This window comes from Streptomyces sp. NPDC029139 (assembly GCF_055564335.1).
This window is the reverse complement of the sequence record NZ_JBVHWN010000001.1, coordinates 344,039-568,102: the sequence shown is the minus strand read 5'-3', so window position 1 is coordinate 568,102 and position 224,064 is coordinate 344,039. Positions and strand designations below refer to the sequence as shown.

The following is a 224,064-nucleotide window of genomic DNA, read 5'->3' as shown; positions in this document are numbered from 1 at the left end:
TAGCCGATCCGGGTCACCGCGTCCGCCAGGTCGGCCGTGTTGGGCAGCGTGACGATCCGGAAGTGGTCCGGCTCGTGCCAGTTGAAGCCGGTGCCGTGCACCACCATGATCTTCTCGGCCCGGAGCAGGTCGAGGACCATCTGCCGGTCGTCCTTGATCTTGTAGACGTTCGGGTCGAGTCGCGGGAAGAGGTACAGGGCGCCCTTCGGCTTCACACAGGTCACCCCGGGGATCTGCGTGAGCAGCTCGTACGCCGTGTTCCGCTGCTCCAGGAGACGCCCGCCGGGCAGGACCAGGTCCTCGATCGACTGCCGGCCCTGCAGGGCGGCGGCCACCGCGTGCTGCGCGGGCATGTTGGCGCACAGCCGCATGTTGGCGAGGATCGTCAGCCCCTCGATGTAGGAGGTGGCGTGGGCCTTCGGGCCGCAGACCGCCAGCCAGCCCGAGCGGAAACCCGCCACCCGGTAGTTCTTGCTCATCCCGTTGAAGGTGAGGACGAGCAGGTCCGGGGCGATCGCGGCCGTGGGGGTGTGCGTGGCGCCGTCGTAGAGGATCTTGTCGTAGATCTCGTCGGAGCAGACGACCAGGTTGTGGCGGCGGGCGATCTCCGTGAGGGACCGGAGCATCTCGTCGTCGTAGACGGCGCCCGTCGGATTGTTCGGGTTGATGATCACGATCGCCTTGGTCCGATCGGTGATCTTCCGCTCGATGTCGGCGAGGTCCGGCATCCAGTCCGCCTGCTCGTCGCAGCGGTAGTGCACCGCCGTACCGCCCGCGAGGGAGACCGAGGCCGTCCACAGCGGATAGTCCGGGGCGGGCACGAGGACCTCGTCGCCGTCGTCGAGCAGCGCCTGCATCGACATCTGGATCAGCTCGGAGACGCCGTTGCCGAGGTAGATGTCCTCGACGGAGAGCGGAATGCCCCTGGTCTCGTAGTGGCTCATCACGGCGCGACGGGCGGAGAGCAGGCCCTTCGCGTCCCCGTACCCGTGGGCGTCGGCGAGGTTGCGCAGGACGTCCTCGAGGATCGCAGGGGGGCACTCGAAGCCGAAGGCGGCCGGGTTGCCGGTGTTGAGCTTGAGGATGCGATGACCCGCAGCTTCCAGCCGCATCGCCTCTTCGAGCACCGGGCCCCGGATTTCGTAACAGACGTTGGCGAGCTTCGTGGACTGGATCACCTGCATGTCGAGAGCTTACGGCGGGCAGGGGCGTGGCGCCTCGTGTTTTGGGACACGTCGGGCGGAACGGGGACGCTCGGGAAGCCCGGGCAGGCGTCCGGAATGTGACCCGGCTCGCTCCACGGGACCCGGCTGCCTAGAATGCGCCGCCATGAGCCAAAAGGACCACCGCGCCGCGGGCGCCCCGGCGCGGCGCGGCCGTCATGCGTCGGCGCGCCGGGGCCCGGGCACGCGCTGGGCGCTCGCCGGAGGCGGTGTCGTCGGGCTCGGCCTGCTGGCCGTGGTCGTCGCCGGAGCCTTCCGCACCGGGGAGACCGGCGGCCCCGGAGAAGACGGCGACCACCCGGGTCTGCCCGCACTCATCCAGGCCGATCCCCCGGCCGAGGGGGAGTCCGGCGACGGCGGGGAGGCCACCGGGGCGCCGAAGCCTGGCGCCTCGTCGGGCACCGCCGCGGCGTCCGCCGGGCCGGGTGCCGGGACGCCGTCCGGGTCCGCGACCGCCTCGCTCACGGCCGCGCCCACCGCCGGGGGCGACGGCGCGGACGACGGCTCGGGTGACGGGTCCGGCGGGGACTCCGCCGACGGCACCGGCCAGCAGCCGGGGAAGTCCGGATCGGCCCCGGGAGCCACGAAGCGCCCCAGGTAGGTTGGCACCTCATGTGGGTGTTGAGTGCCTCCGGATGCCGGTGGCTGGGTGCGACCGGGTCGCTCGCCGTCGCGGTGGGCGGGTACCTGGCCGGGACACTGCCGGTACGCGAGCCGTGGGGGCTGTGGGCGCCCCGGGGCCCGGCCCTGACCGTGGCCGGTGCCGTCCTCGCGTACCTGGGGCTGACCCTGCTCGTCGCGGCCTGGTGGCGGTACGGCGTGCTGCTGGTCCGGGGTGTGCGGGAGGCACGGGCCCGGGTGCCGGGCACCCTCGGGTGGTGGGCGGCGCCGCTGGTGCTCGCCCCGCCGCTGTACAGCGCCGACGTGTACAGCTACATCGCGCAGGGCGCGATGGTCCTCGAGGGGTACGACGTGTACGGGGCGGGGCCCTCGGTCCTCGGCCCCGGCGACCTCGGGGCGGACGCGGCGGCGAGCGTCGGTGGGCACTGGACCGACACCCCCGCTCCCTACGGGCCGGTCTTCCTCGTCCTCGCGCAGGGTGTGGTGGGACTGACCGGCGGGGCGATCGTGCCGGCCGTGATCGGGATGCGACTGATCGCTCTCGGCGCGCTCGCGCTGATCGTCTGGGCCGTACGGGGGCTGGCCGACCGCCGTGAGGGCGGCTCGGGGGACCCGAGCGGGGCGCTCTGGCTCGCCGCGCTCAACCCGCTGCTGCTCATCCATGTCGTCGGCGGGATGCACAACGACGGGCTCATGGCCGGGCTGATGCTCAGCGGCGTCCTGCTCGCGGTGCGCGGGCGATGGGTGACCGGCTGCGTGCTCGTCGGCCTCGCGATGATGGTCAAGTCGCCGGCGGCGGTGGCGCTGCTCTTCATCGGCGTGATGATCGCGCGGCGGGACGGTGGGGTACGGGGCGTGGTGAAGGGGCTCGTGCTGCCGGGGCTCGTCGCGGGCGCGGTCGCCGCGGGCGCGACGGTGGTGGCCGGGACCGGCTTCGGCTGGCTGCGGACGCAGAGCGTCGCCGGGACCATCCACACGGCGCTGTCGCTGACGAGCGACGTGGGGCTTGGTCTGGGGCTGCTGCTGGGCGACGGTCCCGAGCCGGTGAAGGGGGCCGTGCAGACGGTGGGGCTGGCCCTCGCCCTGGTGGTCATCGGGGTGCTCGCCCGGCGGGCGTGGAAGGGGCGGGTCGACCCGGTCCTGGCGCTCGGGCTCTCCCTGGTGGCGCTGGTCGCGCTGTCGCCGATGGTGCAGCCGTGGTACCTGCTGTGGGGCACGGTGGTGGTGGCCGCGGTGGGCTGGGACACGCGGGTGGGGCAGCTGCTGGCGGTGGTGTCGGCGGCGCTGGTGTACGAGACGGCGCCGTCGGGGCGCACGCCGTGGTACGGGTTCGTGGCGGCGGGCATCGTTCTGGCCCTGGGCCTGGTGTGGATGCGGCGGGACCGGTGGCCGACGGGGCTCCGACCGGGGCGGGAGCCCGTGGTGGACGGGCACAGGGGACGGACACGCGCGTAGGGCGGCGCCGTCCCGCGTGCCCGCCCGTCATGCCTCCAGGGGTGTGGCCCGAATGACTTACGGGAGGCGGCTCAGGGGCGCCTCGTGCGGCGGATCGACCTGCCCGCCAGGACGTCCGTCCGCTTGCCGTCCTCCACGACGAACCTGCCGTCGATCAGGACGTGCGGGATGCCCACCGGGAGCCGGCGCGGGGCGTCGTACGTCGAGCCCGCCGCGACCGTCGCCGGGTCGAAGAGGACCAGGTCGGCGCGGTAGCCCTCGCGGACCAGGCCCCGGTCCGGCAGACGGAGCCGGGCCGCCGGCCGGGACGTCAGATGGGCCACGCACTCCTCCAGGGAGAGGACGCCCAGCTCGCGCACGTACCGCCCGAGGTAGTGCGGAAAGGTGCCGTACGCCCGCGGGTGCGGTTTGACCCCCTGGAGGATGCCGTCCGAGCCGCCGGTGTGGACACGGTGGCGCATGATCGTCCGGACGTTCTCCTCGTGGCCGACGTGCTGCAGGATCGTCGACCCCAGCCGGTCGGCGATCAGCAGCCGGCGCGCCGCCGTCCAGCCGTCCGGGCGGCGGCCCACCCACTCCACGAGCCCGGGATCGCTCACCCCCGAGATCTCGATCGTGTCCCAGTCCACCGGTACGCCGTGGCAGCCGTCCGAGCCGATCTCCTCCAGGTGGTGGCGGATGCGTTCGGCCGTCTCGTCGTCCCGGAGGCGGGCCAGGGTCGCCTCCGGACCGCCTTCGCTCGCCCAGCTCGGCAGCACGGCCACCAGCGTCGTACAGCCGGGGGTGTACGGATAGGTGTCGAGGGAGATGTCGGAGCCCTGCTCCAGGGCCTCGTCGAGGAGGGCCAGGAGGTCGGGCGCCCTGCCCTTGTTCACGCCGAAGTTCATCGTGGCGTGCGCCAGGTGCAGCGCGCAGCCCGCGTCCCGGGTGAGGGCGACCATCTCCTCGTACGCCCGGAGCGCGCCGGCGCCGTACGAGCGGTGGTGCGGGCAGTAGTAGCCGCCGTACCGGGCCACCACCTCGCACAGGGCGGTGAGTTCGGAATCGGGCGCGTACATGCCCGGCGTGTACGTCAGCCCGGAGGACATGCCGACCGCGCCCTGCTCCAAGCCCTCGGCCACCAGCTGCCGCATCCGGTCCAGCTCGGCGTCCGTCGCCGGCCGGTCGTCCCAGCCGACCGCGTACATCCGGACCGTGCCCTGGGGGATCAGATACGCCGCGTTCACCGCGATTCCCCGGTCCAGGCGGTCCAGGTACTCGCCGACCGTGCGCCAGTCGAAGTCGATGTCGGAGCCGTCGCCGTTCCAGCCGGTGATCGCCCGGCGGACCTCCGCGAGCGTGCGGTCGTCGACCGGCGCGTACGACAGGCCGTCCTGGCCGAGGACCTCGAGGGTCACGCCCTGCGCGACCTTCGCGCTGTGGTCGGGGTCCCGGAGCAGCGCGAGGTCGCTGTGGGCGTGCATGTCGATGAAGCCGGGGGCCAGGGCGAGGCCCTCGGCGTCCAGGACGCGCCGGGCGGTGGGGCGCTGGCAGCCGGCCGCCGCCGCTTCCTTGACGATGGCGGCGATCCGGCCGCCGTCGAGGGCGACGTCGGCGCGGTAGGAGTCCCCTCCGGAGCCGTCGATGACGTCCACGTCGCGGATGACCAGGTCCATGGCGGGCTCCTAGAAGAAGGTGCGGATGTAGTCGACGACCGTGCCGTCCGCCTCGACCAGGGGAATCAGCTGCCACTTGTCGAAGGACGTGCAGGGGTGGGACAGGCCCATGCCGACCCAGTCGCCGACCTCCAGCCCGGCGTCCGGCTCCGTCCGCAGCCAGCCGTGCTGGTCGGACAGGCCGGTGACCGTGATGCCCTCGGCCGGGCGGACGGCGCCGGTGCGGGCGTCGCGGACCACCTGGGCCTTCGGGAGGTCGAGGTCGTACGCGGCATCGCGCTTGCCCGCGTTGGTGAAGGCCTGCTCGGGGGTGGGGCGGGAGACGACCTGCGCCCAGAGCCGGAAGGCGGGCTCGAGCACGCCCTCCTCGGGGACCCGGTTGAAGGGGGTGAGGCGCCGGTACTGGCCGTCGTCGTGCGAGACGTACGCGCCGGAGCGCAGCAGCTTCAGAACGGGGAGGGAGAGCGCGGGGATCTCGGCGAAGACGTCGGCGACCGCGTCGAACCAGGCGCTGCCGCCCGCGCTGACGACGATCTCCCCGATCCCGGGGGAGAAGCGGCCGGCCTTGTCGAAGTCCACGGCGAGGGCCGTGAGCCGGCGCAGCCAGGCGTGGACCCGCTCGGTGTCCGCCCGGGGGACCTCGCCCTCGTAGCCCGCCACGCCGACCAGGCGCAGGGTCGTGGTCGCCGCGACGGCGTCGGCGACGGCTGTGCAGTCGGCTTCCGTACGGGCTCCGGTACGGGCTCCCTCACCGGCGCCGAGCTCCACGACGACGTCCACGGCCCGGCGGGCGCCCGCCTCGGTGAGCGCGGCGTCCATCAGCTCGACCCCGCGCACGGAGTCGACGTAACAGACGAAGCGGAAGTCCGGGTCGGCGTCGAGCTCGGAGGCGAGCCAGCGCAGGGCGTACGTGTCGACGAGCTCGTTGGCGAGGAAGATCCGGGCGATGCCGTGGGCGCGGTAGACGCGGGCCTGGTGCGGGACGGCGGCGGTGATGCCCCACGCGCCGTGCTCCAGCTGACGGTCGAAGAGCTGCGGCGCCATGGAGGTCTTGCCGTGCGGGGCGAAGGCGAGGCCGTGGCGCTCGGCATAGCTCTCCAGGAGGCGCAGGTTGTGCTCGACGGACTCGGCGGACAGGGCGAGGACGGGGGTGGTGAAGCCGCCGGTGAACAGGTTCCGCCGCTGGGCCGCCAGCTCGCCGACGGTCAGGCCCTCGGCGTCCGGGGGCAGGGCCTTGAAGCGGTGGTCGACGCGCTCGGTGGCCGGATGAGGGGTGGGCCGTTCGGCGGGCATGGATCCTCCTCGTCGAGTCCGTTGCATATCCTGCAACGGTCATTGCGCATATCGCTTGGTGCTGTCTAACATCCGGGCCAACGCCGGGTCAATGGACCGGTGTGACCGAGACCGAGCCCCGACGCACGAGGAGCCCGCAGGTGACCGGAACCCCGCCCGTGGACGCGCCATCCGTGGACGTCGTCTGCCTCGGCGAGTCCATGGTCACCTTCCTGCCCACCCGGCCCGGCCGCCTCGCCGACGTCCCCTCCTTCACCCGTACCATCGGCGGCGCCGAGTCCAACGTGGCATGCGCACTGGCCGCGGCCGGGCACCGGGCGAAGTGGGTCAGCCGGGTCGGCCGCGACGGCTTCGGCGACCACCTGGTGGAGACGATCGCCGCGTACGGGGTCGACGTGTCGGCCGTCGGGCGGGATGCCGCGCGGCCGACCGGCGTCTACTTCCGCACCGCCACGGACCGGGCGACCGCGGCGCACGAGGTCGCCTACTACCGGACGGGCTCGGCGGCGTCGGCGATGTCGCCCGCGACCGTGCCGTACGCGTCGGTGGCCGACGGCCGCGTCCTGCACCTGTCCGGCATCACCGCCGCGCTCTCCCGGTCGTGCCTGGACCTGATGCGCGACCTCACCGCGCGCCGGGCGGGGCGCCCGCCGGTCTCCTTCGACGTGAACTTCCGCGCCGGGCTGTGGCGCGACGCTTCGGGACCCCGGGTGCTCCTGGAGCTCGCACAGGGCGCGGACCTGGTGTTCGTGGGGGAGGACGAGGCGGAGGAGGCGTGGGGGGTCGCGGGCCCCGAAGCGGTGCGCGGCGCCCTGCCGGAGCCCGAGGTACTGGTCGTGAAGCGGGGCGGCCGGGGCGCGGTGGTGTTCGAACGCCGCACAGGCGCTCCCCCCGACGAGGCCCGCCCCCGCCGAGGCGCGCCCGCCCCCGCCGCCGACGCCCCCACCCGCGCAGGCACTCCTCCCGACGACACCGTCACCTTCGCCGCCGCGCCCCGCGTCGACGTCGTCGCCCCCGTCGGGGCCGGGGACGCCTTCGCCGCCGGGTTCCTGTCCGGGACCCTCCGGGGCCTGCCCGTACGGGACCGCATCCGGCACGGGCACCTCATGGCCGCCGCCGCGCTCACCGTCCCCGACGACCTCGGCACACCGCCGTCCCCCGCACACGCCGACCGGCTCGTCGCCCTCGACGACGAGGGCTGGGGGAGACTGCACCTCGCCCCCGGCTGGACGCGGACCGGGGAGGACCAGGAGGTACGTACGCCATGAGTCAGACCGTCGACCGCGCGCTGAGCATCCTGCCGCTGCTCGCGCAGGGCCCCGCCGACCTCGGGCAGGTCGCCGACCGGCTCGGGGTGCACAAGTCCACCGCCCTGCGGCTGCTGCGTACCCTCCACGAGCACGGGCTCGTCTACCGCCAGCAGGACCAGCGCTACCGTCTCGGCGCCCGCCTCTTCGCCCTCGCCCAGGAAGCCGTCGAGAACCTCGACATCCGCGAGATCGCACACCCCCACCTCGCCGCGCTCAACGAGCAGATCGGGCACACCGTCCACCTCGCCGTGTACGAGGAGGGCGAAGTGCTCTACATCGACAAGGTCGAGAGCCGCTACCCGGTCCGGATGTACTCCCGTATCGGCAAGCCCGTCGCGATCACCGTCGCCGCCGTCGCCAAGCTGCTCCTCGCCGACCTCCCCGAACCCGAGCGGCGCGCCCTCGCCGCCAAGCTCGACTACCCCCCGTACACGTCCCGTTCGACCCCGAACGCCGCCGCCTTCCTCCAGGAGCTGGCGACCGTCCGCGAACAGGGCTGGGCCACCGACCTCGGTGGCCACGAGGAGTCCATCAACTGCGTCGGCGCGCCCGTCCGCGGCGCCGACGGCCGCGTCGTCGCCGCCATGTCGGTGTCGGCGCCCAATGTGGTCGTGACCGCCGAGGAACTCCTCGCCCTCCTCCCGCTGGTGCGCCGCACCGCCGACGCCATCAGCCGTGACTACTCAGGCAACACCGCTACGAAGGACCGGACATGACCGAGAAGACCGCGCTCGTCCCCGCCACCCACACCGCCCCGCCGGCCAAGTTCTCGCACGGCGTCAGGAAGGGCAACATCCTGCAGGTCGCCGGCCAGGTCGGCTTCCTGCCCGCCGTCGCCGGCCAGGCGCCGACCGTCGCCGGCCCGACGCTGCGCGAGCAGACCATCCAGACCTTCGCCAACGTCAAGGCGATCCTGGAGGAAGGCGGCGCGAGCTGGGACGACGTGATGATGATGCGCGTCTACCTCACCGACGTGGACCACTTCGCCGAGATGAACGAGATCTACAACGCGTACTTCGACGAGCAGGGCCTCAAGGCGCCAGCCGCGGCCCGTACGACGGTCTACGTCGGCCTCCCCCAGGGGCTCCTCATCGAGATCGACGCCCTCGCGGTCCTCGGCTGAGCCCGAGCCCTCTCGGCCGCACGTGAGCCTGAGCCGATTCCTCTGAAACCGCCGCTCCACGGCACGGCGTTCGTCCCCGGAACGCCGTGCCGCGCTCCCCCCTACCCAAAAACGAGGTACTCCCCATGCAGCCCCACACCGGTGGTCTCCTGCTCCTGATACCCGGCACCGCCGGTCTGCTGACCGTCGCGGCCCTCGGGATCGCCCTCCTCCTCGTCCTCATCATCAAGGTCCGGCTGCAGCCCTTCGTCGCCCTGCTCGCCGTATCGATCACCGTCGGCCTCGCCGCCGGGCTCTCCGTCACCGAGCTCTTCGGCACCGTCCAGAAGTCGGCCGCCACCTCCGTCATCGAGACCGGCATGGGCGGCATCCTCGGCCATGTCGCGATCATCATCGGCCTGGGCACCATGCTCGGCGCGATCCTCGAGGTCTCCGGCGGCGCCGAGGTGCTCAGCTCCCGCCTCCTCGGCCTCTTCGGAGAGAAGCGCGCCCCCCTCGCCATGGGCCTCACCGGGCTCATCTTCGGCATCCCGGTCTTCTTCGACGTCGGCATCTTCGTCCTCGCGCCGATCGTGTACGCGGCCGCCAAGCGGTCCGGCAGGTCGATCCTGCTGTACTGCATGCCGCTGCTCGCGGGCCTGTCCATGACCCACGCGTTCCTGCCACCGCACCCCGGGCCGGTCGCCGCCGCCGGGCTTCTGCACGTCTCGCTCGGCTGGGTCATCCTCATGGGCGTCGTCGTCGGCGTCCCCGCCGTCCTCGCCGCCTGGGCCTACGCGGCCTGGATCGGCAGGCGCGTCTTCGTCGCGGTCCCGCAGGACATGGTCGAGGCCGCCGAGGAGGCCAGGGCGAAGGTCGCCGCCGCGCGCAAGGACGGCGCCTCGGAGGCTCCCGTCTCCCTCGTCACGGTCCTGCTCATCATCGGCACCCCGCTGGTGCTCATCCTCGCGGCGACGTTCTCCTCCATCGCCCTGGACCCGTCCACCCTCCGCTCCGTGATCGAGTTCTTCGGCAACCCGTTCGTCGCGCTGACGATCGCGCTGGTCCTCGCGTACTACCTGCTGGGCATCCGGCGCGGCTGGTCGCGCACCTCCCTGGAGCAGGTGTCCACCTCCTCGCTGAAGCCGGTCGGCAACATCCTGCTCGTCGTCGGCGCCGGCGGTGTCTTCGGCGCCGTCCTCAAGGCCAGCGGCGTGGCCCAGGCGCTCTCCGACACGTTCAACGAGGTGGGGCTGCCGGTGATCGTGCTCGCCTACCTGATCTCGCTCGTCCTGCGGGTCGCGCAGGGTTCGGCGACCGTGGCCATCGTCACCACGGCGGGGATCGTCCTGCCGCTGGTCGAGGGCGGCGACCACTCACAGGCGTTCCTCGCCCTGGTCATCATGGCGATCTCGGCCGGCTCGATCTTCGCCTCGCACGTCAACGACGGTGGCTTCTGGATCGTGTCCAAGTACTTCGGCATCTCGGAGCGGGACACCCTGAAGTCCTGGACGGTCCTGGAATCGGTGCTGTCCCTGGCCGGCTTCGCGGTGGCGGCGGTGCTGAGCCTGGTGGTCTGAGGTCGGGCGCCCCTCTCGCCGATGTCTCCCTGGTGGGCCGGGGCGACATGGGCGAGAGGGGCGCCCCGGATCACCGGAGCGCCCCTCTCCCCTAGCAGGAGGCGCGGCCTTCAGGAGGCGCGGTCCTCAGGAGGTGCAGTACTGCGAGGCCTTGCCGATGGAGCGGTACATGCAGTCGGAGTTCTCCAGAAGCTGGAGCACCGCGTCCTTGTTGCGGCTCGTCTCGCGCTCGATCACCTCGTCGGGCGGGTAGAAGCCGCCGTTCCAGGACGAGGCCGGATACATCTCGAACGTGTATCCGAAGATCTTCTGCGAGCCCCAGAGGTAGTCGTCGATCGAGCCGTCCGTGACATAGAGGTCGCTGGACTGCTCGGGCGTGTACCCGTTGCTCGCCGCCATCTTCCTGCCGACGGCCGCGAACGCGTCCCGGTCGTCCTGGGTCATGCCCGGGGCGGTGTCGGCCGTCGTGTACCCGAAGGGCCACAGCACCAGTTCGCTGTACGTGTGGAAGTCGATGCCGGCCTTGATCTGCTGCTTGCCACCGACCACCCGGGAGCGGACGAAGTCGGCGACGACCTTGACCTCGGGGGCGGACTCGGGCGCCGTGCCCCGGTACGTCTCGGAGCTGAAGGAGCCGGAGGAACCGCCGCAGCAGCCCCACTTGAAGTTCCAGTTGCGGTTCATGTCCGTGCCGACGTAGCTGGAGCCGGCGTTGGGCTGCCGGTTCTTGCGCCAGCTGCGGTAGGAGCCGGTGGCGATGTCGTACTCGCCGCCGTCCGGGTTGAGGTCCGGCACGATCCAGATCTCGCGGCTGTTGACCACGTTCGTGATCCGGGAGTCCGTGCCGTAGCCCGCCCCCAGCTCGCGCAGCAGGTAGAGCGCCATCTCGACGGTCAGGTGCTCGCGGGCGTGCTGGTGGTGGGTGAAGAGGACCTCGGGCTCGGCCTCGTCGGTGCCCACATTGTCGCTGATCTTGATGGCGACGATGTCCCGGCCCTGGTAGGTCTTGCCGATGACCCGCTTGTTCATGATGCCCGGGTACTGCGTGAGGCGCTGGTTGATCTCCGCGTTCATCTCGGCGTAGTTGTGGTACTTCGAGTCGGCGGAGGGGAAGTCGAAGGGCTCGACGGCCCGGCCCGCGATCGACCGGTCGGGCGGGGCCGGCAGGGCCTCGGGGCGGTGGCCCAGTGCGCGGAGCTTGCGTAGCTGGGCGGAGTTGGCGCTGACGACGACGCTGTGGTCGTCGACCTCGTCGATCGAGACTCCGGTCGACGCGAGCGCGGTGCGCTCGGCGACGGTGGACGGGCCGTGGATCTCGTACTGACGGATGACTTCCTCGGTGGCGGCGGTCGGTTCCGCGTCGGCTCCGGCCTGGAACGCGCCTGCGGAGAGCGGCGCCGCGAGGGCGAGCGCCAGAAGGGCCGCGAGTGTGGCGGACCTTCTTCCGCGGGTTCGAAGTCGCATGCTGTCTCCTGGGTGGGGAGTGTGGGGGTGTGCGACAGGCTGTGCGGGTGTCCCGGCACATCGTGCGACCGTGACATGAACTGGTCAAGGTCGCGAACCGGTCAGGTACGGACTTCGGCCATGCCCTCTTGCGCTGCCGCGCCGCAGCCGCTTTGGTGACCGGGGCCACACAGCAGATCACATCGGACGGGTGAAAGGCGGTCGGACATGGCGGAGACAGCTCAGGAGGAGGGCACCGGCGGCTCCGACACCCGCCCGCGCAAGGCCACCTGGCGCGCCATCGGCCCCGGCATCGTGGTCGCCGCCACCGGCGTCGGCGCCGGGGACCTGGTCGCGACCCTGATCGCGGGCTCGAAGTTCGGCTACACCCTTCTGTGGGCCGCCGTCATCGGCTGCCTCGTCAAGATCTCCCTCGCCGAGGCCGCCGGCCGCTGGCATCTGGCCACCGGACGCACCCTCTTCGACGGCTGGCGCAGCCTCGGCGCGTGGACCACCGTCTACTTCGTCGGCTACGTCGTCGTCTGGGGCTTCGTCTACGGAGCGGCGGCGATGTCCTCCAGCGCCCTGCCGCTCAGCGCGCTCTTCCCCGGCGTCATGGACCTGAAGGTCTGGGCGGTGCTGTGCGGCCTGGTCGGGCTGGTCTTCGTCTGGTTCAACCGGTACGCGGTCTTCGAGAAGGTCATGACCGTGCTGGTCGGCGTGATGTTCGTGGTCACCGTCTACCTGGCCATCCGGGTCACCCCCCACCTCGGCGACGCCTTCGCCGGGCTGGCCCCCGTCCTCCCCGACGGCTCCCTCGTCTACACGCTGGGCCTGATCGGCGGTGTCGGCGGCACCATCACCCTGGCCGCGTACGGCTACTGGATCAACGCCAAGGGCTGGCGGGACGCCGGGTGGATGAAGGTGATGCGGCTCGACAACCGGGTCGCGTACGTCACCACCGGCATCTTCGTCGTCGCGATGCTCTTCGTCGGCGCCGAGCTGCTGCACTCCTCGGGCATCGCCCTCGCCAAGGGCGACAAGGGGCTGCTCGACCTGAGCGGGGTCCTGGCCGAGCGGTACGGGGACGCCACCGCCAAGCTCTTCCTGATCGGCTTCTTCGCCACCTCCTTCACCTCGCTGATCGGCGTGTGGCACGGCGTCAGCCTGATGTTCGCCGACTTCGTCACGCACTACCGGCCCTCCCTCGTGCCCGCCGGCACGGCCCGCGACAAGTCGCTGCCGTTCCGCGCGTACCTCCTCTGGCTGACCTTCCCGCCGATAGCCCTGCTCTTCCTGGACCAGCCGTTCGGCCTGGTCATCGTGTACGGCGTGATCGGGGCGTTCTTCATGCCGTTCCTGGCGCTGACGCTGATCCGGCTCCTCAACTCGACCCGTACCCCCGCCGAATGGCGCAACGGGCCGCTCAGCAACCTCATGCTGGGGGCGGCCGGGCTGCTCTTCGTCGTCCTGTGCGTCCAGCAGGTGCGCGAGCTGCCCTGGTAGGTGCGGCGGGCCGCACCGCTTCGGAGATACTGTCCCGCGTGGGGATGCTGATCGGCACGTACGAGATCGAACGCAAGCTCGGCGAAGGGGGCATGGGGACCGTCTGGCTGGCGCGCTCGCGCGGCGGTCGCGCGGTCGCCGTCAAGATCGCCCGGCCGGAGCTCGCCGCGGACCCGGGTTTCCGCGAGCGCTTCCGTGCCGAGATCGCCGCCGCCCGCAGGGTCGGCGGCTTCCACACGGCGCAGGTCGTCGACGCCGATCCCGACGCCGAGGCGCCCTGGCTCGCCACCGCCTACGTCCCCGGGCCCACACTCGCCGGACTCGTCACCGCCGAGGGCCCGATGGACGAGAGGCGGCTCCGGATGCTGGGCGCCGCGCTCGCCGAGGCCCTGGCGGCCATCCACGCCTGCGGGCTGGTCCACCGCGACCTCAAGCCCGGCAACATCGTCATGGCGCCCGACGGCCCCCGCGTCCTGGACTTCGGGATCGCCCGTGCCCTGGAGTCGACCCGGCTCACCGCCACCGGCGCGGCCTTCGGCACCCCCGGCTACCTCGCGCCCGAACAGGCCCTCGGCGAGGAGGTGACGGGCGCCGCCGACGTGTTCGCGCTCGGCGGGGTCCTCGTCGCGGCCGCCGGCGGACGGGCCTTCGGGGACGGAACGCCGATGGGCCTGATGTACCGCACGGTCCACGAGGCGCCGGACCTGGCCTCCGTACCGGAGGGCCTGCGCGGCATCGTGGGACGCTGCCTCGCCAAGAACCCGGCCGAGCGGCCCACACCGGAGGAGCTTCTCGACGCGCTGGCGGGAGGCGGGGACAGCGCGGTGGCGCCGGTGGTGCCGGTGCCGACCCTGGTGTCGGCCCCGGCCGTGGCTCCGACGCCGACCCCGATCCCGAATCCGACCCCCACTCCCACTCCCACCCCGACGCCGACCCCGACGCCGAATCCGCTTGCCGGGGCGGGGGCCGAGGGCACGGGCCGCGGGGCCCAGGACGCCGTGCCCCTCCCTGGGCACGCGGTGCCCCTACCGGTCCACGCCCGGCCCACTGTCGTCGTACCGCCGCCGCCCGCCGTGCCGCCCGGACCCGCGCCCGAGTTCCACGCCGCGGACAAGACCTCGGGGATCGTCGTCGACGCCGGCGGGATCGTCTTCATCGTCGGTGACGCCGAGGCCGATTTCACCTGGGCCGAGATCGCGTCCGTCGTGCACGGGCCGACCCGGGGCGGCCGCGGCATGGGCGTCACCCTCACCCTCCACGACGGCTCCGCCTACACCTGCGAGCTCGACGGCCGCCGCCCCGCCCGGGCCGAGGCGTGGGGGCGGGAGCTGGGCGTGGTCCTGCACCGGTACCGGCGCGGGTGAGAAAACGGCGCGGCGCCGCCGGGGGAGCGGCGGCGCGGCGCGTGTGCGGACCCGTCGTCACGGGAGGTTGTGCACGTGGGGGCCGACCGCGTTGGACCAGGCGTTGCCGGCCGTCGCGTCCCAGTTGGTCGACCAGGTCATGGCGCCGCGCAGGTTCGGCCAGGTCTGCGAGGGCTTGAAGGAGCCGCAGTTGGTGCCGCGGGTCAGGCAGTCCAGCGCGTTCCGCACGATCGACGGGTCGACGTAACCGCTGCCCGCGCCCCGGGTCGAGGCGGGCACGCCCAGGCCGACCTGGGAGGCATCGAGGCCGCCCTGGAGCTGGATGCAGGCGAGCGCGGTGAGGAAGTCCACCGAGCCCTGGCTGTACACCTTGCCGTCACAGCCGAGCATCGAGCCGCTGTTGTAGTACTGCATGTTGACCACCGTGAGGATGTCCTTCACGGCGAGCGCCGTCTTGAAGTACTCGGTCCCGGTGTTCTGCATGTCGATGGTCTGCGGGGCCATCGTCAGCACCATCGACGAGCCCGCCTTGGCGGAGAGCTGGCGCAGCGCCTTCGTCAGGTACGTCGAGTTGATGCCGTGCTCCAGGTCGATGTCGACCCCGTTGAAGCCGTACTCCTGCATCAGGGCGTACGCGCTGTTCGCGAAGGCGGTCGCGGAGGCGTCACTGTTGATCGTGACGTTCCCCTTCTCCCCGCCGACCGAGATGATCACCGACTTGCCGGCGGCCTTCTTGGCCGCGATGTCGGCCTTGAAGTCGGCGACCGAGGCGTAGCCCACGGCCGGGTCGAGGTTGAAGACGATCTGGCCCGGTGTGGCCGTGGAGTCGGCGAAGGAGACGGCGATGATGTCGTACTGCGCCTGGACGTCCCGGAGCTTCTGGACGGTCGCGCCGTTGTCGAAGTTCTGCCAGTAGCCGGTCAGCGCGTGCTTGGGGACGGCGGGCCCGGGCCCGGGGTTCGTCACCGTGCTCGTCCGCGCCGGGACGGCGGCCGACCTGGCCGACTCGCCCGCCGCGTTCGTCGCGGAGACCTGGAACTGGTACGTCGTCGCGGCGGCGAGGCCCGTGACGGTGGCCGAGGTGCCGGAGACGGTCTGCGCGAGGGCGCCGTCGCGGTACACCTTGTAGCCGGTGGCCCCGGAGACGGCGTTCCAGCTCAGGGCGACGGATGACGAGGTGACCGTGCCCGCGGCGAAGCCCGCCGGAGTGGCCGGGACGACCGGGTCGGGGTCGGTGCCGCCGCCCCCGTCGGGGCCGAAGACGGAGACGTCGTCGACGTGGTAGGCGGCCTGTCCGTACCAGCCGTGGGTGTAGACGGTCACCGAGGTGGTGTTGGCGCCGGTCGTGAAGGTGGTGGTGAGCTGCTTCCAGGAGGAGCTGTCGGGCGTCCAGGTGGAGACGTCCGTGGTCCCGGTGCCGCTCGCGCCCAGGTAGGCGTATCCGCCCCGCACCCAGGCGCTCAGCGTGTACGTCGCGTTGGGCCTGACCGTCACGACCTGGGTGCACTTGGCGTGGTCCTGGCCGGCGGGGGCCGCCCTGAGGGCGCCGGCTCCGGTCCGTACGGGCGAGGAGACCGCGGCGCCGCTGCCCGCGGAGCAGGTCCAGTTGGCGATCCCGGACTCGAAGCCCGCGTTCCTGGCCACGTTGACGTCCGCGGCCTGGGCGGTGCCGGCGCCGCCGACGAGGACGAGTCCGGAGCCGACGGCCAGCGCCAGGGCGCCGCCGATCCATCTGCGGGAGCGTGTGGTGGTGCGGTCCACTTGCTGCCTCCGGTGGGGGAGTTGGGGGTGTGGAGGGTACGGAACGGTGGCCACCGCTGAGGGAACAAGCTGGTCCAGACCAATCCGCTTGTCAAGACCTCTGGCGGGACGGGGCAGTTGGACCGTGGGCCCGGGGACCCACCCCCGGACCCACGGCAAGGCCCAGCGCAAGGGTCGCGCGGGCCCAGAAAACTCGTCGCGCTTGGCGGATTGTGTGTTCACCAGCCCGTAGGTCGTGGATAAGGTGCAGAAGCACCGCGCTGTGCAGTAACGCAGTGAACGCAGTGAGTCATGGGGACATGGGGACGGGGAGCCCGACGTGCCGACAGCGATCGCGGTCACCAGTGCCGACCTGGTGCTGCCACCGACCGACCAGCAGACGCCCACCGCCGCCGTCCTGCCCGCGCCCGGGACCCAGCCCCTCGCCTCCACGGTCGCCGACCTGCAGCTCCTCCTCGACCGGTACGGCCACGTCGTCGTGGTCTGCCCCACCTCCCTGCCGACCGCCACCGAACAGCGGTTGCACGCCGTCCGGTCCCTCCTGGAGAGCGACCGGATCGCTCTGGTCAAGACCGACCTGCCGCCGCTCGGCACCGCCGTGCTCGCCCGTCAGCTGCGCCAGCTGTCCGTCTGCGACTTCAGCCCCGGCGTCGTCGCCTCGGCCGCCCGGCTGCTCGCCCACTACATCTACGCAGGGGCCGTCCTCGGCTCCGTCGCCAGGCTCGACCGCGTACCGGTCAGCCTCAAGTCCCACCTCAAGGGCTGGATGCCGGGAGCGCAGTTCGCCGTGCTCGCCGGACCCGTCCCGCAGCTCGTCCGGATCACACCGGGCGCCGAGCCGCCCACCGGGCCCGGGTTCGCCACCCAGCTCCTCCTCGCCAGGGGGCAGCTGCAGACCGACTGGCCCACCGGCACCCTCGCCCCCCGATGGCAGGTCCAGGGCGTCCAGGAGGCCCCGCTGCCCGCCGACTCCCCGCGCTGGTGGGGCACGGGCCGGCTGGTCGAGTTCGCGGCCCACCTGCCCGACATCGCGGTCCTGCACCACCTGGTCTCCTCCGTACGGCGGGAGACCTGCCACTGGTGCCGGATGGAACTCATCGGCGACCGCTGCGGATTCTGCTCCGCCCCCCTGCCTTCCACCGCACCGCCCGCCACCGCGCGGTCCAGCGGCGCGCCGCCCACCGCACCGGCCGCCGCCCCGTCCGGACCCCGCGCATCCCGGACACCCCGGGCGCTCACCTCCCGCGCCCGCTGAACAACCGCCCCGCCGAACCACCGCCCCCCGCCCGCCGAGTCACACGGAACCGATCGAGGTCGTACGGCATGAACTCCCGCCAGCGCCGTGGCGTCATCCTGCTGCTGCTGTCCGTCCTGTGCGCCCTGGGCGCGTTCGCCGGAGTCCTGTCGGTGATCGGTGACGTCAACTCCAAGGTCGGGCCCGAGGTGAAGGCGTACCGCGTCAAGAGCAAGGTGGAGCCGTACGCCCCCCTGACCCGCGGGCAGTTCGAGGAGATCTCGATGCCCGAGCGATGGCTCTCGAAGAACGCCGTCACCGACCTCGCCCAGATCGAGGGCAAGATCGCCGTCACCACCCTCCAGGCCGGGTCCCTGCTGCAGACCGACATGATCGTCAAGCGTCCGGCGCTCCAGCCGGGCCAGCAGGAGATCGCCATCATGATCGACGCCGCCACCGGCGTCGCCGGCAAGATCACCGCCGGCGCCACGGTCAACATCTACGCCACCTTCGAGGGCGAGAAGGACGGGCAGCCGGCCCAGTCCAAGATGATCGTCAGCAACGCCCGGGTCCTGGACGTCGGCCGGCTCACCCCCATCCGCGACCAGGACGACCGCGGCGGCCGCGCCACCGACGCCGTCCCGATCAGCTTCGCGCTCTCCACGCTCGACACCCAGCGCGTCGCGTACGCCGAGTCCTTCGCCCAGCACGTACGCCTCGCCCTCGTCGCCCCCGGCGGCGAGCCCACCGTCGACCCGCGCGACCGCACCTACACGCTCGACAAGGACAAGTGAGACCCGGTATGACCACCAGGATCCTGCCGGCCGTCGCGGACCCCGACGCGGCCCGCGCCGTCACCACGCTGCTCAGCCAGCTCCCCGACGCCGAGCCCGCCGCCCCCGTCCCCGACTCCACCCACCTGGTCGACACCCTCGCCCGGCTGGCCGCCGTGTCCCTCGACGAGCTGCCCGAAGTCGTCCTCGTCCACGAGCGGATCGGCCCGGTCCCGGCCCTGGAGCTGGTCCGCGAGGTCGCGCTCCGCTTCCCCGCCGTCGGCGTCGTCCTCATCACCGCCGACGCGAGCCCCGTCCTCTTCTCGGCCGCCATGGACGCCGGCGCCCGCGGTCTGGTCACGCTGCCCCTCGGCTACGAGGAGCTGGCCAGCCGCGTCCAGGCCGCCGCCCAGTGGTCCGTCGGTGTCCGCCGCCACCTCGGCGGGGGCGCCGACGCCCTCGCCGGACCGGGCGGAACGGTCGTCACCGTCAGCGGCGCCAAAGGCGGTGTCGGAACCACCGTCACCGCCGTCCAGCTCGCCCTCGCCGCCCGGGCCTCGGGACGCACCGTCGCCCTCGTCGACATGGACCTCCAGGGCGGCGACATCGCCTCCTACCTCGACGTCCAATTCCGCCGCTCGGTCGCCGACCTCGCCGCCGTCGACGACATCTCGCCCCGCGTCCTCCAGGACGCCGTCTACACCCACGAGACCGGCATCGCCCTGCTCCTCGCCCCCGGCGAGGGCGAACGCGGCGAGGAGGTCGCCGACCGCTCCGCCCGCCAGATCGTCAGCGCGCTCCGCTCCCGCCACGACGTCGTGGTCATCGACTGCGGAACCCATCTCACCGGGGCGAGCGCCGTCGCCGTCGAGATGGCCGACACGGCGCTCCTGGTCACCACCCCCGACGTGGTCGCGGTACGGGCCGCGAAGCGCACCGTACGGATGTGGGACCGCCTCCAGATCCGCAAGGCGGAGGAGAGCACGGTACTGGTGAACCGGTACACGCGCTCCACCGAGATCCAGCCCGCCCTCATCCAGAAGATCACCGGGACACGGATGGCGGATGTCGTCGTCCCCGCCAACTTCAAGGAACTCCAAGGCGTCGTCGACGCCGGCCGGATGCACGAGCTCGACGCCCGCTCGACCGTGAAGCAGGCGCTGTGGTCGCTCGCCGGCGAACTGGGCCTGGTCCAGGCGCCGGACGGCGGCGCTCCGCGAGGAGGCGCCCCGCGCGGCCCGGGCAGGCAGCTCGCCCTCACCCGCGGTGACGACCGGGGATCGGTCGGCCTGCGACGCGGGAAGGGGCGCTGAACCATGCCGGCGTACCGGGACGACAAGGGGCAGGTGGCGATCGAGTTCCTCGGCATGGTGCCGCTCATCGTGCTGACCCTGGTGCTGCTGTGGCAGTGCGTCCTGGTCGGGTACACCTTCACGCTCGCGGGGAACGCGGCCGACGAGGCCGTGCGGGCCGGAGCGGTGGAGGGCGACTGCCACGCGGCGGGGACCCGACACCTGGAGGGGGCATGGGCGGCGGGCGCCTCCGTGACCTGTGCGCCGTCCGGGGAGATGGTGCGGGCGACGGTACGGCTCAAGGTGCCCGTGCTGTTCCCCGGGGCCATCAGCTTCCCCTTCACCGTGACCGGTGAGGCCGGAGCCGTACGAGAAGAGGGGACGCGGCCGTGAAGGCACGAGACCGGGGCCAGGTCGCCGTCGAGTACCTCGGGTTCCTGCCCGTGCTGCTGCTCGTCGCCCTGGCCGGCATCCAGCTCGGGATCGCCGCGTACGCCGCCCAGCAGGCGGGGACGGGGGCGCGCGCGGCCGCCCGGGCCGCCACGCACGACGAGACGACGCTCGACCCGGGAGCGGCGGGGCGGGCCGCGATGAGCGGCTGGATCGCCGAACGCTCCGGCGTCGACGTCGACGCCGGGGGCGACGAGGCCGTGGCGACCGTCACCGTACAGATCCCGTCCGTCGTCCCCTTCTGGGACTTCGGACAGGTGAGGAAGAGCGCCACCCTGCCCCTGTCCGAGGAGGACGCGTCATGAGTCTCGGGAAAGGCCGGGAGCCGGGCAGCAGCCAGGAGCCGCTGACGAGTCGGCCGGGGACGTGCCATGAGCCGGGGACGAGCCATCAGGCCGGAGGGCGAGTCGTGAGTGCGGAGGACGCGTCATGAGCCTGCGGGCCCGTATCAGCACCCCTGAGGAGAACGGCCCGGGAGGCCGCGAGGACGGCCACCTCGTGGCGTCCTTCCGCGCCAAGCTCCTGGAGGAGATCGACCTCACGGAGATGTCGGCCCTCGCCGCCGCCGAGCGGCGCGCCCGCCTCGAACGCGTCCTCGGGCACATCATCAGCCGCGAGGGCCCCGTCCTCTCCACCGTCGAACGCGCCCAGCTGATCCGTCGCGTCGTCGACGAGGCGCTCGGCCTCGGCGTCCTGGAACCCCTCCTCGAAGACGCCTCCATCACCGAGATCATGGTCAACGGCCCCGACCAGATCTTCATCGAACGGGCGGGCCGGGTCGAGCTGCTGCCGCTCCGCTTCGCCTCCCACGAACAGCTCATGCAAACCATCGAGCGGATCGTGTCCACCGTCAACCGGCGGGTGGACGAGTCGAACCCGATGGTCGACGCCCGCCTGCCGTCCGGCGAGCGCGTCAACGTGATCATCCCGCCGCTCTCGCTGACCGGGGCGACCCTGACGATCCGCCGCTTCCCCCGCGCGTACACCCTGCGGGAGATGATCGGCCTCGGCTCGCTCGACGAGCACATGCTGTTCCTCCTCGCCGGCCTCGTCCAGGCGAAGTTCAACGTGATCGTCTCCGGCGCCACCGGCACCGGGAAGACCACGCTCCTCAACGCGCTGTCCGGGCTGATCCCGGAGGGCGAGCGGGTCATCACCATCGAGGACTCGGCCGAACTCCAGCTCCAGCAGTCCCATGTCATCCGCCTGGAGAGCCGGCCCCCGAACATCGAGGGCCGCGGCCAGGTCACCATCCGCGACCTCGTCCGCAACTCCCTGCGCATGCGCCCCGACCGCATCATCGTCGGCGAGGTCCGCGGCGGCGAGACCCTCGACATGCTCCAGGCCATGTCCACCGGACACGACGGCTCGCTCGCCACCGTCCACGCCAACTCGGCAGAGGACGCGCTCACACGCCTGCAGACCCTGGCCTCCATGTCCGAGGTCAAGGTCCCCTTCGAGGCGCTCAGGGACCAGATCAACAGCGCCGTCGACGTCCTCGTCCAGCTGACCCGGCACGCCGACGGCACCCGCCGCATCACCGAGATCGCCATCCTGGCGTCGAACGGCCGCGAACGCTTCACCCTCGCCACCGTCTGCCGCTTCCGCGCCCAGCCGCTCGCGGCCGACGGACGGGTGTACGGCGTCTACGAGTATTACCCGCTGCCCCGACGGGTCGCCGACCGGCTGTACATGGCGGGCCAGCCGATCCCCCAGGCCTTCGGCGTCGCCACGACCGACGAGCAGCTCGCCGTCCGAGAAGCGAAGTAGGGGGACGACGTCCATGAACGACTTGACCTGGCTGGTGGTCGGCGTCGCGCTGCTCTGCTGCGTCCTCGGCGTGCTCGGCGTCCACACGTACGCGAGCGGGGCGGCCCAGCGCGCCGCCCTGGTCGCCCGGCTCACCCAGACCGGCGGACCGGAGGGGACGGGCCGCCGCAGGCGCCGCTTCCGGGGCATCGACCGGCGCGTCCGGCGCACCGCCTTCGGCCGCAAGCTGGAACTGCGGATCTCCGCCACCGGCCTCGACCTGACCCCCGGAGAGTTCGTCGTCGCCATGGCGGCCACCGTGGCCGCGCTCTGGGCCGTCGGGCAGGCCGCCCTGTCGCCGTTCTTCGGCCCGATCTGCGGCTTCCTCGGTGTGTGGGCCGCCCTGGGCTTCCTCAACTGGCAGCGGCAGAAGCGCATCGAGAGGTTCATCAACCAGCTTCCCGAGCTCTCCCGCATCCTCGCCAACGCCACCCAGGCCGGACTCGCGCTCCGGATGGCGCTCAGCATGGCCGCGGACGAGATGGAGGCACCGGCCGGCGACGAACTGGAGAAGGTCGCCCAGCAGCTCGCCGTCGGCACCTCCATCGACGACGCCCTCGGCGAACTCGCCGAACGTCTCCCCTCCCGCGAACTGGTCGTCCTCGTCACCACCCTCGTCCTCGCCAACAAGGCGGGCGGCACGGTCGTCAGCTCCCTGCGCAACCTCACGGAGACGCTGGAGGAGCGGAAGGAGACCCGCAGGGAGGTCCGCACACAGCTGTCGCAGGTCAGCATGACGGCGTACGCGGTCCCGGTCATCGGCATCGGCTCGCTGCTCCTGATCGACAACATGCAGCCCGGCGCCCTGGACCGGATGACCGGCTCGGGCCTCGGCCAGTTCGCCGTCGTCGCCGCGTTCGCGCTGTACGTGGTCGGCTTCACCGTCATCCGCCGCTTCTCGAAGATCGACGTCTGAGGGGCCGACATGGATCTTCTCCTCGCCTTGTGCGCCGGCCTCTCCGTCGCCGGAATGCTCTACGGCATCCGCCTCTACCGCGCCGACGCCAAACTCCCCGGCGACCTCCAGCTCGCCCTGGAGGTCGGCTCCACCCGCACCGGAGCCGTCGACTCCGTCGTGGACCGGCTCGGCATGCGCTACTCCGCCGCCGTTCTGCGCCTGATGGGACCCAAGCGGGTCAACGCCGTCCGGCGCCGGATCGACCTGGCGGGCAACCCCGGTGGCCTGACCATCGACCGGTACGGAGCCCGGCGCGCGGTCTACGGATTCCTCGGGGGCCTCGGCGGTCTCGTCATGCTCTCCAACGGCGATGTGGTCGTCGCGCTGTTGCTGTTCGCCTTCGGTGCCTTCTGGACCGAGGTCGGCATCTGGTCCGCGATCCGCATCCGCAAGGACCAGATCGAGCGGACCCTGCCGGACTTCCTCGACGTGCTGGCGGTGGTGGTGTCGGCCGGACTCGGCTTCCGGCAGGCGCTCGACCGGGTGGCCGACAAGTACGAGGGGCCCTGGTCCGACGAACTGCGGATCACCCTGCGCCAGATGGACATGGGGGTGAGCCGCCGGCAGGCGTTCGACGAACTGCGCCGGCGGAACGACAGCGAGCAGGTGGCCCAGTTCGTCACGGCGCTGCAGCAGGGCGAGGAGCTCGGCGCCCCGATCGTCGAGACGCTGATCCAGATCGCCAACGACATGCGGCGGACGGACGCCCAGAACGCCCGAAGGAAGGCGGCGAAGGCGGTCCCCAAGGCGACGATGGTGATCACGACGCTGATGGTCCCGGCGACGATGATCCTGCTGGGTGCGGGGCTGTTCCTGGGCACGGGGACGGACTTCGGCTCGATCACGGGGGAGTGATCCCCGTGCCCGTGCCGTCGTCGGTGTCCATCGAGGTGAACGCCCTGCAGGCGGTGTGCCGGCAGGTCTTCGGTTTCCGCCTCGCGATGATCGCCCTCGCGAGCCCGGCGGCCCTGCTCGGGGCGGCGGACGGCCTCGCGACCTGGCTCGTCGGCGCCGCCGTCCTCGTCACCTTCATGGGCTCGTACGTCATGTTCAGGGACTGGGAACGGTTCGGCCCGCTGCTGCTCCGCCACCCGGCGCTGCTCGCCGGTGACACTCTCTTCGGCTCGCTGCTCCTCGTCACGGCCGGCCCGCAGAGCACCCTCGGGTACGTCAGCGTCTGCACCCCCCTTCTCGCGGGCCTCGCCTACAGCTGGCGCGGCGCGGCGTTCTTCGCCTGCCTCCAGTCGCTGATCCTGCTGGCGATCTACACGGCGGGCATGGGCGAGGCGACGCTGCTCCCCGGCCTGTGCGTGATCACCGGCGCACTCGGGGTCACGCTTAGGAACCTGCTGCTCCGCTTCGGCGCGGCGACCCGGGCCCTCGCCACCGCCCAGGCGGTGGAGGAGGAACGGGCCCGTCTCGCCCGCGACATGCACGACTCGGTGGCGAAGACCCTGCACGGCCTGGCGCTGGCGGCGGACGCCCTGGCCGTGTCCCCGGACCCGCGCCGACAGGCGCGGGTGGTGGCGCGCTCGGCGCGGAGGGCGGCGGCGGAGTCACGCGAGCTGCTGGCGGACCTGCGGAGACAGACGTACGCCACGACCGAGGTCGACCTGGCCTCGGAACTGACGGACCGGGTACGCGACTTCTCCCGCCGCTCGGGCATCGAGGCCCGCTATCGCGGTGTCGGTCCCGGCTCCGTACCCCCGGTTCCGTACGCGGTGGCGCGGCAACTGCTGACGATCGCCTCGGAAGCCATGGAGAACGCGGGCCGGCACGCCCGGCCGACGCGTGTCGACGTCTCGGCCGGCGTCGTCGCGGGCCTGCTCCGCATCAGCGTGTACGACGACGGCCGCGGCCTGCCCCCGGACACGACGCTGGACGGCCTGCGCAGGACGGGCCATTTCGGCCTGGTCGGCATGGTGGAACGGGCGGCGGGGGTCGGAGCGCGGCTCCGGATCGGGCGGGGCGGGGCGGCGAAGGGCACGGAAGTCCGCCTGGAACTGCCGGTCGAGGGGGTGCGGCGATGACGGTCACGGTGGTCGTCGCGGACGACAACCCGGTGGTCCGGGCGGGCCTGCGGTCCCTGTTCGGCGGCACCGACACGGGCCTCCGGGTCGTCGCCGAGGCCCCTGACGGCCGCACGGCGGTGACCCTGACGGAACACCACCGCCCGGACGTGGTCCTGCTGGACGTCCGCATGCCGGTGGTCGACGGCCTGACGGCCCTGCCGCACCTGGTGCGCCTGGCTCCGGTGCTGATGCTGACGTACAGCGAGGAGAGTGAGACCGTCCGGGAGGCGCTGAGGCTGGGGGCGGGCGGATACCTGGTGCACGGCGAGTTCACGGCGGAGGAACTGCTGACGGCGGTCCACGACGTCGCCTCGGGCCGGGCCCGCTTCACACCGACGGCGGCGAACGCGGTGCTGGGGGTGGTGCGGGGTGCGACTGCACATGGTGGGGCGAGGCCAATCGTCTCGAGTTCAGCGAGATTTCGAGGAATGGCTTCGCAGGTGCAACCGGATGTGACACGGTTTGGACTGAGTGTGAGGGAGGGGGAGGTGATGGACTTGATCGCGTCGGGCCTGAGCAACCGACAGATCGCGGACGCCTGCTTCATCAGCGAGAAGACGGTCAAGAACCACATCAACCGCATCTTCGCGAAACTCCACAGCACAACACGCAGCGAGGCGATAGCGGTCTGGCTCGGCACGAGGACGACGACATGAAATGGGCCCGGGTTTGGGCCTACGGGCCCTTGGGTGAGGGTAAGGGGGAGGCGTACCGTGCGCGGGCCGAGAGCGGCATGGGCACGGGGACGCACGAATCCGGAGGGGACCACCATGGGCGACGTCATGCTGAGGGCCGTGACGAAGGCGAAGGTGCGCTTCGGCGGCTGGGTCCGGGGGAGGTCGGGGGACCGGGGGCAGACCGCGGTGGAGTACCTGGGGATCATCGTGGTGGTGGTGGCGATCGTGATCGCGATCACCGGCACGAGCATCGGCCAGGACATCATGAACGCGATCAGGACCAAGATCTCCAGCCTGACAGGCGGCGGCGGAGGCGAGTGATCGGGCGGCGCCGAGCCGGCGATTCGGGGCAAGCCTTTCCGGTCTACATCACTGTAGTGGGAGGTCTGCTCTTCCTCGCCTTCGCGTACTTCGCGGTGGGGCAGGCTGCTGCCACCCGTAACGGGGCTCAGACGGCAGCCGATGCCGCCGCGTTGGCGGCGGCGCAGGATGCCCGGGAACAGCTGCGTGACGGCTGGCTTGAGGTCATCCTCGACCCCGATGCCTGGGAGCGGTTCCTCAATGGCGAGAGCTATCTGACGTCTCGGGCCTGCGAGCGCGCCGCGTCCTTCGCGGCGAGGAACGAAGCGGAGCTCTGGGGGGATGGCTGCGCGCGCCTGCCCGGTGCGGAAGAGGGTTTCCGCGTGCAGGTGCGTACGCGTTACACGGTGGGCGAATCCATCATCCCAGGCACGAGCGGACAGCACGCCATGGCCGATGCCACCGCCGTACTCGAGTCACGGTGCACCTTCGATGCCCCCGAACCTACCCCTGAGCCGACGCCTGACCCGACACCGGAACCTGATCCTCGGCCCACGCCGACGGAACCAAGCCCGATTCTCGGCTTGTCATGCGACGGTGATCCCTGGGAGATCGACCCGGAGCGGCCACAATTGCCCAGCGCCGCCGATCTCTTCGCCGTCCGACTGACCGACTGACATGAAGGAAGCCCAACCAATGAGTGTTCGCTACGCGACGAAGACCCGTAGGGGGATGGTCGCTGTCGTCATCGCGGCTGGTCTGGTCCTCGGCGCTGGCGGCTGCGGCAGTGACGACGAGCCCCCGCAGAAGAACAGCTCGGCGAGTTCTCAGGCTCCCCAGACGTCGGAAGGCAACAAGGGAGCACAAACCGAGGAGCCCACCGAAATCTTGGCAGTCCTCAAAGGGCAGAAGGGGCTCGAGTTCACCGTTGAGTCGGCGAAGCGCGATGTCGGGGGGTTTCTGACGGTCAGTGGAAAGCTGGAGAACACCTCGGACTCGACTCAGATCATCCCCACCCAACTCGCCGGAGACGAGACCGAGATCATCCAGCATGGGATCTCGCTGGGCGGTGCGACCATCGTGGATTCCGTGGGCAAGAAGCGCTACTACGTCCTGCGTGACACCGACGGGCGACCGCTGACCACGACCGGCCTCTCGGACCTGGGAGCGGGCCGCTCGACGAACGTCTTCATGCAGTTCCCCGCCCCGCCCGCCAATACCGCCGAGGTGACGCTCCAGCTGCCGACCTTCCGCCCCGGCACCATCAAACTCTCCTGAGGCCGTCATGACGACATCGAGCCGCATCGCCGTCCTCGCCGCAGTCCTTCTCCTCGCCACCGCCACCGCCACCCCCGCCCTCGCCGACGATCCCCCCAACTCCACGTCCAGCTCCTCCCCGCAGCCCCCCATCGACGCGAACTCCCCCGAGCTCATGCTTCCCGACGGCGCCACCCTCGCGCCCGCCAAGGTGCTCGACATCAAGCAGGTCGTCGAGGAGGAAGGCGGGGAACAGCGCCGTGAGGACACGAACGTCGACGTGACGTTCGCGCTCCAGGCCGAGGTGCTGTTCGGCAAGGACAGCGCCAAGCTCGGGCCCGCCGCCACCGCCCGTATCGCCGCCATCGCCGTGGAGATCAACAAGCAGAACTCCAGCAAGGTCCGCGTCTTCGGGTTCACCGACAACCTCGGTTCCTACGAGCACGGCCTCAAGCTGTCCAAGCAGCGCGCCGACGCCGTGCAGCAGGAGTTGGCCAAGAGCCTCGACCCCGGGAAGACGTTCGACATCCGTGGGTACAGCGAGGACTACCCCATCGCCGACAACAGCACCGAGGAAGGCCGCACCAAGAACCGACGCGTCGAGATCTCGTTCCCCCGGACCACGGGCGGTTAGGGGCGACACACCTGCGGCGCGTACGCGCTACTCGCCTCCCGGTCCGGGCACCTCCGCGCCGCCCGTCAGGACCACGTGATCGAAGTCGACGGCACACCCCTGCCCCACCGGGGACTGGACTTCGATCCCGACCCGCACCGCGTCACCCGGCGACCCCAGGGCGAACTGGCGGACCAGGCGCCACGTCCGGCCGTCCTCCGAGGCGTGGAACGTGAAGGCGCCGTCGACACGGCTGATGCGGAGCCACAGCCGGTCGCCCCCGACCTCCCGGCCGACGGCGTCGTCCGAGCGGCCGCGGGTCACCACCGAGAAGACTGCCGGCGGGCCGTCGGGGGCCTGCTCGAAGGTGAGCTTCGCCCAGTGGTCCGCGTCCCTCCAGACGAGCAGGGCCCCGGCGTCCCACGGTGCCCGGAAGCCGGGGCGAAGGCGGGCCGAGAACCGCCAGTCGCCGGCCGGCGGTTCGAACAGCCCCCGGGGAGCGTTCTCCTTCGCCTCTCCCGTGAGCGGATCGACGAAGATGTCGGTTTCCGCGCCGGCCGTGACGGTCAGGACGTCATCGGTCAGCGACCAGGAGGCGGGCGGAACGTCCCAGTCGTCCGGGGTGGGCAGTGCGGCAGCGTGATGGTCCATCCCGACACTCTGGCCGGACATCCCCAGCAGGTGCCAGGGAAGGGAGCGAAGATCCATGTATCCGCCGCTCAGTCCAAGTGCTGCCATCGGCCCGCGCGGTCTCCCTTCCCGTCTCCCAGACTCGCCAACGCCGCCCGGACCGTGCCGACCACGTCGTGCGGTCGCTGGAAGACGTCCGCCGCCGTGAAGCGGAGCACGCGGTGCACACCCGGGCAATCCGCGAGGTCGTTGAAGCGGCGGACGTCGCGGTCGTGGGCGTGGCGCGTCCCGTGGAAGGCGTAGCCCTCGATCTCGATGGCCAGGCCCGCCGCGCGGAAGAAGAAGTCCGGGCGGAGGGAGCGGCCCGAGCGGGAGCACAGAAGGGGCTGGCACTCCGGGTGGAGCCCGGCGTCGTGCATGCGGAGGCGGGCGACCGTCTCCGCCGGGGAGCCGGAGGCCGCGTCCGTCAGGCGCAGCCAACGGCGCGCCCGGGCCGCGCCCGGGCGACGCGGGGCCGGCCCGGCGGCCAGTTCGGCGGCCAGGTCGTCGTGCCGGACGAGCGGCTCGCGGCGTATGCCCCGGACCGTACGACGGGACAGCGCCGAGTCCGCCGCCACCACGGCCTCCTCCCGCGTGCCGGAACTCCGTATGAGGTCGCCGACCGTCCGGGCGGGGCTCGTGACCCGCAGCCCCGCCCGGACGCAGGTGTCGTTCGCGGTCAGGCGACCCGTCGTGTGCACCCGCAGGCCCGCCCGCCCGGAGCGCCCCCCGCTCCGCCGCGACGCCGTGAACTCCAGTACCCCCTCCCGCTGTCCGCCCAGGACCTCGACCCGGTGCAGCGCCGCCGCCGTCCCATGGCTGCACACCAGCTCCGGACGCAGCAGCTGGACCGCTCTCGCCCTGACCTTCCAGTCCACCTCCTTCCCCGGGACGGCCCAGGCCCCCCGGCAGATCCGCTGCCACCCCTCCTCGCGCAGCCGCCTTCCCGGCAGGCCCCCTCGCCGGCCCGCCGCGTACACCCACTCGGTCAGGAGCACCCCGCCGCGAGCCAGTCTCGCCAAGTCGTGCATGGAGCCAACGATCCACGGACGAGGGACAATTCGCATCCCCTGTGGATAACTCCCGCCCTCATACCGCATCCTGGTGCGAACGGGCGCCGGGACTGCTCCGAGGTGGACTGCTGATGACGACGACAACACCGAGCGTGCAGCTGGTCAGCGACCTCGTGGCCCGGATTCCGGCCTTCCGGGTCGCCCTCGACGCGCATGTCTTCAGCCAGGGCGGCGTGCTGCCGCACGTGTTCTTCTGGGACGTCGTCCAGAACACCGTGCGCTCCTACCTCGGTGAGGATCCGACGGCGGCCGACTGGCGCCACACGCTCGACTTCCTGGAGGAGCAGAGCGCCCGCGGAGTCCTCGCCGTCGACGAGGTGATCGTCACCTCGTTCCTCAACGACCTTCCGTCCCCCCAAGAGCCCGGCCACGCGATCGTCCGTGAACTCGGTCCCATCATGGCGGCCCGATTCGGCAGGATCCGGCCCGGCGGCTGAGGACAGCTCCTGGGCCGTGACCCCGGACGGCCCGGTGACCTCCGCGCCGACCCGGCCGACCGGGCACACCCCCCGTCGGCGGACCGGGCACACTCCTCATCGGCGGACCGGGTGCACCCCTCATCGCCGGATGGAGCGCATTCCCCATCGGCGGACCGGGTGCACCCCTCATCGGCGGACCGGGCGCATCCCTCGGAGGGCGCCGGTCGCATCCCCCGGGAGCGACGAGGAACGACACCGACATAATCGACCGCATGTGCCCAGACCGCCCCCGGCCCCAGCCCCGACCGCGCCTCCGTCCCCCGGAATCCGTCGCCGCCGCCCTCTGCGGCTACGCGGCCACCCGCGTCGTCGGCCTCGTGGTCCTCGCCGTCGCCGCCGCCGTGACGGGCAAGGACGGGCTGCACCGGCTGACGGGCCGCTGGGACGCCGTCTGGTACGTCCGCATCGCGGAGAACGGATACGGCTACCAGGTCACGCTCCCGAACGGGAGCGTCCACTCCGACCTCGCCTTCTTCCCCCTCTTCCCGGTGCTCGAGCGGGCCCTGTCCACCGTGCTTCCCGTCGACGCCGCCACCGCCGGCCTGCTCGTCTCCTGGGCCGCCTCGCTCGCCGCCGCCTGGGGCATCTACGCGGTGGGAAGCCACGCGGCCGGCCGGCAGGCCGGCGTCGCGCTCGCCGTCCTGTGGGGCGTGTACCCGACCGCGTTCGTGCAGTCGATGGCGTACACGGAGACGCTCTTCACCGCGCTCGCCGCCTGGTCGGTCCTGGCCGTGCTGCGCGACCGCTGGCTCCTGGCCGGTGCGCTCTGCGTGCTCGCCGGGCTCACCCGGCCGACCGCCGCCGCGCTCGTCGCCGCCCTCGGCATCACCGCGCTCGTCACCGTCCTCCGCGAACGGAAGCTGCCCGCCCGCATGGTGGCCGGGGTGCTGATCGCCCCGCTGGGCTGGCTCGCGTACATCGTCTACGTCGGTGTACGGGAGGGCAGCCCTACCGCGTACTTCGACGTCCAGGCCGCCTGGGGCAACTCCATCGACGGCGGGGTCGCCCTCGCCCGTTTCATCTGGGGCCTGCCGCCCCTCGCGGCCCTCGGACTGTGCGCGGCCCTCGGCCTGCTCGCGTGGCTCGTGGTCCTCTGCGTACGGCAGAAGCAACCCCTACCGCTGCTCGTGTACACGATCGCGGTCGTGGTCGTCTCGCTGATCGGCGCCGCGTACTTCGGCTCCCGCCCGCGCCTGATGATGCCCGCGTTCGGCCTGCTGCTGCCCGCCGCGGTGGCGCTCGTACGGCTCCGGGTGCGCGACCGCGTCCTGGTCCTCGCCGGGCTCGCCCTCGCCTCCGCCGCCTACGGCGCCTTCACCCTGCTCGGTCCGGGACCGCCGTGACCCGTACGCCGGGCCGCAGCCCCCATCCCGCCATCGCGCCGCCCGCCGCCTCCAGCACGTGCCGGCCCCGAAGGCGGATCATGCCGAGCCGGCCCGGCCTCATCGTGACCACGTCGAGGACGGTGAAGGACCGGTCCAGGTAGGCGACGTCGATGACGAAGCGCATGCCGAAGGTGTGGACGCTGTTCGTGGGGGTGATGAGCAAGGCGCCTTCGATGCCGTCGCGGCCGAGCAGGCCCCGGCGCCGCGCCCGGTAGGAGGCCGCGATCTCCAGCTCCACCGACCCCCCGGGAAGCGTCAGTGTGCCCGTACCGTCGCGCCAACTCCCCGGTCTCCACATGGGGGAGACGGTAGCGGCAGGGCTCGGTAGGGTGCGGCGGGTGTTCGCCACGCTGATCGCCGTCGCCGCCCTGTGGGGCGCCGCCGCCGGGCTGCTCGTGCCGCGCGCCGCGTACCGGCTCTCGGTCGAGCCGGAGGAACCGTGGCGGTCCGGCTGCCGGGCCGGGCACGCCCTGGTGGGCCCCGCGCGCGGCTGGCTCGGCGGCCCCGGCTGCCCCGCCTGCGCCGGCACCACGCAGCGCCGGCTCGCCCGTCGCCCGCTCGCTCCCGGCCCGCCCGCCTCGAGCGCCCGCGCCACCCCCGCCCCCGCCTCCCACTCCTCCACCCCCACCCCCGCCCCCGCCTCCCCCTCCTCCACCCCCGCTCCCACCTCCCCGCCTCGCGGCGCCTCCCTCGCCCCCTCCTCCCTCGCCGTCCTCGTCCCGTCCCTCGTCACCGCGCTCGCCTGCGCCGGACTCGCCGCCGCCACCGGTCCCCGTCCCGAACTCGCCGTCTGGCTCCTGTACGCGCCCTTCGCCGTGCTTTTGGCGACCGTCGACATTCGCGTCCGCCGACTGCCCGACCAGCTCACCCTTCCGCTCGCCGCCGCCACCCCGCTGCTCCTCCTCGGCGCCGAACTGCTGCCGTACGACGCCGGTTCCTGGCTCCACGCCCTGCTCGGCGGGCTCGCCCTCGGTGGCGGCTACCTCCTGCTGTTCCGTATCCATCCGAAGGGCATGGGCTTGGGGGACGTCAAGCTCGCCCTCTCCCTCGGGGCGGCCCTTGGCTGGTACGGCCGGGGCATCCTCTTCGCCGGTACGTTCGCGGCATTCCTCGCCGGTTCGCTGTACGGGCTCTGCCTCGTCCTCGCGCGGCGCGGAAGCCGGAAGTCCACGATCCCCTTCGGCCCCTTCATGATCGGCGGGGCGCTGCTCGGGCTGCTTCTCGGCGCGCTCTCCGCGACCCCCTGAGTCCGGCGACCTAGCATCCAGGCACATGCGGACAATGCCTGACAAAAAGCCCAAGCGACCTGACGAGCGACCTGACGAGCGGCCCGCCGAACTGCCCGCCGAACTGCCCGAGCTGCCGGTCGCGTCCCCCGAGGAACCCGCCCCGCCGCCCACCCCGTGGTTCCGGCGGCCCGGTCTCCTCCCCTGGGCATGGGCCGCGGCCCTCTGCCTCCTCTACGCGACGGTCGCCGTGCGCCGCCACCAGCTCCTGCGCACCACCGGCTACGACCTGGGCATCTTCGAACAGGCACTCCGCGCCTACGCCGAGTTCCGCGCCCCCGTCGTCCCCCTGCGCGGCCCGGACTTCAACCTGCTCGGCGACCACTTTCACCCCCTCCTCGCGGTCCTCGCCCCCCTCTACCGCCTCTGGCCATCCCCCCTCTGCCTCCTGATCGCCCAGTCCGCCCTCCTCGCCCTGGCCGTCGTCCCCCTCGCCCGCTGGGCCCTGCGCGCGCTCGGCCGCCGGGCCGCCCACGCGGTCGCCGCCGCGTACGGACTCAGCTGGGGCATCGCCTCCGCCGCCGCCTTCGACTTCCACGAGGTCGCGCTCGCCGTACCGCTGCTCGCCTTCGCCCTCGAAGCGCTCGGCCGCCGGCGCTGGGGCAGCGCCGTCGCCTGGGCCGCCCCCCTCCTCCTCGTCAAGGAGGACCTGGGGCTGACCCTGGCCGCCGTCGGCGTGTACATCGCCGTCAAAGGACCGCGCCGGCTCGGCATCACCACCGCCGCGGCCGGTCTGCTCGGCTCCCTGATCGAGATCAAGCTGCTGCTCCCCGCGTTCAACCCGGGCGGGGACTACGCCCACGGCGGCAACCTCGCCGACGGGCACGGCTCGCTGCTCTCCACGCTCGCGCACGCCCCGCTCGACGCCCTGCGCCCGGACATCAAGGCGATGACCCTGATCCTGGTCTTCGCCCCCTCCGCGCTGCTCGCCCTGCGCTCACCGCTCGCGATGATCGCCGTGCCCACCCTCGCCTGGCGCATGGTCTCCGAGAACGGCTTCCACTGGGGCACGGCCTTCCACTACAGCGCGATCCTCATGCCGGTCGTGTGCGCGGGGCTGATCGACGCCCTGAGCCGCGAGACCTCCGCCCGGAACGTGCGGGCCTCGCTCGCCACCGTGCTCGCCGTGACCGCCGTGATGATCCCGTCCTTCCCCCTGGCGCAGCTGGCCCAGCGGGCCACCTGGCGGACCACCCCGCACATCGAGGCCGCCCGTGCGCTGCTCGCCCGGATCCCGGACGGCACGACGGTCGCCGCGTCCAACCGGTTGGCCCCGCAGCTCACGTCGCGCTGCGAGGTCGTGATCTTCCCGACCTTCCCGGTGGACAGCGAGCTGTACGAGTACGACCGCGAGCACCTGCCGCCGCCGACCGCCGAGTGGATCGTGTACGACAACCGGGCGCCGGAGGCATGGCCCTACAAGCCCGGCCACTGGCCCTACCCGCTCGACCGGCAGGAGGCCGAGCTGCGAGCGGCCCGGGAGCGCCACGGCTACGAAATCGTCGCGGCACGGGACGGCGTGACGCTCCTGCGCGCCGGCCGCCCCGGCCGCGCCGATGCGCCGGGACCTGGGCGGGGTGAGGAATAGGTCCGGGGCTCTTCGCCTTGACCGAACAGTCGGGACGATACGAGGAGTTGGCGATGGCCAAGGGGAAGACCGGTTACGACTGCGGGCTCGACGCCGCCGTCGACGTCGTCGGCGGCAAGTGGAAGCCGCTGATCCTGTGGGCGCTGCACGCACACGGCACGACCCGTTTCGGGGAGCTGAAGCGGCAGATCACCGGCGTGAGCGAGAAGGTGCTGATCCAGCAGCTGCGCGAGCTGGAGGCGGACGGCATCGTCCACCGCGAGATCTACCGGGAGGTCCCGCCCCGCGTGGAGTACTCCCTGACGGAGCTCGGCGAGGCGCTGAACACGGCGCTGCTGCCGCTGGGCGAGTGGGGCGACCGTTTCATGGCCGAGATCCTCGCCCGTAAGGCCGCCCAGGCCGCCTGACCCTGCCTGCACTGATCGGCCTGCTGGGACCGCCCGGCCCGGCCTCCCCACCGACCCGGTCCGTCAACCGGGAGCCCGTCCCCGGGGGTCCCTCTTGGGAGGTACGGAACCCGCCGCCACGCCGGGGCGCAAACCCGCCAAAGGGCTCCGCAGCCCTTGTCCCGACTGGGCTCCGGCGATTCCGGGGCGGGCCATTGGCGACGTGTGGCACGCGACACCAGTAATGAAGGGTTATGGTGGAAACCCCCCCTCGGGCCGGTCCGTATCCCCCCCCACGGACCGGCCCGTTTTTTCTGCCCCCGCGACCGGCGCCGTGACCGGGGGCGAGAGCCGGGCCACAGCGCCCCGGCCCGGAGGTCAGTTCCGTCCGGCCCAGATGTTGGTGCCCGCGGTGTCCACGGCGAAGGAATCGATCTCCTTCAGCTCCTCCTCCGTCAGCGGCGGCCCGGCCAGCGCGGCGACGTTCTCCTCCAGCTGTCCCACGCTGGAGGCGCCGATCAGCGCCGAGGTCATCCGCTCGTCGCGCAGCACCCACGACAGCGCGAGCTGCGCCAGCGACTGACCGCGCCGCTCGGCGATGTCCGCGAGACCGCGCAGGCGCCGCAGCACCTCGTCGGAGAGCAGGTTCGGGTCGAGGGACTTGCCCTGCGTGGCCCGCGAACCCTCCGGGATGCCCTTCAGGTACTTGTTGGTGAGAAGCCCCTGGGCGAGCGGCACGAAGGAGATGCAGCCCATGCCGGCGGCCTCCAGCGTGTCCAGGAGGCCGTCCTCCTCGGTCCAGCGGTTGATCATCGAGTACGACGGCTGGTGGATGAGCGCGGGGACGCCCATGTCCTTGAGGATGCCGGCGGCCTCGGCGGTCTGCTCGCTGGTGTACGAGGAGACGCCGACGTACAGCGCCTTGCCCTGCTGGACGGCGGAGGCGAGCGCCCCCATCGTCTCCTCCAGCGGGGTGTGCGGGTCGAAGCGGTGCGAGTAGAAGATGTCGACGTGGTCCAGGCCCATCCGCTTCAGCGAGGCGTTCAGCGACGACATCAGATACTTGCGGGACCCCCACTCGCCGTAGGGGCCGGGGTGCATCAGATAGCCGGCCTTCGTCGAGATGATCAGCTCGTCCCGGTAGGGCGCGAAGTCCTGCGCGAAGATCTTGCCGAAGTTCAGCTCGGCCGAGCCGGGCGGCGGCCCGTAGTTGTTCGCCAGGTCGAAGTGGGTCACACCGAGGTCGAAGGCGCGGCGCAGGATCGCGCGCTGCGAGTCGAGCGCGCGGTCGTCGCCGAAGTTGTGCCAGAGGCCGAGCGAGACGGCCGGAAGCTTGAGCCCGCTGCGACCCGTGCGGCGGTACTCCATGTGCTCGTAGCGGTCCGCGGAGGCGCGGTACAGGGGGGAATCAGTCACGTATCTCTGCTTATCACGGACTTGTGACAGTCCCGGGCTGGGAGCCATTGACCCGTGCGCAGTAATGTGGCGGCTTCGGGGACCGCCGCTGCATGGAGGGGTTAAGAACAGTGAACCTGCGCGACCTGGTGTACGGGCTCTACGCACGCCGGGTGGAAGGCCGCCTCGACCATGCCCAGGTGCCCAAGCACATCGGCGTGATCCTCGACGGCAACCGGCGCTGGGCCAAGGCTTCCGGAGGAACCCCCGAGCAGGGCCACAAGGCGGGCGCCGACAAGATCCAGGAGCTGCTCGGCTGGTGCGCCGAGACGGACGTCGAGGTCGTCACGCTCTGGATGCTCTCCACGGACAACCTGAACCGGCCCGAGGAGCAGCTCCGCCCGCTGCTCGCCATCATCGAGGACGCGGTGCGCGCCCTGGCCGCCGACGGCCGCTGGCGGGTCCACCACGTCGGCACGCTGGACCTGCTCCCGGACCGGACCCAGTCCGTGTTGAAGGAGGCCGAGCAGGTCACCCACGACAACACCGGGATACTCGTGAACGTCGCCGTCGGGTACGGCGGGCGCCAGGAGATCGCGGACGCGGTCCGCTCGCTGCTCCTGGAGCACGCGGAGAAGGGGACGAGCTTCGAGGAGCTCGCCGAGATCGTCGACGTCGAACACATCTCCGAGCACCTCTACACGCGCGGCCAGCCCGACCCCGACCTGGTGATCCGTACGAGCGGCGAGCAGCGCCTCTCCGGATTCATGCTGTGGCAGAGCGCGCACTCGGAGTACTACTTCTGCGAGGTCCACTGGCCGGCCTTCCGGAAGGTCGACTTCCTGCGGGCGCTGCGCGACTACGCGGCCCGCCACCGGCGTTACGGCACCTGAGCTCCGCCTCCCCTCACCGCGCGGCTGCGGGTCACCCCCCGTTCATGAACGCGTCGTCATATGCCCGCGCATGGTAATGGGTGTTCGAGGGCATATCCCTTGCAGAGTGAGCGGCACGGAGACCGCCACCCGGGAGGCCCGTTGCACCAGGACGACCGTGCAGGACATGTACGGACGAAGCGGAGGGCCGGAGCTCGGCCCGCGTTTCGTGGCCAGAGCCCGGTCCCATCCCGCAGCGACACCGTTTCCGTCGCGCCCCGACCTCACAGGGGTCTTCAGAGGGGGTCTGTCCTTCCGTGGTGACCAGCACTAAGCGCCGCTTGTCCGACAGGCGCACCTATGTTCTCGACACCAGCGTCCTGCTGGCCGACCCCAACGCCGTGTCCCGCTTCGACGAGCACGAGGTCGTGCTCCCGATCGTCGTGGTCACCGAGTTGGAGGCCAAGCGGCACCACCCCGAGCTCGGCTACTTCGCCCGGGCGGCCCTGCGCCTCCTGGACGACTTCCGGGTCCGGTACGGACGACTGGACGCTCCGCTCCCCATCGGGGACCTGGGCGGCACGCTGCGTGTCGAACTCAACCATTCCGACCCCGGCGTGCTCCCGGCCGGCTACCGGTTGGGGGACAACGACTCACGGATTCTGGCGGTCGCGCGCAATCTCCAGGCCGAGGGGTACGACGTCACGGTCGTCTCCAAGGACCTGCCGCTGCGCATCAAGGCGTCCTCGGTCGGTCTCCTCGCCGAGGAGTACCGCGCCGAACTGGCCATCACGGACTCCGGCTGGACCGGAATGTCCGAACTGGCCCTCGGCGCCGACCAGGTGGACATCCTCTTCGACCAGGAGTCCCTGTACGTCCCGGAGGCCGCCGAGCTGCCCGTCCACACGGGTCTGGTCCTGCAGTCCGAGCGGGGCAAGGCGCTGGGCCGGATCACGGCGGAGGGAAACGTCCGGCTGGTGCGGGGCGACCGGGAGGCGTTCGGCATCCGCGGCCGCAGCGCCGAGCAGCGGATCGCGCTCGATCTGCTCCTCGACCCGGACGTCGGCATCATCTCGATGGGAGGCCGGGCCGGCACGGGCAAGTCGGCGCTGGCGCTCTGCGCGGGCCTGGAGGCCGTCCTGGAGCGACGGCAGCACCAGAAGGTGATGGTGTTCCGTCCGCTGTACGCGGTCGGCGGCCAGGAGCTCGGCTATCTGCCGGGCAGCGAGGCCGAGAAGATGAGCCCCTGGGCGCAGGCGGTCTTCGACACCCTGTCGGCCGTGGCGAGCCGGGAGGTCATCGAGGAGGTGCTCGGCCGCGGGATGCTGGAGGTCCTGCCGCTCACCCACATCCGGGGCCGCTCCCTCCACGACGCGTTCGTCATCGTGGACGAGGCCCAGTCCCTGGAGCGGAACGTCCTGTTGACCGTTCTGTCCCGGATCGGGGCGAACTCCCGAGTCGTCCTGACCCACGACGTCGCCCAGCGTGACAACCTCCGGGTCGGCCGGTACGACGGAGTCGTCGCCGTGGTCGAGAAGCTGAAGGGTCATCCGCTCTTCGCCCATGTCACGCTCACCCGCTCCGAGCGCTCCCAGATCGCCGCGCTCGTGACCGAAATGCTGGAGGACGGCCAGATCTGACCCGTTACGGCAGGGGGCGCCGCCCGGCAAAGCGCAGGAGCTTAGCCGGGCGGCGCTCTGCTGTCCGCCGAATCCCGCAAAACTCCTGAGACTTACGAGGTGTGAGCTTTCACACGCAACGCAGAATTGCCTTGCGGCGTCGGCGTCCGGCAGAGTCTTGCTTCCGTCAGGCCCCGCATACGGCACACGTGCACCCTCAGGGGTGCGGCACCACACAACTCAACAGCCGTTCGCCGTATGCCGCCCACAGCACCACGGGCCCGTGTCTTCTGTGACCCATTACGTCGGAGACCAGCGCCAGGGGCACGATTTCGCCCGCTTGGTCACCTGCGTGGGCGATGCTGGAAGGAAACCGTGTGAGCCGGATCTCGGTCCGGGGATTCGCGGTGGCTTCGGCCACTGCGGTCACCACCGTCGGCGCCGTCGTGGGCGTTGCCTCGGGCAACACCCAGCCCTCGGGCGACAACTTCGAGGCCACCGCGGCCGACACCACGCTGCTCGCGGACATCCCCGTCGGCGAACAGGCCCAGGTACAGGTCTCCTCGCTCTCGGAGCAGGCGGCCGCCCAGGCCGCCGCGGCCGACTCGGCCGTGAAGAAGTCCGCGGAGGAAGCGGCCCGCATCCAGGCCGCCAAGGACGCCGAGGCGAAGAAGAAGGCCGCGGACAAGGCGGAGCAGGAGCGCAAGGAGGCCGCCGCGCGCGCCGAGCGTTCCTCGGTCCGTGACGCGTCGAGCTTCTCCGCCCAGGGTTCGTACTCCATCGCGGAGGTCAAGGCGATCGCCCGCCAGATGATCCCGGCCTCGCAGTTCCAGTGCTTCAGCAACATCGTGGACCACGAGTCCGGCTGGAACTACCGCGCGACCAACCCGTCCTCGGGCGCGTACGGCCTCGTCCAGGCTCTCCCGGGTTCGAAGATGTCGACGGCCGGCGCCGACTGGCAGACGAACCCCGCCACCCAGATCAAGTGGGGCCTGAGCTACATGAACAACCGCTACGACAGCCCCTGCGGCGCGTGGCAGTTCTGGCAGGCCAACCGCTGGTACTAGACCGGCGAGCTCAACCTCGGGGAGCCCCTCACCGTCCTACGGTGAGGGGCTTCATGCGTGTAGGTTCTGGTCCACGGCTCCCGGGGGGAGTGAGCGGGGGAAGAGAGAAGATCATGTCAAGACTGCCAGGATGGCTGAACAGCCTCGGCGACGGCCTGCGCCGCATGGGTGACCGCCTGGACGAGCGCCGCGCACGGGCCGAGGGTGAGGACGAACCGGACGCGCCGCGGGGCCATCTGACGCCTCCGGCCGGCGACGGCGACGCACAGGGGTTCGCGCGGACCCCCGGGCAGCCGCCCGCCACCGGACCGGCCGCGGAACAGGACTCGGGGGACACGGCCGGGCAGCCGTCCGGCGGACGCTCGGGTTCCAAGGGCGCGTTCGAGTCCGCGCGGTGGCCCGGGCGGCGCGCGCCGTGGACCGGGAGCACCGCCGTCTCCGTGCCCGCGCCTCCGCACTACGCCCCCGCCGTCGCCGCACGGCCCGACCCGGTCGCCGCGATCCCGTGGGGGATGAGGGTCGCGGCCGAGGCCGGCTGGCGGCTGCTCGTGCTCGCCGGCACCGTCTGGGTGCTGATGAAGGTGATCAGCTCGGTGCAGCTGGTCGTCCTCGCCTTCGTCGCCGCGCTGCTCATCACCGCCCTGCTCCAGCCCACCGTGAAGTGGCTGCGCCGTTCCGGGCTGCCGCGTGGCGTCGCCACCGCCGTCACCGCCGTCTCCGGATTCGTGATCATGGGCCTGGTCGGCTGGTTCGTGGTCTGGCAGGTCATGGACAACATCGACAACCTGTCCGACCGGGTCCGGGACGGCATCGAAGAGCTCAAACAGTGGCTGCTCGACAGTCCGTTCCACGTGACCGAGAAGCAGATCAACGACATCGCCAAGAACCTCAGCGACACCGTCGGCGCCAACACCGAACAGATCACCTCCGCCGGGCTCCAGGGCGTGACCGTGATCGTGGAGGCGCTGACCGGCATACTCCTCGCGATGTTCTGCACGCTCTTCCTGCTGTACGACGGCAAGAAGGTCTGGCAGTGGACGCTGAAGCTGGTGCCCGCCCAGGCCCGCCCGGGCGTCGCGGGCGCGGGGCCCCGGGCCTGGCGGACCCTGACCGCCTACGTCCGCGGCACGGTGCTCGTCGCGCTGATCGACGCGGTCTTCATCGGCCTCGGGCTGTACTTCCTCGATGTCCCGATGGCCGTCCCGCTCGCCGTGTTCATCTTCCTCTTCGCCTTCATCCCGCTGGTCGGTGCCGTCATCTCCGGCGCCCTCGCGGTCGTGGTCGCCCTGGTCACCAACGGGGTGTTCACCGCCCTGATGGTCCTCGTCGTCGTCCTCGCCGTCCAACAGATCGAGGGGCACGTGCTCCAGCCGTTCATCCTCGGCCGGGCGGTCCGGGTCCACCCGCTCGCCGTCGTCCTCGCGGTCGCGGCCGGCGGACTGACCGCCGGCATCGGCGGCGCGGTGGTGGCCGTGCCGCTGGTCGCGGTGACCAACACCGTGGTCGCCTACCTCCGCGCGTACAGCCAGGAACGGGCCCTGCTCGGCGCCCCGGAGCCGCGCGGCGCGACCGCGTACGAGATCGCGCCGACCCCGGCGCCCGGTTCCACGGAGCGGGGTGACGCATGATCTCCGAACCGGAGCTGATGGGTGAGGCCGACTTCCCGGCGGGGCAGCTGCTCGCCCACGAGCCGAAGGCCCCGCGCCCGCCGCGTCCCCGGCGCCCGTGGCTGTGGGCGCTCGGCGGTGCCGTCGTGGCGTCGGCGGTGTGGGCCGGCGGACTGTACGCGTACGAGCGGAGCCAGGAACGGGGCGTCGATCTCGGCGGGTACGGGCGTGTCGACAACCTGTGCCAGAAGGCGAAGCTGGAGTCGCTCACGAGGGCGCTCGGCACGCGGTCGCTGGACGCGCCCGGCAGCGTGGAGCGCAACGACGTGCTGGACAGGTCGTACTGCTACCTGCAACTCGGCAGCGAGGGCTCCGGCTACGCGGTCGAGGTCGTGTACCAGCTGCACAGGGTGACCGACCCGGAGCCGGAGTTCGGGGTGCGGGTCAGGGAGTTCGCGGGGGAGGGGATCAGGGACCTGCCGGGCATCGCGGAGCAGGCGCTCTTCGACCGCGACGAGGACAACAGCCGCGCCGTGCTCCACGTCCTGGACGGGCAGGCGGAGATCTCGATCAGCCTCACCGTCAACGACGCGTACGACGAGGACGGCGAGCCGGTCCAGGGGGCGAAGCGGCGGAACCTGTCCACGATCGACGCCCAGCTCACCGACGACATGAACGCGCTGATCGCCGTGCTCAAGAAGTGACACGGCGCGCGTGACGAAGAAGGGCCCCGGGGTGCGTACCCCGGGGCCCTTCCTTCAGTTCACACGCCTCACTCGGCGATGAGCGCTTCCGCGTCCAGCGTCACGCCGACCGCCTGGATCACCGAGGCGATCTTGACGGCCTCCTGGATCGTCTCGCGCTCCACGCCGGCCTTGCGCAGGACCTGCTCGTGCGAGTCCAGGCACTGGCCGCAGCCGTTGATCGCCGAGACGGCCAGCGACCACAGCTCGAAGTCGACCTTCTCGACACCCGGGTTGCCGATGACGTTCATCCGCAGACCGGCGCGCATCGTCCCGTACTCCGGGTCCGACAGCAGGTGCCGGGTCCGGTAGAAGACGTTGTTCATCGCCATGATCGCGGCGGCGGACTTGGCCGCCGTGTACGCCTCGGGCTTGAGGTTGGCCTTGGCCTCCGGCTCCAGCTCGGCCAGGACCTTCGGCGAGCGCGAGGCGATCGCGCAGGCCAGGACCGTGCCCCAGAGCTGCTGCTGCGGGAGCTCGCTGTTGCCGATCACCGAACCGAGGTTCAGCTTCAGGTCCTTGGCGAAGTCCGGTACGGCTGCCTTGAGTTCGTCGAGAGCCATGTCAGATCACTCGCCCGAGAGCAGCGCGGCCGCGTCGAGGGTGGTCTCGCCCTTGTTCCAGTTGCAGGGGCACAGCTCGTCGGTCTGCAGGGCGTCCAGGACCCGCAGGACCTCCTTGGGGTTACGGCCGACGGAGCCCGCGGTCACCATGGTGAACTGGATCTCGTTGTTCGGGTCGACGATGAAGACGGCGCGCTGGGCGAAGCCGTCCTCGCCCTCGACGCCGCAGTCGCGCATGAGCTCGTGCTTCGAGTCGGCGAGCATCGGGAAGGGCAGGTCACGCAGGTCGGCGTGGTCCTTGCGCCAGGCGTGGTGCACGAACTCCGAGTCGCCGGAGACGCCGAGGATCTGGGCATCACGGTCCGCGAACTCGTCGTTCAGCTTGCCGAAGGCGGCGATCTCGGTCGGGCAGACGAAGGTGAAGTCCTTGGGCCAGAAGAACACCACGCGCCACTTGCCCTCGTAGGACTTGTGGTTGATCTGCTCGAACTCCTTGCCGCTCTCCAGCGACACGCAGGCGGTCAGGTCATAGGTGGGGAACTGGTCACCGACAGTGAGCACGCGCTCTCCTTGCAGAATGGAAGGGTCCTTTTTGGGGTCTTCCGTGGAGGTTGGACGGATCCACAGCATGGCACGGGGTGCATTGATCAGTGAAATAGCTACACTCGGTCGGGTTGATCGAAGGTGGTTATCAGTGATTCCTGCACGACGTGTGAAGCAGCCCAGCTTGTCCCAGCTCAGAGCCTTCGCGGCGGTCGCGGAGCATCTGCACTTCCGGGACGCGGCGGCGTCGATCGGGATGAGCCAGCCGGCCCTTTCGGGCGCGGTTTCGGCTCTCGAAGAGGCACTCGGTGTCCAGCTCCTCGAGCGTACGACGCGCAAGGTGCTGCTCTCGCCCGCCGGGGAGCGGCTGGCGGTCCGGGCGAGGGCCGTCCTGGACGCCGTCGTGGAGCTGATGGACGAGGCGGAGGCGGCCCAGGCGCCGTTCACCGGGGTGCTGCGACTCGGCGTGATCCCGACCGTTGCCCCGTATCTGCTGCCCACCGTCCTCGGCCTGGTCCACCGGCGCTATCCCGAACTCGACCTCCAGGTCCATGAGGAGCAGACCTCCTCCCTCCTGGAGGGTCTCGCGGGCGGGCGGCTCGACCTGCTGCTCCTGGCCGTGCCGCTCGGCGTCCCCGGCGTGACCGAACTGCCGCTCTTCGACGAGGACTTCGTGCTCGTCGCACCCGAGGGCCATCCACTGGCCGGCCGGGACGGCATCCCGCGCGAGGCGCTGAAGGAGCTCGACCTGCTGCTCCTGGACGAGGGGCACTGTCTGCGCGACCAGGCCCTCGACATCTGCCGGGAGGCCGGCCGCACCGAAGGGGCGCCGGTCACCACGACCGCGGCGGGCCTTGCCACGCTGGTCCAACTGGTGGCGGGCGGGCTCGGCGTCACCCTGCTGCCGCGCACGGCCGTCAAGGTCGAGACCGCCCGCAACACGGCCCTGATCACCGGCCGTTTCGCCGATCCGGCTCCCTCGCGGCGGGTCGCCCTCGCCATGCGCACGGGCGCGGCGCGGCAGGCCGAGTTCGCGGAACTGGCCGAGGCCCTGCGGGGCGAGATGAAGCGGCTGCCGGTACGGGTGTTGAGCGCCGGTTCCTGAACAGGCGCCGGCGCCCACCCCTGTACACCCCCTACTCGGTCCTGAGCCCGTTCGCCCGCATCAGCCGCCACAGCGGCGGCAGACTCATCAGCGTCACGGCCACGATGAGCCCCGCGCCGACACCGGTCACCGGCAGGAAGACCCACCAGTCCTCGACCTGCGCGCCGATCATCCTCAGGAGGACGAATCCGAGCCCGAGCCCGCCGATCACCGCGAGTGCGAGGCCCAGGAGGATCGGGATCGCCGTCTGCCACAGCACCGAGCAGCCCAGCGTGGTCCGCCGGGTCCCGAAGGCGACGAGCGAGGACAGCAGCCGCTTGCGGTCCCGTAGTTGCTCCAGGGTCGTGACCAGCAGGGAGGCGGCCACGAGCAGCATCGTCGCCGTCGCGCCGAGGAGGATTCCGGTGCGGACGCTGCTGAACTGCGCGTCCCGCTCGGTGTCCTGCAGGGCCCGCACCCAGCTCAGCGGATCGATCCCGGCCGCCGTGTTCCGTACGTGCTCGGCGGCGTCGGGCACCGTGGGATCGAGACGGACCAGCGCGGAGGCGTCCGGTGAGTCCAGGCGGTCGACCTCGATCGCCGACGGGGTGGCGAGGATTCCGAAGCGGTACCCACCGATGGGGTCCGGGCGCGAGTCGACCGTCCGCGCCGTCTTCGGAAGGCGCCAGGTCGGCACGGGCTTGCCCCGGTGGAGCTCGACGTCCCGCAGGGCGACCTCGGCGCCCGGCCGGGCCGTCTCCAGGACCCGGGCGTCCCCCGGGCCGGCCTGCGCGCCGTGTGCCAGGGCGATGAAGACGTCTCCGTCCTCGCACGAGGGCAACGTCGCCACCTCCCTGAGAGAGGCGCAGTCGCCGACACCGATCGGGAGGGTCGGGGCGTACTCCTCGCCCTGCTTCAGCGGCCCGGGCCGCCACACATGCGCATCGATCGTGCCGATCACACCGGTGACGCCCGGAGTCTTCGAGAACCTCTCGATCATCTCCCGGGCCTCCCCGCCGTCCCTCGCGTCGATCCGGGCCTCCAGCTGGGCCCGTGCGGTGTCCTGTCCGGTCACGCTCACGAAGTCGTTCTGCATCGCGTGGAAGAGCATCTGGAGCGCGATCGCCCCGGCCGCCGCGACCACGATGCCGCTGACCGCCCTGGCGGCCGTACCACTGCTCAACTGCAGGCGACGGACCGCCAGCTGCCACGCCACCGGACCGCCGCGCAACCGCCGGACGACGGCCTCCACCAGCCAGGGGAGGAGCGTGGTCAGACCGACGAGGGCCAGCACCGAGCCCACGGCGACCCCGACGGTGTCGATCGCGGTGTCGCCCATGCCGATGTCGCCCGCCATCGGGACGAGCAGGGCCGCCCCGGCCCCGACGAGCAGCAGCCGCCACCAGAGCCGACGGGGGCGCGGTGTCACGGTCCGGACCACCCCGAGCGGCTCGATCGCGACCCCGCGCAGCGCGAAGAGGGACACCGCGACCGCCGAGACCGGCACGATCACGAGGATCAGCGCGGCGAGCGGGGCCAGTGGCACCACGTCGGAGGAGAAGGCGTTGACGTCCCACACCGTGACCGTGCCGACGAACCGCCGCGCCACGGCGAAGACCCCGGCGCCGAGCGCGAGGCCGAGCAGCGCCCCGGCGAGGGACTCGCCGGCCGCGATCCGCCGGGTCATGGCGGTGTCCGCGCCCACCAGGCGGAGGGCGGCGAGCCGCCGGTCGCGCTGTTCGCCGCCGAAGCGGACGGCGGTCGCGATGAAGACGAGCACCGGCAGGAGCAGCACGACGCAGGCGATGAGGACGAGCAGGAGCAGGAAGGCGTTCAGCGGCTGGTTCGGCACCGACCAGCCGTAGCGCTTGCCCCGGCCGTCGTAGTTGTCGGTGGTGAGGATGTCGCTCCCGGCGACGTACCGCAGTTCGGTCGGGCCGATCAGTCCGGCCTGTCCGATCGTGCCGGTGATCCGGTACGGGATCCGCTCGCGCAGCAGCGCTCCGGCCGGGGAGGCGAGCAGTTCGCCGAGGGCGGGGGAGACCAGCATCTCGCCCGCCGCGGGCACACGCCCCGCGCCCGGGGGGACCGCGGTCCGCGGGCCCTCGGGTCGCAGCAGCATGCCGGTGACGCCCTGCCCGCGGTAGAGGGTCCGCTGCCGGAGGAAGAGGAAGGTGTCGGGCCCCGGCTCGGTGAGGGTCTCGCCCGCGTGCACGTCCCGGGCGGCCTCCCGCACCTCCCGCTGGAACATCATGTTCGGGATCGACGCGGCCAGCAGCAGCAAGGCGACGCCGAGGCCGATGCCGGTGGCCGTCAGGGCCGTCCGGAGCCGGCTGCCACGCCCACCGGTGACCGCGAAGCGGGCGCCCAGCGCCAGGTCGCGGGACCAGGTGCGTACGCTCATGCCGCCCACTCCGTGTCCCGTACCGAGCCGTCCCGTACGACGACCTCACGGTCGGAGTAGGCGGCGACCCGGGCCTCGTGGGTGACGAGGACGACGGCGGCTCCGGTGTCCCGGGCCGCGTCCGTGAGCAGCCGCATCACCCGCTCGCCGTTGAGCGAGTCGAGCGCGCCGGTCGGCTCGTCGGCGAAGAGCACCCGCGGGGCGCTCACGAGCGCGCGGGCGACCGCGACCCGCTGGCCCTGGCCGCCGGATATCTCCCCGGGCCGCTTGGCGCCGACCTCGTCGACCTCCAGGCGCGTCAGCCACTCGTGCGCCCGGGACTCGGCACTCTTGCGGCGCTCGCCGTTCAGCCGCAGCGGCAGGGCGACGTTCTCGACGCAGGTCAGCTCCGGGACCAGCTGGCCGAACTGGAAGACGAAGCCGAAGTCGGAGCGGCGCAGCGCGCTGCGCTCGCCGTCCGAGAGGGCGGTGAGCTCCCGTCCGTCGTAGGTGACGGTTCCGGCGTCGGGCCGGACGATTCCGGCGAGACAGTGCAGCAGGGTGGATTTTCCGGAGCCGGAGGGGCCCATCACGGCGACGACCTCGCCGGCCCGGATGGCGAACTCGGCGCCGGAGAGCGCCGGGGTCGGTCCGTACGCCTTGTCCAGACCGCTCGCCCGGAGCAAGGGGGTGGTGGTCATCGGCGGATCTCCTCGGCGAGCCGGTCGAGACGGGCGGCGGTCAGTTCCAGCCAGCGCAGATCGGCCTCCAGGTGGAAGAGGGCGTGGTCGCAGATCAGCTGGTCGGCGAGGTCGCCGTCCTTCTTCCGCCGGGTCAGCTCGCGCATCAGCCGCAGGTGCTCCGCGCGCTGCACGTCGAGCAGCTCGGCCGCCCCGCGTCCGGTGAGAAGAGCCAGGACGACCTTGGTGTAGAGGGTGGACTGGAGGTACGGCTCCGGCTTCTCGGGGCGGCGCAGCCACTGCTCGACGTCGGTGACGCCCGCCTCGGTGATGGCGTACCGCTTCCGCTCGGGGCCACCGCCGGCCTCGATGCCGTCCACCTCGACCAGACCGTTCTTCAGCAGCCGGGACATCGTCGAGTAGACCTGTCCGTAGTGCAGCGGCCGGTCGTGGCCGAATCTCTCGTCGAAGGCGCGCTTGAGGTCGTAGCCGTGGCGCGGGCCGGACTCCAGGAGCCCGAGAAGGGTGTGGGCGATTGACATGGCGTCACTCTACACCCGGTGTATACGCACGGTGTATAGATCTCGGGTTCGGCGGTTCACCCCTCGTACGGACGGACTGTGACCGGTCTCGCACAACCATCACGCGCCGGGGAGCGTCGGTTCCATGGGAGCGGGTGCTGATTCTCACGTCCGGAAAAGGCGGATCGATCGCCCTTTGTCTACATGGGCGGTGTTAGCTTGCTGAGCTGATTCGACGACGAGTGGAGCGACGGAAGACATGGGCCGAACGGAACGACAGGGGAAGAAGGGCGGGCGGATACGCCGTCTCTTCACCTGGAAGAAACTCCTGGGCACGTTCTTCGTCGGCTGCCTGCTCGCCATGGGCGCCTTCTACGCCGTGTACCTGATGGTCCCGGTGCCGGTCGCCAACGCCCAGGCGACCATGCAGAGCAACGTCTACAAGTACGCGAACGGCAAGGTCCTCGCCCGCACCGGCGAGATCAACCGCGAGATCGTCGGCCTGGAGAAGATCCCGCTCGGTGTGCAGCGTGCCTTCGTCGCCGCGGAGAACAAGACCTTCTACAAGGACAACGGCGTCGACATCAAGGGCACCACCCGGGCCGCGTGGAGCACCGTCAGCGGCAAGGGCAAGCAGGGCGGCTCGACGATCACCCAGCAGTACGTCAAGAACTACTACCTGAGCCAGGACCAGACGGCGACCCGCAAGCTCAAGGAGATCGTCATCGCGCTGAAGGTCGACCAGCGCATGAAGAAGTCCGAGATCCTCGCCGGGTACATGAACACCAGCTACTACGGCCGCAGCGCGTACGGCATCCAGGCCGCGGCCCAGTCGTACTACGGCGTCGACGCCTCCAGGCTGGACGTGGCCCAGGGCGCCTACCTCGCCTCCCTGCTCCAGGCCCCCAACCAGTACGACTGGACCTCCGCCACCCCGACCGGCCGCAAGCTGGTCGAGGAGCGCTGGAACTACACCCTCGACAACATGGTCGAGGAGGGCTGGCTCGACGCGACCACGCGCGCCACGCTGAAGTTCCCCGTGCCGCAGAAGGCCAAGGCGGCCCCCGGCATGGAGGGCCAGCGGGGCTACCTGGTCGAGGCCGCCAACCAGGAGCTGATGCGCCAGGGCATCCGCGAGGAGGACATCAAGGCCGGCGGCTGGACGATCACCCTCAACATCGACGAGAAGAAGCAGAAAGCCCTGGTCAAGGCCGTCGAGCGGCAGCTGGAGGCCAAGCTCGACCGCAAGGGCGACAAGAAGGACGCCACCGTCCAGGCGGGCGCCACCTCCGTGGACCCGAAGACCGGCAGGGTCGTCGCGATGTACGGAGGCGTCGGCGCCACGGAGCACTGGACGTCGAACGCCACCCGCCGCGACTACCAGCCCGCCTCGACCTTCAAGCCGCTCGTGCTCGCCTCCGCGCTGGAGAACGACGCCAAGACCCAGGACGGCCGCCGGATCGGCCTCGGCACCGTCTACGACGGCGACAGCCGGCGGCCGGTCGTCGGCAGCGACGTGCCCTTCGCCCCGGAGAACGAGGACGACCGGAGCCACGGCCCCGTCACCGTCCAGAAGGCCACCGACAAGTCGATCAACTCGGTCTACGCCCAGATGATCGTGGACGTCGGCCCGGGCAACGTGAAGAAGACCGCCCTCGACCTCGGCATGAAGGACGGCGTGGACTTCGGGGAGAGCCCCGCGATGTCGCTCGGCACCATGGGCGCCTCCACCTGGGACATGGCCGGCGTCTACGCCTCGCTCGACAACCACGGTGTGAAGGTCACCCCGACCATCGTGAAGTCCGCCGAGCACAAGGACCGCAAGGCCGATCCGGTGAAGCCGATCGGCGAGCAGGTCGTCAGCCGCGAGACCGCCGACACGGTCACCACGGCCATGATCGGTGTCGTCAGGAACGGCTCCGGCTTCCGCGCGGCAGGCGACTACGACGCGGCGGGCAAGACCGGCACCTCGGAGAACAACCGCTCCGCCTGGTTCGTCGGCTACACCCCCGAACTCGTCACCGCCGTCGGACTGTTCGGCGAGGACACCAAGGGCAACCAGGTCACCCTCACCGACACGATCAACGAGGGCCGCGCCAACGGCGGCAGGACCCCCGCCCAGATCTGGGGCGACTACACCACCGCCGCGCTCGGCGGCGGCTCCGACGCCCGCTTCGACCTGGAGACCGACGACTCCTCGGTCGTCGAGCCGGACCCGACCCCGAGCGCGACCACCGAGGCCCCGACCTCGACCCCGCCGCCCACCACCGGGTCGCCCGACCCGACCCCGCCGCCGAGCTCGACGGAGACCACACCGCCGCAGCCGACGGACACGATCACGATCCCGCCGCAGCCGACGGAGACCACCGACCCGAGGCCGCCGACGATCGAACCGCCGGTCGACGGCGACGACGAACAACGTCCCCCGCTGTGACACGACGAAGGCCGGGCCCACCAGGGCCCGGCCTTCGTCGTACGGCTCGCCTCTCCCGCCAGGATCCGCGGGAACCCGTCAGCGGGTCGGAAGCTCGAACCAGACCACCTTGCCGCCCGAGAGCCGGGTCGCTCCCCAGCGCCTGGCCAGCCTGTTCACCAGGAAGAGCCCGCGCCCGCCCTCGTCGGTGTCCCGCGCCCGCCGCTGGCGCGGCAGCTGCGGGGAGTCGTCCCCGACCTCGCAGCGCAGCACGTCCGTCTTCAGGAGCCGCAGGGTCACCGGCCTCTCCGCGTACCGCACGGCGTTCGTCACGACCTCGCTGATCAGCAGCTCGACCGAGTCCGAGAGCTCCTCCAGGTCCCAGCGGGCGAGCGCCCGCCGCGCGAGCCGCCGGGCCCGCCCCGGGGCGGCGTCCTCCGGTTCGAGGAACCAGTACGCCACGTCACTGGGGGCGATCCCGTCGAAACGGGCCGCCAGCAGCGCGATGTCGTCGTCCCGGTCGCCCGGGCCCAGCATGTCCAGGACGTCGTCGCACAGCGCCTCCAGCGGCGGCGAGTGATCCGGACCGGTGAGCTGGGCGGTCGCCGCCAGGCGCTCGCGCAGCTGCTCGATCCCGGTCCACACGTCGCGCAGCCGGGACTCCACCAGACCGTCCGTGTAGAGGAGCAGCGTGGCGCCGGCCGGGGCGTCCAGCTCGACCGCCTCGAAGTCGACCCCGCCCACGCCGATCGGCGCCCCCGGCGGCACGCGCAGGACCTCCGCCCGGCCGCCGAGGTGGAGCAGTATCGGCGGCGGATGGCCGGCGTTGGCGATGGTGATCCGGTGCGAGACCGGGTCGTACACCGCGTACATGCAGGTCGCCATCCGGTCCTGGCCCAGCCGCTGGGCCTGCTCGTCCAGGTGGTGCAGCACCTCCTGCGGCGGCAGGTCGAGCCCGGCCAGCGTCTGCGCCGTGGTCCGCAGCTGCCCCATGATCGCGGCGGAGGTCATGGAGTGGCCCATGACATCACCGACGACGAGGGCGACCCGGCTCCCGGGCAGCGGGATCGCGTCGTACCAGTCACCGCCGACCCGGGCCGTCTCGGCGGCCGGCAGATAGCGGGAGGCGAGCCGGACACCGGTCGGCTGCGGCAGCGAGTCCGGCAGCATCGTGCGCTGCAGCTCGTCCGCGATGTACGCCTCGCGGCCGTACAGCACCGCCTTGTCGATGCCGAGCGCGGTGTGCGTCGCCAGCTGCGCCGCGACCAGCAGGTCGTTGGGTTCAAAACCGGGCCGCTCGGGGCGGCGCAGGAAGACGGCGGCGCCGATGACCCGCCGCCGTCCGCGCAGCGGGGCCAGTATCGCCCGGTGCCCGCCGGGCACCGGATGGTCCCCGCCCAGCAGCTCGGGCAGCGCGGCGCGGGCGGCGGCGGAGTCGCCGAAGACCGGCCGCACGCCGCGCAGGACCTCGGCGAGCGCGCTGCCGGAGCGGACCTCGCACAGCTCGGCGGCCGGCGTCGGGTCGGGATCGGGGACGAGCATCAGCTCCTCGCCCTCCCCATCCGTTAAGCGCAGCCGGTCGGTACGGCGCAGCCGCAGCACGAACGGCGCGACCGGCCGCTCGTCGCCCACCGGAAGGGGGTCGCGCAGATAGACCAGGATCGCGTCGGAGAAGGTCGGCACGGTCGCCCGGCACAGACCGAGCACGATCTCGTCGAGGTCTATGCCGCGCGCGATCCGCCGCGTCGCCGCGCCCACGAACCGCAGCCGGTCGCCCTCTCGTCGCGTCGCGGCGAGATCCTGCGGGGCACCGCCGCCGGGCCCCGACACGGCCACCACCGCGGCGCCCTGGCCGGGCGCGGGACGGCCGTTCTCGCCGTCCGCGTCGACGGCGGTGTGTTCGGCCGCGGTGCCCGCGACGGCCGTCTCGCCCCCGGCCGGGGGCGTCGCGGAGGGCGGCGTCGCCTGCCCGGGCACAGGGACACCCGCACCGGAGCGACCGGGGCCGAGCGCGTCGCCGGCCCGGGGACCGGGCTGCGCGGGCAGCGGCGCCTCGGCCGCTTCCTGGCGGGGGCGGGTGCGCTCGTGCGACCGGGCAGCCAGCGGCTGCCGGCCTTCGTGGGAGGTGGGATGCTCCGTCACGCGTGGGATTCCGTCCGTCCGGGCCGGTGGTGCGATGCACTCGCTCTTCTCGCCGATGCCGCGCCTTCACCGGGGATAAACCCCTGGCACGCGGTGGATGTGAATGCCCCGCGAGCAGCGGCAACGACAGGGGTGGGAACACCCGGGCAGACGTCCGGCACTGCTCTCCCCCTCAGAATGACTTACGGTCAGGTCCTGCGCTGTGCTCTGTGGTTGACGCCTCGTCCGGTTGATCACCGCCTTGCGGAGGACGATCCTACGTTTGCACCCCGGGGGCGCATCAAGGGTCTCACGGTGCCGTGTGCGCCGGAGTGCGGTCCCAGTCCGCCGGAAGCTCGGGCACGGTCCAGCCGGGATCGGGCCGCCAGTCCTCCCAGCCGTCGGAGAACGGCGTGCCCCACGCCCGGATCACCTCGACCGCGGCGCGGCCCGCGGCCCGCACCCGCCCGGCCTGGGCCCCGTCCATCAGACCGGCCCGCTGGGCCTGAGCGAACTCGTCCTCGTCCCGCCACAGCCAGCTGCGGTCGGGGTAGACGGAGATGTCGAGGAAGTGGTCCTCGGAGTCGACGCCGCCGGACCACCTGGTGCGCGGCTCCTCGAGGTTCACGTACCAGCTGCGGAAGCGCCAGCCGCGCTCCCAGAACAGCCAGACCGACCAGGGGTCCTGGGGCCGGGCCAGCTTCAGGACGCCCGTACCGAACCAGCGCGAGCGTTCGGTGGTCCGCGGGGCGGTGTAACGGGTGGCGAGCGGCTCCTCGTGGACGGGGGTCCCGTCGGCGAGCACCGGCCTGACGCACTCGGTCTCCGGCGCCATCCAGACGGCGAGCAGCTCGGAGGTGTCCTGGACGACGGTCACCGGCCGGCAGATGTGCACCGCGCCGGAGCCGTTGCCGCGGTAGCGCCAGAGGATGTGCTCCCCCGGCGCCCAGTGCTGAGGGCCGCCCGATCCTGTCATGCGCAGATCTTAGGGGCGGGCCCCCTGCCGCGCTGCGGCACAGGTCACGGATGAGTCATACGCAGCACGTCGAGCGCTTCGTCGAGTTGTTCGACGGTGAGGTCGCCCTTCTCCACGTATCCGGACTCGAGCACCACCTGACGGATCGTCTTCCGCTCCGCCAGCGACTTCTTGGCCACCTTCGCGGCCTCCTCGTAGCCGATGTACCTGTTGAGCGGAGTGACGACGGACGGCGAGGACTCGGCGTACTCCCTGGCCCGCTCGACATTGGCCGTGATGCCGTCGACCGTCCGGTCCGCCAGCAGGCGGGAGGCGTTCGCCAGCAGGCGTACGGACTCCAGGAGGTTCTTGGCGATCACCGGGAGCATCACGTTGAGCTCGAAGTTCCCGGCCGCGCCGGCGACCGCCACCGTGGTGTCGTTGCCCGTCACCTGCGCCGCCACCATCGTGACCGCCTCCGGGACGACGGGGTTCACCTTGCCCGGCATGATCGACGAACCGGGCTGGAGGTCGGGGAGGTTGATCTCGGCCAGGCCGGTGCGCGGGCCGCTCGCCATCCAGCGCAGATCGTTGGAGATCTTCGTGAGGCCGACCGCGATGGTCCTGAGCTGGCCGGACGTCTCCACCAGGCCGTCCCGGGCGCCCTGCGCCTCGAAGTGGTCGCGGGCCTCGGTGAGCGGCAGACCGGTCGCGTCGGCGATCTCGGCGATGACCGCGGCGGAGAAGCCGGGCGGGGTGTTGATGCCGGTGCCCACCGCCGTGCCGCCGAGGGGGAGTTCGGCGAGCCGGGGCAGCGAGGAGCGCAGCCGCTCGACCCCGTACCGGACCTGGGCCGCGTAGCCGCCGAACTCCTGGCCGAGCGTCACCGGCGTCGCGTCCATCAGATGCGTACGGCCGGACTTCACCACGTCCGCGAATTCGGCCGATTTCCGCTCCAGCGAAGCGGCCAGATGCTCCAGCGCGGGGATCAGGTCATGGGTGACGGCGGCCGTCGCGGCGATGTGGATCGAGGAGGGGAAGACGTCGTTGGACGACTGGGAGGCGTTCACATGGTCGTTGGGGTGGACGTCCCGGCCCTCGGGGAGCCGTTCGCCGGCCAGCGTGGCGATGACCTCGTTGGTGTTCATGTTGGAGGAGGTGCCCGAGCCGGTCTGGAAGACGTCGACCGGGAAGTGCTCGTCCCAGCGGCCTTCGGCGACCTCGGCCGCGGCGTCCCGGATCGCGTCGGCGAGGTCCCGGTCGATCACCCCGAGGTCGGCGTTGACCTTGGCGGCCGCGGCCTTGATCCGGGCCAGGGCCTCGATGTGGGCCCGTTCGAGCCGCTGCCCCGAGACGGGGAAGTTCTCCACCGCCCGCTGGGTCTGCGCCCGCCACTTGGCGTGTGCGGGGACCCGCACCTCACCCATCGAGTCGTGCTCGATCCGGTACGCCGTGCTGTCGTCGCTGCTCTTGTCGGCCATGTCGTCAACCTCCATGCAAAGTTGAGCACTTGTCTTGTTCTGCCTATTCCCATTGCGCTTACCGGCCAGTAAAAACCGTGGGTAACCCCACTTCCAGGAGGCGCAATGAGGCGCACCAGGCACAGACTCCGTTGGGTGATCGCGGCCACGGCCGCCGCCGCGGCGTTCGGATCCATGGCCGCCGCCGTACCCGCCGGCGCGGCCGAGACCACACCCCGCACCGCTTCCTCCGTACCGCTCAGCCCCGAGCTCGAGGCCATCCGGGCCGCCGAGGCCACCACAATCTACGGAAGCCCGGAGGAACGGCCGCTCGCGCAGCGCAGGACCGGTCTGATCTCGCTCGGCGACAGCGAGATCTCCGGCGAGGGCGTCGGCACCTACGAACCGCCGACCAACGGACCGGCCAACTGGTGCCACCGCTCGCCCGAAGCCGCCGTCCACCGCACCGGGATCCCCGCGGACCTCACGTTCAACGTGTCCTGCTCCGGCGCCTACAGCGGCAACATCAAAATCGGCGGCTCGAAGCAGTACGCCGACGAACTCGTGCAGAGCGACAACCTCGCCATCAAGGCCCGCAACACCCGGATCAAGATGGTGCTGCTCGTCGCCGGCGCCAACGACGACCTCCAGTTCGGCCCGGTGATGACGGACTGCGTCACCCGCTACCTGACCCTCCAGGGCCCCTGCGAGCCCAAGTACGCCCCCGGCTGGCAGGCCCGCGTCGACGCCCTCGTCCCCAAGGTCGAGCAGACCGTACGCGACCTGAAGACCGTGATGCGCGACGCCGGATACGCCGACGGCGACTACAAGCTCGTCCTCATGGGCTACCCGAGCCCCATCGGCCCCGACTTCCACGACAACCCCGACTTCCCGGGCAAGCTTTCCTGCGGCGGGCTCGGCTACGACTCCGACACCGTCTGGGGCCGCAACACCGCCGTGCCCGCCTTCGAACGCGGGATGCGCAAGGCCGCCGCGAACACCGGCGCGACCTACCTCGACAACTCGCGACTCTTCCACGGCCACGAGGTCTGCATGGAGGACCCCTGGGCCCGCGGCCTGTACATCGACCTCTCCAAGCCCGGCACCCCGGACGAGAACTCCGTCCGCCAGTCCTTCCACCCCAACGCGCGCGGCCACGCCGCCTTCGCGTCCTGCCTCACCCAGATCTACGACTCCGGCCTGCGCGAGGCCGGCTGCGCGGACGTCGACTCCAGCGGTACGCCGACCCTCGTGCCGTACGCCTGGGACGACGTCTACAAGCCGCTGAAGAACCAGGCCACCGGGAACTGCGTCGACGTGGACGCGGCCTCCTCCAAGAACGGCACCGCCGTGCTCGGCTGGGACTGTCACGGCGGCCGCAACCAGGGCTGGTGGTACGACTCCGCGCGGCGGACCGTCCACACCGAACTCACCCAGGACCGGTGCCTGGACGTGCCGGCCGCGAAGTACCAGGCCGGCACCGCACTGATCATCTGGAACTGCTCGGGCGCGGCGAACCAGAAGTTCGTACGGGACGGGGCCACGATCCGTCCTGCCGCCGCGACGGGGCTCTGCCTGACGCAGGCGGCGGCGAAGGAGCCGCTGCGGCTCCAGAGCTGCAACGGCTCGGCGAACCAGAAGTTCGCCTAGGCGGAACCGGAACGAACCGTGGCCCCCGCCCCTCGGTGAGGGACGGGGGCCACGGCGTGCGCGCACCGTCCGGTCAGTTCGCGGTGAGCGTCGTGCGGGCCAGTTCGTACGCCGGGAGCATCTCCCGGTGCTCCTCGGAGTCCAGCCCGCCGAGGTGGACGATCACGGTGCCCTTCGGGACGGAGACGGCGAACGCCCGCTCCTCCTTGGACTCCTCCATCAGCTCGTTGTAGACCGTGTACGTCGCCTCGACCGCGGGGAGCGTGCCCGCCTTCGTCTCCTTGTAGGAGACCTTGGAGGCGCCCTTCTCGGCCTTCACGAACCCTTCGAGCGCCGTACGGGCCGTGCCCTCGTCCGCGCTCCAGACCCGCAGGAAACCGATGTTGCCGGCCGGCTTCGCGTCGATCTCGCAGACCATCGTCGCCGGGCCCTGCCTGCCGAGCGCGGCGGAGAGCTCGTCGTCGCCGACCTTGACGGCCTTCGGCTTCCAGTCGGCCGCGAGCCCGAAGGTGACGGGCAGCGCGCAGGCGGTGCCGGCCCCGCCCAGGGTCGCCTTGGCGGCGGGCGCCGCGGATGTCGCCGTGGCCTGGGGCTTGCCGGCCGTCCTGTCGGGCTTCGCCTCGGTGCCCAGGCAGCCGGTCAGCAGCCCGGCCGCCGCCAGCGCGGCGGCGGCCGGAGCCACGATCCGTAGGGGATGTCTCATGCGCGCAGAGTATCCGGGCGGTCCTCACGCGCCTGCCGGGCCCCGGGCGAGCCCGGCAGGACGTCCCTAGGAGAGCTTGCCGTCGTAGTCCGGCAGCTTGAAGGTCCGCTCGGCGTGGCCGCCGACGAGGTCGGTGGTGTTGTTGCCGATGTTGGCGATGATCGTGTAGCCCTTGGCCTCGATCTCCGCGCGCTTCTCCGTCTTGTACGCGCTGACCTCGGCGAACAGGTCGGGCAAGGAACGCACGTAGAGCCCGTCGACGGGGTAGCCGGCCTTCTTCAGGTTCCAGTCGGTGAGCGAGTGGATGATCCCGGGCCGCGCGGTGACGAAGAAGACCGCCACGCCGCGTTCGTGGGCGTCACGGACCAGGTCGCGTACATCGGCGATGGCCGGGGTCGGCAGCTCCCAGAAGGGATGGAAGTCCGTCTCCAGCGACGAGTTGTCGATGTCGAGGACGATCGCCTGCTTCTCGCGGCCGGCGTCTTCGGAGCGCTCCGCGATGTACGGCCGCGCCTCGGTGACGACGGCCGCCACGTCACGGCGCCAGGTGGCGTAGTCGATGTCGTGGACGGCGGCGGTGGACGTCGCGTGGGTGTCCGGATCGGCCGCGGAGGCCACGGGCGCGGGGGCGACGACGAGAAGGGCGGTCAGCGCGAGGGTGGCCGTGGTTCCGGCGGTGGCGCGGCTGAGGAGAGGGGCGGAGGGCATGGGGGGCTCCCGAGTGGTCGACCGGCTCAGTGGTTGACATGCTCGCGGCCCATACTGACCAGTAGGCGACCAGAAGGCTACCGGTTGGTAGCGAGATTCTGAGCGGAGACCGCCGACGCCCCCCGGTCTGCAAGGACCGGGAGGCGTCGGGGAGTTGGCGTGCGCAGGGCGGGGTCAGCCGAGACCGGGGCCTCGCACCGGGATGTGGGTGAAGGTCGGCTCCGGGGCCGGGTTCTGGAAGAAGTCGTTGCCCTTGTCGTCCACGACGATGAACGCCGGGAAGTCCTCGACCTCGATCTTCCAGACCGCCTCCATGCCGAGCTCCTCGTACTCGACGACCTCGACCTTCTTGATGCAGTCCTGCGCCAGGCGCGCCGCCGGGCCGCCGATCGAGCCCAGGTAGAAGCCGCCGTGGCTGCCGCAGGCGTCCGTGACCTGCTTGCTCCGGTTGCCCTTGGCCAGCATGACCTTCGAGCCGCCCGCCGCCTGGAACTGCTCGACGTACGAGTCCATCCGGCCGGCCGTCGTCGGGCCGAAGGACCCGGAGGCGTAACCCTCGGGCGTCTTGGCCGGACCGGCGTAGTACACCGGGTGGTCCTTGAGGTACTGCGGCATCTCCTCGCCGGCGTCCAGGCGCTCCTTGATCTTGGCGTGCGCGATGTCGCGGGCCACGACCAGCGGACCGGTCAGCGAGAGACGGGTCTTGACGGGGTACTTCGTCAGCTCGGCGAGGATGTCGTCCATCGGCTGGTTCAGGTCGATCGTGACGACGTCCCCGTCCGTGGAGAGGTGCTCGTCGGTGGTCTCCGGCAGGAAGCGCGCCGGGTCGGTCTCCAGCTGCTCCAGGAAGACGCCCTCGGCGGTGATCTTCGCGACGGCCTGGCGGTCGGCCGAGCAGGACACGGCGATCGCGACGGGCAGCGAGGCGCCGTGGCGCGGCAGACGCACCACGCGCACGTCGTGGCAGAAGTACTTGCCGCCGAACTGCGCGCCGATGCCGATCTTCTGCGTGAGCTCGAAGACCTTCTCCTCCAGCTCCTTGTCCCGGAAGCCGTGACCGAGCTCGGAGCCCTCGGCGGGCAGCTCGTCCAGGTAGTGCGCGGAGGCGTACTTCGCGGTCTTCAGCGCGAACTCGGCCGAGGTGCCGCCGACGACGATCGCCAGGTGATACGGCGGGCAGGCGGCCGTGCCGAGCGAGCGGATCTTCTCCTCCAGGAACTTCATCATGCTCGCCTCGTTGAGGACGGCCTTCGTCTCCTGGTAGAGGAAGGACTTGTTGGCGGAGCCGCCGCCCTTGGCCATGAAGAGGAACTTGTACGCGCCGCCGTCGGTCGCGTAGAGCTCGATCTGCGCGGGCAGGTTCGAGCCGGTGTTCTTCTCCTCCCACATGGTCAGCGGGGCCATCTGCGAGTACCGCAGGTTGAGCTTGGTGTACGCGTCGTAGATGCCGCGCGACAGGGCTTCCTCGTCGCCGCCCCGGGTCAGCACGTTCTGGCCGCGCTTGCCCATGACGATCGCGGTGCCGGTGTCCTGGCACATCGGGAGGACGCCCGCGGCGGCGATGTTCGCGTTCTTGAGCAGGTCGAGCGCGACGAACTTGTCGTTGCTCGACGCCTCCGGGTCGTCGATGATCCGGCGCAGCTGGGCCAGGTGGGCCGGGCGCAGGTAGTGCTGGATGTCGTGGATCGCCTCGGCGGCCAGCTGACGCAGGGCCTCCGGCTCGACCTTGAGGAACGTACGGCCGTCGGCCTCGAAGGTGGAGACGCCTTCGGCGGTCACCAGGCGGTAGGGCGTGGTGTCCTCTCCCAGGGGGAGCAGTTCGGAGTAGGCGAACGCAGGGCCGGGGGGGCGGGAAACAGGGGGCATGACGGCAGCCATTCCTCACTCGGCAGACAGCAACGCCACCTCCATTGGCGGCGCGCCCTCCAGCGTAGAACGCGGGCGCGGCCCCGATCCTGTGAGGTAAGGCTCACTGAGGACCGGGACTGCTCCGGTGTGGAGTGTTCGCCGGGGACTGTGACCGGTCCGGGCGGCGACGGGGTCTGCGGGAGTGGCGACTTACGGCCCCGCCCCCTGGTCGCGATCTATCGCGTTTCGCTACGCTGGCGCCGTGGACCTCGAAAAGCAGCCCCAGAAGCCGGTCGCCCCCGCCGAGCCCGCTCCCGCTCCGCCGGCTCCCGCCGCTCCGGGGGACTCCCTGCGCGCCTCGGACGCCGACCGGGACCGCATCGCGGACATCCTGCGGGACGCGCTGGCCGAGGGGCGGATCGACGCCGAGGAGCACTCGGAGCGGATCGACGCGGTCTACCGCGCCAAGACCGTCGGCGAGCTGGAGCCGATCGTCCGCGACCTCCCCGCCGGGGCCGGCGCCCGCCGGGAGCCCGAGCAGGCGTACGCGTACGGTCCCGAGGACGACTCGGGCCCCGCCGACAACCTGGTCGCCGTCTTCTCCAGCACCACCCGCAAGGGCCGCTGGCGGGTGGGCCGCAGGACCAACGCCTTCGCGCTCTTCGGCAACATCGAGATCGACCTGACCGAGGCGCTGTTCGCCCAGCGGCTGACCACCGTCAACGCCACGTCGATCTTCGGCAATGTCGAGGTGCGCGTCCCGGAGAACATCAGTCTGCGCGGGAACGGCTCGGGGGTCTTCGGCAACTTCGAGGTCGTGACCCTGGAGGCCGCGGACCCGCAGGCCCCGGTCGTCGTGATCAACGGCTACTCGATCTTCGGCAACGTCGAGGCGAAGCCCAAGCGCGGCAAGTGGATCACCGACCTGCAGAACCAGCTGCGCAAGCACCTCGGCCACTGACCGCGCGCCGACCGCCCGTCGGCCCCGGGCGGACCGGACGCGCGGGCGGCGGGTGACCGGAATCCGCCCCTGAGGTTCCGCACTCCGGAACTCGGCGGCACGCGGTGCATAGGCGCACGCACAGCGGGTAAGGCTGGTGCATCGTCTCTCGCTCGCGAAGCCGTCGTCAGGAGTAGACCGTGCTGCATCCGCCGCATCAGCCCCTCCAGGTCGCTGCCGTGCCGTCCCCGCGTGCCCCCGCGCGGGAGGACGAAGCCGGCCCCTGGCACACGGAGGCGGTGTGCCGCCGGGACGAGGCCGGGCTGTTCTTCGCCCCCTCCAAGGAGCCGACGGCCGCCCGGCTGTCGCGGGAGGAGGCCGCCAAGCGGGTCTGTGCCCGCTGCCCGGTCATGGTCGAGTGCCGGGAGCACGCACTGCTCCAGCCCGAGCCGTACGGCGTGTGGGGCGGGCTCACCGCCGCCGAGCGCCGTGTCGTGCTCGCCCGGAGGCGGCGGCGTGAGGTGGAGCTCAAGAAGGCGGCGGCGGACCGGGTCGCCGCGGCGGGCTGACGGCTCCGGTTGCCGGCCGTACGGGAAGGGGCGCCCCCACCGCACATGGGGGCGCCCCTCTTCGTACCACCGCCGGTACCGCTTCCGTACCGGCTTCGGGGCTACTTCGCCCGATCGAAGTCGATCTTGCTGTACGCGCGCAGCTTCGACAGCCGGTGCGTGGAGTCGATCTGCCGGATCGTGCCGGACTTGGACCGCATCACCAGCGACGACGTGGTCGCGGTCTCCGAGCGGTAGCGCACGCCGCGCAGCAGCTCGCCGTCCGTGATGCCGGTGGCGACGAAGAACACGTTCTCGCCGCTGACCAGGTCGTTCGTGGAGAGCACGCGGTCCAGGTCGTGGCCCGCGTCGAGCGCCTTCTGCCGCTCGGCGTCGTCCTTCGGCCACAGCTTGCCCTGGATGACACCGCCGAGGCACTTGATGGCACAGGCCGAGATGATGCCCTCGGGCGTGCCGCCGATGCCGAGGAGCAGGTCGACGCCGGTGCCCTCGCGGACGGCCATGATCGAACCGGCGACGTCGCCGTCCGAGATGAACTTGATCCGGGCGCCGGTCTCGCGGATCTCCTTGACGATGCCCTCGTGGCGCGGGCGGTCCAGGATCACGACCGTGACGTCCTCGGGGGACATGTTCTTCGCCTTGGCGACCCGGCGGATGTTGACCGAGACGGGGGCGTTGATGTCGACGAAGTCGGCGGCCTCGGGACCGGTGACGAGCTTGTCCATGTAGAAGACCGCGGAGGGGTCGAACATGGTGCCGCGGTCGGCGGCGGCCAGGACGGCGATCGCGTTCGGCATGCCCTTGGCGTTGAGGGTGGTGCCGTCGATCGGGTCGACGGCGATGTCCACCTCGGCGCCCGTCCCGTCGCCGATGCGCTCCCCGTTGTAGAGCATGGGGGCTTCGTCCTTCTCGCCCTCGCCGATGACGACGACGCCGTTCATCGAGACGGTGGAGACCAGGGTCCGCATGGCGTTGACCGCCGCGCCGTCCGCGCCGATCTTGTCGCCGCGGCCGACCCAGCGGCCGGCGGCCATGGCGGCGGCCTCGGTGACGCGCACCAGCTCCAGGGCGAGGTTGCGGTCGGGGGCCTCGGGGGAGACCTCGAGCTCGGACGGCAGATGATGCTCGGTCATCGGAGCGCACCTTTCTGTACGGCGACGGCCGGAATAAAGAGGGTGGGGCGACTCTATCGGTACGTCGACAAATTGAGCAGAGGGGCCCACGTATGAGCACAACACCATGATGCGACCATGGGTGCGTGGCAGGTATGCGAGGCAGGCAGACGGTACGCGGGATGGTCCAGTCCCTCGCGGTGATCATGGTCGCCGCGGGCGTGATGTATCTCTTCATCCCGCACGACGAGGACGCGAACCCGGTCCGGACGAAGGACTACCGGGTCGAGCTCCTCACGGCACAGCGGGCGGCGCCGTATCCGGTGCTGGCCCCCGAGGGGCTCGGCGAGGGCTGGCGGGCGACCGTCGTCTCGTACAAGCGCGAGCAGGGCGACGCCTGGCAGCTGGGTTTCCTCGACCCGGACACCCAGTACGTGTCGCTCCACCAGTCGACGGCGGAGCCGAAGCACTTCGTTCCCAAGGTCACCCAGCAGGCCGAGAACTCCGGGAAGACCCAGACGGTCGCCGGTCAGGTCTGGCAGCGCTGGGAGGGGCCGAAGTACGACGCCCTGGTCCGCACGGAGGGCGGTGCCACCACGGTGGTGACCGGGACGGCCTCCTTCGAGCGGCTGGCCGAGATGGCCGGCGCGCTGCGGTCGAAGCAGGCGTGACGAGCGAGCGAAGAACCCCCGGACTCATGGAGTCCGGGGGTTCTCGCGTGTCCGACGCGGGCGGACGGCGGGCTCAGACGGTGGTGACGACCTCGTCGTAGGCCAGGCGCGGGGAGCGGGGGAACCAGGCGTCCTCGCCCGGCTTGCCGATGTTGACGACCATGATCGGCGTGTGGTCGTCGTCCAGGAACTCCTTCTGGACTCCGGCGAAGTCGACACCGGTCATCGGGCCGGCGGCGAGGCCGGCGGCGCGGACGCCGACGATGAAGTAGGCGGCCTGGAGGGCGGCGTTCAGCAGGGCGGAGCCCTCGCGGACCGGGCGCTCGGCGAAGAACATGTCCTTGGCCTGCGGGAAGTGCGGCAGCAGGGCCGGGAGCTCGTCGTGGAACTCGTTGTCGGCGGAGAGGATCGCGACCAGCGGGGCGGCGGCGGTCTTCGGCTGGTTGCCCTCGGCCATGTGCTTCACCAGGCGCTCGCGCGCCTCGGGGGAGCGGACCAGGGTGATCCGCAGGGGGGACTGGTTGAACGCGGTCGGCCCGTACTTGACCAGGTCGTAGATCGCCTGGACCTGCTCGTCGGTCACCGGCTCGTCGGTGAAGGTGTTGGCGGTGCGGGCCTCGCGGAAGAGGAGGTCCTGGGCGGTGGGGTCAAGAGCGAGGGACATGCTGCGTACCTTCCGGACTGCAAAGGGGGTCAAGCGATGCCCTCACCGTACGACGAAGATTGATTAACTTTCAACAATCCTATGCGGATAGTGATCCGCTTCACATCGTGGGTTCGTCGCGAAGCCCCGACCGGACGCCGGGCGTGGGCGCTACCGCATGGCCCCTACTCGGCCTCCGCGCCCGCGGCCTCGTCGGCCTCCGAAGCGGAGACCGCGGCGTCGAGCCGGGCCCGTGCGCCCTCCAGCCAACGCCGGCAGACCTTGGCCAATTCCTCGCCACGCTCCCAGAGCGCGAGCGACTCCTCCAGGGTCGTCCCGCCCGTCTCCAGACGCCGAACGACCTCGATCAGCTCGTCGCGTGCCTGCTCGTACCCGAGCGCCTCTTCCGTGGTGGCTGCCATGGGAACCACCCTATGCGCCGGGTCCGACAACACGCCGCACCGCGAACTCGCCCGCGGCGACCCTGGCCCGCAACTCCTCGTCCACCGCGACCTCCTCGGGAGAGCGCACGACCGATCCGTCCGCCCGCTGGAGCACCGCGTACCCCCGCTCCATCGTCGCCGCGGGCGACAGCGCCCTGACCCGCGCCCGGGTGTGCGACAGCTCCGAGTCCGCCCGGTCGAGCAGATGCCCCAGCGTCCGCCGGCTGCGCGCGAGCAGCGCGTCCAGCTCGTCCTCGCGCTGCTCGACCATCCGCTGCGGATGCTCCATCACCGGCCGGGCCAGCGCGTGCGCCAACCCGCGCTCCTCGCGGTCCAGCAGCCCCCGCACCGTCCGCAGCGCCCGGTCCCGCAGGCCCTGCACCCGGTCCAGCTCCTCACCGACGTCCGGCACGACCTTCTTGGCGGCGTCGGTCGGCGTGGAGGCGCGCAGGTCGGCCACGAGATCGAGCAGCGGGGAGTCCGGCTCGTGGCCGATCGCGGAGACCACCGGCGTACGGCAGTCGGCGACCGCCCGGATCAGCTGCTCGTCCGAGAACGGCAACAGGTCCTCCACACTGCCGCCGCCGCGCGCCACGATGATCACGTCCACCCCGTCGTGGGCGTCGAGCTCCTTCACCGCCTGGACCACCTGCGGCACCGCCTTCACGCCCTGCACGGCGACATTGCGCACCTCGAAGCGGACGGCGGGCCAGCGCCGCCGCGCGTTCTCCAGCACGTCCCGCTCGGCGGCGGAGGCCCGGCCGACGACGAGGCCGACGAGCTGCGGCAGGAACGGCAGGGGCTTCTTGCGGTCGAGGGCGAACAGGCCCTCGGCGCCCAGGCTCCGCTTCAGCTGCTCCAGACGGGCCAGCAGCTCCCCGATGCCGACCGGCTTGATCTCCACCGCCCGCAGCGACAGCTGCCCACGCGGCGCGTACCACTCGGGCCTGGCGTGCACGACGACCCGGGCGCCCTCGGAGACGACGTCGGCCACGGCGTCGAAGACCTGGCGGAAGCAGGTCACGCCGATGGAGATGTCGTACGAGGGATCCCGCAGCGTCAGAAAGACGACCCCGGCCCCCGGCCGTCGCGACAGCTGTGTGATCTGCCCCTCGACCCATACGGCACCCAGGCGGTCGATCCAGCCCCCGATCAGCCGGGAGACCTCCCCGACGGGCAGCGGCGCTTCGGCGGACGTAGTGAGACCCATGCGCCGAGCGTAGTGGCGGGGTAGGACAGCGGAGGAGGGGGCGTCACGCGCCTGTCCGCCGCTCACACCGGACGGCTCGCTCCCTGCACCGCGAGAACCACCAGGCCCACCCCCAGCCAGACCACACCCACCACCTGCGCCGACACCGCCGCCTCCACCATCACCGCCACCAGGATCAACGCCCCCGCCACCGGCATCACCACGTGCCGCAGCCAGTGCGGTGGCCCCTCCATCCGGCGTACCGCGAACCACCCCACCACGCTCGCGTGCAGCAGGACGAAGGCCGACAGCGCCCCGATGTCGACCACCGACACCAGGTGGTCGAGTCCGTCGTCGCGCTGCGCCGCCCACACCGCCGCCACCATCGTCACCGCCGCCGCGCTCAGCAGCGCCACCCGTGGAACCCCCGAGTCCGTCCGGGCCAGCGCACGGGGCAGCCGCCGCTCCCGGGCCATGGCGAAGAGCAGCCGCCCCGCGGCCGCCTGCCCCGCCAGCGCCGCGAACGCCGCGCCGATCGCCTTCGACACCGCCACCAGATCGTGCAGCCAGGTCCCCACGGACGCGTCCACCGCGTCGTAGAAGGCCGAGCCCTGCTTCGCCGGATCGGCCGCCAGCTCCGCCGAGGAGAGCGGTTCGAGAAGCGCCACCAGATACGTCTGCGTCACGAACAGCACGCCCGCGAGCGCCAGGCAGAACAGCACCGCCCGCGCGACCTTCTCCGAGCCCCCGGTCACCTCCTCCGCGAAGGAGGCGATGGCGTCGAAGCCCAGGTACGAGAGCACGGCCACCGACACCGCGCCCACCACGGCCGTCGCCGAGAACGTCGTGTCCCCGGTCAGCGGCGACCACCAGTCGCGCCGGGCCCCGTCCCGTACGAGAACGACCACCGCCGACACCACGAAGACCAGCAGCACCACGATCTCCAGGGCGAGCACCGCGAAGCCGACCCGCGCCGCCGCCCGTACCCCCCAGAGGTTGAGCAGCGTCGTGAGGACCACCGCGATCGCCGTCCACACCCAGCGGTCGACCTCCGGGACCAGCGCCTCCATGGCGATGCCCGCGAAGAGGTAGGCCACGGCCGGGATCAGCAGATAGTCGAGCATCGCCATCCACCCGGCGACGAACCCCGGCCCCTCGCCCAGACCCTTGCGCGCGTACGTGAAGACCGAACCCGCCAGCGGGGCGACCCGCACCATCTGGGCATAGCTGAAGGCGGTGAACGCCATCGCGACGGTGGCGATCACGTACACGAGCGCCACCGCGCCGTGCGACTTCGCGTCGAGGGTGCCGAAGACGCCGACGGGGGCCATCGGCGCGATGAAGAGCAGCCCGTAGACGACAAGGTCGCGGAACCCGAGCGTCCGCCGCAGTCCGGTGTGCGCAGCCACCTGTGCTTCCTCGGCCATGCGCCCAGTCTCGGCCACGACGTCGATCACCCGGCGCACCGACGCGGCCGTAGCCCGCCGCCCGATCACGCGGCCTTACGATGGGACGCATGACTGCTACGCCCGCGTCGACGCCCGAGACCGCGACCACGACGAACCGCCCGAAGCGTGTCCTGCTCGCCGCTCCCCGCGGCTACTGCGCGGGCGTGGACCGTGCCGTGATCGCCGTGGAGAAGGCCCTGGAGCAGTACGGGGCGCCGATCTACGTACGCCACGAGATCGTCCACAACAAGTACGTCGTCCAGACCCTGGAGCGGAAGGGCGCCATCTTCGTCGACCAGGCGACCGAGGTGCCGCCGGGCAACATCGTGATGTTCTCCGCCCACGGCGTGGCCCCCACCGTGCACGAGGAGGCCCGCGAGGGCCGTCTCAAGACCATCGACGCGACCTGCCCGCTGGTCACGAAGGTGCACAAGGAGGCCGTCCGGTTCGCCAATGAGGACTTCGACATCCTCCTGATCGGCCACGAGGGCCACGAAGAGGTCATCGGCACCTCCGGCGAGGCCCCCGACCACATCCAGCTCGTCGACGGACCCGAGGACGTGGCCAAGGTCGAGGTCCGCGACCCGTCCAGGGTCGTCTGGCTCTCCCAGACCACACTCTCGGTCGACGAGACGATGGAGACGGTGGACGCGCTGAAGGAGAAGTTCCCGCAGCTGATCTCCCCGCCCTCCGACGACATCTGCTACGCCACCCAGAACCGGCAGCTGGCCATCAAGGAGCTCGCCGGCCAGGCCGAGCTCGTGATCGTCGTCGGCTCGAAGAACTCCTCCAACTCGATCCGCATGGTCGAGGTCGCCAAGCAGGCCGGCGTACCCGCCGCGTACCTCGTCGACTTCGCGAGCGAGATCGACGAGGCATGGCTGGAGGGCGTCACCTCCGTCGGCCTGTCCTCGGGCGCCTCGGTCCCGGAGGTCCTCGTCCAGGAGGTCCTGGAGTGGCTCTCCGAGCGGGGCTACGCGGACGTGGAGATCGTCAAGACGGCCGACGAGTCGCTCACCTTCTCGCTCCCCAAGGAGCTCCGGAACAAGGACCTGCGCGCCGAGGCCGCGAAGCTCGCCGAGTAACGGCCGAGGAGGAGCGGTCGAGGCGTGACCGTCGGCGTCTCCCCGTAACGTTGTGTTCATGAACGTCTTCGGAGTGGACATCGGCGGCTCGGGCATCAAGGGCGCTCCCGTCGACCTGGAGCGCGGAGAGCTGACCGAGCCCCGCCACAAAGTACTGACCCCGCAGCCCGCCGCACCCGACGATGTGGCGGGCTGCGTCGTGGAGGTCGTGGAGAACTTCGGCTGGTCCGGCCCCGTCGGGGTGACCTTCCCCGGTGTGGTCACCGGCTCGACGATCCGTACCGCGGCGAACGTCGAGAAGGCATGGATCGGCGTCGACGCCGGCAGACTGCTCGGCGAACGCCTCGGCGGGCTCCCCGTGACCGTCCTGAACGACGCGGACGCGGCCGGCGTCGCCGAGATGACCTTCGGCGCTGGCCGGGGCCGCAAGGGGACGGTCATCATGCTGACGCTCGGCACGGGCATCGGCTCGGCGCTCTTCGTGGACGGCCGGCTCGTGCCGAACACGGAGCTGGGCCACCTGGAGCTGAAGGGTTACGACGCGGAGAAGCGGGCCTCGTCGAAGGCCAAGGAGGACGAGGACCTCAGCTGGGAGCACTGGGCGACACGGCGGGTGCAGAAGTACCTGGCCCATGTGGAGATGCTGTTCTCGCCCGAGCTCTTCATCATCGGCGGGGGAGTGAGCCGCAAGGCGGACAAGTTCCTGCCGCTGATCGAGGGCATCAGGGCGGAGATCGTCCCGGCGGAGCTGCAGAACAACGCGGGGATCGTGGGCGCGGCGATGGCGGCGCGGCCGGCGACGACGGTCTGAGCCGCCCACGCCCCCGTGACCGGGGGCGGCGGGTCAGGGGCGGCGGACCCTCTGGGGGGCGCGGGCGACGACGCGCTGGCGCCGCCCCATGTCCCGCACCTTCCGGACGCTGGTGATCAGACCGGCGACGAGGGTCCCGCCGTAGAGCCACCCGGCGTGCACGGCGAGGGCGGTGACGACGGCCATCGCCTGCCCGCCGAAGCCGCCGCTGCCGCCCGAGATCGGCACCACACCCACCGCGAAGGCGATGGGCACGCTGATCGGGGCGGTGACCAGGTCGGCGGTCCGTACCCAGAGCGCGGTCAGCGCGCTGACCGGCAGGAACAGCAGGCCGAACGCGAGCGGCGAGCCGTCGAGGATCAGCTGGTCGAGGACGCCGAGCACCAGCATGGTGGCGGAGGCGAAGAGCCCGGCGCCGAGGCCGGTGAGCCTCGGGTTGGGCAGCCGCCGCAGGGCGAGGACGACGGGGGGCACGGGCCGCCGTTCGGGTACGGCCCGCTCGACCCGGCCGCTGCCGGGGCGGCCCGGACGCGGGGCGACCCGGTAGACGGCGGCGCCCTCCACGAGCGCGCCGGGCGGCGTGAGGGGCGTTTGCGGCCGTCGGCGGCCTTGAGGCTGACTTGTCCTGTGCTGCTCCACTACACCAACGTAGGTCGGGAAGGGGCCGGGGACCGGGCCAGGACACGCCCTTTGGGTGACCTTGCCGTCGAGAACGGCCGAAGGTCGGCGTCGCAGGCCGGTTCGGACCGCCCGTAAACTGGGGGATCGGCCCACCCACCGCACCCCCATCCGTACTCCAGGAAGTCGCCACCGTGTCGCTCACGATCGGAATCGTCGGTCTGCCGAATGTCGGCAAGTCGACCCTGTTCAACGCCCTGACCAAGAACGACGTCCTGGCGGCCAACTACCCGTTCGCCACGATCGAGCCGAACGTCGGCGTCGTCGGTGTTCCCGACGCCCGCCTGACGAAGCTGGCGGAGATCTTCAACTCGCAGCGGATCCTGCCGGCGACGGTCGACTTCGTGGACATCGCGGGCATCGTCCGCGGCGCGAGCGAGGGTGAGGGCCTGGGCAACAAGTTCCTGGCGAACATCCGTGAGTCGGACGCGATCTGCCAGGTCATCCGCGCCTTCAAGGACGAGAACGTCGTGCACGTCGACGGCAAGGTCTCGCCGAAGGACGACATCGAGACGATCAACACCGAGCTGATCCTCGCCGACCTGCAGACGATCGAGAAGGTCCTGCCGCGGCTGGCGAAGGAAGCCCGCATCAAGAAGGACGTGGCCCCCAAGGTCGCGGTGGTCGAGGCGGCCAAGGAGATCCTGGAGCGGGGCGACACGCTCTTCTCCCAGGGCTACCTCCAGGGCTCGGAGAAGGCCGAGCTCCTGCACGACCTGCACCTGCTGACCACGAAGCCGTTCCTCTACGTCTTCAACGTGGACGAGGACGAGCTGACGGACGACTCCTTCAAGGACGAGCAGCGCGCGCTGGTGGCCCCGGCGGAGGCGATCTTCCTCAACGCGAAGCTGGAGCAGGACCTCGCCGAGCTGGACGAGGAGGACGCCATGGAGCTCCTCCAGTCGGTGGGCGCGGAGGAGCCGGGCCTCGCGACCCTGGCGCGCGTCGGCTTCGACACCCTGGGCCTCCAGACGTACCTGACGGCCGGCCCGAAGGAATCCCGCGCCTGGACGATCAAGAAGGGCGCGACGGCCCCGGAGGCGGCCGGTGTGATCCACACCGACTTCCAGAAGGGCTTCATCAAGGCCGAGGTCATCTCCTTCGCCGACCTCGTCGAAACGGGCTCGGTCGCGGACGCCCGCGCGGCGGGCAAGGCCCGCATGGAGGGCAAGGAGTACGTGATGCAGGACGGCGACGTGGTGGAGTTCCGCTTCAATGTGTAGGGGGTCGTACATCACCACGTCGCTGATCTGACAAACATGCAGTTCAGGAGGGGTTCGACTCTCTGGAGTCGGACCCCTTGGTTTTTTCCGTGCCGGGATGGCGGTCACAGGGCTCTGGTGCACTTCGCAGTCTCGAACGACCTGGCGGCGATGACCACGAAGCTGGAGGGGGCGAAGACTCACTTCTTGCCCTTCAACGTTGGCTTCGACAGCGGTGCCGGAGCACAACAAGGCGATCGCGGTGGACATCTCACTCGTGGGCGACGGGCAACTGAAGGGCATCAGTGCCGCTGGCACGGGAGCGAAGAAGGATCCGAAGTACGTTGCGCTCCAGGTCGTCATAGACAAGATGAACGACCTCTTCGGCGCCGAATCGTTCGCCGAGTCCCAGGTCAGGGAGTTCGTACAGGGGCTCGTCCAGCGGTTGCTTGCCGACCCGAACCTGATCAAGCAGACCAAGGTGAACTCCAAAAAGCAGTTCGTGGAGTCGCAGGACTTCCAAGCAGCCGTTACGGAGGCGGTTGCAGACAACCAGGATGCCCACAACACGATGGCTGACTACTTCTTCACCGATGGGCCGGCCATCAACGCGATCATCGTTGCCCTTGCGGATGCTTTCTACGAAGCAGCAGTCGATCAGCAGGTGGATTCCACCTGAGTGGACGCCGAGGTCAGACGTCCTTGATCTGTACTTGGTCGCCGCACAGCTTCGACCAGTCGTCGTGATCCGAGGTCAGTACGAGGACGGGTGCCGGGGAGCGAAGTGCCATCGCGGCGACGAGGGCGTCAACGGCGTACTTGTGGCCGTGCAGGCCACCGGCGTCGCTCAGCAGCTGCACCGCGGTGAGACTGTCCGTCTGGGTGACGTCCTGGACCTGAAGGCGGGAGAGCACCCAGTGCAGCCGGGCGGTATCCGTCTTCCCGTGGACCGCCTCCACCACCGTCAGGGCCGACACGAGGACGGGCACGCCTACGCGTCGAGCAGCCTCGATCCGGGTGATCATCTGGCGGTCGTTGCGCAGCAGTAGCGACAGCGCCTGGGAGTCGAGCACCAGGGATCTGGCCGCGGGCTCCTTCATGCGGCGCTGTCGTTCGACGCGTAGGGCGCCGGTGCGTCTCCGAACAGTTCGCTCTGCGCGGCCTGGACTTCGGCTTCGCTCAGCGGCTCGTGCTCGGCTTCGTAGGCGGCCACGATCTCGGCGAGACCGTCCATGGCGAGCTGATGCCGGACCGCCGCCGTCACGTACGCGGACACGCCGCGCTTACCGGTACGGGTGCGCAGAGCACCGAGGAGTTCGGAAGGCATCGACACGGAGATGTTCTCCGTGCCGCCGGGACGGGGTGACTTCATGGCTGCAAGTCTAGTACAGAAACTATTACAGCGTCTGGAGCGCTGCGCGGCCTGTATCCGGGGCGGGCGGTGCGCGTAGTCTTAGCACTTCTGGATCTTCTTGTACTTTGCAGTGAATCCCGTGCTGGGATGGTGCTGGGACGCGCCCACATAACCGCAGGTCAGGGCTATTGTGGTGGAGTTCCGCTTCAACGTGTAGTCCCGCGCGCGCCGTGGACCTGAAGGGGTCGGACTCCCACGTGTCCGGCCCCTTCCGCTTTCCGATGCTGCTTCGGACGCAGGCTCTTCAGCTGGTACGGGAGGGTGGCGTCAGTTTGTCGAGATCGAGACTGATCTCGAAAGGCACCGGGCGCTCGAGGGTGCGGCGGAAGATACCGGCGGGCGCGTAGGCGTTGGCGAGTACGTCGAGTTCGTAGACGTGGACGACGGGTGCCCCGTCCTCGTCCTCGATGCACCGGTAATGGGGGATGCCGGCCTTCGCGTACTTGCGGAGTTTGACCGTACGGTCGCGGTGGGCGGACTCGGGCGAGACGACCTCCACGACGAGGCGAACCTCGTCCGGTGCGAACCAGGTTCTGTCACTGTCGAAGTCGGCCGTGGTCACAGCAGATCCGGTTCGGGCCGGTTGCGCGGATCGAGCTTGATGGTCATCTCCCGGCCGACTCGTGTGTCGGCGGGTGCCTGCTCCATGAGAGCGACGGTGAGCATGGTGACGAGGTGGCCGTGCCACCACCGCTGCGGCGACAGCATGAAGACGAGGGCTCCGTCGATCAGCTCGGTATGGCGCGGCGCCTCGGGGAGGTGGTCGAGGTCCTCCGCGAACCAGCCTTCCGGGCGCGGCGGGCGCATCCAGTCGGGCAGTGCGGTCATGGGCCAACTCGAGCGAGAAGGGCGGTCAGGAGAGGGGGACCGGTGCGGGCATACTGCATCCACGGATCGCGATGGAGGTACGGACCTTGAAGCTTGCCGAGGCGCTGGCGCTGCGGGCGGACGCGACGCGCAGGGTGGAGCAGTTGCGTGCGCGGGTGGTCGGCAACGCGCGGTACCAGGAGGGCGAGGCGCCCGCGGAGGACGCGGCGGCTCTGCTGGGCGAGGCCGGGGAGGTGCTGGACGAGCTCGAGTCGTTGATCCGGCGGATCAACCGGACCAACGCCCAGGCCGTCGTCGACGGCGGCGGGACCCTCACGGACGCCCTCGCGCGGCGGGACGTCCTGCGGCTGCGGCACGCGGTGATCACCGCGGCGGCCGACGCCGCGGCCGGCCGGGATCAGCGCGGTGGGGTCCGGCAGCTCCGGTCCGAGCTCAAGATGCTCTCGGCTCTCCCGGTGGCGGAGCTGCGCGCTCGCGCGGACGTCCTGGCCCGGGAGATCCGTGAGGTCGACGTACTGATCCAGCGGTCGAACTGGGAGGTCGACCTGCTGGACTGAACGAGGCGCTCGATGTGGAGCAGGTAGTCGTCGCGGAGGCGTGCACAGGCCGCGGGCCGGCGGTTCATCCGGTCCCTCCTGGTGCGTGGAGAGCAGCGCTGGGGTTCGATTCCCCGAATCACACGGCAGCTCAGCACGGCGCACAGGTGATCGTGCACAGCGCACAGTTCATCACCATGTGCAGATCCGCGACGGTGAGGGCGGGATCGGCGATCTCCACATCATGGTGCCGACGGCCGGCCGAGGGACGGCCCCTCACGCCTCCGGGAGCAGGCCGAGCTGGTCCATGAACTCCATCTGGTCGAAGTACAGCCGGTAGCTCACGATCCGGCCGTTCTCGACCGTCGCGAAGTCCACCCCGCGGATGCTGATGTCCTTGCCCGTCGGCGGCAGCGTCTCCCCGGTGGGCATCAGGATCGGGCCGGTGTTCGTACCGCTGAAGTAACCCTCGTCGATCGCCGTGTCACCGACCTCGTAGGTGCGCTCGGAGGTGAACGTGGCCTCCGGTATCGCCTCGGTCATCGTGCGCCAGTACTCGACGATCGCGTCGCGTCCCCGCACCTCGCCCGCGTCCGGGGTGATCGCGACGGCGTCCTCGGCGTAGAGGTCGGCCACCTTCTTCAGATCCAGGTTCTTGGTCAGCGCTTCGGTGAGCCGGTCCATGACCGTACGGGCCTCTCCCATGATCCACCTCCGTGGTTCGGATCCGGGCGATGTCTGGTTCTCCTATTTTCTCACCGATGGATCATGATCGACTGTCGGCGACGCCGGGGGCGCCGGCGAGACCCGTCTTCGCGCCCGCCCCGCACAGCGGTACGACCGTCAGCCCCGGGCGCGGAGCGGCGGCGCGGACGGCGGCCCAGCAGGCCACTCCCGTCGACTCCACGAAGAGCCCCCGGCGCGCCAGGTCCAGCTGCGCCGCGTGGATCTGTTGTTCCGTCACCGTGAGGAACGTCCCTCCCGTGCCGCGGACCGCCCGCAGGATCTGGCGGGCCCGCGGCGGGTTCGGGATCGCGATGCCCTCCGCCAGGGTGGGGCGTACGGGCGCCGGCTCCGTCAGCTCCTCCGCGCCGGCGTGGAACGCGGCGGCCAGCGGGGACACCGCCTCGGCCTGTACGGCGACCAGGGCGGGGCGCGTGCCGACGAGCCCGTGGCCGTACAGCTCGTCGACGGCCAGGGCCGCTCCCAGCAGCAGGGTGCCGTTGCCGACCGGGACCACGAGGGTGTCCGGGAGCCGGCCGCCGAGCTCCTCCCAGAGCTCGTACACGTACGTCTTGGTGCCGTGCAGGAAGTGCGGGTTGTACACGTGCGAGGCGTAGAACGTGCCGGGCTCGTCGGCGGCCGCGCGCGCCGCCCGCGCCGTGGCCTCCCGGTCGCCGGGGACGACGGTCAGCCGCGCGCCGTGCGCGCGGATCTGTTCCAGCTTCTTCGGGGACGTGCCGTCCGGTACGTAGACCACGCAGTCGAGGCCCGCCCGCGCGCAGTAGGCCGCGACGGCCGTCCCCGCGTTGCCGCTGCTGTCGGCGAGGACGCGGCGCAGGCCGCCGCCGCCCTCCGCGAGGCGGCGGGCGAGTTCGGCGAGCATGACCGCGCCGCGGTCCTTGAAGGACAACGTCGGCATGAGGAAGTCGAGTTTGGCCGAAATCGCATCCGTGAGCGGGACCAGGGGTGTGCGGCCCTCGCCGAGGGTCACATGCGGGATCTCGGTCGCCAGCGGCAGCGCTTCCTCGTAACGCCACAATGAATTCACGCGTGACGCAAGGGACTTGAGTGACACCGGCGCGCTGGTGAACTCCAGGTCCCACGGGCCTCGGCACTGCGGACAACACCAGGTGAGGGCGTCGGCGGGGGCGTGCGCCCGGCATCGGGGGCAGACGTAGGCGGTCATGACGGTCAGCATGGCAGCGGTGTGTCGGGCGTGTGTCGGGGCGCTCGGAGGCCTTGTGTGATTCCTATGGATCCGTCAATCTTTCGCTCGGCAGCCGGACGTTCGAAACGGCGTGGACACTTCACGTCCTTTTGACATGTCCCTGCCGTCCCCCACAGCAACGCACCACCTATGAGGAGGATCCCTCACATGTCAGTGATGCGTGACTCGCGGCGCAGACTCGTCGCCGCCAGCGCCATAGCCGTCGCCGCCCTCGCTCTCGGCACCGTCTCCGCCCTCCCGGCCACCGCGGCCGAGGCCGCCGCGGAAGGCGTCATCCAGAACGCCGGAGCCCCCGGGACGATCGCGGGCAGCTACATCGTCACCCTGAAGGAGTCCGCGCCGGCGGAGACCTCGAAGGGCCGGGCGGTCGCGGCCAAGCACGGCGCGGCGATCAAGAAGACGTACACCTCCGCGCTCAACGGCTACAACGTCGAGCTCTCGGAGGCGCAGGCGAAGAAGCTCGCCGCCGACCCCGCGGTCGAGTCCGTCGTGCAGAACCGCGTCTTCACGGTCAGCGGCACGCAGCCCTCCCCGCCGTCCTGGGGCCTGGACCGGGTCGACCAGCGGGCCCTCCCGCTGAACCAGAGCTACAGCTACCCGGACACCGCGGGCCAGGGCGTGACGGCGTACATCATCGACACCGGCGTCCGCATCAGCCACAGCGACTTCGGCGGCCGCGCCTTCAACGGCTTCGACGCCATCGACAACGACAACGTCGCCCAGGACGGCCACGGCCACGGCACGCACGTCGCGGGCACCGTCGCCGGCTCCGCCTACGGCGTGGCCAAGAAGGCCAAGATCGTCGGCGTCCGCGTGCTCAACAACCAGGGCTCGGGCACGACCGCGCAGGTCGTCGCCGGCATCGACTGGGTCACCCGCAACGCCGTGAAGCCGGCCGTCGCCAACATGAGCCTCGGCGGCGGCATCGACTCGGCCCTCGACACGGCGGTGCGCAACTCGATCGCCTCGGGCGTCACCTACGCCGTGGCCGCGGGCAACGACAACTCCAACGCCTCCAACTACTCGCCCGCGCGGGTCTCCGAGGCCATCACCGTCGGCTCCACGACCAGCACCGACGCCCGCTCCAGCTTCTCCAACTACGGCAGCGCGCTGGACCTCTTCGCCCCGGGCTCCTCCATCACCTCGGCGTGGAACAGCGGCGACAGCGCCACCAACACCATCTCGGGTACGTCGATGGCCACCCCGCACGTCGCGGGCGCGGCCGCGGTCTACCTCGCCGACAACCCGACGGCCACCCCGGCCCAGGTGTCGACGGCGCTGACCACCGCCGCCACCCCGAACGTGGTGACCAGCCCCGGTACCGGCTCCCCGAACAAGCTGCTCTTCGTCGGTGGCGGCGGCACCCCCCCGCCGCCCGGCAAGCGGTTCGAGAACACCGCCGACTACGCGATCGCCGACAACGCGACCGTCGAGTCCCCGGTCACCGTGAGCGGCGTCACCGGCAACGCGCCGTCCGCCCTCCAGGTGCCTGTGAACATCGTTCACACCTACATCGGTGACCTCCAGGTCCAGCTCATCGCCCCCGACGGCACGGCGTACACGCTGAAGGGCTACGGCACCGGCGGCAGCGCGGACAACATCAACACCACGTACACGGTCAACGCCTCCTCCGAGGTCGCGAACGGCACGTGGAAGCTGCGGGTCAGCGACAACGCGAACTACGACACCGGCAAGATCGACAGCTGGGCCCTCCAGTTCTGAGGCCCTGCGGCTCTGACGCCCGGCGGTTCTGAGACCACCGGGTCCGAGCACTGATACGCGGGTGAGGGGCGGTCGCCGACGGGCGGCCGCCCCTCACTGCCGCACGTCGCCTCGGTACGATGCGCGCGCCCGTTCGCACGTTCGTACCAGCTGTCGCAGCTCGCCCGCACAGGAGCACCGTTACTCGTGGAGCCCTCCCAGCCTCCCCAGGACCCTCAGCCGCCCCGGCGGGAGTGGCCCGCCCCCGGACCGTCCGGCCCGCTGGGGCCCCAGGCGGGATCCCCGTACAACCCCGGCCCCTACGGTCCCTACGCGCCCTACGGCCCCGGTGCGGGCGTCGGTCCCGGCCCCGGCCCGTACGGCGCCCCGGCGCCCACCACCAACGGTCTGGCCATCGGCTCGCTGGTGTCCGGCGTCGTGTGCTGCCTCCCGCCCCTCGGTCTGGTCCTGGGCCTGATGGCCCTCCCCCGGATCAAGAAGAAGAACCAGACCGGCAAGGGACTCGCCGTCGCGGGCATCGTCCTGTCCTCGGTCAGCACCCTTCTGCTGGTCCTGGGGCTGGTCACCGGTGGATTCGGCGAGGCGTGGAAGGGCTTCGAGGAGGGCATGGACGAAGCGGCCCGCTCGGAGTCCGCGTTCTCCCTGCGCAAGGGCGAGTGCTTCGAGGTCGACGGCAAGCTGGAGGCGTACACCACGGACGTCGAGATCGTCGACTGCGCGCAGCCGCACGACGGCGAGGTCGTCGGCGGCTTCAAGATCACCGGTTTCGACAGGTGGCCGGGAGAGGGCCCGGTCGACCGGCTCGCGGAGGAGCGCTGCGCGGAGATCAGCAGTGCGTACGCGATGGACAACTGGGCCCTGCCCGAGAACGTGTGGGACTACTACTACATCCCCAGCCGGCAGAGCTGGCGCACCGGCGACCGCACCGTGACCTGCACCCTCGCCGTCGAGGACGGCGAGCCGCTCAAGGGCTCCCTGCGGGCGGACGAGACCACCCTGGACGCCGACCAGCTGCACTACCTGCAGCACCTCAACCGCGTCGAGAACGCCGTCTTCGAGGAGCCGGACGAGGACGCGGACGCGGACTTCGCGGCCAACAAGCAGTGGGCGGCGCGGGTCCACACGTCGGTCGTGCGGGCGAGCGAGGGGCTCAAGAACCACCGCTGGCCCGGTGCGTCGGCGCGGCCGGTCGCCGAACTGGCCAAGGAACTCGACGCGGCCGCCGGGAAGTGGAACAAGCTGGCCACGTCCGCGGACGCGGACGCCTACTGGGAGAGGTACGACCCGGCCTTCGACGCCCTCCCCGAGGATCTCGGCGCGGACGCCCGGGCGGCCCTGGGACTCGCACCGCCCCCGGAGGGGGAGGGCGCGTCCGCCTGACCGACGGCCGGGCGACGCACCGCGCGTGGGTACGGCGACGGGGCCGGGTCTCCTCGGGGGAGACCCGGCCCCGCCGCGTGCGGCAGATGGACCACAGGGCCGGATGGACCACGGGGTCGGGCCGGCTACCGGTGGCCGAGGACCCCGTCGACCGCCGTGATCAGCTCACCGTCGGGCGTGTCCCCGTCCAGGGACCAGAACATCGCGCCGCCGAGCCCCTTGGCCCGTACGTACGCCGACTTGGTGCGCAGCACCTGCGGGTCGTCGTACGTCCACAGGGTCGTCCCGTCGAACAGCCAGGCGTGGCCGTTCCTCCGGTCGCGGTGGACGGTGTACGCCCCCGATTCCGCGAGCTTCCTGAGCGCCTTGTAGTCCTCGTAACCGTTCGCCCAGGTGGCGGGGGCGGGGCCGGTCGCGGGGTTGCCGAGGCCGTCGCCGCCGCCCGTGACGCCCGTCCAGCCCTGGCCGTAGAACGGCATGCCCACCACGAGCTTGCGGGCGGGCGCGCCGCGCCGCAGCCAGTCGTTCACGGTCTGGTCGACGCTGAAGTCGTTCTTGGCGAAGAGCGCGGACTGCTGGGCGGTGGTGGACTCCCAGGAGCCGTGGAAGTCGTACCCCTGGAGAGTGACGAAGTCCAGGTCCCGCATGATCGTGCGGACCTCGAAGCCCGCGTCGATCTTGGCGGGTGCGGTGGGGACGAAGGCGGTCAGTTCGTAGTGCTTGCGCTTGCCCACGCCGTGGCGCTGCTGGGACTTCGCGTACGCGTCGAGCTGGCTGCGGAACTCCCGTACGAGGGCGGTGAAGTTCCGCTTGTCCTCCGGGCGGAAGACCGTGTCGGCGTCGCCGGCCGATCCGGGCCACTCCCAGTCGAGGTCGATGCCGTCGAAGAGACCCGCGGCGGCTCCCGCGCCGCCGCGGGCGCCGTCGGCGGGCAGGTTGCCCTTGATGTAGAGATCGATGCAGGAGGAGACGAACGCCTTGCGCGAGGCGGGGGTGCGGGCCGCGTCGGAGAAGTGCGTGGACCAGCTCCAACCGCCCAGCGAGATCATGACCTTGAGGCCGGGGTGCTTGGCCTTGAGCTCACGCAGCTGGTTGAAGTTGCCGGCGAGGGGCTGGTCGGCGGTGTCGGCGACGCCGTCCACCGAGCCGGCCGCGTCGAGCGGGCGGACGTAGTCGGCCCAGGCGTCGGCCTCGCCGGGGACGTTGCCCGTGAAGCATCTGCCCTCAGGACTCACGTTGCCGAAGGCGTAGTTGACGTGGCTGAGCTTGGCCGCCGTCCCGCTGGTCTCCAGATCCTTTACCTGGAAGTCGCGTCCGTAGACGCCCCATTGGGTGAAGTAACCGACGCGCTTGTAGGACGGGCGGCTCTCGGCGTGGGCGACGGGGTCGGCGCCCGCCGAGGGCGCGAGGCCGGCCACGAGACCGAGGGAGAGGGCGGCGATCGCCAGCCGGGAAAGGGTTGTTCGACGCATGAGGCTCGTTTCCTGTGCGTGTGCCGGAAGGGAGCTGTGCTCACAGGAAAGTATTGGTCTGGACCATTGAGGTCAATACTTCGCGGACGATCGCCCGCTATACCTGCGGTAAACGCAGGCGTAAAGGCAAATCATCACTTCGAGTGAAACTCTGGCCCATGCTTGCGGCCGGTACCCAGGGTTGTCACTCTGTAGCTGTCCGTCAACCTGAGGGGAGTGTCCAGTGACGTTCGGTGAGCAGCCCGCCTATCTGCGTGTGGCGAGCGATCTCCGGGAGAAGATCGCCAACGGCTCGCTGCCGCCGCACACCCGGCTCCCCTCGCAGGCGCGCATCCGCGAGGAGTACGGGGTCTCGGACACCGTGGCGCTGGAGGCCCGCAAGGTGCTCATGGCCGAGGGGCTCGTCGAGGGCCGCTCGGGTTCGGGGACGTACGTGCGGGAGCGTCCGGTGCCGCGCCGGATCGCCCGCTCCGGGTATCGGCCGCCGTCCGGCGCCAACCCCTTCCGGCAGGAGCAGGCGGCCGACGGCGCGCGGGGCACCTGGGAGTCCAGCAGCGAGCAGGAGCAGGCGAGCGCCGTCGTGGCCGCGCGGCTCGGCATCGAGCCGGGGGAGCGGGTGATGCGCACGCGGTACGTCTACCGGGACGGCGGCGAGCCGATGATGCTCTCCACCTCCTGGGAGCCCCTCGCGGTGACCGGCCGGACGCCCGTGATGCTCCCCGAGGAGGGGCCGCTGGGCGGTTGCGGGGTCGTCGAGCGGATGGCGGCGATCGACGTGGTCGTCGACAACGTGGTGGAGGAGGTCGGCGCCCGCCCGGGGCTCGCGGAGGAGCTCCTGGCGCTCGGCGGGGTGCCGGGCCACGTGGTGATGGTGGTCGAGCGCACCTACTACGCCTCGGGGCGTGCGGTGGAGACGGCCGACGTCGTCGTCCCGGCCGACCGCTACCGGATCGCGTACCACCTCCCGGTCCGGTGACGACGCCGGTGGGCCCGCCCGGGGTGGTGTCCACGGACTGATCTTCGGCCTCCCTTCGTCGGTTCCCGGCCGGATCCGTACCTCTTTGTGAAAACCCGTATCCGCTGTGTAAAGGTCAGGCGTAAGGTCGGGCATATGCGGATTGCCATTTCAGGGAGATCCTTAGAGACGACCGGACCGGCGGAGGGAAGAGCCCGATGACCGACAGTGGCCCTGTGCTGCCCTGGCTCGTCATACGCCAGGACGACAACGGCAACCGCTATCGCGTCGGGCGGTACGCCACGAAGGACGAGGCGCAGAAGGTCGCCGACAGCCTCGACGACCGAGGACACAGGCAGCTCTACTGGGTGGAGCGCATCAGCCAGGCCGCGGTCTGACCCCCGAGGCCCAGCCCCTAAGCTCCGGACCATGACAGATCGCCGTGACGACCACGTGGCCGACCACGTGGTCGTGGTCGCCGGAGCCGTGTACGACCGGGGGCGTCTGCTGGCCGCGCGCCGCAGCGCCCCCGCCGATCTCGCGGGCCGTTGGGAGCTGCCCGGCGGCAAGCTGGAGCCGGGGGAGAGCCCCGAGCAGGCCCTGGTCCGGGAACTGCGCGAGGAACTCGGGGTCGAGACCGAGCCCGGGGAGCGCATCCCCGGCGAGTGGCCGCTGAAGCCCGGTTACGTACTCCAGGTGTGGACCGCCCGGCTGCTCTCCGGTGAACCGCGCCCCCTGCAGGACCATGACGAGCTCCGCTGGCTCGCCCGCCAGGAGCTGGACTCCGTCGACTGGCTCGACCAGGACCGGCCCGCCGTCGCGGAGGCCGCGCTGCGCCTGCCGGCCGTCCCGGCGGACGGAGTGCGCGGCTGAGGTCCTACGCCGTTCGTGCCACCGTGCGCCCCCTGGTCCCTCCACAGCGATATCTCGCCCCGAATATCGGGTATGTGCTGATTAACCCCCCGAAATAGGACGTGGGCCTTCCTTCTGGTGATGGGCTGGGGAAGTGATCGGGCGTGATCGACACCGAAGGCGCCTGCGCCGAATGGAACTTCCCGGCGGAGGCCAATGCCGTGCGGGCCGCGCGTCACGTGGTGCGCGACACGCTCCGTGCCTGGCGGATCGATTCGGCGGTCGGTGACGTCACGGTCCTGCTGGTGAGCGAGCTGGTGACCAATTCCCTGCGCTACGCCTCCGGCCCCATCGGCGTCCGCCTCGTCCACCTCCTGCCGGACGGGGACGAGGGCGCCCACCGCCCCGCCCTGCTCGTGGAAGTCTCCGATCCGCTTCCGGACCCGCCCACCGAACGCGCCGCCGGCCCCGACGACGAGGGCGGTCGCGGGCTCCAGCTCGTGGCCTGTTCCGCTCGCCGCTGGGGCACCCGCAAGGGCAGGTCGGGCAAGACAGTGTGGTTCGAGCTGGCTCTGCCTGGTTAGAAGACGGGGAGGGACGACGATCACGGGGGCTCGGCCGGAAATGAACGAGACCACCCTGTGATCGTGAACGTCGTGCCGTCGGGGGCCGTAGTGCTGAATACTGCGGGCATGGCCGGTCCGGTGCGGTGAGCTGGAGGGGACGGTCGCGTGAGCGAGATACCTGAGTCGGCGAGCGGCGTCGTGTGGCAGAGCAGCCCGCCCGGCTCGATCTATGACTACATCCGGGTCGCCTCCTTCTCGATAGGGCCCGACGGGCTCGTCGACCAGTGGAGCCGCCGGGCCGTGGACCTCTTCGGCGTGCCCGCCCAGGAGGCGATGGGCAAGGACCCTGTCGAGGCGTTCATGCCGCCCGACCTGCGGGAGCGTGGTCGGCGCCGGGTCGCGGAGATCCTCGACGGCAAGGAATGGACGGGCCTCGTCCCCTTCCGGATCCCCGGGCAGAAGCGCCGTGACGGGATCGCCGAGATGTACGTCATGCCGAGCGAGACGCCCTCCGGAGAGCGGGCCGCGCTGTGCATCGTCGTCGACGTCCGGGCCCTGCGGCACATCGAGACCGACCTCGCCGCCTCGCAGGCTATTTTCGGCCAATCGCCCTTCGGTTTCCTGCTCTTCGACACCGACCTCACCGTGAAGCGGGCCAACCAGCGCTTCGCCGCCGTCTTCGGCGGCCACGCCGACGACCACCGGGGCCGTACCGTCCACGACTACCTCGCGCGCCCCGAGGCCGAGCGCATGACCGCCGCGCTCCAGCGGGTCCTGGAGACCGGCGAGGCCGTCACCGAACTCCAGATCGTCGGAGCGCCCCCGGGCTCCAACGACCGCCGCCACTGGTCGATCAACCTCTACCGGGTGCACGGCGGCTCCGGGCGACCCGTCGGCGTGGCCGGGCTCGGCATCGACGTGACCCGCCGCCACAACGCCGCCCGCGAGGCGGCGAACGCACGCCGCAACCTGGCCCTCCTCAACGAGGCGGGCGCCCGCATCGGCAACTCCCTCGACCTGGAGGCCACCGCCCGCGAACTCCTCGGCGTCGCCGTCCCCGGGTTCTGCGACCTCGCCTCCGTCGACCTCTACCAGGGCCTGCTCACCGGGGACGAGGCCCCGCCCGGACGCTGGGGCAACTCCCACGACGTCGGGTACGGAGCGGGCAGCGCCGAACTGCGCCGGGTCGCCTTCGCCAGCGCCGTCTCGAACACCCCCCTCAGGACCTCGGGGACGACCGCCGACGACGGGGGCTGCGGTACCGGACCCGTCGAGGTCGGCTCCGTCCACCGCTACCCCTTCAACTCGCCCTGCGCGGGCGCCCTGCGCACCCGAAGGGTGCGGACGGTACCGGGCGGCGACGGCAGCCTCGTCCACTCCACGCTCGTGGTGCCGATGGTCGCCCACGACACCGTCGTCGGCCTGGTGCAGTTCTCCCGCGCCAAGGGCAGCGAGCCCTTCGGCGAACGGGACCGCGCCCTCGCCGTCGAACTGGCCGCCCGCGCGGCGGTCTGCATCGACAACGCCCGCCTCTACCGCCGCGAGCACGAGCGGGCCCTGATCCTGCAGCGCAGCCTGCTCCCGCCCGGCGACCCCGAGGCCGCCGGACTGGACATCGCCTGTCGCTACCTTCCCGGCACCACCGCCACCGAGGTCGGCGGCGACTGGTTCGACGTCATCGAACTGCCCGGTCACCGCACCGCGCTGGTCATCGGGGACGTCATGGGACGCGGCCTGCGCGCCGCCGTGGCCATGGGCGAGCTGCGCACCGCCGTCCGTACCCTGGCCCAGCTCGACCTCGAACCCGCCGAGGTCCTCTCCCACCTCGACGAGATCGCCCGCGGCCTCGGCGCCCCCGCCGGAGCCCAGCAGAGCGCCCGCGCCCACATGGCACGCGGACCCGAACTCTCCGAGGTCTACCTCGCCACCTGCGTGTACGCCGTCTACGACCCGGTCACCCGGCGCTGCACCTTCGCCAACGCCGGCCATCTGCCGCCGGTCCTCGTCGAACCCGGCGAGAAGGCCCTGCTGCTCGACGTGCCCCCGGGGATGCCCCTCGGCGTCGGCGGCGAGCCCTTCGAGGAGGTGGAGGTCGAACTGCCCGAGGGTTCGCTGCTCGCCCTCTACACCGACGGACTGGTCGAGTCCCGCGACCATCCCCTCGACGAGGGGCTGAGCGCCTTCCGCACCGCGCTCACCGACGCGTCGCGCCCTCTCGAGGATGTCTGCGACGGTGTCCTGACCACCCTCGACACCGGGCACGGCGAGGACGACATCGCCCTCCTCATGGCCCGCATCCAGGGACTGCCCTGCGACGCGGTGGGGGACTGGCGGCTGCCGAGAGAGCCTCGCTCGGTCGGCCGGGCGCGTGAACTGGCCCGGGCCCAGCTCACCGCCTGGAACCTCGAAGCGCTCGTGGACACCGTCGAACTGCTCGTCAGCGAGCTCGTCACCAACGCGCTGCGCTACGGCGAGGGCGAGATCCGGCTGCGGCTGCTGCGCGACCGCACCCTGGTCTGCGAGGTCTGGGACGCCGGCCTGGTCCAGCCGAGGCGCCGCCGGGCCAAGGACACCGACGAGGGCGGGCGCGGTCTGCAGCTGGTCGGACTCCTCAGCGCCGCCTGGGGCTCGCGCCGCACGCCCCGCGGCAAGACCGTCTGGTTCGAACTGCCCCTGCCGGACGGCGACGAGGCCGCGGAGCCGACCGTGGAGCAACTCCTGAGCATGTTCTGACCAGCACCGCAGCACCAAAGCACCGCAGCACCGCAGCACCCCCGCGCACCGCGCGCCCAGCCGGCGCTCGCGGACCCGGCTCGCGGGCGGCTCGAGGGCGGCTCGCGGAGGGCTCGCGGAGGGCTCGCGGAGGGCGCGCTATCCCTTGAGCGCCGCGAGCCGGGCCTCGATCTCCGCGTTGTCGCCGAGGGCGTCCAGCTCCTCGAACTGGGCGTCCAGCGAGGACGCGGCCAGCTCCTGCTTGCCCATAGCCCTGGCCTCCTCGCGCCGCACCTTGTCCTCGAACCGGCTCAGCTCGCTCGTCGGGTCCAGGACATCGATGTTCTTCACCGCGTCCATCATCCGGTTCTGCGCCCGCGCGGACGCGGCCCGCGCGACCAGCTCGTCCCGCTTCGTCCGGAGCTCGCTCAGCTTGGTCCTCATCTGCGTGAGGCCGCTCTTGAGCTTCTCCACCACCTCGGTCTGCGAGGCGATCGTCGGCTCCGCCGTCCTCGCCTCCTTCTCCGACTGGAGCTGGCGTGACAGCGCGACCTTCGCCAGGTTGTCGAACCTGTCCGCGTCCGCCGTCCGGCCGTCCGCCCGCAGCGCGTCCGCCTTCCTGCTCGCGGCCAGGGCCTTCTCGCCCCACTCCTTCGCCGCGGTGACGTCCTCCTGGTGGTCCTGCTCCATCAACCGCAGATTGCCGATCGTCGCCGCCACCGCCTCCTCGGCCTCCGCGATGTTGCCCGTGTAGTCGCGGATCAGCTGGTCCAGCATCTTCTGCGGGTCCTCGGCCTGGTCGAGCAGGGCGTTGATGTTGGCCTTCGCGAGCTGGGCGACACGGCCCAGGATCGTCTGCTTGGTCATGCCTGTTCTCCTTGAGCGCGATGAGCGTGCCACGGTCGGCACGGTCAGAAACGGCCGCCGCCACCCAGCCGGCCGCGGGTGCCCCCGCCACCGAACCTGCCTGGCCCGCCACCGAAGCCTCCGCCCCCGAAACCGCCACCACCGAAACCCCCTCCGCCTCTGCCGGAGCCTCCGAAGCCGCCTCCGAAGCCGCCTCCGGAACCTCCGCCGAACAGTCCGCCGAGGATGATGCCGCCGAGCACCGCACCGCCGAGCCCGCCGCCACCTCCCACCCCCGTCGCACCGCCCAGGCCGTCGGGGTTCCCGTACGTCCGGACGTCCTGCTCCGCGAGGTCCTGTGCCCGCCGGGCCAGAACGTCCGCCTGCCGCGCCTCGGCGAGAGCGGCCTGCGGATCCTCGGCGGCCGCCAGCGCCTCGGCCTTCCCCAGTCGGCGCTGGGCCTCGGCCAGTCGCGTACGGGCCTCGGAGGCGACCGCCCCGCGGTGCGTCGTGATGTAGTCGGCGGCCGCCCCGATCGCGGAACGGGCGGTCAGCATCGTCTGACCGAGGAGCGCGCGGGCGCGCCGCGTCCCCGACTCGCGCTCCCGAGCGCCCTCCAGCGCCTCGTCGAGCGCCGCGTCGGCCTGCTCGATGCGGCGCAGCGCGTCGATCGGGTCGTGGCGGCCCGCCTCCACCGACCGCCGGACATCGGCGACGACGGTCTCCGCCCTGGCGATACGGCCCTGGAGGTCTGCGGTCGGCACTCCCTCGGCCGTGCCTCGGAGCAGCCCCCGGGCGTCGGCGAGGTCGGCCTCGGTCTCGGCCAGCGCGTTCGGCAGCCTGCCCACGGCCTCCGCGAGCTCCCGCGCCCGCCGGTCCACCGCCTCGGTGAGCCGCGCCGCCTGGTCGACGGCTCCCTCGGCGGCCCGGACATGGACGGCCGCCACTCCGTTGTCGCCCGCGTCGACCGCCTGCCGGGCCTGGTTCAGGTGCGTCGTCGCGAAGACCAGCCGGTCCTTGGCCTGCTCGGCGTCGCCCGCGACGGGGGAGAGCGCCGACTCGGCGTACCGCTCCCGCAGCGCGACCAGCGTCGCCTCCGCCGTACCGACCCGTCCGGTCTGCTCGCGGAACGCGGCCTCCGCGGTGGCCAGTGCCTCCGGGGCATTGCGCTCCAGGGCCCGCAGCCGGTCGAAGGCCTCGGACTCCGCGTCGAGGCGCGCGTTCGCCTCCTCGCAGCGCCGGAGGATCTCCTCCAGCATCGAACGCCGGGTCGCGTCGTCCTCCGGAAACGCGTCGTCGAGCTTCTGGCGCAGCCGGAACGCGGCCGTCAGCTCCTCCTTCGCGAACGCCACCACCGCCGTGAACGGCTTCACCGCCTCGTCGCCGAACTGGGCGGTCGCGAATCCCAGTTCCTCCTGGCTGGTGCGGACGGCGTCATCGGTGGCCACCAACGCCTGTCGGGCCTGTCCGTCCATCTCGTCCAGCGGGACCTGCGCGGGCTTCCTCGGCGCGCCCCAGCCGGACCCGCCGGGCGGCGTGGGGGCGCTCCGGGCCCCGGTCCGCCGCCGGCGCTTGGTCCAGGCGTACGCGGCGACGGCCCCCGCCCCGCCGACGAGGACGACCGGAAGGACCAGGTCCGTCCCCGAACCGCCCTCGTCCGACGCGCCGCCGGGGTCGGCGGCGCCGGGGGTGAGGGAGGGGACGGGCACCGGCTGTCCGGCGAGTACGGCACCGAAGCCGTTCGCCGCGCCGATCGCGGCTCCGGCCCAGTCGTTCTGGCGCAGCGCCGGTTCGATCGCGGTCCGCGCCACGTCGTCGAGCTGGGCCTGGGTGAAGCGGGAGTCGGGGTCCGCCGAGTACCCGTACTGCCGGTCGTGCGTGGCGACCGCGAGCAGGACGTCGTCGATGCCGAGACCGTTGCGGTCGGCCGTCGCGTCGGCCCAGCTCTGGGCCGGACTCCCGGAGAAGTCCCGTACGTACACGACGAAGAGCTGGACCCGCCGGTCGTCGTAGAGCCGGTCCAGGGCCTGCGTGACCGCGCCGCGGCGGTCGCCCAGCGCCCCGACCCTGTCGGTGATCTGTCCTTCGCGGGACAGGACGACGGGGTCGTCGGCGCGGGCGTCGGACACGGCGGGCACGACCGGCCACCACGCCGCCACCAGCACCGCGAGGAGGATTCGGGTGGCTCTTCGCATCACATGGGGAGGCTATGTCCCGTTCTGTACGGCCGCGACCGGGCGGAAACCGTTTAGCCGCCCCGAGCGTCACTGTCAGTAGCCGCTCCTAGGGTGGTGATCACGACATCGACGATCTGGGGAGTTCGGGTGGACGGACGCGTGCGCGGCTGGTGGCGACGGGGGCGGTGGGTCGTCCTCGGCCTCGTCCTGCTCCTGGTGGTACCGGCGGCCGGCAGCGCGCTCGCCCTGCGGTTCAACTACGCGGGCGACCTGCGCGAGGGGACCCAGTCCCGCGGCAAGGACGCCATCTGGCTGGGCCACGCCTGGGTGGACGGACGGAAGAAGGACGCCGACCTCGCCGCGTTCGCCGCGCGTGTCAAGGGGACGGGCATACGCGACCTCTACGTCCACGCCGGTCCGCTGGAGCATGACGGGACCCTGCCCGCGGCCCGCTACCCGCGCGCGGCCTGGCTGATCGAGAGCGTGCACCGGACGATGCCCGGCATACGGGTGCACGCGTGGCTGGGGGACATCCTGGCCAGTGAGGGCCCCGAGGGCCTGCGCCTGGAGAACGCCGCCTCGCGCGCGGCCGTGGTCGGATCGGCCCGGCAGATCCTGGACGCCGGCTTCGACGGCGTCCACTTCGACCTGGAGCCCCTGCTCTCGGACGACGCGCACTACCTCTCCCTGCTCGACGACCTGGGCGAGCTGACCAGGGCTCGCAAGGCGCCGCTCTCCGTCGCCGCCCACCAGATCGACCCGCTGCCGGCCGCGCACTCGGTGAACCGTGCCGTCACGGGCCGCGGGAAGTGGTGGTCGCAGGAGTTCTTCGGACAGGTCGCCCGCCGCGTCGACCAGATCGCCGTCATGTCGTACGACACCTGGATGCCGCTGGAGAGTCTGTACGGCGGATACGTCGCCCAGCAGACCAGCCTCGCCCTGGAGGTCACGCCCGAGGACACCGACCTGCTCATGGGCCTGCCGTTCTTCCACGAGGACGACCTCGGCCACCACGACTCGGCGGAGACGGTGGCGGCCGCGGTCCGCGGCGTCCGGCTGGGCCTGGGGCGCACGGACCACGACCGCGAACGGTTCGGCGTCGCGCTGTACGTCGACTTCGCCGCGAAGGAGGGGGACTGGGCGTCCTATCGCGAGGACTGGCACTGACACGCGCGCCGGCCCCGGCACCCGCCGCCGACCGCCGGGGGTCACCTGGTGCCCGGGCACGGTGCCACGGCCCGGTTCTACGCCCCCGGCCGCCTGCGGATCTTGTTCCCCAGCCACACCAGCGGATCGTACTTACGGTCCACGGCCCGCTCCTTCAGCGGGATCAGCGCGTTGTCGGTGATCTTGATGTTCTCCGGGCACACCTCCGTACAGCACTTGGTGATGTTGCAGTACCCGAGCCCGTGGTCCTCCTGAGCGGTCCGCTTCCGGTCGAGGCCCGCCTCCGCCGCGGCGTCCAGCGGGTGCATGTCCAGCTCCGCCACCCGCATGAGAAAGCGCGGGCCGGCGAACGCCGTCTTGTTCTCCTCGTGGTCCCGCACCACATGGCAGGTGTCCTGGCACAGGAAGCACTCGATGCACTTGCGGAACTCCTGCGAACGCTCCACGTCCATCTGCCGCATCCGGTACTCGCCCGGAGCGACCCCTTCCGGCGGGACGAAGGCCGGGATCTCCCGCGCCTTCTCGTAGTTGAAGGACACGTCCGTCACCAGGTCACGTACGACGGGGAAGGCCCGCAGCGGAGTCACCGTGACGATCTCCGACCGCTCGAAGATCGACATCCGGGTCATGCACAGCAGGCGCGGGCGACCGTTGATCTCGGCCGAGCACGATCCGCACTTGCCCGCCTTGCAGTTCCACCGCACGGCGAGATCGGGGGCCTGCGTGGCCTGCAGCCGGTGGATGATGTCGAGGACCACCTCGCCGTCGTTCACCTCGACCGTGAAGTCCGTCAAGGCCCCGCCGTCGGTGTCGCCCCGCCACACCCTGAAGTGCGCGTCATAGGTACTCACTCGTACAGCTCCTCCTCGGCGAGGTACTTGGCCAGTTCCTCCTTCTCGAACAGCGCGAGCAGATCCGGGCGGATCGGTTCCGTGGTGGTCCGCTCCAGCGCGATCCCGCCGTCCTCCGCCGGGTGACAGAGCAGGTTCACCGGTCGCCACTCCCGCGCCATCGACGGGTGGTCCTCCCGTGTGTGCCCGCCCCGGCTCTCGGTCCGCTCCAGTGCCGCCCGGGCCACGCACTCGCTCACCAGCAGCATGTTCCGCAGGTCGAGGGCGAGGTGCCAGCCGGGGTTGAACTGCCGGTGCCCCTCCACCCCGGCCCGCCGCGCCCGCGCCCGCAGCGCGGCGATGCGCTCCAGGGCCTCGGCCATCTCCCCCTCGCGCCGGATGATGCCGACGAGGTCGTTCATCGTCTGCTGGAGCTCCTGGTGGAGGGTGTACGGGTTCTCGGGGGACGCCTCCTGCGCCGCGCCGAACGGAGCCAGCGCCTCCGCGGCCGCCGCCTCGATCCCGGCCTCGATCCCGGCCTGGATCCCGGCCTCGATCCCCGCTTCGGTCACCGAGGAAGCGCTGGCGGACGCCGCGTACTCCGCCGCGTGCCACCCCGCCCGCCGCCCGAAGACGAGCAGGTCGGAGAGCGAGTTGCCGCCCAGCCGGTTGGAGCCGTGCATGCCGCCCGCGACCTCACCGGCCGCGAACAGACCCGGGACCCCCACCGTCGCCGCCGTGTCCGAGTCGACCGCGACGCCACCCATCACGTAGTGACAGGTCGGCCCGACCTCCATCGCCTCCGCCGTGATGTCGACGTCCGCCAGCTCCTTGAACTGGTGATACATGGAAGGAAGGCGTCGGCGGATCACCTCGGCCGGCATCCGCGTCGACACGTCCAGAAACACCCCGCCGTGCGGCGAGCCCCGCCCCGCCTTCACCTCCGCGTTGATGGCCCGCGCCACCTCGTCGCGCGGCAGCAGTTCGGGCGGGCGCCGGTTGTTGTCCGGGTCCTCGTACCAGCGGTCGCCCTCCTCCTCCGTCTGCGCGTACTTCTCCTTGAAGACGTCGGGCACGTAGTCGAACATGAACCGCTTGCCGTCGGCGTTGCGCAGCACGCCCCCGTCGCCGCGCACGGACTCCGTGACCAGGATCCCCTTCACGGACGGCGGCCAGACCATCCCGGTCGGATGGAACTGCACGAACTCCATGTTCACCAGCGGCGCGCCCGCGAGCAGCGCCAGCGCGTGCCCGTCACCGGTGTACTCCCACGAGTTCGACGTCACCTTGAAGGACTTGCCGATGCCGCCGGTGGCCAGGACCACGGCCGGTGCCTCCAGGACGAAGAAGCGCCCGGTCTCCCGCTCGTAGCAGAAGACCCCGCTCACCCGCCCGGACTCGTCCTTCAGGATCCGGGTGACCGTGCACTCCTGGAAGACCTTGAGCCGCGACTCGTGGTCCCCGGTCTCCCGGAAGTCCTCCTGCTGGAGCGCGACGGTCTTCTGCTGGAGGGTGCGGATCAGCTCCAGGCCCGTCCGGTCGCCCACGTGCGCGAGCCGTGGGTACTCGTGCCCGCCGAAGTTGCGCTGGGAGATGCGGCCGTCGGCCGTACGGTCGAACAGGGCGCCCCAGGTCTCCAGCTCCCAGACCCGGTCCGGCGCCTCGCGCGCGTGCAGCTCGGCCATCCGCCACTGGTTGAGGAACTTGCCGCCGCGCATGGTGTCGCGGAAGTGGATCTGCCAGGTGTCGTGCGGGTTGGCGTTGGCCATGGAGGCGGCGATGCCGCCCTCGGCCATCACCGTGTGCGCCTTGCCGAAGAGCGACTTGCAGATCACGGCCGTACGGGCGCCCCGCTCACGCGCCTCGATCGCGGCCCGCAGCCCGGCACCCCCGGCGCCGACCACGACCACGTCCCACTGCCCGCGTTCGACTTGAGCCATGTCAGAAGATCCTCGGGTCGTCGAAGGTTCCGGTGGCGAGCAGGTACACGTACAGATCGCAGAGCGCGACCGAGACCAACGAGGCCCACGCCAGCAGCATGTGACGGGCGTTCAGCCTGCCCACCAGGGTCCACAGCCGGTAGCGCACCGGATGGCGGGAGAAGTGCCGCAGCCGTCCGCCGACGATGTGCCGGCAGGAGTGGCACGAGAGGGTGTACGCCCAGATCAGCACGATGTTGACCAGGAAAATCACGGTCCCGAGACCCGCGTGGCCCCAGGCGTACGAGGCGTCCCGGAAGGTCAGCACGGTGTCGTACGTGAGGATCGCGGCGACCGGGATCGCGGCGTAGAAGAAGTACCGGTGGAGGTTCTGCAGGATCAGCGGGAAGCGGGTCTCGCCGGTGTACGCCGTGTGCGGTTCGGCGACCGCGCAGGCCGGGGGAGAGGCCCAGAAGCCGCGATAGTACGCCTTCCGGTAGTAGTAGCAGGTCAGCCGGAAGCCGAGCGGCAAGACCAGGATCAGCAGGGCGGGGGAGAGCCCCCACCAGCTGCCGACGATCTCCCAGTTGGGCCCGGCCTTCATCGGGACGCAGTTCTCCGCCAGACAGGGCGAGTAGAACGGCGAGACGTAGGGAGCGGCGTAGTAGTCGCTGTTGGCGAAGGCGCGCCAGGTGGAGTAGACGATGAAGGCGAGCAGTCCGGCCGCGGTGGCTGCGGGCGCCAGCCACCAGCGGTCGGTCCGTAGGTGGCGGGGGGCGATGGCCGCACGGGAGGGGGAGTGCACCCCGGTGGCGGGCACTCCCCTTCCGGCTCCGGTGGAGGGCGGTTCGGTTCCTGTGGCCAACGAGGTCTCCTAGGGCGCGTGCCGGTCGCGTGCTCCCAGGCCCTCGTCGTCCGTGTCGGAGCCCCACAGCCCGCCTTCGTACGGCGTGTCGGGGATCGTCACGACGTTCTCGGGCGGGGCCGGCCTGGCGGGCCGGTCGGGGGAGGGCGGCGAGGGGGTGCCCCGCTCCGCCGCGATGCTGCGTTCCAGCTGTCCGACCGTGCGGACCAGGTCGTCGAGGCAGCGCCTGACTGCCGCCAGATCCTCCTGAAGGGACATGAATTGCCCTCACTTCCGCGATTGCGGGTGGCGAACACGCGCCTGAGAGTGTCGCGCGTCACATCCCGCTTGTGAAGCCATGTGTACGGGATTCCACTCGTCCGGAGAGCCGCGCCGCCCGGCGGTTGGGCCGCACGGGTGGGGTTTCTCCGCCCCACCGCCGTGTCGCCGCCGCCGGATCCGCTCCCTCCTTTTCAGTGTATGAGCAATAGGTGTGATCATCTCCAAATGCCATAAAACTGGACGAAGGGGTACAAGTCATGGCCCAGGTCGGCGCCCCTCGCGGGAGGACATGCTCACGGAGCCCCCGCTCCCGCACGCTCCGCTCCGTCGCCACCCTCACCAGCGCGGTGCTCGCGGTCTCGGTCCTGGTCGGCTGCAGCTCCGGCGACGGCGCCGACGAGACCCCGGCCGCCGCCCCGGACCACGCGCCCGCCGCGCGCGACCGGGTGGCCGACGGCGGCACCCTGAGCTGGGCCGTGGACACGATGCCCACCACGCTCAACGCCTTCCAGGCGGACGCCGACAACAGCACCTCGCGCATCGCCGGGGCCGTGCTCCCCGCCCTCTACACCCTCGACGAGCGGGGCCGGCCCCGGCGCAACGCGGACTACCTGGAGTCCGCGCAGGTGGTCGAGACGGAGCCGAAGCAGGTCGTCCTCTACAAGCTCAACCAGCAGGCGGTGTGGAGCGACGGCCGGGAGATCGGCGCCCCCGACTTCGTCGCGCAGTGGCGGGCCCTGAGCGGCCGGGACACCGCGTACTGGACCGCCCGCAACTCCGGCTACGAGCGGATCGAGAAGATCGAGCGCGGCAAGGACGACCTGGAGGTCCGGGTCACCTTCGGCAAGCCGTACGCCGACTGGCAGTCCCTCTTCACCCCCCTCTACCCGAAGGAGGTGATGGGGTCCCCGGCCGGCTTCAACGACGGCGCGCGCACCGCCCTGAAGGCGACCGCCGGTCCGTTCCAGCTCAAGGCGACCGACCGGGAGGCGGGCACCGTCACGCTCGTCCGCAACCCCCGCTGGTGGGGTCAGCCCGCCAAGCTCGATCAGCTCGTCCTGAGGGCCGTGCCCCGCGCCGAGCGCGTCGCCGCGCTGGCCGCCGGCAAGCTCGATCTGGCCGAGATCGATCGGGCCGCGGCGGACCGCATCGCCCGCGCGGTACGGGACGCCCGCGCCGGGAAGAGCGGCGCTCAGGCGCTCGCGCACGGCCCCGGCGCCGCGATCACCCCCTCGGCGGCCCTGAAGTCCTGGGCGCTGGCCTACGGCTCCGACGAGGAGAAGGCGCAGGCCGTTCAGACCGCCCGCACGAAGAACCAGCAGGCCATCGAGCGGTACGCCGCCGAACAGCGGGCGCTCGGGAAGTTCGTGGTGCGCAAGTCGCTGGAGCCCGCGTACACGCAGCTCTCCCTGAACGGCGAGTCCGGACCGCTCGCCGACGAGCGGGTGCGCCGGGCGGTGGCCCGGGCGCTCGACCGCCGAGAACTGGCCGAAGCCGTACTCAAGCCGCTGGGGCTGCCCGCCCACCCGCCCGGCAGCCATCTGGCCCTGGCCGGCCAGTCGGCGTACGCCGACAGCAGCGACGCGCTGGGCGAGCAGGACGCCGAGGAGGCGCGGGCGCTGCTCGCCGACGCGGGCTGGGTGCCGGGCGGCGCGGCGAGGAAGCCTGCCGGTACGAAGGCGGGCAGCGAGGCGGAGACGAAGGAGGAGAAGGCCGAGAACCCGGGGAGCGGGCGGAAGGACTCCACCGACGAGCAGGACTCCGCCGAGAAGAAGGACAGCAGCGAGAAGCCGGGCGAGCGGAGGAAGCCCGCCGACGCGGCCGCCACCGGCTCCGACGCCGCCTCCGACGACGGCCTCTACATCGTCGGCGACGACAAGCCCGGGGGGACCGCCGCCCGGGACGGCGCCAAGGCGGCCGAGCCCGTGATCGGCGCCGCCGGACCCGAGAACGGCACCAATGTCCTCGCCCCCGCCTCCGGGGCGGCCCTGCAGACGGTGGCGGTGCTCCGCCAGGCCGCGCTGCTGGACGCGGCCCCCGCCGCCGGCGCCACCACCACCGACGCCGGCACCACCGAGGCCAAGGCACAGAACCCGGCCAGGCCCGACCAGGGCGTCGCGGGTGCCTACGCCCCGCGCGGCACGGCCGCCCCCGCCGGGCCCGCGGCCGCCGACCAGGCCCTGGGCAAGGACGGCAAGGCGCTCAGCCTGCGCTTCGTCCTCCCCTCGGGCCCCGGCTCCGAACCCCTGCGGACCGTCGGCGACAAGATCGTGCAGATGCTCGACGCGGTCGGCATCCGCACCGAGGTCACCAAGGTCGCGGACGAGAGCTTCTTCAAGGACCACATCGCCTCCGGCGACTACGACCTGGCCCTCTACTCCTGGCCCGCGACGGCCTTCCCCGCGACCGACGCCCGGCCGATCTTCGCCAAGCCCGAGCCGGCCTCCGACGGCTCCCTCCTGGTCGAGCAGAACTATGCCCGGGTCGGCACCGACCGCATCGACCAGCTCTTCGACCAGGCGGTCGCGACGCTCGACGAGAAGGAGGCCCGCGACCTCGTCCGCCAGGCCGACGCCAGGATCTGGGCCGCTGCCGGATCGATTCCTCTCTATCAGCGCCCGCAGCTGGTCGCGGCGAAGCCCACGGTGGTCAACGCGGGCGCCTGGGGCTTCGTGACCCCGCGCTACCAGGACATCGGGTTCAAGAAGCCCGAATCCACCAAGGGCGCGGAGCGCAACACCAGCAAATAGCTGAAAGTGCAGGTCACAACCTCAGATGCAGCTCAAGTGCCTTGCCCGCCGGCGACCCCGGCGGGCAGGATCACGTCCGGCCCCTTGACCCGGCCCGTTCCGCACGCTCAGTGCTCCTCCTCACCCCAGTGCACCGCAGCACCACCGAGGCCCCCAAACCTCCTAGCAGTCCCACTCGAATTGGGCGGGGAAGCCCCTTGCGCGGCGGCCCCGTACCATAGGACATAGCCGTGGCGCGTCCGCCCGGCGGGCGTAAGAGGAACTGACGCCGCATCCCACGATCCGAGAGAAGCGCAAGCACCCATGCCCACGCGCCACGACATCCGTAACGTCGCCATCGTCGCCCACGTCGACCATGGCAAGACGACCATCGTCGACGCCATGCTCAAGCAGGCCGGTGCCTTCGCCGCCCACCAGCAGCTCGACGACCGCATGATGGACTCGAACGACCTGGAGCGTGAGAAGGGCATCACGATCCTCGCCAAGAACACGGCGGTGAAGTATCACCCCAAGGACGGCGGGGCCCCGATCACGATCAACATCATCGACACCCCCGGCCACGCCGACTTCGGTGGCGAGGTCGAGCGCGGTCTGTCGATGGTCGACGCGGTCGTCCTCCTCGTGGACGCCTCCGAGGGCCCGCTGCCGCAGACCCGGTTCGTGCTGCGCAAGGCCCTCCAGCAGCGCCTGCCCGTCATCCTCTGCATCAACAAGACCGACCGTCCGGACTCCCGGATCGACGAGGTCGTCAACGAGACCTACGACCTGTTCCTCGACCTGGACGCGGACGAGGACCAGATCGAGTTCCCGATCGTCTACGCCTGCGGTCGTGACGGCGTCGCCTCGCTGACCAAGCCGGAGGACGGCACCGTCCCGGCCGACTCCACCAACCTGGAGCCGTTCTTCTCCACCATCCTCGAGCACGTCCCCGCGCCGGTGTACGACGAGGAGGCGCCGCTCCAGGCCCACGTCACCAACCTCGACGCCGACAACTTCCTCGGCCGCATCGCGCTGCTCCGCGTCGAGCAGGGCGAGCTGCGCAAGGGCCAGACGGTCGCGTGGATCAAGCGGGACGGTTCGATCTCCAACGTCCGCATCACCGAGCTGATGATGACCGAGGCGCTCACCCGCAAGCCCGCCGAGGTCGCCGGCCCCGGTGACATCTGCGCCGTCGCCGGTATCCCCGACATCATGATCGGCGAGACCCTGGCCGACCCGGAGAACCCGATCGCGCTGCCGCTGATCACGGTCGACCAGCCCGCCATCTCGATGACCATCGGTACGAACACCTCGCCGCTCGTCGGCCGCGGTGGTACCGGCAAGGGCGCGGACGCCAAGGCCGCGGTCAAGGACCGCAAGGTCACCGCCCGCCAGGTGAAGGACCGCCTGGACCGCGAGCTCATCGGTAACGTCTCGCTGCGCGTCCTCGACACCGAGCGTCCGGACACTTGGGAGGTCCAGGGCCGTGGTGAGCTCGCGCTCGCCATCCTGGTCGAGCAGATGCGCCGTGAGGGCTTCGAGCTCACCATCGGCAAGCCCCAGGTCGTCACCAAGGAGGTCGACGGCAAGATCCACGAGCCGGTCGAGCGCCTGACGGTCGACGTCCCCGAGGAGCACATGGGCGCGGTCACGCAGCTCATGGGTGTCCGCAAGGGCCGCATGGACAACATGTCCAACCACGGCTCCGGCTGGGTCCGCATGGAGTTCGTCGTCCCGTCCCGTGGCCTCATCGGCTTCCGTACGGAGTTCCTGACCAACACCCGCGGTACGGGCATCGCCCACTCGATCCACGAGGGTCACGAGCCGTGGTTCGGCACCCTGACGACCCGTAACAACGGTTCGCTGGTCGCCGACCGTGCCGGCGCGGTCACCGCCTTCGCCATGACGAACCTGCAGGAGCGCGGTGTGCTGTTCACCGAGCCCGGCACCGAGGTGTACGAGGGCATGATCGTCGGCGAGAACTCGCGCTCCGACGACATGGACGTGAACATCACCAAGGAGAAGAAGCTCACCAACATGCGCTCCTCCTCCGCCGACTCCTTCGAGGCGATCGTCCCGCCGCGCAAGCTGTCCCTGGAGCAGTCCCTGGAGTTCTGCCGCGACGACGAGTGCGTCGAGGTGACCCCGGAGGCCGTGCGCATCCGTAAGGTCGTCCTGGACCAGAAGGAGCGCGGCCGCTCGGCCTCGCGCGCCAAGAACGGCTGACATACGCTCAGACACGAGGCCCGGACCCCCGCGATCACTGCGGGGGTCCGGGCCTTTCGTCAAATCCATTTCATGACCCCGGTGTCCGCATATCGAGCGTCGCTCTCCGGAACGTGTGTTAACGGTCCGTTTCGCGGGTGTCTGTCTGTGATCGCTTTGTCCGGATTTCGGTCTCAAGGCCCCGAGTGATGTTGTCAAACCGAGACCACTTAAGTGTGGTTTACAGCCCTGACGTACTTAATAGTTGGCTCCATTGAGCTCGGGTCAATGGGTCACGCACTGTGGGGAGTGCCGACTCACGAGCACACTCGGGGCACTTGAGTGCACAGCCGTCAGGGGTGTCGGCGAACTCGAAGTGCCCTTCTTGTAGTGACAAGTGGACTCATGAGGAGGAACCCATGCGCGGTGCCAAGAGCGCCAAGTGGGTAGTGGGCGCGATCGTCGTCGCCCTGGCAGCAACCGCCTGTGGCGGGGGTAAGGGCGACGGCGGCAACGACGCCAAGGGCCAAGTTGACCCGAACGGGATCTTCTCGATCGAGGTGGGCGAGCCGGAGAAGCTTCTGCACCCGGCCGACACGATGGAGTCCAACGGCTCGATCGTTCTCTCGGGCCTGTTCTCGCAGCTGGTGGACTACACCGCTGACGGCAAGCTGACGATGGTGAACGCCGAGTCGGTCGAGAGCGCGGACAGCAAGCTCTGGACGGTCAAGCTCAAGAAGGGCTGGACCTTCCACGACGGCACCCCGGTGACCGCCAAGTCCTACGTGGACGCGTGGAACTGGGCCGCCAACGTCGACAACAAGCAGGGCAACGCGTCCTGGTTCTCCGACATCAAGGGCTCCGAGGCCCTGCTGCCGGAGAAGGAGGGCGCCAAGCCCACCGCCGACAAGCTCACCGGCCTGAAGGTCGTCGACGACTCGACCTTCACGATCGAGCTCAAGAGCGCGGTCCCGTACTTCGCCTACAAGCTCGGCTACGAGGTCTTCTCGCCGCTGCCGGAGTCCTTCTACAAGGACCCCGCCGCCGCGGGCCTGAAGCCGGTCGGCAACGGTCCCTACAAGTTCGAGTCGTGGGACCGCAAGAAGCAGATCAAGATCGTCCGCTACGACGCGTACAAGGGCGAGAACAAGGCGAAGAACGGCGGTGTGATCTTCAAGAACTACACCGGCCTCGAGCCCGCCTACGAGGACCTGAAGTCCGGCAACCTCGACGTCATCCGTCAGGTCGGCCCGAAGGACCTCCCGGTCTACCACCAGGACCTCGGTGACCGCGCCGTGGACGCCGACCAGTCGGCGATCCAGTCCATCGCGGTCGCGTTCTACGCGGACCAGTGGAAGAAGCCCAAGAAGGTCGACCCGAAGGTCATCCAGGGCCTCTCGATGGCGATCGACCGCGCCACCATCACCAAGACGGTGCTGCAGGGTACGCGTGAGCCGGCGACCGGCTGGGTCGCCAAGGGCGTCCTCGGCTTCCAGCCGAACGCCGCGGGCGACGTCACCAAGTTCGACCCCGCCAAGGCCAAGCAGCTGATCGCGGAGGGTGGCGGCGTTCCCGGCAACGCCATCACCATCCAGTTCAACGCGGACGGCGGCCACAAGGAGTGGGTCGACGCGGTCTGCAACAGCATCACCCAGGCGACGCAGATCAAGTGCGTCGGCGACAGCAAGGCGGACTTCCAGGCGGACCTCGCGGCCCGCAAGGCGAAGCAGGTCAAGTCGATGTACCGCTCGGCCTGGTCGCTCGACTACCCGGTGAACGCCAACTTCCTCCGTGACCTGTTCCAGACGGGCGCGTCCGGCAACCAGGGTGACTTCTCCAACCCGGCGCTCGACGCGAAGATCAAGGCGGCCGACTCCGCGGCCACCCTCGAGGAGTCGGTGAAGGCCTACCAGGAGGTGGAGAAGGAGCTCGTCAACCTGATGCCCTCCATCCCGCTCTGGTACTACAAGGTCAACGCGGGCTACTCCGAGAACGTGAACGGCGTTCGCTACCTGCAGGACGGCGACCCGGTTCTCGAAGAGATCACGGTCAACAAGAAGTAATCACCCAAGCGTAGTCCGCAAGCCGTAAGGCGAGGGGCCGACGGGCACACACCGTCCGCCGGCCCCTCGCACCGGCGATACGCAGTGGCTGGGGGGCCCTTCCACGACATCCGCGCACCCACAGGGGCGCGGTTGCCGGGGGAGGGCTCGTAGCGCTGCGGCTGTCACATCTCAACGGAGGCATGATGGGGCGCTATGTCGTACGACGACTGCTCCAGATGATCCCGGTTTTCATCGGGACAACCCTGCTGATCTTCCTCATGGTCTACAGCCTGCCCGGCGACCCCGTGGCGGGTCTGTTCGGCGACAAGGCCGCCAACCCGGCGACCGTGGCCAAGATCAGACAAGACCTCGGACTGGATCAGCCGATCCTGCAGCAGTACGCCAATTACATGTGGAACATCATCGCGCACTTCGACTTCGGCACCCAGATCCGTAACGGGCGTCCGGTCACCGAGGTCCTGGGCGATGCGTTCCCGGTCACGCTGCAACTCGCGGCGCTGGCCTTCGCGTTCGAGCTGATCTTCGGCGTCGCGCTCGGCGTCATCGCCGGTCTGCGCGCGGGCCGCCTGGCCGACAACGCGATTCTGATCTTCACGCTGCTGATCATCTCGGTGCCGGTCTTCGTCCTCGCCTTCATCATCAAGATGGTCTTCGCCTTCGAGCTGGAGTGGATCGCTCCGAACGTCAGCAACGACCAGCTGCTGTCGGAGATGATCGCCCCCGCCATCGTGCTCGGTGGTCTCTCGCTGGCCTACGTGGCCCGGCTCACCCGTACGTCGATGGCCGAGAACCTGCGCGCCGACTACATGCGTACGGCCGTCGCCAAGGGCCTGCCGAGGCGCCGCGTCATCGGTGTCCACCTGATGCGGAACTCGATGATCCCGGTCGTCACCTTCCTGGGCACCGACATCGGCGCGCTCATGGGCGGCGCGGTCGTCACCGAAGGCATCTTCAACATCAAGGGCGTCGGTGGCCTGATCTACGAGTCGATCATCCGTCGCGAGGGCACCACGCTGGTCGGCCTCGTGACCGTCCTGGTGCTCGTCTACCTCGCCACCAGCCTGCTCATCGACCTGCTGTACGCGGTCCTGGACCCGAGGATCCGTTATGCCTGACGTGACCAAGACCGCAGCCGCCGCCGTCGAGGACGCCATCGCGCCGCCCTCCGCGGCGGCCCCGACCCCGCAGAAGCAGAAGTCGGACAAGGCGCGCAGCCTCTGGGGCGACGCCTGGGTGGACCTGCGCCGCAACCCGTACTTCGTCGTCTCGGCGGTGCTGATCTTCGCCCTGCTGGTCATCACCGCGTTCCCCACCTGGTTCACGGGGGCCTCTCCCACGGCGGGCGACCTGGTCAACCACTACCTGGGCAAGCCCGAGCTGGGGAAGATCGGCTCCGAGGGGTGGCTGGGCTACGACGGCCAGGGCCGCTCCGTGTACGCCCGCCTGATCCACGGCACCCGCGCCTCGGTCATCGTCGGTATCTGCGTCACCCTGATCGTCACCGTCATCGGCGGCATCATGGGCATGCTCGCCGGCTACTTCGGCGGCGTCATGGACGCGATCCTGTCCAGGATCACCGACATCTTCTTCGGTATCCCGTTCCTGCTCGGCGCGATGGTCGTCCTGCAGTCCTTCACCGAGCGCACCGTCTGGGTCGTCGTCTTCGCCCTCGCGTTCCTCGGCTGGACCCAGATCACCCGCGTCATGCGCGGTGCCGTGATCACCGTCAAGCAGTCGGACTACGTCCACGCGGCGAAGGCTCTCGGCGCCGGCACCACGCGGATCCTGTTCCGGCACATCCTGCCGAACGCCATGGCTCCGGTGATCGTCGTCGCGACCATCGCGCTCGGCGGCTACATCTCGGCCGAGGCGACCCTGTCCTACCTGGGTCTAGGTCTGTCCGCACCGACCATCTCGTGGGGTGTCGACGTCTCCGCCGGCGTTCAGCAGATCCGTACGGCGCAGCACATCCTGCTGTACCCCTCGATCATGCTGAGCATCACCGTTCTGGCGTTCATCATGCTCGGCGAAGCCGTACGCAACGCCCTCGACCCCAAGCTGCGCTGAGGAGGGCGTAAAACGTGAGCATCATCGACAACACAGGCAAGACCGCGAGCGTTCCCGCCCCGCGCGGGGGCGACGACTACAACGGCCCGCTGCTCGAAGTCCGCGACCTGCACGTGGAGTTCCACACCCGTGACGGTGTGGCCAAGGCGGTCAACGGAGTCAACTACAACGTGAACGCCGGCGAGACGCTCGCCGTGCTCGGCGAGTCCGGGTCCGGCAAGTCCGTCACCGCCCAGGCGATCATGGGCATCCTCGACATGCCGCCCGGCAAGATCCCGCAGGGCGAGATCTTCTTCCGCGGCCAGGACATGCTCAAGATGTCCTACGAGGAGCGCCGGAAGATCCGCGGCCGCAAGATCGCGATGATCTTCCAGGACGCGCTGTCCTCCCTCAACCCGGTCCTCACCGTCGGCTACCAGCTCGGCGAGATGTTCCGGGTGCACCACGGCCTCTCCAAGAAGGAGGCCAAGGCCAAGGCCATCGAGCTGATGGACAGGGTCAAGATCCCCGCCGCCGCGGCGCGGGTGAACGACTATCCCCACCAGTTCTCCGGCGGTATGCGCCAGCGCATCATGATCGCCATGGCCCTCGCCCTCGAGCCGGACCTGATCATCGCGGACGAGCCCACCACGGCGCTCGACGTGACGGTCCAGGCCCAGGTCATGGACCTCCTCGCGGAGCTCCAGCGGGAATACAACATGGGCCTGATCCTGATCACCCACGACCTCGGCGTCGTCGCCGACGTCGCGGACAAGATCGCGGTCATGTACGCGGGCCGGATCGTCGAGACCGCCCCCGTGCACGAGCTGTACAAGCGCCCCGCCCACCCGTACACCCGGGGTCTGCTCGACTCGATCCCGCGCCTGGACCAGAAGGGCCAGGAGCTGTACGCGATCAAGGGCCTGCCGCCCAACCTGCTCAAGGTCCCGTCGGGCTGCGCCTTCAACCCGCGCTGCCCGAAGGCCGACGACATCTGCCGCACGGAGATCCCGGCGCTCGCGCCGGTCGCCGAGCAGGACGGCACGGAGCTGCCCGGCCGCGGCAGCGCCTGCCACTTCTGGAAGGAGACGATCCATGGCTGAGCTCAGCAAGAACGGTGAGGCCGCGGACGCGACTCCGAACGTCACCGCCGTCGAGACGGTCGAGGCCGCCACCGAGGCGGAGGCCGTAGCCGCCATCGAGGCTCCGGTCGAGCGTGGCGAGCCGATCCTTCAGGTGCGCAACCTGGTCAAGCACTTCCCGCTGACCCAGGGCATCCTGTTCAAGAAGCAGGTCGGCGCGGTCAAGGCCGTGGACGGGGTCTCCTTCGACCTCTACCAGGGCGAGACCCTCGGCATCGTCGGCGAGTCCGGCTGCGGCAAGTCCACGGTCGCCAAGCTGCTGATGAACCTGGAGCGGGCCACCGCGGGCGAGGTCTTCTACAAGGGCCAGGACATCACCCGGCTGTCCGGCCGGGCGCTGAAGGCCGTCCGCCGGAACATCCAGATGGTGTTCCAGGACCCGTACACCTCGCTCAACCCGCGCATGACGGTGGGCGACATCATCGGCGAGCCCTTCGACATCCACCCCGAGGTGGCCCCGAAGGGCGACCGGCGCCGCAAGGTGCAGGAGCTGCTCGATGTGGTCGGTCTGAACCCCGAGTACATCAACCGGTACCCGCACCAGTTCTCCGGCGGTCAGCGCCAGCGCATCGGCATCGCCCGCGGCCTCGCGCTCAACCCGGAGATCATCATCTGCGACGAGCCGGTCTCGGCCCTGGACGTCTCCGTCCAGGCGCAGGTCATCAACCTGATGGAGAAGCTGCAGGACGAGTTCAACCTCTCCTACGTCTTCATCGCGCACGACCTGTCGATCGTCCGGCACATCTCCGACCGGGTCGGCGTCATGTACCTCGGCAAGATGGCCGAGATCGGTACGGACACGCAGATCTACGACCACCCGACGCACCCCTACACCCAGGCGCTGCTGTCGGCGGTCCCGGTTCCGGACCCGGAGGCCCGTGAGGGCCGCGAGCGGATCATCCTCACCGGTGACGTCCCCTCGCCGGCCAACCCGCCGTCGGGCTGCCGCTTCCGCACCCGGTGCTGGAAGGCCGAGGAGAAGTGCTCCACGGAGGTCCCGCTCCTGGCGATCCCCGAGCGCTTCCAGGGTCAGGACACCCCGGCCGCGCACGAGTCGGCGTGCCACTTCGCCGAGGAGAAGGACGTCATCCACGCGGCGTAGTCCCGCCGCTGTTCTTCCGCCGTACGCGCGAGGGCGCCCCGACCGGTTCGGTCGGGGCGCCCTCGTCGTGTTCTCCGTATGGGCGTGGAGAACGTGCATAGCGCCCGTAATCGGGTGATATTGGGTCTCTCAGTGACACTTAGGACACTCGGGAGGCACTTCATGCGCGGAGCCACGCACGCCAAGTGGGCCGCACTGGCCGCCGCCGTCGCCCTCATGGCGACCGCCTGCGGCGGTGGCGACGACGGTGGCGGTAGTGGCGCCGACGGGATCGTGAGCTCCTCGTGGGGTGACCCGCAGAACCCCCTGGAGCCCGCGAACACCAACGAGGTGCAGGGCGGCAAGGTCCTGTCCATGATCTTCCGGGGACTCAAGCAGTACGACCCGAAGACCGGCGAGGCCAAGGACATGCTCGCCGAGAAGATCGAGACGACGGACTCGACCAACTTCACCATCACCCTCAAGGACGGCTGGACCTTCTCCAACGGCGAGAAGGTCACCGCGAAGTCCTTCGTGGACGCCTGGAACTACGGCGCCCATCTGAAGAACAACCAGAAGAACGCCTCCTTCTTCGGCCAGATCGAGGGGTACGAGCAGGTCCACCCCGAGAAGGGCGAGCCGACCGCCGAGACGATGTCCGGCCTCAAGGTCGTCGACGACAAGACCTTCACGGTCAAGCTCAGCCAGAAGTTCTCGACCTGGCCGGACACCCTGGGCTACGCCGCCTTCGCCCCGCTGCCCCGGGCGTTCTTCGACGACCACGCCGGCTGGCTGGCCAAGCCCGTCGGCAACGGCCCGTACACCGTCGGCTCGTACGCCAAGGGCTCGCAGATGGAGCTGCTGCGCTGGGACGGCTACCCCGGGAACGACAAGGCGCAGAACGGCGGTGTGACCCTCAAGGTCTACACCGACAACAACACCGCCTACACCGACCTGACGGCCGGGAACCTCGACCTCGTCGACGACGTTCCCGCCTCCCAGCTCAAGAACGTCTCGGCGGACCTGGGCGACCGGTACATCAACGTCCCCGCCGGCATCATCCAGACCCTCTCCTTCCCGTTCTACGACCCCGCGTGGAACAAGCCGGGCCAGGAGAAGCTCCGCCAGGGCATCTCCCGCGCCATCAACCGTGAGCAGATCACCGAGACGATCTTCCAGAAGACCCGCACCCCGGCCAAGGACTGGACCTCCCCGGTGCTCGGCGAGGAGGGCGGCTACAAGGACGTCTGCGGAGACTTCTGCGTGTACGACGCCGCAGCGGCCAAGAAGCTGGTGGCCGAGGGCGGCGGCATCCCCGGCGGCACGATGAAGATCTCGTACAACGCCGACACCGGCTCCCACAAGGAGTGGGTGGACGCCGTCTGCAACTCCATCAACAACGCGCTCGGCAACAACAGGGCCTGCGTCGGCAACCCGATCGGCACCTTCGCCGACTACCGCAACCAGGTCACCACGCAGAAGATGACGGGCCCGTTCCGCGCCGGCTGGCAGATGGACTACCCGCTCATCCAGAACTTCCTCCAGCCGCTCTACTACACCAACGCCTCGTCCAACGACGGCAAGTGGACCGACCCGGAGTTCGACAAGCTCGTCGACCAGGCCAACGCGGAGTCCGACATCACCAAGGCCGTCGAGACCTTCCAGAAGGCCGAGGAAGTCCTCCGCGACGACATGGGCGCGATCCCGCTCTGGTACCAGAACGGCAGTGCGGGCTACTCCGAGCGCGTCTCCAACGTGGCGCTCAACCCGTTCAGCGTCCCGGTCTACAACGAGATCAAGGTCGGCTGACGCAGCTCGTCGGCGTACGGCCCGGCCCCGCGTTCCCCCGCGTGCCGGGCCGTACGACTTCCCCACACCCCCGGAGCCCCTCATGGGACGTTATGTGATCCGGCGCCTGCTGCAGATGATCCCGGTCTTCATCGGCGCCACCCTGCTGATCTTCCTCATGGTGAACGTGATGGGCGACCCCATCGCCGGCCTCTGCGGCGACCGCGCCTGCGACCCGGCGACCGCCGCCCAGCTGGAGAAGGAGTTCGGCCTCGACAAGCCGGTCTGGCAGCAATACCTGATCTACATGGGCAATCTCTTCACCGGCGACTTCGGCACGGCCTTCAACGGCCAGCCGGTCACCGAGCTGATGGCGAGCGCCTTCCCGGTCACCATCCGGCTCACCATCGTCGCGATCCTCTTCGAGATCGTCATCGGCATCACCCTCGGCGTCCTGACCGGCCTGCGCCGCGGCCGGCCCGTCGACACCTCCGTACTGCTGCTCACGCTGGTCGTCATCTCGATCCCGACCTTCGTCACCGGTCTGCTGCTCCAGCTGCTGCTCGGCGTGAAGTGGGGCTGGATCAAGCCCGCCGTCTCGCCCGAGGCCACCTTCGACGAGCTCATCGTCCCCGGGCTCGTCCTCGCCTCCGTCTCCCTCGCGTACGTCACCCGGCTCACCCGCACCTCCATCGCGGAGAACAAGCGCGCCGACTACGTCCGCACCGCCGTCGCCAAGGGCCTGCCGCGCCGCCGGGTCATCACCCGCCACCTCCTGCGCAACTCCCTCATCCCGGTGGTCACCTTCATCGGCGCCGACGTCGGCGCGCTCATGGGCGGCGCCATCGTCACCGAGCGGATCTTCAACATCCATGGCGTCGGCTACCAGCTCTACCAAGGGATCGTGCGCCAGAACACGCAGACCGTCGTCGGCTTCGTGACCGTCCTCGTCCTGGTCTTCCTGGTCGCCAACCTGCTCGTCGACCTCCTGTACGCCGTCCTTGACCCGAGGATCCGCTATGCCTGAGCCTCTCGAGCCCTTCGACGACGGGCGCGCCATCGATCACACGGGGGCGGGCGGGGCCGTGGACCTCGCCATGGAGGAGGGCGAGTCCCTGGAGAAGACCCCGGGCGGGCCCCTGGGCACCGGCCCCGCCGGCAAGCCGCGCTCCCTGTGGTCCGACGCCTGGCACGATCTGCGCCGCAACCCGGTCTTCATCGTCTCGGGCCTGATCATCCTCTTCCTGGTGGTCATCTCCCTCTGGCCCTCGCTGATCGCGAGCGGGGACCCGCTCGACTGCGACCTCGCCAGGGCCCAGGAGGGCTCCCAGCCCGGCCACCCCTTCGGCTTCAACGGCCAGGGCTGCGACGTCTACACCCGTACGGTCTACGGCGCCCGGACCTCCGTCGCGGTCGGCGTCCTCGCCACCCTCGGCGTCGCCGTCCTCGGCTCCGTCCTCGGCGGACTCGCCGGCTTCTTCGGCGGCGGCTGGGACGGGTTCCTCTCCCGGATCACCGACGTCTTCTTCGCCATCCCGGTCGTCCTCGGCGGTCTGGTCCTGCTGTCGGTCGTCACCAGCAACACCGTCTGGCCCGTGATCGGCTTCATGGTGCTGCTCGGCTGGCCCCAGATCTCCCGCATCGCCCGCGGCTCGGTCATCACCGCCAAGCAGAACGACTACGTGCAGGCGGCCCGCGCGCTCGGCGCCTCCAACTCCCGCATGCTGCTCCGCCACATCGCACCCAACGCCCTGGCCCCGGTCATCGTCGTCGCGACCATCGCGCTGGGCACGTACATCTCCCTGGAGGCGACCCTCTCCTTCCTCGGAGTCGGGCTCAAGCCGCCCACCGTCTCCTGGGGCATCGACATCTCCTCGGCCTCCCAGTACATCCGCAACGCCCCGCACATGCTGCTCTGGCCGGCGGGCGCGCTCGCCGTCACCGTGCTCGCGTTCATCATGCTCGGCGACGCGGTGCGCGACGCCCTCGACCCGAAGCTGAGGTAGGCGCCCATGCTGCTCGAAGTGAGCGATCTGCACGTGGAGTTCCACACCCGGGACGGGGTGGCCAAGGCGGTCAACGGCGTCAGCTACTCGGTCGACGCCGGCGAGACGCTCGCCGTGCTCGGCGAGTCCGGCTCCGGCAAGTCCGTCACCGCCCAGGCCGTCATGGGCATCCTCGACATCCCGCCCGGCAAGATCACCGGCGGCGAGATCCTCTTCCAGGGCCAGGACCTGCTGAAGCTCAAGGAGGAGGAACGGCGCAAGGTCCGCGGCGCGAAGATGGCGATGATCTTCCAGGACGCGCTCTCCTCCCTCAACCCCGTCATCAGCGTCGGCGACCAGCTCGGCGAGATGTTTCAGGTGCACCGGGGGATGTCCCGCAAGGACGCGCGGACCAAGGCGATCGAGCTGATGGACCGGGTCCGCATCCCGGCCGCCAAGGAACGCGTGGGGCAGTATCCGCACCAGTTCTCCGGCGGCATGCGGCAGCGCATCATGATCGCGATGGCGCTCGCCCTGGAGCCCGAGCTGATCATCGCGGACGAGCCGACGACCGCCCTCGACGTGACGGTCCAGGCGCAGGTCATGGACCTCCTCGCCGAGCTCCAGCGCGAACTCGCCATGGGCCTCATCCTCATCACCCACGACCTCGGTGTCGTCGCCGACGTCGCCGACAAGATCGCCGTGATGTACGCCGGCCGGATCGTCGAGCACGCCCCCGTCCACGAGATCTACAAGGCGCCCGCCCACCCCTACACCAAGGGCCTGCTCGAATCGATTCCCCGCCTGGACCAGAAGGGCTCGCAGCTGTACGCGATCAAGGGGCTCCCCCCGAACCTCCTCGCCATCCCGCCCGGCTGTGCCTTCAACCCCCGCTGTCCCCTCGCCCAGGACCGGTGCCGCACCGACGTGCCGCCGCTCTACGAGGTGACCGAGTCCCCCGTCCCGCGCGGGAGCGCCTGCCACTACTGGAAGGAGTGCCTCCATGGTTGAGGCTCGCGGCGAGGCCAGCCTCCAGCGCGAGGGGATTCTCCAGGTCCGGGACCTGTACAAGCACTACCCCCTGACCCAGGGCGTCCTGTTCAAGAAGCAGGTCGGCGCCGTCAAGGCGGTCGACGGCGTCTCCTTCGATCTCGCGCCGGGCGAGACCCTCGGCATCGTGGGCGAGTCGGGCTGCGGCAAGTCGACCGTGGCGAAGATGCTGGTCAACCTGGAGCGCCCGACGGCCGGCACCATCTCGTACAAGGGCGAGGACATCACGAAGATGTCCCCGAAAGCGCTGCGCGCGGTCCGGCGCAACATCCAGATGGTGTTCCAGGACCCCTACACCTCGCTCAACCCCCGGATGACCGTCGGCGACATCATCGGAGAGCCGTACGAGATCCACCCCGAGGTCGCCCCCAAGGGCTCGCGCCGCAGGAAGGTCCAGGACCTGCTCGACGTGGTGGGACTCAACCCCGAGTACATCAACCGCTATCCGCACCAGTTCTCCGGCGGTCAGCGCCAGCGCATCGGCATCGCCCGCGGCCTGGCCCTCCAGCCGGAGATCATCGTCGCCGACGAGCCGGTCTCGGCGCTCGACGTCTCCGTCCAGGCCCAGGTCGTGAACCTTCTGGAGAACCTCCAGAAGGAGTTCTCCCTGTCGTACGTCTTCATCGCCCACGACCTGTCGATCGTGCGGCACATCTCCGACCGGGTCGGTGTGATGTACCTCGGCCGGATCGTCGAGATCGGCACCGACACCGAGATCTACGACCACCCCACGCACCCCTACACCCAGGCGCTGCTCTCCGCGGTCCCCGTGCCCGACCCGGAGGCCCGCGCCCGCCGCGAACGCATCATCCTCGCCGGGGACGTGCCCTCCCCGGCCAACATCCCCTCCGGCTGCCGCTTCCGCACCCGCTGCTGGAAGGCCCAGGAGCGCTGCGCCCTGGAGGTGCCCGCCCTGGCCGTCCCCGCGGCGTTCCGGCTCGCCGACACTCCGGCGAGGCACGACTCCGCCTGCCACTTCGCCGAGGAGAAGCACGTGGTCCCGACGGAGGGCGAGCCGGAGTAGCAGCCCACCCCGCAGGGGCGGACAAACCACCGTCAAATCCGTTAACGCACCAGCAACTTGACCGACCCCGCTCCGATATACGGACGCGTCAGGCTCGACAGCGTACGGCCGTGCGGGTGCCGTAGGCCGGCCGGGACGCGCCATGTCGTCCCGGCCGGCCGCCGTGCCCGCCGAATATGCGGAACCGCTTGTTTCGCCGCGCGGTAGCGGTGAGTATCGGCCCCGTGACAGTGACTCGACCGGCACGTCTCACCGGCGCCGCGCTCTGTGGCGCGCTCGCACTCGTCATCGCCGTCTGGCTCCTGCGCGACCTCGCGACCTTCGGCTCCCCGGCCGAACTCGCCTGGCTCTGGGCGGGGGAGCACACCCTCCTGCCGCGCAGCAGGGCCGCCACCTCGCTGGTCGACCCCCTCCTGCTCATCGCCTGCGTCGCCACCGCCGTCGCCGCGCTGCGCTCCTCCCGCGTCGCTCCGGCGCTCGCCGTCACCGGTGCCGTCACGCTCGCGCTGCGGCTGCCCGGCCTGTGGGCCACCGGTGCCGACGCCCTGGTCACGACCCTCGTCACACTCGCCCTCGCCGCCGGGCTCGTCCTGACCGCGGCCGCCGGACGCCGCCCCGCCGACTTCCCGGAGGACGCGCCGACCCGCCCCCGCACGGGGCCGGCCGTGGCGGCGGGGGTGCTGTGCCAGGTGGCCGGCCTCGCCGGGGCCGCCTGGGAGGTGCACTGGGCCACCACGCTGCCCGTCGAGTTCACGGTCGACCGCTTCACCGGCGGGCGCTCCCTCCTCCTGCCCGCACTCGCGGTCCCACCGGCCTGGCTCAGCGTGGTCCTCGCCGCGCTGCTCCTGCTGGCCGCCACGGGCGCCTTCGCCCGCCTCCCCTTCGCGCGGCCCCTCGGGCTGCTCGCCGGCCTCTTCCTGACCGGGTGGGGCGCCGCCGGAGTGGCCCTCGCGGCAGAACACGGCCAGTTCGAGCACTTCGGCGCGCTGGAGCCCGTCGGCCGGCTCATCCTCGCCACCTCGGTCTACGACCTGCTCGCCGGGGTCGCCGTGCTCGTCCTGCTCGCCGTCCCCGGTGCCCCCGCGAGGCCCCTGCGCCACCAGCCGGTCGCGGCCCTGCCCCCGGCCCCGCCCCACCCGCGCCCGCCCGGCTGGTGACCTGCCGGGCCGTGTCGATGCCGGGCTAGCCCCGGGGCAGCGAGCGCTTCAGGAAGTCGACCTGGAGCAGGAGGAGATTCTCCGCGACCTGCTCCTGCGGCGTCATATGGGTCACGCCCGTCAGCGGCAGCACCTCATGGGGCCGCCCCGCCGCCAGCAACGCCGAGGACAGCCGCAGCGTATGGGCCATCACCACATTGTCGTCGGCCAGCCCATGGATGATCATCATCGGCCGCGCCGGGTTCTCCGGCGCCGACAGACCGTCCTCGGTGACCAGCGAGTTCGCCGCGTACACCTCCGGGCGCTCCTGCGGCATCCCCAGATACCGCTCCGTGTAGTGGGTGTCGTAGAGCCGCATGTCGGACAGGGGCGCCCCCGCGATCGCCGCATGGAACACATCGGGCCGCCGCAGCACCCCGAGCGCCGCGAGATAACCGCCGTACGACCAGCCCCGGATCGCCACTCGCCCCAGATCCAGCGGGAAGTCCTTCGCCAGCGCTCCCAACGCCTCGACCTGGTCGTCGAGCGTGGGCGTCAGATCGTGCGCGATCGCCTTCTCCCAGGCGGGGGACCGGCCCGGAGCACCCCGGCCGTCCGCCACGATCACCGCGAAGCCCTGGTCCGCGAACCACTGGGACGTCAGATGCGGGTTGTGCGCGGCCAGCACGCGCTGACCGTGCGGACCCCCGTACGGATCCATGAGCACGGGCAGGAGTCCGTCACCTTCCCGATACCCCGACGGGAGCAGGACGGCGCACGGGATCCGCCGTGCGCCCCCCTCCAGCAGGCGCACCCGCGCCGACAGCACCGGTGTCTCCGCGTACGAGGCGATCACCGCCACCTGTTCGCCGTCGCGCAGCACCCGCGCCACGCTCCCCGGTGCGTCCGGCCGCGCGGAGACCAGGACCGTCACCGCGCCGCAACGCACCGCCGAGTGAATTCCGGTTCCCTCCGAGACCCGCTCCGCGCCGCGCTCGTCGACCCGGTAGACATGGATCTCCCCGGTCTCCGGAACCGCCGCCTCCTCGCCCGCCGACGCCGACACCAGGACGTCGTCCTCCCCGATGTCCAGGACGTTGCGCAGGTGGAGCACCGCACTCGTCAGCGCACGGTCCCCGACCGCGAGCACCCGCGCACCCCCTTCGTCGGCGATCCTGACGAGCCGCCCGTCCGGAGCCCAGGCGGGCACCCCCGGCAGCAGCTCCAGCCACACCGGGTCCTCGTCCGCGTGCACCGTGCGGGTCGCCCCGGTCGTCGCGTCCACCGCCAGATGGAGCTGGGTGCGCTGGTCACGCGCCTGTACGAGGATCAGCGGAGGCCCGCCCGACGACCAGTGCACCCGGGCCAGATACGGATACCGGTCACGGTCCCACTCGACCTCCCTGCGCTCCCCGGCCAGATCCACCAGGTACAGCCGGACCTCCGCGTTCGGCGTCCCCGCCGCCGGATACGGCACCACCCGCGGCTCCCGGTCCGGGTGGGCCGGGTCCGCGATCCACCACCGGCGCACCGGTCGGTCGTCCGCCCGCGCCACCAGCAGCCGGTCCGATTCCGGCGACCACCAGAAGCCGCGCGAGCGCCCCATCTCCTCGGCCGCCACGAACTCCGCCAGACCGTACGTCGTGTGCGCGTCCTCCGGCTCCGCCAGCGCCCGGTCGCCCTCCCCGTCCGCCGCCGCCAGCCGCAGCGCGCCCCGCGTGACGTAGGCGATGTGCCGGCCGTCCGGCGACGGCCGCGGATCGATCACCGGTCCGGGCACCGGCAGTTCCCGAGCCGTCCCCGCCCTGAGTTCCGCCGCGAACAGCCCCCCCGACAGCGCGAACGCCGCCAACTCCACCGCCGCGTCCACCGCGTAGCCCACGATGCCGCCCGAGCCCTCACGGCTCCGCTCCCGCCGGTCGCGCTCCTCGGCGGACAACTCCTCGTCCGCGCCCCCGAGCAGAGCCTCCGGATCCGCCGCGACCCGCTCCCGGGCCCCGCCCGCCGGTCCGTCGAGGTCGAGCACCCACAGCGCGTGCGAGCGGTCCGTACCCGACGACGAGCGCACGAACACCACCCGCTCACCGTCCGGGGAGACCGTGAACGCCCGCGGGACGCCCAGGGTGAAGCGCTGCGTCCGGGCGTACTGACGAGGGAACGAGAGCGGGAACGACCGCGGTTGCCTGGAGGTCATGCGACCGAACCTAGCGCTGTGCGCCCCCTTGTGCCCCCGTACACCATCAATGCGGAGCCACACATAGTTATGATCCGTAGCGCTAGGTGGGTAAGGGACACCTGGCACATGCTCGCCGAACTGACCGTCCGAATATCCGACCGAAGAAGTATGGAGGTGAACCGCCGTGGCACTCTCGATTTCGGCGGTGGTGCTGCTGGCGATCGTCGTCTTCCTGCTGATCCGGAAATCCGGGCTGAAGGCTGGACATGCGGCGGTCTGCGCGCTCCTGGGTTTCTACCTGGCGAGCTCGTCCATCGCCCCGTCCATCAGCACGCTCACCACGAACGTGGCGGGCATGATCGGCGGCCTCAAGTTCTGACCTGCGGTTCTCCGGCCTGCCGTCACGGTCCGGGCCCCGCCTCGTAGGGTGGGGCCATGACGGTTCTCCCAGCCCGTCGTCTGCTCCTGGTGCACGCGCACCCCGACGACGAGTCGATCAACAACGGCGCCACCATGGCCAGGTACGCGGCGCAGGGCGCGCTGGTCACCCTGGTGACCTGCACCCTCGGCGAGGAGGGCGAGGTCATCCCGCCCGGGCTCGCCCACCTGGCTCCCGACCGGGAGGACCGGCTCGGCGCCCACCGCGTCGGCGAACTCGCCGCCGCCATGAAGGAGCTGGGCGTCACCGACCACCGCTTCCTCGGGGGCCCCGGCCGCTTCCGCGACTCCGGGATGATGGGCGTCGAGCAGAACCGGCGCGAGAACGCCTTCTGGAACACCGACGTCGACACCGCCGCCGCGTACCTCGTCGACATCGTCCGCGAGACCCGCCCGCAGGTGCTGATCACCTACGACCCCGACGGCGGCTACGGCCACCCGGACCACATCCAGGCCCACCGCGTCGCCATGCGCGCCGCGGACCTGGCGGCGGACGCCTCGTACCGCCCCGACCTCGGCCCGGCCCACTCCGTCGCGAAGATCTACTGGAACCGGGTCCCGCGCCCCGTCGCGGAGGCCGCCTTCGACCGGCTGCGCGCCGCCGGCACCGACTTCCCCGGCATCGCCGCGATCGGCGACGTCCCCGGAGTCGTCGACGAGGCCCTGATCACCGCCGAGATCGACGGCGGCCCGGACGGTGCGGCACGGAAGGTCGCCGCGATGCGGGCCCACGCCACCCAAATCGCCGTGGACGGACCCTTCTTCGCCCTCTCCAACGACCTGGGCCAGCCGATCTTCACCACGGAGTACTACCAGTTGGTGAAGGGCACGCCGGGCGCACCGGCGGGCGTGCGCGAGACCGACCTCTTCGCGGGGGTGGTGACGCCGTGAGCATCCGTGTCGTCTGGTACGTCCTCCTGCTCGTCCTCGGCGCCCTCGTCGGCGCGGCGGGCTCCCTCGCCCAAGCCGCCTGGCTGCCCGGCGGATTGATCGTGGCGCTGCTCGCCACCGCGGGCGTCTTCTACGGAGGTCTGCGGGCCACCGACACCCAACTGGGCCTGCTGGCGCCCGGGGCGGGCTGGCTCGGCGCCATCGTGCTGCTCGGCCTCGGACGGCCGGAGGGCGACGGCGTCTTCGCGGGCGGTGTCGCGGAGATGGTCTACCTCCTCGGCGGCATGGCCATCGCTGTGATGTGTGCCACCCTGTCGCGGCTTCCCCGACCTGCCCCGTGAACAGGCCGACATGAGCGGAGCTTCTGTGAAGGGCTGCCCGGACTTCGGCCGGAATGCCCCGTGCTCGATCCCCCGTCGTCGGGTGCCTGGCGGCGACGGCCAGTATGGTGGTGCGCGCCGCCGAGCCGCCCGGGTACACGAGCACCAGCAAGAGCGGGCGGTGGAGCCAACCGGGAGAACCTGCTTTGAGTCGTGAAACTGGTCGAGAGACTGACAGTTCGTCCTCCGGCGCCCAGGGGCGCGGTGGAGCCGCGTACCCGTCGGGTACACCGCCGTACGGATCCCGTCAGTATCCGTCGCTCCACCCCACGCAGGACGGGTCCGACAACACGCCCGGCGCCGCTGCCGCGCCCGCACCGCCGCAGCCGGAGGAGCCGAAGACCGAGACCACGCTGACCACCCGGATCCGGATCAACATTCCGGGTTCGCGGCCCATCCCGCCCGTGGTGGTCCGCAAGCCGGTCGGGGAGGCGGAGCCCGAGGCACCCGAGCGCGAGCCGGCCGCGGAGGCGCCCGCGGCACCCGCTCCCGCCCCGGCCCCGGCGCCCGAGGCTCCGGCCGCCGCGGAGCCGAGGCCCACGGCGGAGGACAAGCCCGCCAGCGACTGGTTCGCCCCGCGCAAGCCGGCCGCTCCCTCGGCCTCGGCGCCGGCCGCCACCCCGGCCGCGCCCCCCACGCCGTCGGCGCCGCCCGCGTCCCCCGGGTCCTCCGGCAGGGGCGCCGGCCCCGGCGGCGGTCCCGGCCCCGGCGCGCCCCGCCGTACCCCGGCCCCCGGCGGCCCGGCCCGCGGTTCCGGGTTCGCCGGCCCCGCGACCGGCGGCATCCCGACGGTCGGCGGCGCCTCGATCTCGGCGACGCCCGCGGGCGGTACGCCGATGTACCTCACGACGCCGCCGCAGGACGAGGCCACGTACGGCCCCGACGGCGCCCCGTACCCCCCGTCCGCCCCGCAGCAGCCGACCGGCCCGACCACCGGGCCCGTCACCGGCAGCAGCCCGATGGGCGCCGGTCCTTTGGGCGCCGGTCCGGTGGCCGGCGGTCCGGTGGGTGGCGGTCCCGTGGGCGGCGGTCCCTTCCCGGGGACGCCGCGCATGTCGGAGGACACCGCCGTCCTGACCCCGCAGAGCCCGGCCACCGTCGCCCCGCCCGCTGCGGGCCCCGGCGGCGGCCATGTCTCCGGAGACACGCTCACCAGCGGTATCCCCGTCGTGCCTGCCGGTCCCTCCGGCCCCTCGGGCGCGGACCGGGGCTTCTCGGCCCCCGAGGTCGTCGGTGGCGCACCGGCGGCGCCCGCCGCTCCCCGGACGGCGTCGCCCGCCGCCTCCGCCCCGGCGAAGAAGGGCCGCTCGAAGCTCGTCCTGGTCTTCGCCGGTCTCTTCGGCATCGTCGGCGTCGCCTACGGCGCCGGCCTGCTCCTCAACCACTCCGACGTCCCCAAGGGCACGACCGTCCTCGGTGTCGACATCGGCGGCGGTACGAAGGACGAGGCGGTCGACAAGCTGGAAGCCACCCTCGGCAAGCGCGCCCTCGTGCCCCTCAAGCTCAGCGTCGACGGGAAGACGGTCGAGCTGGCCCCGGACAAGGCCGGTCTCACCCTCGACAGCCAGGAGACCGTCCGCGCCGCCGCGGGCAGCGACTACAACCCGGTCTCCGTGATCGGCTCCCTCTTCGGCGGCGAGCGCGTCGCCGAGCCGATGATCCCGGTCGACGAGGAGAAGCTGGCGGTCGCCCTCAGGGACGTGTCCGGCACGTCCGGCTCGGTCACCGAGGGCACGATCAGGTTCTCCCCGAACAAGGTCACCGCCGTGCCGGGCAAGCCGGGCAAGGGCCTGGACGTCGCCCGATCGATGATCTTCGTCAGGGACGCGTTCCGGGCCCAGGTCCAGACGGGCACGTCGAAGGCCGTCGAACTGCCCGTCGTCACCCGCGAGCCCACGATCACCCAGGCCGAGCTGGACCGGGCGATGAAGGAGTTCGCCCAGCCCGCCATGTCCGGCGTGATCACGATCAAGGCCGGCTCGAAGCAGATCGACTTCGGCCCGGCGCGGTCGCTGCCGCAGATCCTCTCCATGAAGCCCGTCGACGGCCGCCTGGTGGAGGTCTACGACAAGCAGGCGATCGAGAAGCTCCTGGACGGTGTCTTCGACGGCATCATGATCACCAAGGGTGACGGCAAGAAGCACCAGGTCTCCGCCGACGACGTCGCCTTCGTGATGCGCGACGCCCTGATGGGCAAGACCAAGGCCGAGCGGACGAAGGTCATCGACCTCACCGGCCAGGGCTGACGTTCCGCACGCGTCGACCGAGGAGCCCCACCCGGAGGACAGGCCGGGTGGGGCTCCCGTCTTCCGCCCGTCACCAGTTCCCGCCGTACCGCTGCTTCTTCGCCCGCAGCCAGTCCTGGATCTCCCTGGTCTCGCGGGGCGAGGCGGGGCGCAGGTCGTCGGCGCGGACGGTGGCGGCGAAGCGCACGAACCGCACGCGCCGGTGGACTCCGTCCACACCGATGACCTTGCCGGGGCCGTAGACGTCGGTGCCGGTATGGGCGACGAAGGTGCCGGGGCCGTAGGGGGTCTGCATCGTGAGCCTTTCGCTCCGCGTAGTCGTCCGGTCGCACAGGGCGTGGATCACGTTACGCTCAGTGAGGCCCCCCTCGCGCCAACGCGACCAGCACGTCGAGAACGGCGCGGCCGCTCCCCGAGGCTCAGGGACCCGGGGCGAGGCCCCCGTCGGCGCCGTGCGGTTCAATCGGCCCATGACCGACACCCTCGGGACCTCACGGACCTTCGTCGACCTCGGCGCGGTGACGGCCCCTTCCGGAGTCCTGGCGGACCATCCCGCCCTGGACCGGCCAGGACGACGAGGCGCAGTGAGCGAGACCCCTAGGGCGGGCCAGGCGTCGCGGGACAGGCGGGACTTTCGCCACGCGCCCTAGTTCAACAGCGCCCGCGCCGCCTGCGCCCTGTGGCGGATCGAGGCCGCCGCGCTCGGCTCGACCGCGTCCACGACCGAGGCGTACGCCTCCATCTCCGCCGCTCCCGCGAGGAACTCGCCGCGCTGCACCAGCAGTTCCGCGTGCTCGTAGCGCAGCCGCGCCGGGTGCGAGGGGAGCAGCAGGGACAGCTCGACCGCCCACAGCGCCACCCCCGAGCGCTCCGGCCGCGGGGAGGCCCAGGCCCTGATGTTGTTGAGGATGCGCAGCACGATGTCCAGCGGGTCCGCGGGGCGCAGCATGGAGGGCTCCAGGGCCTCCCCCGTCGCGCCCGCCACCAGCAGCTCCGCGTCCACGCCCGTCATCCTGCGGCCGCCCGCGAAGGGGTCCGCCAGGACCTGGGTCGCCGGGTCGCCGAAGCCGACGACGAAGTGCCCGGGCAGGCCCAGCCCGTAGACCGCCGCTCCGGCCCGCCGGGCGACCTCCATCCAGACGACCGACAGCAGGATCGGCAGCCCCCGCCTCCGCCGCAGGACCTCGTGCAGCAGCGAGGACTCCAGACGCTGGTAGTCGGCCGGGGTGCCCTGGAAGCCGTACCGGCCGCCGAGCAGCCGGCCCAGCGCCGCCACCCACTCCTCGGGGTTCCGCACGCCGTAGGGCAGCTCACCGGCCAGCCGGTCCAGTTCGATCTCCGCCGCGTCGAGGTCGGCCTCCGTCACCGTCTCGTCCGCCACCGCCCCGATCAGCAGGCACAACCGGGCCAGGTCCGGGCGCTCCGCCCGGACCTCCTCGGCGAACTCCGCCCGCCAGTCGGTCATGCCTCCGCCGCTCGGTAGTGGTGGTAGTGGTGATGCACCCCGAAACCCATGCCCTCGTACAGCGACCGTGCCCCGCCGTTCTCCGTCTCCACCTGGAGCCAGGCCGCCGACGCGCCCTCGTCGAGGGCCCGGCGGGCGAGCGCCGCCATGACGGCCGTGCCCAGCCCCCGGCGCCGGAGCGCCGGATCGACCTCCACCGCCATGAAGCCGGCCCACCGGCCGTCCACCACACAGCGGCCGATCGCCGCCGGTATGTCTCCCGTGCCCGGTACGGATGCGAACCACACACTCGGACCGCTGGAGAGGACGCTCAGCACATGGGGGCCGGGCACACCGAACCGCTGGTACCGCCGGAGCCAGGAGTCGTCCACCGAGCGGGCCAGCCGGACGGACGAGACGTCCGCGTCCAGGTCACCGATCGGCGCGAGCCCAGCGATCCGTACCTCCGCCGAGACCTCCGGCCGCCAGCCGCGCTCCTCCAGCTCCGCGCAGAGCAGCTCCTGCGTGCCCTCCGCACCCGTCGCCGTCTGGACGTACGCCGGGAGGTCCCGCCGCGCGTACCAGCCACGCACCCGCTCCAGCGCGGCGTCCAGCGCGAGCCCGGGATCCCCGAGGGGAAGCACGGAGTTGGCCCGGCGGGTGAATCCCGCCGCGGCGCGCAGCGTCCACTCGCCGAGCCGCTCGCTCTCCACCGGCTCCCACGCGCGCGCCGTCACCCGCGCGAGCTCCTCGAACGAGGCGGCGGGCCCCCGCCTGCGGGCCGGGGCGGCGGGCACGACCTTGCCCGCGACCAGGGCGGATTCCGCGATCCGGACACTCTCGCCGGTCCTGCGTGTGATCAGCAGCACACCCGCGTCCCATGATGTGAGAACGCCGACCGCGTCGGTGAACCGCTCGCCCGGGGCACCGGAGTCCGTCACGTACCGAACTGAGACACGTTTTCCCACGTCAACCGGGGTAATACGCACCTCAAGGCGCCCTCCAGCGGTGAATTCCACGGCTTCTCCGCCCCTCCTGTTCGGATCGACCCCAAGAACGGAGATACTAGGGGCGGGCATCGACGACGCCGCGCTCCCGCGCAGACCAGCCCTACCGAGGAGGAACGACAGCGTGACCTACGTCATCGCGCAGCCTTGTGTCGACGTCAAGGACAAGGCTTGCATCGAGGAGTGCCCCGTCGACTGCATCTACGAGGGCTCCCGGTCCTTGTACATCCACCCGGACGAATGCGTCGACTGTGGTGCTTGTGAGCCGGTCTGCCCGGTCGAGGCCATCTTCTACGAGGACGACACCCCGGAGGAGTGGAAGGACTACTACAAGGCGAACGTCGAGTTCTTCGACGAGCTCGGTTCGCCCGGTGGTGCCTCCAAGCTCGGCCTGATCGAGCGCGACCACCCCTTCATCGCCGCTCTGCCGCCGCAGAACGGCTGAGCCACCCCGCCCCCGGTCCCGTACGGCCTCGCCCGCTGTACGGGACCGACGCGTTTCGCCGACGCGTTTCCCCCACGCGTCACCCCGTACGTACGAGGAAGTGAGCCAACTCGTGAGCGCAGTCTCGGGCGCAGTCTCTTCGCGCCTGCCCGTCTTCCCCTGGGACAAGCTGGAGCCGTACAAGAAGACGGCGGCCGCCCACCCGGACGGCATCGTGGACCTGTCCGTGGGCACGCCGGTCGACCCGGTTCCCGAGCTGATCCAGCGGGCGCTGGTGGCGGCGGCGGACTCGCCGGGCTATCCCACGGTGTGGGGCACCACCGAGCTGCGGGACGCGCTGACGGGCTGGTGCGGGCGGCGTCTGGGCGCGGTCGGGCTCACCCACGGGAACGTGCTGCCGGTCGTCGGCTCCAAGGAGCTGGTGGCGTGGCTGCCGACCCAGCTGGGGCTCGGCGCCGGGGACCAGGTCGCGTACCCGCGCCTCGCCTACCCGACGTACGAGGTCGGCGCGCGGCTCTGCGGGGCGGAGCCCGTCGTCTACGACGACCCGGTCGCCGACCTCGACCCGGCCGCGGTCAGGCTGCTCTGGCTCAACTCGCCCTCGAACCCCACGGGCAAGGTCCTGGGCAAGGACGAGCTGACCCGGATCGTGGCCTGGGCGCGCGAGCACGGCATCCTCGTCTTCTCAGACGAGTGCTACCTGGAGCTGGGCTGGGAGGCCGACCCGGTCTCGGTGCTGCACCCGGACGTCTGCGGCGGTACGTACGAGGGCATCGTCGCCGTCCACTCGCTGTCCAAGCGCTCCAACCTGGCCGGTTACCGCGCCGCGTTCGTCGCGGGCGACGCCGGCGTGCTCGCCGAGCTGCTGCTGATCCGCAAGCACGGCGGCATGATGACTCCCGCCCCGGTCCAGGCCGCGACGGTCGCCGCCCTGGGGGACGACGCGCACGTGGCCGCGCAGCGCGAGCGGTACGCGGCCCGGCGGACGGCCCTGCGGACGGCCCTGGAGACGCACGGCTTCCGGATCGAGCACAGCGAGGCGAGCCTCTACCTGTGGGCGACCCGCGACGAGCCGTGCTGGCAGACGGTGGCGTACCTGGCCGAGAAGGGCATCCTGGTCGCGCCCGGCGACTTCTACGGGGCGGCGGGGGAGCGGTTCGTCCGCGTGGCCTTCACCGCGACCGACGAGCGCGTCGAGGCGGCCGTCAAGCGCCTGGGCTGACGTCGTACGGACGCGGGAGGGCCCGGGGAGCGTGATGCTCCCCGGGCCCTCGCGTGTGCCGGGACGCGCCGGGACGCCCCGGCTGCGCCGGACGTACCCGGAGAGGTCAGCCGCCGAGCGGCAGGCCGCCCAGCGACGGCGCGCCACCGGCCGGAAGGCTCTCGCCGAGGGCGCCGGTCGACGGGGCGCTCTCGGTGGCCGCGCCGGCGGTCTCGCCGACGACCTCGCCCGCGGTGCCCGTGGTGTCGCCCGCGGCCTTCTGCGCGGCCGGGGTGGCGGTCTTGCCCGCCGTGCCCACGGTCTTGCCGGCGGCCGGGACGGCCTTGCCGACGGCCTTGCTGCCGGTGTCGCCGACCGTGTCGGTGGCGGTCTGCGAGGCACCGTCGACGGTGTTGCCGACCCCGGCGCCGTCCAGGCTGGAGATGCCGGAGAGTGCCCCGGTGGGCGCGACGCTGTGGTCCATGGCGCTCGCGGAGCCGGCCGCACCGACCACGGGGGCTGCTCCGGCCGCCACGAGAAGTGCGGCGCGGGCGATCCGACGGGTCAGGGGGAGGGACATGGTGCTCCTTCGACGGAGAGGACGTTCTGACGCCGTGACAACCGAGACGGGGGAGGGAGAGGTTGCGGAGGCCGAAGGTAAAGGCTCTGTAATGCATCGCATTATCAGGCGGGGAGGAAAGCGGACGAAGGCGCTGAAGATCGAACCCTGCTGAACCGTCACTTCCCTTGTGCCGCAAGGGGAGTCATGTCGGTGTGCGGGGCAGGGACCGAGAACATGGCGAATGACTCGGCCGAGTGAACCCGCGTACGTGTGCTCGACTACTGCGCGAGCCGTATGCGCACCGTGCCGTCACCCGGGGTGGTGGCCTTCGTCCACGACCCCGAGACGTCGCTCGCACGCCAGACCTTGTCCGCGTACGAGACCTCCACGATCCGCAGCTCGTCCGCCCGCGCCACGGCCCAGTGCGCCAGCTCCCAGCCGCGCTGCGCGTCCGTGCCGGTGGTCGCGAGAACGGGCACGGAGAGCACCGCGGGGGCTCCGCTCCCGTTCGCCCCGGCGCCGCCCGCGCCCTCGGCGTCACCACCGGCCGTCGTCCTCGGGGCGGCCTTCCCGCCGAAGTCCCGCGCCAGCTCCGCCCGCACCTTCGCCGGGTCCCCTGGCCGCCCCTCCGGCACCGCGCTCGTCGTGCAGCGGAGGGACGCGGCCGAGCGGCCCGTCAGCGCGGCCGCCAGCAGCGCCGCGTCCGGCTCGTGCTTCGCGTACGCCTGCGGGAAACCGCTGCGCTGCACCTTCTGCGCCGCCACGGTCAGCGGCAGCCGCGAATACCCCGGAACCTTCGCGAGACCCTCGTAGAACTTCCCCGAGGAGTACACGGGGTCCAGGATCTGCCGCGGGGTGCCCCAGCCCTGCGAGGGGCGCTGCTGGAAGAGGCCGAGCGAGTCACGGTCGCCGTGCTCGATGTTGCGCAGCGCCGACTCCTGGAGCGCCGTCGCCAGCGCGATGGTGACCGCGCGCTCGGGCATCCGGCGGGTGGTGCCCACGGCGGAGATGGTGGCCGCGTTCGACGCCTGCTCCGGCGAGAACTCGTACGTGTTCTCGCCACTGCCCACACTGCACCGCGGCGCGCCCTTGGAGCCCGTGACGTAGTGCACGGCCACATAGGCGGCCAGACCGAGAAGCACGACGAAGGCGGCCGTGAACCTCGCGAGGCGGCCGTGGCGGGAGCTGCGGGAGGGGCGGATGGGCTCGGACACGGGGCCCACCGTACTGGAGGCCGGGTTAGGGTCGGCACATGGCTGACAACGCTCCCCTCGACCTCACGCTGGACGGTCCGGCGCTCACCGCCGCGCTCGTCGACTTCCCCTCCGTCAGCGGGACAGAGGAGCCGCTCGCCGACGCGATCGAGCAGGCCCTGCGGACCCTGCCGCATCTCACCGTCGACCGGTACGGCAACAACGTCGTGGCCCGCACCCGGCTCGGCCGCGCGGAGCGGGTCGTCCTCGCCGGACACATCGACACCGTCCCGATCGCCGGCAACGTGCCCTCGCGCCTCGACGAGAACGGCGTCCTGTGGGGCTGCGGCACCTCCGACATGAAGTCGGGCGTCGCCGTCCAGCTCCGGATCGCCGCCACCGTCCCCGAGCCCAACCGCGACCTCACCTTCGTCTTCTACGACCAGGAGGAGGTCGCCGCGCACCTCAACGGCCTCGGGAAGGTCGCCGAGGCGCATCCCGACTGGCTGGAGGGTGACTTCGCGGTCCTCCTGGAGGGCTCGAACGCCGAGGTCGAGGGCGGCTGCCAGGGCACCCTGCGCGTCCTCCTGCGGACGGAGGGCGAGCGTGCCCACTCCGCACGCTCCTGGATGGGCTCCAACGCCATCCACGCGGCGGCCCCCATCCTCGCCCGGCTCGCCGCGTACGAGCCCCGCAGGCCGGTCATCGACGGCCTGGAGTACCACGAGGGCCTGAACGCCGTACGGATCGAGGGCGGCGTCGCCAACAACGTGATCCCCGACGCCTGCACGGTCGTCGTCAACTACCGCTACGCCCCCGACCTCACGCAGGCCGAGGCCGAGGCGCACGTCCGCGAGGTCTTCGCGGACTGCGGGGTCGCCGAGTTCGTGGTCGACGACCACAGCGGCGGCGCCCTGCCGGGCCTCTCGCACCCGGCCGCGGCGGAGTTCATGAAGGCGGTCGGCGGCACCGCCCACCCCAAGTTCGGCTGGACCGACGTCGCCCGCTTCAGCGCCCTCGGCGTCCCGGCCGTCAACTACGGCCCCGGCGACCCCATCTACGCCCACAAGGTGGACGAGCACGTCATCGTGGACCGGATCGTCCACTGCGAGGCCCGGCTCCGGGACTGGCTCACCGCCTGACTGCCGTAATTTCGCATTTCGTCACCTCTGTGGACCTACCCTGACCGAACCAGAAGATCAGTGGATCGGTGGAGGGAGCAGGCCATGGGTATCCCAGAGGGAGCGTCGAAGCCCGAGGAGCAGAGGCTGGGACCGGTGCTCAGGCGCAGGGACCAGATCCAGCCGGGAACCACGGATCAGCGTCTGCTGGACACCGAGGGCGACTCGGAGTGGGTGCACACCGACCCCTGGCGGGTCATGCGCATCCAGTCCGAGTTCGTCGAGGGCTTCGGCGCCCTCGCCGAACTGCCGAGCGCGATCAGCGTCTTCGGTTCGGCCCGCACGAAGCCGGACTCGCCCGAGTACGAGGCCGGCGTGCGGCTCGGCCGGGCGCTGGTCGAGGCGGGCTTCGCGGTGATCACGGGCGGCGGCCCGGGCGCCATGGAGGCGGCGAACAAGGGCGCGCGGGAGGCCAAGGGCATCTCGGTGGGCCTGGGCATCGAGCTGCCCTTCGAGCAGGGGCTCAACCCGCACGTCGACATCGGCGTGAACTTCCGTTACTTCTTCGTCCGCAAGACGATGTTCGTGAAGTACGCGCAGGGCTTCGTGGTCCTCCCGGGCGGCCTCGGCACCCTGGACGAGCTCTTCGAGGCCCTCACGCTGGTCCAGACGCGCAAGGTGACCCGCTTCCCGATCGTGCTCTTCGGCACGGAGTACTGGGGCGGCCTGGTCGACTGGCTGCGCGACACGGTGGTGGCGGGCGGCAAGGCGTCCGAGCGCGACCTGCTGCTGTTCCACGTGACGGACGACGTGGACGAGGCGGTCGGACTGGTGTCGAAGGAGACGGGCCGGTAACCCTCGGGGGACCGCTCCACGGGACCGGGTGCCCCACGGGCGGCCCGGCCCCGCGGCCCCCCGGCTCCGCGGCCCCCCGGCCCCCTGGTCCCGCCATACCGCCTCAGGCGAGCCCGCGCCGGGCCACCGCGGGCGGCCGGTGCCCCGCGATGGACGCCACCATGTCCAGCACCTGCCTGGTCTCCGCCACCTCGTGCACCCGGTACACCCGCGCCCCCAGCCACGCGGACACCGCCGTCGTCGCCAGCGTCCCCAGGACCCGCTCCTTGACCGGGCGGTCGAGGGTCTCCCCGACGAAGTCCTTGTTCGACAGGGAGACCAGCACCGGCCACCCCGTCTCCGTCATCTCGCCCAGCCGCCGGGTCGCCTCCAGGCTGTGGCGGGTGTTCTTCCCGAAGTCGTGACCCGGATCGATCATGATCCCGTCCCGCCGCACGCCCAGCTCGACCGCCCGCTCGGCCAGGCCCACGGTCACCCGCAGGATGTCGGCCATCACGTCCTCGTACGCGATCCGGTGCGGCCGGGTCCGCGGCTCCGCGCCGCCCGCGTGGGTGCAGACCAGACCGGCGCCGTACCGGGCGGCGACCTCCGCGAGCCGCGGATCCACCCCGCCCCAGGCGTCGTTCAGGACGTCGGCGCCGGCCTCGCAGACCGCCTCGCCGACATCGGCCCGCCAGGTGTCGACGCTGATGACGACGTCCGGATGCCGACGCCGCACCTCCGCGACGAAACCGACCGTGCGGCGCGCCTCCTCCTCCGCCGTGACCTCCTCGCCGGGACCCGCCTTCACCCCGCCGATGTCGATGATCGCGGCCCCCTCGGCGACCGCCTGTTCGACGCGGGCCAGGGCCGGCTCGTCGCGGAAGGTGGCGCCCCGGTCGTAGAAGGAATCGGGGGTCCGGTTGACGATCGCCATGATCACCGGCTCGTGCGGCCCGAATTCACGCCGTCCCAAGCGCAGCATCCCTTTTGTCCTCCCTCGCGTCCGTTCGCCTGCGACCCTAACTGTCGGTGGCGCATGGCACGATCGGCACCGGACGGTTTCCACTCCGGGGAGAGGCGCGCTGGTGTTCTGGTTCTTGCTGATCGCGATGGTCGTGGTCGTGGCGGCGGTCACCCTCGCGGTGGTCGGCGGAGGCGACAGCGAGGTGCTGCCCGAGGTGGCACCGGAGCAACTGGTGGACCCCCTGCCGGCGACCCGGCCGGTCGGCCGCGCCGACATCGAGGCGCTCCGGCTGCCGGTGACCGCGCGGGGTTACCGCATGGCGGACGTGGACGACGTCCTGTCGCGGCTGGCCGCGGAGCTCGCCGAGCGGGACGCGCGGATCGCCGAGCTGCAGGCCGTACTGGCCGGGGGGAACGACGGGCCGGGCCCGTCGCTCCGGAAGGACGAGGACCGATGAGCGGCGGGGCGATCCCCGGGCCGGACGGCGCGCCGCGCTGCCCCTGGGGCCTGTCGACCGAGGACTATGTCGCGTACCACGACGAGGAGTGGGGCCGCCCGGTCCACGGCGACGACGCGCTGTTCGAGCGGCTGTGTCTGGAGGCGTTCCAGTCGGGCCTCTCGTGGATCACGATCCTGCGCCGCCGCGAGGGCTTCCGGCGGGCCTTCGCCGATTTCAAGATCGCCTCGGTGGCGGAGTTCGGCGAGGCCGACCGCGAGCGGCTCCTCGCGGACGAGGGCATCATCCGCAACCGCGCGAAGATCGACGCGACCCTGGCGAACGCCAAGGCGCTGGCGGCGTGGACCCCCGGCGAGCTCGACGCCCTGATCTGGTCGTACGCCCCGGACGCGGCGAACCGCCCGGCGCCGCTGACCCTCGCCGACGTCCCGGCCGTCACGGACGAGTCGACGGCCCTGTCCAAGGCCCTTAAGCAGCGCGGCCTGCGGTTCATCGGCCCCACGACGGCGTACGCCCTGATGCAGGCCTGCGGCCTCGTCGACGATCACCTGCGGGACTGCGTGGCCCGGGGCGGCCGCTGACGCCGACCCCGGCCACCGCCGGTGTCACCGGCCGACGTACCGCGGCTTCTCCTTGGCCAGGAACGCCCGGACCGCGATCGTGTGGTCCTCGGAGGCGCCCGCCGCCGTCTGGAGCTCGTCCTCCTTCTCCAGCGCCTCGGCGAGCGAGTGGTCCGCCCCGTACGCCACCGACTCCTTCAGCGCCGCGTAGGACACCGTCGGGCCCGCGGCAAGGGTGCGGGCGACCTTCAGGGCCTCCTGCGCCAGGTCGGCGGCCGGGACCAGTTTGTTCACGATGCCGAGCTCGTACGCCTCCTGGGCACTGATCGAGCGCGGGAAGAGCAGCAGGTCGGAGGCGCGGCTCGCGCCGATCAGCCGGGGCAGCGTCCAGGACACGCCGGAGTCGGCGGTGAGGGCGACACCGGCGAAGGACGTGTTGAACGCGGCGGTGTCGGCGACCACCCGGTAGTCCGCCGCCAGCGCGAAACCGAAGCCGGCCCCCGCCGCGACCCCGTTCACGCCCGCCACCACCGGCTTCTTCATGCCGGTCAGCGCCCTGACGATCGGGTTGTAGTGGTCCCGGACCGTGTTCATCGTGTGCCGCGTCCCGGACTCCTGGTCGGACATCAGCAGACCCACGTGTTCCTTGAGGTCCTGACCCACGCAGAAGGCCCGGTCGCCCGCCGCCGTCAGCAGAACCGCCCGTACGGCGGTGTCCGCCGCGGCCGCCTCCACCGCGTCCCGCAGGGCGACCTTCGCCTCGACGTTCATCGCGTTCATGGCCTCGGGCCGGTTGAGCGTGATCGTGGCGAGTCCGTCGCTCACTTCGTACAGCACGGTGTCGGCCATCGCGGCTTCCCTTCGCGTTCTTGAGACTCTGACCGGCTCAGCATGGCGGAGATCACGCACCCCGTGCATGTGACCTGCGTCAAAGACCGAAGGCGCGCGGGGGGCGAAGAGGCGGCGCAGTATCGCAGGCCGATCGCCGAAATGGACGGTTTTGCGGAAGCGCGTTGCGGAAGCGATGCAACCCGATGTTGGTCATCGGGTCCTGTGATGCGGGATAATGACCTGGAAGCAATGTGTTCGATGCCGGTGACGTGTGCTCCCGATCAGGGGCCGTCGGCTGACGAAGAGCTGGTTTCAGGAAGGGGAACAAGCATGGCGGCCATGAAGCCGCGGACGGGCGACGGCCCGCTCGAGGTGACCAAGGAGGGGCGGGGCATCGTCATGCGCGTTCCGCTCGAAGGCGGCGGTCGGCTTGTCGTCGAGCTGACCCCGGACGAGGCCGAAGCCCTCGGCGACGCCCTGAAGCAGGTAGTCGGCTGACACGACAAGCCAGGATTGTCCGCTCCTGCCCCGGCACGGTACACACCGTGCCGGGGCAGGAGTGTGTAGGGGGTCTCCCGCCCCGCGGGCCACGGGCCCCGGTTCCCCGGGGTGCGCGCGGGGCTCAGCCGCGCCGCACCGCGCACAGCAGGCCGTCGCCCACCGGCAGGAGCGTCGGCAGCAGCTCCTGGCTCTCACGCACGGTCCGCAGCAGCTCGCGCACCCGCAGGACCTCCGCCGGCTGGGCCGCCCCGTCGACCGTGCGGCCGTCCGAGAAGACGCCCTCGAAGCAGACAAGACCCCCCGGTCGCAGCAGGCGCAACGATTCAGCGAGATAGTCCAGGGACTCCAGCCGGTCGCCGTCGCAGAAGACGAGGTCGTACCCGCCGTCCGCGAGCCGCGGCAGGACGTCCAGGGCCCGGCCCGGGATGAAGCGCGCCCGGTTCCCGGCGAAGCCCGCCGCGCGGAAGGCCGTCTTCGCGAACTGCTGACGCTCGGGCTCCAGGTCCACCGTCGTCAGGACCCCGTCCGGGCGCATCCCGTGCAGCAGGTAGATCCCGGACACGCCCGTGCCGGTACCGATCTCGGCCACCGCTTTCGCGTCCGCCGTGGCGGCCAGCAGGCGCAGGGCGGCGCCGGTGCCCGGAGACACCGAGGGCAGCCCTGCCTCCCGGGCCCGGTCACGGGCCCAGCGCAGCGCTTCGTCCTCGGCGACAAAGGCGTCGGCGAACGCCCAGCTCGTCTGCCGGTTGGCGGTAATGGCCCTCTCCTGTCCCCGTAGTTGGCGCAACGGTGACTGTATCCGCTGCGCGCGGGAACCCGCAGATGGGACCGCGCGTTCAGAGAAGGCGGGACGCGATGCGGAGCACTGGGCGAGCCGGTCCCAAATTCTCGTAAAGATTCTTATCCGGAGCTAACGGGCGGGGTGGCTATGGTAGGGGCTCCACTGGACACCACCAGAGCCGACAGGGGAGGTGCGGCTGCGCCTGTGGATCGGGGAGGAGTGCTTCGGCGTCTTCTCAGGTCGGCGGGTGAGCCGAAATCCGTGACCGACACCGCTGACCGAATCCACACCGCCGACTCCGCTCCCACCACCGCGACCTTCGCATCGGATGCGGAATCGCAGGCGTGGACTCCGCCCACCTGGGAGGAGATCGTCAGCACGCACAGTGGCCGGGTCTATCGCCTCGCCTACCGGCTGACCGGCAACCAGCACGACGCCGAGGACCTCACCCAGGAGGTCTTCGTCCGCGTCTTCCGCTCGCTGTCGACGTACACGCCGGGCACCTTCGAGGGCTGGCTCCACCGCATCACCACCAACCTCTTCCTCGACATGGTCCGCCGCAAGCAGCGGATCCGTTTCGACGCGCTCGCCGACGACGCGGCCGAGCGGCTGCCCAGCCGCGAGCCCTCGCCGCAGCAGGCGTTCAACGACACGCACTTCGACGCCGACGTCCAGCAGGCCCTCGACACCCTCGCGCCCGAGTTCCGGGCCGCAGTCGTCCTCTGCGACATCGAAGGACTCTCGTACGAGGAGATCGCCGCCACGCTCGGCGTGAAGCTCGGCACCGTCCGCAGCCGGATCCACCGCGGGCGCTCGCACCTGCGCAAGGCGCTGAAGCACCGCTCTCCCGAGGCCCGGGCGGAGCGCGCGCTGGTCGCCGTCGGCTGGGAGGGCGGTACGGCGTGAACACACGTCCTGCCGGCCCGACCCCCGCGGAGCATCACCTCGGGGACCGCCTCGCCGCCCTGGTCGACGGAGAACTCGGCCACGACGCCCGCGAGCGGGTTCTCGCGCACCTCGCGACCTGCGCCCGATGCAAGGCCGAGGCCGACGCCCAGCGCAGACTGAAGAGCGTCTTCGCCTCCACCGCGCCCCCTCCGCCCTCGGCGGGGCTCCTGGCCCGTCTCCAGGGGCTGCCCGGGGGGCCCGGTGACCCGGGGGGTGACGACCGTCGGGGGGGACCCTTCGACGAGCTCTTCGGCCTGACCGGTCCCGGCGGAGCCGGGGGCGTGAAGTCCGACGGCTTCGCCACGGCCGCCGTCTCCTCCCCGCACTCCGGCTTCCGCATCCACGAGGTCGGCGGCCGGCCCGACCACGACCGGACGCCCTGGCGCGGTCGGCGCTTCGGGATCGCCGCGGCCAGCGCGGTCTCCTTCGCCGCCATCGCGCTCGGCGGCGCCCTGCCGCTGGAGTCCTCGCCGAACGTCGGGGCGCGCGGCGAGGGCACGGGCAGCACCGTCACTCCGCTGCGCGCCGCCGCCTCCGGCGGCCCCGGCACCAACCCGGGCTCCGGCGCCGGGACGAACGCGGGCACGCCCACCGGCCGGGGCGGGCGGTCGGGGGAGCGGTCCGTCACCGACTCCTCGGTGAGCCCGTTCGGCGCGGGCGCGGCGACCCCCGGGATCGTGGCCCCCGGGCCGCTGGTGCCCGGTGGGACGACCCCCGCCGTGGCGAGCCGGACGCAGCACCCGGCTCCGCCGTCGCTGCTCGCGCTCTCGCCGTTCGTACGTCCCACGGGACCGGCCCTGCACCTGGCGTTCGCGGCCGGGGCCGACGCGCTGGGCCGGCCGGGCGCCCACCCCGCGCCGACGAAGCTCACGGCCACGAGTTCGTCGACGATCCCGCTCACCTCCCAACGCTGACCCGGGACCTGGTTGAATCCAGGGCACGAGCGCCCGACGCAGGCGGGCGCGGCCAGGTCAGCTGTTGCGGGGAGAGCATGAACGACGGGAAGCCCACCGGCCAGAAGCCGAAGTGGTGGAGCCGGCCTACGAGTACGCCGCCGGCCGAAGGTCCCCCCGGACGAGGCCCGGGGACACCGGAGCCGCCGGCCGCGGACGAGGGGGACTTCACGCTCGCCGCCCCCGCGGCGCCGGAGGCCCCCTCGGCGTCCGAGCCGCCCGTCGGCCCCGAGGACACCGAGGCACAGAGACCCCGGCAGGCCGAGGAGGCCCCGGAGCCCCTGGCGGTCATGGCGGCGGGCGAGGCCCCCGCCGTACACGCGCGGACCGAGCACGCCCAGTCGGCGCAGCGGACCGGGACGACGCAGGCACCGCCGGAGCAGCAGCCGCGGCCGCTGCACGAGCCCGACGAGTACCGGACCCCGCCCTACGGCGGTCCCGGGCCGTGGGCCCCCGCCCCGCCCGTCCAGCGACCGGTGGCCACCCCGGCCCACGGCGTCCCCGTACCCCCGCAGACGCCTCACACGGCCCCCCACCCGGCGCCGCAGCCCCAGCCGGCCACCCACTCGGCGCCGCAGCCGCAGCCTGCCCCCCACCCCGCACCGCAGCCCCTGCCGGTCGCACCGCAGCCCGCGCAGCCCGCCCAGTGGGTGCAGTACGACCCCTGGGGCGCCCCCGGCGCACCTCTCCCGCTAGCCCCGCTGAGCATCGGCACGCAGCCACCCGGCAAGCGCCGCCGGTCCCGGCGCGGGCTCGCGCTCACGGGCGCGCTGATCTTCGCCATGATCACGGGCGTCCTCGGCGGCGCGGTCGGCGCCTACGTCGAGCGTCACGGCGGCATCACCACCGTCGAGCTGCCCCAGGCCGGCCCCGAGGGTTCCGACCGCGCGCCCGACAGCGTGGCCGGGATCGCGGCCAGCGCCCTGCCCAGCGTCGTCACCCTGCACGTCAGCGGGGGCGGGGCCGCCGGCACCGGGACCGGCTTCGTCCTGGACACCCAGGGCCACATCCTCACCAACAACCACGTGGTCGACGCGGCGGCCTCCTCCGGGGACATCTCGGTCACCTTCAGCAGCGGCGAGACCGCGAGCGCCAAGCTGGTCGGCAAGGACAGCGGTTACGACCTCGCCGTCGTCAAGGTCACCGGGGTCTCGGGCCTCAAGCCGCTGCCGCTCGGCAACTCCGACAACGTCCGGGTCGGTGACCCGGTCGTCGCCATCGGCGCCCCCTTCGATCTCCAGAACACCGTGACCTCCGGCATCATCAGCGCCAAGGAGCGGCCCATCACGGCGGGCGGCGAGAAGGGCGACGGCAGCGACGTCAGCTATGTCGACGCGCTGCAGACCGACGCCCCGATAAACCCCGGCAATTCGGGCGGCCCGCTGGTCGACTCCAAGGCCCGGGTCATCGGCATCAACAGCGCGATCCGCGCCGCCGGTGACGGTTCGGGCGGCGAGGGAGGGGCCCAGTCCGGGTCCATCGGCCTCGGCTTCGCCATCCCGATCAACCAGGGCAAGCGGGTCGCCGAGGAGCTCATCAACACCGGCAAGGCCACCCACCCCGTCATCGGAGTGAGCCTGGACATGCAGTTCAACGGCGACGGCGCCCGCGTCGGGGAGAAGGGCAAGGACGGCTCCCCCTCCGTCACGCCCGGCGGCCCCGCCGCCAAGGCCGGCGTCCGGCCCGGCGACGTCATCACCAAGGTGGACGGCCAGCGGGTCCACAGCGGTGAGGAGCTGATCGTCAAGATCCGCGCCCACCGTCCCGGGGACCGGCTGGAGCTGACGCTGCTGCGAGGAGGCAAGGAGCAGACCAAGACGTTGACGCTCGGTTCCTCACAGGGCGACTGAGCGCCATGTGGGGGACACCGCGAGGTACCCGCCCGGCTGTTTCGGCGGGTACCGTGGAGCGGGCCCCGGACCCGGTGTAAGGAGCAGCAAGGTGTTCAACGACCTAGGCATACTCGAGCTCGTCACGCTCGTGGTCCTCGCCGTGCTCATCTTCGGTCCGGAGAAGCTGCCGAAGGTCATCCAGGACGTCTCGCGCTTCGTCCGCAAGGTCCGCGACTTCTCGGAGAGCGCGAAGGCCGACATCCGCACCGAGCTGGGTCCGGAGTTCAAGGACTTCGAGTTCGAGGACCTCAACCCGAAGACGTTCCTGCGCAAGCAGCTCGACGGCAACGAGGACTTCAGGGAGCTGAAGGAGCTGCGGAGCAGCTTCGACCTGAAGAAGGAGATGAACGACGTCGCGGACGCGGTGCACGGCCGCGAGCCGGAGACTCCGTCGGTGCCGGCGGCCGTCGGGGGCGCCTCCCGCGCCGAGGGCGACGGGGCAGGGTCCCCCGACCTCCTCAAGAAGCAGGACAAGCCGGCCGCCGGCGAGCGGCCCCCGTACGACTCCGACGCGACCTGATGACCTGGGCTGACACGACCTGACGGGGGTCGGTGGCTATCCTCCATCTGTTGTCCGCCGACGCGGGCACGACGATCGAGGAGGCGGCCGAGATGGAGACGACGAGTCGGGTGGAGGGAGTGCCCGGAGCCCGGCGTACGGTCGACGGCTTTCTGAGCGCACCCTTCCCCTGGTACGGACTTGACGAGGCGTTCACCGGCCCGCGCTGGCTGATGCAGGTGGGCACGGCGGCGGACGGGACCGTCCAGCACGGCTCGATGGGCCACGGGGACGAGCCGTCCATAAAGTCGGATGCGAGCGCGGCCGAGAAGGAGCGCTTCGCGGTCGTCGTGACGGTGGCGGCGAACCCGGTTCGCCGCACGGGTGACGGCACGGGTGTTCTGGAAGCCACCACGGTCGCCTCCGCCGCCTGGCTGGCCGGCTCCGGACTGCTCGCGTACACCTGGCCCCCGCAGCTGGACCACGCGCTGCGGGACGACTGGCTGGACCAGCAGACGGAGACCGCGTTCGAGCTGGCGGACGACCTGGACGGCGCGGAGTGGTCGACGCTGTCGCTGCCGGTGGACGGGGTGCCGATGCCCTTCCACTACCGCGAGTCGGAGTTCGGGTGGGTGCTCGCCGGCTCGGCGGGCGAGGTGCACATCGGGGCGTACGGCAGGGGCATGAGCGCGTACGGGCTGGCGTTCTCCGCGGTGGAGGACCTGGAGGCGTACGCCTCCTAGGCGCGTGAAGACCTGGAGGTGTACGCCTCCTCAGCGCGCGAAAGGGCGCCGCTCTCGTGAGCGGCGCCCTTCACGCTGCGCGGACCGCGCGGGCCGGTGGTCGGGTGGTGCCCACCCGTTCCGCCCCAGCGGAACAGCTGCCCACCACCGACGTGGCGGCTAGAACTTGTTCCGGGGCGTGATGCCCAGGCTCATGCCCGACAGGCCGCGCGCGCGGCCGCCGAGCTTGCCGGCGATGGCGCGGAGCGCCGAGCCCGCGGGGGAGTCGGGGTCCGTCAGGACGACCGGCTTGCCCTCGTCGCCGCCCTCGCGCAGGCGGACGTCGATCGGAATGGACCCGAGGACCGGAACCGTCGCGCCGGTGGTCCGCGTCAGACCGTCCGCGACCCGCTGGCCGCCGCCCGAGCCGAAGACGTCCACCATCTCGTCGCAGTGCGGGCACGGCAGGCCCGACATGTTCTCGACGACACCGACGATCTTCTGGTGGGTCTGGACGGCGATCGAGCCGGCCCGCTCGGCGACCTCGGCCGCCGCCTGCTGCGGGGTGGTGACGACGAGGATCTCGGCGTTCGGCACCAGCTGCGCCACCGAGATCGCGATGTCGCCCGTGCCCGGGGGCAGGTCGAGCAGCAGCACGTCCAGGTCGCCCCAGTACACGTCCGCGAGGAACTGCTGGAGCGCGCGGTGGAGCATCGGGCCGCGCCACACGACCGGGGCGTTGCCGGGGGTGAACATGCCGATGGAGATGACCTTCACGCCGTTCGCGGACGGCGGCATGATCATGTTCTCGACCTGGGTGGGACGGCCGTCCGCGCCCAGCATCCTCGGTACGGAGTGGCCGTAGATGTCGGCGTCGACGACACCGACCTTCAGCCCGTCCGCGGCCATCGCCGCGGCGAGGTTCACGGTCACGGAGGACTTGCCGACGCCGCCCTTGCCGGAGGCGACCGCGTACACGCGGGTCAGCGAGCCGGGCTTGGCGAAGGGGACCTCGCGCTCGGCCGTCGTGCCGCGCAGCGCCGCGGCCAGCTCCTTGCGCTGCTCGTCGCTCATCACGTCCAGCGTCACGTCGACGCCGGAGACGCCCTCCACCCGGGAGACCGCGTCGGTCACGCGCTGGGTGATCGTGTCGCGCATCGGGCAGCCGGAGACGGTGAGGTAGACCGTGACGGCGACCCTGCCGTCGGATCCGATCTCCACCGACTTGACCATGCCCAGTTCGGTGATCGGTTTGTTGATCTCGGGGTCGTTCACCGTCGCCAGTGCTTCAAGCACCGCGTCTTCCGTAGCCATACGGACGATGGTACGGCGCCGACCACCGCCCCCGGAAAGCCCGTCAGCGGTCGGTTACGTCACTTCTGCGGTCGCCGCCCGGGGAGAAGGGATCCCGGTGGTCCCGGTGGCCGTCCCGGCGCTGCTCCTCCATCTCCTTGACCAGGTCCTGGAGCTCCGAGCGGATCCAGTCCCGGGTCGCCACCTCGCCGAGGCCCATCCGCAGCGCCGCGATCTCCCGGGTCAGGTACTCGGTGTCCGCGATCGACCGCTCGTTCTGCTTGCGGTCCTGTTCGAGATTGACCCGGTCCCGGTCGTCCTGCCGGTTCTGGGCGAGAAGGATCAGGGGGGCCGCGTACGAGGCCTGGAGCGACAGCGCGAGGGTCAGGAAGATGAACGGGTACTCGTCGAACTTCAGCGACGAGGGCGCGAAGACGTTCCACAGCACCCAGACGATGATCGTCAGCGTCATCCAGACGAGGAAGCGCCCGGTGCCCAGGAAGCGCGCGATCCGCTCCGAGAGCCGGCCGAAGGCCTCCGGGTCGTACTCCGGCAGCAGCCTGGCCCGTCGCTCACGCGGGAGGTCGAGCCGGATCCGGGGCATGGACCGCTCGCGCTCCCGGTCCCTCTCCCGCTCCTGACCGCGCTCAGCCGCCATGCGCAGCCCCCTCGTGGAACTCCGTCTCCCGCCAGTCCTCCGGCAGCAGGTGGTCGAGCACGTCGTCGACGGTCACCGCGCCGAGCAGCGACCCGCTCTCGTCCACGACCGGCGCCGCGACCATGTTGTAGGCGGCGAGATAGCTGGTGACGGCGGGCAGCGGGGTGCCCGGCGCGAGCGGCGGCAGATCGCTGTCCACCAGCGAGCTGACCAGCGTGAACGGCGGATCGCGCAGCAGCCGCTGGAAGTGGACCATGCCCAGGTACTTGCCCGTCGGCGTCTCGTCGGGCGGCCGGCACACGTACACCTGCGCCGCGAGCGCGGGAGACAGGTCCTGCTGTCGTACGCGAGCCAGCGCGTCCGCGACCGTGGCGTCGGGCCGCAGCACGATCGGCTCCGTCGTCATCAGACCGCCAGCGGTCCGCTCCTCGTACGCGAGCAGCCGGCGCACGTCCGCCGCGTCGTCCGGGCGCATCAGGGTGAGCAGCCGCTCCTTGTCCTCCTCCGGCAGCTCGGAGAGCAGGTCGGCCGCGTCGTCCGGGTCCATCGCCTCCAGGACGTCCGCGGCCCGCTCCTCCTTCAGCTTGCCGAGGATCTCGATCTGGTCGTCGTCCGGCAGCTCCTCCAGGACGTCGGCGAGCCGGTCGTCGTCGAGGGCGGCGGCGACCTCGGCCCGCCGTTTCGGCGAGAGGTGGTGCAGCACGTTGGCCAGGTCGGCGGGGCGCAGCCGCTCGAAGGTGGCGACCAGGTTCTCCGCCCCCTGCCCCTCCTCCTCCAGCGAGAAGCCGGTCACCGCCGACCACTCCACGGTCAGCGCCTCGCCCTTGCGGCGCAGCGCGCCGGGCTTGCCGCGCCGTACGAAGACCTTGTCGATCTCCCAGTCGCGGCGGGCCGGCAGCTGCTGGATGGCCACGTCCAGGACGGTGACCTCCTCGTCCGTCTCCACGAGCCGCACCCGGCGGTCGAGCAGCTCGCCGAGGACGAGCCGTTCCGTGGGGCGCTGCTCGAAGCGACGCATGTTCACCACACCCGTGGTGATGACCTGGCCGGACTCGACACCCGTGATGCGGGTCATCGGGACGAAGACCCGGCGGCGGCTGAGGACCTCCACGACCATGCCGAGCAGCCGGGGCGGGCGCCGGCCCACGCGGAGCATGGCGACGAGGTCGCTGACCCGGCCGACCTGGTCGCCGTTGGGGTCGAACACGGGGACACCGGCGAGATGCGAGACGAAGATCCGGGGGGCGCCTGCCGCCATGCCACGCGCCTCCTCGGTGTCGCACGATTCGGGTCATTGCTGAGGTATGCCTGATTCAGGCTAGCCCGTGCCCTTCCACGGCGCTCCGGCAGCGCGCCCGTACGGCTGCCTGCGACGACGCTCCCGGGCCCGGGTACGCTGCGGTCTGCCGTCCCCCCACCGACGACGTTCGAGAGGCAGCGCAGGTGACCGCACTCCCCACTGCATCGCGCATCCGCCGGGTTGTCCTGCCCGTGGTGCTCTGCGCCGGTCTGACGGCGGGTCTCACCGCCTGCGCGTCCGATCCGGACGAGGGGACGAACGGGGTGGGGAAGCTCGAGGCGACCGCCATCGAGCAGAAGGCCCAGTCCGCCGCCGACACGGCGAAGGCGGTGCGGCTGGCCGGGACGCTGGTCAGCAAGGGCGGCACGTACAAGCTGAACATGCGGCTCAAGCAGGACGGCGCGAGCGGTTCGGTGACGACGAAGAACAGCACCTTCGAGCTGCTGCGGATCGGCGAGGCGCTCTACCTGAAGGCCGACGCGGGCTTCTGGGCGCACGACGACAAGTCGTCCGGCGGCACGGCGTCCGGTGGGGGGTCCGGCGCGCCGAGCGAGTCGGACGACACGGACAGCGAGGCCGCCGACAAGCTCGACGACAAGTACGTGAAGGTGCCGCAGGACGACCCGTCGTACAAGCAGCTGCGCGGCTTCACCGACATGGACCTGCTCCTGGACGGGCTCATCGGGCTGCACGGCGAGGTCGTCAAGGGCGACCGCGACAAGATCGGCGGCATCCGCACGGTCAAGGTCAAGGGCGGCGCCGACGGCGAGGGCGGCACGCTGGACGTGGCGCTGGACGGGACTCCGTTCCCGCTCCGGTTCGCCCGCGGCGGCGGAGCGGGGGTGGTGGTGCTGTCCGAGTGGGACAAGGACTTCCCGCTGGAGGAGCCGTCGAAGGACCAGACGCTGGACTACGGCAAGCAGCTGCCGCGTACGTGAGCCGCCGGGCCTCGCGTCAGCGCTTGCGCCGCTTGAGCAGCAGGCGGGGCAGCGCGGCCGGTACGGGGCGTCGCGTCGTGGCCCCCGACGGCTGAGGGACCGCCGCCAGGGAGCCGTCCGGCAGATCGGTCGTGGAACGCACCGGCTCCAGCCGCAGCACCCGGCACTCGCGCGCCCAGCGCTCCGGCATGGCCTCGCCGTCCGTCGCGTTCAGGCGCTTGCCCTTCAGCTCGGCGACGGCGGCGTCCCACGCCTCCGACCCCGGCGCCAGCTCGCTCACGGCCGCCGTCCAGGCGATGATCCGACCGCCCTTGTCCTTGCTGCGGACCGTCACCTCGGCCGTCGCGCCCGCGAGGAGACCGGGCAGCGGCTGCTCACCCGGGCCGTCGCCCACGACGTGCGCCGCGCCCTCGTGCCAGGCATGCCACAGCGCCCGGGCGGAGGGGGCGTCGCCCCGGACCCAGATGAGCCCCGACTTCTTGGTGGCCTCCTCGACGAGGGCGAGGTCGAGCGGTGCGCTTGTCATGCCCCGCAGCCTATCGGGAGCCCGTTCAGAGCCAGCCGTTGCGCTTGAGGGTGCGGTGGATGGCGAAACAGATCACCGTGATGCCGACCAGCACCATGGGGTAGCCGTACTTCCACTCCAGCTCGGGCATGTGGTCGAAGTTCATGCCGTACACGCCGCAGACCGCCGTCGGCACGGCGATGATGGCCGCCCACGAGGTGATCTTGCGCATGTCCTCGTTCTGCGTGACGGTCGCCTGGGCCAGATTGGCCTGGAGGATCGAGTTGAGGAGTTCGTCGAAGCCGACGACCTGCTCCTGCACGCGCGCGAGGTGGTCCGCGACATCGCGGAAGTACTTCTGGATGTCCGGGTCCACCAGCCGCATGGGGCGCTCGCTCAGCAGCTGCATCGGGCGCAGCAGCGGGGTGACGGCCCGCTTGAACTCCAGTACCTCGCGCTTGAGCTGGTAGATCCGGCCGGTGTCCGTGCCGCGCGTGGAGCCCTTGGCCGGCGGGGAGAAGACGTCGATCTCGATCTGGTCGATGTCGAGTTCGACGGCGTCGGCGACCGCGATGTAACCGTCGACGACATGGTCGGCGATGGCGTGGAGGACGGCGGAAGGCCCTTTGGCGAGGAGTTCCGGCTCGCCCTGGAGGCGATGGCGCAGGTTGCGCAGCGAGCCCTGCCCGCCGTGCCGGACGGTGATGACGAAGTCGGGGCCGGTGAAACACATCACCTCGCCGGTCTCGACGACCTCGCTGGTGGCGGTGAGCTCGGCGTGCTCGACGTAGTGGATCGTCTTGAAGACGGTGAAGAGGGTGTCGTCGTACCGCTCCAGCTTGGGGCGCTGATGAGCGTGGACGGCGTCCTCGACGGCCAGCGGGTGGAGTCCGAACTCCGCGGCGATACCGGCGAATTCGGCCTCGGTCGGCTCGTGCAGACCGATCCAGGCGAAGCCGCCGCTCTCCCGCACCTGACGCATCGCGCCGCGCGGCGTCAGGCAGGCGTGGTCCTCCAGGCGGCGGCCGTCGCGGTAGACGGCGCAGTCGACGACGGCGCTGGAGGCGGACGGGTCACGCGTGGCGTCATAGGTGGCGTACGGCGAGGCGAGGCCGGAGCCGGCCTTGCGCAGCGAGGGGCGCAGGGTGGGACGGACCGCTGCGCGCAGGTCACGGATCATCGACATTTGGCATGCTCCTTCACGGAGAAGCCGCCGGCGAGGCGTGGCACAGCCCGGAATGGGGACGAGGAGCTACGTCGTCCACAAAGCGGGCGGCACCGCGGAAACGCGGTGACGGCGTTCGCTACAGACAGGCAAAGGCGAAGTGCTCTTCCGTCGTGCGAGATGCCGGGTGACGAGCGGACCGGGTACGGAAGGCTCAGATCACCGGGAGAAGCGCACCGGGCTCGGGTGCGGGGCGGAAGAGCGGTTGGTACTGCCCGACCGACTTCGATCCACGCAGCCCCACCTCCTCCAGCCGGTCCCCCTTGGGGGATGACGAGTAGTCGGGAGTCCCGACCAGCGGCCAAGACTATCAGCCGACAGAGGGTCAATCCCTTCCGTTGCCCGTTTCACACGCGCTTTATGCTCAGGTCATGGGAGAAGTTCTTGCTCTGGTCGAGGCCCGGCTGCGTACGGCGCTCGGTGAACCGGACGCGCGGGCCGCGGTGACGTTCCTCGGCACGGACCGGATCGAGGTGCTCCGATTCATCGACGGCGATGTCGTGCGGTACGCCACCCTCGGCATGTCCGCACATCCGATGACCGATCCGACGTCCGCGCTCGCCGACCCCGTGAAGGGCCCGCGCGCCGAACTGCTGTTGTCCGTACGGGCGGGACTCGCCGACACCGACAAGGTGCTGCGCCCGCTCGCCGTCCTCGCCTCGACCCCGCAGGTCGAGGGCGTCGTGGTGGCCGCGGGCGCCTCGCTCGACGTGGGTGAACCCCTATGGCCCGGCGCCCCGTTCAGCTCGGTCCTGGTCGCGGAGCCGGGCGGACTGGTGGAGGACCTGGAGCTCGACGAGCCGAGGGATCCGGTCCGCTTCCTGCCGCTGCTGCCGATGACGCCGAACGAGGCGGCGTGGAAGCGGGTGCACGGCGCGCAGGCCCTGGAGGAGCGCTGGCTCACGAACGGCACCGATCTGCGGGACCCGCTGCGCCGGTCCGTACCGCTCGACTAGACGGTGCCGCCGCGATGGGTGCACTCCGCACGAAAGCCGCGGGACGGGCGTATGGGTGCAGAGCACATCTATCGCTGCGGGTGAATCGGTCGGGCCGGACGGGTGATCGTCCTTGACGCGAGCGCGCAGGGGTAGGACCGTTGGGCTCTATGAGGGGCGAACCCAGTTGCCCGAAGTGCGGTGGCCGGGTCAGGGCGCCCGGTCTTTTTGCCGACTCCTGGCAGTGCGATGTGCACGGCTCGGTGCACCCGCTGCAACCCGTGATCCCGCCCAGCGTCGAGGCCCTCGGTGTGGTGGTGCACCGGGCCGACGTCCCCGTGTGGATGCCGTGGCCCCTGCCCGTCGGATGGCTCTTCACCGGTGTCGCGTACGCCGGTGACGACCGCAGCGGCGGACGCGCGACGGCCGTCGCCTGCTCCGGCCCCGGGCCGCTCGGCGGAATCGGTGAGCTGCTGCTCGTCGCCGAGGAGCTCGGCGTCGGACTCGGGGCGCGGTACGCGGGGATCGACGGGCCGGACCCCGGTCCGCACATGGCCATCGAGAAGCCCGCCCAGGCCAAGGTGCTCGCCGCCGGGCGACCGACGCCGCTGTGGCACGTGAACGGCGCGCCGCAGGACCGCGCGGTCTTCGCCGGGGAGGCGCGGGGGCTCTGGCTCTGGGCCATCGTGTGGCCCGAGCAGTCGGGGCTGCTGATGTACGACGAGCTGGTGCTGACCGACCTGCGGGACGCGGGTGCGGAGGTCGAGCTCCTGCCGTGCGGGGCGCTGACGCCGCGACTGCTGAAGTAGCCCGGGCCGCGTCCGCCGACGCACCCCGGGAGGGCTCCGGCCCACGGGGGCAGGGGGTGTTCGATTCCCCCGTTATGCTGGAGCGTCCCCTTCGTCCGCCCCGAGCCCTGGAGTACCGCGTCGTGCGCATCGATCTGCACACCCACTCCACGGCGTCGGACGGTACGGACACCCCGGCCGACCTGGTCCGCAACGCGGCGGCCGCCGGACTCGACGTCGTCGCCCTCACCGACCACGACACGACCCGTGGGTACGCCGAGGCGATCGCCGCGCTCCCCGAGGGAGTGACCCTCGTCACCGGAGCCGAGCTCTCCTGCCGCATCGACGGTGTCGGCCTGCACATGCTCGCGTACCTCTTCGACCCCGACGAGCCCGAACTTGCCGCCGAGCGCGAACTGGTCAGGGACGACCGGGTGCCCCGCGCCCGGGCGATGGTCGGCAAGCTCCAGGAACTCGGCGTGCCGGTCACCTGGGAGCAGGTCGCCCGGATCGCGGGAGACGGCTCGGTGGGCCGCCCGCACGTCGCCGAGGCGCTGGTCGAGCTCGGGGTCGTCCCGGACGTGTCCGGGGCGTTCACGCCGGAGTGGCTGGCGGACGGCGGACGCGCGTACGTGGACAAGCACGAGCTCGACCCGTTCGACGCGATCCGGCTCGTCAAGGCGGCCGGCGGCGTCACGGTCTTCGCGCACCCGCTCGCCGTCAAGCGCGGCGAGGTCGTGCCGGAGTCCGCGATAGCCCGGCTGGCGGAGGCCGGCCTCGACGGCATCGAGGTCGACCACATGGACCACGACGAGCCGACGCGGGCGCGGCTGCGCGGGCTGGCGAAGGAACTGGGGCTGCTCGCCACGGGCTCCAGCGACTACCACGGCAGCCGCAAGACGTGCCGCCTCGGAGACTTCACCACCGACCCCGAGATCTACGGCGAGATCACCCGCCGTGCCACGGGCGCCTTCCCGGTCCCCGGCACGGGCGGACCCACCTCGTCCTGACGGGACCCCACGCGCCCTGCGGGCGACGTGCCGAGCCGGCCTCCGGAGCGGCCCGCCGCCCCGGTGCGCCGGGCCGACGCCCGACGCCGCTCTCCCAGCGGAGGTCCGGCCGCCCCCGAGGCGTGGCACGGCCGGCTCATAGCGCGAGCATCGGCCTGCGGCGGGCCCGGCCCCCGGCCTCCTGACGGAAGCCTCCGTCACGCCGGGCTCCGGTCTCCCTGACGGAGGCACTCGGCCGGGTGCCGACGGGTCTGTCCGGCGGAGCCGGCCGGGCTCGCGCCTGCGGACGGAAGCCGGTCGCTGGCGCGGCGGGCTTCCGGCGGAGCCGGCGGCGCCCAGGTGTCCCGGCGGCGCCCCGGCAGGGACCCTCCGGCCGGAGGCGCTCGGGTTCGGGCGCGGCTTGCGGTCCGAGTCCTGCCGGGTGAGCCGCCCCGTGCTTCCGTCCGGCCCTGTCACGGTCCCGTACCGCTCGCTTCACCCACCGCGCCCCCCAGGGGCGCCCCCCACCCCCTCGTACACCCCTCATCGCAAGGCACACCGTGTTCGACGTCGCCGTCTTCGGCTCGCTGTTTCTGACCCTTTTTGTGATCATGGATCCCCCCGGGATCACCCCGATCTTCCTCGCCCTCACCTCCGGCCGGGCCACCAAGGTCCAGCGCCGGATGGCCTGGCAGGCCGTCGCCGTGGCCTTCGGGGTCATCACCGTCTTCGGCATCCTCGGCCAGCAGATCCTCGCCTATCTGCACGTCTCCGTCCCCGCGCTGATGATCGCGGGCGGTCTCCTCCTGCTGCTCATCGCGCTCGACCTGCTCACCGGCAAGACCGACGAACCCAAGCAGACCAAGGACGTCAACGTCGCTCTCGTCCCCCTCGGCATGCCGCTGCTCGCCGGGCCCGGTGCGATCGTGTCCGTGATCCTCGCCGTGCAGCACGCCGACGGTGTCGGCGCCCAGGTCTCGGTCTGGGCCGCCATCGTCGCCATGCACGTCGTCCTCTGGCTGACCATGCGCTACTCGCTGCTGATCATCCGCGTCATCAAGGACGGCGGCGTCGTGCTCGTGACCCGGCTCGCCGGCATGATGCTGTCGGCCATCGCCGTGCAGCAGATCATCAACGGCGTGACCCAGGTCATCCAGGGCGCCTGAGCCCTCGCCGTACGTACGACACCACTGCGCCCCCGTACGGATTCCGTTCCACGGAGTCCATGCGGGGGCGCGGTGCGTCTGAGCGGCTGCTTTGTTATGAGGCCGAGGTCTCGGCCGGGCGGATCCAGATGCGCTGGCCGATCGAGGCGGCCTGCTGCACGATCCGGTTGACGGAGGAGGCGTCCACGACGGTTCGGTCGACGGGGGTGCCGTCGATGTCGTCGAGTCGCAGGATTTCGAAGCGCATGGGCTTCTCCCTTCGTCTGAGTTGATCCTCCTGATGGAGAACTGTGGTGACGTAGTGGTCCAACGGCATGCACCCTGCAAACATTCCCTACGCTAAGGAAATTTTTTGAGTGCCTAACTACTGAGCGGTAAGGGACATTGGCGGCCGGGGCCGGAGCGGCGGAGAATGAGCCCCGTATGAACGACGCAGAGACACCCCAGACGACGCCCGGCACCCCGTCCCGTGACCCGGTCCGCGACCCGGTCCGTGATCTCGGCACCCGCCTGGAGCGCACCAATGAGCTCCTGCAGCGGATGCTGGCCGAGGTGGCCAAGACTCCTTCTACCCACGCCATCTTCGTCGACGCAGGTTACGTCTATGCTGCGGCGGGGTTGCTGGTCGCGGGCACCGAGGACCGGCGCTCCTTCGACCTCGACGCCGAGGGAATCATCGAGGCCTTCATCGACAAGGCCCGCACGATCTTCGCGGACAGCCGGCTGCTGCGCGTCTACTGGTACGACGGCGCCCGGCGCCGGATCCACACCCCCGAGCAGCAGGCGATCGCCGAACTGCCCGACGTCAAGGTCCGCCTCGGCAACCTCAACGCCAACAACCAGCAGAAGGGCGTCGACTCCCTCATCCGCTCCGACCTGGAGTCGCTCGCCCGGCACCGCGCCATCAGCGACGCGGCCCTCGTCGGCGGCGACGAGGACCTCGTCTCGGCCGTGGAGGCCGCCCAGGGGTACGGGGCCCGCGTCCACCTGTGGGGCATCGAGGCCGCCGACGGGCGCAACCAGGCCGAGCCCCTGCTCTGGGAGGTCGACAGCCAGCGCACCTTCGACCTCGACTTCTGCCGCCCCTACGTCACCCGGCGGCCCGTCACGACGTACGAGAACGAGGGCGAGCCCCCGCCCTCGCGCGACGAGGTCCGCTTCATCGGCGCCCAGATCGCCGCGACCTGGATCGGCGAGCGGGGCGGCGAGGCGATGGCCGGGCTGCTGCCCGGCCATCCGTACCTGCCGGGACCGGTCGACCAGGACCTGCTCATCGAGGCGGAGAAGCTGCTCAGCCGTTCCCTGCGCGGTCACGCGGCGCTCCGCAGGGCGCTGCGGGACGGGTTCTGGCAGCGACTCCAGGCCCAGTTCTAGGGCGAGCCGGCCCCGGCTACGGGCAGCGCTCCCAGAACGCGGTCAGCCGGTCGGCCAGTTCCTCCGGATGGGACACGTTGGGGGAGTGGCCCGCGCCCACGACCACCGTGTGATGCGCCCCGGTCCGCAGCGCCACCTCCGCCAGGCCCGCCGGGGGCCAGACCATCTCCTCGTCCCCGTACGCGATGTGCAGCGGGACGGTGAGCTGCGCCAGGTGTGCCGCTCCGTCCCGGTCGCGCCGCAACAGCCGCCCGGCCGCCGAGAGTTGGACGATCTGCGTGCTCATCCAGCGGCGCCGCAGGAACGTCACGATCTCCGGCGGGTCCGTGACGTCCGGCTCCTCGCCGCGGCTGTCCAGCCAGCGCGTGGCCCGCCACACCCGCTCCTTGGGCAGCACCGCGAGCGCGCCGCGCAGCACCCGGACGCGGATGCGCTGCGGGCGGGCGACCGGGCCGGGCCCGGACGACAGGAGCGTCAGCGAGCGGAACGCGTCCGGGGCCAGCAGAGCCGCCCCCCGGGCCACGACCCCGCCGAACGAGTGCCCCAGCAGATGGACGGGCCCGTCCCCGAGCGCCGCTGCCTGGGCGATGACGTCGAGGGCCAGTGCCCGTCGGCTGTACGCGGAGCGGTGGCGCGGACCCGGGCTCTCGTGCTGGCCCCGGCCGTCGACCGCGACGGCACGGTAACCGGCGTCGCTCAGCGGGCCGAGCAGCGCGAGGAAGTCCTCCTTGCTGCCGGTGTAGCCGGGCAGCAGCAGCGCCGTACCGAGGGCCTCGCCCTCCGGCGCGGTGTCCAGGACGGCGAAGCCGCCGCGCGCCGTCATCAGCCGGTAGGCACGCGTGCGCGGCGGCAGCGCCAGGAACCGGGGCTTGCTCATAGAGGGACTGTAACCGCTGATCGGAAGGGGTCCGGTCGGCGGTCCGGCGGAGGCCCGAAGGGGCGGCCGGACAGCACAGCGGCCCGGCCCCTGGGGAGGGGCCGGGCCGCTGAGGGCGGTGCGGGCGCGTCAGCTCTCGGGCTGGGCGGCCGCGGCCTTCTTCGTCGTGCGGCGGCGCGGGGCCTTGGGGGCCTCGGCCGTCTCGACGGCCTCCGCCGGAGCGGCGGCCGCCTTCTTCACCGTACGGCGGCGGGGGGCCGCCTTCGGCTCCGAGGCGTCGGGGGCCTCGGCGGCGACGGCCTTCTTGGTCGTCCGGCGACGAGGAGCCTTGGGAGCATCCTCGACGACCGCGGCGGCCTCGGTGACCTCGACGGCCGCGGGGGCCGTCTCGACGACCGGAGCCTCGGCGGCGACGGCCTTCTTCGCCGTGCGGCGGCGGGGAGCCTTCTTGGGCTCCTCGACCGTCTCGACCGCCTCGACGGCCGCGGGGGCCGTCTCGACGACCGGAGCCTCGGCGGCGACGGCCTTCTTCGCCGTGCGGCGGCGGGGTGCCTTCTTGGGCTCCTCGACCGTCTCGACGACCGGGGTCTCGACGACCGTCTCGGCGACCGGCGCGACCGACCGCACCGCCGCGAGGGCGGCGGCAGCGGTCTCGGGGGTCTGGAAGCCCACCGACTCGACCGCGGGCTTGATCACCCGGGTGCGACGGCGGCGCGCGGCCTTGGGAGCCTCGTCCACCGGCGCGGCCTGCGCGACCACGGAAGCCACCCGAGCGGCGGGGGCCGCGGGGGCGTTCTTCACCGGGGCGGCGGGGGCCTCGACGACGGGGGCCTCCTTCACCGGGGCGGCGGGGGCCTCGACGACGGGGGCGACAGCGGCCTCCACGACCGCGGTGCCCGCGGCGCCGCCCGTACGGGTACGGCGACGGCGACGCGGGGTGCGCGGCTCGGCGGGGGCGTCGTCCGCGACCGGGGTCGCGACGGCGGCCGTCTCCTCCGGAGCGGAACCACCACGCGTACGGCGACGCTGGCGCGGCGTGCGCGTACGGGCCGGGGCCTCCTCAACCACCGGAGCGGCCGGCTTGCGCCCACGGCCACCGCGGCCGCCGGGCTCGCCCAGGTCCTCCAGCTCCTCCGCGCCCAGACCCGCACGGGTCCGCTCGGCGCGGGGCAGGACACCCTTGGTGCCGACCGGGATGTCCAGCTCCTCGTACAGGTGCGGGGAGCTGGAGTACGTCTCGACCGGCTCGTGGAAGTCCAGTCCGAGCGCCTTGTTGATGAGCTGCCAGCGCGGGATGTCGTCCCAGTCGACCAGCGTCACGGCGGTGCCCTTGTTGCCCGCGCGGCCGGTCCGGCCCACGCGGTGGAGGAACGTCTTCTCGTCCTCCGGGGACTGGTAGTTGATGACGTGCGTGACACCCTCGACGTCGATGCCGCGGGCGGCGACGTCGGTGCAGACGAGCACGTCGACCTTGCCGTTGCGGAAGGCGCGCAGCGCCTGCTCACGGGCGCCCTGGCCGAGGTCGCCGTGGACCGCGCCGGAGGCGAAGCCGCGACGCTGCAGCTGCTCGGCGATGTCGGCCGCCGTGCGCTTCGTACGGCAGAAGATCATCGCGAGCCCGCGGCCGTTGGCCTGCAGGATGCGGGAGACCATCTCCGGCTTGTCCATCGAGTGCGCGCGGAAGACGTGCTGCTTGATGTTGGCGACGGTCACGCCCTCGCCGTCGGGCGAGGTGGCGCGGATGTGCGTCGGCTGCGACATGTAGCGGCGGGCGAGACCGATGACCGCGCCCGGCATGGTGGCCGAGAACAGCATCGTCTGACGCTTCGCCGGAAGCATGTTCATGATCTTCTCGACGTCGGGCAGGAAGCCGAGGTCGAGCATCTCGTCGGCCTCGTCGAGGACGAGGGCCTTCACGTGGGACAGGTCGAGCTTGCGCTGGCCGGCCAGGTCGAGCAGGCGGCCCGGGGTGCCGACGATGACATCGACGCCCTTCTTGAGCGCCTCGACCTGGGGCTCGTACGCCCGGCCGCCGTAGATGGCGAGCACGCGGACGTTACGCACCTTGCCGGCGGTCAGCAGGTCGTTGGTGACCTGGGTGCACAGCTCACGGGTCGGAACGACGACCAGGGCCTGCGGCGCGTCGGTCAGCTGCTCGGGCGTCGCCCGGCCGGCCTCGACGTCCGCGGGGACGGTGACGCGCTCCAGGAGCGGCAGACCGAAGCCGAGCGTCTTGCCGGTGCCGGTCTTGGCCTGGCCGATGACGTCGGAGCCGGAGAGCGCGACCGGAAGGGTCATCTCCTGGATGGGGAACGGGGTCACGATGCCGACGGCTTCGAGCGCCTCGGCCGTCTCGGGAAGGATTCCGAGCTCTCGGAAAGTCGTAGTCAGGGTGCTGCCTCTTCTGTGAGACGCGGCGCGAGGCGAACGCTGGGGGTCGTACCGTGCCGATTCGCTTCCGGCCGGATCGACGAATGGATCACAGCCGGGTGGCGCGGGACCACTGCCGTCGCTCGAGCGTCGTGCCGCTGAGGGTCCCTCCTGCGGGTGCGCGGGGAGGGCTGTCGGGTCGGAGCCAGTCGGGCCACCGACCGGGCATCCTCATTCATGAGTCGGCCCACCGTGTACGTCCGAACGTGCGAAAGCATGTCCGCATACTCAGCAGGCGCTTTACCACTGTACCCCGGATTCGCGCATGTGTGTCGGGAGAATTGGTGATGAGAGCGCCGTCACAGTGACTGACCAGGGCCTTACGCGGGTCGGGGAGCGGGCTATTGTGCGCTTCATGGAGACGCCTGACAACGCCACGCCCGCCGGAGAGAACGCCGCGGAGACCCCCGAAGAGCTCACCGGGATCGCCGCCCAGGACTGGGCCACGGCATCCGCCGAGCCGCAGTACCGCGCGGCGGTCGTCGACCTGCTCGGTGCGCTGGCCTACGGCGAGCTCGCGGCCTTCGAGCGGCTCGCCGAGGACGCCAAGCTCGCGCCGACGCTCGCCGACAAGGCGGAGCTGGCCAAGATGGCCTCCGCGGAGTTCCACCACTTCGAGCAGCTGCGGAACCGGCTGGCCGCCGTGGACGCGGAGCCGACGGCCGCGATGGAGCCGTTCGCGAAGGCGCTGGACGACTTCCACCGGCAGACCGCGCCGTCGGACTGGCTGGAGGGTCTGGTCAAGGCCTATGTCGGCGACTCGATCGCCAGCGACTTCTACCGGGAGGTGGCGGCCCGCCTCGACTCCGACACCCGTGGGCTGGTGCTCTCGGTGCTCGACGACACCGGGCACGGCAACTTCGCCGTCGAGAAGGTCCGCGCCGCCATCGAGGCCGACCCGCGCGTCGGCGGCCGGCTCGCCCTGTGGGCCCGCCGTCTGATGGGTGAGGCGCTCTCCCAGGCGCAGCGCGTGGTCGCCGAGCGCGACGCGCTCTCGACGATGCTCGTCGGCGGCGTCGCGGACGGATTCGACCTGGCGGAGGTCGGCCGGATGTTCTCCCGGATCACCGAGGCCCACACCAAGCGCATGGCCGCGCTGGGTCTCGCGGCCTGAGCGGCGCCGCCGCGGGCGGGGCCTGACGGCTTCGCGTCGGGCGGGGCGTAGCGGCCTCGCCCGCAGGGTGTACGTGACGACTTCGCCCGCGAACGGGGCCTGACGGCTTCGCATCGGGCGGGGCGTAGCGGCCTCGCCCGCAGGGTGTACGTGACGACTTCGCCCGCGAACGGGGTCTGACGGCTTCGCGCCGGAGCGGGTGTGACCGGGTCACCGCGCGCGACGCGGCCGCGGGTCCGGTGCGGTCGGGGCGGCGCTGCTCACGCCGCCGCTGATCGGCGCAGGCGCCGGGAGGCCGGCCGGATCAGCAGCGAGAGCAGGACCGCCGCGATCGCCACCGCGCCGAGCAGGGTGGCGAGGGCGTGGCCGGGACCCAGGGCCCCGTGGGTCACCAGGGCGCCGAACACGGCACCCGCCGAGCCCGTGGTGAGGACGACTCCCCGTGCGGGGAGGCGGTCGGGCAGCCGGTGCACGGCGGCCCAGGCCAGGGCGAGTCCGAGCAGGGCGGAGCCGAGGGCTTCCAGGAACACGGGATCACCTCGCGTGCGGGGCGGGGCGGGCAATTCGGTCGTAGGCGGTCCTACCCGAACCACTCCCTCCGCAATCCTGCCCGGCGCCCCTACCAGGACATTCGCCCAGGGCGCAGGCGCGCGGCGGCGCCCGGGCACACGGAAGGCCCGGCGGATCGGATCCGCCGGGCCTTCACCTGTTCGGTCGTACGTCTCAGAGCGCGCCGAAGCCCACCCGGCGGACCGCGGGCTCGCCGATCTCCACGTACGCGATCTTCTCGGCCGGGATCAGGACCTTGCGGCCCTTCTCGTCCTCGAGGCTGAGCAGCTGCGCCTTGCCGGCCAGCGCGTCGGCCACCGCGCGCTCGACCTCCTCGGCGGACTGCCCGCTCTCCAGAACGATCTCCCGGGGTGCGTGCTGCACGCCGATCTTGACCTCCACGGCTATGTCCCTCCGAACGGTCAGCAATGCGCGTCTCCCGCGCCGTACGCTGCACACATTAGCCCGGTGAGGGGATCCGCACGGCGCACCGGCGGAACGCCAGGAGCGAACAGCGGGAGCGGGGCCGGTCAGTGACCCTCGGCGATCGGCTGGCCGTCCGTCGGGTGCAGCGGGAAGCCCGCGATGCCGCGCCAGGCCAGCGAGGTCAGCAGCGCCACGGCCTTGTCGCGGGGGATGGCGGACTCGCTGGAGAGCCAGTAGCGCGCCACGACCTGCGAGACCCCGCCCAGGCCCACGGCCAGCAGCATCGACTCGTCCTTGGACAGGCCGGTGTCCTCGGCGATCACGTCCGAGATCGCCTCGGCACACTGCAGGCTGACCCGGTCCACCCGCTCGCGCACGGCCGGCTCGTTGGTCAGGTCGGACTCGAAGACCAGGCGGAACGCGCCGCCCTCGTCCTCGACGTACGCGAAGTACGCGTCCATCGTGGCCTCGACCCGGAGCTTGTTGTCCGTCGTGGACGCCAGCGCCGTGCGCACGGCCTGGAGAAGCGCCTCGCAGTGCTGGTCGAGCAGGGCCAGGTAGAGCTCCAGCTTGCCCGGGAAGTGCTGGTAGAGCACCGGCTTGCTGACGCCCGCCCGTTCGGCGATGTCGTCCATCGCGGCGGAGTGGTACCCCTGCGCGACGAACACCTCCTGGGCCGCACCCAGGAGCTGGTTCCGTCGGGCTCGGCGCGGAAGGCGCGTGCCCCGAGGGCGTGCTGCCTCTGTCTGCTCGATGGCTGTCACGCCGCCTCCCAAAAATCGATCCATGCGCGCTGTGGCGCCGCGCCGCCATCGTACTTTTGGGTAACCCGGCTGTGCGCGGTGCGGACGCAGAATTTCACGGACCGGACGCCCGGGGCGACAGGCGATTCAATATTAAACCGAAACAAATCAGCGGTAGTCGTCTTCATCGAGGGAGACGACCCGTGTCTGCTCGGACGCGTCCGCCGGGTTCGCGGAGTCCTGTTCCAGATGAGTGGGCTGCTCGTCCTCCTGCAGCAGCACTTCCGTGTGCTGCTCGGCGGCATCGGCCTCAGGGATTTCCTCGTCGAGCACAGCGTCCTCTTCCTCGGCGAATGTCTCCGGCTCGGTCGGATCGACAGTCATGCGGTTCCTTCCGGCATGCGGGTCCTCTCCGATGGCCCTCACTCCGAGAGTAGGAGCACACCCGGCGCGGCGCACCCCTGCCTGAGACACCACCTACCCTGTGACGCCACCCACACGCGCCGCCGCGTGATCGTCTCGTAATATTGCGGCCATGTCGTCGACCGAGCTGCCGGAAACCCGGACCGCCGCCGCACCGCCCACGGCGCCGGTCCGCGCCGTTCGGGTCGCGGACGGCGAGGTGTTGCGCTCCGTCGCCCTGCCCGGGCTCACGCTGACCGTACGGGCCCGGCCCGGCAACCGGCGGGGACTCGCGCCCGCGCTCTACGTGCACGGCCTCGGCGGATCCTCGCTGAACTGGTCGGCGATGATGCCGCTGCTCGCGGACCACGTCGACGGCGAGGCCGTCGACCTTCCCGGCTTCGGCGACTCCCCGCCGCCCGACGACGGCAACTACTCGGTCACCGGACACGCCCGGGCGGTCATCCGGCTGCTCGACGCCGGCGGCCGCGGACCGGTCCATCTGATCGGCAACTCGCTCGGCGGCGCCGTCGCCACCCGGGTCGCCGCCGTCCGCCCCGACCTGGTCCGCACCCTCAGCCTCATCTCCCCGGCCCTGCCCGAGCTGCGCGCCCAGCGCAACGCCTGGCCGACCGCGCTGCTCGCCCTCCCGGGCGTCGCGCCCCTGTTCTCGAGGCTGACCAGGGACTGGACACCGGAACAGCGGGTCCGCGGGGTCCTCTCCCTCTGTTACGGAGACCCCGGCCGGGTCACCGACGAGGGGCTGCGCCACGCGGTGGAGGAAATGGAACGGCGCATGGAGCTCCCGTACTTCTGGGACGCCATGGCCCGGTCCTCGCGCGGCATCGTCGACGCGTACACGCTGGGCGGTCAACACGGGTTGTGGCGGCAGGCGGAACGAGTGCTCGCGCCGACACTGCTCGTCTACGGCGGCCGTGACCAGCTCGTTTCGTATCGGATGGCACGCAGGGCGGCCGCCGCGTTCCGCGGCTCGCGCCTCCTGACCCTTCCCGACGCCGGACATGTGGCGATGATGGAGTACCCCGAGACGGTCGCCACGGCCGTCCGGGAGCTGATCGAAGCCTTCGAGAAACACCACACAGACAACAGCGGCGGGAGCTGATCCGGGGCGTGGGACGACATAGTCGGAAGGGCCACGCGCCCGCTCCCCCCGCCGATCCGGGCCGGGGGGAAGCGGCGCCGGGGACGGGACGCCGCAGGCGCGCGCAGGACCAGGACGAATACGCCGAGGAGGCGTACGGACAGCGCAGTCCCTACGGGCAGAGCGGCTACGGCCGCCCGGGCGGGGCCGGACCGCGGCACGGGGCAGCGCCCCGGGAAGGCGCCGGGCAGACGGGTTACACCCAGGGCCCCGGCACGCTGGGCGGGTACGCGCAGCGCGGACAGGGCTCCGGCACGCAGCCCGGGTACGGGCGGACTGCCGGCGGCCAGGGCCCCGGCGGGCAGCGGCCGGGCACGCAGGGCGGGTACGGGCAGGGTTCCGAGAGGCAGGGCCCCGGCAGGCCGGGTTCCGGCACGCAGGGCGGTGGGCGGCCGGTCTGGGACACACCGATGCACGGGACCCCGATGTACACCACGCCCGCTGAGGGGGCCGTACGGGGCGGGCATCCCGAGCACGTCGAGGCGCCGCGGCGGCCCGCAGGCCACGAGGCGCGCCAGGACCGCGAGGGGACGCGCGGGCCGGCGCGGGACGAGGCGGCCGAGCAGGCCCCGTTCATCCCGGGGCAGCGACGCGACACCGTACCCGACGAGCTTCCCGAGGAACCTCCGGCCAGGGCCGGAGGCAAGGGCCGGACCCTCACCGGCATCGCGGCCGCCGCCGTCACCACCGTCCTCGCGGTCGTCGTGGCCGGGCAGGTGGCCGAGCGGGGCTCCGGCAGCCCCTTGACGCACGCGGCCGACGGCTCCGCCGACCGGGCCGTCGAGGACAGCGGCGCCTCGCGCTCCGACACCCGTCCGACCCCCGCGCGGCCCGCGCCCGCGTTGCCGGTGGCCCCGCCCACGTACGAGCAGTTGATGACCCGGCAGTTCCCCATCGACCCGAAGCTCAAGGGCTCGGGCGAGTTCGAGGCCGTGGCCGGGTTCGAGAAGGCGCCCGGCAAGGGACGCAAGGTGCGCTACCGGGTCGACGTCGAGAAGGGGCTCGGACTCGACGCGGCGCTCTTCGCGCAGGCCGTGCAGAAGACCCTCAACGACCCGCGCAGCTGGGCCGGTCGGGGCGCGATGACCTTCGAGCGGATCTCCAGCGGGGAGCCCGAGTTCGTCATCACCCTCGCCAGCCCGGGCACCACCGGCGTCTGGTGTGCGAAGTCCGGTCTCGACACCACCATCGACAACGTCTCCTGCGACTCCGCGTCCACGTCCCGGGTGATGATCAACGCCTTCCGCTGGGCCCAGGGCTCGGAGACCTTCGGCGCCAAGGCGATGCTCGCCTATCGCCAGATGCTCATCAACCACGAGGTCGGGCACCGGCTCGGGTACAGCCACGTGACCTGCCGCACGCCCGGCGCCCTGGCGCCCGTGATGCAGCAGCAGACCAAGTCGCTGGAGATCGACGGCATCAGATGCCGTCCCAACCCCTGGGTGAACCCCGGGAACTGACGTCGTTCCGTCCGCTGGAGGGACGACCGCGTCACGAGACGTGCGCGCGTCTTTTCGCGGCGCGCGCCGCCGCGCGGCCCGTCCTCTCGCGATGCGGGCGATCTCGCGTCCGCGCATGCTGTCCTCCCGCATGCGCCGGAGCGCCTCTCCCCTCCACCACTGGAGGCCCCGGCCTGACTGTGCGTAGCCGGATGGGCTCGTAGCGCCACGGAACGCTACCGGGGTGGGAAAGTTACGTGCATTCACCCCTTCCGGTGGCGCGACGGACAACCGTCCGTCGCACCGGCGGCATATCCGCTTACGTTCTTCCCGCTGCGAGTCGCCGAGCCACGGCGTCCGCGAGGCAAGGGAGATCGGGGGTGTGCTCATGCGGATCGGACTGCTGACCGAGGGTGGTTACCCGTACGCGACGGGTGAGTCCAGGCTCTGGTGCGACCGGCTCGTGCGCGGGCTCGCGCCGCACGAGTTCGATCTGTACGCCCTCAGCCACAGCGCCCTTCAGGAGGACGCCGGCTGGGTCGACCTGCCCCCGCACGTCCAGCGCGTCCGCACCGCACCCCTCTGGGCGCCCGAGGACGACGGCTACACCTACGGGCGGCGCGAACGACGCTGGTTCGCGGGCCACTTCGGTGCCCTGGTGACCGGCATCTGCGCCGAGGACGAGGAATCCGGCGCGCGCTCCTTCGCCGACGGGCTCTACGGACTGGCCGAACTCGCCCGGGAGCGCGGCGGCCTCTACGCCGCCCTCCGCTCCGAACGCGCCGTCCGCGCCCTGGAGTCCGCCTGCCGCGCCCCCGGCGCACGCCGGGGCGTGGCGGACTCCACCGTGCCCGACTACCTCGCCTTCGTCGACCGGCTGGAGCGCGCCCTGCGCCCGCTGTCGCTCGACTGGTACGGCGAGGACTGGCTCGGCGCGGTCGACCTGTGCCACGCCGCCTCCGGCGGTTCGGCGGCGCTCCCCGGCCTTCTGGCCAAACGCTTCTTCGGCACTCCGCTGCTGGTCACCGAGTACGGCGTCCACCTGCGCGCGCAGTACCTCGCGGCCACCGACGCCGCGCGCTCCGGACCGGTGCGCGCCCTGCTCGCCGGCTTCCACGGCCGGCTCGCCGCCGAGGTCTACCGGCAGGCCGCGCTCCTCACCCCCGGCAACACGCACGCCCGCCGCTGGCAGGAGAGGTGCGGCGCCGACCGGGCCAAGCTGCGCACGGTCTACCCCGGCATGGAGTCCGACCGGTTCACCGAGATCGGCGAGGACGAGGAGAGCGGCGACCCGGCCACCCTCGTCTGGGTCGGCCGCGTCGAACCGGCCAAGGATCTGATCGCCCTGCTGCACGCCTTCGCGGAGGTACGCAAGGAGCAGCCCGAGGTCCGGCTGCGGATCATCGCGGCCCCGGTGCGCGAGCCCGCCGCCGAGGCGTACCTCGCCCACTGCACAGCGCTCGCGGCGCAGCTCTTCCCCGACGAGGCCGCCGGAGCGCACGCCGTCGGCGAGAACCCGGTCACCTTCGAGGAGATCGGCGGACCGGAGGCGCCGACGCTGGCGGAGGCGTACGCGGCCGGTGCGGTCGTCGTCCTCTCCAGCGTCGTCGAGGGCTTCCCGGTCAGCCTGGTCGAGGCGATGTTCTGCGCCCGGGCGACCGTCTCGACGGACGTGGGCGCCGTCGTCGAGGTCATCGGCGGGACCGGGCTCGTCGTGCCCCCGCGCAATCCGCGGGCGCTCGCGGACGCGTGCCTCGCGCTCCTGCGCGACCCCGAGCGCCGGTACCGCCTGGGCGCCGCGGCCCGTGCCCGCGCGCTCGAACTCTTCACGGTGGAGCAGAACCTCGCGGCATTTCGCGGCATCTACCTGGAACTCCTCTCCCGCTCGCCGGTACGCCGCCGAGCCGCCGAAGGCGTCCCCTTCGCTCATCCGGCCGAGGCGTACGTCCCCGGCACCTGGGCGGGCCGGCCGGTGAGCGCCGCCGCCGCCGGAGCGGGAGACCCCGATGCCTGAAGGAGGCACCCCCATGCGCGGCTCCGCCGCCCCCACGAGCCCCGGCCCCTGGGACTCCCACTCCGAGGCGCTCCTCGAGACGACGGCGCTGACCGTGGCCGTGACGGTCTCCGTCACGACCGACGGGCTGCCGCTGCCGTCCGCGCGGGCCGCGAAGCTCGTGACGCCGACGGAGTCCGCGAGGCCGGTGAGGTCCTCGGGGTCCGTGACGACTCCGGAGCCCGCGACGCCCGAGTCCGCCGAGCCCACGAAGTTCGCCGAGCCCACGAAGTCCGCCGAGCCCACGGAGCCCGCGACCGCGCCGGACGCGTGGCGCGCCGCGGCCGCCGCGGAGCCGGCGCCTCCCGCGCGGGACGAGGCGGCGCGGGGCGGGCCGGCCGCCCCCGGCGACTCGGTGGACACCGTCACCAAGCCGGCCCGGCGCGGGCCCGCCGATCCCGTCAAAGCGCTCATGCACCGGCACCGGGACCTGTGCGAGCGGGCCGTCGACCCCCTGGAGATCGCCGCCGGACTCGAGGCCCACGGCGTCACCGACCGGACCGCGGCACGGTTCCGGCACCGGGACGTCTTCTCGCTCGCCGAGGAGCTCTACGCGCGCGTGCCGCGGCGGAACGGGGCGCCCACGCGCCCCGCGGCCGGGGACGGCGCGGAGGCCGGATGGGCCGGGTGGACCTCGGCGGCCCTCGCCCCCGGGGCCGTCGCCGCCCTCACCGTCATCGGACTCACCCTCACCGAAGGGCCCGTGCGCCTCGCCGTCGGCGTGGCCGGGGCCCTCGGCCTGGCCGTCGCACTCGCCGTCGCCGTCCGGCGCGGCCCCCTGCGCGCCGCCGGCCGCACCGTCCCCGCCGCCCGCGTCTGGACCCTCTGGCTCCTCGCGTACGCGGTCGGCGGGGACGGTCTCCTCGCTCAGGTGCTCGCCGGCGGGCCCGACGGGGTCTGGGCCGTCACGCCGGAGCCCCTCCTGGGTCTCGCCCTCGCCGTCGCCCCCGCCGCCTGGTGCGCCCGCCTCTTCGCCGTCAGGGCCCGCCGCAAGCTGGCCGCCAGCCGCGGGCTGGAGGACTTCGCCGCCGGTACCCGCCCCCTGCTCCTCGCCACCGTCGCCCTCCATGTGGCCGTCCTCGCGGGCCTCCTGGGCCTGACGGGCTTCGCGCCGGGCGCCCTCGCCCTCGGCGCCCTCCTCCTGCTCGCCCGGCTCCTCGCGGTCCATGGATTCCCCGAGATCGCCGCGAGCGGCCTCGCCGCCGCCTGCGCCGGCGAGGGCCTCGCCCTCGCGAGCGTCCTGGCGGGCCGGCTCCCCGGCTGCGACCTGCTCGCCGTCCCCGTCCGGGCGCTCGTCGACAGCTGGGGCCCCGGCGCCGTACCCACCGTCGTCTGCGGCGTCGCGGCGCTCGGCCTGCTGGCCCACGCCACCGCCGCCCTCTCCCGGGCCTCGGCCCACGCCAGCCCCTAGGGGGTGCCATGCCGATCAGCCCGACCCGCGCGCCCCGGCGCCACCCCTTCCCCCGGCAGCCGCTGACGCCACCGCGGCCCGGCCGGAACGCCACCCCCCTGAACCCCGGCGCACCCGCGGAGCCGACGCCGCGGGCGCGCCCACCACGCAGGACCCCATTTCAAGGAGACGAGAGAGACATGACCTCCCTACCCCCAGCAACGGCCGGTCGGCACGAAGGGGCCGCACGATGAGGGTGCTGCTGCTCGGAGCCAACGGATTCCTCGGCCGCTTCGTCGCCGACCGGCTGCTCGCCGACCCGGCCGTGCACCTCACCGCCCTCGGGCGGGGCGACGACGCCGACGTACGGTTCGACCTCGCCGGCGGCAGCCCCGGCGCACTGACCCGGTTCCTGGACGCCGTCCACCCCGGAGTCGTCGTCAACTGCGCCGGCGCCACCCGCGGCGGGGCCCGCGAACTCACCCGGCACAACACCGTCGCCGTCGCCACCGTCTGCGAGGCCCTGCGCCGCAGCGGCTGTGGCGCGCGGCTCGTCCAGGTGGGCTGCGCCTCGGAGTACGGGCCCTCCCAGCCAGGCTCCTCCACCGCCGAGGATGCCGTGCCCCGCCCCGGCGGTCCGTACGGCGTCTCCAAGCTCGCCGCGACCGAACTGGTCCTCGGGTCCGGACTCGACGCGGTGGTCCTCCGGGTCTTCTCCCCGGTCGGCCCCGGCACCCCGGCCGGCTCCCCGCTCGGCCGCCTCGCCGAGGCCATGCGCCGCGCCATGCAGGCCGGCGACGGCGAGCTCAAGCTCAGCGGGCTCGGCGTGCAGCGGGACTTCGTCGACGTGCGCGACGTGGCCCGTGCCGTCCACGCGGCCTCGCTCTCCGCCGCCCAGGGCGTCGTCAACATCGGCACCGGCCGTGCGGTCAGGCTGCGCGACGCCGCCGCCGTCCTGGCCCGTGTCGCCGGTTACGCCGGGGCCCTGCACGAACTCGACGGACCGCACGGCCCGCCCCAGCGGCCCGGCATGATCGGCGCCCCGCGCACCGAGACCATCGCCGACCAGCTGGCCGCCGCGCCGTACCCGTACCCCGACGGCTGCGGCAGCTGGCAGCAGGCCGACGTCCGCACCGCCCGCGACCGGCTCGGCTGGCGCCCCCGGATCAATCTGGAGGAGTCGCTCGCCGACATCTGGATGGAGGCGGCATGTCGCATCTGACCGTGAGCACGACCGGGGCCGTCCAGGAGACGGAGATGGGTGTCGGGGTCCCCGGCTACGCCCACCCGCTGCTCGCCCCCGTCGAATGGGCCGAACTGACCCGTCCCGGCACCCCCCTGCACTGGGCCGTGCTCAATGTCGCCGACGGGCCGGGGGAGCGCCCCGATCCGCACTGCCTGGAGGCGGCGGGGAAACTGCGCAACGCCGGGGTCAGGGTGCTCGGGCATCTGGACATGTGCCACGGATCGCGCGAGTTCGGCGAACTCGTCTCGGACGCCCACCGCTTCCTCGACTGGTACCGGGTCGACGGCTTCTATCTGGACCGGTGCCCCACCGACCGGGCCGACCTGCCGGAGGTGAGGCGCGTCACGGCCACCCTGGAGGCGATCCTCGGCGGCGAGGCCCACCTCGTCCTCGCCCACGGCACGCATCCGTACCCCGGCTACGCCGAGACGGCGGACCAGCTGGTCACCTTCTCCGGTCCGTGGACGGACTACCGCTGGTCGCAGGTGGCCGAGTGGACCGCCGAGTACCCGCCGGAGAAGTTCGTCCACCTCGTCCACGGTGTGCCGCGCACCCATCTCGACGAGGCGATGCGGATCGCGCGCTGGCAGGGGGCGGGGACGATCTTCTTCACGGACCACGCGGACCGCACCGGACAAAACGACCCATTCCAAACTCTGCCCGGCTACTGGGACGAAATCGTCTCGCGCATTGGACCAGGTGTCTCGGAATGAGAAGGGCCGTGGCAGTGTTACGGGGAGAATAACCGTACTGACTTACCGACCAACGGAGCCCCCGTGTCGCTGCCACCCCTGGTCGAGCCGGCTGCCGAGCTCACCGTAGACGAGGTCCGCAGGTACTCCCGCCACCTGATCATCCCGGATGTCGGGATGGACGGGCAGAAGCGGCTGAAGAACGCCAAGGTGCTGTGTGTGGGCGCCGGTGGCCTCGGTTCGCCGGCCCTGATGTACCTGGCCGCGGCCGGTGTGGGCACGCTCGGCATCGTGGAGTTCGACGAGGTCGACGAGTCGAACCTGCAGCGCCAGATCATCCACAGCCAGGCGGACATCGGCCGCTCCAAGGCGGAGTCCGCCAAGGACTCGGTCCTCGGCATCAACCCGTACGTGAACGTGATCCTCCACGAAGAGCGGCTCGAGGCCGAGAACGTGATGGAGATCTTCAGCCAGTACGACCTGATCGTCGACGGCACGGACAACTTCGCCACGCGCTACCTCGTCAACGACGCGTGCGTGCTGCTGAACAAGCCGTACGTCTGGGGCTCGATCTACCGCTTCGACGGCCAGGCATCCGTCTTCTGGTCCGAGTACGGCCCCTGCTACCGCTGCCTCTACCCGGAGCCCCCGCCGCCGGGCATGGTCCCCTCCTGCGCCGAGGGCGGCGTCCTGGGCGTGCTCTGCGCGTCCATCGGCTCCATCCAGGTCACCGAGGCGATCAAGGTCCTCGCCGGTGTCGGCGACCCGCTGGTCGGCCGGCTGATGATCTACGACGCCCTGGAGATGCAGTACCGCCAGGTCAAGGTCCGCAAGGACCCGAACTGCGCGGTCTGCGGCGAGAACCCGACCGTCACCGAGCTCATCGACTACGAGGCCTTCTGCGGCGTCGTGTCCGAGGAGGCCCAGGAGGCGGCGCTCGGCTCGACGATCACTCCCAAGCAGCTCAAGGAGTGGATCGACGAGGGCGAGAGCATCGACATCATCGACGTCCGGGAGATCAACGAGTACGAGATCGTCTCGATCCCCGGCGCGCGGCTGATCCCGAAGAACGAGTTCCTGATGGGCAACGCCCTCCAGGACCTCCCGCAGGACAAGCGGATCGTCCTGCATTGCAAGACGGGTGTCCGCAGTGCGGAAGTCCTCGCCGTGCTGAAGTCCGCGGGCTTCGCGGACGCGGTGCACGTCGGCGGCGGCGTCATCGGCTGGGTGAACCAGATCGAGCCGGAGAAGCCCGTCTACTAGGCGTACGACGAAGGGCCGGACCTGGCATCAGGTCCGGCCCTTTCTCATGCCCCGCCGCGCGCCGCCCCGCTGGAGCAGGTCGTGCCGTACGCGGGGACCGTGCCCTCCAGGAGATAGGCGTCGACCGTCTTCGTCACGCAGGCCGACGTGCCGTACGCGCCGTGGCCCTCGCCCTCGTTGCTGACCAGGATGCCCACGCCCGTGCCGAGCTCCTTCGCCATCCGCTCGGCGCCCTCGTACGGGGTCGCCGGGTCCCCGGTCGTCCCGACGACCAGGATGGGGCCCGCGCCCGGCGCGCTCACGTCCGGATCGACCCGCTCGCCCTTCACGGGCCAGCGCGCGCACCAGCCGGCGGTGTCCCAGGCCAGGAAGGCGCCGAAGACCGGCGAGAGCCTGCGGAACTCGGGCAGCAGGGCCTTCGCCTGCGCGAGGGTGGGCCGTTCGCTGGAGTCGGCGCAGGAGATCGCCCGCTGGGAGTGGGACTGGGTCGAGTAGTGCCCCGATGCGTCCCGGTCGTTGTACCAGTCGGCGAGCCGCAGCAGCTCCGCGCCGTTGCCCCGCTCGGCCTGCTCCAGGGCCGACGTCAGCAGCGGCCAGTTGCTCTGCGAGTAGAGCGTGACCGCGATGCCGGTGAGCGCCAGGCCGTCGGTCAGCTTCCGCTCTCCGACCCGCAGCGGTTCCCGGTCCAGCTTCTCGAGGAGGCGGACGATCCCGGCCGTCCCCTTCGGGCCCTCGCCGGTGCTCTTCAGGTAGTTGTCCAGGGCCCGCTGGAAGCCGATCGTCTGGTTGCGGGCGTGACCGGTGCCGTCGGCGGTCGGGTCGACGACCGCGTCGAGGACGGTCCGGCCGACGCGTGAAGGGAACAGGTGGGCGTAGGCGGCGCCGAGCTGGGTGCCGTAGGAGATGCCGAAGTAGTTCAGCTTGTCGTCGCCGAGGACGTGCCGGACCAGATCGAGGTCGCGGGCGGTGTTGCTGGTCGTGGTGTGCGGGATGACCTTGCCCGAGCGGCGTGCGCACCCCGCGCCGAAATCGGCGCCGTCCTCGAAGAACGCGGCCTCCTCGGCCGCCGTGTCAGGAGTCTGGTCGGTGCCGACTTCGGCTTCGGCCAGCTCCTTGTCGTCCCGGCACACGACGCCGGCGCTCCGCCGCACGCCGCGCGGGTCGAAGCCGACCAGGTCGTAGCGGCGGTTCAGCCCGGCGTACTCCTGGGCCGCGCGGGGGAGGATGTCGACCCCGGAGGCGCCCGGCCCGCCGAAGTTGAAGAGGAGTGAGCCGATCCGGCCGTTCTTGTCGCGGGCCTCCTTGCGGATCAGCGCGACGGGGATCGTCTCGCCGTCGGGCTTCGCGTGGTCGAGCGGGACCAAGACGCTCGCACACCGCCAGTCGGCCCCGGGCTTCTCGCCGCCCTCGGGCGCCTCGCAGGGCTTCCACTCCGGTCGCTGCGAGGTGAGCGCCTTGGGCAGACCGGCCGTCTCGGGGGCCTCGGGCCCACCGCCCGGCGCGTTCGTCCGAGGGGTGTCGGTGGCGGTTCCGGCGCTCGTGCAGCCGGCGACCAGCAGTCCCGCGACGGCCAGGACCGCCGCCCGTATCCGTATGGACATGTGTGAGTGACCCCCCGGTTGCGGACCGAACCGCCATCCTAGGCAGGAGCTCCGCGGCTACGTGCACACGGTCCCGGACGCCGGGACCTTGCCGTCCAGGAAGTACGCGTCGACCAGCTTCTGCACACAGGTGTTGCCGGTGTTGTACGCGCCATGGCCCTCGCCCCGGTACGTCAGCTCGACGCCGACGTTCTTGCCCAGCGCCTTCACCATCGCGCTCGTCCCCTCGTACGGGGTCGCCGGGTCGCCCGTCGTGCCGAGCACCAGGATCGGGGCCGAGCCGGGCGCGGAGACGTCGGGGTGGTCCCAGGCGCCCGGGACCGGCCACTGGGAGCAGCCGGCCAGAGGCCAGGCCATGTAGGTCCCGAAGACCGGGGAGGCCTTCCGGAACTCCGGGATGCGTTCCCTGGCCTGGCCGAGGGTGTAGCGCTCCTTGAAGTCCACGCAGTTGATGGCGGTGTTCGCCGCCTGGATGTTGCTGTAACTGCCGTTCTGGTCACGGCCGTTCATGGAGTCGGAGAGGGCCAGCAGCAGTGCGCCGTCGCCGCCCTCGGCCGAGTCCAGACCCTGCTCCAGGTACTGCCAGAACTCCTTGGAGTACAGGGCCTGCGCGATGCCGTTGGTGGCCTGGGTCTGGGTGAGCTTGCGGTCCCCGATCCCGGCGATCGGCTTCTTGTCGAGCTTGTCGAGGAGGCCGATGATGAACGACTCGATCTCGGCGACCGTCGATCCGGGCAGCGTGCAGGCGTCGCCGCGCGCCACACAGTCCTTCGCGAAGTTGTCGAGGGCGAGCTGGAACCCCTTGGCCTGGCCGAGCGCGCCGGCCTCCGTGCCGGAGTTCGGGTCGACGACCGCGTCGAAGAGGGCGCGCCCGACCTTGGACGGGAACAGGTGGGCGTAGACCCCGCCCAGCTGGGTGCCGTAGGAGATGCCGAAGTAGTGCAGCTTGTCGTCGCCGAGGACCTGGCGCATCAGGTCGAGGTCACGGGCGGCGTTCTCGGTGCCGACGTGGGGGAGCACGGCGCCGGACTCCTTCTCGCAGCCGGCGGCGTACTTCTTCTGCGCGTCGGAGAGCGTCCGCTCCTCCGCCGTGTCGTCCGGAGAGAAGTCCAGGGCGTAGTACGCGTCCAGTTCCTTGTCGCTCAGGCACTGGACGTCCTCGCTGCGGCCGACGCCCCGCGGGTCGAAGGAGACGAGGTCGTAGCGGGACCTGAGCTTCTCGTAGTCCGGGGCGAAGGAGGGCAGGCCGGTGATGCCGGAGCCGCCGGGCCCGCCGAAGTTGTAGATCAGGGAGCCGATCCGCCTGCTCTGGTCGCGGGCCCGGGCGCGGATCAGGGCCAGCTCGATGGTCTCCCCGTCCGGCTTCTCGTAGTCGAGGGGCGCGTCCATGAAGGAGCACTCCCAGACGGCCCCGCCGGGCAGCGGGGAGGGCGCGGCTCCGCCGCCCTCCGCGGCGGACGGAGGCGGGCAGGCCGCCCACTCCAGCCGCTGAGCGGCGAGCCCGGCGAGGTCGGTGGGCGCGTCGGAGCCCTCGCCCTTGTCGCCGCTGTCCGAACATCCGGCGGTGAGCAGCACGGTGGTCGCGGCGAGCAGAACGGCGCGCTGAGCAGCGGAGATCGGCATAGAGCCATCCTCGGCCGCGCGGGGCGGTCGCGCGCGGGCGGTGCGTCCGACCGGGTGTCGGGTGCGCCGCGCGGGGCGCGAGGGCACTGCGGGCCCCCGCGCGGCCCGAGCCCTGCGCACCGACGACCCCGGCCGCGGCGACCTGCCGAGTGCGGCAACCGCGCCGGCCGGCGGCGAACCGCGGCGACCGCACCGACCGTGATGCACCGGACCGACCGCCATGCACCGCGCCGGTCGTGGCTGCACCGACCACGCCGGCCGGCGGCGAACCGTGGCGACCGCACCGACCGCCATGCACCGCACCGACCGCCATGCACCGCGCCGGTCGTGGCGTGCTCCGCCGGAGGTTAGAGAGCCTCCCGCTTCGTCAGCCAGTTGAAGCAGATCCAGCCCGGCAGCACCGGCAACCACAGGGTCAGGAGCCGGTACAGCAGCACCGCCGGGGTCGCGACCTCGATGGGGAGGCCGACCGCCACCAGACCGAGGGTCAGCGCGGTCTCGACCGCGCCCACACCGCCGGGCGTCGGCGCCGCCGAGCCGAGCGCGTTGCCCGCGAGGAAGACGACCGCCACGCTCGCGTAACTGATGCCCTGGCTGTCGTGTCCGAAGGCACGGATGGAGGCGTCCAGGCAGAGCACGAAGAAACCGGTCAGGAGCAGCATGCCGCCGATGCCCGTGAGCAGTTTCATCGGGCGCTGGAGCACGTCCAGCATGCGCGGCACGACCCCCGCGAAGAGCGAGCGCAGACGGGTCGAGACGAACTTCCGTACGAAGGGGATCGCGGTGACCACGAGGATCAACACCGCCACCGTGAGAAGACCCGCGATCACCGTCCTCGAAGGGGTGAACGACTGCGACTTCTCCGTACCGGTCAGATAGCCGAAGGCGAGCAGCAGCAGGATGTGCGCCCCCAGGCCGAAGAGCTGCGATGCGCCCACGCTCGCCACCGCGAGCCCCGGACGCACACCCGAGCGCTGGAGGAACCGGGTGTTCAGCGCGACACCGCCGACCGCCGCCGGCGCCACGATCTTCACGAACGAGCCGGCGACCTGCGCCACCACGGTCCGCCAGAACCCCACCCGCTCCGGTACAAAACCGAGGAGGCTCATCGCGGCCGCCACATAGCTCAGCGCCGAGAAGAGCACCGCCGCCGCCACCCATCGCCAGTCGGCCTGGCTGATGGTGGACAGCGGCGTCCTGGCGATCTGGGAGAGCAGGAAGTACGCGGCGATGGCGCCGGCGATCAGACTGACGAGCGTGCGCGGCTTGATCCGCTCGAGGCGGACCGGCTCGACCGGCGCCTGGGGCCGGATCAGCAGCACCTGCTGCCGGATCTGCGCCAGCAGGTCCTCCTCGCGGGCCTCGTCGAGCGCCACGTCGATGGCGCGCTTCTCGGCCTGCTTCTCCGCCTTCTCGATCTTCCGGTCGGACTTGCGGTCGGGCTTGAGGTCCATGGCGCCCGCGGCGTCCTCGGCCCGCGCCCGCTTCGCCGCCTCCGACGCCTCGAGGACGGCCTCGCGCTCCCGCTTCGACCGCTCCCGCGCCAGTCTCCGCAGCGTCGCGCGCGTGGAGCGGCTCAGGGCGATCGGCTGGAGGAGCGGAAGGCAGTCGGCGATCGTGTCCGGGCCGAGTACGTCCAGGGCCCCGGCCACCGCCCGCTCGGCGCCCACCCGCAGACCGAGCGTGGTGAGCAGCTGCGCGATGTCCATCCGCAGGACGAGGTCGCCCGCGGCGATCTCACCGCCCCGCAGGTCGGTCAGGATCACCTTGCCGGAACGATCCACCAGAATCGCGTCTCCCGCGAGCCTGCGGTGCGCGATCCGGCGTGACTGCAGCGCCCGCACCTGTTGCCAGGCGCTGCGCATCAGCTCGTCGGTGATCTCCTCGTCGTCCAGCGAGTCCAGGGTCCGGCCGCCCAGGTGCTCGTACACGAGCATCACAGCGTCCGGGCCGAGTTCGGAGGTGGCGATCAACTTCGGCGCGTTGGCGCCGGCGGCGATCGCCGCGTACGCGAGCAGGGCTTCCTGCTCCAGCGCCTGCCGCAGCGAGACGATCGAGCGGCGGGTGGTGATCGCGCGCAGGGTGATCCTGCGCCACACACGGTAGAAGAAGCCGTGCGCCTGCTGCTCCCGGTCCACCACCGTGACGTCGAGCGGCGGCCCGTCCTCCAGCGTGACGATGTAACGGCGGCCCCGGTCGCCGCTGTCGGCCGAGTCCGGCACCCCGGCGCCCTCGGCGCGCAGCGCCGTGACCGGTCTGAAGCCGACCCGGCGCAGGCCCGCCAGGAGTGTCTGCCCGGTCGGGCGGACGTTGGGGGAGCCGACCGCGTACAGCGTTCCGTACGCGACGGTCCAGCCGATCAGCACGGTCAGGACCACCGAGAACGCCGTGGTGTACCCGGCGACCAGCATCGTGAACGCGTCGAGCAGCAGCACCGCCCAGAGGCTCACCCGCCAGCGCGGCCGGCGGGCCATGCCGACGGCCGTCATGTACGCGATGACGGGCGCGAGGTAGTTGTGGACCGGGTCGGTGAGACCGCCCCCGGTCTGCGGCTGGGTCAGCGCGTCCTGGATGGTGCCCGGCGCGGCCTTGGCGACCCACAGGTCGGTGGCGAGGGTGACGCCGTGGGCGAGCACCGCGGCGAGCACGCCGTCGGCGATCCGCAGGCCGTCGCGTTTGATCAGCCGCTCGATGGCGAAGGCGACCGGGACGAGCAGCACGGCGATGCTGGAGACCAGCCCGGCGATCTTGACGAAGACGTCGGGCGCTCCGCCGGCGCCCTTGTTGATGTCCTGCTCGAGGCCGGAGGTGGTGGCGTGGGCGAAGGCGGCGATGGCGATGACGAGGGCGATCGCGAGGACACCGACGAGCAGCCGCATCAGGTCGGAGGGGCGGTGCACACGGGCCGCGAGGAGCGGCTCGTCCTGGGAGACGCGCTCGCTGGGCTCCCCGTCGGGCGCGGGCAGGTCGGGGTGCGCCCCCTCCTCGGGAGGCCGAGCGTCGTACCCCATCACCGTGTCCGTCTCTGCTTGTGCCGCGTGCCCGTCGTGCGACGCGTCCCGCTTCTCGAATTGTTGTTCTTCTCGGTCTGCTTGTCGCTCTTGATCTCGTATCACCAGTCACCGCCCGGACGATGGTGGCACGAAGCGGCGCCCGAGGGAGGCATCAGGGCGTTGTCGGTGGGGTGAGGCAGGATGGGGCGGATGAGCGTGGAGGAGCTTCCGGAGTACGCGGAGCGGGTCCTTGAGGTCGCTGAGCTGATCCCGCCCGGCAGGGTCATGACGTACGGAGACGTGGCCGAGTGGCTGGGCGAGGGCGGCCCGCGGCAGGTCGGCCGGGTGATGGCCCTGTACGGCGGGGCAGTGCCGTGGTGGCGCGTGGTGCGCTCGGACGGCACGCTGCTGCCGGGCCACGAGTTGCGCGCTCTCGGCCACTACCGAGACGAGGGCACCCCGCTGCGTCAGGCCGGGCGCGGAGCCGAGGTGCACGTCCCGAAGCTCGACATGCGGCGGGCGCGGTGGGACGGCGCTGACGGGGTGGACGAGGAGGGTGGCTCGGGCGGCGCGGGCGCTGCTCCGGGCGCGGCGGGCGCGGGCGGCGAGGGCCGGGGGCCGCGTGCGGGAACTCACACCTGACAGCTTTCCCCATGGCAGGACGGGCCAGGCAGCCCGATGACGGAACGAAGGCCCGTACGGAGTACGACTCGGGCGCCCTCCGTTTCCCGTAACGTCGTCGTTCGCCCCGTACACCTCTCCGCCTCTCCACCACTTCGCTCAGGACCGGTCGATCCACGTGAGTTCCTCCTCCACCACCCGGCGTACGCCGTACCAGGGGCGGGCCACGGGCGCGTACCGACTGGTGCGCACCGCCCCGGCCCCGGTGGATCCCCCTCTGCTGGACGCAGCGCAGCGGGAAGTGGTTGACCACCCCGGCGGACCGCTGCTCGTCCTCGCCGGACCCGGAACCGGCAAGACGACGACGCTGGTGGAGGCGGTCGCGGCCCGCGTCGAGAAGGGGACGGACCCGGAGCGGATCCTCGTCCTCACCTTCAGCCGCAAGGCGGCCGCGGAACTGCGCGACCGGATGGCCGCGCGCATCGGCGGCGCCGGAGGCGGACCAGGTGGACCACGGCCGGGAGGGACACGACCGCCGCAGGCGACGACCTTCCACTCGTACTGCTACGCCCTGATCCGCGCCCATCAGGACGCCGAACTGTTCGCCGAGCCGCTGCGCCTGCTGTCCGGACCGGAGCAGGACCTCGCGGTACGGGAGCTGCTCGCGGGCCAGCTCGACCTGGAGAAGGCGGGGCTCGCGTCGTCGATCCGGTGGCCCGACGAGCTGAGGGCCTGTTTGACGACGCGGGGCTTCGCCGACGAGGTGCGGGCCGTGCTCGCGCGGTCGCGGGAACTGGGGCTGGGGCCCCGGTCGCTGGCCGAGTTCGCCCAGCGGGTGGGGCGGCCGGACTGGAAGGCGGCGGCCGGCTTCCTGGCGGAGTACCTGGACGTCCTCGACCTGCAGGGCGTCCTCGACTACACGGAACTGGTGCACCGGGCGGTCCTGCTGTCGGAGAGCGTGACGCTCCCCGACTACGACGCGATCTTCGTGGACGAGTACCAGGACACCGACCCCGCGCAGGTGCGGCTGCTGCGCGCGCTGGCGGGAGCCGGGAGGACGGTGGTCGCCTTCGGTGACCCCGACCAGTCGATCTACGCGTTCCGGGGCGCCGACGTCAACGGCATCCTCGACTTCCCCGACACCTTCCGGCGGCTCGACGGCCGGCCGGCGGACGTCCGAGTCCTGACGGGTTCCCGCCGCTCGGGCGCGGGGCTGCTCGCCGCGACGCGCGAGATCACCCGGCGCATGCCCCTGCCGCGGCTGCCCGGCGACAAGGTCCGCGCCCACCGTGAGCCGGCCGCGACGCGCGAGGGCGGCCGGGTCGAGGTCTACACGTACCCGACGGCCTCCACCGAGTCGGACAACATCGCCGACCTCCTCCGCCGCGCCCACCTGGAAGACGGCGTCCCCTGGCACGACATGGCGGTCCTGGTCCGCGCCACCGCGACGGTCCCGGCGCTCCGCCGCGCCCTCACCTCCGCGGGCGTCCCCCTGGAGACCGACACCGCCGACACCCCCCTGCGCCACGAGCCGGCGGTGGCCCCGCTCCTCCTGGCCCTCCGCGCGGCGGCGACCCCCGAGGCTCCCCACCGCACCGACGTCAGCGACCCTGAGGGGCGCCGCGAGTCCGGTGGCCCGGAAGGGCACCCCGACGTCAGCGACCCTGAGGGGCGCCGCGAGTCCAGTGGCCCGGAAGAGCACCCCGACGTCAGCGGCCCCGAGGGGCGCCGCGAGTCCGGTGGCCCGGAAGAGCACCCCGACGTCAGCGACCCTGAGGGGCGCCGCGAGCCAGCGGGCCGGCTCGATACCGAGACCGCTCTCACCCTGCTCGCCTCGCCCCTCGCCGCCATGGACCCCGCCGATCTGCGGCGCCTCGGCCGTGCGCTGCGCGACGAGGAACGGGCCGGCGGCAACAAGGTGCCGCCGCCCTCCGACGTACTCCTCGCCCGCGCGCTCGCCGAGCCCGAGCGGCTCGTCGCGCACGACCAGTCGTACGCGCGCGGGGCCAGGCGACTCGGCGAGCTGCTCCGGCAGGCCCGTAACCGCCTCGCCGCGGGCGGCACCGCCGAAGACGCCCTGTGGCTGCTGTGGAACGGCACCCCCTGGCCCGGCCGGCTGGAGCGCGCCGCCCTGCGCGGCGGTCCGGCCGGTCGTAACGCCGACCGCGACCTCGACGCCGTCTGCGCCCTCTTCGACGCCGCCGCCCGCGCCGAGGACCGGGTCGGCGGCCGCGGCGTCCTGAACTTCCTCGAAGAGCTCGACGCCCAGGACATCGCCGCCGACACCCTCTCGAAGCGCCAGGCCCGCCCGGACGCCGTCCGCCTCATGACCGCCCACCGTGCCAAGGGCCTCGAATGGAGCCTCGTCGTCGTCGCCGGTGTCCAGGAAGGACTCTGGCCCGATCTGCGCCGCCGCGGCTCCCTCCTCGAGGCCGACCGCATCGGCCGTGACGGGCTGGCCGAGCCGCTCACCCCCGGTGCCCTCCTCGCCGAGGAGCGCCGCCTCTTCTACGTCGCCGCCACCCGCGCCCGCGACCGGCTCGTCGTGACCGCCGTGAAGACCCCCGCCGACGACGGCGACCAGCCCTCCCGCTTCCTCACCGAGCTCGGCACCGAGCCCAAGGACGTCTCCGGCCGCCCCCGCCGTCCCCTCGCCGTCGCCGCGCTCGTCGCCGAACTGCGGGCCACCACCGTCGACCCCGCCGCCTCCGACGTCCTGCGGGACGCCGCCGCCCAGCGCCTCGCCCAGCTCGCCGCTCTCACGGACGAGGAGGGCCAGCCGCTGGTCCCGGCCGCCCACCCGGACCGCTGGTGGGGCCTGTTCGAGCCCACCCGCAGCCAGGTTCCGCTCCGTGACCGCGACCACCCCGTCACGCTGTCCGGCTCCGCCCTCGACCAGCTCGCCAACACCTGCGCCCTCCAGTGGTTCCTCGGCCGCGAGGTCAAGGCCGACGCCCCGGCCACCGCCGCCCAGGGCTTCGGGAACGTGGTCCACGTCCTCGCCGACGAGGTCGCCTCCGGCCGTACCCCCGCCGACCTCGACGTCCTCATGACCCGTCTCGACTCCGTCTGGGACGCGCTCGCCTTCGACGCGCCCTGGAAGTCCGCCCAGGAGAAGGAGCACGCGCGCGTGGCGCTGGAACGCTTCCTGCGCTGGCATGTCATGGACCGCGGGGGCCGCACCCCCGCGGCCAGTGAGCACGCCTTCGACGTCACCCTCGAAGCGGGCGAGTACGAGGTACGGATCCGCGGCTCCATGGACCGCGTCGAGGCCGACGAACACGGCCGCGCCTATGTCGTCGACTTCAAGACCGGCAAGTCCGCCCCGACCCGGGACGAGGTCGCGCACCACCCCCAGCTCGCCGTCTACCAGCTCGCGGTACGCGAAGGAGCCCTGGACGAGGTCTTCGACGGCCGCCGCCCCGAGCCCGGCGGCGCCGAACTCGTCCAGCTGCGCCAGGCCGCCCCCAAGAAGGAGGGCGGCGAGGCGCACCCGAAGGTGCAGGCCCAGGAACCCCTGGCGGGGGAGTGGGTCGGCGACCTCCTGGCCACCGCGGCGGGCCGGGTCCTCGACGAGCGTTTCACCCCCACCACCGGCCAGCACTGCACCCACTGCGCCTTCCGGGCCGCCTGCAGCGCGCAGCCGGAGGGCCGCCACATCGTGGAGTGACGCGGCGCCACCCCGGGGGGTCGAGATGCGACGTGTCCGACATCACGTTTACGCCGTGCATCCATAGGAGCCTCACAGCAGTCGGACTCCCGGGGGTAAGAGAACCTATCGAGGAGTGCGAAGAAGATGGCGGCCAACCGGAAGATCTGGGTCGCGGCGATGGTCTGCGCGGCCACCGTCGTCGGCGTGACGGGCTGTTCCAAGGGTGACGACACCAAGACCGAGGGCGACAAGAAGCCGGTGGCGTCCGCCACCACGTCGCAGGCCCCGGTCGACCCCTTCAAGGGGCTGGACGCCGACGCGATCGCCGATCGGGCCGTCCAGGCCATGAAGGGCGCGACGTCGCTGCACATGGTGGGCGACGGCAAGGCCGACGGCGAGCAGATGAAGATGGACCTCGCCCTGGACGACAAGGGCGCCTGCACCGGCAACATGACCGTCCAGGGAGCCCAGGCGGACCTCCTGCAGGCCGACAAGATCATGTACATGAAGGGCGACGAGAAGTTCTGGCAGGTCACCGCCGGTGAGGACGGCGCCTCCGCCGAGGAGGGCAAGGCCATGGCCGAGCTTCTCAAGGGCCGCTGGATGAAGATGTCCGACGGCAACGCCGGCGAGCTGGCCGACCTGTGCGACCTCAAGGCCCTGATCAAGGAGATGGACAAGGACAAGTCCGAGCGGAAGGGCATGACCAAGGGTGCCGACGCCGACATCGACGGCAAGCCCGCTGTCACCCTGATCAAGAAGAAGGACAACGGCGAGACGCTGACCATGTACGTCGCCAAGGAGGGCGAGCCCTTCATCCTCAAGACGGTCGAGGCGGGTGGCAAGGAGCCGGGCTCGATCGTCTTCTCCGACTTCAACCAGCCGGTCACGGCCACCGCGCCGCCGGCCGACCAGGTCGTGGACCCCGAGAAGCTGGGCGCCGGCTCCTGATCCGCCACAGCCTGACCGGCAGCCGCTGATCGACACCTCCCGATCGCACCTGCTGATCGCACCTCCCGATCGCACCTGCCGATCGACACCCCGTACGGCCCGGGCGCCACGCGCGCGTCCGGGCCGTACGGCCGTGCGGTAGCGGGAGCAAGCCCTCGGGGCCACCCTGGTGAACAGGGGAACCCGCGAGGAGGCTCGCATGGCGTCGTCCCATCGGAAGCTCCGTATCGCTTCCGGCGTGTGCGCGGCCGTGGTCGCCGGCGCCGGACTCGGCGGCTGGACCGGGGCAGCGCCCGCCGCGCAGGGCCTACCGGCCGCCGCGGCCGCCGCCGGCCTGGCCCCCACGCCCTCGCCCGATCCCTTCGAGGACCTGACCGCCGACCAGATCGGCGACCGGGCCGTCGCCGCCACCCAGTCCGCGACCTCCCTCCGCATGACCGGCCGCGTCATGTCGGACGGGCAGCCGCTGGACATGGACCTCGCGCTCAACGACAAGCAGGAGTGCACCGGGCGCATGAAGATCGGCGGCGGCACGGCGGAGCTGCGGCAGGCCGACAAACTCACGTACCTGAAGGGCGACGAGCGGTTCTGGCGGACCTCCATGACCTCCCAGGGGGTGCCGGGGGACCAGATCGACGCCACGATCGAACTCCTCAAGGGGCGCTGGCTGAAGATCACGCCAGGTCAGGCGGGCAGCGGCGACCTGGGCGCGGTCTGTGACCTCAAGGAACTGCTCGCCGACCTCGACGAGGACAAGGACGAACGCAAGGGCCTGACCCGAGGGCCGGACGCCGAGGTAGAGAAGACCCCCGTCGCCACTCTGGTCAAGAAGAAGAGCGGTGAGGAGACGACCACGGTGTCCGTCGCCCAGAAGGGCAAGCCCTACATCCTCAAGATGGTGAAGGCGGGCGGCGACGAGCCCGGGACGCTGGTCTTCTCCGACTACGACAAGCTCGTGAAGGTCGTCGTACCGCCCGCGGACGAGACGGTGGACATCGCCAAGCTCGACCAGGGCACCAGGACCTGATCCGCAGGACCTGATCCGCAGGACCTGACCCGCGGGACTTGACCCGCGGGACTTGACCCGCACCACCTGACCCGGGCGACGCCCCGGTCCCGTCCCCGCGGCGGTCGGCGTTGTCGGTGGTCCCCGTTAGCCTCTTTGGGGTGACCGCACGCATCACCGACCCCGAGCAGCTCAAGGAGCTCCTCGGCATCCCGTTCACCCCGGAGCAGACGGCCTGCATCATCGCGCCGCCCGCCCCGCAGGTCATCGTGGCCGGAGCCGGATCCGGCAAGACGACGGTGATGGCCGCCCGGGTGGTCTGGCTGGTCGGCACGGGCCAGGTCGCGCCCGAACAGGTCCTCGGCCTGACCTTCACCAACAAGGCCGCCGGCGAACTGGCCGAACGCGTCCGCACCGCCCTCGTCCGGGCCGGGGTGACGGACCCCGACGTCATCGACCCCGACAACCCCCCGGGCGAGCCCCGCATCTCCACGTACCATGCCTTCGCCGGGCAGCTGCTGACCGACCACGGGCTGCGCATCGGCCTGGAGCCCACCTCCCGCCTCCTCGCCGACGCCACCCGCTACCAGCTCGCGGCGCGCGTCCTGCGCGAGGCGCCCGGGCCGTACCCCGCCCTGACCAAGTCCTTCCCGACCCTCGTCAGCGACCTCCTCGCGCTCGACGCCGAGCTCGCCGAGCATCTCGTACGGCCCGAGGAGCTGAGGGCGTACGACTCCGAGCTCCTCGACGCGCTCTCCCGCGCCAAGCTCACCAACGCCGACCTGCGCAAGGTCCCCGAGACCGCCGCCGCCCGCCGGGAGCTGCTCGACCTCGTCGTCCGCTACCGCGCGGCCAAGCGCTCCCGCGATCTGCTCGACTTCGGCGACCAGATCGCCCTCTCCGCCGAGCTCGCCACCACGCGCCCCGAGGTCGGCGCCCTCCTGCGCGACGAGTTCCGGGTGGTGCTGCTCGACGAGTACCAGGACACCTCCGTCGCCCAGCGCCTGCTGCTCTCCGGCCTCTTCGGGTCAGGCACCGGGCACGCCGTGACCGCCGTCGGCGACCCCTGCCAGGCGATCTACGGCTGGCGCGGCGCGTCCGTCGCCAACCTGGACGACTTCCCCAGCCACTTCCCGTACGAGGACGGCCGGCCCGCCACCCGTCACGCGCTCTCCGAGAACCGGCGCAGCGGCGGCCGTCTGCTCGACCTGGCCAACGGGCTCGCCGCCCCCCTCCGGGCCATGCACGCGGGCGTGGAGGCGCTGCGCCCGGCTCCCGGCGCCGAGCGGGACGGCTCGGTGCGGATCGCGCTGCTGCCCACCCACGCCGAGGAGATCGACTGGCTCGCCGACTCCCTCGCCCACCTGGTCCGCACCGGCAGGGAGCCCGGCGAGATCGCGGTCCTGTGCCGGACGGCGACCGACTTCCCGGCCATCCAGGCCGCCCTGGTCGCCCGGGACGTGCCCGTCGAGGTCGTCGGCCTCTCCGGGCTGCTCCACCTGCCCGAGATCGCCGACCTGGTCGCGGTCTGCGAAGTCCTCCAGGACCCCGGCGCCAACGCCTCCCTGGTCCGTCTCCTGACCGGCCCCCGCTGGCGCATCGGCCCCCGCGACCTCGCCCTCCTCGGCCGCCGCGCCCGGCTCCTCGTGCACCGTGAGCGGGGCGGCACCGACGCCGACGAGCGCCTCGCCGCCGCCGTCGAGGGCGTCGACCCGGCCGAGGTCATCTCGCTCGCCGACGCCCTCGACACCTTCCTGGACTCCGGCGGCGAGGACGACGGCCTGCCGTTCTCCGCCGAGGCCCGGGTCCGCTTCGCCCGGCTCGCCGCCGAGCTGCGCAGCCTGCGCTCCTCGCTCGCCGACCCGCTGATGGACGTCCTGCACCGGGTCCTGGCCACCACCGGCCTGGAGGTCGAACTCTCCGCGTCCCCGCACGCGCTCGCCGCCCGCCGCCGGGAGACGCTGTCGAACTTCCTCGACATAGCGGCCGGCTTCGCCTCCCTGGACGGCGAGGCGACCCTGCTGGCCTTCCTCGGCTTCCTGCGCACGGCCGCGCAGTACGAGAAGGGCCTGGACAACGCGCTCCCGGGCGGCGAGAACACGGTCAAGGTCCTCACCGCGCACAAGTCCAAGGGGCTGGAGTGGGACGTCGTGGCGGTGCCCGGCCTGGTCGCCGCCCAGTTCCCGAGCACCCGGTCCCGTGAGTCGTGGACCTCCCAGCCGCAGGTGCTGCCGCACGCGCTGCGCGGTGACGCGCCGACCCTGCCGGAGATCACCGCCTGGGACGCCAAGTCCCTCACCTCCTTCAAGGAGGCGATGCGCGCCCACCAGCACACCGAGGAGCTCCGCCTCGGCTACGTGACCTTCACCCGCCCCCGCTCCCTCCTCCTGGGCTCCGCCCACTGGTGGGGCCCGGCCCAGAAGAAGCCCCGCGGCCCCTCGGCTTTCCTCCACGCCCTTCACGACCACTGCGCGGCGGGCTTCGGCGAGATCGAGGCATGGGCGGAGGAACCGGAGAAGGACGCCGAGAACCCCTCCCTCCTGGACCGGACGGCGGACCGGGCCTGGCCGCTTCCGCTGGACCCCACGAGCTTGGAGCGCCGCAGGGAAGCGGCGGCGAAGGTGCGAACGGCGTTGTGGGCCCACGACGCGCTGCCCGCGCAAGCGCCCGCGCCCCAGGACCCGGAGTACCCCGAGCACCCCCAGGACTCGGTACGCCCCCAGGACCGTCCCGACCCCGAGGATCTTCCCGACCCCCAGGACCGTCCCGACCCCGAGGATCTTCCCGACCCCGAGGACCTCTGGCCCGAGGAGCCCCCCTGGGACGAGGACCCCTTCTGGGACGAGGAGCCGCCGGCGGACGCGATCCCCGCGCCCCGGGCACCGGAGACCGGAAGGCCCCCCGAGCCCGCCGGCCTCACCCCCGAGGAAGCCAGGATCCTCGCCTCCTGGGACCGCGACCTCACCACCCTCACCACCGAACTCCGCCGCGCCCGTGCCACCACCCGCGACGTCCTCCTGCCCGCCTACCTCTCCGCCTCCCAGGTCCTCCGCCTCGCCGCCGACCCCGACGGTTTCGCCAAGGACCTGGCCCGGCCCATGCCCCGCCCCCCGCAGCCGGCGGCCCGCCGCGGCACCCGGTTCCACGCGTGGGTGGAGTCGCGGTTCGAGGAGCTTCCCCTTCCCATGCTCGGACCCGACGAGCTCCCCGGCGGCGAGGACTTCGCCGGCGAACCGGAGATCGCCGACGAACGCGACCTCGACGCTCTCAAGGACGCCTTCGCCCGCACGCCGTACGCGCACCGCACGCCGTACCGCGTCGAGGTCCCCGTCCACCTCTCGCTCGCGGGACGCGTCGTCCGCGGCAGGATCGACGCCGTCTACCGGGACCCGGAATCCGGCGCGTACGAGATCGTCGACTGGAAGACCAGCCACCTGCGCACCGCCGACCCCCTCCAGCTGGCGATCTACCGCCTCGCCTGGGCAGAGGAGCACGGTCTCGCCCCTGACGAGGTGGCGGCCGCCTTCGTCTACGTACGGACGGGAGAGGTCGTACGGCCCCGCCGCCTGCCCGGCCGGGACGAGCTGGAGGCCCTCCTCCAGGGCCGGCCCACCCAGGACGCAGCGGGCCCGGACGGTCCGGTCCGAGGGGCCCCGGGCCCCGCGATCCCGGACGGACCGGCCGTGGACAGACCCGCTCCGGGCGCCGGATAGGCTCAGGAGTATGAGCGAGACCCCGGACAGCGCCGTCCAGACCGTCGGTACCCAGGCCGTGCGCACGTACATCCAGCAGCACCGCACCGCCTTCCTCGACGACCTCGCCCAGTGGCTGCGCATCCCCTCCGTGTCGGCGCAGCCCGCCCACGCCGAGGACGTACGGCGCAGCGCCCGGTGGCTCGCGGACAAGCTGTCCGACACGGGGTTCACGACCGTCGAGATCTGGGAGACCGACGGCGCGCCCGCGGTCTTCGCGGAGTGGCCCTCCGGAGACCCGGGCGCCCCGACCGTGCTCGTCTACGGACACCACGACGTCCAGCCCGCCGCCCGCGAGGACGGCTGGCACACCGACCCGTTCGAGCCGCACATCACCGACGGCCGGATGTACGCGCGCGGTGCCGCGGACGACAAGGGCCAGGTCTTCTTCCACACCCTCGGCGTCCGGGCCCACCTCGCCGCGACCGGACGCACCGCCCCCGCCGTCAACCTCAAGCTGATCGTCGAGGGCGAGGAGGAGTCCGGCTCCCCGCACTTCCGCGCCCTCGTCGAGGCCCACGCGGACCGGCTCGCCGCCGACGCCGTGATCGTCTCCGACACCGGCATGTGGTCCGAGGACACCCCGACGGTCTGCACCGGCATGCGCGGCGTCGCGGACTGCGAGATCCAGCTGTACGGCCCCGACCAGGACATCCATTCCGGTTCCTTCGGCGGCGCCGTGCCCAATCCGGCCACCGTCGCCGGTCGCCTGGTCGCCGCCCTGCACGACGAGGACGAGCACGTCGCCATCCCCGGCTTCTACGACGGGGTCACCGAGCTCTCCGACGCCGAGCGCGCCCTCATCGCCGAGCTGCCGTTCGACGAGGCGGCCTGGCTGACCACCGCCCAGTCCCACGGCACGCTCGGCGAGGCCGGCTTCTCCACGCTGGAGCGCGTCTGGGCCCGCCCGACCGCCGAGGTCAACGGCATCGGCGGCGGCTACCAGGGCCCGGGAGGCAAGACCATCGTCCCCGCCTCCGCCCAGCTGAAGCTCTCCTTCCGGCTGGTGGCGGGACAGGATCCGGCCAAGATCGAACTCGCCGTACGCGACTGGCTCGCCGCGCGCATCCCCGCCGGCATCCGGTACGAGATCGTCTTCGGCGCCCCGACCCGGCCCTGCCTCACCCCGCTCGACCACCCGGCCCTCGAAGCGGTCGCGCGCGCGATGAGCCGCGCCTTCGACGGCGCCAAGGTCCGCTACACCCGCGAGGGCGGCTCGGGCCCGGCCGCCGACCTCCAGGACGTCCTGGGCGCCCCGGTGCTGTTCCTCGGCATCTCGGTGCCCTCGGACGGCTGGCACGCCCCCAACGAGAAGATCGAGCTCGATCTCCTCCTCAAGGGCGTCGAGACCACCGCCCACCTGTGGAGCGACCTGCCCGCCGCCCTCCACACCGCCGCGCGATGAACCCACACCACGACCCGGGGGAGTTGGAAGTACCTGTGTCCACCTTGAACAGCCAGTTCGCGGACCGGCCGATCTCGCTCACCGCCCCGAGCGGCATCGACCGCGCCGCCCACCACCGTCTCGACGAGGCATGGCTGGCGGCGGCCTGGAGCCACCCCACGACCCGCGTCTTCGTGGTCTCCGGCGGTCAGGTGCTGATCGACGACACGCCCGACGGCCGCACCGAACTCGTGACGACCCCCGCCTTCGAGGCCCCGGTCACCGAGACCCACCGCTACTTCCTGGGCACGGACGCCGACGGCGTCTCCTACTTCGCCCTGCAGAAGGACTCCCTGCCCGGCCGCATGGACCAGTCGGCCCGTCCGGCGGGGCTGCGCGAGGCGGGCCTGCTGCTCTCGCCCCGCGAGGCCGGTCTCATGGTGCACGCCGTGGCCCTGGAGAACTGGCAGCGGCTCCACCGCTTCTGTTCCCGCTGCGGCGAGCGCACGGTGATCGCGGCCGCCGGCCACATCCGCCGTTGCCAGGCATGTGGCGCCGAGCACTACCCGCGGACCGACCCGGCGGTCATCATGGCCGTCACGGACGAGAAGGACCGCATCCTCCTCGGCCGGCAGGTCCACTGGCCCGAGGGCCGCTTCTCGACCCTCGCCGGCTTCGTCGAGCCCGGTGAGTCGATCGAGCAGGCGGTGATCCGGGAGGTCTTCGAGGAGGCCGGTGTCACGGTCGGCGAGGTCGAGTACGTCGCCAGCCAGCCCTGGCCCTTCCCGTCCAGCCTGATGCTGGGCTTCTTCGCGCACGCCACCTCCTCGGAGATCGACGTGGACGGCGAGGAGATCGAGGAGGCGCGCTGGTTCTCCCGCGAGGAGCTGGCCGCCGCCTTCGAGTCGGGCGAGGTGCTGCCCCCGTACGGCATCTCGATCGCCTCCCGGCTGATCGAGCTCTGGTACGGCAAGCCGCTGCCCAAGCCGGGCGACGTCGTCTGACACGGCGGCGACCACATGGAACAGCCCCCGTCCGGCATCGCCGGGCGGGGGCTGTTTTCGGCCAGGCGCGCTCAGACGCCGACCTTCTGCTTGACCTGGGCGAGCGACGGGTTCGTCAGCGTCGAACCGTCCGCGAACAGCACGGTCGGGACGGTCTGGTTGCCCCCGTTGGCCTTCTCCACGAACGCGGCCGACTCCGGGTCCTGCTCGATGTTGATCTCCGTGTACGCGATGCCCTCGCGGTCCATCTGGCTCTTCAGCCGACGGCAGTAGCCGCACCACGTGGTGCTGTACATCGTCACAGTGCCCTGCATGACCTGGCGCTCCTCTGTTCGCGGGTGGGTGCCGAGGAAAAGAACGTACGCGCCGCCGCCACCATTCCCGTATTCGTACGACCGGTGGCCCCGTTCTGTGGACAACCCGCCGCACCGACCCCCGGGAACCTGGCAGCATGGCGGGGTGACAGCAGCAACGCACTCCACTCTCTTCCCGCAGGTCCCCGAGTCGGCCGACGCGGTGCTCGACGGGCTCGACCCCGAGCAGCGCGAGGTCGCCCTGGCCCTGCACGGTCCGGTGTGCGTGCTGGCGGGAGCCGGCACGGGCAAGACTCGGGCCATCACGCACCGCATCGCGTACGGAGTGCGGGCGGGCATACTCCAGCCCGGCAGCATCCTGGCCGTCACCTTCACCAACCGGGCCGCCGGAGAGATGCGAGGCCGTCTGCGGGAGCTCGGCGCGGGCGGCGTCCAGGCCCGCACCTTCCACTCCGCCGCCCTGCGCCAGCTCCAGTACTTCTGGCCGAAAGTCGTCGGTGGTGATCTTCCCCGGCTCCTGGAGCGCAAGATCCAGCTCGTCGCCGAGTCCGCCGCGCGCTGCCGCGTCCGCCTCGACCGCAACGAGCTGCGGGACGTCACCGGCGAGATCGAGTGGGCCAAGGTCACCCAGACCGTCCCCGCCGACTATCCGGCGGTCGTCGCCAAGTCCGTCCGGGAGGCCCCCCGCGACCCGGCCGAGATCGGCCAGATCTACGCGATGTACGAGCAGCTCAAGCGCGACCGCTCGGTGATCGACTTCGAGGACGTGCTCCTGCTCACGGTGGGCATCCTCCAGGACCGGCACGACATCGCCGACCAGATCCGCCGCCAGTACCAGCACTTCGTCGTGGACGAGTACCAGGACGTCTCCCCGCTCCAGCAGCGGCTCCTCGACCTGTGGCTCGGCGACCGCGACAGCCTCTGCGTCGTCGGCGACGCCAGCCAGACCATCTACTCCTTCACCGGCGCCACCCCCGACCACCTGCTGAACTTCCGCACCCGGCACCCCGACGCCACCGTCGTGAAGCTCGTCCGCGACTACCGCTCCACCCCCCAGGTCGTCCACCTCGCCAACGGACTGCTCAGCCAGGCCCGGGGCCGGGCCGCCGAGCACCGCCTGGAGCTGATCTCCCAGCGCGACCCGGGACCCGAGCCCGCCTACACCGAGTACGCCGACGAACCCGCCGAGGCCGAGGGCACCGCCCGCCGCATCCGCGACCTGATCGCCGCGGGAGTCCCGGCCGGCGAGATCGCCGTGCTCTACCGCATCAACGCCCAGTCCGAGGTCTACGAACAGGCCCTCGCCGACGCCGGAGTGCCCTACCAGCTGCGCGGCGCCGAGCGCTTCTTCGAGCGCCAGGAGGTACGGGAGGCCGGCATCGCCCTGCGCGGCGCCGCCCGCGCCGGGGGCAACGACTCCCTCCTCGACGACGCCGACGACCTGCCCTCGCAGGTTCGCGCCGTGCTCTCCACCAAGGGCTGGACCACCGAGCCGCCCGCCGGCTCGGGCGCCGTCCGCGACCGCTGGGAGTCCCTCGCCGCGCTGGTCCGCCTCGCCGAGGACTTCGCCCGCGCCAAGCCCGGCGCCGGCCTCTCCGACCTGGTCGCCGAACTCGACGAGCGGGCCGCCGCCCAGCACGCCCCGACCGTCCAGGGCGTCACGCTCGCCTCCCTGCACGCGGCCAAGGGCCTGGAGTGGGACGCCGTCTTCCTGGTCGGTCTCACCGAGGGCATGATGCCGATCACGTACGCCAAGACCGACGAGCAGGTCGAGGAGGAGCGGCGCCTGCTCTACGTCGGGGTCACCCGCGCCCGGCTCCACCTCTCGCTCTCCTGGGCGCTCTCGCGCTCCCCGGGCGGCCGTGCCTCCCGGCGCCCCACCCGCTTCCTCAAGGGCCTGCGCCCCGGCTCCGGCGCCCTCGGCGCGGCCGGAGCGGCCGGCGGCGGTTCGGTCGAGCGGGGCGCCGGCGGCCGGCGCAAGCGCAGAGGGCCGGTGCTCTGCCGCGTCTGCGGCGCCACGCTCACCGAAGCCGGTGAGATGAAGCTGATGCGCTGCGAGGGCTGCCCCTCCGACATGGACGAGGCGCTCTACGAGCGGCTGCGCGAGTGGCGCTCCGAACAGGCCAAGCAGCTCGGGCAGCCCGCGTACTGCGTGTTCACGGACAAGACGCTGATGGCGATCGCCGAGTGCGTGCCGTCCAGCGACGGAGAGCTCGCCGGTATCTCGGGAGTCGGGGCCCGCAAGCTCGACCGCTTCGGCGCCGACGTCCTCGCGCTCTGCGCGGGCGAAGAGCCAGGTGGGGAGCCTGGAGGAGACGACGACGAGGACTGAGGAAAACTCGTCGGAAAAATAGTTTGCGCACCCCCCGTCAAGCCCCATAGGTTCTTAACCATCGAAACAGCGGCTTCTTCGAAGCCCTGCCTTCGTGCTGTACTTGTCCAAATGAAGATGAGGGTCCGGCTCACCCCGAGCCCTCCGAGACGCCGAGAGGAGGCGATTCCAGTGATCAGCAACATCAACAGCACCAACGTCCGCTTCGTCAGCACCGACAAAATGACCGATCGCTCCGTCGTCTCCACCTGCTCGCTCGGCCTCTCCGGTTCGGCGTTCATTGGCAGCGGCCTTCCTGGCACCGGTCTGTCCGGCGCCGGCATGGTCGGCCTCGCCTCCCTGCGGCCGGCGGCCGCCCTGGCGGGTCTTCCCGTCCTGGAGCGCACTGAGCGACCGACCAAGGCACTGGAAGCAGGAGTAGCAGCAGTCAAGGCCGCCCCGGCCTATGGCTTTGCGGCGACCGGTGCCGAAACCAAGCAGCAGACGACGCAGCACCACACGATGTGGGCCTTCCGTGGGCTCGAACCCTGGAGTGATCCAGCCTGATCTCGATCAGGCCGGCGCCTTCAGGGCCGCGGAACCCCACCCGGGATCCGCGGCCCTTCTGTTTGTCCCCGAACGGGGACGACGGAGCGAAGGGGCCTCGGGACCAAGCGACACCCGGTACCAGCCGAAACCCCGGCCAACAGGTCGGAACGACCAGACGAGGAAAACCACCCGTGCAACTCGAAGCGCACGCCCCGTCCGTACCGCCTTCCGAAACGATCCCCCCGCCCGGCCTCACGGAGGACTCCACCTTGACCCCCCTCACCACGCTCACCGCGCTCGACGACGCCATCGAGAACCTCGGCGTACCCGTCCCCTGCCGCTCGTACGACCCGGAGGTCTTCTTCGCCGAGTCCCCGGCCGACGTCGAGTACGCCAAGTCCCTCTGCCGTACCTGCCCGCTGATGGCGGCCTGCCTCGCCGGCGCGCAGGAGCGGCGTGAGCCGTGGGGCGTCTGGGGCGGAGAGCTGTTCGTCCAGGGCGTGGTCGTCGCCCGCAAGCGGCCGCGTGGCCGCCCGCGCAAGAACCCGGTCGCGGCATGAACGTCACCGGAACCATCGACCGACCCCTCACGCACGATCCCCAGAAGCTGGCCCCGATGACCTCTTCCACGAGTGAGCCCTCCGGCTCCGCGACCCCAGACGTTTCCATCACCGGCGCGAACGCCTCGCGTCAGAACAGGACCCGTGAGATGCAACTCATCCCAGAAGCCCTGGCTCGTGCTCATATGCACGACCGCCTGCGGGAAGCCGACGCGGAACGCCAGGCCCTGCGCCTGGTCGCCGCCCGGCGGATGCAGCGGCGTGCCGAGCGCGTCTCCCTGCGCGCCCGCCGCGCGCTGGCCATGGCCGTGATGCACTGACCCGAAGAACCCCGCGGGGGCCGGTCCGAACGGACCGGCCCCCGCGGTGCGTTGCGGCGCGGCCGCGCCGTCGCCGGACTATCGTCGGGAGGGTGAACGACGCCCGGCCCCCCGAGGAGCCCATCGTCTGCGCCCGCTGCGGAAGGACCGCCGAGGAGCCCCCGGTGACCTGGACCTTCTCCATGGAGAACGGCGCCCGCCGCTACCTCTGCGAGGCGTGCTCCCGCGAGAACATCCGCTCCATCGAGGGCCGCCTCGACCCCTCCTGGTGGTGACGACCTCTAGGAGTCGTCACCCGCGACGAAGCCGGGCAGCCACTCCTCCAGTTCGTCGCGCAGCCGCACCGTCGCGTTCAGCTGACACAGCACGCCGATGGTGCTCAGGGTCACGCGGTGGATCAGCAGGTACGACGGCGGCAGGTTCAGCTGCTTGCCCAGCTGGTGCGCGGGGGAGCGCAGGTCGGCGAGGCGGGCGGCCTGGGCCCTTATCCAGCCCCGGGTGAAGCCGAAGACCTCGGCCTCGGCCGGCTCGATGATCGGCAGCAGATACTCGAGCACCGCGTCCGGGTCGAGAGCGATGGACTCCTTGACGAACCCCTCCTCACGCAGCAGCTCGTAGACCGTCTCGGCGTCACCCTCCAGCGTCAGCCGCAGACAGGTACCGATCGTCTCCGGCAGCCCGCCCGGCAGCCGGTCCACCGTGCCGAAGTCCAGCACGCCGAGGCGCCAGCTCTCCGGGCCCTCCTCCCCGTCCCCTCCCGGCAGCAGCCGGAAGTTGCCGGGGTGCGGATCGGCGTGCAGCAGCCCCGTGCGGGCGGGGCCGGAGAAGAGGAACCGCGCCAGCAACTGGCCGGCCCGGTCCCGCTGCTCCTGGGTGCCGTCCACGATCACCTCGGACAGCGGGATCCCGTCGATCCACTCCGTCACCAGGACCTGGTCACACTGGTGCACCACCTGGGGCACCACCACATCGGGATCGTCCGCGAACTCCTCGGCGTGCTCCCGCTGGGCCTGGGCCTCCAGACCGTAGTCCAGCTCCTCCGAGACCCGGTCGCGCAACTCCGTGATCAGCGGCTTGATGTCCATGCCGGGGATCAGCGGACCGAGCAGCCGGGCGAACCGGCTCAGCTGCGTCAGATCCGAGAGAAGCGCCTCGCCCGCCCCGGGATACTGCACCTTCACCGCGACCTCGCGGCCGTCGTGCCACACCGCCCGGTGCACCTGACCGATGGAGGCCGCCGCCGCGGGCTTGTCCTCGAACTCCAGGAACAGCTCGCGCCACTCCTCGCCGAGCCGCTCCTCCAGGACCCCGTGCACCGTGCGGGTCGGCATCGGGGGCGCCGCCTCCTGCAGCTTGGTGAGCGCCGCCCGGTACGGGCCCGCCACCTCCTCCGGCAGCGCCGACTCGAAGACGGACAGGGCCTGCCCGAACTTCATCGCCCCGCCCTTGAGTTCTCCGAGCACCTTGAACAGCTGCTCGGCCGTGCGCTGTTGCAGCTCGCGCGCGACGATCTCGGCGGACTTGCCACCGATCCGCTTGCCCAGACCCCAGGTGGCCCGTCCTGCGAAGCCCAGGGGCAACGCGGCCAACCTGGCGGTCCGGGTGACCGCCTTCCGGGGAAGATCAGACATACGCCCCTCCAAATCCCAGACTGCCGTGCCGCACAGGGCGGTTACTTCGCCATTGTGTCGTGCGGGCTCGCGGCCTCCACGTCACACTCCCCCTCTCCGCTCCGAACCGCACCGCACGGACACGCCGGATGCGGCCCCATCCGCTCCGCCCGCCACTCCAGAAGCGGCAGTGACGCCTCGAGACGACCACCCGTGCTGGTGGGCAACTTCCCGTCCAGGAACGCCAGGGCATGGGCCGCGGTCAAACCGGCCACCGCCGTCGCGAGACCCAGATCACAGGCAGGCAGCGCGTCGGGCGCACCCGAGCGCCACTGCGCCAGCATGCGGGGCCACGTCGGCTCCCGGTCAGTCCGCGCCTCCTGCACGCATCCGGCACACGCCGTCCCGCCCGGCAGCACCAACGGCCCGACGAAGCCCGTGGCCTCCAGCACCCCCGCGTAGAGATGGGGAGTGCCCGTGGCGATCCAGCTCTCGGCGAGGACGGGATCGGGGAGGTAGGCGGCGAGGCCGTCCCTCGGTGTCACCACGACGAGTGAGAGTGCCGGCTCCGAACCGCCCTCGGCCGGGTCACGCCGTGGTGCCGCCCGCGGCGCGCGTCCCCCCGGCGCCGACCGACCCACGAGCCGGCGCGCCGCCACGGCCCGGCGCTCGCCCACCGCATCGGCCGGCAGCCCGCCCGGCGACACCTCCCACGGCTCCACCACTCCCGAGTCCAGCACCTCCACCCGGCCCACTCCGGACGCCGAGAGCAGAGCGGCGACCGCGGCCCCGACCCGTCCCGCGCCGCGGACCTGGACGCGCACCGCACGCCGGGCGGCCAGCCGCCGCAAGGCCCCGTCCGGTTCACGATGAATCACGGAGAGTGAGGCGAGATCGGCGCGGAGCGGGTCGAGCATGCCGTCCGGAGGTGTGGCGGCACCCGCCTTCCCCGGCCGCCCGGCCGAAGAATCCGCGATCAGCCCCGCCTCCGACAGTCTGCGGAGCAGCCGCTCGAGGAGTCCGTCCGGCAGGCCCAGCGCACGGGCCTCGCCCCGCAACCGTTCCATCCCGCGGGTGCCGTCGAGCAGACCGAGCAGGCTGCCGGTGGCCGTGTCGACCGGACCCACGACCACGGCGTGCGCGGGAGTGGCCCCGAACTGCACGCTCTGCAGATTCCGCCAGGCACGCCGCAGCGCCGGTTTCAGCATCGGATGCATTTCCGCCCCCTCGTGATCTTGATCGGTCATCTTCTTCGCGATCGGCCGTTCCCCTCCGGCCGTTGTCAGATTGCCCGGGATCCGAGGTGGCCGCCGAAAGTTGTCCACAGGGGCTGGGTATTAATCATTCAAATGGTGCACGGTGTGACGGGATCGCGGCCGAACCGTCCCGGAGGCGGGACTTCCCGTGCTGACAGCGGGTAACGTCGGGGCCGTGCCCGCCGACCCACAGCGCAGCGTGACAAGCGAACCGCCCCGCGGCCCGGGGACGAGTGCGGTCGAGGTCCGCAGAAGCTCCCGGCGCAGGAGAACGGTCTCCGCCTACCGCGAGGGCGACCGGACCGTCGTGCTCATCCCGGCCCGGATGTCCGAGGCGGAGGAGCAACGCTGGGTGACCGTCATGCTGGACAAGCTGGCCGCCCAGGAGAGCAAGCGGCTCCTCGGCGACAGTGAACTCACCGAGCGTGCAGAGCGGTTGTCGGAGCAGTACTTCGACGGCCGCGCCAGGCCGACATCCGTACGCTGGGTGACCAACCAGAACACCCGCTGGGGCTCGTGCACTCCGTCGGAAGGCAGCATCCGGCTCTCGCACCGGCTCCAGGGCATGCCCGAGTACGTCGTCGACTACGTACTCGTCCACGAGCTGGCCCATCTCCTGGTGCCCGGGCACGGCTCCCGCTTCTGGCGGCTCCTGGAGGCGTACCCCCGCACCGAACGGGCCCGCGGGTACCTCGAGGGCGTGGTCGCGGCGGACCGGCTGCCGCATCTGCCCGCCGCCCGCGACGAGTGACGCGCTCCTCGTCAACTCTGTACCGAATGCGTACCAGCTTGGCTCAATGTCAGGTTCAGCCGTTAGCCTGGCGCGACGGATTCACCTTTCGGGATGGGGGACGGTCGTTACGCATGGCCAGGGAATTCCAACGCGGCCACAAGGCCAAGATCAGTGATCTGACACCGGGGACCGATCTGTACGTGGGTGTGCAGATCGCCGCGCCCGGGCTGACCTTCGACATCAGCTGTTTCGGCCTCGACGCCAACGAGCAGCTTTCGGACGACCGGTACTTCATCTTCTTCAACCAGCCGAAGTCGCCGGAGGAGTCCATCCAGCTGCTCGGCGCGCAGTCGGGCGACACGGAGTCCTTCCGCGTCACGCTGGACCGCATCCCGGCGAACATCCACAAACTGTCGTTCACCGCGACCATCGACGGTGCCGGCCAGATGTCGCAGATCGGCCCCGGCTACATCCGCATCGTCGCCGGCGGTGAAGAGGTCGTCCGCTATCCCTTCACGGGCGCGGAGTTCTCCACCGAGCGCGCCGTCATGCTCGGCGACTTCTACCTCAAGGACGTCTGGCGGTTCGCGGCCATCGGACAGGGCTTCGACGGCGGCCTGGACGCGCTGCTGAAGAACTTCGGCGGCGAGGTCGCCGAGGAGCAGCCTGCGGCCCAGGCCCAGGCCCCGCAGCCGGCACCGGGCTTCGCCGCGCCGGCCTTCGGTGCGCCCGTCGCACCCGCTCCGGCGCCCGCGCCGCAGGCCCCGGCCCAGCCGGTGCACGCGGCTCCCACCATGGCCGCGCCCATGGCGCCGCCCGCTCCGGCTCCGGCTCCCGCCCCGGCCCCGTACGGCCAGCCGCAGCAGCCTCCGCAGCAGCCGCAGTTCGGCCAGGTCCCGGGTCAGGCCCAGCCCTACGGTCAGCCCGCTCCGGCGCCGTACGGCCAGCCCGCCCCCGCCGCGTACGGCCAGCCCGCTCCGGCCGCGTACGGTCAGCCCGCTCCGGCCGCGTACGGTCAGCCCGCGTACGGTCAGCAGGCCCCCGGTATGCCTCCGGGCATGGCCCCGGGCCAGATGGGCGCACCCCAGGGGGTGCCCCAGGGCGTTCCGGCCACCGGCGCCGGGCTCGCCGCCGCGCTCGCGCCGTACAAGGAGACCGCGACCGGCGCCCGCTGGACCCCGCAGAACCAGCAGCTCATGCGGGTCGACCTGGCCATGGGCGGCGTCCCCGTCCTGGCCCGCCAGGGCAGCATGGTCATGTACCAGGGCAAGGTCGAATTCGCCCACAAGGGCGCCGGCTTCACCGGCCGGATCGTCGGCAACGCCACCGGCCAGGAGATGCAGCTGATGCGCTGCACGGGTCGCGGTCAGGTCTTCCTCGCCGAGGAGGGCGCGCACCTCCACCCGATCGAGCTCCAGGGCGACGGCATCTGCGTCTCGGCCGAGAACGTGCTCGCCTTCGACGAGTCGCTGCAGTACGAGGTGCGGCGGATCGAGGGCCACGGCATCCCCGGCGGAGCCCTGTTCACCATGCAGTTCCAGGGCACCGGCACGGTCGTCGTCAAGACGCACGGCACCCCCGTCGTCCTGCCCGTCACGCCGACCACCTTCGCCGACTGCAACGCCGTCATCGCCTGGTCGTCCGCGTCGCAGGTGATCCTCTCCAGCCAGGTCCGGCTGCGCCGCAACGCGTACCCCGGGCACAGCGGAGAGACCGTCAACCTGCAGTTCCGGGGAGCCCCCGGCAACTTCATCGTCGTCCAGCCGTACGAGGTCTGAGGGAGCCCGAACAATGAACCAGCAACTCGCGGGCTTCGCCCCGACCCCGATGACGGCGCGGATGGAGAACCACGGGCGCACGATGCTCAAGGTCGCCATGGCCTCCGGCCAGGACCTCTACGCGCGCACCGGCTCGATGGTCGCCTACGAGGGCTTCGTCACCTACGAGCCCAACCCGCCCGCCGCGCGCCAGGTCGCCCAGCAGTGGGTCACCGGCGAGGGCGCGCCCATCATGAAGTGCTCCGGCGACGGACTGCTCTACCTCGCCGACTACGGCGCGGACGTCGTCGTGATCAACCTCCAGAACGACTCGCTCTCCGTCAACGGCACCAACCTGCTGGCCTTCGACGCCCACCTCCAGTGGGGCGTCGAGAAGGTCAAGGGCCTCGCCAAGTTCGCCGGGCAGGGCCTGTTCAACGTCGAGATCGCCGGAACCGGCTGGGTCGCCCTGACCTCGCGCGGCACGCCGATCGTCGTCGACTGCGGCCGGGGCGAGGACGAGACGTACGTCGACCCCGACGCGCTCGTCGCCTGGTCACCGGCGCTCAAGGTCAAGGGCAAGCGCAGCTTCAAGGCCTCCTCCCTGATCGGGCGGGGCAGCGGCGAGGCGTTCCAGATGGCCTTCTCCGGCCAGGGCATCGTCGTCGTACAGCCGAGCGAGGACAGCACCGACCGCCTGCGGATCCGGGGCTGAGGGGGAGCGAGAACACACCATGCAGAGCCCGCTTTTCAACTACGCCGAGCAGCAGAGCCAGGAACGGTACGTCATCCAGAACCCGCAGCTGCTGCGGGTCGCCCTCACCGGCTCGGACGACGTCCTCGCCCGCAAGGGCGCCATGGTCGCCTACCAGGGGCTCGTCGACTTCGACGGCGAGTACCAGACGCCCAGCCAGCGCCGCGCCCAGGCCCGCACCGGTGAGGGCCTCGACCTGATGCGCTGCTCCGGCCAGGGCACGGTCTACTTCGCCAACCTCGCCCAGTACATCCACGTCGTGGAGGTCGAGCAGGAGGGCATGACCGTCGACAGCTCTTACGTGCTGGCGCTGGACTCGACCCTGCACACCGAGGTCATCGCCGTGGACAGCCAGTACGGCATCTCCGGCTCGGGCAAGTACCAGCTCAACATCTCCGGCCGCGGCAAGGTCGCCCTGATGACCTCCGGTCAGCCGCTGATGATGCACGTCACGCCGGACAAGTACGTCAACGTCGACGCGGACGCGATCGTCGCCTGGTCCACCGGGCTGCGGGTGCAGATGCAGTCGCAGACGCACAGCTCGAACATCCGCCGCCGCCGTGGCAACACGGGCGAGGGCTGGGAGCTCAGCTTCCTCGGACAGGGCTTCGCCCTCGTCCAGCCCAGCGAGGTCATGCCGCCGCAGAACGCGGCCATCGGCCAGGGTCTCGCGGCCCAGTTCGGCGCCGGCCAGCAGGGTTCGCACGCCCAGAACCAGAACAACGCCTGGAACTGAGCCGGCCCATGGGTGAGGGGCGGTCGCCGCGGCGACCGCCCCTCACCCATGGGGTGCTACAGCCGGGCCCGGGTGCTCTCCAGCAGCCGTACCACCGACGTGTCGGCCACCGAGGCCACCTCGTCGTACGCGAACCAGCGCAGGTCCAAGGACTCCTCGCTGATCGCCTCCACCGCGCCGGCCGGTGCCAGCGCCGCGTACTGCACATCCAGGTGCCAATTGCACGGCGCCGGGATCGGATGCCGGTCGAGACGCACCGGGCCGCCGGGCAGCAGCGTCAGACCGGGGATGCCGGACTCCTCCGTCGCCTCCCGCAGCGCCGCCTCCGCCACGGTCGCGTCCCCCGGTTCGCAGTGGCCACCCATCTGCAGCCACATGCCGAGCTTCTTGTGCAGCGTCAGCAGAACCCTGCCGCGCTCCGGATCGACGACCAGCGCGCTCGCCGTCAGATGCCCGGCGCCGCACGCCTTCCACATGCCGTCCTCGTGCGCGGCCAGGTGGTCCAGATAGGTCCGGCGCAGCTCTCCCTGGTCCTCGTACGCCTTCAGTACGAGAACCGCGTCGTGGTGCAGGCTCACTTGTCGGTGTCGTCCTCGTCGTCCTCGGCGCGACCGTCCTCGGGGCGCTCCCGCTTGCCGGCCGCCTCGCCCAGCATCTTGTCGATCTCCGAGAAGTCGAGCTGCTCGCGGTGGACGAAGCCGTCCGGGTCGTCCAGGTCGGACGCCGTCGGCAGCATGTCCGGGTGCTCCCACAGGTCGTCGCGGCCGTCGACACCGCGCGCGTCCGTGAGCGAGGCCCACAGCCGCGAGGCGTCCCGCAGCCGGCGCGGCCGCAGCTCGAGACCGATGAGCGTCGCGAAGGTCTGCTCGGCCGGACCACCGCTCGCCCGCCGCCTGCGCAGCGTCTCGCGCAGCGCGTCCGCCGAGGTCAGCCGGGACTTCGCGGCCTCGTGGACCACCGCGTCCACCCAGCCCTCGACCAGCGCGAGCGCGGTCTCCAGCCGGGCCAGGGCGGCCTTCTGCTCCGGCGTGTCCTCGGGCTGGAACATCCCCTGCTGGAGAGCCTCCTGCAGCTGCTCGGGATGCGTCGGGTCCAGCTGACCCACCGCCTCCTCCAGCTTCGAGGTGTCGACCTTGATCCCTCGGGCATAGCCCTCGACCGCACCGAACAGATGCGAGCGCAGCCACGGCACGTGGGCGAAGAGCCGCTGGTGGGCGGCCTCGCGCAGGGCCAGGTACAGCCGCACCTCGTCCTTCGGGACGCCCAGGTCCTTGCCGAACGTCTCGATGTTCAGCGGCAGCAGCGCCGCCTTGCCGGCCGGTCCGAGCGGCAGACCGACATCGGTCGAACCGACGACCTCACCCGCGAGCGCGCCGACGGCCTGCCCGATCTGCTGGCCGAACATGGCGCCGCCCATGGAGCGCATCATCCCGATCAGCGGGCCCGCCATGGCCTGCATCTCCTCGGGAAGCACGTCGCCCATCGCCGCCCCGACCCGCTCCGCGACCGGGTCGACCAGCTGCTGCCAGGCCGGCAGCGTCGCCTCGACCCACTCGGCGCGGCTCCACGCCACGGCCGTGCTCGCCCCCGAGGGAAGCGACGTCACGCCGTCCAGCCACAGGTCGGCCAGGCGCAGGGCCTCCTCGACGGCGGACTTCTCCGCCGGACCCACGCTGGCGTCCTTGGTGCCGTCGGACGTGCCCTGCGCGACCACCTGGCGGGCGATCTGCTTGGCCATGTCCCAGTTCACCGGGCCGCCCTCGTAGGAGAGCATCTGGCCGAGCTGCTGGAACGCCGCGCCGAGGTCGTTGGGGTTCAGCGAGCCGAACATCGCGGCGAACGGATTGTCCGCGCCGCCGGGACCGCCCATGCCCGGCAGACCGCCGAAGCCGAACGGATTGGCCCCGAACGGGTTCGCGCCGCCCTGGTCACCGGACCCCTGGCCACCTCCGGCGGGGTCCTTCTTCTTGCCTTCGTCGCCGTTCTCGGGCTCCTCCGGCGGAAGGCCGAATCCGAATGGGGAGTCACTCACAGGTTTCCTCGGCTCGTAGGGCCGCCGGCTTCCTGCCGACGGCGACTCTTTTGGCTCGGCTCTCCTCCGGGGCGCCTTGTGCCGGGCTCACAGACCCGTGCGTGCTCGCCCCCCTCGTACGCGGGGACTGCGCGCGCTCGGCCGCTGCTCCCCCGGCGCGCCCCTTCGGCTCGCCTCGGTGCCCGACTACACACCACCAGCGTAGACATCCGGGCCGGATATGGGCTCGGTGCTCCGCCGGGCCGTCGCCTGCGGCAGGATGGACGCCACCTGGTACGTACGCGTCATTCGTGTACGTACTGAAGACAACCGCTGGAGACGCCCGGTGAGTTCCCCAGATCCTCAGGTTCGCGCAGCGCGAAACATCTCGACCCGCTCCACGGGGCGCGGCCCCGTCGTCGCCGTCACCGGTGCCGCGTCCGGGGTCGGCGACCTGCTGACCAGGCGCCTCGCCGCCTCGGAGGAGATCAAGCAGGTCATCGCGATCGACGAGCGCCGGGGCGAGGTCGCGGAGGCGCAGTGGCACATCCTCGACGTCCGCGACCCGGCGATCGCCGAGAAGCTGCGGGGCGCCGACGTGGTCGTGCACCTCGCCGTCGATCTCGACCTCGAGTCGGACGCCGCCGCCCGAACGGCCTACAACGTGCGCGGCGCGCAGACCGTCCTCACGGCGGCCGCGGCCGCCGGAGTGCACCGGGTGGTGCTCTGCACCTCCGCGATGGTCTACGGCGCACTGCCCGACAACGACATCCCGCTCTCCGAGGACGCCGAGCTGCGGGCGACCGCCGAGGCCACCGGCGTCGGCGACCTGCTGGAGATCGAGCGGCTCGGCCGCCGCGCGCCGCGCGCCCACCCCGGACTGCAGGTCACCGTCGTCAGGCCCGCCGTCCTGGTGGGCGGTACGGACACGGCACTGACCCGCTACTTCGAGTCGCCTCGGCTGCTCGTGGTCGCCGGCTCCCGCCCCACCTGGCAGTTCTGCCATGTCGACGACCTGGTCAGCGCGCTGGAGTACGCGGCCCTGGAGAAGGTCGACGGGGAGTTCGCGGTGGGGTGCGACGGATGGCTGGAGCAGGAGGAGGTCGAGGAGCTCTCCGGGATCCGGCGCATGGAGCTGCCCTCCGCGGTCGCCCTGGGCGCGGCGGCCCGGCTGCACCGGATCGGGCTCACGCCGTCCCCGGCCGGTGATCTCGCGTACACGATGCACCCCTGGGTGGTGAGCGTCGGACGGCTGCACGACGCCGGCTGGCGGCCGTCCTGGACCAACGAGGAGGTGCTGGCCGCGCTCCTGGAGGAGGTCGAGGGCCGGCACACGGTCGCGGGCCGCCGGCTCGGCCGCAAGGACGCGACGGCCGCGGGTGCGGCGGGCGCGACGGTGGCACTGCTCGGCACGGCGGCGCTGGTCCGCAGGGCACGGCGCCGACGGGGACTGTAGGACCCTCCTACGGAGGGTCCGTCCCACCGGTCGAAAGCGCTATTCCGCGTTGTCCGTGCGGTACGGCACCATGGGCGCATGGCACGAACCAACGACCACCCCGGCGAGCAGGTCGCAGCCGATCCCATCAAGCTGCTCGCGATCCGTGAGACCCCGCTCTCGGTCGACGAGGTCTTCCGGGCGGTCGGCGACGACGCGGCCGGGGGCACGACCCTCTTCGTGGGCACCGTGCGCAACCACGACGGCGGCGCGGACGTCGACGCGCTGGGGTACTCCTGCCACCCCTCCGCCGAGGCCGAGATGCGCCGGGTCGCCGAGAAGGTGGTCGCCGACCACCCGGTCCGCGCCCTGGCCGCCGTCCACCGGGTGGGCGACCTCCAGGTCGGTGATCTCGCGGTCGTCGTCGCGGTCTCCTGCCCCCACCGCGGCGACGCCTTCGAGGCCTGCCGCAAGCTCATCGACGACCTCAAGCACGAGGTCCCCATCTGGAAGCACCAGACCTTCTCCGACGGGACCGAGGAGTGGGTCGGGGCCTGCTGAGCCCCGGGCACGGGCACCAAGGGTCTCCCAGAAGTCTCCGGCCCGCCGAGCGACGGTCGGCAAGCCGACGCGCCGACGTCCTGTAGTCGAACGCCCCGATTTGCGTAACCGGCCCCCCGGCAGCAGCGTTGGTGCTGCAGATCGTTAATCTGCTGATCGGCCGGGTTCCGGTCGATTGCGGTCGCTCGCTCATTGGGGATGGGAGGTCGGGATGGCAGCGCTTGCCTGGTTGCTGATTCCGCTTTTCGCAGTCGTCGGCGCGGCGATATGGGGAAGCTGGGCCCAGCGGAACAAGACCATCGGGGACGTGGCCGAGCTCGCCGGCTACGCACGGTTCCGCGACGCCATGGAGCGTTCCCATTCCGGTGGCGACGGTGCCGACCAGGAGATCACCGCAGCCTCGGCCTCCCCCGTCCGCAGCAGCCACGTCTCCGGCTGATCTCCCTCCCTCCCTCCGCCGCCTCGTACGGACCCGCCCCACAGGTGCACTCACAGACCGGTCCCGTACTGTCGTTCCATGCCACGCCGCACTGCGACGATGCTCGCCTCCACCCTGATCCTGATCACTCTGCTCTGTGTGGGCGTCCTGGTGCCGGTGCCGTACGCGGAGATGAGCCCCGGCCCCACGGTCAACACCCTCGGCGAGGCCGACGGGGAGCCCGTCCTGCGGATCTCGGGGCACCGGACGTACCCGACCGACGGGCACCTCAACATGACGACCGTCCGCGTCACCAGCGCGGACTACCGGATGAACATGGTCGAGGCCGTCTACGGCTGGCTCGCCCACGACAACGTGGTCGTTCCCAAGGAGACCCTCTACCCGGACGGCAAGACCGAGGAGCAGTCGAGCCAGGAGAACGCCGAGGAGTTCAGCCAGTCGCAGGAGAGCGCCAAGGTGGCCGCCCTCACCGAGCTGAACATCCCGGTGACCAGCCGGGTCGTCGTCGCCACCGTGGTGAAGGACAGCCCCGCCCAGGGCAAGCTGCACGCCGGGGACGTCATCAAGGCCGTCGACGGCGTCCCCATGAAGGACCCGGGTGACGTCGCCAAGCAGGTGACCAAGCGCGCGCCGGGCGAGAAGGTCGAGTTCACGATCGTCCCCGCCAAGGAGGCGGCCGCGGCCGAGAAGGCCCGCAAGGAGCCCACCGCCACCCGGAAGGTCACGATCACCACCGCCAAGTCCCAGGAGGGCGACCGGGCGATCGTCGGCATCCAGGCCGGCACCGACCACGTCTTCCCGTTCACCATCGACATCAAGCTCGCCGACGTCGGCGGGCCCAGCGCCGGTCTGATGTTCGCGCTCGGCATCGTCGACAAGCTGACACCCGGCAGCCTCACCGACGGCAAGTTCATCGCCGGGACCGGGACCATCGACGACAAGGGCGAGGTCGGCCCCATCGGCGGCATCGAGATGAAGCTGGTCGGCGCGCGCGACGCGGGCGCCCGGTACTTCCTCACCCCGGCCGACAACTGCGAGGCCGCCGCCTCCGACATCCCCGACGGCCTCACCCTCATCAAGGTGAACACCATCGACGACGCGACGAAGTCGCTGGAGAAGCTCCGCAAGGGCGACACGGAGAACCTGCCGAGCTGCTCGAAGAGCTAGGGGACAGGCCCTGGGCACACGGAAACCGAAGGGGGCGCCCCGGTCGTCGACCGGGGCGCCCCCTTTTCCGTACGTCTCAGGACTCGAACGTCGCCGCCAGGGCGTCCGCCAGCCCCGGGACCAGGTCCGCCCCGGTCAGCACCTCGTTCGGGGAGTCCTTCTCGCGCAGCCGGATGGCCGCCTCGCGGGCTCCGTCACGGAGGACGGCCACGGTCATCCGGACCTCCTGGCGGTCCGGGTGCCGCGCCACCCACTTCGCCAGACCGGCCTCGTCCAGGCCGTCCGGCACGGACGCCTCGGCCGACGGCGGCAGCATCAGCCGCTCCACCGTCATCGCGCAGCCGACCACCGCGTCGGGCCAGGCGATCGTGCCGAGGAACTCGTCGAGGGGCTTTCCCTTGGGCAGCTCCTCCTGCTCGATGGGGGTGTAGGCGGCGGCTTCCGTGCCTTCGAGGCCGAGCTGGGAGGCGAGTCCCGGCTCCTGGGCGCGCAGTCGGGCCGTGTCGACGAGGGCGAAGAGCCGGGCCGGGCGGTCCCAGCCGAGACCGGAGGCGTACTCGTCGATCTCGAGCACCGCGCGGGTGAGGGGGCTCGCGGCCATGGGGGTGCCGGAGGGGGAGACGTTGGACATGACCCATATCCTGCCTCCTTCGCACCCGAAGACGGGAACTAGGTAAAGCTTCAGTAAGTTGCACCAGTGGGCTCTACGATCGCGGGGCCTGCTTATCGACGCATCAACCTCGAGGGGCGCACGTTGGCTTTCCAGATGCCGGACCGCGGAGGCGGCGGAGGCCCGTCCGGGCCAAGGATCAGAGTCGGCCGGCCGTCCCGGCGGGCCCGCACGCTGCTCATGACCCTGGGCGTGCTGGCCGTTCTGGCCATGGTGTTCGTCATGTTCGCCGGGTTCTGGACGGACTGGCTCTGGTACCGCTCGGTCCACTACTCGTCCGTGTTCACCACCACCCTGTGGACCAAGATCGGCCTGTTCGCCGTCTTCGGCCTGCTCATGGGGCTCGCCGTCGGGCTGAACATCTGGCTGGCGCACCGGCTGAGGCCGCCGCTGAGCGCGATGTCGCTCGAACAGCAGAGCCTCGACCGGTACCGGATGGGCCTGGCCCCCTACAAGAAGTGGGTGCTCCTCGCGATCACCGCTCTGGTGGGCCTGATCGCCGGTGCCTCGGCCTCCGGCCAGTGGCGGACCTGGCTGATGTGGGTGAACGGCGTGCCGTTCGGCCAGAAGGACCCGCAGTTCCAGCTGGACGTGGCGTTCTACGCCTTCGACCTGCCCTGGTACCGCTTCCTGCTCGCCTTCGGATTCGCCGCCACCGTCCTGTCGCTGATCGCCGCCGCGCTGACGCACTACCTGTACGGCGGACTGCGCATCACGAGCCCGGGTGCGCGCGCCACCGCCGCGGCCACGGGCCACCTGTCGGTGCTGTTCGGCGTCTTCGTCTCGCTGAAGGCCGTGGCGTACTGGCTCGACCGGTACGGCCTCGCCGTGAAGTCCAGCGACTTCAAGGCGGCGGGCAACTGGACGGGTCTGCGGTACGTCGACGCCAACGCGTACCTGCCGGCGAAGACGATCCTCTTCTGCATCGCCGCGATCTGCGCCGTGCTGTTCTTCGCGACGCTGTGGCGCCGCACCTGGCAGCTGCCGGTCATCGGCTTCGGACTCATGGTCCTTTCGGCGATCCTGATCGGCGGCCTGTACCCGGCCATCGTGCAGAAGTTCCAGGTCCAGCCGAACGAGCAGGCCAAGGAAGCGCCGTACATCCAGAAGAACATCGACGCCACGCGCAAGGCGTACGACATCGACGCGACGAAGCCGGAGAACTACTCGGGCAAGTCCACGGTCAAGGCCAAGGACCAGCTCCGCTCGGACTCCGACACGGCGGCCAGCTACCGGCTGATCGACCCGAACATCGTCTCGCCGACGTTCCAGCAGCTGGAGCAGAAGCGGAAGTACTACCAGTTCCCGACCACCCTGGACGTCGACCGCTACCAGGGCCAGGACACCGTCGTCGGCCTGCGTGAGCTCAACATCAAGGGCATCCCGAAGCGGAACTGGATCAACGACCACTTCACGTACACCCACGGCTACGGCGCGATCATGGCCGCGGGCACGCAGACGGACGCCAACGGCTCCCCGGTCTTCACCGAGTCCGGCCTGCCGACCACGGGCCAGCTCGGCCCGTACCAGCAGCGGATCTACTACGGCGAGAAGACCGATCAGTACTCGATCGTCGGCGGCCCGCAGAAGGAGCTGGACTACGAGGAGAACGGCGAGAAGACCACCAGCTACGAGGGCAAGAGCGGGGTCGATCTCTCCAGCACCTTCAACCGCGCCGCCTACGCGGTCGCGTTCAGCGAGCCGCAGATCCTCTACTCCGGGGCCATCGGCGAGGGTTCGCGGGTCCTCTACAACCGCACGCCCAAGGAGCGCGTCGAGGCGGTCGCACCCTGGCTGACCATCGACGGCGACGCCTATCCGGCGGTCGTGGACAAGAAGATCCAGTGGATCGTCGACGCGTACACGACCACCAACGGATACCCGTACGCCTCGCGCACCACGCTGGGGGAGAGCACGGCCGACGCGCTGACGGTCGGCAACCAGCAGCGCGCGGTGGTCGCCCAGCAGAACCAGGTCAACTACATCCGCAACTCGGTGAAGGCCACCGTCGACGCCTACGACGGCACGGTGACGCTGTACCAGTGGGACAAGGAAGACCCGGTCCTCAAGACCTGGATGAAGGCGTTCCCGGACACGGTGCAGCCGCGTGAGGCGATCAAGCCGAGCCTCATGCAGCACCTGCGCTACCCGCAGGACATGTTCAAGGTCCAGCGCGAGCTGCTCACCCGGTACCACGTCACCAACCCGGCGCAGTTCTACAGCGGTTCGGACGCCTGGCAGGTGCCGGACGACCCGACCAACAAGGACCGCAGCGCCGTCCCGCCGTACTACCTGAGCATGAAAATGCCCGGGGACCAGCAGCAGCAGTTCTCCCTGACGACGACGTTCACCCCGAACGGCCGGCCCAACCTGGGCGGCTTCATGGCGGTGGACGCGGACGCCGGCAGCAAGGACTACGGCCGCATAAGGCTGTTGCGCGTCACCTCCGAGGTCCCGGGACCGGAGCAGGTGCAGAACAAGCTCAACAGCCTGCCGTCGGTGGCGACCTTCGTCCGGGACATGAAGGGCGCCGACTCCGACATCCAGTACGGCAACCTGCTGACGGTGCCGCTCGACGGCGGCTTCCTCTACGTCGAGCCGGTGTACGCCCAGGGCCGCAACGCGCACTACCCGCTGCTGAAGAAGGTCGCGGTGTCGTACGTGGACGCGGACCAGCCGGACGGTGACACGACCAAGGACACCACGGTGTTCGAGGACAACCTCACCGAGGCGCTCAACGCGGTCTTCGGGGTGCGGGGCAGCACGCCGCCCGAGCAGCCGGAGGAGCCGGGCACCAAGCCGCCGACGACCCCGAGCACGAACGACGCCGCGCTGAAGCAGGCCATCGCCGATGCGCAGAAGGCGTACGACGACGGTGAGGCGGCTCTGCAGAAGGGTGACTGGACCGCCTACGGCAAGGCCCAGGAGGCCCTGCAGGACGCGCTCCAGCGGGCGGCGGACGCGGGCGCGAAGCTGACGCCGGCCGACCAGAAGCCGGCGGATCAGAAGCCGGCCGGCCAGAAGCCGGGGGCGACGCCGTCGACCGGCCCGAGCCCGTCGACCAGCGCGGCCCCACCCAGCGGCTGATCTGCCTGGTCAGGCACCACCCCCGCGTCGTGATACCTTAAAGACACAACGACGCGGGGTGGAGCAGCTCGGTAGCTCGCTGGGCTCATAACCCAGAGGTCGCAGGTTCAAATCCTGTCCCCGCTACTGAAGACAAGGGCCCGGATCCATCAGGATCCGGGCCCTTGTCGTGTTCCAGGGGGACGCGCCGGGGCCCGAAGGGCCGTGGGGATGGGGCGAGTTGGGGCGAGTCGTGTTTGACTTATCTCTCTGTGGGCATGTCGACAAAACGCTGAAGTGACCTCACTGGCTGCGGTATACCAGGTGTACGCGCGTTGCGGGTGGTGCGACGATGGAATTTATGGGGGACAGGGCAACTCTGTTGGAGACAGGGCGGTTTGTGCAGCGGCACGTGAAGAGTGCCGCGGACGACATCATCGAGGCCGCGGTGGCCGTCGATGCGGCCGTCGACACCACCGCCGAGAACGAGACCGAGACCGAGGCGCGCCACCGGCGTGCCGCCGAGAGCGGCGACGCCGCATCGATGAGCGTGCTCGGCGCGCTGCTGCTGCGCCGCGGTGACCTGGACGGCGCCGAGCCGTACCTGCGCGGCGCCACCGCGGAGGGGGACCGCGCGGCCGCCAACAACCTGGGTGTCCTGCTGCACCAGCGCGGATACGCCGACGAGGCGGCCGGCTGGTGGCGGGTCGCCGCCGTCGCCGGGTCCGCGCCCGCCGCCCACGCCCTCGGCCGCCACCACCGCGAGCGCGGCGACGAGCCCGCCGCCGAGTACTGGCTGCGTCAGTCCGCCGAGCAGGGCCACGCCCTGGGCGCCTACGCCCTGGCCGACCTCCTGGAGCACCGCAGCGACGTCGGCGCCGAGCGCTGGCTGCGCGCGGCCGCCGAACGAGGACACCGGGAGGCCGCGTACCGGCTCGCCCTCGCCCTGGAGCGGCGCGCCCAGGAGACGACGAGGGGCCCGTCCGCCTCCGGTCTCTCGGCCCGCGACGCGCTCGCCCACGACACCGCGCAGGCCGACACGGCCACGTCCGACACCGCGCAGGCCGACACGGCCACGTCCGACACCGCGCGGGCTGGCACCAGGTCCGGTACGGCCGAGACCGGCGCCGGTGCGGCCGGCGCCGGTGGCGCCCGTGCCGCCGCCGCGCCCTCCGGTGATCTCGCCGAGGCGGAGCAGTGGTTCCGGCAGGCCGCCGCGCGGGGACACCGGCGTGCCGCGCTGCACCTCGGGGCGATCCTGGAGCAGCGGGGCGAACTCAAGGAGGCCGGCCGCTGGTACCTGAGCTCGGCCAAGGAGGGCGAGGCCAAGGCCGCCTGCGCGCTCGGCTTCCTGCTCCGCGACGCCGGTGACGAGGAGAGCGCCGCCGTGTGGTGGCTGCGCGCCGCCCAGGACGGCGACGGCAACGCCGCCAACGCGCTCGGCGCCCTGCACGCCGCCCGGGGGGAGCAGCAGACCGCCGAGCGCTGGTACCGCGCCGCCATGGACGCGGGGGATGTGAACGGGGCGTACAACCTCGGGCTGCTCTGCGCCGCCCAGGACCGTACCCAGCAGGCCGAGCAGTGGTACCGCCGCGCCGCCTACGCGGGTCACCGCGAGGCCGCCAACGCGCTCGCCGTGCTGCTCCTGCAGGCCGGGGACACGGGCGGCGCCGAGCCCTGGTTCTCCAAGGCCGCGGAGGCCGGCAGCGTCGACGCCGCCTTCAATCTCGGCATCCTCTACGCGGGTCGCGACGACGACCGGACGGCGCTGGGCTGGTACGAGCGCGCGGCGGCCGCGGGCCACACCGAGGCGGCCCTCCAGGTCGGCATCGCCAGCCTGCGCGACGGGGACGAGCAGACCGCCGAGCGGTATCTGCGGTGTGCGGCGGGCGGTGGCAGCGCCGAGGCCGCGTTCCGGCTCGCCACCGTCCTCGACGCGCGGCGGCCGGAGCCCGGTCCGCCCGCGCTGGGTGCGCCGCGCGAGGAGAAGTCCGAGTGCGAGGAGTGGTACGAGCGGGCCGCTCAGCAGGGCCACCGGCGCGCCCAGGTGCGGGTGGGCATGCTCGCCGCCGCGCGCGGTGACGTGGCGCAGGCGGCCCACTGGTACCGCGAGGCCGCCGAGGCCGGCAGCCGCAACGGCGCGTTCAACCTCGGCCTCCTCCTCGCGCGCGAGGGCAGCGAGCGGGAGGCCGCCCTGTGGTGGACCCGCGCCGCCCGCGCCGGGCACGGACGCGCGGCGCTGCGGCTCGCGCTGCTGGCGGCCCGGCGGGGCGAGCTGTCCGAAGGGCGGCGCTGGTGCGCGAGGGCCGTGGAGCTCGGGCCCGCGGAGGTGGCCGAGCGGGCCGCCCGGCTGAGCGAGGCGCTGCACCAGGAGCTCACCGCCTAAGCGATTTGCGCTGGTCGTGGGCGTCCCGTAAGGTTGGGTTCACCGACGCGGGGTGGAGCAGCTCGGTAGCTCGCTGGGCTCATAACCCAGAGGTCGCAGGTTCAAATCCTGTCCCCGCTACTCAGTAGCAACGAAGGCCCGGATCCAGTCACTGGATCCGGGCCTTCGTCGTACTCGCCTTCGCCCGCCCGCGCGCGGGAAGAGCCCCCACCGTCCGGTGGGGGCTCTTTCGCTGAGGTCTCTCAGGCGGTGGTCGCGCAGTTCGGGCAGATGCCGCGGTACGTGACCTCGACGTCCGAGATCGTGAAGCCGAAGCGCTCCGCGTCCGGGAGGTCCGCCAGCGGGTTGCCGGAGGGGTGGACGTCGCGGATGGCGCCGCAGCGTCCGCACACGAGGTGCTGGTGCGGGCGGTGCGCGTTCGGGTCGTACCGCTTGGCGCGGCCGTCCGTCGCGACCTCCATCACCTCACCGAGCGTGACCATCTCGCCCAGGGTGTTGTAGACGGTCGCCCGGGAGATCTCCGGCAGTCTCTCCACGGCGCGGGCGTGGACCTCGTCGGCGGTCAGATGGACATGATCTCCGTCGAGGACCTCGGCCACGACGCGCCGCTGCGCGGTCATGCGCCAGCCGCGGCCGCGCAGTCGTTCCAACAGGTCACTCATGGGGGTCAGCCTAACAGTGAGGGACCAAGATCCCGAACTGGTGTGACTTTGGAAGTGAGCTTGACTTAGACAATGTCCATTGTAGGATCGAGTTCGAGGTAAGCCGGGGACAGGGCTTGCAGAAATCCACGCAGGAGGCGCACGTGACGCAGGGACCGCTCACCACGGAGGCCGGCGCGCCGGTCGCCGACAACCAGAACAGTGAGACGGCGGGCGTCGGCGGCCCCGTCCTGGTCCAGGACCAGCTCCTCCTGGAGAAGCTCGCCCACTTCAACCGCGAGCGCATCCCGGAGCGCGTGGTCCACGCGCGCGGCGCCGGGGCCTACGGCACCTTCACGCTCACGCGTGACGTCTCGCGGTGGACGCGCGCCGCGTTCCTCTCCGAGGTCGGCAAGCAGACCGAGACGTTCCTGCGCTTCTCCACCGTCGCGGGCAACCTCGGGGCGGCCGACGCGGTGCGCGACCCGCGTGGCTGGGCGCTGAAGTTCTACACCGAAGAGGGCAACTACGACCTCGTCGGCAACAACACCCCGGTGTTCTTCATCAAGGACGCCATCAAGTTCCCCGACTTCATCCACACCCAGAAGCGCGACCCGTACACCGGCTCGCAGGAGGCGGACAACGTCTGGGACTTCTGGGGTCTGTCCCCGGAGTCGACCCACCAGGTGACCTGGCTCTTCGGCGACCGCGGCATCCCCGCCTCGTACCGCCACATGAACGGCTACGGCTCGCACACCTACCAGTGGAACAACGAGGCCGGCGAGGTCTTCTGGGTCAAGTACCACTTCAAGACCGACCAGGGCATCAAGAACCTCACCCAGGCCGAGGCCAACCGGCTCGCCGGCGAGGACCCGGACTCCCACCAGCGCGACCTGCGCGAGGCCATCGAGCGCGGCGACTTCCCTACCTGGACCGTGCAGGTCCAGATCATGCCGGCGGCCGAGGCGGCGACGTACCGCTTCAACCCGTTCGACCTCACCAAGGTGTGGCCGCACGAGGACTACCCGCCGATCGAGATCGGCAAGCTGGAGCTCAACCGCAACCCGGAGAACATCTTCGCCGAGGTCGAGCAGTCGATCTTCAGCCCCGCGCACTTCGTGCCGGGCATCGGCCCGTCCCCCGACAAGATGCTCCAGGGCCGTCTCTTCGCGTACGGCGACGCCCACCGCTACCGCGTCGGCATCAACGCCGACCACCTGCCGGTGAACCGCCCGCACGCCACCGAGGCGCGCACCAACTCCCGTGACGGCTCCCTGTACGACGGCCGCCACAAGGGCGCGAAGAACTACGAGCCCAACAGCTTCGGCGGACCGCACCAGACCGACCGCCCGCTGTGGCAGTCGGTCCCGGTGACCGGTGCGACCGGCGACCACGCCGCCCCGATCCACTCCGAGGACGACGACTTCGTCCAGGCGGGCAACCTCTACCGCCTGATGTCCGAGGGCGAGAAGGGCCGTCTCGTCGACAACCTGGCGGGCTTCATCGCCAAGGTCTCGCGCGACGACATCGCCGAGCGCGCGATCGACAACTTCCGCCGGGCGGACGGTGACTTCGGCAAGCGGCTCGAGACCGCGGTCCAGGCCCTGCGCGGCTGAGGGCGCTTGTCGTCGAAAGAGAGGGCCGGGCTTCCGTGGGGAAGCCCGGCCCTCTCGTGTCACCTTGCCAGCGAGGGTGTGTGCCGATGTGCCGGGGTCCAGCAGCGGATGATGTCGCGCACCGAGACGATGCCCACCGGGCCCGTCCCGTCGAGCACGACCAGATGACGGAACCCGCCGTGCGTCATGGCCGCCGCGGCCTCCTCCAGCGTCCATGTGGGCGCGGCGAAGACGACGTTGTTGGTGGTGTGGGCCCCGACGGTCTCGCTGTCGGGGTTCTGGTCCGCGCCGATCGAGTTGAGGATGTCGCGCTCGGTGAGGATGCCGAGCCCGCTGGTGTCGGTGTCCAGGACTATGGCCGCGCCGACGCGGCGGGCCGACATCAGCCGGGCCGCCTGGCGAAGGGTGTGAGCGGGTCCGAGGGTCAGGGCCAGCGTGCTCATGGCGTCACGGACGAGCATGGATGGAGCCACCTCCTTGGCGAACAGGTTCCGCCTTCAACGAGAACCGATTCACAAGTTCACAAGTGGGGGGACTCTCAGAGTGGCACCGGGGGACCGGCTCAACAAGGGGGCGCGCACGGTGCTCATGGGGGCGCCCGGGGCGGCCGGCGCGGCCGGCCGCCGTCCGCGCGTCAGTTCTTCTGGTTCAGATAGCTGAGCAGTTCGCCGTGGAGAAGGCCGTTCGACGCCGCCGCGTTGCCGCTGTGCGGACCGTGCCGGCCGTCGAGGCCGGTGAACGTGCCTCCCGCCTCCTGCACGACGATCGCCGTGGCCGCCATGTCCCAGAGGGACAGCTCCGGTTCGGCGCAGACGTCCACCGCGCCCTCGGCGACCAGCATGTACGGCCAGAAGTCGCCGTACGCCCGTGTCCGCCAGCACGCACGCGTGAGATCGAGGAAACCGTCGAGGCGTCCCTGCTCCTCCCAGCCGCTCAGCGAGGAGTACGCGAAGGAGGCGTCGCCGAGCTCCGAGACCTTCGAGACCTGGATCCGGGTCGCCGAGGTCAGGCTGCGGCCCGTGTACGCGCCCGCGCCCTTCGCGGCCCACCAGCGCCGGCCGAGCGCCGGCGCCGAGACCACGCCCACCACCGGCTGGAAACCGGTGTCCCCGGCCTCCATCAGCGCGATCAGGGTCGCCCAGACGGGTACCCCGCGCACATAGTTCTTGGTGCCGTCGATCGGATCGATCACCCAGCGGCGCGGGCCCGTGCCCTCGACGCCGTACTCCTCGCCGAGGATCGCGTCGCGCGGCCGCGCCCGCTGGAGCTGACCACGGATCAGCTCCTCGGCGGCCTTGTCCGCCTCGCTGACCGGCGTCATGTCCGGCTTGGTCTCGACCTTGAGGTCGAGTGCCTTGAACCGGTCCATGGTCGCCGCGTCGGCGGCATCCGCGAGGACATGGGCGAGACGCAGATCATCGTGGTAATCGGCCATGGTCGAAACTCTATCCCTCGAAGGGACGCGGGCCGACGAGAGCCCTTGACACTGCGTGGCCGCCCGTCAACTCTGAGCGCAGAACCGTTCTGGCCGGGAGGCGACGATGCCGACTGCCCGTGAGGCCCTGCTGAACGCCGCGCTGGCGGCCCTCGGGGGGCTGCCATGGTCGGCGGTGCGGATGGTCGACGTCGCGTCCGCCGCGGGCGTCTCCCGGCAGACCCTCTACAACGAGTTCGGCAGCAAGGAAGGGCTCGCCCGCGCGCTCGTACGTCGCGAGGCCGACGCCTACCTCCAGGGCGTGGACCGGCTCCTCGCCCGGCCCCTGCCGCCCGCGCGGAACCTCGCCGCCGTCGCCGAATGGACCGTCGCACGGGCCGGCGCCCGACCGGTCCTGCGCGCCCTGCTCACCGGCTGCTGGAACGACCGGCTGCCCACGCCCCGCCCCGCGCGGGCAGGGGCCCGCGCCTCCGCCGTACCCGCTCAGCGCCGCGCCGACGCCGGGGTGCCCTCGCCCGCTGATCTGCTGGGAGCCGCGCGGGACCGGGCCGCCTCGGCGCTCGGAGCGGAGGGCGGCGAGGTGGCGCGGGCGTGCGAGGTCGTCCTGCGCCTCGCGCTGTCGTACGTCGTCACACCCGGGCCGCCCTCCTCGGCGGCAGAGGGTCAGTGGGCCGAGCCGGAGAGCTGGAGCCCGATGACGCCGACGATCACCAGCGTGATCGAGACGATCTTCAGGGTGGACACGATGTCGCCGAGGAAGACCATCCCGTAGATCGCCGTCCCCGCCGCGCCGATGCCGGTCCACACCGCGTACGCGGGACCCACGTCCAGCTTGCGCAGCGCCAGCGTCAGCAGACCGAAGCTGCCGAGGGCGAAGACGGCGAAGGCGATCGTCGGCCAGAGCCGGGTGAAACCGTGCGAGAGCTTCAGACAGACGGCGAATCCCGTCTCCAGAATCCCCGCCACCACCACCAGCAGCCACGCCATCGTCAGTGCCTCCACGCCGTCGGTGACTGCTTCGCCTCACTCGGTGCGATTATGCACTTACCAAGAGCAGTCGCCCGCAAACGTGCGCGAATCAGTCGCCCTCGCGTCGTTCCCGGGTGGAGAGCAGGCGGCGCAGGGAATGCAGCCGAGCCGGGTCGGCATGCCCGTCGGCCACCCACGCGTCGAGCGCGCAGTCCGGCTCGTCGTGGCTGCAGGACCGCGGACAGTTCTCGGTGCCGGGCACGAGTTCGGGGAACGCGAGGATCACCCGGGACGGATCGACATGGTGCAGCCCGAAGGAGCGCACACCGGGGGTGTCGATCACCCAGCCACCCTCCTTGTCGTTGAGGGGGAGGGCGAGCGCCGAGGTGGTGGTGTGCCGGCCCCGGCCCGTGACCGCGTTGACGAGACCGGTGCTCCGCCGGCGCTCCGGCGGCACCAGGGCGTTGACCAGAGTCGTCTTGCCGACACCGGAGTGCCCGACGAACGCCGTGGTCCGCCCCTTGAGGTGCTCGTGCACCCGCTCGGCGGCGACCCCGTCCACGAACTCGTCCCGGGTGGTGACCACATGGGGCACGCCGAGCGCGCCGTACATCTCCAGCAGGTCGTCCGGCGGGGCCAGGTCGGACTTCGTCAGGACCAGGAGCGGGGTCAGCCCGCCGTCGTACGCGGCGACCAGGCAGCGGTCGATCAGCCGGGGGCGCGGCTCGGGGTCGGCGAGCGCGGTGACGATCGCCAGCTGGTCGGCGTTGGCGACGACGACGCGCTCGAACGGATCGTCGTCGTCGGCCGTACGGCGAAGGACGGAACTGCGCTCGCCGATCCGGACGATCCGGGCCAGCGTGTCCTTCTCGCCCGACAGATCGCCCACCAGGGAGACCCGGTCACCGACGACCGCGGCCTTGCGGCCCAGCTCGCGCGCCTTCATCGCCATGACGATCCGGTCGTCCACCAGACAGGTGAGCCGGCCCCGGTCCACGGTGAGGACCATGCCCTCGACCGCGTCCTCGTGCTTGGGGCGGATGGTGGTGCGGGGACGGTTGCCCTTGCGGTTGGGCCGCTGGCGGATGTCGTCCTCGTCGGTGTTCTTCCCGTAACGCCGCATGCCTCAGACTCCGAGCATTTCGGTCCACATTCTGGGGAAGTCGGGCAAGGTCTTGGCGGTGGTCGCCACGTTCTCGATCTCCACCCCCTCGACCGCGAGGCCGATGATCGCGCCCGCCGTCGCCATGCGGTGGTCGTGGTACGTGTGGAAGACCCCGCCGTGCAGCGGACGCGGGCGGATGCGCAGACCGTCCTCGGTCTCCGTCACGTCGCCGCCGAGCTCGTTGATCTCCTTGGTGAGGGCCGCCAGGCGGTCCGTCTCGTGGAGCCGCAGATGCGCGACGCCGCGCAGCGTGGAGGGGGAGTCGGCCAGCGCCGCGACCGCCGCGATGCCGGGCGTCAGCTCGCCGACCTCGCTCAGGTCGACGTCGATGCCGTGGATGCGGCCGCTTCCGGTGAACGTGAGGCCCGCCTCGGTCAGCTCGCAGGAGCCACCCATCTCGGTGAAGATCTCGCGCAGCGCGTCACCGGGCTGGGTGGTCCTGGCGGGCCAGTCCGGAACCGTCACGCGGCCACCGGTGACCAGGGCCGCGGCCAGGAACGGCTGGGCGTTGGAGAGGTCGGGCTCGACGGTCAGGTCCCGGCCGAGGAGGGCGGAGGGGGAGACCCGCCAGACGTTCGGCTCCCCACCGGTCTCCGGCTCGTCGACCTGGGCGCCGACCTGCCGCAGCATGTCGACGGTCATCCGGATGTGCGGCATGGACGGCAGCTTGGCGCCGACGTGGCGCACCTCCACCCCCTGGTTGAAGCGGGGCGCGGAGAGCAACAGCGCGCTGACGAACTGGGAGGACGAGGAGGCGTCGATCTCCACCGGGCCGCCGTCGAGCGCCCCGCCGCCGTGCACGGTCATCGGCAGCGCGCCGCGCCCGTCGTCGTCGATCCGGGCGCCGAGCACGCGCAGCGCGTCGATCACGCCGTTCAGCGGACGCTCATGGGACCGGGCGTCGCCGTCGAAGTGCACCGGGCCGTCGGCGAGGGTCGCCACCGGCGGGAGGAAGCGCATGACCGTACCCGCGTTGCCGACGTCCACGGTCGCCGGGCCGCGCAGCCCCGCCGGGATGATCCGCCAGGCCTCGCCGGTACCGTCCGGGCCCACGCCCTCCTCGATCTTCACCCCGAGCGTGCGCAGCGCCTCGGCCATCAGGAGCGTGTCGCGGGAGCGCAGGGGGCGGCGCAGCCAGCCCGGCTCGGCGGCGAGCGCGGCGAGGACCAGGCCGCGGTTGGTGACCGACTTCGATCCGGGCACGGTGACGGTCGCGTCGACGGAACCGCTCGCGTACGGGGCGGGCCAGGGATCGGTCTGCAGGTCGGCGTCCGAGGAGGTATCGGTCATGCCCTCACTTTAGTGGGGACGGCACCGACTACAGCCCCAGCAACCAGCGCCCTCCGCCGATCAGGGAGCAGATCGCGACGGCGTGGAAGAAGAAGAGCCAGAGCGCCGGGTGCACATGGGTGAGGCGGGCCAGCTGGTCGGCGTCCGAGTCCGGGGCCCCGCCGTGGCGCCGTTTGCCCTGGAGCTCGAAGACCGGCCGGACGCCGCCGGCCAGCAGGAACCAGACGACGGAGTACGCGAACCCCGCCTGCACGTCCGGGCCGGTCAGCCAGGAGACCAGGAGGAACGCGGCGCCCGTGAGAAGCACGGTGAAGATCCCGTACGCGTTGCGGACCATCACGAGCATGACAAGCAGAAGGGCGGTCGCCAGCCAGAGCAGGAGTGTGATCCGGTGGTCGGCGAGCAGCCAGGCGCCGCCGAGGCCGAGCAGCGGGGCGGCGGTGTAGCCCGCGGCGGCCGTCAGGATCATGCCGAGACCGGTCGGGCGGCCGCGGGAGACGGTGAGCCCGCTGGTGTCGGAGTGCAGCCGGATCGACTGGAGCCGGCGGCCGGTGACCAGGGCGATCAGTCCGTGGCCGCCCTCGTGGGCGATGGTGATGGCGTTGCGGGACAGCCGCCACAGGGCGCGGGGCACGGTGACGAGGAGCGCGGCCACGCCGGTGACGATCACCAGCCACTCCTCCGGGGCGGGCTGGGTGCCGAGGACTTCGGTCATTTTCGGATCGGCTCCTCGGAGGCGGAAAGGGTGCCGGTGCGGGGCACCGTCGGTGAGGGGTGGTGGTCGGGCGACGGGAGGGAGTGGCAGTGTGGCACGTATGTGCGGACGGTATGCAGCGAGTCGTCGGCCCGAGGACCTGGTGGGTGTCTTCGAGGTCGAGAAGTGGGAGCCCGAGGAGACCCTGGCTCCCGACTGGAACGTGGCCCCGACCAAGGAGGTCTACGCGGTCCTGGAACGCCCTTCGAAAGACGCGGATTCTCCGCGGCCGGTTCGCCAGCTGCGGACGCTGAAGTGGGGCCTGGTGCCGTCCTGGTCGAAGACCCCGGAGGGCGCGGCCAGGATGATCAACGCGCGGGCGGAGACGGTCGCCGAGAAGCCTTCGTTCAAGCGGGCCTTCTCCACGCGGCGCTGCATCCTGCCCGCCGACGGTTATTACGAGTGGGTGACCGGATCGGGAGAGCGCGACCTGGAGGTCGAGGGGAAGAAGAAGCGGCCGCGCAAGCAGCCGTACTTCGTGACCCCCGCGGACGGCTCGGTTTTCGCGATGGCCGGGCTCTACGAGTTCTGGCGCGACCGCACACTGCCGGACGACCACCCGTCGGCGTGGTGGGTGACGTGCTCCGTGATCACCACCGAGGCGGAGACGGGACCGCTGGGCGTGGCCCCGGCGGAGGGCCCGCGCTCGCTCGCGGACATCCACCCCCGGATGCCGCTGATGCTGACCCCGGACCGCTGGGACGCGTGGCTGGACCCGCGCCGCACGGACGTGGAGGAGCTCCAGGGGCTGCTCGAAGCGCCTCCGGGCGGCCTCATGCGGGCGTACCCGGTGGCCACCGCGGTCAGCAACGTCCGCAACAACGGCCCGGAGCTCCTGACGGAACTGGAGGGCCCGGAGGTCGGCACGCTGTTCTGAGGACCGCCCCGGAGGGTCCCGCGCGGCAGGATGGTCGCGTGACCACCAGCGAGAACGTATCGACCGACGCCGGGGACGCCCGGATCACCTGGCACCCCGGCAGGAAGCCGTGGGCGGTCCTGGCCCTGGGCCACGGGGCCGGTGGCGGGATCGAGGCGCGGGACCTCCAGGCCCTCGCCGCGGCCTTGCCCGCGCAGGGCGTGACCGTGGCGCTCGTCGAGCAGCCGTGGCGCGTCGCCGGGAAGAAGGTGGCGCCCGCGCCGAAGACCCTGGACACCGGGTGGCGCGGGCTCTGGCCCGCCCTCGCCGCGCCCGGCCTCCCCGTGATCGCCGGGGGGCGCAGCGCCGGCGCCCGGGTCGCCTGCCGGACCGGGAAGGAGCTCGGCGCCCTCGCCGTGCTCGCCCTGAGCTTCCCGCTGCACCCGCCGGGCAGGCCCGAGAAGTCCCGGGCCGCCGAACTGCTCTCCACCGGCCTGCCCACCCTCGTCGTCCAGGGCGGCAACGACCCCTTCGGGACGCCCGGGGAGTTCCCTTCGGGCGACCACCGAGTCGTCGAGGTGCCGTACGGCGATCACGGCTTCGCCGTCGCCGAACGCGCCCCCGTCACACCCGAAGGGACCCTCGGTCTCATCGTCGAGGAAGTCACCTCGTGGGCCGCGTCACTGCGGGAATGCTGAGCCCGCGAGCGCGGTTGTGCCCCATGTCGGTGTGAGAGCAAGGAAGAGGGAGTCCGTCGCATGGGTTCGACCATCTGCCCCGAGCGCGTGAAGGCCGCTGACCTCGACTGGACAGTGCTGCCCGCGCCCAGGACCGCCCCTATTCGGGCGGCGGGTGGAGGGGTTCCTCGTCTATCCTCCGAATCGAGCGGGTCCGCATTCGGGTTCGCCGCAGCGCTGGAGGAGGTGGGTCCGGTCACTGGGACCGACACAGGGACCGACGACGGCCCCGAGGAGACGACCGAGGAGCGCAACGCGCGCTTCGAGCGGGACGCCCTCGGATACCTCGACCAGATGTACTCCGCCGCGCTGCGCATGACGCGGAACCCCGCGGACGCCGAGGACCTGGTGCAGGAGACGTACGCCAAGGCGTACGGCTCGTTCCACCAGTTCCGCGAGGGTACGAACCTGAAGGCGTGGCTGTACCGCATCCTCACCAACACCTTCATCAACTCGTACCGCAAGAAGCAGCGCGAGCCTCAGCGCAGCGCTGCCGAGGAGATCGAGGACTGGCAGCTCGCCCGCGCCGAGTCGCACATGTCGACCGGTCTGCGGTCCGCCGAGTCGCAGGCCCTCGACCACCTGCCGGACTCGGATGTGAAGGAAGCGCTTCAGGCGATCCCCGAGGAATTCCGCATCGCCGTCTATCTCGCGGACGTGGAAGGCTTTGCGTACAAGGAGATCGCGGACATCATGGGGACACCCATCGGTACGGTGATGTCCCGACTGCACCGGGGCCGCCGCCAGTTGCGCGGCATGCTCGAGGACTACGCCCGCGACCGCGGGCTCGTTCCCGCGGGCGCCGGAGAGTCGTCGAACGATCTGAAAGGCTCGGGCTCATGAGCTGCGGAGAGCCGCACGAGACGGACTGCTCAGAGGTCCTGGATCATCTCTACGAGTTCCTCGACCATGAGATGCCCGACAGTGACTGCACCAAGTTCGAGGTGCACTTCGAGGAGTGCTCCCCGTGCCTGGAGAAGTACGGCCTGGAGCAGGCGGTGAAGAAGCTCGTCAAGCGCTGCTGCGGCAGCGACGACGTGCCCTCCGACCTGCGGGCCAAGGTGATGGGCCGGATCGACCTCATCCGCTCGGGCCACGTGATGCCTGAGCAGGACGTGACGGATGTGACGGCGACCGCCCAGGAGTGACCGCCGATCCCGTGTGAAAGGGCCGCCGCGAGTTCGTCGCGGCGGCCCTCACACATACATCAGCTTGTATCACCCGATGGTGCGAATCGCTCGCCGACCGCCCGGACGCGCCGCCCGAATCGCTAGCGTGACTGGGGTGATGGGCGCGATGGTGATTCCCCGAGCGGCACGCGTGTACATCGGCTGCGCCCTTCTCTGCGCCGCCGGATGCGCTCTGCCCGCGCTGCGCCCCGGCGCGGGGACCCCCTGGGGAACCGTCGCCCTGCTCACCGCCCTCTACGCCCTGTGCGAGCTGCCCGGCCGCTGTCCGCTGCTCGGCCGGGCCCTGGGCGGCTCGGTGCCCCTGGGCGCGGGCTCCTTCTTTCCCGTCCTGCTCTCCTCCGCGCTGCTCCTGCCGCCCTCCGCCGCCGCGCTCACCGTGCTGCCGGGCGCGCTGCTCGCCCGTGTCGACCAGCGGCCGGCGGCCGTACGCCGGGTGTGGCGGGCCGGACAGCTGATGCTCGCCGTCTGGGCCGCCGCGCTGGTCGCCACCGCCCTGAGCTGCGAGGGCGTCCTCGGGCAGGGGGCGGCCGTCCCCGACTTCCCGTACGTCCTGCTGCCGGCCGGAGCCTCCGTGCTCACCTTCTGCCTCGTCCTGACCGCCCTGACCGGCGGGATCCGCGCCACGGCCGAGGGCCTCGCCCCGCGTACCGCCTGGCGCGGGCTGTTCGTCCGCTCCCTCGCCCCGCACGCGGTGCACGGTCTCGCCGGGCTGATGATGGCCGTGCTGTGGCGCAGCGCGTACGGTCCCGTCGCCGCGCTCTTCGTCCTGCTGCCGATGTACATCTCCTGCTGGGTCTTCGCCCAGTACCACCGGGAACGCGCCGCCCACCAGGCGACGATCCGCGCCCTGGTCCAGGCCGTCGACATCAAGGACCGGTACACCCGGGGGCACAGCGAGCGCGTCGGGCGCGCCTCGGTGCTGATCGCCCGTGAGCTGGGCATGGCGGAGGAGCGCCTGGAGATCCTCCGCTTCGCCGGGATCCTGCACGACGTGGGCAAGCTCGGCGTCCCCACCCGGGTCCTGCGGAAGGACGGGCCGCTGACACCGGAGGAGCGCCGGATCATCGAGCTGCACCCCGAGTACGGGCACGAGATGGTGCGCGGCATCGGGTTCCTGGGCGAGGCACGGGCGGCGATCCTGCACCACCACGAGAAGATGGACGGCAGCGGGTACCCGTACGGGCTCAGGGGCGCACAGATTCCGGAGTTCGCCCGGGTGGTCGCGGTCGCCGACGCCTTCGACGCGATGACCTCGACCCGCTCGTACAGCAGGGCGCGGCCCGTCGCGACGGCCGTGGCGGAGCTGGAGCGGTGCGCGGGCACGCACTTCGACCCGCAGATGGTGGGGGCGCTGGTCCGGGCGCTCGACCGCCACGGCTGGCAGACGGAGGTCACGGCCGACGAGCCGCCGCTCCCGGGCACGGCGCTCCCGACACCGAGGCCGCCCGCCCGTCCAGGCACCGCCCCCGAGCCGTCCGCCCGGCCCGATGCCGCTCCCGAGCCGTCCGCCCGGCCGGGCACCGCCCCCGAGCCGTCCGCCCGGCCCGATGCCGCTCCCGAGCCGTCCGCCCGGCCGGGCACCGCCCCCGAGTCGCCCCTCGCCCGCCCCCGGGGCATCGCGTGAGGCCCGGGGCCGTCACCGTCGGCGTCGTCTACGGAGCAGCGCTCGCCCTCACCGGCGCCGGCTTCGCCGCCACGCTCTGGAACGGGGTCGAGGAGCCCGCCATCGCCCTCGCGTTCGGCGTCCTCATCGCCTTCGGCGAGCTCGCCCGCTGGGGCGCCCTGCCCGGCGAACGGGAGCCCGCGCCGATCGCCGCGGCGGGAGCCGTCGCGTACGCCCTGCTCGGCGAGAACGCGGGCAGCAGCACCACCCACGGCGTCCTCCAGATCATCGCCGTCGCCGTCGCGGGCGGGCTCGTCGGGATCGTCCCGCACATCGCCCGCGGCAAGGGCCCAGACCTGGACCACCTGGCGCGGCGCATCCTCACCGTCGGCTTCGCCGCCCTCTGCTTCCAGCCGCTCTACAACTCGGGCGACCTCACGCACCACCTGGGCGAGGGGCCGCTCCACGCCCTCTACCTGCTCCTCCTGCTCGTCCTCACCGCCCTGTGCGACGCGGTCCTCGCCGCCCTCGTGCTGCGCGCCCGCACCGGCTACCCGTACGGCCCCCTCCTGCGCGACGAGCTGCGCGCCCTGCTCGGCATCGGCTCCGCGGTCTGCGCCACCGGCGCCGTGATGGCCCTCGGCGTGGCCGTCGCCGGGCTGTGGGCGCTGCCCGTCTTCTGCGTACCGCTGCTGCTCACCCAGGTCTCGTTCCGGCGGTACGCGGCCGTGCGCACCACCAACCGGCAGACCATCGCCTCCCTCGCCCGCGCCACCGAGATCGCCGGCTGTACGCCGCCCGGCCACGCCCACCGCGTCGCCGCGCTCAGCGGGGCGGTCGGGCGCGAGCTGGGGCTCTCCGGGACCGAGCTGACCGTCCTGGAGTATGCCGCGCTCATGCACGACATCGGGCAGCTCTCCCTCGTCGACCCCGTCCCCGAGGGCGCCACGGCCCTCCTCCCGCCCGAGGAACAGCGCCGGATCGCACTCCTCGGCGCCGCGGTCGTCCGCCAGACCGGCGTCCCCGCCGCCGTGGCCGTCGTCGTGGAACGCCAGGCCGATCCGTACCGTGACCAACCCCTGCCCGCCCGGATCGTCCGTACGGTCAACGCCTACGACGACCTGGCGGGAGACAGCGCGGCGGGCGGCCTGGGCGCCCTCGAACACCTGCGCCTGGGGACCGCCCGCGACTACCATCCGGAGGTCGTCGAGTCGCTGGCCAGAGTCCTGGCGAGAGGCGGCGTCGCGTCGGCCCCCGCTGGGTAACCCATGGGTAATGAGCGCGCGTCCAACCGGGCATGGTTGGATGCGAACAAGAGGGTGAAGCGACCGGCAGGCGGGAATCGTGAGGATCTTCGGGAAGGTACGGCATCGGCCCTCCGCCTCGTGGCGGCAGGCCACCGACCGCGCGTTCACGCTGATCGGCGACGGCCGGTACGAGGACGCGGGCGCGCTGCTCACGCGCGCGGCGGATCTGGAGCCCTGGCTCTCGGAGTCCTGGTTCAACCTGGCGCTGCTGCACAAGTTCCGGCACGACTGGGAGCAGGCGCGGGCCGCCGGGCTGCGCGCCGTCGCACTCCTCGACAAGGAGACCGGCGCTCCCGACTGGTGGAACGTCGGCATCGCCGCCACCGCGCTCCAGGACTGGCCGCTGGCCCGCCGGGCCTGGCAGGCGTACGGGCTGAAGGTGCCCGGGGCCTCGGCGGGCACCGGTGAGCCCGTCGGCATGGAGCTCGGCAGCGCCGCCGTCCGGCTCTCGCCGGAGGGCGAGGCCGAGGTCGTGTGGGGCCGCAGGCTGGACCCCGCCCGCATCGAGGTGCTCTCCATCCCGCTGCCGTCCTCCGGCCGGCGCTGGGGCGAGGTCGTCCTCCACGACGGCGTCCCCAACGGCGAGCGGACCACCACCGCCGGCCCCTCGTACCCCGTCTTCGACGAGATCGAGCTGTGGGCCCCCTCGCCCGTCCCCACCTGGGTGGTCCTCCTGGAGGCCGCCACCGAGGCGGACCGTGACGCCCTGGAGCAGCTCGCCGCCGACGCCGGCTTCGCCGCCGAGGACTGGTCCTCGTCGGTCCGGCTGCTGTGCCGCGCCTGCTCCGAGTCGACCATGCCCAGCGCCGAGGGCGAGGGCGAGCACCTCGACCCGCACGACCACAGCGAGCCGGGCCACCCCGGCCCGCTCGGCCACCGCTCGCCCGGCGAACTGTGGGTCCCCGAGCGGGAGTGCGGCATCGCGGCGCCCGTGGGCCTGGTCCGCGGGCTCCTCGACGGGTGGGTCGCGGACAGCCCCGACAGCCGTGAGTGGCGGGATCTCGAAGAAGTCTGCTGACGGCTGCCCGTAGGCTGTACGGGATCGATTACCGGGGTTCTAGGAAGGCGTGCGGCGGACATGGCGCAGCAGGAGACGGACGAGCAGATGAACAGTGGGGCCTCCCCGGCGAAGCCAGGGGACGGGTTCGTCGTCGACACGGAGGACTGCGAGGCGCGTGAGCTCGCGTACCGCGAGCGCGGCACGGCGCGCCCGATCACCGTCGTCGGCAACCCGGTGCTCCACCGGGAGTGCAAGGACGTCACCGAGTTCGACGACAAGCTCGCGGCGCTGATCGACGACATGTTCGCCAGCCAGAAGGCGGCCGAGGGCGTGGGCCTGGCCGCGAACCAGATCGGTGTGGACCTCAAGGTCTTCGTCTACGACTGCCCGGACGACGAGGGCGTGCGGCACACCGGCGTCGTCGTCAACCCGGTGCTCCAGGACCTGCCGGCCGAGCGCCGCGTCCTGGACGACTCCAACGAGGGCTGCCTCTCGGTCCCGACCGCGTACGCCTCGCTGGCCCGCCCGGACTACGCCGAGGTCCACGGCCAGGACGCCCAGGGCAACCGCATCAAGGTCCGCGGCACCGGCTACTTCGCGCGCTGCCTCCAGCACGAGACGGACCACCTGTACGGATTCCTGTACATCGACAAGCTCTCCAAGCGCGAGCGCAAGGACGCGCTCCGGCAGATGGCCGAGGGCACGCCGCGCTACGAGACCGTCCCCAACGACTGATCCTGGCCGCGTCGCGACGGCACGGCGCGGTGGACGGCCCAGCCGGCCGCCGCGCCGAACGCGTAGCAGAGCAGGTCCGGCGCGTGGAACGACGTACCGAGCACGAGCCGGACCAGCGTGCTGTGCGGGGCAAGCTCCGCCGGGACGCCGGTGAGCTGGAAGAGTTCCACGGCGCAGCTGAAGGCGAAGGCGATCCCCGCCGCCGTGCCCGGCCGGACCCTCGGGGCGAGCAGCACCACGAGGGTCAGGATCAGGACGGTGTAGAGCGCGTCACCCGCATACGTGGCGACGACGCCCGTCGCCGTGGACCGGATGCCCAGACCCGCGGCGACGGTGAGCAGGGCGGCGCCGGCCGCCGCCGCTCTCGTACGGACCACTCAGAAGTCCTCGTCCAGGTCCACCGAGCCCTCGACCGCCACCTGGTAGGCGGACGGCCGGCGCTCGAAGAAGTTCGTCAGCTCCTGGACGCCCTGGAGCTCCATGAACGCGAACGGGTTCTCGGAGCCGTAGACCGGCGCGAAGCCCAGGCGCTGGAGGCGCTGGTCGGCGACGCACTGGAGGTACTCGCGCATCGACTCCGTGTTCATGCCGGGCAGGCCGTCGCCGCACAGGTCGCGGCCGAACTGCAGCTCCGCCTCGACGGCCTCCTTCAGCATGTCGGTGACCTGCTGGCGCAGCGCGTCGTCGAAGAGCTCGGGCTCCTCCTTGCGGACGGTGTCCACGACCTCGAAGGCGAAGTTCATGTGCATCGTCTCGTCGCGGAAGACCCAGTTGGTGCCGGTGGCCAGACCGTGCAGCAGACCGCGGGACCGGAACCAGTACACGTAGGCGAAGGCGCCGTAGAAGAACAGGCCCTCGATGCACGCGGCGAAGCAGATCAGGTTCAGCAGGAAGCGGCGGCGGTCGGCCTGCGTCTCCAGCCGGTCGATCTTCTCCACCGAGTCCATCCAGCGGAAGCAGAACTGCGCCTTCTCGCGGATCGACGGGATGTTCTCGACGGCGTCGAACGCGGCCGCGCGGTCCTCCGGGTCGGGCAGGTAGGTGTCGAGCAGCGTCAGATAGAACTGGACGTGCACGGCCTCCTCGAACAGCTGGCGCGACAGGTACAGGCGCGCCTCGGGGGAGTTGATGTGCTTGTACAGGGTCAGCACCAGGTTGTTCGCCACGATCGAGTCGCCCGTCGCGAAGAACGCGACCAACCGGCCGATCATGTGCTGCTCGCCCGGCGTCAGCTTGGCGAGGTCGGCGACGTCGGAGTGGAGGTCGACCTCCTCCACCGTCCAGGTGTTCTTGATCGCGTCCCGGTAGCGCTCGTAGAAGTCCGGGTAGCGCATCGGGCGGAGTGTGAGCTCGAAGCCCGGGTCCAGGAGGTTCTTGGTGTCGTCGGAGCTCATTACTGGCAGGCCTCGCAGGACTCGGGGTTTTCGAGGGAGCAGGCGACCGCGTCGGGGTCGGCGGCCTGCTGGACGGGGATGGGGGCGGCGGCGGTCGTCGACGCCTGGGCCGCGCGGGCGATCCGCGTCGCCGGACGGGAGCGCAGGTAGTACGTCGTCTTCAGGCCCTGCTTCCAGGCGTACGCGTACATCGACGACAGCTTGCCGATCGTCGGCGTCTCCAGGAACAGGTTCAGGGACTGCGACTGGTCCAGGAAGGGGGTCCTGGCCGCCGCCATGTCGATCAGACCACGCTGCGGGATCTCCCACGCCGTCCGGTACAGCTCGCGGACCTCGGCCGGGATCCAGGTGAATCCCTGCACGGAGCCGCTGGACTCGCGCAGCGCCTCACGGGTCTGCGCGTCCCACACGCCGAGCCGCTTCAGCTCGTCCACCAGGTACGAGTTGACCTGGAGGAACTCGCCCGACAGCGTCTCGCGCTTGAACAGGTTGGAGACCTGCGGCTCGATGCACTCGTACACGCCCGCGATCGAGGCGATGGTCGCCGTCGGCGCGATGGCGAGGAGGAGGGAGTTGCGCATGCCGACCGCGGCGATCCGCTCGCGCAGCGCGGCCCAGCGCTCGGGCCAGTTGAGCTCGACGTCGTAGTGATCCGGGTGCAGGACACCGCGCGCGGTCCGGGTCTTCTCCCAGGCCGGAAGCGGGCCGCTGCGCTCGGCGAGGTCCGTGGACGCCTCGTACGCCGCGAGCATGATCCGCTCGGCGATACGCGTCGACAGGGCGCGCGCCTCGGGGGAGTCGAAGGGCAGCTTCAGCTGGAAGAAGACGTCCTGGAGGCCCATCGCGCCCAGGCCCACCGGGCGCCACTTGGCGTTGGAGCGGCCGGCCTGCTCGGTCGGGTAGAAGTTGATGTCCACGACCCGGTCGAGGAACGTCACGGCCGTACGGACGGTCGCGTCCAGCCGCTCCCAGTCGATGTCCGAACCGACGACGAAGGCGCCGAGGTTGACCGAGCCCAGGTTGCAGACCGCCGTCTCGCCGTCGTCCGTGACCTCCAGGATCTCCGTGCAGAGGTTGGAGGAGTGGACCGTGTGGCCCGGCTCGGCGGTCTGGTTGGCCGTGCGGTTGGAGGCGTCCTTGAACGTCATCCAGCCGTTCCCGGTCTGCGCCAGGGTCCGCATCATCCGGCCGTACAGGTCCCGGGCCGGCATCGTCTTGCGGGCCAGGCCCTTCGCCTCGGCGGCGCGGTAGGCGGCGTCGAACTCCTCGCCGTACAGGTCGACCAGCTCGGGCACGTCGGCCGGGGAGAACAGCGACCACGCGCCGTCGGAGTTCACGCGGCGCATGAACTCGTCCGGGATCCAGTGCGCGAGGTTCAGGTTGTGCGTACGCCGGGCGTCCTCACCGGTGTTGTCACGCAGCTCCAGGAACTCCTCGATGTCCGCGTGCCAGGTCTCCAGGTAGACCGCGGCCGCGCCCTTGCGCCGGCCGCCCTGGTTCACGGCGGCGACGGAGGCGTCGAGGGTCTTCAGGAACGGCACGATGCCGTTGGAGTGGCCGTTGGTGCCCCGGATCAGCGAACCGCGGGCGCGGATGCGGGAGTACGAGAGCCCGATGCCGCCGGCGTGCTTGGACAGGCGCGCGACCTGGTGGTAGCGGTCGTAGATCGAGTCGAGCTCGTCGAGCGGGGAGTCCAGCAGGTAGCACGAGGACATCTGCGGGTGGCGGGTGCCGGAGTTGAAGAGCGTGGGGGAGGAGGGCAGGTAGTCGAGCCGGCTCATCAGCCCGTACAGCGCCGCGACCTCGTCCAGCGCGCGGACGCTGTCGTCCTCGGCGAGACCGCAGGCGACGCGGAGCATGAAGTGCTGCGGCGTCTCGATCACCTGGCGGGTGATCGGGTGGCGCAGCAGGTAGCGGGAGTAGAGGGTGCGCAGGCCGAAGTAGCCGAAGCGGTCGTCGGCCGTGCGGTCGATCAGGGTGTCCAGCCGCTCGGCGTGCAGGGCGACGAACGCGGCCGTGCGGTCGGCGATCAGGCCCTCGCGGTGTCCCACGGCGACCGAGGCGGAGAAGGAGACCGCGCCCTGGCCGGCCGCCTCGTCGGCGATGGTGACGGTCAGGAGCCGGGCGGCGAGCCGGGAGTACGCCGGGTCCTCGGCGATCAGACCGGCGGCCGCCTCGGTGGCCAGCTCCCGCAGTTCGGCCTCGTCCGAACCGGCGTTGCGGCCGCGCAGCGCGGCGGCGGCGACCTTGCCGGGGTCGGTGTCGGAGAGGTCGGCGGTGAGGTCGGTCAGGGTCCGCAGAAGCACGGTCCCGGGTCCGTCGCTCTCGTTGCCGTCGCTCTCGATCGCTGCGGCCGGATCGGCGGGCGCGATGGTCACGTGGGGCTCTCCCTCGCTCGGCTCGGGGCCGGCGGGGAGGCGGGCGCGGGCACCCGTACGCAGGGGTGCGCGGCGCCACGGCCCACTCCGCGAGGCCCGGACGTCTGTGGCACCCGGAACGGTCGGACCGGGCGCGCTGCCCACAGGTCTTCGGACTCGGCCGGCGTACAAGCACACCGAAACCACACCGTTGCGGGACAGTTCCGGATTTCCACCGGATTCCCCTGCGAGGACAGCGAGCATGAGCATACATGTGGGGGGCGCTCCCCGAAGCACCCCCCACATGTTGTGTCGTTGGCGCGTCAGAGCTCCAGGCCGTAGGCCCGCAGGGGGTCCATGTCCGGGATCGGCCGCCAGTCCCGCTCGGGGGTGCGGACGAAGCCCATCCGCTCGTAGATCCGGTGCGCGGTTGCCATGCCGGCCTGGGTGGAGAGCACCACCCGCCGACAGCCCTCGATCCCCCGAGCCCGCTCCACACAGGCCCGTACGAGCGCCTCTCCGACGCCCCGGCCCCGGGCGTCCTTCGCCACGGCGAGCATCCGGAACTCCGCCTCGCCGTCCCGGGCGATGTCGGCCCACTTCTCGCCCGCCCGGGCGAACGTCACCCCGCCGAGCACCGTGCCGGCGCGGTCCACCGCCACCAGCACCTCCGCCTCGGCGGCCCGCCCGGCCACGTCCCGCAGCAGGTGCAGATAGTCGTCGTCCTCGCCGAAGTCGAGGTGGCCGTCGTCGAGATAGGCGCGGGCGGTGAGATCACCGAGCGTCTCGTACTCCTCGGGCCGTACCGCCCTGATGGTGAAGTCCATGGCGGCAGTGTGCCGCCGGTCACCCCTCCCGCACACCGGATTTCGGTCGGGTGGGGAGAGGCGGGCCGGTCACCGGGGACGAAAGCGACGGGCCGCCGCCTTCCCCCGCAGAGGGAAGGCGGCGGCCCGTTCCGGGCGGCCGGGGGCTCAGCAGCAGCGGAACCCCTCGCGCGGATCGGCCTCCCGCGCGTCGGTGCGGCTGCGCTCGAACTCCCGCCGGGTCATCACCTCGGCGTCCGGGTCGCAGCTCCTGGCGTGGGCGACGTACCGGTCGTACACGGCCTCGCCGGACAGCTCACGCACGTACCAGCGGATCCCGTGCACCGCGCGTCGCAGATGACGGACCGCGTTCACCGTGCTCATGCCGAGCCGGTCCCGGCCGGCACGTCGCCCTGCGGCTCGCCCGGTGCGGGCTCCTTGCGCAGGCCGCCCCCGGCGCCGAGTCCGGCGGCCACCAGCTCCGCCTTCTCCTCCTTCGTGGGGAACATGCCGGCGGGTGCGACGAGCTTCGACTCGGTGTGCGGGGTCTCGGAGAGCCGGACGCCCTCCGGGTTCCTGATCGCCTTGAGGCAGACCCGGCCCGCGTCGGCGATGACCACGATGATGAGGATCGCGAACAGGGCGGACAGCACGCCGTCCACGGTGGAGTTGGTGACGACGGTGTGCATGTCGTCGAGCGACTTGGCGGGCGGGAGCACCTTGTCGGCGTCGATGCCCGCCTGGTATTTGTCCCGCTGGGCGAAGAAGCCGACCCGCGGGTCCTCGGAGAAGATCTTCTGCCAGCTCGCGGTGAGGGTGACGGCGACGTCCCAGGCGAGCGGGATGCCGGTGACCCAGGCCCACTTGAGGCGGCCGGACTTGATGAGCAGGGTGGTGCAGACGGCCAGTGCCACGGCGGCCAGCAGCTGGTTGGCGATGCCGAACAGCGGGAACAGCTGGTTGATGCCGCCCAGCGGGTCGTGCACGCCGACCCAGAGGAAGTAACCCCAGCCGCCGACGACGACCGCGCTGGCGAACCAGACGCCCGGCTTCCAGCTGACCTGGCGGAACGGCTTGTAGACGTTGCCCAGCATGTCCTGGAGCATGAACCGGCCGACGCGGGTGCCCGCGTCCACGGTCGTGAGGATGAACAGCGCCTCGAACATGATCGCGAAGTGATACCAGAAGGCCTTCATCGCGGTACCGCCGATGACGGCGGAGAAGATCTCCGACATACCGAGGGCGAAGGTCGGCGCGCCGCCGGTACGTGAGAGCAGGCTGGCCTCCTCGACGTCCTTGGCCGCCTGGGCCAGCGCCTCGGGGGTGATCGTGAAGCCCAGGTTGGCGACGGCCTCCGAGGCGGACTGGACCGTGGTGCCGACGACTCCGGCGGGGGAGTTGATGGCGAAGTACAGACCCGGGTCGATGATGCAGGCGGTGATCATCGCCATGATGGCGACGAACGACTCGGTGAGCATGGCCCCGTAGCCGATCATCCGGACCTGCGTCTCCTTCTGGATCATCTTCGGGGTGGTGCCCGAGGAGACCAGGGAGTGGAAGCCGGAGAGCGCGCCGCAGGCGATGGTGATGAAGACGAACGGGAACATCGAGCCGGCGAAGACGGGACCGTCACCGCGCGTCGCGAAGTCCGTGACGGCGTCCATCTTCATGGTCGGCAGGGCGATGACCACGCCGAGCGCGAGGAACACGATGGTGCCGACCTTCATGAAGGTCGACAGGTAGTCGCGCGGGGCGAGCAGCATCCAGACCGGCAGCACGGAGGCCAGGAACCCGTACACGATCATCCAGATGACCAGGGTGCCCGGTTCGAGCGTGAAGGTGTCCGCCCAGGACGACTCGGCGACCCAGCCGCCGGCGACGATGGCGAGCAGCAGCAGCGCCACGCCGATGACCGAGACCTCGGTGACCCGGCCCG

General features: G+C 71.6%; 206 protein-coding genes, 2 tRNA genes, 1 pseudogene and 1 riboswitch (2 of these 210 only partly in view). Of the genes and pseudogenes, 128 read left to right on the top strand and 81 right to left on the bottom strand.

Annotated elements, in window-relative coordinates; all coding sequences use genetic code 11:
* On the bottom strand, positions 1-1,184 hold the 5' portion of the coding sequence (locus ACZ4VW_RS02525; protein ID WP_467957585.1) for a pyridoxal phosphate-dependent aminotransferase. It extends 28 nt beyond the left edge of the window; the window shows 1,184 of its 1,212 coding nt (coding positions 1-1,184); the start codon lies at positions 1,182-1,184; its stop codon lies off the left edge, out of view.
* Between the two features lie 145 nt (positions 1,185-1,329).
* On the opposite strand from ACZ4VW_RS02525, the gene ACZ4VW_RS02520 reads away from it, so the two are divergent.
* The gene (locus ACZ4VW_RS02520; protein WP_467957583.1) at positions 1,330-1,824 is read left to right on the top strand and encodes a hypothetical protein; all 495 of its coding nucleotides are present in this window, start codon (positions 1,330-1,332) and stop codon (positions 1,822-1,824) included.
* A gap of 11 nt (positions 1,825-1,835) precedes the next feature.
* The gene (mptB, locus tag ACZ4VW_RS02515; protein ID WP_467957581.1) at positions 1,836-3,299 is read left to right on the top strand and encodes a polyprenol phosphomannose-dependent alpha 1,6 mannosyltransferase MptB; all 1,464 of its coding nucleotides are present in this window, start codon (positions 1,836-1,838) and stop codon (positions 3,297-3,299) included.
* Between the two features lie 71 nt (positions 3,300-3,370).
* Here the strand turns inward: mptB and ACZ4VW_RS02510 are convergent, their stop codons facing one another.
* Both ACZ4VW_RS02510 and ACZ4VW_RS02505 read right to left on the bottom strand, forming a co-directional pair.
* The gene (locus ACZ4VW_RS02510) at positions 3,371-4,954 is read right to left on the bottom strand and encodes an N-acyl-D-amino-acid deacylase family protein (RefSeq protein ID WP_467957579.1); all 1,584 of its coding nucleotides are present in this window, start codon (positions 4,952-4,954) and stop codon (positions 3,371-3,373) included.
* A 9-nt stretch (positions 4,955-4,963) separates the two neighbouring features.
* Positions 4,964-6,247 (bottom strand): alanine racemase, encoded by a 1,284-nt coding sequence (locus tag ACZ4VW_RS02505; protein WP_467957577.1) that lies wholly within the window; start codon positions 6,245-6,247, stop codon positions 4,964-4,966.
* A 200-nt stretch (positions 6,248-6,447) separates the two neighbouring features.
* Between ACZ4VW_RS02505 and ACZ4VW_RS02500 the strand changes: the two genes are divergently transcribed.
* From ACZ4VW_RS02500 to ACZ4VW_RS02485, 4 genes are all read left to right on the top strand, one after another.
* Complete coding sequence (locus tag ACZ4VW_RS02500; RefSeq protein ID WP_467958147.1) at positions 6,448-7,515, top strand: sugar kinase; 1,068 nt, start codon at positions 6,448-6,450, stop codon at positions 7,513-7,515.
* Complete coding sequence (locus ACZ4VW_RS02495) at positions 7,512-8,273, top strand: IclR family transcriptional regulator (RefSeq protein WP_467957575.1); 762 nt, start codon at positions 7,512-7,514, stop codon at positions 8,271-8,273. Before ACZ4VW_RS02500 ends, ACZ4VW_RS02495 begins: the two co-directional genes overlap by 4 nt.
* Complete coding sequence (locus tag ACZ4VW_RS02490; protein WP_467957573.1) at positions 8,270-8,680, top strand: RidA family protein; 411 nt, start codon at positions 8,270-8,272, stop codon at positions 8,678-8,680. Before ACZ4VW_RS02495 ends, ACZ4VW_RS02490 begins: the two co-directional genes overlap by 4 nt.
* 125 nt (positions 8,681-8,805) lie before the next feature.
* Positions 8,806-10,239 carry a GntP family permease gene (locus ACZ4VW_RS02485; RefSeq protein ID WP_467957571.1) on the top strand — a complete coding sequence of 478 codons (1,434 nt, stop codon included), beginning with the start codon at positions 8,806-8,808 and terminating at the stop codon, positions 10,237-10,239.
* 126 nt (positions 10,240-10,365) lie between these two features.
* On the opposite strand, the gene ACZ4VW_RS02480 is transcribed toward ACZ4VW_RS02485, so the two are convergent.
* Positions 10,366-11,703 carry a M14 family metallopeptidase gene (locus ACZ4VW_RS02480; protein ID WP_467957569.1) on the bottom strand — a complete coding sequence of 446 codons (1,338 nt, stop codon included), beginning with the start codon at positions 11,701-11,703 and terminating at the stop codon, positions 10,366-10,368.
* Between the two features lie 207 nt (positions 11,704-11,910).
* On the opposite strand from ACZ4VW_RS02480, the gene ACZ4VW_RS02475 reads away from it, so the two are divergent.
* Together ACZ4VW_RS02475 and ACZ4VW_RS02470 are read left to right on the top strand one after the other, a co-directional pair.
* Positions 11,911-13,188, top strand: a complete 1,278-nt coding sequence (locus ACZ4VW_RS02475) for an Nramp family divalent metal transporter (protein WP_467957567.1) — start codon at positions 11,911-11,913, stop codon at positions 13,186-13,188.
* Between the two features lie 44 nt (positions 13,189-13,232).
* The gene (locus ACZ4VW_RS02470; protein ID WP_467958144.1) at positions 13,233-14,552 is read left to right on the top strand and encodes a serine/threonine-protein kinase; all 1,320 of its coding nucleotides are present in this window, start codon (positions 13,233-13,235) and stop codon (positions 14,550-14,552) included.
* 57 nt (positions 14,553-14,609) lie between these two features.
* Here the strand turns inward: ACZ4VW_RS02470 and ACZ4VW_RS02465 are convergent, their stop codons facing one another.
* Positions 14,610-16,313, bottom strand: a complete 1,704-nt coding sequence (locus ACZ4VW_RS02465; protein WP_467957565.1) for a chitinase — start codon at positions 16,311-16,313, stop codon at positions 14,610-14,612.
* A gap of 319 nt (positions 16,314-16,632) precedes the next feature.
* Between ACZ4VW_RS02465 and ACZ4VW_RS02460 the strand changes: the two genes are divergently transcribed.
* From ACZ4VW_RS02460 to ACZ4VW_RS02395, 14 genes are all read left to right on the top strand, one after another.
* The gene (locus tag ACZ4VW_RS02460) at positions 16,633-17,568 is read left to right on the top strand and encodes a hypothetical protein (RefSeq protein WP_467957563.1); all 936 of its coding nucleotides are present in this window, start codon (positions 16,633-16,635) and stop codon (positions 17,566-17,568) included.
* 68 nt (positions 17,569-17,636) lie between these two features.
* Positions 17,637-18,341 (top strand): Flp pilus assembly protein CpaB, encoded by a 705-nt coding sequence (cpaB, locus tag ACZ4VW_RS02455; protein WP_467957561.1) that lies wholly within the window; start codon positions 17,637-17,639, stop codon positions 18,339-18,341.
* Between the two features lie 8 nt (positions 18,342-18,349).
* Positions 18,350-19,633 (top strand): AAA family ATPase, encoded by a 1,284-nt coding sequence (locus ACZ4VW_RS02450; RefSeq protein WP_467957559.1) that lies wholly within the window; start codon positions 18,350-18,352, stop codon positions 19,631-19,633.
* A gap of 3 nt (positions 19,634-19,636) precedes the next feature.
* Positions 19,637-20,005, top strand: coding sequence for a TadE/TadG family type IV pilus assembly protein (locus ACZ4VW_RS02445; RefSeq protein ID WP_467957557.1), 369 nt, complete (start codon positions 19,637-19,639; stop codon positions 20,003-20,005).
* The gene (locus ACZ4VW_RS02440) at positions 20,002-20,367 is read left to right on the top strand and encodes a TadE/TadG family type IV pilus assembly protein (RefSeq protein ID WP_467957555.1); all 366 of its coding nucleotides are present in this window, start codon (positions 20,002-20,004) and stop codon (positions 20,365-20,367) included. Before ACZ4VW_RS02445 ends, ACZ4VW_RS02440 begins: the two co-directional genes overlap by 4 nt.
* Positions 20,368-20,491: 124 nt before the next feature.
* On the top strand, positions 20,492-21,832 hold the full coding sequence (locus ACZ4VW_RS02435) for a CpaF family protein (protein ID WP_467957553.1): 1,341 nt from the start codon (positions 20,492-20,494) through the stop codon (positions 21,830-21,832).
* Positions 21,833-21,845: 13 nt separating this feature from the next.
* Positions 21,846-22,787 (top strand): type II secretion system F family protein, encoded by a 942-nt coding sequence (locus ACZ4VW_RS02430; RefSeq protein ID WP_467957551.1) that lies wholly within the window; start codon positions 21,846-21,848, stop codon positions 22,785-22,787.
* A gap of 9 nt (positions 22,788-22,796) precedes the next feature.
* Positions 22,797-23,684 carry a DUF5936 domain-containing protein gene (locus ACZ4VW_RS02425; RefSeq protein WP_467957549.1) on the top strand — a complete coding sequence of 296 codons (888 nt, stop codon included), beginning with the start codon at positions 22,797-22,799 and terminating at the stop codon, positions 23,682-23,684.
* A complete protein-coding gene (locus tag ACZ4VW_RS02420) occupies positions 23,681-24,859 on the top strand; it encodes a sensor histidine kinase (protein WP_467957547.1) in 1,179 nt (392 codons plus the stop codon). Before ACZ4VW_RS02425 ends, ACZ4VW_RS02420 begins: the two co-directional genes overlap by 4 nt.
* Positions 24,856-25,557: a response regulator gene (locus tag ACZ4VW_RS02415; protein ID WP_467957545.1), complete on the top strand. Its 702-nt coding sequence runs from the start codon at positions 24,856-24,858 to the stop codon at positions 25,555-25,557. Before ACZ4VW_RS02420 ends, ACZ4VW_RS02415 begins: the two co-directional genes overlap by 4 nt.
* Positions 25,558-25,671: 114 nt before the next feature.
* On the top strand, positions 25,672-25,899 hold the full coding sequence (locus ACZ4VW_RS02410) for a Flp family type IVb pilin (RefSeq protein ID WP_355105669.1): 228 nt from the start codon (positions 25,672-25,674) through the stop codon (positions 25,897-25,899).
* Positions 25,896-26,555 (top strand): pilus assembly protein TadG-related protein, encoded by a 660-nt coding sequence (locus tag ACZ4VW_RS02405; RefSeq protein ID WP_467957543.1) that lies wholly within the window; start codon positions 25,896-25,898, stop codon positions 26,553-26,555. The genes ACZ4VW_RS02410 and ACZ4VW_RS02405 overlap by 4 nt, the downstream gene beginning before the upstream one ends.
* A gap of 19 nt (positions 26,556-26,574) precedes the next feature.
* Positions 26,575-27,156 carry a hypothetical protein gene (locus ACZ4VW_RS02400; RefSeq protein WP_467957541.1) on the top strand — a complete coding sequence of 194 codons (582 nt, stop codon included), beginning with the start codon at positions 26,575-26,577 and terminating at the stop codon, positions 27,154-27,156.
* Positions 27,157-27,163: 7 nt separating this feature from the next.
* Positions 27,164-27,769 carry an OmpA family protein gene (locus ACZ4VW_RS02395; protein WP_467957539.1) on the top strand — a complete coding sequence of 202 codons (606 nt, stop codon included), beginning with the start codon at positions 27,164-27,166 and terminating at the stop codon, positions 27,767-27,769.
* 27 nt (positions 27,770-27,796) lie between these two features.
* Here ACZ4VW_RS02395 and ACZ4VW_RS02390 read toward each other — a convergent pair whose 3' ends face one another.
* Entirely contained in the window at positions 27,797-28,399 is a 603-nt protein-coding gene (locus tag ACZ4VW_RS02390) for a DUF1349 domain-containing protein (protein ID WP_467957537.1), read from the bottom strand.
* 68 nt (positions 28,400-28,467) lie between these two features.
* The gene (locus ACZ4VW_RS02385) at positions 28,468-29,448 is read right to left on the bottom strand and encodes a hypothetical protein (RefSeq protein ID WP_467957535.1); all 981 of its coding nucleotides are present in this window, start codon (positions 29,446-29,448) and stop codon (positions 28,468-28,470) included.
* Positions 29,449-29,561: 113 nt separating this feature from the next.
* Between ACZ4VW_RS02385 and ACZ4VW_RS02380 the strand changes: the two genes are divergently transcribed.
* Positions 29,562-29,927, top strand: coding sequence for a hypothetical protein (locus tag ACZ4VW_RS02380; protein ID WP_467957533.1), 366 nt, complete (start codon positions 29,562-29,564; stop codon positions 29,925-29,927).
* A gap of 254 nt (positions 29,928-30,181) precedes the next feature.
* On the top strand, positions 30,182-31,312 hold the full coding sequence (locus ACZ4VW_RS02375) for a hypothetical protein (protein WP_467957531.1): 1,131 nt from the start codon (positions 30,182-30,184) through the stop codon (positions 31,310-31,312).
* Here ACZ4VW_RS02375 and ACZ4VW_RS02370 read toward each other — a convergent pair.
* The gene (locus ACZ4VW_RS02370) at positions 31,284-31,652 is read right to left on the bottom strand and encodes a DUF192 domain-containing protein (protein ID WP_467957529.1); all 369 of its coding nucleotides are present in this window, start codon (positions 31,650-31,652) and stop codon (positions 31,284-31,286) included. The two genes, ACZ4VW_RS02375 and ACZ4VW_RS02370, sit on opposite strands and share 29 nt — an antisense overlap.
* A 40-nt stretch (positions 31,653-31,692) precedes the next feature.
* On the opposite strand from ACZ4VW_RS02370, the gene ACZ4VW_RS02365 reads away from it, so the two are divergent.
* From ACZ4VW_RS02365 to ACZ4VW_RS02355, 3 genes are read left to right on the top strand one after another with little or no spacing between them, the layout of a single operon-like run.
* Positions 31,693-32,601 carry a prepilin peptidase gene (locus tag ACZ4VW_RS02365; RefSeq protein WP_467957527.1) on the top strand — a complete coding sequence of 303 codons (909 nt, stop codon included), beginning with the start codon at positions 31,693-31,695 and terminating at the stop codon, positions 32,599-32,601.
* 25 nt (positions 32,602-32,626) lie between these two features.
* Complete coding sequence (locus ACZ4VW_RS02360) at positions 32,627-34,228, top strand: DUF2079 domain-containing protein (protein ID WP_467957525.1); 1,602 nt, start codon at positions 32,627-32,629, stop codon at positions 34,226-34,228.
* Between the two features lie 53 nt (positions 34,229-34,281).
* Entirely contained in the window at positions 34,282-34,635 is a 354-nt protein-coding gene (locus tag ACZ4VW_RS02355; protein WP_467957523.1) for a winged helix-turn-helix transcriptional regulator, read from the top strand.
* Between the two features lie 357 nt (positions 34,636-34,992).
* On the opposite strand, the gene mgrA is transcribed toward ACZ4VW_RS02355, so the two are convergent.
* On the bottom strand, positions 34,993-36,078 hold the full coding sequence (gene mgrA / locus ACZ4VW_RS02350) for an L-glyceraldehyde 3-phosphate reductase (RefSeq protein WP_467957521.1): 1,086 nt from the start codon (positions 36,076-36,078) through the stop codon (positions 34,993-34,995).
* A gap of 62 nt (positions 36,079-36,140) precedes the next feature.
* Between mgrA and ACZ4VW_RS02345 the strand changes: the two genes are divergently transcribed.
* The 5 genes from ACZ4VW_RS02345 to ACZ4VW_RS02325 all read left to right on the top strand — a co-directional run bounded on the left by ACZ4VW_RS02345 (position 36,141) and on the right by ACZ4VW_RS02325 (position 41,878).
* Positions 36,141-36,902 carry an isoprenyl transferase gene (locus ACZ4VW_RS02345; protein WP_467957519.1) on the top strand — a complete coding sequence of 254 codons (762 nt, stop codon included), beginning with the start codon at positions 36,141-36,143 and terminating at the stop codon, positions 36,900-36,902.
* A 296-nt stretch (positions 36,903-37,198) separates the two neighbouring features.
* Positions 37,199-38,521 carry a PhoH family protein gene (locus tag ACZ4VW_RS02340; protein ID WP_355105697.1) on the top strand — a complete coding sequence of 441 codons (1,323 nt, stop codon included), beginning with the start codon at positions 37,199-37,201 and terminating at the stop codon, positions 38,519-38,521.
* A gap of 356 nt (positions 38,522-38,877) precedes the next feature.
* Positions 38,878-39,567, top strand: coding sequence for an aggregation-promoting factor C-terminal-like domain-containing protein (locus tag ACZ4VW_RS02335; RefSeq protein ID WP_467957516.1), 690 nt, complete (start codon positions 38,878-38,880; stop codon positions 39,565-39,567).
* 113 nt (positions 39,568-39,680) lie between these two features.
* Complete coding sequence (locus tag ACZ4VW_RS02330) at positions 39,681-41,195, top strand: AI-2E family transporter (RefSeq protein WP_467957514.1); 1,515 nt, start codon at positions 39,681-39,683, stop codon at positions 41,193-41,195.
* Positions 41,192-41,878, top strand: a complete 687-nt coding sequence (locus tag ACZ4VW_RS02325) for a hypothetical protein (protein WP_467957512.1) — start codon at positions 41,192-41,194, stop codon at positions 41,876-41,878. Before ACZ4VW_RS02330 ends, ACZ4VW_RS02325 begins: the two co-directional genes overlap by 4 nt.
* A 68-nt stretch (positions 41,879-41,946) precedes the next feature.
* Here ACZ4VW_RS02325 and ACZ4VW_RS02320 read toward each other — a convergent pair whose 3' ends face one another.
* The gene (locus tag ACZ4VW_RS02320; RefSeq protein ID WP_355105705.1) at positions 41,947-42,480 is read right to left on the bottom strand and encodes an alkyl hydroperoxide reductase; all 534 of its coding nucleotides are present in this window, start codon (positions 42,478-42,480) and stop codon (positions 41,947-41,949) included.
* Between the two features lie 6 nt (positions 42,481-42,486).
* On the bottom strand, positions 42,487-43,041 hold the full coding sequence (locus ACZ4VW_RS02315; RefSeq protein ID WP_467957510.1) for a peroxiredoxin: 555 nt from the start codon (positions 43,039-43,041) through the stop codon (positions 42,487-42,489).
* A gap of 133 nt (positions 43,042-43,174) precedes the next feature.
* Here ACZ4VW_RS02315 and ACZ4VW_RS02310 point away from each other — a divergent pair, with 133 nt between their 5' ends.
* Positions 43,175-44,128, top strand: coding sequence for a hydrogen peroxide-inducible genes activator (locus ACZ4VW_RS02310; protein ID WP_467957508.1), 954 nt, complete (start codon positions 43,175-43,177; stop codon positions 44,126-44,128).
* 31 nt (positions 44,129-44,159) lie between these two features.
* Here ACZ4VW_RS02310 and ACZ4VW_RS02305 read toward each other — a convergent pair whose 3' ends face one another.
* Genes ACZ4VW_RS02305 through ACZ4VW_RS02295 form a run of 3 tightly spaced genes read right to left on the bottom strand, consistent with a single transcriptional unit; the run spans position 44,160 to position 47,712 of the window.
* Positions 44,160-46,511 (bottom strand): FtsX-like permease family protein, encoded by a 2,352-nt coding sequence (locus tag ACZ4VW_RS02305; RefSeq protein ID WP_467957506.1) that lies wholly within the window; start codon positions 46,509-46,511, stop codon positions 44,160-44,162.
* Complete coding sequence (locus tag ACZ4VW_RS02300) at positions 46,508-47,191, bottom strand: ABC transporter ATP-binding protein (protein WP_467957504.1); 684 nt, start codon at positions 47,189-47,191, stop codon at positions 46,508-46,510. The genes ACZ4VW_RS02305 and ACZ4VW_RS02300 overlap by 4 nt, the downstream gene beginning before the upstream one ends.
* Positions 47,188-47,712 carry a PadR family transcriptional regulator gene (locus ACZ4VW_RS02295; protein WP_467957502.1) on the bottom strand — a complete coding sequence of 175 codons (525 nt, stop codon included), beginning with the start codon at positions 47,710-47,712 and terminating at the stop codon, positions 47,188-47,190. Before ACZ4VW_RS02295 ends, ACZ4VW_RS02300 begins: the two co-directional genes overlap by 4 nt.
* Positions 47,713-47,950: 238 nt before the next feature.
* On the opposite strand from ACZ4VW_RS02295, the gene ACZ4VW_RS02290 reads away from it, so the two are divergent.
* The gene (locus ACZ4VW_RS02290) at positions 47,951-50,125 is read left to right on the top strand and encodes a transglycosylase domain-containing protein (RefSeq protein ID WP_467957500.1); all 2,175 of its coding nucleotides are present in this window, start codon (positions 47,951-47,953) and stop codon (positions 50,123-50,125) included.
* A 78-nt stretch (positions 50,126-50,203) separates the two neighbouring features.
* Here ACZ4VW_RS02290 and ACZ4VW_RS02285 read toward each other — a convergent pair whose 3' ends face one another.
* The 3 genes from ACZ4VW_RS02285 to ACZ4VW_RS02275 form a co-directional block, all read right to left on the bottom strand.
* A complete protein-coding gene (locus tag ACZ4VW_RS02285) occupies positions 50,204-52,246 on the bottom strand; it encodes a SpoIIE family protein phosphatase (protein ID WP_467957498.1) in 2,043 nt (680 codons plus the stop codon).
* Between the two features lie 289 nt (positions 52,247-52,535).
* Positions 52,536-53,201 carry a cytidylyl-2-hydroxypropylphosphonate hydrolase gene (fomD, locus tag ACZ4VW_RS02280; RefSeq protein WP_467957496.1) on the bottom strand — a complete coding sequence of 222 codons (666 nt, stop codon included), beginning with the start codon at positions 53,199-53,201 and terminating at the stop codon, positions 52,536-52,538.
* Positions 53,202-53,245: 44 nt separating this feature from the next.
* On the bottom strand, positions 53,246-54,661 hold the full coding sequence (locus ACZ4VW_RS02275) for a class II fumarate hydratase (RefSeq protein WP_467957493.1): 1,416 nt from the start codon (positions 54,659-54,661) through the stop codon (positions 53,246-53,248).
* A 105-nt stretch (positions 54,662-54,766) separates the two neighbouring features.
* Here ACZ4VW_RS02275 and ACZ4VW_RS02270 point away from each other — a divergent pair, with 105 nt between their 5' ends.
* On the top strand, positions 54,767-56,290 hold the full coding sequence (locus ACZ4VW_RS02270; protein WP_467957491.1) for a ricin-type beta-trefoil lectin domain protein: 1,524 nt from the start codon (positions 54,767-54,769) through the stop codon (positions 56,288-56,290).
* A 73-nt stretch (positions 56,291-56,363) separates the two neighbouring features.
* Here ACZ4VW_RS02270 and ACZ4VW_RS02265 read toward each other — a convergent pair whose 3' ends face one another.
* The 3 genes from ACZ4VW_RS02265 to ACZ4VW_RS02255 form a co-directional block, all read right to left on the bottom strand.
* Positions 56,364-56,993 (bottom strand): lipoprotein, encoded by a 630-nt coding sequence (locus ACZ4VW_RS02265; RefSeq protein ID WP_467957489.1) that lies wholly within the window; start codon positions 56,991-56,993, stop codon positions 56,364-56,366.
* 66 nt (positions 56,994-57,059) lie between these two features.
* Entirely contained in the window at positions 57,060-57,701 is a 642-nt protein-coding gene (locus ACZ4VW_RS02260) for an HAD family acid phosphatase (protein WP_467957487.1), read from the bottom strand.
* Between the two features lie 174 nt (positions 57,702-57,875).
* The gene (locus ACZ4VW_RS02255) at positions 57,876-59,567 is read right to left on the bottom strand and encodes a fumarate hydratase (protein WP_467957485.1); all 1,692 of its coding nucleotides are present in this window, start codon (positions 59,565-59,567) and stop codon (positions 57,876-57,878) included.
* A 244-nt stretch (positions 59,568-59,811) separates the two neighbouring features.
* Here ACZ4VW_RS02255 and ACZ4VW_RS02250 point away from each other — a divergent pair, with 244 nt between their 5' ends.
* Together ACZ4VW_RS02250 and ACZ4VW_RS02245 are read left to right on the top strand one after the other, a co-directional pair.
* Positions 59,812-60,510, top strand: coding sequence for a DUF1707 SHOCT-like domain-containing protein (locus tag ACZ4VW_RS02250; RefSeq protein WP_467957483.1), 699 nt, complete (start codon positions 59,812-59,814; stop codon positions 60,508-60,510).
* Between the two features lie 179 nt (positions 60,511-60,689).
* On the top strand, positions 60,690-61,058 hold the full coding sequence (locus tag ACZ4VW_RS02245) for a WhiB family transcriptional regulator (RefSeq protein WP_467957480.1): 369 nt from the start codon (positions 60,690-60,692) through the stop codon (positions 61,056-61,058).
* 101 nt (positions 61,059-61,159) lie between these two features.
* Here ACZ4VW_RS02245 and glpX read toward each other — a convergent pair whose 3' ends face one another.
* Positions 61,160-62,191 (bottom strand): class II fructose-bisphosphatase, encoded by a 1,032-nt coding sequence (gene glpX / locus ACZ4VW_RS02240; RefSeq protein ID WP_158989935.1) that lies wholly within the window; start codon positions 62,189-62,191, stop codon positions 61,160-61,162.
* Between the two features lie 134 nt (positions 62,192-62,325).
* On the opposite strand from glpX, the gene ACZ4VW_RS02235 reads away from it, so the two are divergent.
* On the top strand, positions 62,326-62,841 hold the full coding sequence (locus ACZ4VW_RS02235; protein WP_467958142.1) for a DUF4245 domain-containing protein: 516 nt from the start codon (positions 62,326-62,328) through the stop codon (positions 62,839-62,841).
* A gap of 73 nt (positions 62,842-62,914) precedes the next feature.
* Here the strand turns inward: ACZ4VW_RS02235 and ACZ4VW_RS02230 are convergent, their stop codons facing one another.
* The 4 genes from ACZ4VW_RS02230 to ACZ4VW_RS02215 form a co-directional block, all read right to left on the bottom strand.
* Positions 62,915-63,505 (bottom strand): malonic semialdehyde reductase, encoded by a 591-nt coding sequence (locus tag ACZ4VW_RS02230; protein ID WP_467957479.1) that lies wholly within the window; start codon positions 63,503-63,505, stop codon positions 62,915-62,917.
* A 164-nt stretch (positions 63,506-63,669) separates the two neighbouring features.
* Complete coding sequence (locus ACZ4VW_RS02225) at positions 63,670-63,906, bottom strand: exodeoxyribonuclease VII small subunit (protein WP_467957477.1); 237 nt, start codon at positions 63,904-63,906, stop codon at positions 63,670-63,672.
* Between the two features lie 10 nt (positions 63,907-63,916).
* Positions 63,917-65,137: an exodeoxyribonuclease VII large subunit gene (gene xseA, locus ACZ4VW_RS02220; RefSeq protein ID WP_467957475.1), complete on the bottom strand. Its 1,221-nt coding sequence runs from the start codon at positions 65,135-65,137 to the stop codon at positions 63,917-63,919.
* A gap of 62 nt (positions 65,138-65,199) precedes the next feature.
* Positions 65,200-66,543 (bottom strand): APC family permease, encoded by a 1,344-nt coding sequence (locus ACZ4VW_RS02215; RefSeq protein WP_467957473.1) that lies wholly within the window; start codon positions 66,541-66,543, stop codon positions 65,200-65,202.
* Positions 66,544-66,623: 80 nt separating this feature from the next.
* Between ACZ4VW_RS02215 and ACZ4VW_RS02210 the strand changes: the two genes are divergently transcribed.
* Together ACZ4VW_RS02210 and ppgK are read left to right on the top strand one after the other, a co-directional pair.
* Positions 66,624-67,649, top strand: coding sequence for a 4-hydroxy-3-methylbut-2-enyl diphosphate reductase (locus tag ACZ4VW_RS02210; RefSeq protein WP_467957471.1), 1,026 nt, complete (start codon positions 66,624-66,626; stop codon positions 67,647-67,649).
* Positions 67,650-67,707: 58 nt separating this feature from the next.
* Complete coding sequence (gene ppgK / locus ACZ4VW_RS02205) at positions 67,708-68,460, top strand: polyphosphate--glucose phosphotransferase (RefSeq protein WP_467957469.1); 753 nt, start codon at positions 67,708-67,710, stop codon at positions 68,458-68,460.
* 33 nt (positions 68,461-68,493) lie between these two features.
* Here ppgK and ACZ4VW_RS02200 read toward each other — a convergent pair whose 3' ends face one another.
* A complete protein-coding gene (locus tag ACZ4VW_RS02200; protein WP_467957467.1) occupies positions 68,494-69,099 on the bottom strand; it encodes a DUF6542 domain-containing protein in 606 nt (201 codons plus the stop codon).
* 173 nt (positions 69,100-69,272) lie between these two features.
* On the opposite strand from ACZ4VW_RS02200, the gene ychF reads away from it, so the two are divergent.
* Together ychF and ACZ4VW_RS02190 are read left to right on the top strand one after the other, a co-directional pair.
* Positions 69,273-70,361 (top strand): redox-regulated ATPase YchF, encoded by a 1,089-nt coding sequence (gene ychF / locus ACZ4VW_RS02195; protein ID WP_467957465.1) that lies wholly within the window; start codon positions 69,273-69,275, stop codon positions 70,359-70,361.
* A 199-nt stretch (positions 70,362-70,560) separates the two neighbouring features.
* Positions 70,561-71,019, top strand: coding sequence for a hypothetical protein (locus ACZ4VW_RS02190; RefSeq protein WP_467957463.1), 459 nt, complete (start codon positions 70,561-70,563; stop codon positions 71,017-71,019).
* A 13-nt stretch (positions 71,020-71,032) separates the two neighbouring features.
* On the opposite strand, the gene ACZ4VW_RS02185 is transcribed toward ACZ4VW_RS02190, so the two are convergent.
* The 3 genes and pseudogenes from ACZ4VW_RS02185 to ACZ4VW_RS02175 form a co-directional block, all read right to left on the bottom strand.
* On the bottom strand, positions 71,033-71,440 hold the full coding sequence (locus ACZ4VW_RS02185) for a PIN domain-containing protein (RefSeq protein ID WP_467957461.1): 408 nt from the start codon (positions 71,438-71,440) through the stop codon (positions 71,033-71,035).
* Entirely contained in the window at positions 71,437-71,712 is a 276-nt protein-coding gene (locus ACZ4VW_RS02180) for a hypothetical protein (protein ID WP_014048106.1), read from the bottom strand. Before ACZ4VW_RS02180 ends, ACZ4VW_RS02185 begins: the two co-directional genes overlap by 4 nt.
* 286 nt (positions 71,713-71,998) lie before the next feature.
* Positions 71,999-72,582: pseudogene (locus ACZ4VW_RS02175) on the bottom strand (Uma2 family endonuclease).
* Between the two features lie 86 nt (positions 72,583-72,668).
* Here ACZ4VW_RS02175 and ACZ4VW_RS02170 point away from each other — a divergent pair.
* Positions 72,669-73,139, top strand: a complete 471-nt coding sequence (locus ACZ4VW_RS02170) for a DIP1984 family protein (protein ID WP_467957458.1) — start codon at positions 72,669-72,671, stop codon at positions 73,137-73,139.
* A gap of 255 nt (positions 73,140-73,394) precedes the next feature.
* Here ACZ4VW_RS02170 and ACZ4VW_RS02165 read toward each other — a convergent pair whose 3' ends face one another.
* Positions 73,395-73,823: an ester cyclase gene (locus ACZ4VW_RS02165; protein ID WP_467957456.1), complete on the bottom strand. Its 429-nt coding sequence runs from the start codon at positions 73,821-73,823 to the stop codon at positions 73,395-73,397.
* A 61-nt stretch (positions 73,824-73,884) separates the two neighbouring features.
* Positions 73,885-75,039: a threonine synthase gene (locus ACZ4VW_RS02160; protein ID WP_467957454.1), complete on the bottom strand. Its 1,155-nt coding sequence runs from the start codon at positions 75,037-75,039 to the stop codon at positions 73,885-73,887.
* Positions 75,040-75,216: 177 nt separating this feature from the next.
* Between ACZ4VW_RS02160 and ACZ4VW_RS02155 the strand changes: the two genes are divergently transcribed.
* Positions 75,217-76,791 carry a S8 family peptidase gene (locus tag ACZ4VW_RS02155; protein ID WP_467957452.1) on the top strand — a complete coding sequence of 525 codons (1,575 nt, stop codon included), beginning with the start codon at positions 75,217-75,219 and terminating at the stop codon, positions 76,789-76,791.
* A gap of 186 nt (positions 76,792-76,977) precedes the next feature.
* The gene (locus tag ACZ4VW_RS02150) at positions 76,978-78,171 is read left to right on the top strand and encodes a DUF4190 domain-containing protein (protein ID WP_467957450.1); all 1,194 of its coding nucleotides are present in this window, start codon (positions 76,978-76,980) and stop codon (positions 78,169-78,171) included.
* A 125-nt stretch (positions 78,172-78,296) separates the two neighbouring features.
* Here ACZ4VW_RS02150 and ACZ4VW_RS02145 read toward each other — a convergent pair whose 3' ends face one another.
* The gene (locus ACZ4VW_RS02145; RefSeq protein WP_467957448.1) at positions 78,297-79,643 is read right to left on the bottom strand and encodes a glycoside hydrolase family 18 protein; all 1,347 of its coding nucleotides are present in this window, start codon (positions 79,641-79,643) and stop codon (positions 78,297-78,299) included.
* Between the two features lie 223 nt (positions 79,644-79,866).
* Between ACZ4VW_RS02145 and ACZ4VW_RS02140 the strand changes: the two genes are divergently transcribed.
* From ACZ4VW_RS02140 to ACZ4VW_RS02120, 5 genes are all read left to right on the top strand, one after another.
* Complete coding sequence (locus tag ACZ4VW_RS02140; protein ID WP_467957446.1) at positions 79,867-80,619, top strand: GntR family transcriptional regulator; 753 nt, start codon at positions 79,867-79,869, stop codon at positions 80,617-80,619.
* A gap of 197 nt (positions 80,620-80,816) precedes the next feature.
* Entirely contained in the window at positions 80,817-80,996 is a 180-nt protein-coding gene (locus ACZ4VW_RS02135) for an SPOR domain-containing protein (RefSeq protein ID WP_467957444.1), read from the top strand.
* A gap of 31 nt (positions 80,997-81,027) precedes the next feature.
* Positions 81,028-81,471: a (deoxy)nucleoside triphosphate pyrophosphohydrolase gene (locus ACZ4VW_RS02130; RefSeq protein WP_467957442.1), complete on the top strand. Its 444-nt coding sequence runs from the start codon at positions 81,028-81,030 to the stop codon at positions 81,469-81,471.
* Positions 81,472-81,614: 143 nt separating this feature from the next.
* Positions 81,615-82,034: an ATP-binding protein gene (locus ACZ4VW_RS02125; RefSeq protein WP_467957440.1), complete on the top strand. Its 420-nt coding sequence runs from the start codon at positions 81,615-81,617 to the stop codon at positions 82,032-82,034.
* A gap of 147 nt (positions 82,035-82,181) precedes the next feature.
* Positions 82,182-84,749 (top strand): SpoIIE family protein phosphatase, encoded by a 2,568-nt coding sequence (locus ACZ4VW_RS02120; RefSeq protein ID WP_467957437.1) that lies wholly within the window; start codon positions 82,182-82,184, stop codon positions 84,747-84,749.
* Between the two features lie 138 nt (positions 84,750-84,887).
* Here the strand turns inward: ACZ4VW_RS02120 and ACZ4VW_RS02115 are convergent, their stop codons facing one another.
* Both ACZ4VW_RS02115 and ACZ4VW_RS02110 read right to left on the bottom strand, forming a co-directional pair.
* Positions 84,888-85,595: a PspA/IM30 family protein gene (locus ACZ4VW_RS02115; RefSeq protein WP_467957435.1), complete on the bottom strand. Its 708-nt coding sequence runs from the start codon at positions 85,593-85,595 to the stop codon at positions 84,888-84,890.
* A 44-nt stretch (positions 85,596-85,639) separates the two neighbouring features.
* Positions 85,640-87,769 carry a TPM domain-containing protein gene (locus ACZ4VW_RS02110; protein ID WP_467957433.1) on the bottom strand — a complete coding sequence of 710 codons (2,130 nt, stop codon included), beginning with the start codon at positions 87,767-87,769 and terminating at the stop codon, positions 85,640-85,642.
* A 129-nt stretch (positions 87,770-87,898) separates the two neighbouring features.
* Here ACZ4VW_RS02110 and ACZ4VW_RS02105 point away from each other — a divergent pair, with 129 nt between their 5' ends.
* A complete protein-coding gene (locus tag ACZ4VW_RS02105; protein WP_467957432.1) occupies positions 87,899-88,918 on the top strand; it encodes a glycoside hydrolase family 18 protein in 1,020 nt (339 codons plus the stop codon).
* A gap of 77 nt (positions 88,919-88,995) precedes the next feature.
* Here ACZ4VW_RS02105 and ACZ4VW_RS02100 read toward each other — a convergent pair whose 3' ends face one another.
* Genes ACZ4VW_RS02100 through ACZ4VW_RS02085 form a run of 4 tightly spaced genes read right to left on the bottom strand, consistent with a single transcriptional unit; the run spans position 88,996 to position 92,790 of the window.
* The gene (locus ACZ4VW_RS02100; protein WP_467957430.1) at positions 88,996-89,769 is read right to left on the bottom strand and encodes a succinate dehydrogenase/fumarate reductase iron-sulfur subunit; all 774 of its coding nucleotides are present in this window, start codon (positions 89,767-89,769) and stop codon (positions 88,996-88,998) included.
* A complete protein-coding gene (locus ACZ4VW_RS02095; RefSeq protein ID WP_467957428.1) occupies positions 89,766-91,688 on the bottom strand; it encodes a fumarate reductase/succinate dehydrogenase flavoprotein subunit in 1,923 nt (640 codons plus the stop codon). Before ACZ4VW_RS02095 ends, ACZ4VW_RS02100 begins: the two co-directional genes overlap by 4 nt.
* A gap of 1 nt (position 91,689) precedes the next feature.
* Entirely contained in the window at positions 91,690-92,532 is an 843-nt protein-coding gene (locus ACZ4VW_RS02090; RefSeq protein WP_467957426.1) for a hypothetical protein, read from the bottom strand.
* Between the two features lie 9 nt (positions 92,533-92,541).
* Positions 92,542-92,790, bottom strand: coding sequence for a hypothetical protein (locus tag ACZ4VW_RS02085; protein WP_467957424.1), 249 nt, complete (start codon positions 92,788-92,790; stop codon positions 92,542-92,544).
* Between the two features lie 260 nt (positions 92,791-93,050).
* On the opposite strand from ACZ4VW_RS02085, the gene ACZ4VW_RS02080 reads away from it, so the two are divergent.
* From ACZ4VW_RS02080 to ACZ4VW_RS02020, 13 genes are all read left to right on the top strand, one after another.
* Positions 93,051-95,543 (top strand): ABC transporter family substrate-binding protein, encoded by a 2,493-nt coding sequence (locus ACZ4VW_RS02080; protein WP_467957421.1) that lies wholly within the window; start codon positions 93,051-93,053, stop codon positions 95,541-95,543.
* A gap of 303 nt (positions 95,544-95,846) precedes the next feature.
* A complete protein-coding gene (gene typA, locus ACZ4VW_RS02075) occupies positions 95,847-97,748 on the top strand; it encodes a translational GTPase TypA (protein WP_467957419.1) in 1,902 nt (633 codons plus the stop codon).
* A gap of 398 nt (positions 97,749-98,146) precedes the next feature.
* Positions 98,147-99,790 carry a peptide ABC transporter substrate-binding protein gene (locus ACZ4VW_RS02070; protein WP_467957416.1) on the top strand — a complete coding sequence of 548 codons (1,644 nt, stop codon included), beginning with the start codon at positions 98,147-98,149 and terminating at the stop codon, positions 99,788-99,790.
* A 185-nt stretch (positions 99,791-99,975) separates the two neighbouring features.
* On the top strand, positions 99,976-100,908 hold the full coding sequence (locus ACZ4VW_RS02065) for an ABC transporter permease (protein WP_389173585.1): 933 nt from the start codon (positions 99,976-99,978) through the stop codon (positions 100,906-100,908).
* Positions 100,901-101,860 (top strand): ABC transporter permease, encoded by a 960-nt coding sequence (locus tag ACZ4VW_RS02060; protein WP_467957414.1) that lies wholly within the window; start codon positions 100,901-100,903, stop codon positions 101,858-101,860. The genes ACZ4VW_RS02065 and ACZ4VW_RS02060 overlap by 8 nt, the downstream gene beginning before the upstream one ends.
* Positions 101,861-101,874: 14 nt before the next feature.
* A complete protein-coding gene (locus ACZ4VW_RS02055) occupies positions 101,875-102,942 on the top strand; it encodes an ABC transporter ATP-binding protein (protein ID WP_467957412.1) in 1,068 nt (355 codons plus the stop codon).
* On the top strand, positions 102,935-104,083 hold the full coding sequence (locus tag ACZ4VW_RS02050) for an ABC transporter ATP-binding protein (RefSeq protein WP_467957410.1): 1,149 nt from the start codon (positions 102,935-102,937) through the stop codon (positions 104,081-104,083). The genes ACZ4VW_RS02055 and ACZ4VW_RS02050 overlap by 8 nt, the downstream gene beginning before the upstream one ends.
* A 162-nt stretch (positions 104,084-104,245) precedes the next feature.
* Positions 104,246-105,871: a peptide ABC transporter substrate-binding protein gene (locus ACZ4VW_RS02045; RefSeq protein WP_467957408.1), complete on the top strand. Its 1,626-nt coding sequence runs from the start codon at positions 104,246-104,248 to the stop codon at positions 105,869-105,871.
* 82 nt (positions 105,872-105,953) lie between these two features.
* Entirely contained in the window at positions 105,954-106,877 is a 924-nt protein-coding gene (locus tag ACZ4VW_RS02040) for an ABC transporter permease (RefSeq protein ID WP_467957405.1), read from the top strand.
* The gene (locus tag ACZ4VW_RS02035; RefSeq protein ID WP_467957403.1) at positions 106,870-107,856 is read left to right on the top strand and encodes an ABC transporter permease; all 987 of its coding nucleotides are present in this window, start codon (positions 106,870-106,872) and stop codon (positions 107,854-107,856) included. Before ACZ4VW_RS02040 ends, ACZ4VW_RS02035 begins: the two co-directional genes overlap by 8 nt.
* A gap of 6 nt (positions 107,857-107,862) precedes the next feature.
* Positions 107,863-108,846, top strand: a complete 984-nt coding sequence (locus ACZ4VW_RS02030) for an ABC transporter ATP-binding protein (RefSeq protein ID WP_467957401.1) — start codon at positions 107,863-107,865, stop codon at positions 108,844-108,846.
* A complete protein-coding gene (locus ACZ4VW_RS02025) occupies positions 108,839-109,909 on the top strand; it encodes an ABC transporter ATP-binding protein (RefSeq protein ID WP_467957399.1) in 1,071 nt (356 codons plus the stop codon). Before ACZ4VW_RS02030 ends, ACZ4VW_RS02025 begins: the two co-directional genes overlap by 8 nt.
* 224 nt (positions 109,910-110,133) lie before the next feature.
* Positions 110,134-111,066 (top strand): hypothetical protein, encoded by a 933-nt coding sequence (locus ACZ4VW_RS02020; RefSeq protein ID WP_467957397.1) that lies wholly within the window; start codon positions 110,134-110,136, stop codon positions 111,064-111,066.
* 25 nt (positions 111,067-111,091) lie between these two features.
* On the opposite strand, the gene ACZ4VW_RS02015 is transcribed toward ACZ4VW_RS02020, so the two are convergent.
* Positions 111,092-113,239: a prolyl oligopeptidase family serine peptidase gene (locus ACZ4VW_RS02015; protein WP_467957395.1), complete on the bottom strand. Its 2,148-nt coding sequence runs from the start codon at positions 113,237-113,239 to the stop codon at positions 111,092-111,094.
* A 166-nt stretch (positions 113,240-113,405) separates the two neighbouring features.
* On the opposite strand from ACZ4VW_RS02015, the gene ACZ4VW_RS02010 reads away from it, so the two are divergent.
* From ACZ4VW_RS02010 to ACZ4VW_RS01995, 4 genes are all read left to right on the top strand, one after another.
* Positions 113,406-113,600 carry a hypothetical protein gene (locus ACZ4VW_RS02010; RefSeq protein WP_137993529.1) on the top strand — a complete coding sequence of 65 codons (195 nt, stop codon included), beginning with the start codon at positions 113,406-113,408 and terminating at the stop codon, positions 113,598-113,600.
* A 56-nt stretch (positions 113,601-113,656) separates the two neighbouring features.
* Positions 113,657-114,550 carry an N-acetyl-1-D-myo-inositol-2-amino-2-deoxy-alpha-D-glucopyranoside deacetylase gene (gene mshB / locus ACZ4VW_RS02005; protein WP_467957393.1) on the top strand — a complete coding sequence of 298 codons (894 nt, stop codon included), beginning with the start codon at positions 113,657-113,659 and terminating at the stop codon, positions 114,548-114,550.
* Complete coding sequence (locus tag ACZ4VW_RS02000) at positions 114,547-114,891, top strand: DUF6113 family protein (RefSeq protein WP_467957391.1); 345 nt, start codon at positions 114,547-114,549, stop codon at positions 114,889-114,891. Before mshB ends, ACZ4VW_RS02000 begins: the two co-directional genes overlap by 4 nt.
* 185 nt (positions 114,892-115,076) lie before the next feature.
* Positions 115,077-117,176 carry a peptidoglycan binding domain-containing protein gene (locus ACZ4VW_RS01995; protein WP_467957390.1) on the top strand — a complete coding sequence of 700 codons (2,100 nt, stop codon included), beginning with the start codon at positions 115,077-115,079 and terminating at the stop codon, positions 117,174-117,176.
* Positions 117,177-117,246: 70 nt separating this feature from the next.
* On the opposite strand, the gene ACZ4VW_RS01990 is transcribed toward ACZ4VW_RS01995, so the two are convergent.
* From ACZ4VW_RS01990 to ACZ4VW_RS01980, 3 genes are all read right to left on the bottom strand, one after another.
* Entirely contained in the window at positions 117,247-117,471 is a 225-nt protein-coding gene (locus ACZ4VW_RS01990) for a hypothetical protein (RefSeq protein WP_467957388.1), read from the bottom strand.
* A 351-nt stretch (positions 117,472-117,822) separates the two neighbouring features.
* Positions 117,823-118,641 carry a transglutaminase family protein gene (locus tag ACZ4VW_RS01985; protein ID WP_467957386.1) on the bottom strand — a complete coding sequence of 273 codons (819 nt, stop codon included), beginning with the start codon at positions 118,639-118,641 and terminating at the stop codon, positions 117,823-117,825.
* On the bottom strand, positions 118,638-119,639 hold the full coding sequence (locus tag ACZ4VW_RS01980; protein ID WP_467957384.1) for a GNAT family N-acetyltransferase: 1,002 nt from the start codon (positions 119,637-119,639) through the stop codon (positions 118,638-118,640). The genes ACZ4VW_RS01985 and ACZ4VW_RS01980 overlap by 4 nt, the downstream gene beginning before the upstream one ends.
* A gap of 112 nt (positions 119,640-119,751) precedes the next feature.
* Here ACZ4VW_RS01980 and fdxA point away from each other — a divergent pair, with 112 nt between their 5' ends.
* Positions 119,752-120,072 (top strand): ferredoxin, encoded by a 321-nt coding sequence (gene fdxA, locus ACZ4VW_RS01975; RefSeq protein ID WP_003985062.1) that lies wholly within the window; start codon positions 119,752-119,754, stop codon positions 120,070-120,072.
* A 112-nt stretch (positions 120,073-120,184) separates the two neighbouring features.
* Positions 120,185-121,294 carry a succinyldiaminopimelate transaminase gene (gene dapC, locus ACZ4VW_RS01970; RefSeq protein ID WP_467957382.1) on the top strand — a complete coding sequence of 370 codons (1,110 nt, stop codon included), beginning with the start codon at positions 120,185-120,187 and terminating at the stop codon, positions 121,292-121,294.
* 106 nt (positions 121,295-121,400) lie between these two features.
* On the opposite strand, the gene ACZ4VW_RS01965 is transcribed toward dapC, so the two are convergent.
* Positions 121,401-121,853, bottom strand: coding sequence for an ATP-binding protein (locus ACZ4VW_RS01965; RefSeq protein WP_467957380.1), 453 nt, complete (start codon positions 121,851-121,853; stop codon positions 121,401-121,403).
* Between the two features lie 260 nt (positions 121,854-122,113).
* A complete protein-coding gene (locus ACZ4VW_RS01960) occupies positions 122,114-123,058 on the bottom strand; it encodes a VldE C-terminal domain-containing protein (RefSeq protein ID WP_467957378.1) in 945 nt (314 codons plus the stop codon).
* 29 nt (positions 123,059-123,087) lie between these two features.
* Between ACZ4VW_RS01960 and dapE the strand changes: the two genes are divergently transcribed.
* Complete coding sequence (dapE, locus tag ACZ4VW_RS01955; protein WP_467957376.1) at positions 123,088-124,170, top strand: succinyl-diaminopimelate desuccinylase; 1,083 nt, start codon at positions 123,088-123,090, stop codon at positions 124,168-124,170.
* Between the two features lie 84 nt (positions 124,171-124,254).
* Positions 124,255-125,004 (top strand): LOG family protein, encoded by a 750-nt coding sequence (locus ACZ4VW_RS01950; protein WP_467957374.1) that lies wholly within the window; start codon positions 124,255-124,257, stop codon positions 125,002-125,004.
* A gap of 103 nt (positions 125,005-125,107) precedes the next feature.
* Here the strand turns inward: ACZ4VW_RS01950 and folP are convergent, their stop codons facing one another.
* Entirely contained in the window at positions 125,108-125,968 is an 861-nt protein-coding gene (folP, locus tag ACZ4VW_RS01945) for a dihydropteroate synthase (protein WP_467957372.1), read from the bottom strand.
* A 103-nt stretch (positions 125,969-126,071) separates the two neighbouring features.
* Between folP and ACZ4VW_RS01940 the strand changes: the two genes are divergently transcribed.
* Both ACZ4VW_RS01940 and ACZ4VW_RS01935 read left to right on the top strand, forming a co-directional pair.
* Positions 126,072-126,407: a DivIVA domain-containing protein gene (locus ACZ4VW_RS01940; protein WP_467957370.1), complete on the top strand. Its 336-nt coding sequence runs from the start codon at positions 126,072-126,074 to the stop codon at positions 126,405-126,407.
* Entirely contained in the window at positions 126,404-126,988 is a 585-nt protein-coding gene (locus tag ACZ4VW_RS01935; RefSeq protein WP_467957368.1) for a DNA-3-methyladenine glycosylase I, read from the top strand. The genes ACZ4VW_RS01940 and ACZ4VW_RS01935 overlap by 4 nt, the downstream gene beginning before the upstream one ends.
* Positions 126,989-127,012: 24 nt before the next feature.
* Here ACZ4VW_RS01935 and chcB read toward each other — a convergent pair whose 3' ends face one another.
* Positions 127,013-127,816: a 2-cyclohexenylcarbonyl CoA isomerase gene (gene chcB, locus ACZ4VW_RS01930; protein WP_467957367.1), complete on the bottom strand. Its 804-nt coding sequence runs from the start codon at positions 127,814-127,816 to the stop codon at positions 127,013-127,015.
* Positions 127,817-128,128: 312 nt separating this feature from the next.
* Here chcB and ACZ4VW_RS01925 point away from each other — a divergent pair, with 312 nt between their 5' ends.
* Complete coding sequence (locus tag ACZ4VW_RS01925; protein ID WP_006346801.1) at positions 128,129-128,296, top strand: DUF3117 domain-containing protein; 168 nt, start codon at positions 128,129-128,131, stop codon at positions 128,294-128,296.
* Between the two features lie 124 nt (positions 128,297-128,420).
* Here the strand turns inward: ACZ4VW_RS01925 and ACZ4VW_RS01920 are convergent, their stop codons facing one another.
* Positions 128,421-129,086 carry an O-methyltransferase gene (locus tag ACZ4VW_RS01920; RefSeq protein ID WP_467957364.1) on the bottom strand — a complete coding sequence of 222 codons (666 nt, stop codon included), beginning with the start codon at positions 129,084-129,086 and terminating at the stop codon, positions 128,421-128,423.
* A gap of 141 nt (positions 129,087-129,227) precedes the next feature.
* Here ACZ4VW_RS01920 and sigE point away from each other — a divergent pair, with 141 nt between their 5' ends.
* From sigE to ACZ4VW_RS01895, 5 genes are all read left to right on the top strand, one after another.
* On the top strand, positions 129,228-129,986 hold the full coding sequence (gene sigE / locus ACZ4VW_RS01915; RefSeq protein WP_467957362.1) for an RNA polymerase sigma factor SigE: 759 nt from the start codon (positions 129,228-129,230) through the stop codon (positions 129,984-129,986).
* Positions 129,983-130,942, top strand: a complete 960-nt coding sequence (locus ACZ4VW_RS01910; RefSeq protein WP_467957360.1) for an anti-sigma factor family protein — start codon at positions 129,983-129,985, stop codon at positions 130,940-130,942. Before sigE ends, ACZ4VW_RS01910 begins: the two co-directional genes overlap by 4 nt.
* Positions 130,943-131,019: 77 nt before the next feature.
* On the top strand, positions 131,020-132,831 hold the full coding sequence (locus ACZ4VW_RS01905) for a S1C family serine protease (RefSeq protein WP_467957358.1): 1,812 nt from the start codon (positions 131,020-131,022) through the stop codon (positions 132,829-132,831).
* A gap of 91 nt (positions 132,832-132,922) precedes the next feature.
* Positions 132,923-133,393 carry a sec-independent translocase gene (locus tag ACZ4VW_RS01900; RefSeq protein WP_467957357.1) on the top strand — a complete coding sequence of 157 codons (471 nt, stop codon included), beginning with the start codon at positions 132,923-132,925 and terminating at the stop codon, positions 133,391-133,393.
* Between the two features lie 92 nt (positions 133,394-133,485).
* The gene (locus tag ACZ4VW_RS01895; RefSeq protein ID WP_467958139.1) at positions 133,486-134,115 is read left to right on the top strand and encodes a hypothetical protein; all 630 of its coding nucleotides are present in this window, start codon (positions 133,486-133,488) and stop codon (positions 134,113-134,115) included.
* A gap of 159 nt (positions 134,116-134,274) precedes the next feature.
* Here the strand turns inward: ACZ4VW_RS01895 and ACZ4VW_RS01890 are convergent, their stop codons facing one another.
* The 3 genes from ACZ4VW_RS01890 to ACZ4VW_RS01880 are packed head-to-tail and all read right to left on the bottom strand — an operon-like array spanning position 134,275 to position 137,303.
* Entirely contained in the window at positions 134,275-135,408 is a 1,134-nt protein-coding gene (locus tag ACZ4VW_RS01890; RefSeq protein WP_467957355.1) for an Mrp/NBP35 family ATP-binding protein, read from the bottom strand.
* A 43-nt stretch (positions 135,409-135,451) separates the two neighbouring features.
* Positions 135,452-136,045, bottom strand: a complete 594-nt coding sequence (locus tag ACZ4VW_RS01885) for a DUF1003 domain-containing protein (RefSeq protein ID WP_467957353.1) — start codon at positions 136,043-136,045, stop codon at positions 135,452-135,454.
* Positions 136,035-137,303: a magnesium transporter MgtE N-terminal domain-containing protein gene (locus tag ACZ4VW_RS01880; RefSeq protein WP_467957351.1), complete on the bottom strand. Its 1,269-nt coding sequence runs from the start codon at positions 137,301-137,303 to the stop codon at positions 136,035-136,037. Before ACZ4VW_RS01880 ends, ACZ4VW_RS01885 begins: the two co-directional genes overlap by 11 nt.
* Positions 137,304-137,488: 185 nt before the next feature.
* Here ACZ4VW_RS01880 and ACZ4VW_RS01875 point away from each other — a divergent pair, with 185 nt between their 5' ends.
* Positions 137,489-138,283 (top strand): hypothetical protein, encoded by a 795-nt coding sequence (locus ACZ4VW_RS01875; RefSeq protein ID WP_467957349.1) that lies wholly within the window; start codon positions 137,489-137,491, stop codon positions 138,281-138,283.
* 16 nt (positions 138,284-138,299) lie between these two features.
* Here ACZ4VW_RS01875 and ACZ4VW_RS01870 read toward each other — a convergent pair whose 3' ends face one another.
* Both ACZ4VW_RS01870 and ACZ4VW_RS01865 read right to left on the bottom strand, forming a co-directional pair.
* Complete coding sequence (locus ACZ4VW_RS01870; protein ID WP_467957347.1) at positions 138,300-138,809, bottom strand: hypothetical protein; 510 nt, start codon at positions 138,807-138,809, stop codon at positions 138,300-138,302.
* A 25-nt stretch (positions 138,810-138,834) separates the two neighbouring features.
* Positions 138,835-139,974, bottom strand: a complete 1,140-nt coding sequence (locus ACZ4VW_RS01865; protein WP_467957345.1) for a magnesium and cobalt transport protein CorA — start codon at positions 139,972-139,974, stop codon at positions 138,835-138,837.
* Positions 139,975-140,384: 410 nt separating this feature from the next.
* On the opposite strand from ACZ4VW_RS01865, the gene ACZ4VW_RS01860 reads away from it, so the two are divergent.
* The 4 genes from ACZ4VW_RS01860 (at position 140,385) to ACZ4VW_RS01845 (ending at position 143,891) form a co-directional block, all read left to right on the top strand.
* A complete protein-coding gene (locus tag ACZ4VW_RS01860; RefSeq protein ID WP_467957343.1) occupies positions 140,385-140,969 on the top strand; it encodes a suppressor of fused domain protein in 585 nt (194 codons plus the stop codon).
* A 149-nt stretch (positions 140,970-141,118) separates the two neighbouring features.
* Complete coding sequence (locus ACZ4VW_RS01855) at positions 141,119-141,757, top strand: DUF6758 family protein (RefSeq protein WP_467957341.1); 639 nt, start codon at positions 141,119-141,121, stop codon at positions 141,755-141,757.
* A 122-nt stretch (positions 141,758-141,879) separates the two neighbouring features.
* Positions 141,880-142,746: a PHP domain-containing protein gene (locus tag ACZ4VW_RS01850; RefSeq protein WP_467957339.1), complete on the top strand. Its 867-nt coding sequence runs from the start codon at positions 141,880-141,882 to the stop codon at positions 142,744-142,746.
* Between the two features lie 539 nt (positions 142,747-143,285).
* Positions 143,286-143,891, top strand: a complete 606-nt coding sequence (locus ACZ4VW_RS01845; RefSeq protein WP_467957337.1) for a MarC family protein — start codon at positions 143,286-143,288, stop codon at positions 143,889-143,891.
* Positions 143,892-143,985: 94 nt separating this feature from the next.
* Here the strand turns inward: ACZ4VW_RS01845 and ACZ4VW_RS01840 are convergent, their stop codons facing one another.
* On the bottom strand, positions 143,986-144,138 hold the full coding sequence (locus tag ACZ4VW_RS01840) for a hypothetical protein (protein WP_158990168.1): 153 nt from the start codon (positions 144,136-144,138) through the stop codon (positions 143,986-143,988).
* 176 nt (positions 144,139-144,314) lie between these two features.
* Here ACZ4VW_RS01840 and ACZ4VW_RS01835 point away from each other — a divergent pair, with 176 nt between their 5' ends.
* Entirely contained in the window at positions 144,315-145,265 is a 951-nt protein-coding gene (locus ACZ4VW_RS01835) for an NYN domain-containing protein (protein WP_467957335.1), read from the top strand.
* A 16-nt stretch (positions 145,266-145,281) separates the two neighbouring features.
* Here ACZ4VW_RS01835 and ACZ4VW_RS01830 read toward each other — a convergent pair whose 3' ends face one another.
* Positions 145,282-146,142: an alpha/beta fold hydrolase gene (locus tag ACZ4VW_RS01830; protein WP_467957332.1), complete on the bottom strand. Its 861-nt coding sequence runs from the start codon at positions 146,140-146,142 to the stop codon at positions 145,282-145,284.
* A 129-nt stretch (positions 146,143-146,271) separates the two neighbouring features.
* On the bottom strand, positions 146,272-148,440 hold the full coding sequence (locus ACZ4VW_RS01825; protein WP_467958137.1) for a DEAD/DEAH box helicase: 2,169 nt from the start codon (positions 148,438-148,440) through the stop codon (positions 146,272-146,274).
* Between the two features lie 487 nt (positions 148,441-148,927).
* Here ACZ4VW_RS01825 and ACZ4VW_RS01820 point away from each other — a divergent pair, with 487 nt between their 5' ends.
* Positions 148,928-149,686, top strand: coding sequence for a ferritin-like fold-containing protein (locus ACZ4VW_RS01820; RefSeq protein ID WP_467957330.1), 759 nt, complete (start codon positions 148,928-148,930; stop codon positions 149,684-149,686).
* A 260-nt stretch (positions 149,687-149,946) separates the two neighbouring features.
* Here the strand turns inward: ACZ4VW_RS01820 and ACZ4VW_RS01815 are convergent, their stop codons facing one another.
* The 4 genes from ACZ4VW_RS01815 to ACZ4VW_RS01800 all read right to left on the bottom strand — a co-directional run bounded on the left by ACZ4VW_RS01815 (position 149,947) and on the right by ACZ4VW_RS01800 (position 151,788).
* Positions 149,947-150,216, bottom strand: a complete 270-nt coding sequence (locus ACZ4VW_RS01815; protein ID WP_467957328.1) for a hypothetical protein — start codon at positions 150,214-150,216, stop codon at positions 149,947-149,949.
* 193 nt (positions 150,217-150,409) lie between these two features.
* On the bottom strand, positions 150,410-150,637 hold the full coding sequence (locus ACZ4VW_RS01810) for a DUF3107 domain-containing protein (protein WP_467957326.1): 228 nt from the start codon (positions 150,635-150,637) through the stop codon (positions 150,410-150,412).
* A gap of 128 nt (positions 150,638-150,765) precedes the next feature.
* Positions 150,766-151,425 (bottom strand): TetR/AcrR family transcriptional regulator, encoded by a 660-nt coding sequence (locus tag ACZ4VW_RS01805; RefSeq protein WP_467957324.1) that lies wholly within the window; start codon positions 151,423-151,425, stop codon positions 150,766-150,768.
* Between the two features lie 147 nt (positions 151,426-151,572).
* Positions 151,573-151,788 (bottom strand): hypothetical protein, encoded by a 216-nt coding sequence (locus ACZ4VW_RS01800; RefSeq protein WP_467957322.1) that lies wholly within the window; start codon positions 151,786-151,788, stop codon positions 151,573-151,575.
* A 151-nt stretch (positions 151,789-151,939) separates the two neighbouring features.
* Here ACZ4VW_RS01800 and ACZ4VW_RS01795 point away from each other — a divergent pair, with 151 nt between their 5' ends.
* From ACZ4VW_RS01795 to moeZ, 7 genes are all read left to right on the top strand, one after another.
* The gene (locus tag ACZ4VW_RS01795) at positions 151,940-152,929 is read left to right on the top strand and encodes an alpha/beta fold hydrolase (RefSeq protein WP_467957320.1); all 990 of its coding nucleotides are present in this window, start codon (positions 151,940-151,942) and stop codon (positions 152,927-152,929) included.
* 8 nt (positions 152,930-152,937) lie between these two features.
* The gene (locus ACZ4VW_RS01790) at positions 152,938-154,428 is read left to right on the top strand and encodes a DUF3152 domain-containing protein (protein ID WP_467957318.1); all 1,491 of its coding nucleotides are present in this window, start codon (positions 152,938-152,940) and stop codon (positions 154,426-154,428) included.
* A 367-nt stretch (positions 154,429-154,795) separates the two neighbouring features.
* Entirely contained in the window at positions 154,796-156,421 is a 1,626-nt protein-coding gene (locus tag ACZ4VW_RS01785) for a DUF3492 domain-containing protein (protein ID WP_467957316.1), read from the top strand.
* A 13-nt stretch (positions 156,422-156,434) separates the two neighbouring features.
* Positions 156,435-157,871 carry a hypothetical protein gene (locus ACZ4VW_RS01780; protein WP_467957314.1) on the top strand — a complete coding sequence of 479 codons (1,437 nt, stop codon included), beginning with the start codon at positions 156,435-156,437 and terminating at the stop codon, positions 157,869-157,871.
* Between the two features lie 229 nt (positions 157,872-158,100).
* Complete coding sequence (locus ACZ4VW_RS01775; protein ID WP_467957312.1) at positions 158,101-159,072, top strand: NAD-dependent epimerase/dehydratase family protein; 972 nt, start codon at positions 158,101-158,103, stop codon at positions 159,070-159,072.
* Positions 159,060-159,809 carry a spherulation-specific family 4 protein gene (locus ACZ4VW_RS01770; protein WP_467957310.1) on the top strand — a complete coding sequence of 250 codons (750 nt, stop codon included), beginning with the start codon at positions 159,060-159,062 and terminating at the stop codon, positions 159,807-159,809. The genes ACZ4VW_RS01775 and ACZ4VW_RS01770 overlap by 13 nt, the downstream gene beginning before the upstream one ends.
* Positions 159,810-159,872: 63 nt before the next feature.
* Positions 159,873-161,051 carry an adenylyltransferase/sulfurtransferase MoeZ gene (moeZ, locus tag ACZ4VW_RS01765; RefSeq protein ID WP_467957308.1) on the top strand — a complete coding sequence of 393 codons (1,179 nt, stop codon included), beginning with the start codon at positions 159,873-159,875 and terminating at the stop codon, positions 161,049-161,051.
* A gap of 44 nt (positions 161,052-161,095) precedes the next feature.
* On the opposite strand, the gene ACZ4VW_RS01760 is transcribed toward moeZ, so the two are convergent.
* The 3 genes from ACZ4VW_RS01760 to ACZ4VW_RS01750 form a co-directional block, all read right to left on the bottom strand.
* Complete coding sequence (locus ACZ4VW_RS01760) at positions 161,096-162,652, bottom strand: alpha/beta hydrolase (RefSeq protein WP_467957306.1); 1,557 nt, start codon at positions 162,650-162,652, stop codon at positions 161,096-161,098.
* 57 nt (positions 162,653-162,709) lie between these two features.
* Positions 162,710-164,275 (bottom strand): alpha/beta hydrolase, encoded by a 1,566-nt coding sequence (locus ACZ4VW_RS01755; RefSeq protein ID WP_467957304.1) that lies wholly within the window; start codon positions 164,273-164,275, stop codon positions 162,710-162,712.
* Between the two features lie 347 nt (positions 164,276-164,622).
* Complete coding sequence (locus ACZ4VW_RS01750) at positions 164,623-167,286, bottom strand: flippase-like domain-containing protein (RefSeq protein ID WP_467957302.1); 2,664 nt, start codon at positions 167,284-167,286, stop codon at positions 164,623-164,625.
* 192 nt (positions 167,287-167,478) lie between these two features.
* Between ACZ4VW_RS01750 and ACZ4VW_RS01745 the strand changes: the two genes are divergently transcribed.
* The 7 genes from ACZ4VW_RS01745 (at position 167,479) to nudC (ending at position 179,638) form a co-directional block, all read left to right on the top strand.
* A complete protein-coding gene (locus ACZ4VW_RS01745; RefSeq protein WP_467957300.1) occupies positions 167,479-167,910 on the top strand; it encodes an MGMT family protein in 432 nt (143 codons plus the stop codon).
* A 157-nt stretch (positions 167,911-168,067) separates the two neighbouring features.
* The gene (locus ACZ4VW_RS01740) at positions 168,068-171,559 is read left to right on the top strand and encodes an ATP-dependent helicase (protein ID WP_467957298.1); all 3,492 of its coding nucleotides are present in this window, start codon (positions 168,068-168,070) and stop codon (positions 171,557-171,559) included.
* 126 nt (positions 171,560-171,685) lie between these two features.
* Positions 171,686-172,492 carry a hypothetical protein gene (locus ACZ4VW_RS01735; RefSeq protein ID WP_467957296.1) on the top strand — a complete coding sequence of 269 codons (807 nt, stop codon included), beginning with the start codon at positions 171,686-171,688 and terminating at the stop codon, positions 172,490-172,492.
* A 199-nt stretch (positions 172,493-172,691) separates the two neighbouring features.
* Entirely contained in the window at positions 172,692-173,519 is an 828-nt protein-coding gene (locus ACZ4VW_RS01730) for a hypothetical protein (RefSeq protein ID WP_467957295.1), read from the top strand.
* 140 nt (positions 173,520-173,659) lie between these two features.
* Positions 173,660-177,211: a UvrD-helicase domain-containing protein gene (locus ACZ4VW_RS01725; RefSeq protein ID WP_467957293.1), complete on the top strand. Its 3,552-nt coding sequence runs from the start codon at positions 173,660-173,662 to the stop codon at positions 177,209-177,211.
* A gap of 10 nt (positions 177,212-177,221) precedes the next feature.
* Entirely contained in the window at positions 177,222-178,655 is a 1,434-nt protein-coding gene (locus tag ACZ4VW_RS01720; RefSeq protein WP_467957291.1) for a dipeptidase, read from the top strand.
* A gap of 35 nt (positions 178,656-178,690) precedes the next feature.
* The gene (gene nudC, locus ACZ4VW_RS01715) at positions 178,691-179,638 is read left to right on the top strand and encodes an NAD(+) diphosphatase (protein WP_467957289.1); all 948 of its coding nucleotides are present in this window, start codon (positions 178,691-178,693) and stop codon (positions 179,636-179,638) included.
* A gap of 71 nt (positions 179,639-179,709) precedes the next feature.
* On the opposite strand, the gene ACZ4VW_RS01710 is transcribed toward nudC, so the two are convergent.
* On the bottom strand, positions 179,710-179,952 hold the full coding sequence (locus ACZ4VW_RS01710) for a mycoredoxin (protein ID WP_149547526.1): 243 nt from the start codon (positions 179,950-179,952) through the stop codon (positions 179,710-179,712).
* 202 nt (positions 179,953-180,154) lie between these two features.
* On the opposite strand from ACZ4VW_RS01710, the gene ACZ4VW_RS01705 reads away from it, so the two are divergent.
* The 5 genes from ACZ4VW_RS01705 to ACZ4VW_RS01685 all read left to right on the top strand — a co-directional run bounded on the left by ACZ4VW_RS01705 (position 180,155) and on the right by ACZ4VW_RS01685 (position 183,967).
* Positions 180,155-182,284 (top strand): ATP-dependent DNA helicase UvrD2, encoded by a 2,130-nt coding sequence (locus ACZ4VW_RS01705; protein ID WP_467958135.1) that lies wholly within the window; start codon positions 180,155-180,157, stop codon positions 182,282-182,284.
* Positions 182,285-182,455: 171 nt separating this feature from the next.
* Positions 182,456-182,830, top strand: a complete 375-nt coding sequence (locus tag ACZ4VW_RS01700) for a hypothetical protein (protein WP_467957287.1) — start codon at positions 182,456-182,458, stop codon at positions 182,828-182,830.
* Between the two features lie 173 nt (positions 182,831-183,003).
* Positions 183,004-183,372, top strand: coding sequence for a WhiB family transcriptional regulator (locus tag ACZ4VW_RS01695; RefSeq protein WP_147981118.1), 369 nt, complete (start codon positions 183,004-183,006; stop codon positions 183,370-183,372).
* Positions 183,369-183,692, top strand: a complete 324-nt coding sequence (locus ACZ4VW_RS01690; protein WP_467957285.1) for a hypothetical protein — start codon at positions 183,369-183,371, stop codon at positions 183,690-183,692. Before ACZ4VW_RS01695 ends, ACZ4VW_RS01690 begins: the two co-directional genes overlap by 4 nt.
* A gap of 92 nt (positions 183,693-183,784) precedes the next feature.
* Entirely contained in the window at positions 183,785-183,967 is a 183-nt protein-coding gene (locus tag ACZ4VW_RS01685) for a hypothetical protein (protein WP_467957283.1), read from the top strand.
* A gap of 6 nt (positions 183,968-183,973) precedes the next feature.
* Here the strand turns inward: ACZ4VW_RS01685 and ACZ4VW_RS01680 are convergent, their stop codons facing one another.
* Complete coding sequence (locus ACZ4VW_RS01680; protein WP_467957281.1) at positions 183,974-185,323, bottom strand: ABC1 kinase family protein; 1,350 nt, start codon at positions 185,321-185,323, stop codon at positions 183,974-183,976.
* Positions 185,324-185,364: 41 nt separating this feature from the next.
* A complete protein-coding gene (locus tag ACZ4VW_RS01675; RefSeq protein ID WP_467957279.1) occupies positions 185,365-186,519 on the bottom strand; it encodes a ThiF family adenylyltransferase in 1,155 nt (384 codons plus the stop codon).
* Between the two features lie 214 nt (positions 186,520-186,733).
* On the opposite strand from ACZ4VW_RS01675, the gene ACZ4VW_RS01670 reads away from it, so the two are divergent.
* The 4 genes from ACZ4VW_RS01670 to ACZ4VW_RS01655 all read left to right on the top strand — a co-directional run bounded on the left by ACZ4VW_RS01670 (position 186,734) and on the right by ACZ4VW_RS01655 (position 190,538).
* The gene (locus ACZ4VW_RS01670) at positions 186,734-187,309 is read left to right on the top strand and encodes a M48 metallopeptidase family protein (protein WP_467957277.1); all 576 of its coding nucleotides are present in this window, start codon (positions 186,734-186,736) and stop codon (positions 187,307-187,309) included.
* Between the two features lie 113 nt (positions 187,310-187,422).
* A complete protein-coding gene (locus ACZ4VW_RS01665; RefSeq protein WP_467957275.1) occupies positions 187,423-189,069 on the top strand; it encodes a TerD family protein in 1,647 nt (548 codons plus the stop codon).
* Positions 189,070-189,082: 13 nt separating this feature from the next.
* A complete protein-coding gene (locus ACZ4VW_RS01660; protein WP_467957273.1) occupies positions 189,083-189,763 on the top strand; it encodes an AIM24 family protein in 681 nt (226 codons plus the stop codon).
* Positions 189,764-189,782: 19 nt separating this feature from the next.
* Positions 189,783-190,538, top strand: coding sequence for an AIM24 family protein (locus ACZ4VW_RS01655; RefSeq protein ID WP_467957271.1), 756 nt, complete (start codon positions 189,783-189,785; stop codon positions 190,536-190,538).
* Between the two features lie 56 nt (positions 190,539-190,594).
* Here the strand turns inward: ACZ4VW_RS01655 and ACZ4VW_RS01650 are convergent, their stop codons facing one another.
* Both ACZ4VW_RS01650 and ACZ4VW_RS01645 read right to left on the bottom strand, forming a co-directional pair.
* A complete protein-coding gene (locus ACZ4VW_RS01650) occupies positions 190,595-191,116 on the bottom strand; it encodes an NUDIX hydrolase (RefSeq protein WP_467957269.1) in 522 nt (173 codons plus the stop codon).
* Positions 191,113-192,570 carry a zinc-dependent metalloprotease gene (locus tag ACZ4VW_RS01645; RefSeq protein WP_467957267.1) on the bottom strand — a complete coding sequence of 486 codons (1,458 nt, stop codon included), beginning with the start codon at positions 192,568-192,570 and terminating at the stop codon, positions 191,113-191,115. Before ACZ4VW_RS01645 ends, ACZ4VW_RS01650 begins: the two co-directional genes overlap by 4 nt.
* Before the next feature lie 325 nt (positions 192,571-192,895).
* Here ACZ4VW_RS01645 and ACZ4VW_RS01640 point away from each other — a divergent pair, with 325 nt between their 5' ends.
* From ACZ4VW_RS01640 to ACZ4VW_RS01625, 4 genes are all read left to right on the top strand, one after another.
* Positions 192,896-194,005, top strand: a complete 1,110-nt coding sequence (locus ACZ4VW_RS01640) for an SDR family oxidoreductase (protein ID WP_467957265.1) — start codon at positions 192,896-192,898, stop codon at positions 194,003-194,005.
* Between the two features lie 78 nt (positions 194,006-194,083).
* Positions 194,084-194,545 (top strand): molybdenum cofactor biosynthesis protein MoaE, encoded by a 462-nt coding sequence (locus ACZ4VW_RS01635; RefSeq protein WP_467957263.1) that lies wholly within the window; start codon positions 194,084-194,086, stop codon positions 194,543-194,545.
* A 211-nt stretch (positions 194,546-194,756) separates the two neighbouring features.
* Positions 194,757-194,984 (top strand): hypothetical protein, encoded by a 228-nt coding sequence (locus tag ACZ4VW_RS01630; protein ID WP_467957261.1) that lies wholly within the window; start codon positions 194,757-194,759, stop codon positions 194,982-194,984.
* A 78-nt stretch (positions 194,985-195,062) separates the two neighbouring features.
* Positions 195,063-196,151 (top strand): YlbL family protein, encoded by a 1,089-nt coding sequence (locus ACZ4VW_RS01625; protein WP_467957259.1) that lies wholly within the window; start codon positions 195,063-195,065, stop codon positions 196,149-196,151.
* Between the two features lie 76 nt (positions 196,152-196,227).
* On the opposite strand, the gene ACZ4VW_RS01620 is transcribed toward ACZ4VW_RS01625, so the two are convergent.
* Entirely contained in the window at positions 196,228-196,782 is a 555-nt protein-coding gene (locus tag ACZ4VW_RS01620; RefSeq protein WP_467957257.1) for a PPA1309 family protein, read from the bottom strand.
* A gap of 135 nt (positions 196,783-196,917) precedes the next feature.
* On the opposite strand from ACZ4VW_RS01620, the gene ACZ4VW_RS01615 reads away from it, so the two are divergent.
* The 4 genes from ACZ4VW_RS01615 to ACZ4VW_RS01600 all read left to right on the top strand — a co-directional run bounded on the left by ACZ4VW_RS01615 (position 196,918) and on the right by ACZ4VW_RS01600 (position 202,393).
* A complete protein-coding gene (locus ACZ4VW_RS01615) occupies positions 196,918-199,908 on the top strand; it encodes a UPF0182 family membrane protein (protein ID WP_467957255.1) in 2,991 nt (996 codons plus the stop codon).
* Between the two features lie 52 nt (positions 199,909-199,960).
* A tRNA-Met gene (locus ACZ4VW_RS01610) sits at positions 199,961-200,034 on the top strand.
* A 205-nt stretch (positions 200,035-200,239) separates the two neighbouring features.
* Positions 200,240-202,273 (top strand): tetratricopeptide repeat protein, encoded by a 2,034-nt coding sequence (locus tag ACZ4VW_RS01605; protein ID WP_467957253.1) that lies wholly within the window; start codon positions 200,240-200,242, stop codon positions 202,271-202,273.
* 46 nt (positions 202,274-202,319) lie between these two features.
* Positions 202,320-202,393 (top strand) — tRNA-Met (locus ACZ4VW_RS01600).
* A gap of 122 nt (positions 202,394-202,515) precedes the next feature.
* Here ACZ4VW_RS01600 and ACZ4VW_RS01595 read toward each other — a convergent pair.
* Complete coding sequence (locus tag ACZ4VW_RS01595) at positions 202,516-202,935, bottom strand: Fur family transcriptional regulator (RefSeq protein WP_467957251.1); 420 nt, start codon at positions 202,933-202,935, stop codon at positions 202,516-202,518.
* A gap of 143 nt (positions 202,936-203,078) precedes the next feature.
* Here ACZ4VW_RS01595 and ACZ4VW_RS01590 point away from each other — a divergent pair, with 143 nt between their 5' ends.
* The gene (locus ACZ4VW_RS01590) at positions 203,079-204,530 is read left to right on the top strand and encodes a catalase (protein ID WP_467957249.1); all 1,452 of its coding nucleotides are present in this window, start codon (positions 203,079-203,081) and stop codon (positions 204,528-204,530) included.
* Between the two features lie 59 nt (positions 204,531-204,589).
* Here ACZ4VW_RS01590 and ACZ4VW_RS01585 read toward each other — a convergent pair whose 3' ends face one another.
* Both ACZ4VW_RS01585 and hisN read right to left on the bottom strand, forming a co-directional pair.
* On the bottom strand, positions 204,590-204,991 hold the full coding sequence (locus ACZ4VW_RS01585; RefSeq protein WP_467957247.1) for a CBS domain-containing protein: 402 nt from the start codon (positions 204,989-204,991) through the stop codon (positions 204,590-204,592).
* Between the two features lie 173 nt (positions 204,992-205,164).
* Positions 205,165-205,965: a histidinol-phosphatase gene (gene hisN / locus ACZ4VW_RS01580; RefSeq protein WP_467957245.1), complete on the bottom strand. Its 801-nt coding sequence runs from the start codon at positions 205,963-205,965 to the stop codon at positions 205,165-205,167.
* Between the two features lie 106 nt (positions 205,966-206,071).
* On the opposite strand from hisN, the gene ACZ4VW_RS01575 reads away from it, so the two are divergent.
* Positions 206,072-206,737, top strand: coding sequence for a TetR/AcrR family transcriptional regulator (locus ACZ4VW_RS01575; protein ID WP_467957243.1), 666 nt, complete (start codon positions 206,072-206,074; stop codon positions 206,735-206,737).
* Here the strand turns inward: ACZ4VW_RS01575 and ACZ4VW_RS01570 are convergent.
* From ACZ4VW_RS01570 to ACZ4VW_RS01555, 4 genes are all read right to left on the bottom strand, one after another.
* The gene (locus ACZ4VW_RS01570; protein ID WP_467958133.1) at positions 206,629-206,952 is read right to left on the bottom strand and encodes a DMT family transporter; all 324 of its coding nucleotides are present in this window, start codon (positions 206,950-206,952) and stop codon (positions 206,629-206,631) included. The two genes, ACZ4VW_RS01575 and ACZ4VW_RS01570, sit on opposite strands and share 109 nt — an antisense overlap.
* Positions 206,953-207,043: 91 nt before the next feature.
* Positions 207,044-208,057, bottom strand: a complete 1,014-nt coding sequence (gene rsgA, locus ACZ4VW_RS01565) for a ribosome small subunit-dependent GTPase A (RefSeq protein ID WP_467957241.1) — start codon at positions 208,055-208,057, stop codon at positions 207,044-207,046.
* A gap of 3 nt (positions 208,058-208,060) precedes the next feature.
* Positions 208,061-209,389, bottom strand: a complete 1,329-nt coding sequence (gene aroA / locus ACZ4VW_RS01560) for a 3-phosphoshikimate 1-carboxyvinyltransferase (protein WP_467957239.1) — start codon at positions 209,387-209,389, stop codon at positions 208,061-208,063.
* A gap of 28 nt (positions 209,390-209,417) precedes the next feature.
* On the bottom strand, positions 209,418-210,104 hold the full coding sequence (locus ACZ4VW_RS01555) for a M50 family metallopeptidase (protein WP_467957237.1): 687 nt from the start codon (positions 210,102-210,104) through the stop codon (positions 209,418-209,420).
* 100 nt (positions 210,105-210,204) lie between these two features.
* Between ACZ4VW_RS01555 and ACZ4VW_RS01550 the strand changes: the two genes are divergently transcribed.
* From ACZ4VW_RS01550 to def, 8 genes are all read left to right on the top strand, one after another.
* Positions 210,205-211,020: an SOS response-associated peptidase gene (locus ACZ4VW_RS01550; protein WP_467958131.1), complete on the top strand. Its 816-nt coding sequence runs from the start codon at positions 210,205-210,207 to the stop codon at positions 211,018-211,020.
* A gap of 38 nt (positions 211,021-211,058) precedes the next feature.
* Entirely contained in the window at positions 211,059-211,697 is a 639-nt protein-coding gene (locus ACZ4VW_RS01545) for an alpha/beta hydrolase family protein (protein ID WP_467957235.1), read from the top strand.
* A 225-nt stretch (positions 211,698-211,922) separates the two neighbouring features.
* A complete protein-coding gene (locus tag ACZ4VW_RS01540) occupies positions 211,923-212,579 on the top strand; it encodes a sigma-70 family RNA polymerase sigma factor (RefSeq protein ID WP_030207302.1) in 657 nt (218 codons plus the stop codon).
* Positions 212,576-212,884, top strand: a complete 309-nt coding sequence (gene rsrA, locus ACZ4VW_RS01535; RefSeq protein ID WP_467957233.1) for a mycothiol system anti-sigma-R factor — start codon at positions 212,576-212,578, stop codon at positions 212,882-212,884. Before ACZ4VW_RS01540 ends, rsrA begins: the two co-directional genes overlap by 4 nt.
* A gap of 148 nt (positions 212,885-213,032) precedes the next feature.
* Positions 213,033-214,550, top strand: coding sequence for an HD-GYP domain-containing protein (locus ACZ4VW_RS01530; protein WP_467957231.1), 1,518 nt, complete (start codon positions 213,033-213,035; stop codon positions 214,548-214,550).
* Positions 214,547-215,794 carry an HD-GYP domain-containing protein gene (locus ACZ4VW_RS01525; RefSeq protein WP_467957229.1) on the top strand — a complete coding sequence of 416 codons (1,248 nt, stop codon included), beginning with the start codon at positions 214,547-214,549 and terminating at the stop codon, positions 215,792-215,794. The genes ACZ4VW_RS01530 and ACZ4VW_RS01525 overlap by 4 nt, the downstream gene beginning before the upstream one ends.
* A 79-nt stretch (positions 215,795-215,873) precedes the next feature.
* A complete protein-coding gene (locus tag ACZ4VW_RS01520; RefSeq protein WP_467957227.1) occupies positions 215,874-216,854 on the top strand; it encodes a tetratricopeptide repeat protein in 981 nt (326 codons plus the stop codon).
* Between the two features lie 60 nt (positions 216,855-216,914).
* The gene (def, locus tag ACZ4VW_RS01515; RefSeq protein WP_467957225.1) at positions 216,915-217,571 is read left to right on the top strand and encodes a peptide deformylase; all 657 of its coding nucleotides are present in this window, start codon (positions 216,915-216,917) and stop codon (positions 217,569-217,571) included.
* Here def and ACZ4VW_RS01510 read toward each other — a convergent pair.
* The 6 genes from ACZ4VW_RS01510 to ACZ4VW_RS01485 form a co-directional block, all read right to left on the bottom strand.
* A complete protein-coding gene (locus ACZ4VW_RS01510) occupies positions 217,547-217,948 on the bottom strand; it encodes a ribosomal maturation YjgA family protein (RefSeq protein ID WP_467957223.1) in 402 nt (133 codons plus the stop codon). The genes def and ACZ4VW_RS01510 overlap by 25 nt on opposite strands.
* On the bottom strand, positions 217,949-218,965 hold the full coding sequence (locus tag ACZ4VW_RS01505; protein ID WP_467957221.1) for a ribonucleotide-diphosphate reductase subunit beta: 1,017 nt from the start codon (positions 218,963-218,965) through the stop codon (positions 217,949-217,951).
* Entirely contained in the window at positions 218,965-221,343 is a 2,379-nt protein-coding gene (locus tag ACZ4VW_RS01500; protein ID WP_467957218.1) for a ribonucleoside-diphosphate reductase subunit alpha, read from the bottom strand. The genes ACZ4VW_RS01505 and ACZ4VW_RS01500 overlap by 1 nt, the downstream gene beginning before the upstream one ends.
* 124 nt (positions 221,344-221,467) lie before the next feature.
* Positions 221,468-221,615, bottom strand: a riboswitch (cobalamin riboswitch).
* 30 nt (positions 221,616-221,645) lie between these two features.
* Complete coding sequence (locus tag ACZ4VW_RS01495) at positions 221,646-222,149, bottom strand: GNAT family N-acetyltransferase (RefSeq protein WP_467957217.1); 504 nt, start codon at positions 222,147-222,149, stop codon at positions 221,646-221,648.
* 147 nt (positions 222,150-222,296) lie between these two features.
* On the bottom strand, positions 222,297-222,512 hold the full coding sequence (locus ACZ4VW_RS01490; RefSeq protein WP_467957216.1) for a YbdD/YjiX family protein: 216 nt from the start codon (positions 222,510-222,512) through the stop codon (positions 222,297-222,299).
* Positions 222,509-224,064 carry the 3' portion of a carbon starvation CstA family protein gene (locus tag ACZ4VW_RS01485; RefSeq protein WP_467957214.1) on the bottom strand. It continues 682 nt past the right edge of the window, so 1,556 of the gene's 2,238 nt are visible here — the last part of the coding sequence; the start codon falls outside the window, past its right edge — the gene reads right to left on this strand; it ends in the stop codon at positions 222,509-222,511. Before ACZ4VW_RS01485 ends, ACZ4VW_RS01490 begins: the two co-directional genes overlap by 4 nt.

What these genes read in the sequence shown, in the direction of transcription:
- ACZ4VW_RS02520 (WP_467957583.1), top strand. Translation starts at nt 1,330, where the DNA reads ATGAGCCAAAAGGACCACCGCGCCGCGGGCGCCCCGGCGCGGCGCGGC.
- mptB (WP_467957581.1), top strand. Translation starts at nt 1,836, where the DNA reads ATGTGGGTGTTGAGTGCCTCCGGATGCCGGTGGCTGGGTGCGACCGGG.
- ACZ4VW_RS02510 (WP_467957579.1), bottom strand. Translation starts at nt 4,954, where the DNA reads ATGGACCTGGTCATCCGCGACGTGGACGTCATCGACGGCTCCGGAGGG.
- ACZ4VW_RS02505 (WP_467957577.1), bottom strand. Translation starts at nt 6,247, where the DNA reads ATGCCCGCCGAACGGCCCACCCCTCATCCGGCCACCGAGCGCGTCGAC.
- ACZ4VW_RS02500 (WP_467958147.1), top strand. Translation starts at nt 6,448, where the DNA reads ATGGTCACCTTCCTGCCCACCCGGCCCGGCCGCCTCGCCGACGTCCCC.
- ACZ4VW_RS02495 (WP_467957575.1), top strand. Translation starts at nt 7,512, where the DNA reads ATGAGTCAGACCGTCGACCGCGCGCTGAGCATCCTGCCGCTGCTCGCG.
- ACZ4VW_RS02490 (WP_467957573.1), top strand. Translation starts at nt 8,270, where the DNA reads ATGACCGAGAAGACCGCGCTCGTCCCCGCCACCCACACCGCCCCGCCG.
- ACZ4VW_RS02485 (WP_467957571.1), top strand. Translation starts at nt 8,806, where the DNA reads ATGCAGCCCCACACCGGTGGTCTCCTGCTCCTGATACCCGGCACCGCC.
- ACZ4VW_RS02480 (WP_467957569.1), bottom strand. Translation starts at nt 11,703, where the DNA reads ATGCGACTTCGAACCCGCGGAAGAAGGTCCGCCACACTCGCGGCCCTT.
- ACZ4VW_RS02475 (WP_467957567.1), top strand. Translation starts at nt 11,911, where the DNA reads ATGGCGGAGACAGCTCAGGAGGAGGGCACCGGCGGCTCCGACACCCGC.
- ACZ4VW_RS02470 (WP_467958144.1), top strand. Translation starts at nt 13,233, where the DNA reads ATGCTGATCGGCACGTACGAGATCGAACGCAAGCTCGGCGAAGGGGGC.
- cpaB (WP_467957561.1), top strand. Translation starts at nt 17,637, where the DNA reads ATGAACTCCCGCCAGCGCCGTGGCGTCATCCTGCTGCTGCTGTCCGTC.
- ACZ4VW_RS02450 (WP_467957559.1), top strand. Translation starts at nt 18,350, where the DNA reads ATGACCACCAGGATCCTGCCGGCCGTCGCGGACCCCGACGCGGCCCGC.
- ACZ4VW_RS02445 (WP_467957557.1), top strand. Translation starts at nt 19,637, where the DNA reads ATGCCGGCGTACCGGGACGACAAGGGGCAGGTGGCGATCGAGTTCCTC.
- ACZ4VW_RS02435 (WP_467957553.1), top strand. Translation starts at nt 20,492, where the DNA reads ATGAGCCTGCGGGCCCGTATCAGCACCCCTGAGGAGAACGGCCCGGGA.
- ACZ4VW_RS02430 (WP_467957551.1), top strand. Translation starts at nt 21,846, where the DNA reads ATGAACGACTTGACCTGGCTGGTGGTCGGCGTCGCGCTGCTCTGCTGC.
- ACZ4VW_RS02425 (WP_467957549.1), top strand. Translation starts at nt 22,797, where the DNA reads ATGGATCTTCTCCTCGCCTTGTGCGCCGGCCTCTCCGTCGCCGGAATG.
- ACZ4VW_RS02415 (WP_467957545.1), top strand. Translation starts at nt 24,856, where the DNA reads ATGACGGTCACGGTGGTCGTCGCGGACGACAACCCGGTGGTCCGGGCG.
- ACZ4VW_RS02410 (WP_355105669.1), top strand. Translation starts at nt 25,672, where the DNA reads ATGGGCGACGTCATGCTGAGGGCCGTGACGAAGGCGAAGGTGCGCTTC.
- ACZ4VW_RS02400 (WP_467957541.1), top strand. Translation starts at nt 26,575, where the DNA reads ATGAGTGTTCGCTACGCGACGAAGACCCGTAGGGGGATGGTCGCTGTC.
- ACZ4VW_RS02395 (WP_467957539.1), top strand. Translation starts at nt 27,164, where the DNA reads ATGACGACATCGAGCCGCATCGCCGTCCTCGCCGCAGTCCTTCTCCTC.
- ACZ4VW_RS02390 (WP_467957537.1), bottom strand. Translation starts at nt 28,399, where the DNA reads ATGGACCATCACGCTGCCGCACTGCCCACCCCGGACGACTGGGACGTT.
- ACZ4VW_RS02385 (WP_467957535.1), bottom strand. Translation starts at nt 29,448, where the DNA reads ATGCACGACTTGGCGAGACTGGCTCGCGGCGGGGTGCTCCTGACCGAG.
- ACZ4VW_RS02380 (WP_467957533.1), top strand. Translation starts at nt 29,562, where the DNA reads ATGACGACGACAACACCGAGCGTGCAGCTGGTCAGCGACCTCGTGGCC.
- ACZ4VW_RS02375 (WP_467957531.1), top strand. Translation starts at nt 30,182, where the DNA reads ATGTGCCCAGACCGCCCCCGGCCCCAGCCCCGACCGCGCCTCCGTCCC.
- ACZ4VW_RS02370 (WP_467957529.1), bottom strand. Translation starts at nt 31,652, where the DNA reads ATGTGGAGACCGGGGAGTTGGCGCGACGGTACGGGCACACTGACGCTT.
- ACZ4VW_RS02360 (WP_467957525.1), top strand. Translation starts at nt 32,627, where the DNA reads ATGCGGACAATGCCTGACAAAAAGCCCAAGCGACCTGACGAGCGACCT.
- ACZ4VW_RS02355 (WP_467957523.1), top strand. Translation starts at nt 34,282, where the DNA reads ATGGCCAAGGGGAAGACCGGTTACGACTGCGGGCTCGACGCCGCCGTC.
- mgrA (WP_467957521.1), bottom strand. Translation starts at nt 36,078, where the DNA reads ATGGCTCCCAGCCCGGGACTGTCACAAGTCCGTGATAAGCAGAGATAC.
- ACZ4VW_RS02330 (WP_467957514.1), top strand. Translation starts at nt 39,681, where the DNA reads ATGTCAAGACTGCCAGGATGGCTGAACAGCCTCGGCGACGGCCTGCGC.
- ACZ4VW_RS02325 (WP_467957512.1), top strand. Translation starts at nt 41,192, where the DNA reads ATGATCTCCGAACCGGAGCTGATGGGTGAGGCCGACTTCCCGGCGGGG.
- ACZ4VW_RS02320 (WP_355105705.1), bottom strand. Translation starts at nt 42,480, where the DNA reads ATGGCTCTCGACGAACTCAAGGCAGCCGTACCGGACTTCGCCAAGGAC.
- ACZ4VW_RS02305 (WP_467957506.1), bottom strand. Translation starts at nt 46,511, where the DNA reads ATGAGCGTACGCACCTGGTCCCGCGACCTGGCGCTGGGCGCCCGCTTC.
- ACZ4VW_RS02300 (WP_467957504.1), bottom strand. Translation starts at nt 47,191, where the DNA reads ATGACCACCACCCCCTTGCTCCGGGCGAGCGGTCTGGACAAGGCGTAC.
- ACZ4VW_RS02295 (WP_467957502.1), bottom strand. Translation starts at nt 47,712, where the DNA reads ATGTCAATCGCCCACACCCTTCTCGGGCTCCTGGAGTCCGGCCCGCGC.
- ACZ4VW_RS02290 (WP_467957500.1), top strand. Translation starts at nt 47,951, where the DNA reads ATGGGCCGAACGGAACGACAGGGGAAGAAGGGCGGGCGGATACGCCGT.
- fomD (WP_467957496.1), bottom strand. Translation starts at nt 53,201, where the DNA reads ATGACAGGATCGGGCGGCCCTCAGCACTGGGCGCCGGGGGAGCACATC.
- ACZ4VW_RS02275 (WP_467957493.1), bottom strand. Translation starts at nt 54,661, where the DNA reads ATGGCCGACAAGAGCAGCGACGACAGCACGGCGTACCGGATCGAGCAC.
- ACZ4VW_RS02270 (WP_467957491.1), top strand. Translation starts at nt 54,767, where the DNA reads ATGAGGCGCACCAGGCACAGACTCCGTTGGGTGATCGCGGCCACGGCC.
- ACZ4VW_RS02265 (WP_467957489.1), bottom strand. Translation starts at nt 56,993, where the DNA reads ATGAGACATCCCCTACGGATCGTGGCTCCGGCCGCCGCCGCGCTGGCG.
- ACZ4VW_RS02260 (WP_467957487.1), bottom strand. Translation starts at nt 57,701, where the DNA reads ATGCCCTCCGCCCCTCTCCTCAGCCGCGCCACCGCCGGAACCACGGCC.
- ACZ4VW_RS02255 (WP_467957485.1), bottom strand. Translation starts at nt 59,567, where the DNA reads ATGCCCCCTGTTTCCCGCCCCCCCGGCCCTGCGTTCGCCTACTCCGAA.
- glpX (WP_158989935.1), bottom strand. Translation starts at nt 62,191, where the DNA reads ATGACCGAGCATCATCTGCCGTCCGAGCTCGAGGTCTCCCCCGAGGCC.
- ACZ4VW_RS02235 (WP_467958142.1), top strand. Translation starts at nt 62,326, where the DNA reads ATGCGAGGCAGGCAGACGGTACGCGGGATGGTCCAGTCCCTCGCGGTG.
- ACZ4VW_RS02230 (WP_467957479.1), bottom strand. Translation starts at nt 63,505, where the DNA reads ATGTCCCTCGCTCTTGACCCCACCGCCCAGGACCTCCTCTTCCGCGAG.
- ACZ4VW_RS02225 (WP_467957477.1), bottom strand. Translation starts at nt 63,906, where the DNA reads ATGGCAGCCACCACGGAAGAGGCGCTCGGGTACGAGCAGGCACGCGAC.
- xseA (WP_467957475.1), bottom strand. Translation starts at nt 65,137, where the DNA reads ATGGGTCTCACTACGTCCGCCGAAGCGCCGCTGCCCGTCGGGGAGGTC.
- ACZ4VW_RS02215 (WP_467957473.1), bottom strand. Translation starts at nt 66,543, where the DNA reads ATGGCCGAGGAAGCACAGGTGGCTGCGCACACCGGACTGCGGCGGACG.
- ACZ4VW_RS02210 (WP_467957471.1), top strand. Translation starts at nt 66,624, where the DNA reads ATGGGACGCATGACTGCTACGCCCGCGTCGACGCCCGAGACCGCGACC.
- ppgK (WP_467957469.1), top strand. Translation starts at nt 67,708, where the DNA reads ATGAACGTCTTCGGAGTGGACATCGGCGGCTCGGGCATCAAGGGCGCT.
- ACZ4VW_RS02185 (WP_467957461.1), bottom strand. Translation starts at nt 71,440, where the DNA reads ATGAAGGAGCCCGCGGCCAGATCCCTGGTGCTCGACTCCCAGGCGCTG.
- ACZ4VW_RS02180 (WP_014048106.1), bottom strand. Translation starts at nt 71,712, where the DNA reads ATGAAGTCACCCCGTCCCGGCGGCACGGAGAACATCTCCGTGTCGATG.
- ACZ4VW_RS02165 (WP_467957456.1), bottom strand. Translation starts at nt 73,823, where the DNA reads ATGGGAGAGGCCCGTACGGTCATGGACCGGCTCACCGAAGCGCTGACC.
- ACZ4VW_RS02160 (WP_467957454.1), bottom strand. Translation starts at nt 75,039, where the DNA reads ATGCTGACCGTCATGACCGCCTACGTCTGCCCCCGATGCCGGGCGCAC.
- ACZ4VW_RS02155 (WP_467957452.1), top strand. Translation starts at nt 75,217, where the DNA reads ATGTCAGTGATGCGTGACTCGCGGCGCAGACTCGTCGCCGCCAGCGCC.
- ACZ4VW_RS02145 (WP_467957448.1), bottom strand. Translation starts at nt 79,643, where the DNA reads ATGCGTCGAACAACCCTTTCCCGGCTGGCGATCGCCGCCCTCTCCCTC.
- ACZ4VW_RS02135 (WP_467957444.1), top strand. Translation starts at nt 80,817, where the DNA reads ATGACCGACAGTGGCCCTGTGCTGCCCTGGCTCGTCATACGCCAGGAC.
- ACZ4VW_RS02130 (WP_467957442.1), top strand. Translation starts at nt 81,028, where the DNA reads ATGACAGATCGCCGTGACGACCACGTGGCCGACCACGTGGTCGTGGTC.
- ACZ4VW_RS02115 (WP_467957435.1), bottom strand. Translation starts at nt 85,595, where the DNA reads ATGACCAAGCAGACGATCCTGGGCCGTGTCGCCCAGCTCGCGAAGGCC.
- ACZ4VW_RS02110 (WP_467957433.1), bottom strand. Translation starts at nt 87,769, where the DNA reads ATGCGAAGAGCCACCCGAATCCTCCTCGCGGTGCTGGTGGCGGCGTGG.
- ACZ4VW_RS02095 (WP_467957428.1), bottom strand. Translation starts at nt 91,688, where the DNA reads ATGGCTCAAGTCGAACGCGGGCAGTGGGACGTGGTCGTGGTCGGCGCC.
- ACZ4VW_RS02085 (WP_467957424.1), bottom strand. Translation starts at nt 92,790, where the DNA reads ATGTCCCTTCAGGAGGATCTGGCGGCAGTCAGGCGCTGCCTCGACGAC.
- ACZ4VW_RS02080 (WP_467957421.1), top strand. Translation starts at nt 93,051, where the DNA reads ATGGCCCAGGTCGGCGCCCCTCGCGGGAGGACATGCTCACGGAGCCCC.
- typA (WP_467957419.1), top strand. Translation starts at nt 95,847, where the DNA reads ATGCCCACGCGCCACGACATCCGTAACGTCGCCATCGTCGCCCACGTC.
- ACZ4VW_RS02070 (WP_467957416.1), top strand. Translation starts at nt 98,147, where the DNA reads ATGCGCGGTGCCAAGAGCGCCAAGTGGGTAGTGGGCGCGATCGTCGTC.
- ACZ4VW_RS02065 (WP_389173585.1), top strand. Translation starts at nt 99,976, where the DNA reads ATGGGGCGCTATGTCGTACGACGACTGCTCCAGATGATCCCGGTTTTC.
- ACZ4VW_RS02060 (WP_467957414.1), top strand. Translation starts at nt 100,901, where the DNA reads ATGCCTGACGTGACCAAGACCGCAGCCGCCGCCGTCGAGGACGCCATC.
- ACZ4VW_RS02050 (WP_467957410.1), top strand. Translation starts at nt 102,935, where the DNA reads ATGGCTGAGCTCAGCAAGAACGGTGAGGCCGCGGACGCGACTCCGAAC.
- ACZ4VW_RS02045 (WP_467957408.1), top strand. Translation starts at nt 104,246, where the DNA reads ATGCGCGGAGCCACGCACGCCAAGTGGGCCGCACTGGCCGCCGCCGTC.
- ACZ4VW_RS02040 (WP_467957405.1), top strand. Translation starts at nt 105,954, where the DNA reads ATGGGACGTTATGTGATCCGGCGCCTGCTGCAGATGATCCCGGTCTTC.
- ACZ4VW_RS02035 (WP_467957403.1), top strand. Translation starts at nt 106,870, where the DNA reads ATGCCTGAGCCTCTCGAGCCCTTCGACGACGGGCGCGCCATCGATCAC.
- ACZ4VW_RS02030 (WP_467957401.1), top strand. Translation starts at nt 107,863, where the DNA reads ATGCTGCTCGAAGTGAGCGATCTGCACGTGGAGTTCCACACCCGGGAC.
- ACZ4VW_RS02025 (WP_467957399.1), top strand. Translation starts at nt 108,839, where the DNA reads ATGGTTGAGGCTCGCGGCGAGGCCAGCCTCCAGCGCGAGGGGATTCTC.
- ACZ4VW_RS02015 (WP_467957395.1), bottom strand. Translation starts at nt 113,239, where the DNA reads ATGACCTCCAGGCAACCGCGGTCGTTCCCGCTCTCGTTCCCTCGTCAG.
- mshB (WP_467957393.1), top strand. Translation starts at nt 113,657, where the DNA reads ATGACGGTTCTCCCAGCCCGTCGTCTGCTCCTGGTGCACGCGCACCCC.
- ACZ4VW_RS01990 (WP_467957388.1), bottom strand. Translation starts at nt 117,471, where the DNA reads ATGCAGACCCCCTACGGCCCCGGCACCTTCGTCGCCCATACCGGCACC.
- ACZ4VW_RS01985 (WP_467957386.1), bottom strand. Translation starts at nt 118,641, where the DNA reads ATGACCGACTGGCGGGCGGAGTTCGCCGAGGAGGTCCGGGCGGAGCGC.
- ACZ4VW_RS01965 (WP_467957380.1), bottom strand. Translation starts at nt 121,853, where the DNA reads ATGTCCCTCCCCCTGACCCGTCGGATCGCCCGCGCCGCACTTCTCGTG.
- dapE (WP_467957376.1), top strand. Translation starts at nt 123,088, where the DNA reads ATGGCTGACAACGCTCCCCTCGACCTCACGCTGGACGGTCCGGCGCTC.
- ACZ4VW_RS01950 (WP_467957374.1), top strand. Translation starts at nt 124,255, where the DNA reads ATGGGTATCCCAGAGGGAGCGTCGAAGCCCGAGGAGCAGAGGCTGGGA.
- folP (WP_467957372.1), bottom strand. Translation starts at nt 125,968, where the DNA reads ATGCTGCGCTTGGGACGGCGTGAATTCGGGCCGCACGAGCCGGTGATC.
- ACZ4VW_RS01935 (WP_467957368.1), top strand. Translation starts at nt 126,404, where the DNA reads ATGAGCGGCGGGGCGATCCCCGGGCCGGACGGCGCGCCGCGCTGCCCC.
- chcB (WP_467957367.1), bottom strand. Translation starts at nt 127,816, where the DNA reads ATGGCCGACACCGTGCTGTACGAAGTGAGCGACGGACTCGCCACGATC.
- ACZ4VW_RS01925 (WP_006346801.1), top strand. Translation starts at nt 128,129, where the DNA reads ATGGCGGCCATGAAGCCGCGGACGGGCGACGGCCCGCTCGAGGTGACC.
- sigE (WP_467957362.1), top strand. Translation starts at nt 129,228, where the DNA reads ATGGTAGGGGCTCCACTGGACACCACCAGAGCCGACAGGGGAGGTGCG.
- ACZ4VW_RS01905 (WP_467957358.1), top strand. Translation starts at nt 131,020, where the DNA reads ATGAACGACGGGAAGCCCACCGGCCAGAAGCCGAAGTGGTGGAGCCGG.
- ACZ4VW_RS01895 (WP_467958139.1), top strand. Translation starts at nt 133,486, where the DNA reads ATGGAGACGACGAGTCGGGTGGAGGGAGTGCCCGGAGCCCGGCGTACG.
- ACZ4VW_RS01890 (WP_467957355.1), bottom strand. Translation starts at nt 135,408, where the DNA reads ATGGCTACGGAAGACGCGGTGCTTGAAGCACTGGCGACGGTGAACGAC.
- ACZ4VW_RS01885 (WP_467957353.1), bottom strand. Translation starts at nt 136,045, where the DNA reads ATGGCGGCTGAGCGCGGTCAGGAGCGGGAGAGGGACCGGGAGCGCGAG.
- ACZ4VW_RS01880 (WP_467957351.1), bottom strand. Translation starts at nt 137,303, where the DNA reads ATGGCGGCAGGCGCCCCCCGGATCTTCGTCTCGCATCTCGCCGGTGTC.
- ACZ4VW_RS01870 (WP_467957347.1), bottom strand. Translation starts at nt 138,809, where the DNA reads ATGACAAGCGCACCGCTCGACCTCGCCCTCGTCGAGGAGGCCACCAAG.
- ACZ4VW_RS01865 (WP_467957345.1), bottom strand. Translation starts at nt 139,974, where the DNA reads ATGTCGATGATCCGTGACCTGCGCGCAGCGGTCCGTCCCACCCTGCGC.
- ACZ4VW_RS01860 (WP_467957343.1), top strand. Translation starts at nt 140,385, where the DNA reads ATGGGAGAAGTTCTTGCTCTGGTCGAGGCCCGGCTGCGTACGGCGCTC.
- ACZ4VW_RS01855 (WP_467957341.1), top strand. Translation starts at nt 141,119, where the DNA reads ATGAGGGGCGAACCCAGTTGCCCGAAGTGCGGTGGCCGGGTCAGGGCG.
- ACZ4VW_RS01840 (WP_158990168.1), bottom strand. Translation starts at nt 144,138, where the DNA reads ATGCGCTTCGAAATCCTGCGACTCGACGACATCGACGGCACCCCCGTC.
- ACZ4VW_RS01835 (WP_467957335.1), top strand. Translation starts at nt 144,315, where the DNA reads ATGAACGACGCAGAGACACCCCAGACGACGCCCGGCACCCCGTCCCGT.
- ACZ4VW_RS01830 (WP_467957332.1), bottom strand. Translation starts at nt 146,142, where the DNA reads ATGAGCAAGCCCCGGTTCCTGGCGCTGCCGCCGCGCACGCGTGCCTAC.
- ACZ4VW_RS01825 (WP_467958137.1), bottom strand. Translation starts at nt 148,440, where the DNA reads ATGACCCTTCCGGTCGCGCTCTCCGGCTCCGACGTCATCGGCCAGGCC.
- ACZ4VW_RS01820 (WP_467957330.1), top strand. Translation starts at nt 148,928, where the DNA reads ATGGAGACGCCTGACAACGCCACGCCCGCCGGAGAGAACGCCGCGGAG.
- ACZ4VW_RS01800 (WP_467957322.1), bottom strand. Translation starts at nt 151,788, where the DNA reads ATGACTGTCGATCCGACCGAGCCGGAGACATTCGCCGAGGAAGAGGAC.
- ACZ4VW_RS01795 (WP_467957320.1), top strand. Translation starts at nt 151,940, where the DNA reads ATGTCGTCGACCGAGCTGCCGGAAACCCGGACCGCCGCCGCACCGCCC.
- ACZ4VW_RS01785 (WP_467957316.1), top strand. Translation starts at nt 154,796, where the DNA reads ATGCGGATCGGACTGCTGACCGAGGGTGGTTACCCGTACGCGACGGGT.
- ACZ4VW_RS01780 (WP_467957314.1), top strand. Translation starts at nt 156,435, where the DNA reads ATGCGCGGCTCCGCCGCCCCCACGAGCCCCGGCCCCTGGGACTCCCAC.
- ACZ4VW_RS01775 (WP_467957312.1), top strand. Translation starts at nt 158,101, where the DNA reads ATGAGGGTGCTGCTGCTCGGAGCCAACGGATTCCTCGGCCGCTTCGTC.
- ACZ4VW_RS01770 (WP_467957310.1), top strand. Translation starts at nt 159,060, where the DNA reads ATGTCGCATCTGACCGTGAGCACGACCGGGGCCGTCCAGGAGACGGAG.
- ACZ4VW_RS01760 (WP_467957306.1), bottom strand. Translation starts at nt 162,652, where the DNA reads ATGTCCATACGGATACGGGCGGCGGTCCTGGCCGTCGCGGGACTGCTG.
- ACZ4VW_RS01755 (WP_467957304.1), bottom strand. Translation starts at nt 164,275, where the DNA reads ATGCCGATCTCCGCTGCTCAGCGCGCCGTTCTGCTCGCCGCGACCACC.
- ACZ4VW_RS01750 (WP_467957302.1), bottom strand. Translation starts at nt 167,286, where the DNA reads ATGGGGTACGACGCTCGGCCTCCCGAGGAGGGGGCGCACCCCGACCTG.
- ACZ4VW_RS01745 (WP_467957300.1), top strand. Translation starts at nt 167,479, where the DNA reads ATGAGCGTGGAGGAGCTTCCGGAGTACGCGGAGCGGGTCCTTGAGGTC.
- ACZ4VW_RS01735 (WP_467957296.1), top strand. Translation starts at nt 171,686, where the DNA reads ATGGCGGCCAACCGGAAGATCTGGGTCGCGGCGATGGTCTGCGCGGCC.
- ACZ4VW_RS01730 (WP_467957295.1), top strand. Translation starts at nt 172,692, where the DNA reads ATGGCGTCGTCCCATCGGAAGCTCCGTATCGCTTCCGGCGTGTGCGCG.
- ACZ4VW_RS01720 (WP_467957291.1), top strand. Translation starts at nt 177,222, where the DNA reads ATGAGCGAGACCCCGGACAGCGCCGTCCAGACCGTCGGTACCCAGGCC.
- ACZ4VW_RS01710 (WP_149547526.1), bottom strand. Translation starts at nt 179,952, where the DNA reads ATGCAGGGCACTGTGACGATGTACAGCACCACGTGGTGCGGCTACTGC.
- ACZ4VW_RS01690 (WP_467957285.1), top strand. Translation starts at nt 183,369, where the DNA reads ATGAACGTCACCGGAACCATCGACCGACCCCTCACGCACGATCCCCAG.
- ACZ4VW_RS01680 (WP_467957281.1), bottom strand. Translation starts at nt 185,323, where the DNA reads ATGTCTGATCTTCCCCGGAAGGCGGTCACCCGGACCGCCAGGTTGGCC.
- ACZ4VW_RS01675 (WP_467957279.1), bottom strand. Translation starts at nt 186,519, where the DNA reads ATGCATCCGATGCTGAAACCGGCGCTGCGGCGTGCCTGGCGGAATCTG.
- ACZ4VW_RS01665 (WP_467957275.1), top strand. Translation starts at nt 187,423, where the DNA reads ATGGCCAGGGAATTCCAACGCGGCCACAAGGCCAAGATCAGTGATCTG.
- ACZ4VW_RS01660 (WP_467957273.1), top strand. Translation starts at nt 189,083, where the DNA reads ATGAACCAGCAACTCGCGGGCTTCGCCCCGACCCCGATGACGGCGCGG.
- ACZ4VW_RS01655 (WP_467957271.1), top strand. Translation starts at nt 189,783, where the DNA reads ATGCAGAGCCCGCTTTTCAACTACGCCGAGCAGCAGAGCCAGGAACGG.
- ACZ4VW_RS01635 (WP_467957263.1), top strand. Translation starts at nt 194,084, where the DNA reads ATGGCACGAACCAACGACCACCCCGGCGAGCAGGTCGCAGCCGATCCC.
- ACZ4VW_RS01630 (WP_467957261.1), top strand. Translation starts at nt 194,757, where the DNA reads ATGGCAGCGCTTGCCTGGTTGCTGATTCCGCTTTTCGCAGTCGTCGGC.
- ACZ4VW_RS01625 (WP_467957259.1), top strand. Translation starts at nt 195,063, where the DNA reads ATGCCACGCCGCACTGCGACGATGCTCGCCTCCACCCTGATCCTGATC.
- ACZ4VW_RS01620 (WP_467957257.1), bottom strand. Translation starts at nt 196,782, where the DNA reads ATGTCCAACGTCTCCCCCTCCGGCACCCCCATGGCCGCGAGCCCCCTC.
- ACZ4VW_RS01615 (WP_467957255.1), top strand. Translation starts at nt 196,918, where the DNA reads ATGCCGGACCGCGGAGGCGGCGGAGGCCCGTCCGGGCCAAGGATCAGA.
- ACZ4VW_RS01605 (WP_467957253.1), top strand. Translation starts at nt 200,240, where the DNA reads ATGGAATTTATGGGGGACAGGGCAACTCTGTTGGAGACAGGGCGGTTT.
- ACZ4VW_RS01595 (WP_467957251.1), bottom strand. Translation starts at nt 202,935, where the DNA reads ATGAGTGACCTGTTGGAACGACTGCGCGGCCGCGGCTGGCGCATGACC.
- ACZ4VW_RS01585 (WP_467957247.1), bottom strand. Translation starts at nt 204,991, where the DNA reads ATGCTCGTCCGTGACGCCATGAGCACGCTGGCCCTGACCCTCGGACCC.
- hisN (WP_467957245.1), bottom strand. Translation starts at nt 205,965, where the DNA reads ATGGCCGATTACCACGATGATCTGCGTCTCGCCCATGTCCTCGCGGAT.
- ACZ4VW_RS01575 (WP_467957243.1), top strand. Translation starts at nt 206,072, where the DNA reads ATGCCGACTGCCCGTGAGGCCCTGCTGAACGCCGCGCTGGCGGCCCTC.
- ACZ4VW_RS01570 (WP_467958133.1), bottom strand. Translation starts at nt 206,952, where the DNA reads ATGGCGTGGCTGCTGGTGGTGGTGGCGGGGATTCTGGAGACGGGATTC.
- rsgA (WP_467957241.1), bottom strand. Translation starts at nt 208,057, where the DNA reads ATGCGGCGTTACGGGAAGAACACCGACGAGGACGACATCCGCCAGCGG.
- aroA (WP_467957239.1), bottom strand. Translation starts at nt 209,389, where the DNA reads ATGACCGATACCTCCTCGGACGCCGACCTGCAGACCGATCCCTGGCCC.
- ACZ4VW_RS01555 (WP_467957237.1), bottom strand. Translation starts at nt 210,104, where the DNA reads ATGACCGAAGTCCTCGGCACCCAGCCCGCCCCGGAGGAGTGGCTGGTG.
- ACZ4VW_RS01550 (WP_467958131.1), top strand. Translation starts at nt 210,205, where the DNA reads ATGTGCGGACGGTATGCAGCGAGTCGTCGGCCCGAGGACCTGGTGGGT.
- rsrA (WP_467957233.1), top strand. Translation starts at nt 212,576, where the DNA reads ATGAGCTGCGGAGAGCCGCACGAGACGGACTGCTCAGAGGTCCTGGAT.
- ACZ4VW_RS01530 (WP_467957231.1), top strand. Translation starts at nt 213,033, where the DNA reads ATGGTGATTCCCCGAGCGGCACGCGTGTACATCGGCTGCGCCCTTCTC.
- def (WP_467957225.1), top strand. Translation starts at nt 216,915, where the DNA reads ATGGCGCAGCAGGAGACGGACGAGCAGATGAACAGTGGGGCCTCCCCG.
- ACZ4VW_RS01505 (WP_467957221.1), bottom strand. Translation starts at nt 218,965, where the DNA reads ATGAGCTCCGACGACACCAAGAACCTCCTGGACCCGGGCTTCGAGCTC.
- ACZ4VW_RS01495 (WP_467957217.1), bottom strand. Translation starts at nt 222,149, where the DNA reads ATGGACTTCACCATCAGGGCGGTACGGCCCGAGGAGTACGAGACGCTC.
- ACZ4VW_RS01490 (WP_467957216.1), bottom strand. Translation starts at nt 222,512, where the DNA reads ATGAGCACGGTGAACGCGGTCCGTCATCTGCGACGCGCGGTGCACGGG.